Raw genomic sequence first — 230,686 nt, forward strand, 5'->3', positions numbered from 1 at the left:
TGGACCATGGTGTCCAGCAGCAGCTCGCGCTGGACCAGTTCCAGGCGCTGCTCGCGCAGCACTTCGCCGAGTTCGCCGTGCGCGCGGACCAGCTCGCCCAGCTCGTCGTCGCTGCGCCAGTGCACGCCGAAGTTGAATTCGCCGTCGCGGTAGGTGTTGACGCTGCCGGCTAGCGCGCGGAACAGGGCGCGCAGCGGTGCCAGCGCCCGGTACAGGCTCCACCACATGAGCCCGAGCAGGATCAGCACCGAAAGCACGGCCAGCAGCCAGCCCCGGTCGATCCAGTAGCCGAATGCCCAGGGCAGCGCCGCGGCCAGGGCCAGCACCGGCAGCAGGCGCAGGAACAGGCGAAGGGTGAGGGTGCGACGGATCATCCGGGGCGGCTCACGCGGGGGCGCTGGCGTGGTGGGTGGGGGTCATGCGGGCTTGAGCCCGTGGCGCTCCATGCGCCGGTACAGCGCCTGCCGGCTCATGCCCAGTTCGGCGGCCGCCTGGGCGATCACGCCGCCGGCGCGTTGCAGCGCCGCCTCGAGCTGCTCGCGCTCGGGCTCCTGCGCCGGCCCGCCACGCAGCGCGGGCGCGCGCGGCAGGCCCAGGTCGGCGACCTCGATCCGCGCCCCGGTGGCGAGCAGCTGCGCGCGCTGGATCACGTTGCGCAGCTCGCGCACGTTGCCCGGCCATGGATGGCGCTGCAGCGCGGTGACGGCGGCGGCCGACAGCCGCTTGCCGCCATCGAGGAAGCGCTCGGCCAGCGGCAGGATGTCGCCGGGACGCTCGGCCAGCGGCGGCATCGCCAGCTCGATGGTGTTGAGCCGGTAGTAGAGGTCTTCGCGGAACGTGCCTTCGCGGATCATCGTCGGCAGGTCGGCGTTGGTCGCGCTGACCACGCGCACCTTGACCTGGCGCTCGCGGTTGGAGCCGAGCCGCGCGAAGCGCCCGGTTTCGAGCACGCGCAGCAGCTTCATCTGCCCGGCCGGCGGCAGGTTGCCGATTTCGTCCAGGAACAGGGTGCCGCCGTCGGCGGCCTCGAACTTGCCTTCGCGCGCCTTGTTGGCGCCGGTGTAGGCGCCGGCCTCGGCGCCGAACAGTTCGGCCTCGATCAGGTCGGCCGGCAGTGCGCCGCAGTTGAGGGTGACGAACGGACCGCCCTTGGCCGGCGAATTGGCCTGGATGATCTCGGCGATCTTCTCCTTGCCGCTGCCGTTGGGACCGGTGACCAGTACCGGCAGGTCCGAACGCGCGACCTGGCAGGCCAGGGCGACGACGCGCTCGCTGGCCGGGTCGGCGAACACCGCGCCGCACAGGTCGTAGCGACGGGCCAGGTCGTCGCGGCGCCGGCGTTCGCCGTCGCGGCGCTGGTCCAGTTCGCGGCGTGCGTCGGCCAGTTCCAGCAGGTTGTTGACCGTGCCCAGCAGCTTGGCGTCCTGCCACGGCTTGGCCACGTAGTCGGCGGCGCCGGCCTTGATCAGTTCCACCGCGCTTTCCAGATGGGTCCACGCGGTGAGCAGCACCACCGGCAGGTCGGTGTGGCGCTGCCGGATCGCGGCGAACAGGGCGCGACCCTCGTCACCGGAGGTGGTGTCGGCGGTGAAGTTCATGTCCTGGATCACCAGGTCGACCGCCTCGCTGTCGAGCAGCGCCAGCCCCGCCTCGGGCGAGGCGGCATGCACGGTCGAAAGGTCGTGCAGCGAGAACAGCACTTCCAGCGCGGTGGCGACCGCGGGGTTGTCGTCGATGACGAGGATCGTGGACATGCAGGCGGGGTCGTGTTCCTGGCGGGAGGGTAAAGGCTACCCGTTCCCGGCGGCGCGGTGGCCGAAGCTGAGCACGCGGGTGATCTGCCACTGGCCGTCGCGCAGGCGCCAGACGATGACGAAATCCGCCTGGCCGTCGCACGTGCCCGCGCCGGACTGGCAGAAGCGGTGCTCGCCGCGCGCGATCGCGCCGAAGCCGGCCACGGGATATACGGCGAGGCTGCCGGGCACGAGCTCGCGGGTGAACTTCCCGCAGACGTACTTGCGGGTGTTGTCCAGCATCGCCTCGCGCGTCCAGGTCACCCCGCCGGTGTCGTGGTAGAACTCGACCGCCGGGTCGAAGTAGCCGGCGTGGCGGTCGAGCTGGCCCGGTTCGGCGCAGCGGTTGAACGCGTCGAACACGGCCGCGTCCAGCGCGGCGATGGTCGCGGTGAGCCCGGCGCCGGTGGGCGGCTGTTCGGGCTCGGCCGCCGAAGCGGGGAGTCCGGACGCCAGCCAGGCGATGCCGGCCAGCACGCAGGCCCATGCGGCATTGGGCGCCACGATCCGCGCGGTGGTGGCCGGGCGTGCGTGCTGGTAGCGGCGGTTCATACGCTGCGGGTCGCCACGGCCGGCGGGATCGAGGCGGCGCGCCGCGCGGGCGCCCAGACCGCGACCTGGCCCAGCGCCCACAGCAGGACCGCGCCGGCAGGCAGGTAGAACAGCGGCAGGCGCGCCATCTCGTACTTGCCCATCAGCAGCTGGTTGATCGCGAACGCCAGCAGCATGCCGAGCGCAATACCAATACTGGCCAGCAGGAAGTTCTCCGTCTGGAAGTAGCGCAGGATCTGGCCGCGCGTCGCACCCAGCGCGCGGCGAACGCCGATCTGCTTGGTCCGCTGCTGCACCCAGAAGCTGGCCAGGCCGACGATGCCCAGGGCGGTCACCAGCAGCAACACCACGCAGACGATGCCCAGCAGCCAGGCCATCGCGCGCGGCGCCTGGAAGAATTCGCCGCGCAGCTCTTCGACCGTCTTGGTGTTCTCTTCCATGATGATGCGGTCGGCGCCGTTGGCCTGCAGCACCTTCTTGGCCGCTTCAAGCACTTCGGCGCGGCGCTCGGGCGAGGTGCGGATCAGGTAGTTGCCGCCCAGGTTGTAGTGCGGGCGCAGCGGGAACACCATCGAGTATTCGCGTGCGGTGGGGCCGCCTTGGTTGCTCGGGCGGACCAGGTTCTCGACCACGCCCACGACGCGGGTCGGCTTGTCGCTCCAGCTGTAGAAGCCCTTGCCGATCGGGTCCTCGCCGGGGAACAGCTTGTCGGCGAGCGCGCGGGTGATGATCGCCCCGGGGATGCCGTTGTCGCCGTCGGTCAGGCCATCCAGCAGGGACGAGGCGTCGCTGTATTCGTCGGCGTTGAAGTCGCGTCCGGCCACCAGCTTCAGGCCCAGGGTCTCGATGAACTGGTCTTCGGCCATGTAGGTGGTCGCGCTGAGCGTGGACTGCTGCTGCTCCTGCTTCAGGCGCACGCCGCTGTTCCAGGAGGAATTCACGAACGGCACCTGGTTGAGCACGGTCGCGTCCTTCACCCCGGGGATTCCGCGCAGTGCCACCAGGTCGGTGCGGGTCCGCGCGTTCTGGTCGGCGTCGCTGCCGATGCTGAGGATCTGCACGCGGACCAGCTCGTCCTCGGCCAGGCCGCTGATCTCGCGGATCTGGGTGAGGCGGTCGCTGATCATGAACAGCGCGTTGCAGATGATCGCGCAGGTCAGCGCGATCTCGATGACGATCAGCGATGCGGCGGTCTTGTGCCGCATCAGGGTCGAGAGGATCGGTCGGATGTCCATGGAGCGTCTCCGGGTTGTCTTGCGTAGAGCGGGGCGTGCCCGCTGCTTCGGTCCTTGTAGTCGGCGGGTAGGCCCGGTCGACCGCTGTTTCGATTGACGGCAGTCGCGGGGCGGGCCCCGCGCTGCGTCACTGGCTCTTGAGCTGGATCGCCGGGGTGACCTGCATCGCGCGCCAGGCGGGCAGCAGGCCAGCCAGGACGCTGGCGACGATGGCCAGCACGAAGGTCAGCAGCAGCATGCCCACGTCCAGGTGCGCCAGCTCGGCGTAGCTGGCCGGCTGCAGGCGTACCGCCCACAGGCCCAGCAGCGACAGGCCCAGGCCGAGGATGCCGCCGGCAACACCAATTGCACCGGCTTCGACCAGGCACTGGGTGAAGATCGCCCCGCGCGAGGCGCCCAGGGCGCGGCGTACGCCGATCTCGCTGCCGCGGCGCAGGAACTTGGCCAGCAGCAGGCCGACCGTGTTCACCAGGCAGACCAGCAGGAAGCCGAAGCCCAGCCACAGCTGCATCACCACGTCGTTGGGCACCACGCGGTTGAACTCCAGCCACTCCATGACGTTGCGCAGGCGCACGTTGGTCGGGCGCTTGTAGCGGCCGGCGGTGCGCTGCTGGTCGGAGTAGTTGACCAGGTAATCGCGGTAGGCGCCGGCCTTCTCGGCGGTATCGAGCTGGACCCAGTACTGGATCCACACGCACGGCGCGCTGACGCTGGTGGAGTCGCCGTTGCTGTCGCCCCAGCAGTCCATGCTGCCGTTGCGGCCCATCTCCAGGTCGCGCGAGGTCGAGAACGGCAGGAAGACGTCTTCCAGCGCGCCGTAGCGATCGCTGTTCATGTCGTAGAAGCGCGGGGTCGGCCGCCAGTCCTCGATCACGCCGACCACGGTGAAGTCGGTCTGGTCGATGCGCAGCTGCTTGCCGACGCTGTTGGCGCCGCCGAACGCGCGCTCGTTGAGTGACTTGGAGATCACCGCCACGCGCGCATGCGCCTCGTCCTCCTTCGCGCTCCAGCCGTTGCCGTACAGCATCGGCACGTCGAACATCGGGAAGAAGTCGGAGGTGGTGTAGCGCGCGTCGGACACGAACGGAACCAGGCCTTCGCGGTCGGGCGTGACCGATACGCCGCCGCCGGTCATCATCGCCTGGCGATCGCCGCGCTTCTCGCGCAGCAGGGTTTCGGCGTCGTAGCGGGTGACCTGCTCGCTGGGTTCCTCGCCGGGGGTGAAATCATTCATCTCGGCCGGATCCAGCTGCACGTAGAACAGCTGGTGGCTCTTGCCCGGCATCGGATCGCCGGACAGCACGTGGAACACGGTCAGCGTGGTCATGCACGCACCGATGCCCAGGGCGATGGCGAACACCATCAGCGCGGTCAGGGCCTTGTCGCGGCGGAAGCTGCGCAGGGCCAGGTTGCAGTAGTAGGCGAACATGGACGCCTCCTCAGGCCGTAGCGTCGGATGCGGCGACATCGGTGCGGGCCAGCCGGCTCAGGCTGGGCTCGACCGACAGGTCGGTGGCCACGCCGTCGACGATGTGCACGTTGCGCTGCGCGCGCGCGGCCAGTTCCGGGTCGTGGGTGACCATCACGATGGTGGTGCCGGCGGCGTTGATCTGCTCCATCAGTTCCATCACCCCGCGCGCCATCTGCGAGTCGAGGTTGCCGGTCGGTTCGTCGGCCAGCAGCAGCCTGGGTTCGCCGGCCAGGGCGCGGGCGATCGCCACGCGCTGCTGCTGGCCACCGGACAGTTCGGCCGGGTAGTGCTTCATCCGCGAGGCCAGGCCGACCTGGCCCAGCGCCTTCTCGATCCGCGCCTTGCGGTCGGCGGCCGACAGCCCGCGGTAGCGCAAAGGCACGTCGACGTTGTCGAACAGGTTCAGGTCCGGGATCAGGTTGAAGCCCTGGAAGATGAAGCCGATCTTGTGGTTGCGCAGGCGGCTGCGCGCATCGTCGGACAGGCCGCGCACGTTCTCGCCGTCGAGCAGGTAGTCGCCTTCGCTGAAGGTTTCGAGCAATCCGGCGATGTTGAGGAAGGTGGTCTTGCCCGAGCCGGACGGGCCGGTCACCGCGACGAACTCGCCTTCGCGCACGTGCAGGTCGAGCGAGCGCAGTGCGTGGGTTTCGACCATCGCGGTCCGGTAGATCTTGGAGACCTGGCGCATTTCCAGCATGGCGGGATTCCTCTTGGTGATGTCGGGTGGTGCGGGAAAGGGGGGAGGGATGCAGGGGTTCAGTTGATCGCCACGCGTTCGGCGTCGCCGAACTGGTCGCTGCCGGAGACGACGATGCGGTCGCCTTCCTTCAGCCCGGACACGATTTCCACGTAGCCCAGGCTGCTGGTGCCGGTCTGGATCGGCTGGCGCGTGGCGCTGCGGCCGTCCACCACCCAGGCCCAGCGGCCGCCGTCCTGCTCGACGAACGGGCCGCGCTCGACCATCAGCACGTCCTGGCGGGTGTCGAGCACGATGCGCGCGGACAGGCGTTGGTTCTGGCGCAGGCCCGGTGGCTGTTTGCCGTCGTCGAAGCGCAGGCGCGCGGTGACCTCGCCGTTGACCACTTCCGGCGACACCGCCGAAACCTTGGCCGCGAACGGCGTGCCCTGGCTGGTCACCTGCGCCGGGACGCCGATCGCCAGGTCGCGGGCGAAGCTCTCCGGCACGCGGATCTCGACCTCGAACTCGCTCAGGTCGACGACGCTCAGGATCGGCGCGTTGATCGCCACGTTGGTGCCCTGCGAAATCTGCACCTGGCCGACCTGGCCGTCGAACGGCGCGCGCAGGGTCAGTGCGGCGACCTGGCGCTGAAGCTCGGCCACCACCGCCTGCTGGCGGTCGGCGAGCAGGCGCTTGTTGCGCGCGTCCAGGCTCGCGCCCTGGTCCTGCAGGCCGGCGTCGCTCTGGGTGGTCTTCAGGCCGATCTGTGCCTTCTTCAGTTCGTCGCGGGCGCTGGCCAGTTCGATGTTGGAAACCGCGCCACCGGCGTGGCCGCGCTCGTAGCGTTCCAGGTCGCGCTGCGCGGCGACATGGTCGATCTCGGCCTGGTCCAGCGCCTTGCGCGCATTGAGCCGGGCGATCCGCGCGTCGAGCTGGGCGCGGCTGGCTTCGGCCTCCATGCTGGCCAGGGTCGACTCCTCCTGCACCAGCTTGCTGCGCAGTTCCGGGCTGTCGATCACCGCCAGCGGCTGGTCCTTCTTCACCGCATCGCCGGCCACCACCTGCAGGCTGACCGTGCCGCCGGCGATGGCGTACAGGGTCGGGCTGTTGGCGGTGATGACCCGGCCGTCGGCGGAGATGTCTCGGACCAGGTCGCCGCGCTTGACCTCGGCCACGCGGACCCGCGAGGCGTCATAGGAGCGCGAGCCGGCGCCCCAGCCGGCGACCACCCAGGCCAGCAGCGCCAGGACCGGCAGCGCCGCCAGCGCCGGCCACAGCCAGCGGCGCCACGCCGGGCGGGCTTGCGAGGCGGAGGAGAGCGGGCGGTCCTGGGCGGAGGTGTCGGGGATCATGCGCGGCCACGGGCAAGAAAGGTCGTACCCAACAACGCATGCGGCGTGCCAACTTCAACTATATGAATTGAAAGGAAAACGTGCCCACAAGAAAGTGTCCGTCGCGTCCAGCGGACACTCCCGGACACTTCCGCGCCGGGCGGACAGCGCGAAGACAGATCCGGGTCGTGGAGGGACAGGGCCCGGCCAGCGGCGGGACCGACTCCGCTAGAATCGCGATCTTCCCCGCAACTGGATGGCGGCATGTGCGGCATCGTCGGCGCGATCGCGGATCGCGATGTGGTACCGGTCCTGGTCGAGGGCCTCAAGCGCCTTGAGTACCGCGGCTATGACTCCTCCGGCATCGCGGTGGCCGACGCCACCAGCGTGCGCCGCGTACGCCGCACCGGGCGCGTGGCCGAGATGGAGCAGGCGGCAGTGGCCGAGGGCTTTCGCGGCGTGCTGGGCATCGGCCATACCCGCTGGGCCACGCATGGCGGAGTGACCGAGGCCAACGCGCACCCGCACATCAGCCACGGCGACCTGGCCCTGGTCCACAACGGGATCATCGAGAACCATGAAGCCCAGCGCGAACGGCTGGCTTTGCTGGGCTACGTCTTCGAGTCGCAGACCGACACCGAGGTCATCGCGCACCTGATCCACCACCACATGGCCGGTGGCCGCGACCTGCTCGCCGCACTCCAGGCGGCGGTGAAGGAACTGACCGGTGCCTACGCACTGGCCGTGCTCAGCCGGTCCGAGCCTGGACGCCTGGTCTGCGCGCGGATGGGGTGCCCGCTGCTGGTGGGCCTGGGCGAGGGCGAGAACTTCGTCGCGTCCGATGTTTCGGCGATCCTCCAGGCCACCCGCCGGGTGATCTTCCTGGAAGAAGGCGACACCGCCGAACTCACCCGCGCCGGCGTGCGTGTGTTCGACGGCGACGATGCTCCGGTGGAGCGCGAGGTGCACGTCTCCGACGTGTCGCTGGCTTCGCTTGAGCTGGGCCCGTACCGGCACTTCATGCAGAAGGAAATCCACGAGCAGCCGCGCGCGATCGCCGACACGATCGAAGCGGCGATCGACGCGGGTGGATTCGAGCCCGGGCTGTTCGGCGCCAAGGCCGGCGAAGTGCTGCGCGGCGTGACCGGCGTACAGATCCTGGCCTGCGGCACCAGTTACTACGCGGGCCTGACCGCGCGCTACTGGATCGAGGCGATCGCCGGCCTGCCGTGCTCGGTGGAGATCGCCAGCGAGTACCGCTACCGTGATGCCTACGCCGATCCGGACCACCTGATCGTCACCATCTCCCAGTCCGGCGAAACCCTGGACACGATGGAGGCGCTCAAGTACGCCAAGTCGCTGGGCCATCGCCACACCCTGTCGATCTGCAACGTGCCCGAGAGCGCGATCCCGCGCGCCAGCGAACTGGTCTGCTACACCCGCGCCGGCGCCGAGATCGGCGTGGCTTCGACCAAGGCGTTCACCACCCAGCTGGCCGCGCTGTTCCAGCTGACCATGGTGCTTGGCAAGCTGCACGGGCGGATCACCCCGGAGCAGGAAGCCGACTACCTCGAGCAGCTGCGCCACCTGCCGGGCAGCGTGCAGCACGCGCTGAACCTGGAGCCGCAGATCGCGCTGTGGGCCGAGCGCTTCGCCGGCAAGCAGAACGCGCTGTTCCTGGGCCGCGGCCTGCATTATCCGATCGCACTGGAAGGCGCGCTCAAGCTCAAGGAAATCACCTACATCCACGCCGAGGCCTACCCGGCCGGCGAGCTCAAGCACGGTCCACTGGCGCTGGTGGATGCCTCCATCCCGGTGGTGGTGATCGCGCCCAACGACCGCCTGCTGGAGAAGGTGAAGTCGAACATGCAGGAAGTGCGCGCGCGCGGTGGCGAGCTGTTCGTGTTCGCCGACCAGGACAGCCACTTCAGCGAGTCCGAAGGCGTGCACGTGATTCGCACCCCGCGCCACGCCGGCGTGCTCAGCGCGGTGATCCACACGATCCCGGTGCAGCTGCTGGCGTACCACACCGCCCTGGCGCGCGGCACCGACGTGGACAAGCCGCGCAACCTGGCCAAGTCGGTCACGGTGGAGTGACCGGACGGGCCAGGCCCGTCCTTGGTGACGCTCTGGCCTGCCCGGTGGCGGCCGCTCCGCCGCGTGGCCGGCCAACGGCCGCCCGCGTCAGCGCCGTGGCGGCTATCCCCGCGCGGTGCCCAGCAGCACGCCCAGGTATTCGAAGTACCGGTCGATGTAGCTGATGCCGTTCTCGTGGTCGATCAGGTAGGGATTCATCAGCGTGTGCCGCAGGATCACCAGCCGGTCGGCCCGGTCGTGGTCCAGCGTCCCCGTATCGATGCCCAGCCCGTCCAGGATGCGATGCAGCTCCGCGTCGCCGACCATCGATCGCTGCAAGGTTGTGATCGATGAGAAGAACTGCTTGACCTGCAGGGGCTTGTGCGGGTCGCAGCGCAGCTCGTCGTAGAGCCGGCGGACGAAGGCGTTGGCGGTAGCCAGGTCGCGGTTGCCGTGGGGGTTGAGCGCAAGGCAGACCAGGTTGCTGTCGGGGGGGAACGGCACGCAGGCCGAGACCACGCCCTGCATGTCCCGCGCGAACCGTTGCGCGCGCGCCTGGAACGCCTCGGCGGCCAGCACCGTCTGCCGGGGCATCAGGCCGAAGTTGGCATGGTCCAGGGGCAGCACGCGGTGGGTGACGTAGACGGCCGCGGCCGCCGCGCCGGACTTGGAGCCTTCGGGGATGTACTGGCCCAGCTGCCGGTAGCGCGCCATGTAGTCGCCGGATGCGCCTTCCATGAACACGTAGTCGGCCTGTTCGGCGATCAGCGCGGTCGCACGATGGTCGCGGCAGATGAAGGCACCGGTGCCGTAGGGCAGGTAGCCGAGCTTGTGCGGATCCACCGTCACCGAATCGGTTTCGGCCAGGGCCGCGAAGGCGGCATGCACCTCCGGCTGCGGGAAGTCGCGGTACTCGCCGCGGATTTCCGCTGGCGTGCGCAGGCTGCCGTCGGGATTGCGGAACAGCGTGGCCAGGTAGCCGCCCCAGGCCGCATCGACGTGGATGCCGAAGCCCAGCCCGCGCGCGGCCATGTCGCGACGCGCCTGCACGATCTCGTCGAGCGGGTCGATCGTGCCGTACTCGGTGCTGCCCAGCACGCCCACGACCGTCAGCACCGGCTGGCGCTCGCGTTCGCAGTCGTCCAGCACCTGGCGCAGGGCGTCGGCATCCATGCGCATGCCGCGCGTCGCCACCAGGCGCAGCTGCGCGCGACCGAGGCCGAGCATCTTCAGGCCCTTGCTCCAGGAGTAGTGCGCGGTGATCGGCGCCAGTACCTGCGGGACCTTCAGGTCGCGGTGGCGGGCGAAGAATTCGACCAGCCCCAGGGTCTCCGGGCGCTGGGCCTGGAAGCGTTCGCGCCAGGCCCGGCCCTCGCCGTCATCCAGCCCGGCGAGCCAGTCCTGCCATCGCACCAGCAATGCGATCGCGGCGGCCGGCTCCAGGTTGAAAGCCTGCCAATCGTCTTCGGGCACGCCGATGTCCGGTACGCCCGCCGCGCGCAGCGCGACCGGGAACGCCTTCAGCGCCAACGCCAGCCGCAGGGCCTGGTAGTTGGCCAGGGTGCCGCCGGAAGTCAGGTGGCCGAATGCGCAGTCCGGCCGCGTGGGGTCGCTGGGATATCCGAGCATGCGCGCCAGCTGCAGCCCGGCCTGGATCTCCAGCTGCACGGTGATCGGCGCGGCGTCTTCGCTGACGTTGTTCGGGTTGTAGGGCAAGGCGAGGATCTGCGCCGCCAGCCCGGGCAACAGCAGGTCCGAGGCCATGTGGCCGATGTAGCGCGGGCTGTGGAAAGGCACCGATTGCTTCAGCGCAGCCGACAGCTGGTGCAGCTCGCGGCGCATCTTCGCTTCCAGCGCCTGGTACTGCGGATGCTGCGCCGCGGTGGTGGGGATGGCGGGCGGATCCTCGGGATGGAAATTGCGGCGCCAGTGCACGTGGTCGCGGAGGAATTCCACCACCAGCTTTTCCAGCAGCGAGTCGTTCTCGCCGTAGGGGCCCAGGAAGCAGGCGTCGAGCCGACGCTGCTCCGCGCCGGGGGCAGCGGAATCCATCGGGAGGGCGGCATTGGCCAGGCGTGGGTCGGACATGCGGGCAGCCTATGCCGACGTGCCCGGTTGGCCCCTGATCTGGATCAAACCGGCGGTGGATGGTCCGGCGGCTCAGCCGTCGACGGTCTGGTCCGGGACCTTGGACAGTTCCGAGGCGCGGCGTTCGTCCAGGTGGCGCTGCAGCCGGGCCACGTCCTCCGGCGACCAGTCATCGATGCCGGTGACTTCGAGCCATGCATCGATGTAGTGCGAGGGCGCGTAGACGTGGCCGAAACCCATCGGCGCGCTCATCGACAGCGAGGTGTCCATCGCCATCTGCATCGCGGTCACCACCGGATACCAGCGCATGGCCGGGGATACATCCGGAGGGCGCGGGGCATCGAGCAGTTCGGGCCGGCGGAAGAAGCTGTTCCGGTCGAAGAAGGTCACCGCGTCGCTGCCGTACTGCAGGTACACCAGCCGCATCGGTCCCCAGGGCGTGCCGGGCGGGGTGGAGCTGCCTTCCTGGTTCATGAAGCGGACGAACGAGCCGTCCTCGAACTGCGGCAGCCACACCGGCGTGCCCGGAGTGCGCGCCCGGGTCAGCCCGGCCCATTGCGAGGCCGCGAACGGCGGCCCGCTCCAGACCGCGCCATCGAATGGTTCTTCCAGCAGCTCGAACAGCTCGAACGAACGCTCGGAATTGAGCGCGCCCAGGCTCAGGCCGTGCAGGAACAGCTTGGGCCGCTGCCCGGCCGGCAACGTGCGCCAGTAGCCGTACACCTCGCGGAACAGCGCGCGCGCGGTGACACCGCCGGTATCGGGGTCGAGGAACAGGGTGAGCGGGCTGGACAGGTACGAGTACTGCACCGCGACGCTGGCCATGTCGCCGCGGTACAGGTATTCGATTCCGTCGATGCCCGACGGATCCACCCAGCCGGTACCGGTCGGGGTGATGATCACCAGCGCCTTGCGCGAGAAACCACCGACCCGCTTGAGTTCTTCCAGTGCCAGGCGGGCCCGTTCTTCCGGCGTGTCGCCGGTGGGCAGGCCCGCATAGACGCGCAGCGGCGCCTTGGCACCGGGGCCTGCGAGCTGGGCGATGTCGGCGGCCGTGGGCCTTGCATCGACATAACGCCGGCCCATCCGGCCCAGTTCGTTCCAGGCCACCAGCGACTGCGCGCTGCCGGGGCTGTCCGACTCCTGCGGCGCCTGCATTTCGGGCGGGATCAGGCTGTCGGCCTGCCGGTACGAGGCGTCGAGCATGTCCAGGATCGCACTGAAGATCACCCCGTTGACCAGGCCCACCAGCAGCAGCACGCCAGCGATCGCGCCCACGACGCGGGCGATCCGGCGCGGCACGCGGCGCGCGACCAGGCCCATCACCGCGCGCACGGCCGCCAGTGCAGCGCGTCCGACCACGACGGCCAGCACGGCGACCAGGAGCGCACCCGCGAGCACGCCCAGGGCGCGCGCGGGTGCAGCCGGCTCCAGGTGCATCAGGGTGCGGACGATGTTGTCCCAGTGCTGGCTGCGCCACAAAGCGATGGCGGCGAGCGCGGCACAGGACGCGAGCACGATGCGGCGCCGCTGTTTCTCGCCGCCAGCGCCCGGCAGGGGCAGTTCGAGGTAGGCCCACAGCCAGCGCAGCAGCACGCCCAGTCCGTAGCCGGCGGCCAGGCAAAGTCCCGAGAGCACCGCCTGCGCGACGGTGATGCGCGGCGTGAGGCTGGGAGTGAGCGAGGCGAAGAAGAACAGCGCACCCAGCACCAGTCCGGTGTTGCGGAAGCGACCGAACAGGCGCTGGCGGATCGTGCTGGCCAGCGCGCGACCGCGCCCGCCGGGTGTGTCACCTGCTTCAGTCGCGGAGTTTCCCATCCGGTTCCCCCTAGCCTGTATGCGCACAAGGCGCCCCCGGGACCACTATAGCGGCCCGGGTCATTGACGTGACCGCGGTCGCGCTTCCCGTCTCCGCGGGGTCGATCCGTCCCGGTAAGATCGCGATACCGCATTCGCAAGCACGTCCATGTCCCAGCGCGCCTGGGTGGCCGCCGCCATCCACACGATCGAGGCCGACTTCAACCGTTCGGCCGATACCCACCTGATCCCGCTGCCGCTGCCGGGCTACCCGGGCGTCGACGTCTACCTGAAGGACGAGTCCAGCCACCCCACCGGCAGCCTCAAGCACCGCCTGGCGCGTTCGCTGTTCCTCTACGCGCTGGCCAACGGCTGGCTGCGCGAAGGCAGCACGGTGGTGGAGGCATCCAGCGGATCGACCGCGGTGTCGGAGGCCTACTTCGCGCGCCTGCTGGGCCTGCCGTTCATCGCAGTGATGCCGGCCTCGACCTCGCCCGAGAAGATCGCCGCGATCGAGTTCCAGGGCGGCCGCTGCCACCTGGTCGAGAGCGCCTGCTCGCTCAACGAAGAGTCCGAAGCGCTGGCTCGCGAGACCGGCGGCCACTTCATGGACCAGTTCACCTACGCCGAACGGGCCACCGACTGGCGCGCCAACAACAACATCGCCGAGTCGATCTTCAAGCAGATGGCCGAGGAGCCGCATCCGGTGCCGACGTGGATCGTGTGCGGCCCGGGTACCGGCGGCACAAGCGCGACCCTGGGTCGCTACGTGCGCTACCGACGCCACGACACGCGGGTGCTCTGCGCCGACCCGGAAACGTCGGTGTTCTACGACTACTACGTGTCCTGTCGCGAGGGTCGCGCCGATGTCGGCCTGGCCATCGGCGGCGGTTCGCGGATCGAAGGCATCGGCAGGCCGCGGGTGGAGCGCAGCTTCATTGCCGGCTGCGTCGATGCGATGGTCAAGGTGCCCGATGCGCTGAGCCTGGCCGCGATGCGGCACGTCAGCGCCGCGTTGGGTCGCCGCGTGGGCGGTTCGACCGGTACCAACTTCGTCGGCGTGCTGCGCGCCGCCCAGGCGATGCACGAAGCCGGGCAGGGCGGCTCGATCGTGAGCATCCTCTGCGACAGTGGCGCGCGCTATGCGCACAGCTACTACGACCCGGCCTGGTACGTGCGGCACGGGATCGACGTGGAGGGCGCGGACCAGGCAATCGCCGCGGCCGTGGCGGGCGGGATGCTGGACGGACTGCCGGCCTGCGGGGAGCTGTAGCGCGGCGCCTCGCCGGCGGCCGGGCCGCCAGCGGCGGGCGACGAACCCGCCGGTTCCACGATCCCGTCGCGTGTCGGATTCGTGGCGCAGGCCTGCGCGGGTGCCTGGCCAACGGTCCGGCATGCTTGATTTCCGCCCCGGCTGGCGGCATCTATCCGGTGAACCCACGATCCACGGCCCTCCATGCAAGCCAATCCGCTGCTCGATTTTTCCGGTCTCCCCCGTTTCGACGCGATTCGCCCCGAGCACGTGGCACCCGCCATCGACGCGCTGCTTGCCCAGGCCGAAGCGGCGGTGAAGGATGCCGAGGCCGTTGCGCCGCTGACCTGGGGCAGCTTCGTCGTCCCGCTGGAGGACGCCACCGAACGCCTGTGGCGCGCCTGGGGCCAGGTCGGGCACCTGCAGGCGGTGGTCAACACCCCGGCGCTGCGCGAGGCCTACAACGCCAACCTGCCCAAGGTGACCCGCTTCGGTGCGTCGCTGGGCCAGAACCTGCAGTTGTTCGCGCAGTACAAGGCATTGGTGGCCGCACCGGAGTACGCCGGCTACGACGCGGTGCGGCGCAAGGTGGTCGACAACGCGCTGCGTGATTTCCGACTCGGCGGCGCGGAGCTGGATGACGCCGGCAAGCAGCGCTACTCGGCGGTGCAGGAGGAGCTGGCGGCGCTGTCGGCGAAGTTCTCGCAGAACGTGCTCGACGCGACCGACGCGTTCGCGCTGTACGTCGAGGACCAGGCACGGCTGTCCGGCCTGCCGGCGGACGTGGTCGCGGCCGCGCGCGCGGCCGCGGAGAAGGAGGGCAGGCCGGGCTGGAAGCTGACCCTGCAGATGCCGTGCTACCTGCCGGTGCAGGCCTACGCCGACGACCGCGCGCTGCGCGAGGCGCTGTATCGCGCCAACGGCCTGCGCGCTTCCGAGGCCGGTCCGGCGGAGCTGGACAACAGCGCCCTCATCGACCGCATCCTCGCGCTGCGCGCCGAACTGGCCGGGCTGCTGGGGTTCGCCAGCTACGCCGAGTACTCGTTGGCCACCAAGATGGCGCAATCGCCCGACGAGGTACTGGCCTTCCTGCGCGACCTGGCTGGCCGCGCGCTGCCGTTCGCGCGCCGCGATCGCGCCGAGCTGGAAGTGTTCGCCCGCACCGAACTGGGCCTGGACGAGCTGCAGCCCTGGGACCTGGGCTACGCCAGCGAGAAGCTCAAGCAGGCGCGTTACAGCTATTCGGAGCAGGAAGTGAAGCAGTACTTCTCCGAGGAGCCGGTCCTGGCCGGCCTGTTCGCCGTGATCGAATCGCTGTACGCGGTGAAGGTGAAGCCGGACACCGCGCCGGCGTGGCACCCGGACGTGCGCTTCTACCGGGTCGAGGATGCGCACGGCCAGCTGCTGGGCCAGTTCTACCTGGACCTGTACGCGCGCGAAGGCAAGCGCGGTGGCGCCTGGATGGATGATTGCCGCAATCGCCGCGCCCGCGCGTCCGCCACCCAGACGCCGTCGGCTGTTCAGACACCGCTCGTTTACCTGGTCTGCAACTTCGGCAAGGGCGTTGACGGCAAGCCGGCCACCTTCACCCATAACGAGGTCACCACCCTGTTCCACGAGATGGGCCACGGCCTGCACCAGCTGTTGACCGCGATCGGCGAGCTGCCGGTGGCCGGGATCAACGGCGTGGAGTGGGATGCGGTGGAGCTGCCCAGCCAGTTCATGGAAAACTTCTGCTGGGAGTGGATGCGCGTGCAGGCGATGACCGCGCACGTGGACAGCGGCGCGCCGCTGCCGCGCGCACTGTTCGACAGGATGCTGGCAGCCCGGAATTTCCAGAGCGGCATGTTCACCGTCCGCCAGCTGGAGTTCGCTCTGTTCGACATGGAGCTGCACAGCCGCTTCGTGCCGGAACAGGAAAGCGTGCTGCAGCTGCTGGAACGCGTGCGCGACGAGGTCGCGGTCAATCGCGCGCCGGCCTGGCATCGCTTCCCGCACCAGTTCAGCCACATCTTCGCCGGTGGTTACGGTGCCGGTTACTACAGCTACAAGTGGGCCGAGGTGCTCAGCGCCGATGCCTATGCCGCCTTCGAGGAAGCCCCGGACCAGCTGGCAGCCACGGGCGCGCGCTTCCTCGCCGAGGTGCTGTCGCGCGGTGGCAGTCGCAGCGCGCTGGAGAACTTCACCGCCTTCCGCGGCCGTGCGCCGAACATCGATGCGCTGCTGCGGCACTCGGGGATGGCGGCCTGAGGCGGCGCAGGATGGGGAAGCGTTCGTAACGGCGCAAGCCCCGCGCTACGAGGGGGATCCAGGATCTTGCCGGTCGGGCCCGGATGCGCGCGTAGCCGGGATGCGGGCGGTGCAGCGTCCTCGCTGCCCGCAGAGCCGCTGCGTCCCCATGACAAGAAGCCCGGCTTGCGCCGGGCTTCTCCGTTTCACGTCACGTAACCGCCGCTGCGCTCAGGGCCGCGCGAACACCAGCGTGCCGTTGGTGCCGCCGAAGCCGAAGCTGTTGGACATCACCAGGTCCAGCTGCGCGTCGCGGCTTTCGCGCACGATCGGGAAGCCTTCCGCGCGCGGGTCGAGGTTCTCGATGTTGGCCGAGCCGGCGATGAAGCCGTCGCGCATCATCAGCAGGCAGTAGATCGCCTCGTGCACGCTGGCCGCACCGAGCGAGTGGCCGGACAGGGCCTTGGTCGAGGACAGCGGCGGCACCGCTTCGCCGAACACCTCGCGCACCGCCTGCAACTCGGTCACGTCGCCCAGCGGCGTGGAGGTGCCGTGGGTGTTGAGGTAATCGACCTTGCGGCCACGCACGCCTTCCAGCGCCATGTGCATGCAGCGCACCGCACCCTCGCCGGACGGGGCGACCATGTCGGCGCCGTCGGAGGTCACGCCGTAGCCGACCAGCTCGGCATGGATGCGCGCGCCGCGCGCGATCGCGTGGTCCCAGTCCTCCAGCACCAGCATGCCGCCGCCGCCGGCGATGACGAAGCCGTCGCGGCCGGCGTCGTACGGACGCGAAGCCTTCTCCGGCGTGTCGTTGAACGAGGACGACAGCGCGCCCATCGCGTCGAACATCACGCTCATGGTCCAGTCCAGGTCCTCGCCGCCGCCGGCGAAGACGATGTCCTGGGCGCCGTGGCGGATCAGGTCGGCCGCGGCACCGATGCAGTGCGCCGAGGTCGCGCAGGCCGCGCTGATCGAATAGCTCAGGCCCTTGATCTTGAACGCGGTGGCCAGGTTGGCCGACACGGTCGAGCACATCGTGCGCGGGACCATGTACGGGCCGACCTTGCGCACCCCGCGCTCGCGCAGCAGGTCTGCCGTTTCCACCTGCCAGCGGCTGGAGCCGCCACCGGAACCGGCGATCAGGCCGGTGCGCGGGTTGCTCACCTGCGCCTCGTCCAGGCCGGCGTCGGCGATGGCGTCGCGCATGGACACGTAGCTGTAGGCCGCCGCGTCGCTCATGAAGCGCTTGAGCTTGCGGTCGATCTCCGCGTCCAGGTCCAGTTCGACCGCGCCGCCGACCTGGCTGCGCAGGCCGCGTTCGGCGTGGTCGGGCAGGGCGCGGATGCCGGCGCGGCTTTCGCGCAGCGCGGCGGAGACGGTGTCGAGATCATTGCCCAGGCATGAGGTGATGCCCATGCCGGTGATGGCGATGCGGCGTGCCATGTCAGAAGTCCTCGGTGGAGGTGAACAGGCCCACGCGCAGGTCCTTGGCGGTGTAGATCTCGCGACCGTCGACCAGCATGCGCGCGTCGCCCTGGGCCATCACCAGCTTGCGGTTGATGACCCGGCTGATGTCGATCTCGTAGGTGACCAGCGTGGCCTTGGGCAGTACCTGGCCGGTGAACTTGACCTCGCCGCAGCCCAGTGCGCGGCCGCGGCCGGGCGCGCCCAGCCAGGTCAGGTAGAAGCCGACCAGCTGCCACATCGCATCCAGGCCCAGGCAGCCGGGCATCACCGGGTCGCCGATGAAGTGGCACTGGAAGAACCACAGGTCCGGGCGGATGTCGAGTTCGGCGCGGATGAAGCCCTTGCCGTACTTGCCCCCGTCGTCGTTGATTTCGACGATGCGGTCGAACATCAGCATCGGGTCGGCGGGCAGGCGGGCGTCGCCGGAGGCGAACAGTTCACCGCGACCGCTGGCGACCAGCTGTTCGCGGGTGAACGAGGAGGCGCGAGTCATGGGGGTTCCGGGCAGGAAAAGCGTTAAATGGTGCCCGAGAAATACTGTTTCAATCAAATGTTGGACATACGCGGGCGTCTGTTCGCGTGGGCGTCTCCGGCGTGCGCCGCGCGAAGGCCCGCTGCTGCTGCGCGGGAAGCCCCGCCCGCAAGCCGACGCCGTGTACCGGCGCGGACGGCAGGCCCGGCGCACGCACGGCCGTCCGCCGGGGTTGCCGGCACAATAGGCGGGCATGCCTCCCGAAGTTCCGCAGCCGTCGCGCAAGATCATCCACGTGGACATGGACGCCTTCTACGCGTCGGTGGAGCAGCGCGACGACCCCTCGCTGCGCGGGCGGCCGGTGGTGGTGGCCTGGCGCGGCGCGCGTTCGGTGGTGTGCGCGGCCTCGTACGAGGCCAGGAAATACGGCGTGCGTTCGGCGATGCCGGCGCTGCGGGCCGAGCGGCTGTGCCCGGACGCGGTGTTCGTGCCGCCGGACTTCATCCGCTACAAGGCCGCGTCGCGCCAGATCCGCGAAATCATGCTGGCCCATACCGACCTGGTCGAACCGCTGTCGCTGGACGAGGCCTATCTCGACGTCACCGAGGCGAAGTCCGGCCTGCCCAGCGCCACCGCCGTGGCCGAGGCGATCCGCGCGCGGATCCGCGAGGAGACCGCGCTGACCGCCTCGGCCGGCGTGGCGCCGAACAAGTTCCTGGCCAAGATCGCCTCGGACTGGAACAAGCCCGATGGCCTGTTCGTGCTGCGTCCGCGCCAGGTCGAGACGTTCCTGACCCCGCTGCCGGTCGGCCGCATCCCGGGCGTGGGCAAGGTGATGCAGGGCAAGCTGGAAGCGTTGGGCATAGCCACGGTTGGCGACCTGCGCGCACTGTCGCTGGAGGAACTGCAACGGCGCTTCGGAAGTTTCGGCGCCGCGCTGCACCGGCGCGCACGCGGCATCGACGAGCGGCCGGTCGAGCCGGACCAGCCGGTGCAGTCGGTCTCCTCAGAGGACACCTTCGCCGAAGACCTGCCGCTGGACGCCCTGGAACCGGCGATCCGGCAGCTGGCGGACAAGACGTGGCAGGCATCGCGCAAGACCGGGCGGGTCGCCCGTACCGTCGTGCTCAAGCTCAAGACGGCCCAGTTCCGGATCCTGACCCGCAGCCTCACGCCCGATGCGCCACCGGACTCGGCGCAGGCCTTGGCCACGATCGCGCTGGCGCTGCGGGCCAAGGTGGCGATGCCGGCGGGCACGCGCTACCGCCTGGTTGGCGTCGGCCTGTCCGGCTTCCGCGAGCCGGAGGAGGTCGCGTCCCAGGCCGACCTGTTCGCCGCGGACTGACCGTGCCGTTCGAGCGGTCGGCCGACCCGGGCCTGCCAGTGGGAATCCAGGGTCTCGTCGCGGGCGAAGCGTCGCAGTGCGATCCGCTCACTTCTCGCAGCCGCACCATGCCGGCTCCGTCGTCGTGGACGACCTTGATCAGCAGGGTATCGCCCTCGACTTCGAAGTCCGCGCCGGCGCTTCGGTGAACGGGATATGGGCGTGCGTGTCGCTGCCGCGGCGCACGTCGAACGTGTGGCGCCAGTGGTTGCTGGGCGTTCGCAGCAGGCTTGGCGCGGCGGCCACGAGGGCGCGGCTGGTGGGCGTCGGGATGATTCGTGGGGACGACCCGACCAGTCCAGGCAAGGGCCAGCGCGCGGCCGCGGCCACCAGCGCAATGATGCGCCCCCGCATCGCTGCGCCGTCGTACGGAAACCCGGCATCGTCGCGATGCCGGGTTTCGCGCCCTCGCTCAGCGTGCCGGCTGCCAGCGCACGCTCAGGCCGTACTCGCGACCGGGCTGGTTGTACCAGTCCACCAGCTGGTAGTCGCGGTCGAACAGGTTGGTCACCCGCGCCAGTACGGTCCAGTCGCTGCCCAGGGCGTACTCGAAGCGCAGGTCCAGGGTCGCATAGCCGCCCACGCGCACCAGGTTGGCGGCGTCGTCGAAGCGGCTGCCCGCGGCGTTGACCGTGGTGCCGAACGCGAACGCGCCAAAATCGCGGTCCAGGTCCACGCGGCCGGTATCGCGGGCGCGGCGCGGCAGCAGGTTGCCGCGGTTGGGACCTTCGGAACGGTTGCGTGGATCGACGTGGCTGTACTGCGCGGCCAGGTCCCATCCGGCGAACGTGGTCGCCACCGTCAGCTCGCCGCCGCGCAGGCGCGCGGTGTCGATGTTGCCGGGAAGGAAGGTGGCCGAATCGAAGCTGATCAGGTCGTCGACGCGGTTCTCGAACACGTCCAGCGTCCAGCGCCACGCATCGACCTGGCCGGACAGGGCGAGGTTGAGGTCCTTCGACTCTTCCGGCTGCAGGTCCGGGTTGCCGTAGTACGGGTAGTACAGGTCATTGAAACTCGGCGCGCGGAAGCCGGTGGAGTAGCGCGCCGACAGCAGAAGGCCGCCATCGAAGTGCCAGCCCCAGCCCAGGTTGCCGGTGGTGTGGCTGCCGAACTGCTCGTTGTCGTCGCCGCGCAGGCCGGCCTGCAGCTGCTGGGCGCCGAAGCGGCCCTGGTATTCGGCGAACACGCCGGTGTTGTCGCGGCTGTCCACGTCATAGGCGGTGTTGCCGGTGATGTGGTCGTCCAGCCAGTCAAGGCCGGCAGTCAGGTTCTGGCCTTCGCGCAGCATGAAATCGCCCTGCACCGAGGCCTGGTCGCGACGTGTCTCCAGGCCGCCGACGAAGCCGGTGGCGCCGTAGTCGTCGGACTCGTCGTAGCTGCGGCCGACGGTGGCCTGGAATGCGGTCGCGGTCGAGGGTGCGAAGCGCAGCTTGCCGGAGAACACCTGCTGCACCGTCTCGGAGTAGTTGGCCCAGCTGCCGTCGTAGTGGTTGTAGCCTTCGGCGCGCAGCGCGGTGCCCTCGAGCGTCCAGGCCTCGCCGAGCTTGCCGCCGCGCAGGTTGGCCGAGCGGTTGCGATACCCGTCGCGGTCCGGTTCGTCGGCGAAGCACCCGGCGCCCCAGCCGGCGGCGGTGCCATCGCAAGCGTTGATGCCGTCGGTGCGCAGGAAGGCGAAATCGGCGCCGAACCATCCGCGCTCGCCGCCCAGGCCCAGGCCGGCGCTGGCTTCGCGCAGGTTGTTGCTTCCGATCCCGGCCATCGCGCGCGGCTGCAGGGCGCCGGTGTCGCGACGGGTGAAGATCTGGATCACGCCACCGATCGCATCAGCACCGTACAGGCTCGAGTGCGGGCCGCGCACGATCTCGATCCGTTCGATCTGCTCGACCGGCAGGTCCTGCAGCGCCGGCAAGCCGGCGGTGGCCGAACCGATACGCACGCCGTCGATCAGCACCAGCAGCTGGTTGGAGCCGGCGCCACGCAGGAACAGCGAGGTCTGCTTGCCCATGCCGCCGGTGTTGGTCAGGTTGATGCCGGCGCGGCCGGCCAGCAGCTGCTGCAGCGAGGTGGACTGGCTGCGCTCGATCTCGGCGCGGCCGATGACCTGGGCCGGCGACAGGCTGTCGCGCAGGGCGATCTGCGTGCGGGTGGCGGTGACCAGCACCTCGTCGAGGTCGGTGGCCTGGTCGGCCCAGGCAGTGAGGGGCAGGGCCAGCGCCAAGGCGACGGCGGTGGTCAGCGGGCGGAACGTCATCGGGCAACTCCATGCGTGCGTGGCGCCGCACCCGGCGCCAGTTTGGGGAGTCGCGAATGGAGGATGCACGGAGCGGACAGACGCCACGCGGCGTCGGCACGCCGCAATGCCCTCCGCATCGCAACCTGGGTTCCGCAAGGCCGGTCTCCGGGCTTGCGATCGGGAAACCGGCGTTTCAATGCCGGACTCCAGCGGCGACGCCTTCCCGTGCCGTGCACAGTGGCGGATGTCGCGCGTTGCGGTCGCTTACCGTTGCGGGGGCAGCGCCGGCCTTGTCCTGGTTTCACCCGTGGACGCACCGGCTTCCCGTTTCAACCCGTCCGGCGGTCGCCGGCCAGGTCACCTTGCAGGGCCGGGATTGTATGCCATCGGCACCCGCGCGCGTCCGCGACCGGCTTGATCCAGGTCACCGGACCGCAGCTATGTGGCGTGGCGCGGGGATATGGGGCGGATCCGCCCGGACGGGCCGATCAGGTAAAGCGGTTGCCGCCGTCGTCCTCGGGCGCAGGCGATTCCGAGGCAGGCGAGGCATCGGTGCTTTCGCCACTGTCGCCATAGAACGCGGTGGTCACCGGACCGCCGACCGGCTTGCCGCGTGGCGGCGGCAATGCGGCGCTTGCGGTTTCGAGCTCGGCCAGCAGTTGTGCCCGGCGCGGCTCGGGCACGTCGTGCCAGTGGCAGTCCAGCAGCGCGCCTTCCAGCGCGTACAACAGGTTGAGGCTGGGCTTGAAGCCGGCGCGCTTGACCTTCAGGAATGCATGCACCGCACCTGCCGCGACGAGGTCCTCGGGGCTGCGCAGGCCGACCTGGCGCAGCCAGGCTGCGCTCTTCGGGCCGATGTTGCGCAACTGCGCGGTACTCACCGCAGTGCCTCGATGAAAGCGGCGGCGATCGCTTCCAGGCCCCGCTGGTCGTCGGCGTCGAAGCGGTCCGGCACGGGGCTGTCCAGGTCGAGCACGCCGAGCAGTGCGCCGTCCGCGTCGACCAGCGGCACGACCAGTTCCGAGCGCGATGCCGAATCGCAGGCGATGTGGCCGGGGAATGCATGCACGTCGGCCACGCGCTGGGTCTGGCGGGTGCTCGCCGCAGCGCCGCACACGCCCCTGTCCAGCGGGATCCGCACGCACGCCGGCAGGCCCTGGAAGGGGCCGACCACCAGTTCGGTGCCGTCGTAGAAGTAGAAGCCGACCCAGTTCAACTGTGGCAGCGCGTGGGACACCAGCGCGGACAGGTTGGCCGCGTTGGCGATGCGGTCGCGCTCGCCGGCGAGCAGTGCGCGGGCCTGGCCGAGCAGCTGCGCGTACTGCTCCGGCTTGCTGCCGTCGAGGGGAATGGCGGAGAAGGACATGGCCCGATTCTAAACCCAATGGCCGCTCTTCCCGTCCACTGGCGTGGCCAGGGCCCGTGGCGCCCGCCCGGCATGGCCGGTCTATCATCGCCGCCATGACGCAGGGGGGTGCCGCAGTGGACAACGAAACGGACCCGGGTAACAACGGCTGGCGCGGGGGCAGCACGACGCGGCTGGAGGCGTTCGTCGATGCCGCGTTCGCCTTCGCGGTGACCTTGCTGGTGATTTCCGCCGAGCGCATCCCCGACAGCGTCGAGTCCCTGCTGGTCGCGCTCAAGCAGGTCCCGGCCTTCGCCGCCGGCTTCGCCCTGCTGGCGCTGTTCTGGTACGCGCACGTGCGCTGGAGCAGGAACTACCGCCTCGATGGCGCGATCGCGACGCTGCTCAGCCTCCTGCTGGTGTTCCTGGTGCTGGTCTACGTCTATCCGCTGCGCCTGCTGCTGGGCACGTTCTTCGCGTGGATCAGCGGCGGCTGGTTGCCGATGCCGCTCTCCAACATCACCGGCGCCAAGCAGATCGCGTTCGTGTTCGTGTTCTACGGCCTCGCCTTCGCTTCGATGTCCGCATGCATGGGCGGCCTCTACCTGCTGGCGTGGTGCCGGCGCGCACGGCTGGGACTGGACGACGGCGCTGCGGCCACGGCCGCGGGCGAAGTGGCCGCCTATGTCTATTTCTGCGCGGTCGGGCTGCTGTCGGCGACCGTGGTGCTCCTGCTGCCGGCGCATGCCGCGCCGTGGCAGGTGGCCATTCCCGGGTCTTTGTACTTCCTGCTTTCGCTGACGGGGCTGGTGCACATGCTGGGTCGGCGCGCGGCATTGCGCCGGCTGGGCGGCGTGGCGGTCCAGGAAGCGGTGAATGCGTAGTCTGTTCGTCACCGGTACCGACACCGGCGCAGGCAAGACCTTGGCCAGCGCGACGCTGCTCCATGCCGCGCGTGCGCGGGGCCTGCGCGCCGTCGGCATGAAGCCGGTCGCAAGCGGCTGCGAATCGATGCCGGGTGGCTGGCGCAATGCCGATGCGCTGGCGCTGCAGTCGGCAAGCGAGCCGCGCCCGGTCTACGAAGACCTCAATCCGTTCGCCCTGCCCGAGCCGCTGGCACCGGAGCTGGCCTCGCGTGCGGCCGGCATTGAAGTCACCGCCGAACCGATCCTGGCCGCGTTCGCGCGCCTGAGCACGCATGCGGACATGGTGGTGGTGGAGGGCGTGGGCGGCTGGGCGGCGCCACTGTCGGCAACGCTGGACCAGCGTGACCTGGTGAGGGCGATGCGCCTGCCGGTGGTGCTGGTGGTCGGGCTGCGGCTTGGCTGCCTCAACCACGCGCGACTTACCGCGGACGCGATCCGCGCGGACGGCTGCGAACTGGCCGGCTGGATCGCCTGCGGAGTCGACCCGCTGATGGCATGCCGCGAGGAGAACCTGGCCCTGCTCGATGCGCGCCTGCCGGCCCCGCGCCTGGGGTACCTGCCGCCCATGGCGGACCCGCAGCCCGCGGAGCTGGCCCACCGGATCCTTTTGCCCTAGCGCCCTCGCCACGCCTGGCGGCATGCGTGAGCGCAGGACGGGCGACCCCGGCGGCGACCTTGGCCGATGACGACGCAAAAAAAAAGACCCGGCAGCGGGAGGGAGCTGCCGGGTCTGGGTTTGCGCGGAGGGAGGGGAGCCGCGCAAATTCTTTGAAGCATTACCGCGCTGGAATCAGCGCTTGGTGGCCTTGGCGACCTTGGCCACGGTGGCCTGGGCCTGCTCGGTGGCCGCCTCGAACTGGCTCTTGGCCAGCTGGCCGAACGCCTCGGTGGTCTTGAGGGTCAGGCCGAACACTTCCTGGCCGGCAGCGGCGACGCGCTCGGCGTTGTCGCGGGCAACCTGCAGGCCCTTCGGCACCAGGGTCTTGTACGACTCGAGGTCGCGGACCTCGACGAGCTCACCCAGGAAGCTGGTGGTCGCATCGACGTTCTTTTCGAGCGTGCGCAGCTGCACACCGAATACGGTCTCGGCATTTTCCAGGGCCAGCCGGTTCAAGCGCGCGGCAACGGCGGCGAACTGGTGGGTGTAGGCGCTGAACTGGTCATTGAACTGGTAGGACATGGCGGACTCCGTGAGGATTTGCCTCTATGGTGCGACGCAGCATAGCCCCGTCTTTGTTGCGTTGCAACAACTTTCGGGAATTATTTTCCTGTCTCGATTAATTCGAGAAATATCAGATAGATATCCAGGTGTCCGGGAAGCTGTGCGGCCGGGGACGGGTCCCCAGGGGCGGATTTTTGCGCCAGCCAGGTGCTGGGAGGGCCCCTGGAACCGGGAGCGCAGGCCTCAGCCGCGGAAGCGGCAGCCCGAAGTGCAGGTCTCGTGCACCACCACTTCGCTGAGCAGGGGCAATGCCGGCTTCAGGCGAGCCCAGATCCAGGCGGCCAGGCGTTCGCTGGTCGGGTTGTCCAGGCCATCGATATCGTTGAGGTAATGGTGGTCCAGCTGCTCGTACAGCGGCTTGAACGCGGTCTTGATCTCGGCGAAATCCATCACCCATCCGCTCTGCGGGTCGACCTCGCCGGAGACGTGGATCTCCACCCGGAACGAGTGTCCGTGCAGGCGCGCGCACTTGTGCCCCGCCGGTACGTTGGGCAGGCGGTGCGCCGCCTCCAGGGTGAAGACCTTGAAGATGTCCATGGCGGGATCCGGTGGAACGGGAATGCGGGTCGATACTACGCAACGGGCCGGACGCGTTCGCGCCCGGCCACTGCGACATCAGGTCAGCGCTGCGCGTCCCGGCGCGGACCGCCGCCACGGCCACGGCCGTCGGCAGGCTTGCGTGCGCCGTCGCGCTGGCCGGTGTGGGACTTGGGGCCGGCATGCGCATGGCGCTGGCCTTCGCCGCCGTGCGGACGACGACCGCGACCGCCGCCCGGCTTGCGCGGTGCGCGATCGCCACTCGGCTGCTCGGCCTTGCCCGGGGCGCTGTTGCCCCAGCGGATCGGCACCTGCGGCTCGAAGCCCGGCACGTCGCGGATGTCCATGTCGCGGTCGAGCATGCGCACGATCGCACGCAACAGCTTGGCCTCGTCCTGGGCGACCAGCGAGATCGCCTCGCCGGTCGAGCCATTGCGCCCGGTGCGGCCGATGCGGTGCACGTAGTCCTCGGCCACCATCGGCAGGTCGAAGTTGATCACCCGCGGCAGCTGGTCGATGTCGATGCCACGCGCGGCGATGTCGGTGGCGACCAGGACCTTGACCTTGCCGGCCTTGAAGTCGCTGAGCGCGCGCATGCGCTGGCCCTGGCTCTTGTTGCCGTGGATCGCCGCGGTCTGGATGCCGGACTTCTCGATGAAGCCGGCCAGCTTGTCGCTGCCGTGCTTGGTCCGCGCGAACACCAGGGTCTGCACGCGCGAATCCTGCGCCAGCAGGTGCAGCAGCAGTTCGCGCTTGCGGCCGCCGTCGACCGGGTGCACGCGGTGGGCGATCTTCTCGGCCACGGTGTTCTGCGGGGTGACCTGCACTTCGCGCGGGTTGCGCATGAACTCCATCGCCAGCGTCTTGATGCTCTCGGGGAAGGTCGCCGAGAACAGCAGCGTCTGCCGGTTCTGCTTGGGCAGCTTGGCCAGGATCCGGTTGATCGAGGGCAGGAAGCCCATGTCGAGCATGCGGTCGGCCTCGTCCAGCACCAGGATCTCGATCCCGGACAGGTCGACGCTGCGACGCTCGATGTGGTCGATCAGGCGGCCCGGGCAGGCGATCACCAGGTCCACGCCGCGGCGCAGCGCGTCGAGCTGGTTGCCCATGCCCACGCCGCCGTAGATCACCGCGCTGGGGATGCGCAGGTGCTTGCCATAACCGCGCAGGCTGTCGTGCACCTGGGTGGCCAGCTCGCGGGTCGGGGTCAGGATCAGGGCGCGCGGCTTGCGCGGGCCCTGGCCCACGCTCTGCGGGGCGGTGCCCAGGTGCTGCAGCAGCGGCAGGCCGAACGCGGCCGTCTTGCCGGTACCGGTCTGCGCGCCGGCGAGCAGGTCATGGCCGGCCAGCGCGAGCGGGATCGCCTGCTGCTGGATCGGGGTGGGGTTCTCGTAACCCTGTTCGGACAGGGCACGCAGGAGGAAGGGCGCCAGGCCCAGCGACTCGAAGGACATCTTGGAAAACTCCATGGCAACAGCCCGCGGACAGGTGTCGGCGGGCGGATCGATATTCGATCTAGTGGCTCGGAGCGTTCCCGTGAACCGCGCTGCGAGAGGGTATACGGCCGGAATGTCCGGCCCGATGGCTGCGAATGGCGTCGGAGTGGGGCGGACGTCGGGGTGAACCGACGCTGCCGGTCCCGGAGGGAAACGGACGGCCGCTAGCTATCAGGGCGCGGATTCTACGCCATGAATGGGGAGGATGCCGAGCCATCCGTTCAGCTAGGCGAGGCGAACGAGGTCGGCAGCGGGGCGGATGCGGGTGGGGAGCCAATGTTTCCAATGAAACCATGAACGCGAATCCGTACAATCGCCAGCCCAGCCCGAAGGAGTGCATGCCGCCATGAAACTTGGTTCCCTCAAGGAAGGCGGCCGCGACGGCACCCTGGTGGTGGTCTCGCGTGACCTGGCACGCGCGGTCCGGGCCTCGGGCATCGCCGCGACCCTGCAGCAGGCCCTGGACGACTGGCAGCGCGCGGCGCCGCGGCTGAACGCGCTGGCGGCTGCCCTGGAAGCGGGTGAAGCGACCGAGGCCTTCGATCTTGATCCGGCGAGCCTGGCCGCGCCGCTGCCGCGCGCCTACGAATTCGTGGATGGCAGCGCCTACCTGCCGCACGTGGAGCGCGTCCGTCGCGCCCGCGGTGCCGAGGTGCCGGAGAGCTTCTACACCGATCCGCTGATGTACCAGGCCACCAGCGCCGGCTTCTACGGTCCGCGCGACCCGGTGCGCGTCACCAGCGAGGACCACGGGATCGACCTGGAAGCCGAGATCGTGGTCATTACCGACGACGTGCCGATGGCGGTGACGCCAGAACAGGCGGCGGGCCACATCCAGCTGGTCGGCCTGGTCAACGACGTCTCCCTGCGCAACCTGATCCCGGGCGAGCTGGCCAAGGGCTTCGGCTTCCTGCAATCCAAGCCGCGCTCGGCGCTGTCGCCGGTGTTCGTGACGCCAGACGAGCTGGACGGGGCCTGGCAGGGCAACAAGCTGCACCTGCCACTGCTGACCCATATCAACGGCGAGTGGTTCGGCGCGCCGGAGGCCGGCGAGGACATGCAGTTCGACTTCGCCCAGCTGGTCGCCCATGCCGCCAGGACCCGCCCGCTGGCGGCCGGCACGATCGTGGGCTCCGGCACGATCGCCAACCAGGATGTCTCGCGCGGCGCGTCCTGCTTCGCCGAGCGGCGCACGGTCGAGGCGCTGCGCGATGGCAAGCCGAGCACGCCCTTCATGAAGTTCGGCGACACGGTCCGGATCGAGATGCTGGATCGCCAGGGCCGTAGCCTGTTCGGCGCGATCGAGCAGCGGATCGAGCGGCAGCCGGCTCCCGGCGCGGCCTGAACCGGCAGGCGGTGTCGCGGCCGCGACCGGCGGCCGTGGCAGGTGGAGCAGGCCGCGCTATCGTGCGCGCGGAACGGTCGTTCCCGGGAGGCGCATGTTGGACAGGATCACCGACGAAGGCCTGCACCTGTATTCGTACTGGCGCTCCAGCGCCGCCTACCGGGTGCGAATAGGCCTGGCGCTGAAAGGTCTGCAGTTCGAGACCGTGCCTGTGCACCTGCTCAAGGATGGTGGGCAGCAGCACGCGGCCGACTACGCCGCACTCAATCCTCAGCAGCTGGTGCCGTTGCTCATGCATGGTCGCCGCGCGGTGCGCCAGTCGCTGGCGATCCTCGAGTACCTCGAGGAGGTCTGGCCGGACACGCCGGCGCTGCTGCCCGGCACCGCGCGCGAGCGCGGCCGGGTCCGCGCGCTGGCACAGCTGGTCGCCTGCGACGTGCACCCGCTCAACAACCTGCGCGTGCTGCAGTTCTTCGAGCAGCACTGGAACGTGCCGCAGGCCGAGCGCGACGAGTGGGTGCGGCACTGGATCGTGGATGGACTCGCCGCATTCGAGGCGCTGGTCGACGAGGATCCGGCCACAGGTGCGTTCTGCCACGGGGACGCGCCCGGGCTGGCCGATTGCTGCCTGGTGCCGCAGCTGTACAACGCGCGGCGCTTCGGGCTGGAAGTGGCGCAATGGCCGACGCTGGCGCGGATCGAGCAGGCCTGCCAGGTGTTGCCGGCGTTCCGCCAGGCGGCGCCCGAATCCCAGCCGGATGCGCCGAAGGGGGCGTGACCCTGGGGTCGCCCCGGCCGGCACGCGCCAGGCTGGTACCTAGGTGAAGCCGTGGGTGATGGTCGGCGTGGCCGGTATCGCGTTCACGTCGGCGTAGGGGTCGTGCTCGGCATCGGCACCCTCGGACAGGCGGAACTTGAGCGCCAGGCCGTCGCGCGAGTCGGCCGCGCGCAGCGCTTCCTCCTGCTCGATGCGGCCCTGCTTGACCATCCGGAACAGGCACTGGTCGAAGGTATGCATGCCTTCTTCCAGCGAACCTTCCATCGCCGCCTTGATCTCGTGCACCTGGCCCCGGCGCAGCAGGTCGCGGATCATCGGCGTGTTGATCAGTACCTCGGTGGCCGGGATCCGGCGCTCGTCCAGGCCCTTGACCAGGCGCAGCGAAACCACGGCGCGCAGGTTCAGCGCCAGGTTCATCAGCACGTTCTTGTGCGCGCTCTCGGGGAAGAAGTTGAGGATGCGCTCGATGGTCTGGTCGGCGTTGTTGGAGTGCAGCGTCGCCAGGCACAGATGGCCGGTTTCGGCGAAGGCGATCGCCGCCTCCATCGTGGTCGCGTCCAGGATCTCGCCGATCAGGATCACGTCCGGCGCTTCGCGCATCGCGTTCTTGAGCGCGTTGTGGAAGGCGTGCGTGTCCAGGCCGACTTCGCGCTGGTTGACGATCGATTTCTTGTGCTTGTGCAGGTACTCGATCGGGTCCTCGATGGTGAGGATATGCCCGGTCGTGTTGCTGTTGCGGTAGTCGATCATCGAGGCCAGCGAGGTCGACTTGCCCGAGCCGGTGGAACCGACCAACAGCACCAGCCCGCGCGGGGTCATGATGATGTCCTTCAGCACGTCTGGGAGGTTGAGGTCCTCGATGCTGGGGATCACGCTGCGGATCGCGCGGATCACCATGCCTACCTCGCCGCGCTGCTTGAAGACGTTGACCCGGAAGCGGCCGGCGTCGGCCAGGGCGATCGCCATGTTGAGCTCGAGCTCCCGCTCGAACTGTGGCACCTGGCCCTCGTCCATCAGCGAATACGCGATCTTCTTGACCATGCCCGGGGGCAGCCCGGTGTTGCCGAGCGGGTAGAGCTTGCCCTCGATCTTGATGTACACCGGCGCCCCGGTGGTCAGGAACATGTCCGAGGCGTTCTTCTCGGTCATCAGCTTCAGAAAGTAGCCGATATCCATTGCGCGACGATCCCCACTGCTCGTTTTTTGTCGATTCCCGGTCTGGCCCGCGCGGTGCCGTTGCATGCGCGCCGCAGGCTACAGACAATGGCCGTGCCGAAACGACACGACGTCCCCTGATGATCGACTCTAGCTTCGCACACTTCCGCCGGTGCCTGTATGCGCTGGTTGCCGCATCCGGGCTTGCGGTCACAGCCCAGGCCCAGGTCGCCTCGCCGGACCTGCTGCGCGCCCAGCAGGCCGTGCAGAACGCGCAGGCCGCCGATGCCGACCAGTACGCACCGGACCTGCTCGACACGGCCCGGCAGGCGCTGATCCAGGCGCAGGCGGGGGCGTTGTCGCGCAGCCGGGGGGAGCGCCGCGATGCGGACGAGCTGGCCAGGCGTGCGGCAGCCGATGCCGACCTGGCACGGGTGCGCAGCGACCGCGCGCAGGCCGACGCGGCGTTGCACCAGCGTCGGGAAGAGATCGCGGGACTGCGGCAGACGCTTGGCCTGCCTGCGGAGGGCGCGCCATGAAGGCCCTCGCTTTTGTCCTTGCTGCGTCACTGCTGATGCCTGCCCCCGCCCGGGCCGCGGACGATCCGGACGCAATGCGCCTGCAGGCGCGCCTGGACCGGCTGCAGGCCGACCCTGCGCTGGGCCGCCTTGCGGCGTTCGAGCAGATGGAGGCGCGCCAGGCGATCACCGTCCTGGCCGAGGCCCGTCGCGGTGAGCGACCGGGCGTGCTCTACCTGGCCGAACGCCGTATCGAGATCGCCGAGACCGCGGCGGGCGCCGAATTGGCACGGCGCGAGCTCGCCACACTTGACCTGCAGCGAAGCGAGCTGCTGTTGCAGGCCAGCCGTCGCGAAGTCGAGCGCGCCCGCCAGGAGGCCGAACATCTGCGGATCCAGTCGCAGATCCAGGCCGAGGAAGCCGAGCGTTTGCGCCTGGCCGCCGAGGCCGAGGCCGCGGCACGGACCGATGTCGAACAGACCCTCTCCACGGTGACTGGCAAGCAGACGGCGCAGCTGAGCGCGGCGCGGCGCAAGGAAGCCGAGCTGGCGCGGCAGGAGGCCGAACTGGTGTCAGGCACGAAGCTGCCACCCTCGGCCTTCGAGTCGCGTGGGGAAGTGTTCGCCCTGCCGGCAAGCGCCTATGCCCCAGGCAAGGGCGCCCTGAGCACGGACGGCAAGGCCGGTGCCGGAGCGCTGGCCACCTACCTGCAGATCGGCAAGCGGGGGCGGGTGCGGGTCGAGGCGTACGACAAGGACGGCAAGGTCGCCCAGGCACGGGCCGACGCGTTGAAGGCGGCGCTGGTGGCGGGCGGGGTGCCTGCGTCCCAGATCCAGGCGGCGGGCAAAAAATCGGCGGCGACGGCGAAGAAGGCGGCCGAAGTCATCGTCGCCCAGTAGGCGCAGTGGAAATCGCAGTTACATCAGGAATTTACACGAGAGATCGAGGTTTTCGGCCTGCCAGACCCGAGGCTGCCCTGACGGCGATTCCTATTTCGAATCAACAGGTTGCAGGGCGGGTTGCCGCCCTCCGGGGCGAGGAGTAGGGTCAATTACCCGGATGGTGCTTCCGCCATCTGGCTGACAGGAGCACCCTGCCGATGCAGCCGCTGTACGCTTCACTGGAGATCGCCGTCGGGCCGCAGCCGGCCCGGGGATTTCCGGTGGTGCCCGGGCCGCACCGTGCCACCCCTGCTCCGAAAAATGCGACGCCCCGGACCTTGCAGGCCCGGGGCGTTTTGCTTTCCAGGGCTGGCCAGGAAGGCCGGCATCCGCGGCAGGGATGCGTGAAACCCCCAGGAGGTGCAGACATGTTTGAAGGGCAGCCGCAGGCCGAAATCGATGCGCTCATGAAGCGCGACCCCGAATTCAAGCAGCTCTACCAGCGACACCGCACGCTGGACAAGAAGGTGATGGATGCCGATCTCGGGGTCCTGCCGATCGACGATTTCACGCTCGGGCAGATGAAGCGCGAAAAGCTGCACGCCAAGGAAAAACTGCTGCGCATCTACGACCGGGCGCACTGACCACGCGTTACCGGTAAACGCTTCACGTCGTGGGCGGTGGCGGCTTCCTCGTCGGTCCGCCACCGCCCACGTCACTTGCGCCAGTACCTCCCCGCGCTTTCCCTCCTTGTAGGAGCGGGCATGACCGCGACACCGAGGGTGCCGAATCCACGAAGGCGCCGCCCGTGCCAAAGGCGTCGGTGTCGCGGTCATGCCCGCTCCTACAAGGACGGACAGCGCGGCTGCGCCGGAACGCTGACTTGACCCCCGCATCCAGCGGATAATCCCGGTTCCGCCGCGCCTCGTGGCTCCGCAACCGGATCGAAGATGGCTCTGCACGCCTCCGTGCTCGAACTGATCGGGCGCACGCCCATGGTCAAGGCCCGTCGCCTGGACAGCGGCGTCTGCGAGCTGTACCTGAAGCTGGAGAACGCCAATCCGGGCGGCTCGATCAAGGACCGCATCGGCCTGTCGATGATCGAGGCGGCCGAGCGCCGCGGCGAACTCAGGCCCGGGGCCACCCTGGTCGAAGGCACCGCCGGCAACACCGGTATCGGCCTGGCCCTGGTCGCGCAGCAGAAGGGCTACAAGCTGATCCTGGTGGTCCCGGACAAGATGAGCCGGGAGAAGATCTTCAACCTCAAGGCGATGGGGGCCGAAGTGCGGCTGACCCGTTCGGACGTGGCCAAGGGCCATCCGGAGTACTACCAGGACCTGGCCGCGCGCATCGCCGCCGAGACCCCTGGCGCCTACTTCATCAACCAGTTCGGCAACCCGGACAATCCGGCCGCGCACGTGGAAGGTACCGGGCCGGAGATCATCGAACAGATGGCCGAGGTCGGCGGGTTCGACGCGATCGTGTTCGGGTGCGGCAGCTCCGGCACGATGACCGGCCTGTCGCGCTGTTTCGCCGAGAAGGCGCCGCAGGTGGAGATGGTTCTGGCCGATCCGGTCGGCTCGATCCTCACCCAGTACATCAACGAAGGCGTGCTCAGCGACAAGTCCGGCAGCTGGCTGGTCGAGGGCATCGGCGAGGATTTCCTGCCGACCATCTCCGATTTCAGCCGGGTGAAGAAGGCCTACGCCATTTCCGACGCCGAAAGCTTCCATACCGCGCGCGAGCTGCTGGCCAAGGAGGGCATCCTCGGCGGATCGTCCACCGGCACCCTGCTGGCCGCGGCGCTGAAATACTGCCGCGAACAGGCGACGCCGAAGAAGGTCGTGGTGCTGGTGCCGGACACCGGCAACAAGTACCTGTCGAAGATGTACAACGATTACTGGATGCTGGACAACGGCTTCCTCGAGCGGCCGCAGCAAGGCGACCTGCGCGACCTGATCCTGCGCCCGTACAGCCAGCGCGACACGGTCGTGGTCGGTCCGAAGGACCTGCTGACCACCGCCTACCAGCGGATGAAGCTGTACGACGTCTCGCAGTTGCCGGTGATGGACGGAGAACGCCTGGTCGGCATCATCGACGAGAGCGACGTGCTGCTGCACGTCTACGGCGACGAGTCACGGTTTCGCGACCCCGTTTCGGTGGCCATGGTCAGCAAGCTGGACCGGCTTGACGTCAAATCGCCGATCGAGGCCCTGCTGCCGGTCTTCGACCGCGGCCAGGTAGCCATCGTGATGGACGGGGAGCGGTTCCTGGGCCTGATCACCCGGATCGACCTGTTGAACTACCTGCGGCGGCGGGTGCAGTAGCGCGCCACGGGTGGGAGGCCCCTCCCCGCTTGCATTCGCTTGCGTATGGTAGGTGGCCGGGTGTTGTGATGCCGGTCACGCAGCCCCCTCGCGGCAGCCTGCCGGTGGTCCGGGAAACGGTGCCGCACGCCCGGTCCCCGGGGTGGACTCCTGTCGGACGGTTCAGTCGGGACTGTTAGAATCCGCGGTCCCCTGAAGAGCGTGGCCATGCCTGAAAAGTCCTCCAAAACCGCCCCCGGCGCGCGTCCGCTCGCGCTGGCGACCTTGGCGATCCATGGCGGCCAGGCGCCGGACCCCAGCACCGGGGCGGTGATGCCGCCGATCTACGCGACCTCGACCTACGCCCAGAGCAGTCCGGGCGAGCACCAGGGCTTCGAGTACTCCCGCACCCACAACCCGACCCGATTCGCGTACGAGCGTTGCGTAGGGGTGCTCGAAGGCGGTGTGCGCGGCTTCGCCTTCGCCTCGGGCATGGCGGCCACCTCGACCGTGCTGGAACTGCTGGACAGCGGCGACCACGTGGTCGCGATGGACGACCTCTACGGCGGCAGCTACCGGCTGTTCGAGCGCGTGCGCCGGCGCAGCGCCGGCCTGGATTTCAGCTTCGTCGACCTGTGCGACCTGGCTGCGTTCGAGGCCGCGATCACGCCGAAGACGCGCATGGTCTGGATCGAGACCCCGACCAACCCGATGCTGAAGATCGTCGACATCGCGGCCGTGGCGGAGATCGCGCGCCGGCGCGGCCTGCTGGTGGTGGTCGACAACACCTTCGCCTCGCCGATCGTGCAGCGTCCGCTGGAACTCGGCGCGCACCTGGTCATGCATTCGGCGACCAAGTACCTCAACGGCCATTCGGACATGGTCGGTGGCATGGTCGTGGCCGGCGACGACGAACTCGGCGAACGCATGGCGTTCCTGCAGAACTCGATAGGCGCCGTGCAGGGCCCGTTCGACAGCTTCCTGGCGTTGCGCGGCCTGAAGACCCTGCCGCTGCGCATGCGAGCCCACAACGAGAATGCGCTTGCGCTGGCGCAGTGGCTGGAGACGCAGCCGGCGGTGGAGAAGGTGATCTACCCGGGCCTTGCCTCGCATCCACACCACGCGCTCGCGGCGCGGCAGATGCAGGGCTTCGGCGGCATCGTCTCCGTGGTGCTCAAGGGCGGGTTCGAGGCGGCGAAGCGGTTCTGCGAACGGACCGAGTTGTTCACCCTGGCCGAATCGCTGGGCGGCGTTGAGAGCCTGGCCAACCACCCGGCGGTGATGACGCATGCGTCGGTGCCGGTGGAGCGGCGCGAGAAGCTCGGCATCAGCGACGCGCTGGTGCGGTTGAGCGTAGGCGTGGAGGCGGCACAGGACCTGCAAGCCGACATAGAGCTGGCGCTGGCGCCGCCATCCACCCAATTTCCCCGGGACTGACAGATGTCTGCTTTGATCAAGGCGGCTTGGAGCTATCGCGGCTTCATCACGTCGTCGGTGAGGAATGAATTCAAGTCACGGCTTGCCCGCAGTCGGTTCGGTACCGCATGGGTGGTGCTCCAGCCGCTCGCCCAGGTCCTGATTTTCGCGACGATCCTGTCCAATGTCCTGGCCGCGCGGCTGGACGGGGTCGACAACAAATACGCGTACGCGGTCTACCTGATTTCCGGCATTCTCTGTTGGTCGCTTTTGGCCGAGATAATCCAGCGTTGCACGACGATATTCATTGACAACGCATCCTTGCTTAAGAAGGTCCAGTTTCCGCGGATCGCGCTGCCTCTGATCGCCATTGGTTCGGCGACGATCACCAACTTGGCGCTTCTGGGCGTCATCCTGCTGATTCTTCCTTTCTTGAACATCTTCCCGAGCCTGGCCTTCCTCTGGCTTCTCCCGTTGATGTTGCTCACCATCGCACTCGCTGCTGGCATAGGCCTATTTCTGGGCACGCTGAACGTGTTCGTCCGCGACGTCGGCCAGATCGTCGCCGTCGTGCTGCAGTTCTGGTTCTGGGTGACTCCGATCGTGTATCCGATCACCGTGGTCCCCGAGGGTTTCAGGGCAACGCTCGCGATCAACCCCGTGGTGCCGCTAGTGCTGAGTTATCACAATGTGATCCTCTTCGGGCAGTCTCCAGACCCTCGCGTCTTGTGGTCCGCGCTGGTGGCTGTGATCTTCCTGCTGGCCGCACTGCTCCTGTTCCGCCGAGGTGCGTCGGAAATGGTGGACGTCCTGTGAGCACGCCCGCGTTGATAGTGGAAAACGTGGGCAAGGCTTACGTGGAATACGAGAGCGAACTGCAGCGGTTCATGCGCTGGTTCGGTATGCGGGTTCAGCCCAAAGCCGAGCACTGGGTGCTCAGGCGGGTGAATTTCCGTCTCAACCAAGGCGATGCGGTAGGGATCATCGGTCAGAACGGCGCAGGGAAGAGCACGCTCCTGAAGATGATCACGGGCACGACCCGGCCGACCGAGGGTGCTGTTTCCCTGCGTGGTCGCGTGGCCGCCCTGCTGGAGCTGGGCCTCGGATTCAATCAGGAACTGACGGGCCGGGAGAACGCGGTTTACTCTGCGGGCCTGCTGGGCATCCCGCAGGATCGAATTCCTGAGCTCCTGCCGGAGATCAAGGCGTTCGCCGAGATTGGCGAGTACTTCGAGCAGCCCATGCGCACTTATTCGAGTGGCATGCAGATGCGAGTGGCCTTCAGCGTGGCGACTGCCATCCGTCCTGACATTCTCATCGTCGACGAGGCGCTGTCCGTCGGCGATGCCTATTTCGTCCACAAGTGCTTCCAGCGCATCCGCGAGTTCCAAGAGGCGGGCACGACGTTGCTGATCGTTTCGCACGACGCTTCGTCGGTGCAGGCCCTGTGCGACAGGGCGATCCTTCTCGATAACGGCACCATGGTGCTTGATGGCGAGCCGCAGCAGGTTTTCGATTACTACAACGCGCTGATCGCCGAGAAGGAGAACCGGACGGTCCGGGTCGAGCGCATCAACGGACAGGTGGCCACCGAGTCCGGCACAGGCGAAGCCACGTTCGAGGAGGTGGCTCTGCTTGACGCAGCAGGGGCGGCTATCGAATACGTGGGCGTTGGCCAGGAAGTTGTCTTGCGCGCCCTTGTCCGTATCAACTCGCCCGTAGATCGGCTCGTATTCGGTTACATGATCAAGGACCGGCTCGGACAGGCCATCTACGGGACCAATACCCATTACACCGGGCAGGTCTGCGCCGACCTGGTGGCGGATGACCTGCTGGAGTTCCGCGTCAAATTTTCCGTGAATCTCGGTCCCGGCAGCTACTCGCTGTCGCTGGCCCTGTCCAGCACCGAGACCCATCTGGTAAAGAACTACCAGTGGCGCGACCTTGCGCTGGTTTTCACCGTGGCCAACATGGGGTATGACCAGTTTGTGGGCTCGGCCTGGGTGCCAGGCACGATCAGCGTGGCCCGGGGCCGGCGCCATGACGATGGTTCGCTCGCGAACGACCTGGCGCTGCGTCCGCCAGCCACCGAGAGCGGGCCATGACCCACATGCGCGCGGGGGGTTCCGGCGATGATGATCCCAACCTCGCCCTGCGTCTGTGGTTCGAACTCGCGGTGCAGAGAGAGCGCCTCGCCATGCTGGAACAACAGCTGTCGCGAATGAAGAGCAGCCGAAGCTGGCGCATCACTGCTCCGCTGCGGGCGGCCTTCAGGAGGTTGTCCGGAACAGCGCAGCTCGCACGTCCCGGAGGACTGGCGCGCTGCGGACATTCCCACGGCGTGAAGCCTTCTCTCGTTCTGCCGTTTGGCGCCGTTGCCGCGTTGCTGGAGGGGGCGGATGCCAAAAAGCGCCTGTTCATCGACGTCACCGAACTGGCTCTCGAGGACCTGGGCGCCGGCGTCCAGCGCGTGACGCGCAGATTGCTGTCGGAACTCCTGCTGGCCCCGCCGGCCGGCTACCACGTCCAGCCAGTCCGGCTGCATGCGGATTCCGGATACTGTGCGGCAAATGAATTCCTCGCGTCCTTCCTCGGACTCGATCGGCTGCACTTGGGTACGGATGTCCCGGTGGAGCCGCGCAGGGGAGATTGCTTCGTTGGTTTGGACTTCTGTCGTGACCGTGCTGACGAGCTGGCGCCCGCGCTGGAAGCCTTGCGCCAAGGGGGCGCGAGCATTGCGCTGCTGGTCCATGACGTGTTGCCGCTAAGTCGCCCGGACTGGTTCCCGGAATGGGTCAGTGCCAATTACGAGTCCTGGTTGCGAGTGCTCTCATCGCAGGCTGACCTGGCAATGTGCATTTCAGCGCATACGGCCGGCGAACTGGCACGGGCGCTGTCCGAGCGGTCTCTTCCTGCGCCCCCCGCGGGACTGTCGGTAGTGACGTTGGGTTCGGATATCCCCCCCTTGCCGGAAAACTGCACGGAATTGCCGCGGAGACAGTCGGGTGTTTGTCGTGTGCTGACGGTCGGGACAATCGAACCGCGCAAGGGCCATGCCCAAGCACTCGATGCATTCGAGGCGATATGGTCGAAGGGGGGTGACATCGAGTGGATGATCATCGGTCGTCCGGGATGGCACGTGGATCGGCTGCTACAGCGCTTGAGGGAACATCCCGAGGCGGGCAAGCGCCTGCATTGGCTCGACGCCGCCGACGACGCGGTGCTGTCGGCTGCGTACCGGGCTAGCGACGTACTTCTGGCGCCATCGCTGGGGGAAGGGTTCGGCCTTCCCGTGGCCGAGGCAGGAAGGCTGGGGTTGAAGCTGGTGCTACGCGATCTGGCCGTGTTCCGCGAGGTGGCAGGCGGTGCAGCGGTGTATTTCTCCGGTGAAACGCCACAGGCCATCGTGCAGGCGTTGACGGACGCGCAGTCGCATCGAGGGTCGTCACGAGGCGAGTGGAACAGCTGGGCGGACGCGGCGGTCAAGCTCGCTTCTTGCGCGACCGCTGGACAGCCCCCTGCGGGCGACCGGCCTTTCGACGGACATGGGAGAGAAGTGTGAAAGAATCGGAAGTGGACGCGATGATGGAGCAGATCCGCAGCGAACTGCGGCAGAAGCGGCCGCGTCAGCCCGAGACGGCCGTGCGGCGTCCGTCGGTGGAGCAAGTGCTGGCGCGCGCCCGTGCCGAGCTGGCGCGCAGGCATCACCCGGAGGCTGCAGCCGGCGTGTCGGCGGATGTCGCGGGTTCGGCGGCCGGTCCGTGGCATCCCGCTATGGAGCGGCTGCCCGGCAAGCGCGAGTATGTGTTGGCAGACCTGCTGAAGTTCGGGGATGCGGACTTCATCGAAGTTGCGTATCGCGTCATCCTGCGGCGTACGCCCGATCAGGCGGGGCTGGAACACTACCTGACCGCGTTGCGGTCGGGCGGCTTGACCAAGGTCGAGATCCTGGGGCAGATCCGATGGTCCGACGAAGGAAAGGTTCGGGGTGTCCACGTGGACGGCCTGCTGGTGCCGTATACGTTCCAGCGATGGCATCGGAAGCCGTTCCTCGGGCCGCTCGTCGCGTGGCTGCACTCCTTCGTCAAGCTCGGGACCCTCGTCGATCGGCAGGCTGCCCATGACGCGGCGCTCGCCCGCGAAGCGCAAGAAGTCGGTCGGGCGCTCAATCAGGTCGCCGCGCAGCTCCAGGGGCGGATTGCAGGCCTGGACGAGAGGCTGGGCCACTATCCCGACCGGCAGGAGATAGCCACTCTTGAGTCGTCGATCAGTGGCGTGAAGGAAGCGCATGCCGATGCGATCGGATCCTTCGATTCGAAGCTGAACGCCCAGCTGGCCCAGCTCGAAACCTATCGGGCTGCGAGCGAAGAGTCCGCCGCTGCGCAGGCGGAGCGGCTGGAATTCCTGCAGCACAAGCTGCATAGGACTGAGGCGCTCGTCGAGGCGATGGTGGTGCGGGAGAGGCAGGCACAGGACGGTGCGAGGGCGCTCGATCAGTTCTACGCCGATTTCGAGGACCGCTTCCGTGGCGATCGGCAGCTGGTGAAACAGCGCAGCGAACCTTACCTGCAGTGGGTCAGGGATGCGGGCGTGGGCACGCCCGATGCGCCTGTCCTCGATGTCGGGTGCGGGCGTGGCGAATGGCTCGAACTGCTGCGCTACAGCGGGATGTATGCACGAGGCATCGATCTGAACCGGGTGTTCGTCGACAGCTGTCGCTCCATGGGGCTTGCCGTCACCGAGCAGGACGCGATCGAGGGAATGAGGGCGCTGCCGGCCGGGTCGATCGGAGCGGTGACGTCCATGCACCTCATCGAGCATCTTTCCTTCGAAGCGATGATTGCATTCATCGACGAGGCCAGGCGCGTGCTCAAGCCGGGTGGCCTGCTGGCCCTCGAGACGCCCAACCCGGAGAACCTGAGCGTCGCGGCGCTCTTCTTCTACTACGACCCTACCCACCGCAACCCGCTGCCCCCGGAGATGATGCGCTGGATCGTGGAGTCCAGGGGGTTCGAGGATGTAAGAATCGAGCGCCTTACGCATGCGCGTGAGGTCCAGGCGCCAGCCCCCCTGTCCGACGACGTGCCTGGTGCCGCGTCGATGAATGTACTGATCGGGTCGTTGGGCGTGGCACCCGACTACGCCATCGTGGCGCGCCGCCCGTGAGCAGTGCCGCATCTCATCCCGGGGGAAAACTGCTCCTGACGGGGGCGGGGGGCTTTGTAGGCGAACACGTCCTGAGGGCCGGGGCTGCGGGCGCGTTCGGCCGGCTGCAGGTGGAGCCGTTGCCCCGCAACGTCGATATCCGTGACGCCCTGGCAGTGCGTGAAGCCATCGCGGAAATCCGTCCGGATGCCGTGCTGCATCTTGCCGCGCAGAGTTTCGTGCCCCAGTCGTTCGATGACCCCAGGGAAACCTTCGAAATCAATCTGCTGGGAACGCTCAACCTGCTGGATGGCCTCAAGCGTGGCGGCTTCGGCGGACGCATGGTCTATGTCAGTTCCGGGGACATCTACGGGCGCGTGGCGGATGAGGAACTACCGGTAACCGAACAAACTCCGGTTGCCCCACGCAGTCCCTACGCAGTGAGCAAGGTGTCCGCCGAGCAGCTGTGCATGCAGTGGCAGCGGACCGAGGACATTGATGTCGTCATCGCGCGGCCATTCAACCACATCGGCCCAGGACAGAATCCGCGCTTCGTCGTTCCTTCGATCGCCTCGCAGGTCGCTGCAATCGCTGCGGGAGTCAAACCCCCGGTCCTGGATGTCGGCGACATCGACACCACCCGCGACTTCACCGACGTCCGGGATGTTGTGTCGGCCTATGCGGCCATTCTGGCGCGTGGAGTATCGGGCCGTACCTACGTGGTGGCTTCCGGTCACGAGCGACGCGTGCGCGAGTTGCTCGAGGAGATGTGCGTCATAGCCGGCGTGTCGCCGCAGATCCGACAAGACCCGTCGAAAATGAGGCCTGCCGAGCAGCGACGGATGGTCGCCGACGCATCTCGACTGCGCAGCGATACGAGCTGGTCGCCTGCAATCAGTCTCGAACGAACCCTTTCCGACATCCTTCAAGAAGCGAAAGACAACCTATGAGTAACAAGAGTGCGGTGATCACCGGGATCACGGGTCAGGACGGTGCCTACCTCTCCAAGCTCCTGCTGGAGAAGGGATATGCCGTCCATGGAGTTCTCGCGCGCCGCAGCTCCGATACGCTGTGGCGGCTGAGGGAGCTGGGGATAGACGGCGAGGTACGGCTCCACGACGGCGACCTGACCGACCTCTCCTCGCTGATCCGCGTGCTGCAGGCCTCCGGGGCGGCGGAGGTGTACAACCTCGGTGCGCAGAGCTTCGTCGGCAGTTCATGGCAACAGCCCATCCTCACGGCCCAGGTGGACGGCGTGGGCGCCCTCAACGTGCTGGAAGCGGTTCGTCTCGTGAATCCACAGGCACGTTTTTACCAGGCATCGACCAGCGAGATGTTCGGCCTCATCCAGGCTGACCGCCAGGATGAGCGCACCCCGTTTTATCCGCGAAGCCCCTACGGCGTGGCAAAGGTGATGGCCCACTGGGCCACGGTGAATTACCGCGAAAGCTTCGGGATGCATGCGTCCAGCGGGATACTTTTCAACCATGAATCCCCGCTGCGCGGCATCGAGTTCGTGACCCGGAAGGTCAGCGACGCGGTTGCCCGCATCAAGCTTGGACGGCAGAAGGTATTGAAGCTCGGCAACATCGACGCCAAGCGCGACTGGGGCTTCGCCGGCGATTACGTCGAGGCGATGTGGCTCATGCTCCAGCAACCGGCCGCCGACGACTACGTCATCGCGACGGGGCAAACCACCACCGTCAGGCAGATGTGCGATATCGCTTTCGCGCATGTCGGCCTGCGGGCCGACGACCACCTGGAGATCGATCCGAAGTTCATGCGGCCTGCAGAAGTGGACGTGCTCCTGGGAAATCCGGCCAAGGCGAAGGAGCGGCTGGGCTGGGAGCCAAAGACCAGCCTCGCGCAGCTGATCACCATGATGGTCGATGCCGACATGAGGCGTCTGGCAGGATGAGCCGGCCATGACGACAAGCAGCATCCCGCGCTCCGGTCCCAAGGTGGCCTTCCTGGCCGTCGAGCAGGCATCAGGGCAGATTGGCGGTGCGGAAGCCCTGCACCAAGGCTTCTGCTCAGCGCTTTCGAGTCTGGGCTGGTCGGTCGACAAGGTCCGGGTCGAGGTCGACGAGTCGACCTTCGACGGCGTGCTCGAATCCTACCTGCGCGTATACGACCTGGACCTCAGCCGCTATGACCTGGTGATATCGAGCAAGGCGCCGTCTTACGCGGTCCGCCATCCGCGCCACATTTGCTATCTGATGCACACCGTGCGCGTCTTCTACGACATGTACGACCTGGAATATCCCACGCCGTGGGAGGGCCTGGAGCGGCAGCGCGAAAGGATTCTCCAGCTCGACACCGGGTTGCTGGCGCCGGGGCGCGTGGGGCGGATACTGACCATCGGCGACGAAGTGTCGAGGCGACTGGCGCAGTTCAACAACCTTCCCAGCGAAGTGGTCTATCCGGGATTGTTGCGGGACCAGTTCCATGAAGGGCGTTTCGAGAACTATCTGTTCGTACCGGGCAGGCTGCATCGGTGGAAGCGGGTAGGCCTGCTCATCGACGCCATGCGCGATGTCGACTCCGACGTGGAGCTTCGTATTGGCGGGTCCGGCGAGGACGAGGATGCGTTGCGGGCCAGGGCGCACGGCGACTCCCGCATCCGTTTCCTCGGAAGGCTTAGCGACGCCGAGTGCATCGAGCAGTATGCCAATGCCTTGGCGGTTCCGTTCCCGCCGATAAGGGAGGACTTCGGCTACGTCACGCTGGAGGCCTTCAGGAGTGGGAAGCCGGTGATCACCTGTTCCGACAGTGGAACCCCGGCGGACCTGGTGGCGCGGACCGGTGGCGGCATCGTCGCCGAACCCGAAGCGCATGCCCTGGCCCGCGCTATCGAGGAACTGGCCGGCGATCGCGAGGGCTGCCGGGCGATGGGTGCCCGGGGTAGGCTGGGAACCATGGATATCACCTGGGAGGCTGCCGCGGCTCGCATCGCCGCGGTCGCCGAAGAACTGTACGGCCTGAAGGCCCGGTAGTTCCCGCCGCCATGCAACGCCGGTGCAAGCGGGTTTCGGGTTCAGGGGGTCCATAAATGGACGTCGACGCGTGGGGTCGTTGAGAGAGTGAGCATGGAAAAGTTGAAAGTCACGGTGCTGGACATGCAGCCCATCACGCCAGCGGTCGGCGGTGGGCGCCAGCGCCTGCTCGGTCTCTATCACGGCATGGGGCCGAACATCGAGGTCACCTACGTGGGCAGCTACGACTGGCCGGGCGAGGCGTACCGGGATGCCCAGGTGACTGAGGGTTTGCGCGAGATATGCGTTCCGCTGGACGGCGCGCATTTTGAAGCCGCGTCCCGACTGTCCGGCGAACTGGACGGGGCAACGGTGATCGACGTTGCCTTCCCGGAGCAGGTGATCCACTCGCCGGCCTTCCTGGCGGCCGCCCGCAAGCACATCGCCACCGCGCAGGTCGTCGTCTTCACCCATCCATGGTGTTATCCGCCGTTGGCCGGCGATATACGTGCGGACCAGTTGGTGATCTATGACGCGCACAATGTCGAGACCCTGCTGAAGACGGAGGCGTTGCAGCATGTGCGAGGCGCCGAACCCTTGTTGCGCCTCGTCGCCACGACCGAGCAGGATCTGGTCGAGCGCAGTCAGCTCGTGCTGGCGTGCTCGCGTGAGGATGCGGAGAATTTCACCGCCCTGTTCGATCTAGACCCGCACAAGCTGCGCGTAGTGCCCAACGGTGCATTCACCGACCGGTTCGGCGATGTCGAGCAGGCGGAGAGGTCGGCCGGGCGTGCGGCATGCGGACTGCGCGCTGACCGTCCCGTGGCGGTATTCATGGGCAGCATGTACGGGCCGAACATCGAGGCCGCGCGGTACATCAACGACGAACTGGCGCCAGCACTGCCCGGCATCGATTTCGTGGTGGTAGGTGGCGTTGGTGAAGCGTTGCTGGGTCTTCAGTCGCGGCCGAACGTGATCGCCACCGGGGTAGTGGACGATGAGCGCCGTGATGCGCTCCTGCTTGCCGCCGATGTGGCAATCAATCCGATGTCGGCGGGCTCGGGCACGAACATCAAGATGTTCGATTACATGGCCGCCGGCCTGCCGGTGCTGAGTACGGTCGTTGGTGCACGAGGCATAGGTAGCGAGGAGTCGTCACCGGCGGGTGTAATGGTCGTCGGCCTTGCCGCGTTCGCGCAGAACCTCCCCGGTTTGATTAGCCGTGTCTCCAACGAGCCGGAACTGCGTGCGACTGTGGCCCGGGCCGTGCGCGAACGTTTCAGTTGGGAGCGGATATCCCGGCAGCTGGGGCTGCTCGTTTCCAACGAAGTGCAACACCGCGCAGGGAAGCAACGGGCCAAGGTCGCGATGCTCACCACCTGGAATGTCGTCTGTGGTATCGGCGAACATAGCGCATACTTGGCGGAGGGCTTGAGCGCGTGCGGCGCTGAGGTGCTACTCCTGGCCAACGACTACGAGGGCCACCAGCCTCTGGGTTTCGAGCGCGACCTGCATTATCCGGTGAGCCGTGCCTGGAGGTGGGACAACAAGTCCTGGGTGGACAGCGGCTTCGATGCGTCGGCGCTGGAGCGCGTCCTGAGCCTGGGCCGCCCCGACGTTTTCTTGATTCAGCACCACAGTGGTTTCCTGCCGGCCTATGACGTCGAGCGGATCGTGGACATGGTGGTAGGGAAGGGGATCCCGGTACTGGTCGAGTTCCATGATGGGCGCAACGTCAGTTCCGAGCTCAAGGCCAAGCTCGCGGAGCTGGGTGCGACGCTCGTGTTCCATCACGACGACGAGACCGCGGGACTGGCCGCGGACGCTCTCCGGAACGTCAGCATCATCTCCCACCCGGTGCGCCAGAGCGCGTCAGCCTCACGCCTGCGCACCGCGCATCTCGACGGCCCGATCATTTCGGGCTTTGGATTCCTCAGGCCCTACAAGGGCGTGATGATGGCCATACGCGTCTTGGCAGCGATCCGACGGCAGTTCCCCAATGCGCGCTACGTGGGATGGCACGCGGCCTACGGTGCGGAGTCGGAACGGCACCTTGCCGAATGCCTGGACGAGGCACGGAGGCTCGGCGTGGCCGATGCCGTCGAGATCGACACCACCTTCCATGCAGTCGAAGACGTCATATCAGAACTGCGGCATGCGGACCTGATCTTGATGCCGTATGAACCCTCGAACGAGGGAGCGAGCGGCGCCGTGCAGATCGCCCTTTCCGCCGGAAGGCCCGTCGTGGTTTCTCCTGCGAAAATATTCAGGTCGGTGGCGGATATCGCCCATGTCGTGCCTGTTCACGACAAGGCGCAGTACGCTCAGGTGGTCTCGGGGATCCTGGCCAGCCCCGAAAGAGCCCGGGCGATGTCCGAGCAGGCGGCACGCTGGGTGGCCGAGAATACGTACGAGCGCGCCGCATGTAGGATGCTGTCACTGGCCGGTGCCCGGACCGTGGCCTAGAGCCCCGGTCCCTTGCCGGCTCCGGCTGGTCCCGCACCGGCCGGCCTGATGCACGCAAGTAAGGTGTAACTCCGAGTAACTGCCTGGAGATTGCCTGTATGAGCGACTTCGAGTCCATGCTGGAGCAGACGTATCGCGGTTTCTTGAACGACGGCGACAAGTGCGTCGATGCGGGAGCCCACGAAGGGCGGCACACCGTCCCGATCGCGCAATGCTGCGGACCCTCGGGCTTTGTGCTGGCGTTCGAGCCCATCCCTGCGCTCGCCACGGAACTCGCCAGGCGCGTGTCCCGGGCGTCCGGCACGCCCAGCATCCGCGTCGAGCAGGCTGCACTATCCGACGAAGTCGGCGAAGTGGGCTTCGTCCTGGTGCGGGAGGCGCCCGGCTATTCGGGATTGAGGGCGAGGACCTACGATCACCCGGTGACCACGGAGGAGATCCGGGTGAGGGTGCGCAAGCTCGACGAATTCCGTTCAGAGCTTGCCGGTTTGCGTTACATCAAGATCGACTGCGAAGGCGGAGAGTATGGCGTCCTGCGGGGGGCGCGCGAAGTAATATCCGAGAATCGGCCAATCGTCAGTTTCGAATGCGGCGACGCTTCCCTGGTCAACTACCCGCACTCCAGCGGCGACCTCTTCGACTTCTTCGATGCGTTGTCCTATCGCATTGTGTCGATCGAGGGAGAGCAGCTCGATCGGAATGAGTTCATCAACGCATCTACCAGGCAGAGGTTCTGGGACTACCTGGCCTATCCCGCTTAGGAGCCTGATCCCGGGCAACGAACTCCGATTCCACTGTCAGGGCGTGGCGCTGCCCGGATCGTAGCGCGTCTGTGCGCAAAGCCAGGTGACTTGCTCCTGCAGCAAGCAGACCTGGTACTCGGCATCGTCCGAGGAGCGTGGCGGGACGAAGTCCAGCGAGATGCTTTCCCCCGCGACGATCGGCGCTGCCAACTGCAGCCTGCCCTCCGTCACGGTACCGGGATCCTTCGAGGGGTGCGTCAGGCGATAGCCGATAACCAGCGGATAGGGCCCCCCGCTGTTGATCGGCAGGTCGCCAGAGTTGTGGATGACAATCGTCTGGCGGCAGCCCGGCTCTTCCGTGCAGGTGCGCAGCTTGTCGACCGACAGGGTCAGGCCCGCTTTCGCCGGGTCAATCGGTGCCTCCAGCGGCAAGGCCGCTTCGACGGCGGTACGGTCGCAAAGCCACTGGACGCCCTCCTGCAACAGGCACGCCGATATGGCTGTTACTCCCGCCGGGATGTTCTTCAGCGTGCTGGAAAGCTTTGCCGTCTCCCCCGGCTCGAGCGGATTCACGAACTCGATCCGCCCGAGGTCCTGCACCATGACCGAGCCGTCCGCTGCGCGTCCCTGCAATCCGATGCGCATGGGTAGTTTTCCGGCTGTGGCCAAAGTCTCCTGTCCGGAGTTGGTCGCCTGAAGTTCGACCTCGCACGAGTCAGCCCCGCAGGGCGCGATGCGGTCCCGGTTCAACGTCAGCCCGACGCTCGCGGCCGGCACGGGCCCGTCGATTCGGTCATCCGCCGCATACACGCTGTCCACGGCATGCCTGTTGTAGATCCAGACCACGAACGGCCCCGACTCGACGATCCTGTCCGGTGTTCCGATCTGCTGGATGGCGGGATGGTCACCATACTTCTCCATCTCTGCCTTGGTGAGGATGAGCGCCTCCCTGTTGCCCGCGGCGCCATGCAACGGGGCGACGGGCACGTGGTGTGCGAACGGTGAGATGCGAGACGAATAGTCGATGGGATTGACGAAGACATCGCCGTCGGAAAGCACGGATATGACGTGGGAGTTCCAGTAGGACGCCATCGCGCTTCCGACCCGCTCTTTGCGCAACTTCGCGATCAGGGCTTCGCGCTCTGCCAGGGATACGCCGCGCGCGTCCGGATTCGCCGGTTGTGTCGCCCATTGCCATTGTGCGGACACGGCCACTGCGAAAAGACCAAGGGCCACGATTCCGACACTGGGTTGCCTGGCTTGGGTGGGCGCGCGTCTGCTTGCGGCGACAGAGAGCGCCGAGCAGACCGAGATGATCCCGAAGAAGATGCCGGTGCTCGCGTACCTGATCTCCATCGGTCCCCAGTAAAGACCTTCGAGGAGGCAAAGCGGCGCTAGGCCGGCCCCGAGGAAGGCGTAGGCCTGCCATGCATACAGGCGCTGCGCGGACGACGCTCTCGGTGAAAGGATCAGGTATGCCGGCGCTATCCAGAGCGCGGTGGCCAAGGCCCAGGCCACCAGTTGAATGACCCGCAGCCAGGTCGGAATTTCCATCCAGCCACCGCCGAGCGTGAAGTACGCGTACCAGCTGGATGGCAGGCTCTTGACGACGCCGATGAAGAAGCTTGGCGAGGCGAGCCTCACGTTTGCCGCTGCGTCGTAGCTGAGTACATGTGGCAGGACTGCTACGTAGTATGTCAGGGTGCCCAGGAGCGCCCCGGCGAAGAACGCGGCGGCTGCGGGTATCAGGCGTCGGGACAGGCCTCGATAGTTGCCATCAGTGAAGACCAGCGCGACCAGGCCCGCAACAAAGGGCGCGAACGACAAAATCCACGCGCGCTTGGGGTTGGCCACCGCAAGAAGGAACGCGATGGTCGCGATCGCGCAGACCTGCAGGCGATGGTGCCGGCTGCGTACGAGGAACAGCGTGGCCAGCACGACCTGTGCAGCCGCCGTGAGCGAATACGCCCCCTGGGTGGCGACGAACTCGAGATTCGCCGCCGAAAGCATTGATGCGCTCAGTGCAAGCCCGAGAAACGCGTGCGCCCTGGAGTCGGGAATGGCCCGCCTCAGTGCAACGAACAGGGACGCCAGAAGCGCTGCATATGCGATCCACGATGCAGCCGCATTGCCGAGGAACGATGTGCCGAACAGCGCTTCGATTGCCAGGCTGAATACATATGGAGTGAAAGTGAGCAGGTCCCCATTGGCGAACATCCACCCATGGGGGATCGGGTTGCCTTCGGCCAAAGCCACGCGGGCGAGTACGGAACGCAGTGCCGTGTCGCTGTGGAAGATCGCCTTCGAGTCACCGAGGATGTACATCGAGACCAGCACGATCGCCAGGCCGGCCAGCAGCGGCATGAGCAGGGAACGGAGTAGCGATGCGTTGGATGTCATGGAGTCGGATGAGCTGCGTGGTGATGTTTCCAGCGCCACGAACAAGGGATTCGCGGCGCCAGTCCTACGTCTTCCTCACAGGGAGGACAACGCCTTGTCAGCCGATTCGAAGATGTGGTCGAGGCTGTCTTCAACGCCCAGCCACAATGGCAGGCGAACCAGCCGGTCGCTCGTGGCGTCGGTGACTGCCAGCTCGCCGGCGGCGCGCGCGATCTCGCGCCCCTTGGGGGCGGAATGCAGGGGGATGTAATGGAACACGGAAGATACGCCGCGCTCTTTCAGGCCTGCGATGAATCGCGTCCGTGCACCTATGTCGGGCAGCAAGAGGTAGTACATGTGGGCGTTATGCTGGCAATGGGCGGGGATAACCGGCCGTCGCAGCAGGCCTTGACGTTCATGCGACTCGGCCCAGGCGTGGTAGCTGTCCCAGATCGCCAGCCTTCGCCGCGTGATCTCTTCGCCATGCTCGAGCTGCGCCTGCAGGAAGGCGGCCAACAGCTCGCTCGGCAGATAGGAGGAGCCGACATCGACCCAGGTGTACTTGTCCACCTGTCCACGAAGGAAGCGGCTGCGATTTGTGCCCTTCTCGCGAATGATCTCGGCGCGCTCGGCATTGGCGGCATCCCGCACGAGCAGGGCGCCGCCCTCGCCAGAGATCACGTTCTTGGTTTCATGGAAACTCAGGCAGCCATAGTCGCCGATTCCGCCCAAAGGTTTGCCGCGATAGGTGGAATAAATTCCCTGCGCGGCATCCTCGACGACCTTCAAGCCGTGCTTTTCCGCGATAGCGAGGATGGCATCCATCTCGCAAGCCACGCCCGCATAGTGCACCACGCAGATCGCGCGGGTCCTGGAGGTTATGGCTTCCTCGATCCTGCTCTCGTCCAGGTTGAGGGTGTCCGGGCGGATGTCGACGAAGACCGGGGTCGCACCGCGCAACACGAACGCATTGGCGGTCGAAACGAAGGTGAACGACGGCATGATCACTTCGTCGCCGGGAACTAGGTCCAGCAGCAGTGCCGCCATTTCCAGCGCCGCTGTGCACGAATGGGTGAGCAGGGCCTTGGGTACAGCGCAGATCCTCTGCAGCTCCTCATGGCACCGACGGGTAAACGGGCCGTCGCCAGACAAGTGCCCGACTCGATGGGCTTCGGCAATATTGGCCAGCTCGCCGCCCGTCATGTAGGGCTTGTTGAAAGGAATCAAGCAACTTCTCCTGAATTTACTGACGCGTGCACTCGAGGATGCAGTGCGTATACGGGACATGCAGCATGTCGGTGCGGATGCGGGGCGTAACTTGGCCGAAGACCTCGCGTGCCAAGCCGGCATAGGCTTCCGGCGTGCGGATGTTCTGGCCGCGATCCTGCAGCACCAGCCTTCGGGCTATCGAGGATTGGTTCGGCACCAAGGTGCCATCGATCGATACGAAACGGCCCCCGGGCCGCAGCTGGTCATGGGCCGTACGCAACAGCTTCAATGCGATGTCGTCATCGAGGTGGTGCAACACACCGATCGCCAATACGATGTCGGCGGCGGGGCTGTCGGTCGGCGGTTGGTAGTCGGAAATGTCCATGCACTCGAAAGTCCCGCGATCCGGGTGGCGCAAGCGCGCTGCATCGATGTAAGGCTGCGAGAGGTCGAAGCCGTGATAGTCGACGCCGGATGGCAGGAAGCGGAGCAATTCGCCGGTTCCGCAGCCGATGTCCAAGAGCACGTGGCCGGACGCCGGACGGATATGGTCGCGAACCAGCCGGCGCCTGGATTTGCCCGCTCCAAGAACGGACTGGACGAAATCGTACATTGCCGGGGTGGACAGGATTGAATGCAAGCCGTCGGTCTTCTGCGCCATATCAGTGGATGCCTGAGCGGGAAAGGACGATGACGCCTGCGATGACCAAGGCGGTGCCGGCGATCTTATGCCAGTCCATACCCTCCCGGAAGGCCCAGACCGAGATCACCGCCACAAGGGGGAAACTGAGCGCAGTGAAGGGGTAGGCCTTGCTGAGGGGCATCCTGCCGATCGCAGCCATCCAGAACAGGGAGGCGCCGAACGCGGCGGCGAAAGCGCTGACTACCCATGGGTTGAGGAGCAGCGAAAGTAGCGCGCGGGGATTGAGGTTCTCGATCGTCGCGCCGGGGTTCAAGTCGACCTGCCATTTCAGCACTACCTGGCCATAGACCGTCAGCAGGACGGTCAGCGCGATAAAGACATAACTCATTGGTTCAATTCCTGGGCAAGGTGATTCGCCGCATCAGGATGGCGAACAGATCCGTGCCGTCCCAGATGTGGTGGAAGTCGAGTGCTCGCCCGACCGGGACCACACGGTCCAGGGCGCGGTTGGGCAGCGATGAGGCAAAAGCGGCAAGCTGCGCATGATCCAGTCCGAAGGCCACCATCGTCTGGTCACGATCGTCCAGCTGGTCCGCCAGCAGGTCGAGGCGGGCAAGATCCACTTCGGTGATCAGTCCGTAGCCGGACTGGATTTCGCGCAGGTCACCACCGGCGCGGTCGACCGACAGGCGGATCGGATAGGCGGCCAGCGAATCTTCGAGTCGTGCGCCTTCGGCCACCGTGGCCAACAGACAGGCATCGGTGATGCGCGCCATCAGGGCCGCCGTTTCGTCTTCAAACTGGCTGGCCTGATCACGGACGGCAGGCCAGAAGGATGCCTTGGCTTCGGCAATCGCATCGGGGGAGCCGATCCAGTACAGGCACCGGGGGGACGAGCAGGCCTGCTGCGCGAACCACAGCATGTCGTTGCAGAACCGACGCGCCAGCTCCCGCAGCTCCTGCCCGGACTGTGCAGCGATGGAATGGGAGTCGAACACCGCGATGCCGAAGCGGTCGGGGAACACCATCTCGATTGCCTGGGCCGCGAGCGGGACTGCGCGGATCTTCGCCACGGTCGCGTCGCCGCCCCAGACGATGCGCGCATGGCAGTGCGCGGAAATGGCGCGCGTAATGGTGTCATCGTGCGGGTAAGTCAGCAGGACCGTCCGCTCGAGCACTTCCGGGAACAATCCCTCCGCCTGCATCTGGCGCAGGATGCCGATGAGCGCATCGCGCTGTTGTCCTGGCTTTTGCGACAGCCTGGCCACGTTGCGATTGCCGGCCAGCAGCGACATCAGCCATGCGTACGCGAACAACACGTCCACGTTCGCCGGGGCGAGATGGAACACTGTGCCGCGCGACAGTACGGTGCCCGATTCGATCGTGGCGGCCTGCCGCGCGAGATGGTCGATCGCCGCAGGTCGGAACCAGTGTGACAGCGTCGCCAGTTCCGGAAACCCGCGCAGGCCGGGGAGCTTGAGGATGCGACGCGTGAACTCGGCGACGAAGCCGCGTGCCTGCGGAGAGAAAGGGGGCAGGGTAGGCAGCGAGCGCAGGCGACTCAGCTGCCCATCCAGGCCATCGGCGGTGCCGGTAGTGAACAGCAGGGTGGTCATGCCGGCACCACGCGGGTGTCGCTGCAGCCACGGACTTCTACGTTCTTGACGCGGCCGAGCACGCCGAAGTACTTCCCAAGGCGCCCGCACGCGCAATCGTCTTCGCCATGGAGGATTCCAAGATCCTCGGTCAGCAGGCTGTGCCCGGGATAGCTGTGCGGCAGCAGGCTCAGGACCTGTACCAGGCCGACTTCGCCCACCGCTGCCGGCGCCAGGCTGGCCGGGTCGCGGATGATGACGTCCGCGTAGGCCGGCGCGTGCAGATGGCCGTACTCGCATTCGAAGAAGACGGAGCCGACCTGTTCGACCATCCCGTAGTAATTGTGCACGCGCTCCAGGCCCAGGACCTCTTTCAGGCCGGCCTTGAACGTCGGATTGTCCACCTTGTTCTCTTCCATCTTTTTCCAGCCGCCGCCATGGACAAGCAGGCTGTTGGCCGGCAGTTTGAACCTGCGTCCGTCGCGACGTGCCGCCGTCACCAGCGACTGCCAGACGATGAAGGTGAAGCCGAACAGGAAGATCGGTTGATCCGGATGCCGTGCCAACCACGCATCCAGCGCGTCCCAGTCCGGTCGCAGCTGTTCATCGAGCAGGTAGAGGTGGTCCCTGCCGAAGTTCGAGAAGCCCAGGATGCCTGCCGCCCGTGCATTGAACCGACTGCGGTCCTGCAGGAAGCCATTGTCATCGACCACCAGCATCGGCATGCGCTGGTTGCCGGCGAACTGCGCGAAGATGCGGGTCAGCGCCTTGGCCTGCGCACGTGCCGTGTCGGAGTCCAGGAAGATCCGCGACACCGCCGCGCCCGACGTGCCGCTGGAGACCAGCGTGCGTGCGACCTGGTCAGCCGGGATGCTGCGCAGCTCCATCAGCTTGAACAGGCGAACCGGGAGCCAGGGAATCGACTCGAGGTCGGCCGCTTCGTCCGCGCCTGGCGACCACAGCGAGGCCATCATCTGTGCGTAAGGCACACAATGGTCGACATGGTGGCGGGTGAGAGCGTTCAGCCCCTGCGTCAGCCAGGTCCGCTTGGCCTGGCGACCCAGGCCGAAGACTTCCGCATCGAGCGGCGCAGTTGTGGAAGGTGGCTGCATCACGTTTCGGTGTTCTCGCACAGCGCCCTGAGCGCCTGGTAGTCGACCTTGCCGGTGCCCAGCAGCGGCAGGGCGGGCAGGGATTTGAGCCGCACGTGGCCCGGGAAAAGCTTGTAGCGTTGCTGGATCAGCTGGCGGACTACGGCCTGGTCTACATCGGCCTGGCCGGGAACGAAGACGACCAGGTCGTCGTCGCTACCGGAGCAGGCGATAGCACGATGGAGGTCTCCGGCCAGCATGCTCTCCACCTCGTCCAGGTTCACCCGATTGCCCGAGATCTTGACGAAACGCTTGGCCCGGCCGGTGATGTAGAAGTAGCCATCCGCATCGCGTCGCGCCAGGTCACCCGTACGCAGGACTCCACCCGCCTCGTCTCCGGCGGCAAGGTCCTCGCGCCGCGCGGCATAGCCGAGCATCACGTTCTGGCCGGTGAAGACGAGCTCACCGCTGGTGGCGTCCAGTTCCAACTCGCCTCCCGGCACGGCGATGCCGATGCTGCCGATCTTCGAGCGCAACGTGCCGGACGGCACGTAGCTGATCCTGGGACCGGCTTCGGTCTGCCCGTACATCACGAAGAACTCCAGTCCGAGCCGTTCGCTGGCATCGAGGAACTCCTCGATCAGCGCGTCGCGCAAGCGTCCACCGGCCTGGGTCAACATGCGAAGCCGGTCGAGGTGGAATCGTTCCAGGCCGACCCGGCGCAACATCTCGAAGGTGGCGGGCACGCCCGAAAGCGACGTGATCTTCTGCGCCTGGGCGATTTCCCAGAACCTGCGACCGACCATGCTTTCATCGGTCAGCACCATCGAGGCACCCGCCTCGAGGTGGCTGTTGAGGATCGACATGCCGAACGAGTACGCCAACGGCAGCGTCGTGATCGCGCGGTCGGTGGCACGCAGGCCGAGGTAGGCGACGATGGAGGCTGCGTTGGCGGCGAGCCCGGCGTACGAAAGCCTGACCAGCTTCGACGAGCCCGTGCTGCCCGAGGTGCTCAGCAGCAGCGCCAGGTCCGGGTGAGGCTTGCCACCCGCGAATGGCTCGACCGCGACGTGGATAACCAGGTCGTCGTGGGTGGCGTGTGGCCTGTAGCCTTCAGGGACTGCGGTGCCCGGTGCAAGTGCGAGCCAGTCCGGACGGTAATGCGCCGCCAGCGCCGCCAGCAGTGCCGGGTCCATGTCCGCCTGTAGCAGCAGCGGAACATGGTGCCCGGAACGAAGGGCGCCCAGGCACAGCGATACCGCTTCGATGTTGTTGGCGAATGCCAGGAAGCCCAGCGTCCGTTCGCCGTGCGGGAGCGTGGCGACCATCGCATCGGCTTGGGTGGCCAGCGATGAATAGCTGATCGTGCGCTTGGCATCGACCAGCGCAGGCGCGTGCGGCGGGTGGCGCTCGAGTTCCCAGAAAGCCATTGCTCAGAGCACCATCTGGCCGTCGATGCCGATGACCTGTCCGGTCACGTAGGCCGAGCCCGGACCAAGCAGGAAGGCTGCCAGGCGCGCTACTTCGTCCGGAGTGCCGGCTCGGCCCATGCCAATCGATGCGACGCGGGCGGCGTGCGCGGCCTCGGGCATGTCCCGCGTCATGTCGGTGTCTATGAACCCCGGTGCGATCGCATTGACGCGGATGCCACGAGGCGCGAGTTCCTTGGCTGCCGAGAGCGTGGCTCCGACCATGGCCGCCTTGCTCGCCGAGTACAGGGACAGGCCCGCCGCGCCCCGACTGCCCATGATCGACACCAGATTCACGATGCTGCCTGCGCCACGCCGCGTCATGAGCCGGGCGGCGTACTGCATGGCCATGAGCGGCGCCTTGACGTTGATCGCCAGCACTCGATCGATCTCCTCGGGGCGGATCATGCCGAGCAGACCCTCATGGAGGATGCCGGCGTTGTTCACCAGCCCGTCCAGGCGCCCGTGCAGCGCGAACACCTGCTGGAAGAACGGCGCAATTCCATCGCTGCTGGACAGGTCCAGAGCGATGCAATGCACGTGGGGGGCGCCGGCCTGCAGGCATTGCCCGGCGACATCGTCCAGGGTGGCCGCGTCGCGTGCGGTGAGCACCAGGTGCCATCCGCGCGCGGCACCGTCCAGCGCGATCGCCCGGCCGATGCCGCGCGAGGCGCCGGTTACGATGACGACGGTGCCGTCGGTGGCCATGTCAGGCCGATGCGCCATGCTTGGCCAGGATCTCCCTCGCCTTGCCGACCGAATTCATGTCGATGACGTCGTCCATGTCAATCATCACCCCGAAGGCATCCTCCAGCCCGGCGACGACGGACATGTGCGCGATCGAATCCCATTCGGGGATGGAGGCGTACCTCAGGTCGTCGGTTACCCGATCCGGCGAGATGGCCAACACGCGGGCAAAGACTTCGATGACGCGGTCGTTGGAGGATGTGTCGTTCATATGAATTTCCTGAAGCCGAAGAGGGTCGATTCGTAGCGGAAGCCGAGCTTCGCGTACAGGTTGACGATGCCGGTATTGGCAGCCGAAACGAGGGTGGAACACGAGCTCACGCCGCGGTCGCGCAGCGACTCCAGCGCCACGGTCCACAGGGGCAGCGCCAGCACCGCATAGCGGGCGGCGGCGCCGGTGAGGATGAGGTCGGCGTGGCGTCCGTCCGGTGCGATGCGCTCGGCGTGGAATCCGATCACCCTGCCTCCCGATTCTGCCGTCCTCATCAATCCCTGGCGTATCAGGTCGCCCACCCAGTTCGCCGTGCGGACGGTCGCGATGTTGCGCTCGATCGCGGGGTCCTCGAGGAAGCGTCCATGATGGAAGTCGTCGCGGGCGATGCGCTTGAGTTCGTCAGTATCGCCATCGACCACCTCGCGCAGCTGCGGACGCATGCGTGCGGGCACCGTTGGCAAGCCGTCGAAGCCGTTGCGTGCCAAGGTCAGCGAGCACTCCACGATCGCGTGGCCCGTGGCGAGCACCCCAGCCTTTGCCGGTCCGCAGGCCGCGTCGAATCGTCCGAAGAGGTAGCGCACGCCGTGTCCGGCGGCCCACCGCTCGGCTTCCTCAAGCAGTGCGACTGCGGTCTCTTGCGTTGGCGCTTCCAAGCGGACGATCTCCGCGGTGCGCATGTCGAGCGCACGCTCGTCCCAAGGCGTCAGCCGCACCTCGGCGCTGCCGCCGGACGCTTCGAGGATCGCAGTGCCGCCACTCACGGGCGGGTGTCCTCGGCAACGATGTAGTACGGGCGCCCTTGCACATTGCGGAACACTTGCCCGACGTACAGCCCCACCACGCCCATGCTGAAAAGCAGCATCCCGCCCACCAGCCAGACGGATGCGATCATGGAGGTGTAGCCCGCCACCGCGATGTCGCCCTCGAACCACCGCGCGATCGCGAGCGCGACCATGACGAAGGCCAGCAGCGAGCAGCCGATACCGAGCATGGCCACCAGCTTGAGCGGCTTTTCCGAGTAACTCAGGGTGATGCCGGTCGCCAGGCGCAGCAGCTTGCGCAAAGTGTAGGAGCTGCGGCCTTCCGCGCGCTCGGAGTGTTCCACCTGCAGGTAGCCGTGGCGGAACCCGGCCCATTTGACCATCAGCGGGAAAGACCGGTCACGTTCGGGCATCCTGCATACGGCGTCGACGACGCGACGGTGGAATACCCCGAAGTTGGCGGTGCTCGAGTCCTGGGTATTGCCTGTCAGCCAGCTCAGGAGCCGGAAGAAGCCCCACGAGGACAGGCGCTTGGACCAGCTGTCCTTGCGATTGCGTCGCTGCGCGAACACCACGTCGTAGTCTTCACCACGCGCCTTGCGGTACAGGTCGGGAATGGCCGCGGGAGGATCCTGAAGGTCGCAGTCCATCACCACGACCCATTCGCCGCGCGCATGTTCGATGCCAGCGGAAATGGCCGAATGCTGGCCGAAGTTGCGTGCCAGACGCAGGCCGCGCAACCATGGGCGGGTTGCCGCCAGCTCCTGGATCCGCTGCCATGCCTGGTCAGGACTGGCGTCGTCGACCAGGATCAGTTCGAACGCCTCGCCCAGCCCGCCGACGTGGGTGGCGATGCTGTCGACCAGTTCTTCGAGGCAGCCCCCGCATCCGTAGACCGGGGAGACCACCGAGATCCGGATGGTGTGGTGATCGGGAGGGCTCTGGTTATGCATGCGTTCTATGCGTTCCAACGGGTGCGGGCCGGCTTAGCCAAGCGCCTTTTCAAGTTCCGGCAACAACTGGAACAGATCCCCAACCAGTCCGATGTCGGCTACCTCGAAGATCGCCGCTTCCGGGTCCTTGTTGATCGCCACGATCGTGCCGGCGTCCTTGATGCCGGTCAGGTGCTGGATGGCGCCGGAGATGCCGATCGCCACGTACAGCTCCGGGGCGATGATCTTGCCGGTCTGGCCGACCTGCATCTCGTTGGGGCAGTAGCCGGCATCGACGGCAGCGCGCGAAGCGCCGACCGCCGCGCCGAGCTTGTCGGCCAGGCTGTAGACGATGCGGAAGTTCTCTTCCGAACCGACGCCGCGGCCGCCGGAGACCACGCGGCGCGCGCTCTGGAGGTCCGGACGGTCCGAGCTGCCGGCCGCCAGGCCGATCCAGCGCGTATGCGAGGGCAGGGCGGCATCGGCTGTGGCCGATTCGACTACCGCATTGCCACCGCTGGCCGCTTCCGGCCAGGACGCGGTGCGAACCGTGGCGACCACGGTCTGCCCGGCCGGTGCTTCGACGGTGATGATCGCGTTTCCGGCGTAGATCGGCCGCTTGAAGGTGTGGCTGCCCTCGACCGCCATCAGGTCCGAGACCTGGTTGACGCCCAGCAGCGCGGCGACCACCGGCATCAGATCCTTGCCGAAGGTCGTGGACGGGCCGAAGACGTGGCTGTAGCCGGCCGCCAACTGTGCGACCTGCGGACCCAGGATCTGGGCCAGGGCATGCGCGTTGGCCGGATTGGCCACCGCCAGCACGCGCGCCACGCCGGCGATCTGCGCGGCCTGCGCGGCCACGGCCGACGGGTCGGCCGCCAGCACGACGATGTCGATGGTTTCCGGCGACAGCGCCTGGGCGGCGCTCACGGTGCGAGCGGTGGAGGCGTTGAGCTTGCCGTCCAGGTGTTCGGCAACGATCAGGACCTTGTTGGCCATCACAGCAACCCCTTCTGCTTCAGTGCGGCGACCAGTTCGGCCGCGTCCTTCACCATGACGCCCTTGCTGCGCTTGGCCGGCGGCGCATAGGCGGCGATCTTCAGCTCGGCGCCGGCCTCCACGCCCAGGTCGGCCAGCTGCAGGGTTTCCAGCGGCTTGCTCTTGGCCTTCATGATGTCGGGCAGCTTGATGAAGCGCGGCTCGTTCAGGCGCAGGTCGGTGGTGACTACGGCGGGCAGGTCGACCTCCAGGGTCTCCAGGCCGGCGTCGACCTCGCGGGTGACGGTGGCCTTGCCGCTCGTGACCTCGACCTTCGAGGCGAAGGTGGCCTGCGGGCGGCCCCACAGGGTGGCCAGCATCTGCCCGGTCTGGTTGGCGTCGTCGTCGATGGCCTGCTTGCCCAGGATCACCAGGTCCGGCTGCTCCTTCTCGACCAGCTTGAGCAGGGTCCGGGCGGCGGCCAGGGGCTGCACCGGCTGGTCGGTGACCACGTGGATGGCGCGGTTGGCGCCCATGGCCAGGCCGTTGCGCAGGTGCGCCTGGGCGTCGGCGGGGGCGATCGTGGCGACCACCACCTCGGTGGCGATGCCCTTGTCGCGCAGGCGCAGGGCCTCTTCCAGGGCGATCTCGTCGAACGGGTTGGGCGAGAGCTTGACGCCCTCGGTAACCACGCCGGAGCCGTCCGGCTTGACCTGGATGCGGACGTTGTAGTCCACGACGCGCTTGTAGGCGACCAGGATCTTCATGGTGCGGGGATTCCTTCGGAATAGCTGGGGCAGCCCGGCTGCGGCAGCAGGCCCGGGGCGGACCGCCGATTCTACCGGTTGGACCCCCCCCATGCGATCAGGTACGGGCCATGCCGTGACGGAATGCCGCTCCGGTACCGGTGCCCCGAACCGGATGGTCCCCGGCGTTATGCTATGCGGCCTTGAGCTCTATCCCGCCCATGGGCGGACAGGAAGGTGTGGTTTGGCAACCTGGTTGGTAACCGGTGGCGCAGGTTTCATCGGAGGCAACTTCGTGCTGGAGGCCGTTGCGCTCGGCATTCGCGTGGTCAACCTTGACGCCCTGACCTACGCGGGCAACCTGGACACCTTGTCCTCGTTGGAGGGCAGCGCGGGCCACATCTTCGTGCACGGCGATATCGGCGACCGGGAGCTTGTGGCTGGCCTGCTGGCGGAGTACCGCCCGGAAGCGGTCGTGAACTTCGCTGCGGAAAGCCACGTCGACCGTTCGATCGACGGGCCGGCCGCATTCATCCAGACCAATGTCGTCGGCACGCTGGGCCTGCTGGAGGCCGTGCGCGACTACTGGAAGGCGCTGGTAGGCCCTGCGAAGGACGCCTTCCGCTTCCTGCACGTGTCCACCGACGAGGTCTACGGCACCCTGGGCGAGACCGGGAAATTTACCGAGACCACCCCCTTCGCGCCCAACTCCCCGTACTCCGCGTCGAAGGCCGCGTCTGACCACCTGGTCCGCGCCTTCCACCACACCTACGGCCTGCCGGTGCTGACCACCAACTGTTCCAACAACTACGGCCCTTACCACTTCCCCGAGAAGCTCATTCCGCTGGTGATCGCCAAGGCCCTGGCCGGAGAGCCGCTGCCGGTCTATGGCGACGGCAAGCAGGTGCGCGACTGGCTGTTCGTGGCCGACCACTGCGAGGCGATCCGCGCCGTACTGGCCAAGGGACGGGTCGGCGAGACCTACAACGTGGGCGGCAATTCGGAAAAGCAGAACATCGAGGTCGTGCAGGCCATCTGCGCACTGCTCGATGAGCGGCGTCCGCGCGAGGACGGCAAGCCCCGCAGCAGCCAGGTCACCTACGTCGCCGATCGGCCGGGCCATGACCGCCGCTATGCCATCGATGCCTCGAAGCTGAAGGACGAACTGGGCTGGGAGCCCAAGTACACGTTCGAGCAGGGCATCGCCACCACCATCGACTGGTATCTCGAAAACCAGGACTGGGTGCAACGGGTGCTCGATGGCAGCTACCGCCTGGAGCGCATCGGGGTGACGGCATGAGCGCGCGCAAGGGCATCATCCTGGCGGGCGGGTCCGGCACGCGGCTGTACCCGATCACCCGGGCGATCAGCAAGCAGCTATTGCCGGTCTACGACAAGCCGATGATCTATTACCCGCTCAGCGTACTCATGCTGGCGGGAATCCGCGAAGTACTCATCATCAACACCCCGCACGAGCAGGCCCTTTTCCAGGCACTGCTTGGCGATGGTTCGCAGTGGGGCATGCGCATCGAATACGCCGTGCAGCCCAGTCCCGACGGACTGGCGCAGGCCTACCTGATCGGACGCGACTTCGTTGCCGGCCAGCCGAGCTGCCTGGTGCTGGGCGACAACATTTTCCACGGCCATGGCCTCACTGCATTACTCAGGCGCGCCGGCGAACGCCAGCAGGGCGCGACCGTTTTCGGATATTGGGTGCGCGATCCGGAGCGCTATGGGGTGGCCGAGTTCGATGGCCAAGGACGTGTGGTCGGCATCGAGGAAAAGCCGGCGCAGCCGCGCTCCAACTACGCGGTTACCGGACTTTATTTCTACGATGGGAATGCCAGCGACTACGCGGCTGAGCTAAAGCCATCGCCACGCGGCGAGCTTGAAATAACGGATCTCAACAAGCGTTACCTGGAGCAAGGCGACCTGTATCTCGAGCAGCTGGGTCGTGGCTATGCATGGCTTGATACGGGCACCCACCAGTCGCTGCTGGAGGCTTCGACCTTCATCGAAACGATCGAGGCGCGGCAGGGCCTCCGCGTCTGCTGCCCCGAAGAGATCGCCTTCGGCAACGGCTGGATCGACGTGCTCCAGCTGGAGAAGCTCGCTGCGCCTTTGTCCAAGAATGGTTACGGCGAGTACCTGCTCGACATTGCCCGTCGCGGCGCGGTGGTGCGTTGAAGATCGTCGAAACTGGCCTGCCGGGCTGCGTGGTCGTCGAGCCCGCAGTATTCGGTGACGAGCGGGGCGTATTTTTCGAGACTTGGAATGCCGAGCGCTACGACAGGGCCGGACTGTCCGCCAGGTTCGTGCAGAGCAATGCCTCGACATCCATCAGGGGCGTGGTGCGCGGATTGCACTACCAGTGGCCCCGTCCACAGGGCAAGTTGGTGAGCGTCCTGGAAGGAGAGATTTACGACGCAGTCGTAGACATCCGGCGCGGCTCCCCGACCTTCGGTTCCTGGGAAGCCGTGATCCTCAGCGCAGAGAACCGGCGCCAGCTGTGGATACCGGAAGGTTTCGCCCACGGATTCGCCGTCCTGTCCGAGCGCGCGGTCTTCAGTTACCTGTGCACCGACGTATACGTCAAAGAGGCCGATGCCAGCGTGCGCTGGAACGACGGCGCCATCGGCGTGGATTGGCCGGTCAGCAATCCGCTGCTTTCGGCCAAGGACAGTGCGGCGCCGTTGCTGGCGGACATCCCCGAGGAGCGCCTGCCGGTCTACGTGCCATGAAGCGCATTCTCCTGGTGGGCGCGAACGGTCAGGTTGGCCGTGAACTGCGGCGCAGCCTGCAGCCGCTGGGGAGGGTGGTCGCGGCAACGCGCGACGGGCGGGTGGAAGGTGCAGCCGATGGTGTCGTTGCCGACCTGTCCGATCCCGCCGGGTTGGAGGTGCTGGTGGCCGAGCTCGCGCCGGACGCTGTGGTCAATGCCGCCGCGTACACCGCGGTAGACAAGGCTGAAAGCGATGCCATCGCGGCGTACGTCGCCAATGCCGAGGCCCCCGCTGCGCTTGCCCGGGCCTGCGCGGTTGCCGGCATCCCGCTCGTGCACTTCTCGACCGATTACGTGTTCGACGGCAAAGCCGCACAGCCGTATCGCGTCGATGCGGCGACCGAGCCGCTGGGCGTCTACGGAGCAAGCAAGCTCGCCGGCGAAGTTGCCGTGCGCGCGGCCGGCGGGCAGCACCTCATTTTCCGTACCGCATGGGTGTACGCCACGCATGGGCGCAATTTCCTGAGAACGATGCTGCGCCTGGGCGGCGAACGCGACGAACTGCGTGTCGTCGCCGACCAGGTGGGTACGCCGACGCCGGCCGCATTGATCGCGGACGTGACCGCGGTGGCCTTGGCCAGGGCGATGACCGATAGCGAGGTCAGCGGCACCTGGCATCTGGTAGCCGCCGGTCAGACCACCTGGCATGGCTTCGCCGAGGCGATTTTCGCCGAGGCCGTCGCGAGCGGGTTACTGGCGCGTGCGCCGCGGGTGCTGCCGATCTCGTCGGCAGAATATCCGGCGCCTGCGAGGCGACCCGCCTACTCATGTCTGGATACCGCCAGCCTGGTGCATGACTTCCCTGTCGAGCTTCCCGAATGGCGCTCAGCGTTGCACGGGGTAATCGGGCAGCTCGCCGATGCGGGTGGTTCCCGGAAATGAAAAAGCCCCGGCATTGCCGGGGCTTTCGCCATCAGACGGGCATCGCTTCAAGCCCGGCCGTAGGTGTCCTCGAAGCGGACGATGTCGTCCTCGCCCAGATAGCTTCCCGACTGGACCTCGATCAGCTCCAGCGGCAGTTTGCCCGGGTTCTTAAGGCGGTGGGTGACGCCCAATGGGATGTAGGTGCTCTGGTTTTCGGTCAGCAGGATCACCTCGTCGCCGCGGGTAACCTCGGCGGTGCCAGACACCACGATCCAGTGCTCGGCGCGGTGGTGGTGCATCTGCAGGCTCAGCGTGGCGCCGGGCTTGACCGAAATGCGCTTGACCTGGAAGCGATCACCGTTGTCGATCGAGTCGTAGGCGCCCCACGGGCGATAGACCTTGCGGTGCCAGGTCGCCTCCGAGCGCTTGTCGCGCTTGATCCGGGCCACGACTTCCTTGACCTCCTGCATGCGTTCGCCGCGACCGACCAGCACCGCGTCGGCGGTTTCCACGACGACGACGTCATCGAGCCCGACCAGGGCAATCAGGCGTTCGCCATAGGCATAGGTATTGCGGCAGTCGACCGCGATCACGTCGCCGTGGTGCGCGTTGCCATCGCCGTCCTGCGGCGAGACATCGCGCAGCGCGGTCCACGAGCCTACGTCGCTCCAGTGGGCGTCGAGGGGGATCAGGGCTGCGTCGCTGGTCTTCTCCATGACCGCGTAATCAATGGAATCCGAAGGGACCTTGGCGAATGCCTCCTTGTCCAGGCGCACGAAGTCCGCATCGCGCTTGGCCTTTTCCCAGGCGCTGCGGGATGCGTCGAGGATGGCGGCATTGAACTTCCGCAATTCCTCAAGGTAGCGCGAAGCCTTGAACAGGAACATGCCGCTGTTCCAGAAATACTCGCCGGACTCGACGTAGGCCTGTGCGGTCGCCAGGTCGGGTTTCTCGACGAAGCGCTCGACCGCGCGGACCTCGCTTCCGCCGCCAGCCTTGATGTAACCGTAACCCGTTTCCGGACCGGCCGGCACGATGCCGAACGTCACCAGTTTCCCTGCGGCCGCTGCGGGTACCGCTTCCTTAACGGTGCGCTGGAACGCCTCCTCGTCGCCGATCACGTGGTCGGATGGAAGCACCAGGAGCAGGGCGTCGTCGCCGTTGCGGGTCGCTTCGAAGGCGGCGATCGCGATCGCCGGCGCGGTGTTGCGGCCCATCGGCTCGAGCACGATCGCCTGCGGTTTCGCGCCAACCTGCTGCAGCTGTTCCGCGGCGACGAAGCGATGCTCCTCGTTGGCGATCACCAGCGGCGCCTGGCCTGCGATGGGGGCGACGCGGTGCCAGGTCGCCTGGAGCATCGTCAACTCGCCCGTGAGCGGCAGGAACTGCTTCGGATAGGACTCGCGTGACAGGGGCCAAAGGCGCGTGCCGGAGCCGCCGGACAGGATCACGGGAAGGATGTCGTTCATCGGGTGCGGGTCCTAGTTGATCAGGATGCGAGCAGGCGGGAGATTTCGTCGGTCCGCGCCTGCATGAGGCGTGAATCGCCGCGTGATTCCACGTTCAGGCGCAGCAGCGGCTCGGTGTTGGAACTGCGCAGGTTGAAGCGCCATTCGCCGAAGTCCGCGCTGAGGCCGTCGGTATAGTCGAGCGTCGGAGAAAGCGCGGAAAAATGCGCCAGGATCTGTTCGATCGATGCCTTCGCATCGCGCACCCGGAAATTGATCTCGCCGCTGCACGGGAAGGCCTGCATGCGGTCCTCGACCATGGCCGCCAGGGTCATGCCGGTGCGCGACATCAGGTCGGCGATCAGCAGCCACGGAATCATGCCCGAATCGCAGTACGCGAAATCGCGGAAGTAGTGGTGGGCGCTCATTTCCCCGCCGTAGATCGCGTTCTCCGCGCGCATGCGCTCCTTGATGAACGCGTGACCGGTCTTGCTCATCACCGGCGTACCACCGGCCTGCTCGACCATCTCGACCGTATTCCACAGCAGCCGCGGATCATGGATGACCTTCTCGCCTGCGGTGTTCGCAAGCAGGGCTTTGGCCAGCAGTCCGACCAGGTAATAGCCCTCGATGAAGCGGCCATCGGCGTCGAAGAAGAAGCAACGGTCGAAATCCCCGTCCCATGCGATACCGAAATCGGCCGCGTGCGCACGCACCGCCTCGGCGGTCGCGGCGCGGTTCTCCGGCAGCAGCGGATTGGGAATGCCGTCGGGGAAATGGCCATCCGGCTCGTGCTGGATACGGATGAACTCGAAGGGCAGGTGGGGCGCGAGCTGGTCGATGATCAGGCCCGCTCCGCCGTTGCCCGGATTGGTGACGATCCGCAGCGGCTTGAGTCCGCCACGATCGACGTAGCCCAGCAGGTGTTCGATGTAGGCGGACTTGTCGTGGTGTTCGCTCAGGCCGCCGCGCAGGTCGCCGATGACGCCGTCGTGGGCCGCAGCGAAATCGCGGATGGCGAACAGCCCGGAGTCACCGCTGATCGGCCTGGCCTGTTCCCGGACCAGCTTCATGCCGTTGTAATCCATCGGATTGTGGCTGGCCGTGACCATCACGCCACCGGCTGCCCCCAGGTGCGCGGTCTGGAAGTACACCTCTTCGGTCCCGCACAGTCCGATGTCGATGATCTCCCGCCCTCGGCTGCGCAGGCCATCGGACAGGGCAGCCTGCAGGCCGGGGCTGCTCAGGCGCACATCGTGCCCGAGTACCACGGGCCCCGGATCGAGCTGCCCGGCCAAGGCGACGCCAATGCGCCGGGCCAGGTTTTCGTCGAGCTGGTCGGGCACCCGGCCGCGGATGTCATAGGCCTTGAAGGCGGGGAGCGTCATCAGGTGGTTTCGCCGGGACAGGACCGGCAATTCTACCGGCCGCCCCGATGGGGCGCGACCCTGCCACGTGTGCGGGCCATCCCGGAAGGGCCACTGCCCGAAAGTACGTGTCGCGCCGCAACACGCGCGGCTAGAATCCCAGGTCTAGGCTTCCAGACGAGGGCAGGCATGGCCGCTTCCAAACTCTACCCGGACGCCAGGTCCGCGCTCGCCGACCTGGTCGCCGATGGCCAGACCCTGGCGGTCGGCGGATTCGGTCTGTGTGGCATTCCGGAGGCCCTGATCGCCGCGTTGCGCGATTCAGGCGCCAAGGGGCTCACCGCGATCTCCAACAACGCCGGCGTGGACGGCTTCGGCTTGGGCCAGCTGCTGGCGACCCGGCAGATCCGCAAGATGATTTCGTCCTACGTGGGCGAGAACAAGGAATTCGAACGTCAGTACCTGGCTGGCGAACTCGAGCTCGAGTTCAACCCGCAGGGCACGCTGGCCGAGCGCCTGCGCGCCGGCGGAGCGGGCATCCCGGCATTCTTCACCGCCACCGGCTACGGCACGGTGGTGGCCGAGGGCAAGGAGACCCGCGAATTCGGCGGCAAGCAATACGTGATGGAAACCGCCCTGGTTGCCGACGTGTCGCTGGTGAAGGCGTGGAAAGCGGACAAGGCCGGCAACCTGGTGTTCCGCAAGACCGCACGCAACTTCAATCCGGCCGCGGCGATGGCGGGCAAGGTCTGCGTGGCCGAGGTCGAGGAGCTGGTCGAGATCGGTGCGATCGATCCGGACCACGTGCATCTCCCGGGCATCTATGTGGATCGCATCGTGCTCAACCCGCATCCCGAAAAACGCATCGAGAACCGCACGGTTCGCGCGGCAGGAGACAACTGATGGCCTGGACCCGAGACGAGATGGCCCAGCGCGCCGCGCGCGAACTGAGCGATGGCGCCTACGTGAACCTGGGCATCGGCTTGCCGACCCTGGTGGCCAACCATATCCCGGACGGCATGGACGTCTGGCTGCAGTCGGAGAATGGCCTGCTCGGGATCGGCCCGTTCCCGACCGAAGAAGAGGTCGACGCCGACCTGATCAATGCCGGCAAGCAGACCGTCACCGCGCGTGCGGGCGCCAGCTATTTCGGCAGCCATGATTCCTTCGCGATGATCCGCGGCGGGCACATCGACCTGGCGATCCTCGGCGCGATGCAGGTCACCGCAACCGGTGACCTGGCCAACTGGATGGTGCCCGGCAAGATGGTCAAGGGCATGGGCGGGGCAATGGACCTGGTCGCCGGCGTCAAGCGCGTGGTCGTGCTGATGGAGCACACCGCCAAGAACGGCGAGCACAAGATCCTGCCCGAATGCACCTTGCCGCTGACCGGCGTGGGCGTGGTCGACCGCATCATCACCGAGCTGGCGGTGTTCGACGTGACCGACGCGGGACTGAAGCTGGTCGAAGCTGCGCCGGGGGTGAGCGAAGACGATTTGCGCAGCCGCACCGGAGTCGGATTCCAGGGTTGAGGCCTTCTTCGATGCGGCAACGCCTCCGTAACGCTTGGGATAGCCTGCGTGCGCAGGGCGCGATGCCGACACTGGACCGGTCTTGGGATTTCGTCCGTCGCCGGTGGTCGCCGCGACCAGCGCTGAGCCTGGACGTGTCCACCGTTACGCTGGCGTTCCCGTCTGCCGGGACGGAGACGCTTGCGGCGAGCATCATCATCCCCGTCTACAACAACCTCGCCTGTACGCTGGATTGCCTGCGTTCCATCGTCGCCAGTGGCGATGAGGCGTCTTGCGAGGTCATCGTTGTCGACGACGCGTCCACCGACGCAACCCGCGAGACGCTGGAGGGTGTGCCCGGCCTGCGCTACGAGCGCAATGACGTCAACTCGGGTTTCATCCGGACTTGCAACACCGGCGCGGCGCTGGCGCGCGGGCGGTTTCTGGTCCTGCTGAACAATGACACTGTCGTGCAGCCTGGCTGGCTCGATTCGCTGCTGAAGACCTTCCACGATTACCCGGATACTGGCCTGGCCGGCTCACGCCTGCTCTATCCTGACGGCCTCTTGCAGGAGGCCGGTTGCGTGATTTTCGCCGACGGCCGTGCCGGGAATTATGGGCGCCTGGATGCCGCCCTGGACCCGCGCTACAGCTGCGTCCGCGAAACCGACTACTGCTCGGGGGCGTCGGTGGCGATTCCCGCCGAGCTGTTCTCGCGGCTTGGCGGCTTCGACGAACGGTATCTCCCGGCCTACTACGAAGACGCCGACCTGGCCATGCGTGTGCGGCAGGCCGGTTTCCGCGTGCGCTACCAGCCGCACTCGTGGGTCGTGCACCTGGAGGGGGTGTCGTCCGGTGTCTCGGAAGAGGGGGGCGTCAAGGCTTACCAGCGCAGCAACCGCTTCAAGTTCGCCGAGCACTGGGCACAGGCGCTGCGGGAATTCCCTCCGTGGGGCGTCTCGCGCGACTTGGCGGTGAAGCGGGGCGGGCGATTGCTGATGGTCGCTGCAATGGGCGACCAGCGGACGTTGCAACGCCTCGATGAAATCCGCGCCGAGGTCGCGGCCGGGTGGTCGGTTAGCCTGTTCGTGGAGCATGGGGAGTTCGACGCGCCGACGGCGCGCCGTCTGCAGGCCGAAGGCATCGAGCTGTGGCAGGGCTTCTGGAGCGCGTTCCCGCGCGGCTGGATGCGCCGGCATTCAGGTCGCTTCGACGGCGTAGTGCTGCTGGACGCAGCGCTGTCCGGGCGTTACGGCCGCTGGGTCTCGCGCTACGGCGCCGGAATTCCGGTATCGATTGCCGACGCTGGTTGAGCGACAGTATCAGTGGCTCGTCGACCGCGGTGGCAGGGGCGGTAGGGCCGATTGAAGTGCCCTTCGCGCGCATTGGCGGGAAAAGTGGCGTTGGATGTTGTCCTGCCCATTGGCAGATAGCCGTGCCCACAGCAGCGGCTCACGTGCGAGGCGTGCGACGCACGCGGCAAACTGCTCAGCCGTATCGGCCAGCAGCACATCGTGGCCATCCTCAAGGTGCATCCCCTCGGCCGCCATGTGCGTGGCAACGACGGGCAAGCCATGGCTCATCGCACTATTGACCTTGCCCTTCACTCCCGCACCGGAGCGCAGTGGCGCCGCCGCGAGCAGGCATTGGTCCATCCAGGGAGCCAGGTCGGCGACCTGGCCGTGGATGTGGACGTGCTCGCGCTGCAGCGCGTCACGCTCATGGTCGGGGATGGCTCCGACCAGGTGCAGTGGCATGCCAGGTGAGTGGCGATGGATCAGGGGCAGGATCTCCTCCACCAGCCAATACGCCGCGTCGCGGTTCGGGGGGTGGGCAAACCCACCGACGAACAGCACGCCGTGCCTGCCGTCGAAGGGCATGCTGGTTCCGGCGACTGAATGGATGTTGGAAAGGAGCTCGATGCGTGCGTCCGGCAGTTCCGCCTGAAGCAGCTCCTGTTCCACTGGGCTGACTACAAAGGTGACGTCGCTGCGGGCTGCGAGGTCGCGTTCGACCCGCCAGGACCGCCGCGCCCTGCGCAACAATGCGCGATCGCCGCTCAGTCGCGCGGTCCGCTCTTCCCGTAACGAGTGCAGGTCTACAGTGTCGAACAGGACCCGCGCGCCGGGCGCGGCAGCGCGTACCAGGTCGATGTGCGCAGAGGCGACCTCATGCCGGCAAAACATGGCGGCGGCCAGCGAATCACCGTGAGCCTCCAGCCAGTCGGGAAGGGACGGTGTCCCGGCCACGCCGATGACCGCGATACCGGCCTCCACCATCGCGTTTTTCTCGCTCTCGGTGGCACGACCACTGTCGGGTGCGAAGGCCACCGACCAGCCCAGCTCGTGGATGAGCGTTAGTATTTCGTGCATGCGCACCGAACCGGAATCGCGTGTCGGGTCGGGCATGAGTGCGTCGAGAACCAGTATCCAGGAACTGTTCCCTGCCAGCGGTACGGGGCTGGGCTGGAGGCTTGCCTGTCCGGTGCCCGTTCCCGCGCGGTCGATCAGAAATCGCCAGGCCCGCAGCAACGTGGCGCGGACACCACGATGCGTGAGGCTATGCCACAGACCCCGCATGCGCCTTAGCGTCATGCGCCATCGCCAGGCCCGCAGGGCCGACCTCCACGTCGGTCGCGAATGGCTCACAGGTTCTGGTAGTTCGGCCCCGAACCACCCTCCGGCGTCACCCAGGTGATGATCTCGTAGGGGTCCTTGATGTCGCAGGTCTTGCAGTGCACGCAATTGGCGGCGTTGATCTGCAGGCGACGGCCAGCGTCGTCCTCGACCATCTCGTACACGCCGGCCGGGCAGAAGCGGGTGCAGGGGTTGGCGTACTCGGCCGTGCAGCGGTCCACGCAGATCGAGGTGTCGGCGACCTTCAGGTGCACCGGCTGGTCTTCATCGTGTTCGGTGGCGGCGTAATACACGCCCTGCAGGCGGTCGCGCGGGGCGAGGCTGCGGTCGATGTAATCGCGCTTGGGCTGCTCGTGTTCGCCGATCCTGTCCAGCGTCGACCAGTCGGCCTTGCTCGCAAGCGTCCACGGCGAAGCGCCGCCGACTGCCGTTTCCCAGGCGGCATTGGCCAGGCCGAACCACAGGCCCTTCTTGAAGCCGGGCTTGATGTTTCGCACCTGCTTCAGCTCGTCCATCGCCGGCGATGCGCGCAGCGCCGCGTCGAAGCCGGCTGGCTGCAGGGCGCTGGCGACCAGGTGCTCGGCGGCGAGCATGCCGCTGCGGATCGCCTGGTGGGTGCCCTTGATCTTGGGCACGTTGAGCAGGCCTGCGCCGTCGCCGATGAGGAGCGCGCCGGGCATCTCGACCTTCGGCAACGACTGCCAGCCCCCGGTCACGATCGCGCGCGCGCCTGCGGAAAGGATGCTGCCGCCGTCCAGCAGCGGCTTCATCGTCGGGTGGTTCTTCCACTGCTGGAAGGCCTCCCAGGGCTTGTACTGCGGATCGCGGTAATCCAGTCCGCTGACGTAGCCCAGCGCGATCTGGTTGTTCTCCAGGTGGTAGACGAAGCTGCCGCCGTAGGTGTGGTTGTCGGCCGGCCAGCCCAGGGTGTGCACGATCTTGCCGGGTGTGACCCGGCCTTCCGGCACCTGCCACAGTTCCTTGATGCCGATCGAATAGTTCTGCGGATCGCTGTCGTTATCCAGCCCGAAACGCTTCACCAGGCGCTTGGTCAGGTGCCCGCGCGCGCCTTCGGCCAGCACGGTGACCTTGGCCTTGATATCGATGCCGGCGGTGTAGCCGGGCTTGTGCGAACCATCCCGGGCAATGCCCATGTCGCCGATGCGCACGCCCAGCACGGTGCCGTCGTCGGCGTGCAGGGTCTCGGCCGCGGCGAAGCCGGCGTAGATCTCCACGCCCAGCGATTCGGCCTGCGGCGCCAGCCAGGCGCACATCGCGCCGAGGCTGACGATGAAGTTGCCATGGTTGCGCATCCCCGGTGGCACGATCGGCGACTTGCGTCCGCCGTCCCTGGTCAGGAACCAGAACTCGTCCTCGCCGGCCGCCACGCAGACCGGCGGCGGGTTGTAGCGCCAGCCGGGCAGCAAAGCGTCCAGCGGGCCGGGCTCGATCACCGCGCCGGACAGGATGTGCGCGCCGACGGTGCTGGCCTTCTCGATCACGCAGACCGAGATGCCCGGGTCCAGCTGCTTCAGGCGGATGGCGAAGGCCAGGCCGGCCGGGCCCGCACCCACGGTGACGACGTCGTACTCCATCACGTCGCGCTCGACGGCGTCGGCGGCAATCGTGCTGGCTTCGTGCTCCGTCATTCCCTGCTCCGCTGGCTGTTCTGGCTTGCTGGACATTTTCGGCGTTCGGCGCGGGCGGGGCAAATGCGCCCCGCCGCCGGCGCTGCTAGCGTGGGGCCATGGAATGGATCGATTTCGAGCTTCCGGATGCGCAGGTAAGGCTGGCGAGGGGCTGGCTGGCCCCGGATGCCGCCGCTGCGCTCATGTCCTGCCTGTTGCGCGACGTGCCCTGGGAGGTCCACCGGATCCGGATGTTCGGCCGTGAAGTGGCCTCGCCGCGGCTGAGCTGCTGGATAGGCGATGCCGACGCCGCCTATCGCTATTCGGGCAGCCGCTTCGAGCCGCGGCCATGGTCGCCAGCCCTGGCCGCGCTGCGCCACCGCCTGGAGGGCGACCTGGGCCACCGATTCAACAGCGTCCTCGCCAATCGCTACCGCAGTGGCCTCGACGCGATGGGCTGGCACAGCGACGACGAGCGCGAACTGGGAGCCGCGCCGTTGATCGCATCGATCAGCCTCGGTGCGACCCGCCGTTTCCTGATGCGCCACCGCGGTGATCCGGCGTCGCGGCTGGCGCTGGACCTGGAGCCGGGCAGCCTGCTGCTGATGGGTGGCGAAACGCAGCGTCACTGGAAGCACGCGCTGCCCCGCACCGCACTCCCGGTGGGCGAACGGATCAACCTCACGTTCCGCCAGGTCCTGCCATTGCAGGAGCAGGCGCGGCCGCGACCCCGAGGCCGTTGAAGCGACGGGCCGCCTGGGCGGACGGCGTCGGCTGTTTGGCCTGGAGTCCGCTCCTGCAGCAAGCGCGGTGGCGCGGAGTCCGACCCGGCAGACCGGCGCTACAGCGTCGGGTGCGTCTGCGCGTCGCCATGGCCCTGCGCCAGGGTCCAGCCGGCGATTTCACTGGAGACAGCGGCCAGCGCCCGGCCGAACGCGTCGGTGACCGTGGCCACGTCGTTGGTCGCCGCCGCTTCCTCGCGCAGGAAGGTGCGGCGCGCGACGATGCGCTGGTCGCGGTTGTTGAGCAGGGTCGCGCTGATCTCGATGGTGGCGACCGGCAGCGCGCCGCCGCGGTAGTCCGATTCGAAGCGGCGTACGTCCATCGCCAGCCGGTAGTCCGAGCGCATGCCCGTGGCCACCCGGCCGACGCCGGCGATCTTGCCGGAGTCTTCCAGCACGCGCAGGACGACGGCTTCGATCATGTCGGTCGGCGGCTGCGCCCAGGACGATCCGCGGTACACCTGCAACTCGCCCGGGACCGGGCGCACGGCGATGCGCGGGCTGTCGATCAGGCGTGTGGCGCTGGGCTTGGCGATCGCCAGCTGCCAGTCCACCTGGGGCCAGGACGGATCGGACTGGGCGACGGCCTGCGGCGAATAGATCGTGACCGGGTCGCGCGGCTTGCCGCCCAGGATCGAGCAGCCGGCGAGCATCGCCATGATCGGCAGCAACGCCAGCACGCGCAGCGGCGCGGGGAACGCACGGGGCTTCATTGCGGTTCGTACTCCTTGGGTGCGTCGCGGCCGAGCAGGTAGCGGGACGGGTTGTTCTCCAGCCGGTCGCTGATCTGGCGCAGGTCGCGGATCAGGCCGCGCAGTTCGGTCAGGGTCGGGCCGAGCTGGGCCAGGCCGTCGTTGGCGAAGCTGTTGATGGCCGCGCGGTTCTCGCTGAGGATGCCGTCCGCATTGCCGGCGGCCGAATCCAGCCGGGCCAGGGTGGAATCGAGTTTCTCGATCAGGCCGGGCAGTTCGCGCACCAGGTTCTGGTCCACCCGCTGCACGGTCGCGTTGGTGGTCTGCAGGGTCGCGTCGAGGCTGCGCGCGGCATCGCGCGCGCTGACCAGCAGCGCCTCCATGCCCTGGTCCTTCGCGGCCAGGGTGCCGCTGATCCGCTCCAGGTTCTCCAGGGTGGTGGAGATGTGGGCCACGTTCTGGTCGCTGAGCACCTGGTCCAGGCGCTCGACGATGCGGTTGGCGGTGTCGGTGATGTTCTGCAGCGCCGATGGCGTGGTCTGGATCACCGGCGGATCGCGCTGGTCGACCGCGGTCAGCATCGGCGCGCCGGGGGTGCCGCCGGAGAGCTGGATGATCGACGGTCCGGTCAGGCTGGTGATCGCCATCTTGGCGCGGGTGTCGGACTTGACCGGGGTGCTGGCGTCGGCGCGGATGATCGCGATCACCCGGCGCGGATCCTGCGGATCCAGCGACAGCTTCTCGATCGAACCGACTGAGATGCCGTTGTACTGGACGGGGCTGCCCACCGACAGGCCGGTGACCGCCTCGTCGAACACGATCATGTAGCGCTGCCAGCTGCGCTCGGACGAATACTTGGCGGCCCACAGGCCGAACAGCAGCAGCGCGATCGACACCACCAGGGTGAAGGCGCCGATCAGCACGTAGTTGGCGCGTGTTTCCATGGTCAGTCCGACTCCGTGGCGATGGCCGGGTCATGGCCGGCACTGGCACGGCGCGCGGCGCGGGCGCGCGGGCCGTGGAAATATTCCTGCACCCAGGGGTGGTCGAAACGCTCGACCTCCGCCAGGGGCGCGTTGACCACCACCTTGCGGTCGGCGATCACGGCCACGCGGTCGCAGATAGCGTACAGGGTGTCGAGATCGTGCGTGATGAGGAACACGGTCAGCCCCATCGCCCGCTGCAAGGTCAGCAGCAGGTGGTCGAAGGCGGCCGCGCCGATCGGATCCAGGCCGGCGGTCGGTTCGTCCAGGAACAGCAAAGGCGGGTCCAGTGACAGGGCGCGGGCCAAGCCTGCGCGCTTGCGCATGCCACCGGACAGCTGCGAGGGCAGCTTGTCGAGCGCATCCGCCGGCAGGCCGGCGAGCTTCACCTTGAGCAAAGCCAGTTCGTAGCGCCAGCTTTCGGGCAGTTCCGGATGGTGCTCCTTGAGGGGCACCTGCACGTTCTCGCCCACGCTCAGCGAAGAGAACAGGGCGCCGTCCTGGAACAGCACGCCGGTGTTGCGCTCGATGCGCAGGCGGGTGGCCGGCTCGTCCGACAGCGCATCCTCGCCCAGTACCTCGATGCGACCCTCCGCGGGCCGCTGCAGGCCCAGGATGCTGCGCATCAGCACCGACTTGCCGGTACCCGATCCGCCGACCACGCCGAGGATCTCGCCGCGGCGCACGTCGAGGTCCAGCCCCTCGTGCACGGTCTGGCTGCCGAAGCGGTTGGCCAGCCCGCGCACGGAAATCGCGATGTCGCGGTCCGGGTCGGCCATCTCACCAGTCCATGTGCATGAACCACAACGCGGCGATCGCGTCGAGGATGATCACCAGCGAGATGGTCTGCACCACGCTGGAGGTCGTGCGTTCGCCGACCGACTGCGCCGTGCCTTCCACGCGCAAGCCCTCCAGGCAGCCGATCAGGCCGATGACCAGGGCGAATACCGGCGCCTTGGACATGCCGACCAGGAAGTGCCGGACCTCGACGGTCTCGTGCATTCGCGACAGGTACATCTGCGGTGGGATGTCCAGGTCGAACGCGCCTACGGTCACGCCGCCGGCGAGGCCGGCCATCATCGCGATGAAGGTCAGCAGCGGCAGCATCACCAGCAGGGCGAGCACGCGCGGGATCACCAGCAGGTCGACCGGGTCCAGGCCCAGGGTGCGGATCGCATCGATCTCCTCGCGGCTCTTCATCGCGCCGATCTGGGCGGTGAACGCCGAGGCGGTGCGGCCGGCCAGGACGATCGCCGTGAGCAGCACCGCGAACTCGCGCAGGAAGGCGATGCCGACCAGCTCGACCACGTAGATCTCAGCGCCGAAGTCGCGCAGGATCGTCGAGCCCAGGAAGGCGATCACCGCGCCGACCAGGTACGACAGCAGCGCCACCAGCGGCACCGCGTCCAGGCCGACCTGTTCCATGTGCGCTACGGTGGCGGTCAGCCGGAAGCGGCGCGGCTCGCGCGCCATGCGCAGCATCTTGCTCAGGTTCTCGCCGGTGAACCCGACCAGTTCCACCACCGAGCGGGTGATGGTCTCCGTCGCCCGGCCAAGGCGCTCCAGCGCAGCGGCGAAGCCGTAGTCGCGCCGCCGCCGCGGCCGGTCGTCGGCCACGTCCTCGATGACCTGGACCAGGGCCGCATGCCCATCGCTGAAAAGCAGGTGCTCGCTGTCCAGGCCGCGCCGCTGTGCGAAGCGCATCAGCTGCATCACGCCCGCCGAATCCAGGCGCTCGATCGCCGAGGCATCCACCGAGGTGGTCGCCTCGGGCACGCCGCGCAACTGGTCGGAAATGAGCAACGCATGGGCCAGCGTCCATTGGCCGGTCAGGATGATCCTGCCGGGTCCGGACTGTGCCTGCTGCCAGCGGGGATGGGATCCGTTCTCTTCGGTCATGGGTGTTTTCCGAGCCGGGAGCATACCCGGAAGGAGCGTGCACGTGCCGTGGCGCCGCCCGGTCGGCGTGGGCCGCCCGCGGGGCGCTGGAGACCCGCTGTTAACCAGGCGACGTTCGCCGGGCGATACTAGGCCGATGGATGCCGTCGCCCGCCCCACCGCCAGTTATGCGCAGCGCATCGCGTTCGTCTCGGAGATGGCGGCGCGCCTGCATCGCTATGGGACGACCGCACAGCGGCTGGAGGCGACGATCACCGCGCTGTCGCATCGGCTGGACCTGGAGTGCGAGGCCTGGTCCAACCCGACCGGCCTGATCCTGAGCTTCAACGAGCCGGGCAAGCCGATGGGCAGCAGCGACACGACCCGGGTGATCCGCCTGCCGCCGGGCGAGAACGACCTGCACAAGCTCAGCGAGGCCGACCGGATCGCCGAGGCGGTGGCCATGGGCCAGATGAGCATCGCCCAGGGGCATACCGCGCTGCGCACCCTGGACCGCCCGCCCAAGACGCGCACCCGGGTGATGCAGGTGCTGGCGTTCGGCCTGGCCGCCGCCGCGGTCGCCGGGCTGTGGCGCCTGCCGTGGCTGGACATCGCCACCGCGGCGGTCACCGGCCTGCTGATCGGCCTGCTGGACCAGTTCACCAGTTCGCGACCGGCGCTGAAGGAAGCCTCGGATGCGCTGGCGGCGCTGACCGCCGGTGCGGCGATCACCCTGGTCGCGGCGCTGATCGGTCCGCTCAACCTCAATTCGGTGGTAATCGCCTCCCTGGTGGTGCTGCTGCCCGGCATGGCGATCACCAACGCGATGAACGAGCTGAGCAGCCAGCACTGGGTGTCGGGCACGGTCCGCTTCGCCGGCGCGCTGACCACGGTGATCAAGCTGACCGTGGGCGCGATCATCGCGGTCCAGCTGCTCGATATCCTCGGCGTGCAGCCGCAGGTGCGTGCCTGGCGGCCGCAGCCGGACTGGGTGGTGTGGGTGGCGATGGTGCTGGCCGCGTTCGCCTTCGCGGTCCTGTTCAAGGCCAGCCGGCGCGACTACCCGTGGGTCATGGGCGCCGCCATCGCCGGCTACCTGATCGCGATCAACGCCGGGGCGGCCTGGGGCAGCCCGGCCGGCATCTTCGTTTCGGCGCTGGTGCTGACCGCGGCGGGCAATGCATTCGGGCGCTGGATGCAGCGGCCGGGCGCGGTGATCCGCCTGCCCGGCATCATCATGCTGGTGCCCGGCAGTGCCAGCCTGCGGGGGCTGCTCACCCTGGTCCAGCAACAGGACGTGGACGCCGGCCAGAGCGCGCTGCTGGGCGTGACCAATATCGTCATGGCGCTGGTGGCGGGGCTGCTGTTCGGCAACCTGCTGATGCCGGCACGCAAGAACCTGTAGCCGTGGCGGCAGCGCCAGTCCGTGCGCGGACGGGTGCCCGGAATGAAAACGCCGGCGTTGGCCGGCGTCTTCCCAGTTACTTGGCGGATTTCTTGACCACGCGCTTCTTGGTGGCCGGCTTCGATTTTGCCGGTGTCAGGCGCGCCACGCCGGGAATCACGAATTCGCCCAGGTCGCGGCCCTTGGCGGTATAGGCCGCCAGCCAGCGCGGCTGCTTGCCGCGACCGGTCCAGGTTTCCTTGGGATTCTGTGGATTCCGGTACTTCGGTGCGACCTTGCCCAGCTTGCGGCCGCGCGCGGGCGAGGCCGCCTTGCGTGGCGTGGCGCTGGGGCTGATGCCGCCACCATCGCCGCCGAACAGCTCCTCGATGGTGTAGCCCTCGGCCTTTGCCAGTTTGGTGAGCTTGCCGCGGACCTGGGCGATCGGCGCACGCTTGGCCAGCGCTGCCTGGCGCTTCTGGGCCGTGGTGATCAGGGTGCCGAGTTCGCGCGGCGAAAGCGTACTGAGGTCGATCGACATCGAATTCTCCGTCTCGAATCTGGGGATGCGCTGTGTGCGCCATTGGCACGGGCGCGGTCAGGATAAGGCACGCGCTTTATCGGCGGCAAATGAAAGTCGCGTGAAACCATGGAAAAACGGCCCGATTATCCGCAGATAATCGGGCCGTAATGGCTCGCTATTGTCCCGCGCGCGATCAATTGCCGCGCAGCTTGTCCATCAGTCGTGCGCGATCGAGCGATTCGGCCTCGCTGGCGTTGCGTGCGCGGTATTCGAACGTGCCGGCGGCCAGGCCGCGTTCCGACACCACCACGCGGTGCGGGATGCCGATGAGTTCGATGTCGGCGAACATCGCGCCGGGACGCAGGCCGCGGTCGTCGAGCACCGCATCCAGGCCGGCGTCGATCAGATCGGACAGCAATGCCTCGGCGGCGGCATCGACCGAGGCATCCTTCTTCGGATTGATCACGCACACTGCGACGGTCCACGGCGCCATCGGCACCGGCCAGATGATGCCGGCCTCGTCATGGTTCTGCTCGATCGCCGCGGCCACGATCCGCGAGACGCCGATGCCGTAGCAGCCCATCGCTGGCACCGCGGCCTTGCCGTTCTCGTCGAGCACGGTGAACTTCATGGCTTCCGAATACTTGCGGCCGAGCTGGAACACGTGCCCGACCTCGATGCCGCGCGCGAGTTTGATCTCGCCGCCGTCGGCCGCGCGATCGCCGGCCATCACGTTGCGGATGTCCGCGACCACGTCCGGTTCCGGCAGGTCGCGCGCCCAGTTCACCCCGGCGATGTGGAAGCCGGCCTCGTTCGCGCCGACGACGAAGTCGGCCATCGACGCGACCTCGCGGTCGGCAACGACACGGATCGCCCTGCGCGGCGCGACCGGACCCAGGAACCCCGGCTCGCTGCCCAGGTGCTCGGCGATCTCCGCTTCGGTGGCGGGGCGGTAGTCGGCCAGGCCCTGCACCTTGCCCAGCTTGATCTCGTTGACCATGTGGTCGCCGCGGACCAGCGCCAGGACGAAGCCGTCCGCACCCATGATCGCGACCGACTTGACCGTGCGCTGCAGCGCGATACCCAACAGCGCGGCGACGTCCTCGCAGGTTTTCTGCACCGGCGTCTCGACCTTGCGCAGGGCTTCGGACGCGGCCGGGCGCGGTGCCGGATCGGCAGCCTGCGCGGCCTCGACGTTGGCTGCGTAGTCCGAGCCGGTGGAGAACGCCAGTGCGTCCTCGCCCGATTCGGCCAGCACGTGGAACTCCTGCGAAGCGTCGCCGCCGATCGCGCCGGAGTCGGCCTGCACCGCGCGGAACTGCAGCCCCAGGCGGGTGAAGACGCGGGTGTAGGCCGCCTTCATGTTCTCGTACTCGCGGGCCAGGTCGGCATCGCTGGCGTGGAACGAGTAGGCGTCCTTCATCAGGAACTCGCGCGCGCGCATCACCCCGAAGCGCGGGCGGATCTCGTCGCGGAACTTGGTCTGGACCTGGTAGAAGTTGACCGGCAGCTGCTTGTAGCTGGACAGCTCCTGGCGGGCGAAGTCGGTGATCGCTTCCTCGGCGGTGGGGCTGTAGCAGTACCCGGCTTCCTTGCGGTCGCGGATCTTCAGCAGCTGGGCGCCGAACTTCTCCCAGCGGCCGGTCTCCTCCCACAGGTCCTGCGGCTGGATGGTCGGCAGCTGCAGTTCGATCGCGCCGGCGCGGTCCATCTCCTGGCGCACGACCGCCTCGACCTTGCGCAGCACGCGCAGGCCCAGCGGCGACCAGGTGTACAGGCCGGCGGCGAGCTTGCGGATCATGCCGGCGCGCAGCATCAGCCGGTGGCTGACCAGTTCGGCGTCGGCCGGGGTTTCCTTGGTGGTGTGCAGGTGGAAGCGGGACAGGCGCATCGCGGGTGGGGTCTTGGCGGGGAACGCGACATTCTGCCAGCACCGGGCGGGCCCTGCCTCGCCGACACCCCTCCGGCGTGGCTACTGGCCGTGCACGCGGATGCCCGACGCCGGTTCGCGGGCGATGCGTTCGAAGGGGCGTCCCTTCGGTGGCGTGTCCGTGATCTGCAGGCTGCCGGCGTCGTCGCGCCAGCGGTAAAGGGGGCGCTGGGCGTCTTCGGCGTTGGCGGCGGCCGCCTGTTCGGCGCGCTGGCGGGCTTCGGGTGAACGCTGCGGGGCCTGGTCGCGGGCCAGCCACCAGGCCAGGCCGCCACCCAGGACCAGGCCGGCCACGATTGCCCAGGCCGCGCGCATGCTCAGCCGGCGGGCGGGCAGTAGGCCTTGGCGGCGGCCTCCGCCAGCGCGGTCTGCGCGGCGCGGTCTTCGTCGCTCAGGGCGGTATCGGGTTTGCCGTCTCCATCGGTATCGCGCATCACCGGGGCGCCGCTTCCCAGCAGTTGCAGGTTCTGCCTGGCGGTACCGCACTGGGGGTCGACGGTGGGCGTGGGGGTCGTCGATGCGGATACCCCCGTCTCGCCCCGGGTATCGATCCGGCGGGTGTCGTACTTGGTGCCCGGCGGCGGCTTGTCCGCGGAGTGGGTCACGCCCTTGGCGTCCTTCCACTGGTAGACATTGGTCGCCGGGGCGCCGAAGCACAGGCCCGCGGCAAGGAGCAGCAGGCAGGAGCGGGACGGGAAGCGCATCGGAGGGTCTCCAGCGGGTCGGGATGGGCGGTGCGCCGATTCCAGCACCCGGCCGCCGGGCTGGCAAGTCGCGCGGTCACGGTTCGCAGGGGGCCGGCCGGCCCGTACACTGGCACCCATGGACCTCGATCGCCCACCGCCGCGCTCGCGCGGGATCTACCTGCTGCCCAACCTGTTCACGACCTGCGGCCTGTTCGCGGGCTTCTACGCGATCATCGCGGCGGCCAACAGCCAGTTCACCGCGGCGGCCATCGCCGTGTTCGTGGCCGGGATCATGGACGGCATCGACGGCCGGGTCGCCCGCCTCACCGGCACCAGCAGCGACTTCGGCGTGCAGTACGACTCGCTGGCCGACCTGGTCAGCTTCGGCCTGGCCCCGGCGCTGGTGATGTACCACTGGTCGCTGTCGGCGCTGAAATTCGACGGCGGGACGCTCGGACGGGTCGGCTGGGCAGTGGCTTTCCTGTACGCGGCCTGCGCGGCGTTGCGCCTGGCCCGCTTCAACACCCAGGTTGGCATCGTCGACAAGCGCTGGTTCGTGGGGCTGGCCAGCCCCGCCGCGGCCGGCCTGATGATGTCCTTCGTCTGGGCCTTCGCCGACGGGGAGCTGGGCTGGAGCGGCGAGGAGCTGCGCTACGTGGCCCTCGGCGTGACCCTGTGCGCCGGCCTGCTGATGGTCAGCCGGATCCGCTATTGGAGCTTCAAGGGCAGCGGCGAAGGGGGGGCGCGCGCCGACCGCGTCCCGTTCGCGGTGCTGCTGGTGGTGCCGGTGGTGATCGCGATGGTGGTCATCGACCCGCCACGGGTGCTGCTGGCGGTGGGCGTGATCTATGCATTGTCCGGTCCGCTGCTCGCCCTGTGGCAGCGCACGAGGCGGCGTTCGGAGCCGGCGTGAACGGCGAGGCCTCACCCTGGAGCCCGGAGCAGCGTCGCTGGTTGCAGGCGCTGGGCCATGTCGTGCTGCGCCCGCGCGCGGCCGGGGAGGAAGAGCACGATCTTGAACCGGTGGCCCGGCAGGCGGGTACGCAAGCGCCCGCGCCACGCTCCACGCCGGCCCGGCTCCCCGCGGCACCGGTCGACGCTGCGCCTGTCGTGAAGCGCGCGCCGCAGGCGCCGGTCGCGCCTGTCGTGGAGCTGGAAACCCCGGAAGCCGCGTCGCCCCGTGCCGTGGCGCGGCGTCCGGCGCGCCTGCCTGATCGCCTGCAGCTGGCCATGCTGCGCGCGTCCGGCCTGGACCCGGCCGATCCCGCGGCGCAGGCGGCGATGGCGCAGTGGCCGATGGACCACCTGCGCGGTGACGCCGCGGCCAAGCGCGCGTTCTGGCCGCAGCTGCGCGCACTGCGGAAACGGCCATGAGCGTGGCCGCGTATCGCGACCTGTCGCCCTCGTGGCGGTTGCGCGGCCTGCGCGAGGGCGACCTTGATGCGGTGATGGCGATCGAGAAGCGCGCCTATCCGTACCCGTGGACCCGCGGCATCTTCCGTGACTGCCTGCTGGCCGGCTATCCGGCGCTGCTGGCGCTCGAGGACGACCGGCCCGCCGGTTACGGGGTGATGAGCATCGCCGCCGACGAAGCGCACCTGCTCAACCTGTGCACCACGCCGGAGCGGCAGTCGCGTGGCCTCGGCCGCCACCTGCTGCGCGCGCTGCTGCGCACCGCGCGCGATCGCGGCGCACGGCGGATCTTCCTGGAAGTCCGGCCCTCCAATCCGCCGGCGATCGCGCTGTACCACAGCGAGGGTTTCAACGAGATCGGTCGCCGACCGCGCTACTACCCCGCGGCCCAGGGGCGCGAGGACGCGCTGGTGATGGCACTGGAGCTGGTCGACGGCGACGTGGAGAAGATGCCGCCGTTGTAGGCACGTGCTTTGCGCGCCCCGGCGTCCGGCCGCCAACGTGACGCGTCGTCCGTTCCGCTCAGAACGCCGGGTCGCGCCAGGCGATTTTCCCGTCGACCAGGGTCAGCAGGCTGCTCGTGCCGGGCAGTGCCTGTGCCGGCACCGCATCGTCCAGCACGTCCTGCGACAGCACGGCCAGGTCGGCGAGATGGCCGGGGGCGATCTTGCCCTTCTCCGTCTCGCTGAACTCGGCGAACGCGCTGCCGGCGGTGTAGGCACGCAGCGCCTGCTCGCGGGTCAGCGCCTGGTCCGGGCGCGAAGCCGGCGCGATGGCGAACATCATGTTCAACCACGGGCTCGGCGGCCCATCGCTGCCCAGTGCCAACGGGATGCCGGCCGTGAGCACGTCCGCCAGCGGCTGCAGGTCGTGCGAATCGATGTACGCGGCTTCGGGCGGGGGGAGCATGAAGTGCGAGGGGTTCTGCACCAGCACGATGCCGAACTCGCCGGCGCGCGCCATCAGGTCCGGTGCCAGCCCCTCGCCATGCTCGATGCGCGGGCGCAACGCGCGCCAGGCAGCTGCGGGGGCGGTGGCACGCATCGCATCGAGCACGGCGGCCAGCGTCGCGTCGCCCGACACGTGCAGCAGCGGCTGGTCGTCGCGGGCGAAGGTCTCCCGCAACAGCGCTTCGATTCCGGCCTGGTCGAAGTTGAGCTGGCCGTGGCCGCCGTCCGGATAGGCGGCGCGCATCGCCGCGCCGCGCTCCATCGGCGTGCCGTCGAGGATCCACTTGGTGCCGGAGACGAGGATCGACGGCCGCGCCGGGTCGCGCGCCGGCAGATCGAGGTGATCCGGTGGCTGGCCCGGCGCGCGCGCGAGCGGGGTGCGGATCGCACGCAGGCGCAGCGGCGTGCCGGTGTCCTTCCAGGCGGCGATGAAGTCCGGCAGCGGAGTGCCGATGGCCATGTTCTGGACGCTGGTGACGCCGAGCCTGAGCAGGGCGTCGCTGTCGCGCGCGATCACTCTGCGCAGGCGCTCGGGCCGCGCCGGCAGGCCGGCACGCGGGGACCATTGCGCGTATTCGTACACGCGGCCATCAAATGCGCCGGATGCATCCCGGCCCAGCCAGCCGCCGGCAGGCACGTCCTCGAGCGACAGCCCCAGCGCCTTCTGCGCGGCGCTGTTGACCAGCATGCCGTGGCCGGTCCAGCCGGTGAGCAGGAGCGGGCGGGTCGGTTGCAGCGCGTCGAGTTGCGCGCGCCGCATCGCCGGGTCGTGGAGTACCTCCATGCCGATGTCGGCGGTGATCCACCCATCGCCGGTTTTCGGCAGCGCCGCGATCGCTTCGCGCACCTGGGCGCTGCCGGCGTCGCGCGGCAGTTCGATGTCCACCGACGGCAGGCCCAGGGTGATGTGGGTATGCGCATCGTTGATCCCAGGCACCACGCGGTGGCCCTTGAGGTCGATGCGCTGGGTGTCTTTCGACGCCAGTTCCAGGATCGCCGCATCGGTGCCGGTCGCGACGATGCGGCCGGCGTCGATGGCGATCGCGGTTGCGGCGGGCCGCCCGGGATCGCCGGTCCAGACCTTGCCGTTGTGCAGGATGGTGTCGACCGCGGCGGCGTCCGCCGCGGCGAAGGCCAGGCAGGCGAGGGCAATGGCGCGCATGGAAGGATCCCCGGGTGATTCCGGGGAGTTATAACGCAACCGTCGCGGGTTGCCGGTCAGCCCAGCCGGGCGCGCTGCTCCTGCAGGCCGGCCAGCTGCGCGCCCCAGTCGGCCAGGCGCTGGCGCTCCTGCTCGACTACCGCGGCGGGCACCTTGTCGGTGAACTTGGCCAGCTTGGCCTCGCTCTTGTCCTTCTCGGCGGCCACGCGCGAGATTTCCTTGTCGAGGCGCGCGCGTTCGGCATCCAGGTCGACCAGGCCTTCCAGCGGCACCAGCAGTTTCAACTCGCCGACGATCGCCGTGGCCGAGGCCGGCGCGTCGGCGCCGTCCAGCCACTCGATCGCCTCAAGGCGCAGCAGGAAGCGCAACTGCGAGGCGAAGCGGCCGATACGCGCACGGTCCTGCGCGGCCCCGTCGGCCAGCAGCAGGCGCACGGCCTTGCCTGGCGATACGCCGAGCTCGCTGCGCACGCGACGCAGCGCAGAGACCATCGACTTGAACCATTCGATGTCCGCTTCGGCGGCCGCGTAGTCCTGTCCGGCGAAATCGGACGGCACCGGGTATGGCTGCAGCGAGACCGAGTTGCCGTCGATGCCCACGCGCGGCGCGACCTGGCGCCACAGTTCCTCGGTCACGAACGGCACCAGCGGATGCAGCAGGCGCAGCAGCGATTCCAGTACGTGCAGCAGGGTGTGGCGGGTACTGGCCGCCGCTTCGCCGTCATCCCCGTTGAGCGCCGGCTTGGCCAGTTCGACGAACCAGTCGCAGAACTCGTTCCAGGCGAACTCGTACAGCGCCTGCGCCAGCAGGTCGAAGCGGTAGGCGGCGAAGTGCCCCTGGGCCTGCGCGGTGACCGCCGCCAGCCGGGCGAGGATCCACTTCTCCGCATCGGTCTTCGGCTGCGGTACGCCGGTGAAGCTCGCGCCCTCTGTATTCATCAGGACGAAGCGGCTGGCGTTCCACAGCTTGTTGCAGAAGTTCTTGTAGCCCTCGGCGCGGCCGAGGTCGAACCTGATGTCGCGGCCGTGGCCGGCCAACGCGGCGATGGTGAAGCGCAGCGCGTCGGCGCCGTGGGCGATGATGCCGTCCGGGAATTCCTTGCGCGTGGCGCGCTCGATCTTCTCGGCCAGCTTGGGCTGCATCAGACCGCCGGTGCGCTTGGCGACCAGGTCTTCCAGCGCGATGCCGTCGATGATGTCCAGCGGGTCCAGCACATTACCCTTGGACTTGGACATCTTCTGGCCCTGCGCGTCGCGGATCAGGCCGGTGATGTAGACATCGCGGAACGGCACCTTCCCGGTGAAGCTGTCGGTGGCCATGATCATGCGCGCCACCCAGAAGAAGATGATGTCGAAGCCGGTGACCAGCACCGACGACGGCAGGTAGCGGTCGAAGCCGCGCTCGGCCATCGCCTGCCCATCGGGCCAGCCCATGGTCGAGAACGGCCACAGCTGCGAGGAGAACCAGGTTTCCAGCACGTCGCTGTCCTGGGTCAACGCCACGTCGGCGCCCAGGCCATTCCTTTCCCGCGCCTCGTCCTCGCTGCGGCCGACATAGCAGTTGCCTGCCGCGTCGAACCACGCCGGAATGCGATGGCCCCACCACAGCTGGCGCGAAATGCACCAGTCCTGGATGTTCTCCATCCAGTGGCGATAGGTGTTGATCCAGTTCGGCGGGACGAACTTCACCTCGCCCGATTCCACGAGGTCGAGGCCTCGCTTGGCCAGCGCGTCCATCTTTACGAACCACTGGTCGGTCAGGTACGGCTCGATCACCTGGCCGGTGCGGTCGCCGCGCGGGACCTGCAGCTTGTGCGGCTTCGTTTCCACCAGCAGGCCCAGCTCTTCAAGGTCGGCCAGCACCGCCTTGCGCGCGTCGTAACGGTCCAGGCCGCGGTACTTCTCCGGCGCGTTGTCGTTGAGCGCGGCGACCGGGGTGAACAGGTTGATCAGCGGCAGGTCGTGGCGCACGCCGACCTGGTAGTCGTTGAAGTCGTGCGCCGGGGTCACCTTGACCACGCCGGTGCCGAACGCGCGGTCGACGTAGTCGTCGCCGATCACCGGGATGCGGCGGCCGGTCAGCGGCAGCGCGACTTCCTTGCCGATCAGTGACGCGTAGCGTGCGTCGTCCGGATGGACCATCGCCGCGGTATCGCCGAGCATGGTTTCCGGGCGTGTGGTCGCCACGACCAGCCAGTCGCGGGTTTCGCGCAGGATTTCCTGCCCGTCGGCATCGACCTCGACGTGCTCGTAGGACACACCGTCGGCCAGCGGATAGCGGATCGACCAGAGGAAGCCGTCTTCCTCCACGTTCTCCACTTCCAGGTCGGAGATCGCGGTCTTCAGCACCGGATCCCAGTTGACCAGGCGCTGGCCACGGTAGATCAGGCCCTGTTCGTGCCAGCGCACGAACGCTTCGACCACCGCCGCCGACGGCTGCGGGTCCATGGTGAAGGTGCTGCGCGACCAGTCGCCCGAGGCGCCCAGCCGGCGCATCTGCCGTTCGATGATGTCGCCCGACTGCGCTTTCCAGTCCCAGACCCTGCCGACGAAGCCTTCGCGGCCGAGCGAGTCGCGGGTCTCGCCCTTGCCTTCCAGCGCCAGGTTGCGGCTGACCACCATCTCGGTGGCGATGCCGGCGTGGTCGGTACCCACCTGCCACAGGACATCGAAGCCGCGCATGCGGTGATAGCGGACCAGTGCGTCCATCAACGTGTGCTGGAAGGCATGGCCCATGTGCAGCGTGCCGGTGACATTGGGCGGCGGCAGCAGGATCGAGTACGGCTCGCCCTGGCCGCTGGGCTGGAAGCAGCCGCTGGCCTCCCATTCGGCGTACAGGCGCGATTCGAAGGACTTGGGTTCGTAGCCGGAGGGCAGGGTGGTCATGGGATCTCGATGTGGAATCGGCAGGCCGGCGGTGCCGGCCGTCGCCTACATGTCGTGCTTGTTGAGGTCGTAACCCAGGGCCTGGTACTGCTTCCAGCGTTCGCGCAGGGGGCCGCGCGCCGCCGGATCGGCGGGCACCACCTCGAGCACGCGCTCGCAGGCCGCCACCCACGCGTCGTCGCGCAGGTTGATCACCAGCGGCCGCGGCGGCGCCTCGGTGCCGGGCGGCACGATCAGCACCGGGGTCAGCTCGTCCTCTTCGTCGCCGGCGATCTGGTGCGGCAGGTAGGCGTCGGGATCGAACGACCAGAGCAGGTCGTCCAGCTCCTCGGCCTGCGCCGCGTCGCGCGCCAGCACCAGGGTGAACTGGTTGCTGTCGCAGGCGCGGCGGGCCAGTTCGCAGACCAGCAGCAAAGGCTGTTCGGCGAAGCGCGGCTTGGCGATGAGGTAGAAGTCGGCGCGGGGCATGGCTCGCCGCTTACGCGGCGCGTCCCTCCGCCTGCCCGACCCGGTCCAGCAGCCACTGGCTCAGCAGGCCGACCGGACGGCCGGTGGCCATGCCGCGCTTGCCCTCGTCGCTGGCCGAGCCGGCGATGTCCAGATGCGCCCAGCGCTGGCCTTCGGCGAAGCGCGCCAGGAAGCAGCCGGCGGTGATCGCGCCGCCCCAGCGGCCGCCGATGTTGTAGACGTCGGCGAAGGTCGATTCCAGAAGGGTCTGGTATTCGTCCCACAAGGGCAGGCGCCAGGCGCGGTCGAACACGTTCTCGCCGGCGGCCAGCAGCTCGCCCGCCAGGTCGTCGTGCTTGCTCATCAGGCCCGAGGCGAACTTGCCCAGGGCGACCATGCACGCGCCGGTCAGGGTGGCCACGTCGACCAGGGCCTGCGGCTCGAAGCGCTGCGCGTAGGTCAGCGCGTCGCACAGGATCAGGCGGCCCTCGGCGTCGGTGTTGCCGACTTCGATGGTCTTGCCGGACATGGAGGTGATCACGTCCGAGGGACGGTAGCTGTTGCCGTCGATCGCGTTCTCCACCGCAGGAGCGATGACCACCAGGTTGAGCGGCAGCTTCATCTTCACCGCGGCGACGAAGGTGCCCAGCACGCTGCCAGCGCCGAGCATGTCGTACTTCATTTCCTCGATGCCGCCCTGGGTCTTGAGGTTGACGCCGCCGGTGTCGAAGGTGATGCCCTTGCCGACCAGCACGTAGGGCTTGGCGTCGCCGCCGCCTGACCACTTCAGCACCACCAGGTGCGGCCGGTTGACCGAGCCGCGGGCCACCGCGAGCAGCGAACCCATGCCCAGCGCTTCCATCTGCGCCTCGTCCAGGGTGGCGGCCTCGGCGCCTTCGTGCGCGTCGGCGAACTGCTGCGCCTGCCCGGCCAGGTAGGCCGGGGTGCAGATGTTGGGCGGCAGGTTGCCCAGCTCGCGGGTGAAGGCCACGCCGGCGGCGATGGCCTCGCCCTGGACCAGTGCGGTGGCGTCGGTGCCGGTGATGGCCAGCTCGCGCAGGCCCGCCTCGTCCTTCTTCTTGCCCAGGGTGGCGGTATAGCGGTAGGCGGCATGGTCGGCGGCAATGGCGGCCTGGCGGACGTTCCACGCGGCATCGCGACCGGCCACCGCCACTTCGCTGAGCGTGAACAGCGCCTTGCCGACCGGACCGGTCTTCAGCGCGCGGACCGCGTCGGCCACCGCCTTGAGGTACTGCGGCACCCCGAACTTGGCGGTATCGCCCAGTCCGACCACCAGGACGCGCGGTGCGGCCACGCCCGGCAGCTCGTGCAGGACCAGGCTGCGGCCGGTGCGGCCGCTGAGGTCGCCGCGCTCCAGCAGGGCGCGCAGGCGGCCGCCGCTGGCTTCGTCGATCGCCTGTCCCGCGGGGGTGAGGGTCTTGTCGGCAAAGGCGCCGACCACGACGCAATCAAGGGCGGCCGCGGGGGCGGCGTCGCGGTTCAGGGTGAATTGCAAGGCCATTGAGCAGATTCCAGAGGCAGGTAACTACAATGCGGATCGAAATCGCGGATGTCCCGTCGAACCCGGGTCCCAGGACCGGCCGGCGGCTTCCGCGAGCGAATCCGGGATTTTATAGGACTGCTCCGCCTGATGCCGAAGCTCGACCGATACCTGCTGGGCGATTTCGTCCAGAGTTTCCTGGCCACGCTCATCGTGCTGCTGACCGTGAGCCTGGGCGGCGTGCTGGTCGACGTGCTGGGCGAGATCGCCGACGGCGGCCTGCCGGCCAAGCTGCTGCTGTCCCAGCTGGGCCTGCAACTGCTGGTCTACCTGCCGCTGGTCCTGCCGCTGGCGCTGATGCTGGGACTGATGCTGTCGGTGGTGCGGCTGTACCGGGATTCGGAGATGGCGGTGATCAACGCCGTGGGCGTGGGTCCGCGCCGCCTGCTGCGGCCCTTGCTGCTGGTGGCGGTGCCGGTGGTGGTGGTGGTCAGCCTGTGCTCGCTGTGGCTCGGTCCCTGGGCCCAGCGCACCGGGGCGCGCCTGATCGAGGAAGCCAACCGCAGCCTGATCGTGGCCGGGCTGGAGGCGGGGCGCTTCACCTCGCTGCCCAATGGCGGCGGGATCGTCTACATCGACGGCATGAGCGAGGACGGGGCCGGGCTGAAGGGCGTTTTCCTGCAGCGCGAGCGCGAGGGCCGGATCGACGTGCTGACCGCGCGCGAGGGCGCGTTGCAGCTGGAGGGCGAGCGCAACCGCTACCTGCAGCTGCGCGACGGCCACCGCATCGAGGGCCCGCTCGACGGCACCCTGGACTTCCGCCTGATGCGCTACGCCTTCAATGACGTCGCATTGCCCGATCGGGCCCAGGTCCGCGACAGCGACGATCCGGCGCTGCTGCCGACCCCGAAGCTGCTCAGGGATCCGCGCCCGGCCGCCACCGCCGAGTTCCACGCACGCCTGGCGCCACCGATGCTGGCCCTGGCTTTCGCCCTGCTGACCCTGCCGCTGGCGCGCAGCTCGCCACGGCAGCAGCGTTACGGACGGCTGATGCTGGGCTTCCTCGCCTACCTGGTGAGCGTGAACCTGGTCTTCATCGGCAGCCGGATGCTCGCCGATGGCGAACTTCCCGGCCTGCTGGGCCTGTGGTGGCTGACCCTGCCTTTGCTGGCGCTGGCGGTCTGGCTGTATGCGCGCGACGGCCGGATGCCGCGGCCCAAGGGAGCGGCGGCATGATCCTGCGCCCGCGCCTGCACGACCTCTACGTCGGCCGGATGGTCCTGGCCACGGTGTTGCTGACCTGGACGGTGCTGCTCGGCTTCGATGCGGTCATGGCGTTGTCCGGCCAGCTCGGCGACCTGGGCAAGGGCAGCTACGACTTCCCGACCGCGCTGGCGTTCGTCGCCTATACGGTGCCGCGACGCGCCTACACGATCTTTCCCTACGCGGCGGTGATCGGCTCGCTGATGGGCCTGGGCCAGCTGGCGGCGACCTCCGAGCTGACCGCGCTGCGCGCGCTGGGCCTGTCGCGTCGTCGTCTGAGTGCCTCGGTGGCGGCCGCACTGGTCCTGCTGACCGCGCTGATGGTGGTCAACGGCGAGACCCTGGCCCCCTGGGGCCAGCGCCAGGCCGACCAGCTCAAGCTTGCCGCCAAGACCAACAACGTGGCGATCGCACGCTATTCGGGGCTGTGGGCGCGCGAAGGCGACACCTTCCTCAACGCGATCGATGGCCAGGAACGGGTGGTCGATGGCCAGCGCACGCTGGAGCTGCGCGACGTGCGCCTGTACACGCTGGCCGCCGATGGTGGCCTGCAGTCGCTGACCCGCGCGGCGGTGGCCGAGCACGATGGCGACGGCTGGAAGCTGCGCGACGTGCGCCGGATCAGTTTCGGCTTCGACCCCGGCGCGGCGACCGAGCAACGCCTGGCCGAGGAACGCTGGGACTCCGAGCTCGATCCGGGTGCGCTGGCGGCCGGGGTGACCCGCGCGCGCAACCTGTCGGCCTCGGAACTGCGCGCCAGCATCGACTATCGCGCGCGCAACAACCTGGATGCGCGCGAGTACGAGGACATCTACTGGAGCCGCTGGTTCTACGCGCTGAACGTGCTGGCGCTGTGCCTGGCGGCCGTTCCGTTCGCGTTCGGCAGCCTGCGCAGCGGCGGCATGGGCAAGCGCCTGTTCCTGGGCATCGTGTTCTCGCTGGGCTTCATGCTGCTGCAGATGCAGTTCGTGCGCCTGGCCGGTGCGTTCCGCTTCGACTACCGGATCGCCTACGCGTTGCCGCCGATGCTGATGCTGGGCATCTCGTGGTGGCTGTTCCGGCGCAAGTCGGGCTAGGGCAGTTCGCCGCGCGGTTCTTCGAGGAGCGGATTCCAGGCCGCGAAGTCGACGCCGTCGGCACGGGTGGCCGTTGGGACGCCGATGGCCTCGGTATCGCGGTCACGCCCGCTCCTGCAAGACCTGTCGCGGTATGGCGCGACTGATCCCGGTGGGCGATCAGCGCTTGGGCATCCGCAGCAGGCGCGTGCCGCTGGCGCGGTCGTGCCACGTGAGCCGGTCGCGGTCGAACCATGCCCACCAGAAGCCCAGGCCCCCGGCCAGCAGCGACAGCGTTCCGACGGCATAGCGCAGCCACAGCGCCTTCCAGGCAGGCACGCCGCCGTCGACGGCGACCAGTCGCAGTCGCCAGGGCCGCATGCCCAGTGTCTGCCCGCCGCGCCGCCAGCTCAGGGTCGCGTACGCGCCGGTGGCCATGAAACAGGCCAGCCAGAGCAGCCACTGCAACGCACTGAATGGTGCGATGTTCTCGCGCGCCGCGTGGTGGCCCAGATAGGTGTAGCCGAGCGTGAACGGCACGGCGATCAGCATCCACAGCGCCGCGACCGGCCACAGGTCGTAGAACAGCGACAGCAGGCGCCAGCCGACCAGCGCGCGGGGGCGTGCCGGGACGGGAGACGTGGACGGATGCGTGTTGCGCGCGGGGGTGACGTTCATCGCGCACAGGATAGCGGGAGCGGGCGGCTATCCTGTGCCGCATGGATTCCGCGAGCCGCCTTAGCACCGCCGACCGCCGCCGCCTCGCGCGCGGCCTGCCGGCGCTGCGCGAGGCCGACGCGCGTGCGATCGGGCGCTTCATCGATGCGGCCTGGGCCGAGCATGGCCTGGCACGGCTGACCCAGGACGCCTACCGGCGCGACCTGGAACAGCTGGCACGGTGGCGCGATGGCGCGGGCGGTGGGCTGGAGGGCGCGGACCGGCAGGCCCTCTTCGAATACATGCGTTGGCGGGCCGGGCACGGCTACCAGCCGCGCAGCAATGCCCGCCTGCGGGCCAGCCTGCGTGCGTTCTACGCGTACCTGGTGCGTGCCGGCGTGCGCAGCGACGACCCGGCCGCACTGATCGACCCGCCGCGCCTGCCGCGCCCGCTGCCCAAGGCGCTGACCGAATCGCAGGTCGACGCCTTGCTGGCCGCACCTGATGTCGAGGTTGCCGAGGGCCTGCGCGACCGGGCGATGCTGGAGCTGATGTACGCGGCGGGACTGCGGGTCAGCGAACTGGTCAACCTGCCGGCCAACGCGGTCAACCTGCGCCAGGGCGTGGTCCGGGTGCTGGGCAAGGGCGGCAAGGAACGCCTGGTGCCACTGGGCGAGGAGTCGCAGCACTGGCTGGAGCGCTACCTGGCGCAGGCGCGCCCGCAACTGGCCGCGGGCAAGCCGGTGCCGGTCGACGCGCAGGGCAACGTGCCGCTGTTCCTCACCCCGCAGCGCCACGCGCCGACGCGCCAGGCGTACTGGCAGGCGCTCAAGCGCCATGCGGCCGTGGCCGGGATCGACCCGCGCACGGTCACTCCGCACGGGGTGCGGCACAGTTTCGCCACCCATCTGCTCAACCACGGCGCCGATCTGCGCGCGCTGCAACTGCTGCTCGGACACGCGAGCCTGTCCACGACCCAGATCTACACACTGGTCGCGCGCGAACACTTGCAGCGCCTGCACGCGCGCCACCACCCGAGGGGGTGAGGCAAGCCGCTTGCGCGGCACTGCCGCGCGGCTTGCCGAACGCCCGGCCATGGATGGCCGGGCCGGACTATCCGCAGCCCACGCCGTGACGCCATGGACGGCCGGCGCGCGGCGTCGAACGCGATGCCCGCGGCATGACGCGCGATGCCGAACGCCCGGCCCTGGATGGCCGGGCCGGGCTATCCGGAGCTGGCGCCGCGGCGCCATGGCCGGCGCGCGCCTTCGAACGCGGCCCGCCACGCCACTGCCACGCGACCTGCCCAATTCCTGGCATAGACGCTGGCGCAAAGCGGATCCGCGACCGACGCCGTAAAACACCATGGATGGGAGGCGGGCACCGTCGATCCGGTCGATCGCGCAGACTCGCCACGTGTCCGGTTCCATGAACGCCCGCGCGGCGCCGTGTCTTGCGGCACAGGGTCATTCAACCGGCATATGCCAGAATCCCAGGCATATTCCCCCGGACCCTCCGACCCATGTCCCGAATCCTCGCCACCGCGCTGCTGTGCGCCATCAGCCTCGGCGCATGCGCCCAGCCGGCGGCACCCGCCGCAAACCAGGCCCCCGCCACGAAGCCTGCCGCCAAGCCGGCCGCCGGCGCCGCGCAGGGCACGCCCGACGCGACTGTGCGCCAGGCCCTGGGTGGGATCGCGCCCGACCTGGCCCCGGAGTACATCGGTGCCGCACCGTTCCCCGGTTTCCGCGAAGTGCTGCTCGGCGGCCAGGTGCTGTACGTGTCCGATGACGGCCGCTACCTGATGCAGTCGCAGCCCTTCGACCTGAAGGAACGCAAGCCGGCGGCCAGCCCCGGCCTGATGGCGTATCGCAGCAAGCTGATCGCCAGCATTCCCGAACAGGACCGGATCGTGTTCGCGCCGCCGAACACCAAGCACACCGTCACCGTGTTCACCGACATCGAGTGCGGCTACTGCCGGCGCATGCACCAGCAGATCGCCGACTACAACCGGCTCGGGATCGCGGTGGAGTACGTGGCGTTCCCGCGCATGGGTCCGGCCAGCAAGGACTTCCGCGACATGGAGTCGGTCTGGTGCGCCAGCGACCGCAAGCGCGCGCTGTCCGACGCCAAGGCCGGCCAGCCGGTGCAGAAGAAGCAGTGCACCAGCCCGGTGGCGATGCAGTTCGACGTCGGCCAGCGGGTCGGCGTGAACGGCACGCCCGCGGTGTTCGCGGCCGACGGCACCCAGCTCGGCGGCTACGTGTCGCCGCAGCAGATGCTCGACTCGCTGGAAGGCCGCGGCGATGCCGCGGAGGCCGGCGGGTCGCGCTGAGCAGGCCCGCATTCCGAAAGGTGCGGACATGAGCGCGACACCAGGACCACTGGAGCGGGGAGTCGCCGTCCGCTCCTGACAGGACCTCCAGAGCAGCGGGGGGCGCTACCTGTGCCGGTGGCGTCGGTTTCGCGGCCTGAAGTCCGCTCCTACACCCGCCGGGCCGCGCTGCTGCCGGTGCAGCAGCGGGCATGACCACGACACCTCGGCTGCCGCAACGCGAGGCCGTTGCCCGCCCTGATAACGGGGCCGCCATTGCGACCGTTACCGCAATGGCGCGATCGTTCCTGCCGGGCCGGCAAGGCTGCCGCGCCAGCGGATGGCCTGCCCATGGCCGGCTCGACCCGCACGGTGCAGCGGCTGCGGCCCAGGCTGGCGCCCTCCGGTACAATGGACGGCCTTTCCCCCGTGCGACTTCCCCGGACATGATCGTCCTCGAGGGCGCGACCGCCCTTTCGCCGTTCCGCAGGCAGCGGCTCCAATCCCGCCTGCAGTCCCTGGTTCCCGGCCTTCGCATCGAAGGCGCCTGGCACGTGTATTTCGTCCAGCCGGCCGGCACCGCGTCCGCGCCGGTCGACCCTGCCGCCCTCCACCGCATCCTCCAGGCCGGCGATGCCGAAGCGCCGCGTGCCGACGGCGCGCTGTCGCGCTACGTGGTGCCGCGACTGGGCACGCGCTCGCCATGGTCGAGCAAGGCCACCGAGCTGTTGCAGGGCGCCGGCCTGCCCGTCGCGCGGGTCGAACGCGGCCTGCGCCTGGACCTGGCCGGCTGGCCGGCCGATGGGGCCGTGCAGCTGGCGCTGGCCCGGCTGCTGCACGATCCGATGACCCAGTCGCTGCTGGATACGCGCGACGCCGCGCAGGCGCTGTTCGCCTCGGCGCCGCGCGGCAGGCTCGAGCGGATCGCCCTGGACGATCTCGAGGCCGCCAACCGGCGCCTGGGCCTGGCCCTGGCCGAAGACGAAGTCGATTACCTGCGCGCGCGCTTCGGCGAACTGGGCCGCGATCCGTCGGATGTGGAGCTGATGATGTTCGCCCAGGCGAACTCCGAGCACTGCCGGCACAAGATCTTCAACGCGAGCTGGACCATCGACGGGCAGGAGCAGGAGCGCTCCCTGTTCCGGATGATCAAGAACACCCACCAGAAGACCCCGCAGCACACGTTGAGCGCCTACAGCGACAACGCCGCGGTGATCGAGGGCCATGTCGCGGCGCGCTACCGCCCGGACCCGAAGACCGGCGAGTACCGCACCGAAGCTGCGGTGCCGTCCGCGTTCCAGATCAAGGTCGAGACCCACAACCATCCGACCGCGATCTCGCCCTTCCCCGGCGCCGCCACCGGCGCAGGCGGCGAGATCCGCGACGAAGGCGCGACCGGTCGCGGTGGCAAGCCCAAGGCCGGCCTGACCGGCTTCTCGGTGTCGCACCTGCGCATCCCGGCGCTGCCGCAGCCGTGGGAAGGCCAGCGCGCGCTCAACCCGCGCATGGCGCCCGCGCTGGAGATCATGCTCGACGGCCCGCTGGGCGGCGCCGCCTTCAATAACGAGTTCGGCCGGCCCAACCTGCTCGGCTATTTCCGCAGTTTCGAGCTGCCGGAAGGCGGTGCGTCCGACGGAAGCCCGCTGACCCGCGCGTACGACAAACCGATCATGCTGGCCGGCGGCCTGGGTGCGATCGACCGGATCCAGGTCGACAAGATCCGCCTGCAGCCGGGCGACGCGGTGATCGTGCTGGGTGGCCCGGCGATGCTGATCGGGCTGGGCGGTGGCGCGGCCAGTTCCGTGGCCTCGGGCGAGAGCGCCGAGGACCTGGATTTCGCCAGCGTGCAGCGCGACAACCCGGAGATGGAGCGCCGCTGCCAGGAGGTCATCGACCGCTGCGTGGCGCTGGGCGCGGACAACCCGATCCACTTCTTCCACGACGTGGGCGCGGGTGGCCTGTCCAACGCGATTCCCGAGCTGCTGCACGATTCGGGCGTGGGCGGGGTGATCGACCTGGGCAAGGTGCCGACCGACGATCCGTCGCTGTCGCCGCTGGAACTGTGGTGCAACGAATCGCAGGAGCGCTACGTGCTCGGCGTGCCGGCCGACCGGCTGGAGGAGTTCGCCGCGATCTGCGCGCGCGAGCGCTGCCCGTTCGCCGCCGTGGGCGTGGCCACCGCCGAAGAACATCTTGTCGTCGCCTACGGCGCCGCCCCGGGGCACACCCCGGCCGACGCGCCGATCGACCTGCCGATGGACGTGCTGTTCGGCAAGCCGCCGAAGATGCATCGCGACAGCGCGCAACCGCCGGCGCCACGCTGGCCGGTGTTGGCCACCGCGGGGCTCGACCTGCACCAGGCCGGCCTGCGCGTCCTCGCCCATCCGACCGTGGCTTCCAAGAGCTTCCTGGTCACGATCGGCGACCGCAGCGTCGGTGGCCTGACCGCGCGCGAACAGATGATCGGCCCCTGGCAGCTGCCGCTGGCCGACTGCGCGATCACCCTGGCCGACTACGACGGCGTCGCCGGCGAGGCGATGTCCCTCGGCGAGCGCACCCCGCTGGCGCTGCTCGACTCGGCCGCTGCCGCGCGCATGGCGGTCGGCGAGGCGGTCACCAATCTCTGCGCCGCGCCGGTGGAAGCGCTGGATACGGTCAAGCTGTCGGCCAACTGGATGGCCGCGTGCGGGCACCCGGGCGAGGACGCCTTGCTGTACGACGCCGTCCGCGCGGTCGGCATGGAACTGTGCCCGGACCTGGATATCTCCATCCCGGTAGGCAAGGACTCGCTGTCGATGCAGGCCCAGTGGCAGGCCGATGGCCAGGCGCACAAGTCGGTGTCGCCGGTCTCGCTGATCATCACCGCGTTCGCGCCGGTGGTCGATGTGCGCGGCCAGCTCACGCCGCTGCTGGCCGACGGCGACGACAGCGAGCTGTGGCTGATCGGCCTGGGCGGCGGCAAGCAGCGCCTGGGCGGTTCGGTGCTGGCCCAGGTGCATGCCGACGGCGCCGCGTTGCCGGCTTTCGGCGGCGAAGGGCCGGACCTGGACGAGCCCGAACGCCTGCGCGCGTTCTTCGAACTGATCCGCGCGGCACGCGAAGCCGGCCTGCTGCTGGCCTACCACGACCGCAGCGACGGTGGCGCCTTCGCCGCGTTGTGCGAAATGGCGTTCGCGTCGCGTCGCGGCCTGGACATCACCCTGGATGCCTGGGGTGACGATCCGTTCCGGACCCTGTTCAACGAGGAGCTCGGCGCGGTTGTGCAGGTGGCCGACGAGGATCGTGCCGCATTCGCCGACCTGGTCGAGCGCCATGCGCTGACCGAATGCACGCAGCGCATCGCGCGCCCGAGCGCGGTGCCGCGCGTACGCGTGCGCCGCGACGGCGAGCTGTTGGCCGAGTGGCGCTGGGAGGAACTGTTCGACGCCTGGTGGTCGGTCACCCACGCGATGCAGAAGTTGCGCGACAACCCGGAAAGCGCCGATGCCGAGCGTGCCGTCGCGCGCGATTTCACGGCGCCGGGACTGAAGCCGAAGCTGACCTTCGATCCGGCCGAGGACGTGGCGGCGCCGTTCATCGCGACCGGGGCGCGCCCGCGCGTGGCCATCCTGCGCGAACAAGGCGTCAACAGCCACATCGAGATGGCGCGCGCGTTCGACCGCGCCGGATTCGTGCCCGTCGACGTGCACATGAGCGATCTGGTCGCAGGGCGCATCGGCCTGGAGGGTTTCGCCGGGCTGGCGGCGTGTGGCGGCTTCAGCTACGGCGACGTGCTCGGTGCCGGTCGCGGCTGGGCCACCTCGGTGCTGGAGCGCGAAGCGATGCGCGATGCGTTCGCCGCGTTCTTCGCCCGTCCCGACACCTTCTCGCTGGGCGTGTGCAACGGCTGCCAGATGATGAGCCAACTCAAGGACATCATTCCCGGCGCGCAGCACTGGCCGAAGTTCCTGCGCAACCGCAGCGAGCAGTTCGAGGCGCGGACCAGCCTGCTGGAGGTGGTCGAGTCGCCATCGATCCTGCTGCGCGGGATGGCCGGCTCGCGCATTCCGGTGGCGGTGGCGCACGGCGAGGGCCGGGCCGAGTTCGACAGCGCGGTCGACCAGGCCGCGGCCAGGGTCGCATTGCGTTTCGTGGACGGACACGGCCAGGCGGCCATGCAGTACCCGCTCAATCCCAACGGCTCGCCCGACGGCATCACCGGCCTGTCCAGTGAAGACGGCCGCGCGACGATCCTGATGCCGCATCCGGAGCGCGTGGCGCGCAGCGTCAACCTGAGCTGGCACCCGGACGGCTGGGATGACATGTCGCCGTGGATGCGCATGTTCCGCAACGCGCGGGTCTGGGTCGGCTGAAGGCCGGTCCAGGACTCGATGAACCGGCGGCGCCCTCGGGGCGCCGCTTCCTTGGCTGCAGCTGCCCGGCGTCCTGCGGCAGGGCCCGACGGCGCCCTGCTAAAGTCGGTGCGGTCGCCCGATGAGTCCACGTCCACCCGTGAGCCACCTGCCTATCGTGCTGTTGCCGCTCGCTGCCGACGAGGATGCACTGGATGCATGCCTGGCGGCGCTGGAGGCGGCGACACCGGCGGGCACTTCGATCTGGCTTGCCGACGACGCGCAGGCCGGCCCGCGCGGGATCGAAATCGTCGAACGCTGGCTGCTGCGCACGCGCCTGCAGGCCGAGTACACGCGCCGCGCGAGCCCGATCGGGGAGTCGGCGCACCTGCAGGAAATGCTGCAGGCCTGCGGCGATGCCGACGTGGTCGTGCTGGCCTCCGACGCGCAACCGCTGCCGGGCTGGCTGGCGCAACTGGCGGCATGCCTGGCCCGTGATGCGGCGATCGCCACGGCCACGCCGTGGTGCAATGCCGGCGAGACCGCCGGCTGGCCGCGCCTCGGCGAGATTTCACCGCCACCCGTCGATCAGGCGCTGACCGTGCAGGCCTGCGCGGCGATGGCCCCGCGGCATCCGGAGCTGCCGGCCGCGGTCGGGCACGCCGTCGCGCTGCGCGGCAGTGCCCGGCAGCGTGCCGGTGGCCTGGACACCGCCAGCTTTGCCTCCTGGTATGCCGCGCTTACCGATCTCTCGCTGCGCCTGTCCGGCCTGGGCTGGCGCAACGTGCTGTGCGAAACCGCATTCGTGGCACGCGGCGGCGAAGGCGGGCCGGCCGACGGAGACCTGGATGCGCTGGCGGCGCGCTGGCCGGCCTGGCATTCGCGGCTGGCCGGCTTCCTGATGCACGACCCGCTGCGCGAGCAGCGGGAGCGGTTGCAGGCCCTGCACGCGCAGCTGCGCGACACCCCGCAGCACGATCTCTTTGCTGCCGCGTCGGTCGCAGGGGACGCGCCGTGAGCGGCGCGCCGGTCGACGGCGACGGCATTGCCGCGGTGGTGGTCAGCTACCGCAGCGCCTCGACCCTGGACGGCTGCCTGCTGCGCCTGCGTTCGGCCAACGGCGTGGTCCAGATCCGGGTAGTCGACAATGGCTCGGACGACGGCACGCTGGAGATCCTGCAGCGGCATGCCCTGGCCGATTCCCGCCTGCATTTCATCGCCAACCCCGATAACCCCGGCTTTGCCGTCGCCTGCAACCAGGGGGCAGCCGACAGCGACGCGCCCTGGCTGGCCTTCGTCAATCCCGACCTGCAGGTCCGCCCCGACTCGCTGGCGCGCCTGCGCGCGCATGCGCTTGCACTGGGCGATGCGGCCCTGCTCGGCGCCGACCTGCATGGCGAGGACGGCGAGCGCGATGGAGCGGCACGACGGCACGATCCCGATTTCGCCGCGATGCTGCGCACGCCGGCAGCCGCGGCCCGGCTCGACGTGCCCGTCGATCCGGCCTGCGCACTGCAGTCGGTGGAGTCGGTATCGGGCGCGCTGATGCTCATGCAGCGCACGCTGTTCGAGCGAATCGGCGGCTTCGACGAAGGATACCGGCTGCACGCCGAGGACCTGGACCTGTGCCGGCGCGCGCGCGAGGCCGGTGCGGCGGTGGCGGTCGCCAACGACGTCCCGGTGCTGCACGTGCGTGGCGTGTCCAGCCGCTCGCGGCCGGTTTTCGTGGAATGGCACAAGCATCGCGGCCTGTGGCGGTACTTCGGAAAGTTCGAGGCCCCACGCCGAGGCCTGGCCACGCGGCTGGGTGTGTTCGCGGCGATCTGGATGCATTTCCTCGCACGCCTGCCTCGCGCGCTGGTTCCGCGCTGACCCTTTTTCCCCGAGGTGTCCATGCCGATCATTCCGTCATTGCTCGACACCGACCTGTACAAGTTCACGATGATGCAGGCGGTGCTGCACCAGCATCCGGGCGCGCAGGTGGAGTACCTGTTCCGCTGCCGCAGTCCCGGCGTGGACCTGGCGCCGCACCTGGACGCGATCTCGGCGCAGATCGACGCGTTGTGCGCGTTGCGCATGCGCCCCGACGAGCTGGGCTACCTGCGCGGGCTGCGCTTCATCAAGCCCGATTTCGTCGACTTCCTCGGCCTTTTCCAGTTCGACCGCAAGTACGTGCAGTTGCGCCGCTCGGACACCGAACCCGGGGGCATCGAACTGCGTCTGCGTGGCCCGTGGCTGCACACGATCCTGTTCGAGGTCCCGCTGCTGGCGATCGTCAGCGAGGTCTACATGCGGGCCGAACACGGCCCGGCGGATCGCGACGAAGGCCTGCGCCGCCTGCACGCCAAGGCCGTGCGCCTGCGCGATGCGGTCGGGTTCGAGGACTGCACGCTCACCGACTTCGGGACCCGCCGGCGCTGGTCGCATGCCTGGCACGACGACGTGGTGGTGCAGTTGCGGGAGACGCTCGGCACGCGCTTCGCGGGGACCTCGAACGTGCACTTCGCCATGAAACACGGGCTGGTGCCCCAGGGCACGATGGCCCACGAATGGCTGCAGGCGTTCCAGGCGCTGGGTCCACGCTTGCGCGACTCGCAGGTGGCGGCGTTCGACAGCTGGGCGCGCGAGTACCGCGGCGACCTCGGCATCGCCCTGACCGACGTGATCGGGCTGGAGGCGTTCCTGCGCGACTTCGACCTGTACTTCTGCAAGCTCTTCGACGGCATGCGCCACGATTCGGGCGACCCGTTCGAGTGGGGCGAGCGGATCATCGCCCACCTGCACGCGCACCGGATCGACCCGATGACCCGGACGCTGGTGTTCAGCGACGGCCTGGACATGGAACGGGTCATGGCGCTGTACGCACATTTCCGCGGCCGCTGCCGGATGTCTTTCGGAGTGGGCACCCACCTGACCAACGACCTCGGCCCGAAAGCGCTGCAGATCGTGCTGAAGATGGTGCGCTGCAATGGACAGCCCGTGGCCAAGCTCAGCGACACGCCAGGCAAGACGATGTGCGACGACCCGGGCTACCTGGCCTACCTGCGCCAGGTATTCGCCGTTCCCGCCGCGGAACCCTAGGAAGGCGCGCACTCGCGCCGGCTATGCTGTGGCCGCAACCCGGCGCAAGCCGGGGTTCCACGGAAGAAACAGGAGAACGCGATGGCACGGATACTCGGTATTTCCGGCAGCTTGCGAGCGGGGTCGTTCAACACCGCACTGTTGCGCGCGGCCCGCGAGCTCGCCGTGCCGGGCGTGGAGCTTGAACTGGCGACCCTGCATGGCATCCCGCTCTACGATGGTGACCTGGAGCAGCGCGCAGGATTGCCCGAAGCAGTGGTCGCGTTGAAGGCCAGGGTCCTCGAGTGCGAGGGCCTGCTGCTGGCCACGCCCGAGTACAACAACGGCATACCGGGCGTTTTCAAGAACGCGATCGACTGGCTGTCGCGACCGGCAGCGGACATCCCGTCGATATTCGGCGGGCGCCCCGTTGCCGTGGTGGGCGCGTCGCCCGGTGGCTTCGGCACGATCCTGGCGCAGGATGCCTGGCTGCCGGTATTGCGGACCCTGGGTGCGCGCTTCTGGTCCGGTGGCCGGCTGATGGTTTCGCGGGCCGGCCAGGCCTTCGATGCAGAGGGCCGGCTGTCCGACGATCGGACGCGCCAGCAGCTGGCGCAATTCCTTGCTGCCTACCGTGACTCGATTGATAGGTAACCGGTGGTCATTTTCCCGGTCGCCTAAAAAAGGACAGCGCTGGCCAAAGGCCGGCTTGTAAGCGCCGCAACGCAGAATCCAGGCGCTGGACCGCCGTTATCCGCATCAATGCGCCCAATGGCAGCGTTTGGCATTCCATTTTCGTATGTCTAAGCGCCTTCAGATTCCGTTAAACGTGGGTCGTTACCCAGGCAACGGGATTTGTGCTGCGCTGCACTGTGACAGGCCAGATCAGTGCGTGCTATCTCTTGCGCCACTCGAGAATGTTAGCGCTATCAATCAAGGGCGGGCTGCCCGGATGACACCCGCCGCGACGCGCGGGACGCATCGTGCGTCGTTACGACAAGCTTTGGTATTCGATTTGCCGGCGTCTATTTGCCGGCACGCAGGGACGGACTTCCAAGTCCGGTTGTACGGGTCGTCGACCGCGGCCTGAAATGCCCCAGCGAGGGCAATACATCCACAAATCGAAGCAAGAGGGGAGGGTAGGGAGATGAGCATTTGCAGGTTGCAGTGTCCCGCGCTGTCAGGAGCCACGGCGCATGCCGCGTACGGGGCCCGGGGTGATGTGTCCAACGCCGTCGAGGCAGCGGTCGTCCAATCCAATGCACAGCCGAGGGCAGTCCAATGAATTCCAAGCTGAAGCGCTTCAAGTCGACGGCGATGTTCACCATCGTCGGCGGCGTCATCATCATCAATCCCGCGTTCGCGCAGGATCCGGCGCAGCCGCAGGCCACCAGTGCGCAGGCCAGCGCGCAGGTCGATCCCACCACCCTGGACACCGTCACCGTCACTGGCATGCGCAGCAGCCTTGACCAGGCGATGAACATCAAGCGCGACTCGCACGGCGTAGTCGACGCGATCAGTGCCGAGGACATCGGCAAGTTCCCCGACACCAACCTGGCCGAGTCGCTGCAGCGCATCACCGGCATCTCGATCGAGCGCCGCGACGGCGAAGGTGCGCAGGTCACCGCGCGCGGCTTCGGTCCCGGCTACAACATGGTCACGCTCAACGGCCGCCAGATCCCCGGTGCCGATGGCTTCAGCAGCGGCGGCCTGGAGATCGGCGGCGTCGGTTCGGGCACCCGCGGCTTCAACTTCGCGCAGTTGTCCTCCGATGCGATCAGCGGAGTCACCGTCTACAAGACCGGTCGCGCGAACGTGCCCAGCGGCGGCATCGGCGCCACCATCGACATCCTGACCGATCGTCCGTTCAACCACGCCGGCGGCGAAGTCGTGGCCATCGCCGGAGCCAAGGTGGTGACCGACCAGTCGCAGGTCCTGGGCAGCGACGCCACGCCCGAACTGTCGGGCATCTTCAGCTACGCCAATGCCGACAAGACCTGGGGTATCGGCCTCAACGCCAGCCTTGAAAAGCGCCATGGCGGTTCGGTGCAGGCCAGCGAGAACGGCTGGAACGTGTCGCGCTGGACCGGCACCGACGGCAAGTTGCGCCCGGGCGCCGTCGTGCAGAACGCGCCGGACATCGGCCAGCTCTACAGCATGCCCAACGACCTGCGTTACGCGTTCCAGGATTTCGAGCGCGAGCGCGTCAACGGCCAGGCGGTGCTGCAGTTCGCCCCGTCCGACGCGTTTACCTTCACCCTGGACTACACCTACTCGACCAACGAGATCTCGCAGCTGCGTGGCGAGCAGACGATGTGGCTGCAGAACAGCCTCAGCCATGTCACCTTCGATGGGAATCCCGAGGTCGCCACCCCGATCTACATCCGCGACATCGCCGGCAGCGCCAAGGACTTCGGCTTCGAGCAGCAGCGCGACGAGCAGAAGTACAGCCTCGGTTCGCTGGGCCTCAACGCGCGGTGGGACGTCAACGACCGGTTCAACCTGACCTTCGACGCGCACAACACCAAGGTCGACAGCCGTCCGAACGATCCGATCACCGGAGGCAGCTCCACCGCGTTCAGCCTCGCCGGGCTCGCACCGAACCGCGCGACCAACAACTGGACGCAGGAGTACTGGTTCAACGGCGGCCTGCCGATCATGACGCGCACGCTGTTCCCGAGCACCGCCGATGCGGTGGCCAACACCAATGGCGTGGTCAATCCTGATTTCGCCCCGGAGCAGCTGGGCACGCAGATCCTGCGTATCTGGTCGACGCGCCAGGACACTGAAGTCAAGCAGGGCCGGATCGACGGCGAGCTGATGTTCGACAGTGGGCGCTTCACGTTCGGCATCGATTCTTCCGACGTGTCGATGCGGCGCCTGAACGTGGACGGCCACGGCCACCTGATGACGCTGGGCAACTGGGGCGTGGACGACGTCGGCCAGGCGGGCGGCATGGTCGACCTGCTGAACACGATCAACATCGGCGGCCTGTTCACCGACTTCAACGCCAATGGCTCTCCGAGGCAGGCATGGCGGGGCGATGCCAGCCAGCTGGCCCAGTGGGCGGAGCAGGCGTGCGCCAGCGGTACGGCGCCGGCGGCGTGGCCGGACTGCGACAGCATCAGCTCCCGCGTGCGCACGACCTATGACAACGACAACCTGGTCGAGGAGAAGACCAATTCGGTGTACGTCCAGTGGGACCAGGACTTCATGCTCGGCAGCATGCCGGCGCAGGCCGTCATCGGCGTGCGTTACGAGAAGACCGACCTGGAGTCGACCTCGGTCATCCAGGTGCCGAGCGCGATCCGCTGGATGTCCAACAACGACTTCGGCATCGTCCGGTCGGATGAGCTGCAGCCGTTCTCCGAAAGCAACAGCTACAACTACCTGTTGCCGAACCTCGACTTCAGCATCGACCTGGCCGACGATGTCAAGGGTCGCATCTCGGCGAGCAAGACCATTGCCCGTCCGCCATATGGCAACCTGTACGCGGGCCCGAACGTGGGCGGCCCCAGCGGTTCGATCCTGTTCGGCGAGCAGTACCGCGCCACCGGTGATGCACAGAACCCGTCGCTGCTGCCGCTGGAGTCGCAGAACTTCGACATTGGCGCCGAGTGGTACTTCGCTCCCGCCAGCTTCATCGGCGTGACCTACTGGCGCAAGAAGGTCGACAACTTCATCGGCAACACGGTGGTCCGCGAGAACCTGTACGGCATCACCGACCCGACCTCCGGGCCGGACGCGCAGGCGGCGCTGGCGTTCCTCAACAGCGGTGCCTGCGCAGCCCAGGTGACCGCGGCGGGCGTCGATCCGGGTGAGGGTTGCGCAGGCAACTACACCACGCTGTTCACCGCGCTGGCGATGCTGCGCAACGCAGGCGCCACCGGTGGCCTGCCTGCGTACAACGGCACCAATGTCCAGCAGATCTCGATGGAGAGCCAGTTCGACATCTTCGGCGAGGCGGACGATCCGCTGTACATGTTCGACGTCAACCGCCCGATCAACCAGCGCTCGGCCACGCTCGACGGCTGGGAAATCGGTGGCCAGTACTTCTTCGGTGACAGTGGCTTCGGCATCCTGGCCAACTACACCATCGTCGATGGCGACGTGGGCATCGATCGTGCGGCCGACCCGGGCACGGACGTGTTCGCGTTGAGCGGCCTGAGCGATACCGCCAATGCCGTGCTGATGTACGAGAACTACGGCTGGTCGGCTCGCCTTGCCTGGAACTGGCGCGACGAGTACCTGCTGGCGGCGAACCAGAACGGCAACAACCGCAACCCGTACTTCGTGGAGGAGTACAAGCAGTTCGACCTGGCCGTGGCGTACAGCTTCAGCGACCACCTCTCGGTGTCGCTGGAGGCGATCAACCTCACCGGCGAGGACGTGCGCTGGAGTGCGAGGTCGCACAACCAGATGGTCCGCCTCGTGGAGCAGGCGCCGCGTTACATGATGGGGGTGCGCTACAGCTTCTGATCCGTTTTCCAGGATCGAAGTCTGTTGCGCAGGATGGGGCCGTCGCTTCGGCGACGGCCCCTTTTTCTGAGGTCGCCGGGCATCCCGCGTCGCGTCTTGCGGGCGAGGCGGCATTGTGGATATGGTCTCCTTCGTGGCTACACCGGAGCGCCATGCAAGCCTGCGCCGGCGCCCGAATCGAAGAACCAACTGGAGCCGAAATGGCCCGATACGAGCTGCTGAACAACATCGCGCACAAGGACCTGCGCATTTCCACCCGTTTTGGCCCGGAGTTCGGCGACAACGTCGGCATGGTCCCGGCATTCCCGACCGAGTACGCGGAGCTGCAGCGCGAGTACCCGATTTTCTTCCGCAAGGAGGCCGATGGCAGTTTCCAGTCGGTGGCGCTGCTGGGATTCGACCATCGCGAGAACCTGTTCCTGCAGGGCAGCGGCTGGAATGCCAGCTACCTGCCTGGCGCCATCTCCCGCGGCCCGTTCCTGATCGGCTTCCAGGAGCAGCAGGTCGACGGCGAGTTGCGCAACATGCCGGTCATCCATGTGGACCTGGATCATCCGCGGGTCGTCACCGGGCAGGGCGAGCCGGTGTTCCTTGCCCAGGGCGGACACAGCCCCTACCTGCAGCACATCGTCGGCGTGCTCAATGGCATCAACGATGGCGTGGAAGCGAGCAAGGGAATGTTCGCCGCACTCGACGCGCTCGGACTCATCCAGCCGCTCGCACTGGACGTCCGCTTCGACGATAACCACGGCGTCAACCTGACGGGCCTGTACGGCATCGATCGTGACCGGCTGGCTGCGCTGGATGCCGAAGAGCTACACGGCCTGCACCGCGCCGGGTGGCTCGAGGGCGTGTATCTGTTGCTGGCATCCATCCACAACATGCGCCGGCTCATTGCCGAGAAGCAACGCCTCCTGCGCGAGCAGGAGGGCAGCCGGGCGCAGGTCGCCTGACGATGTTCGACCAGGCGGCTCCGATCCGCACGATGGAAGGTTGCAGCGCCGACGCGCTGCCGCTCGCCGAGCTGCTGGAAGGCGGCACGCCCACTGTACTCAGGGGGCTCGCGCGCGACTGGTCGCTGGTGGCTGCCGGACGCGAGTCGCCGCACGCGGCGATGGAACACCTGCGCGCGCACTACAACGGCCGCCCGGTGCAGTACAACTGGGGCGCGCCGGAAACCGCGGGACGTCCTTTCTATGTCGAAGATCGCACCGCGCTCAACTGCGAAGTACGCCGCGGCGGCCTGGACCAGGTGCTCGACGAGCTGGCCGCATACCTGGACGATCCACGACCGCCGACCTACTACGTGGCTTCGCTGCTGGTCGACTACTGCATGCCTACGCTGCGCGCCGGCAACGACCTGGGCTTCGCCGCCAAGGGCGTGCAGGCGCCACCGGCCATCTGGATTGGCAACCGCGTCACCGCCTCGTGCCACTACGATGCGCCGAACAACATCGCCTGCTGCGCGGTGGGCCGTCGTCGCTTCACGCTGTTCCCACCGGAGCAGATCGCAAACCTCTACCCGGGGCCGCTGGAGCCGACGCCTGGCGGGCAGGCGGTGACCATGGTGGATTTCCGCGATCCGGACCTGGAACGCTATCCGCGCTTCCGCGAGGCACTGGCGACGGCGCAGTCGGCGGTGCTGGAGCCGGGCGATGCGATCTTCATCCCCAGCATGTGGTGGCACCACGTGCAGGGCCTCGATCCGTTCACCGTGCTGGTGAACTACTGGTGGGGCAGCATGCCGGACTGGATTCCGACGCCCATGCATGCGCTCTACCATGCGATGTGGACCATTCGCGACCGGCCCGAACGGGAGAAGCAGGCCTGGCGGGAGGTCTTCGAGTACTACGTGTTCGGGCCGGCGGGGCAGGCCGGCACGCACCTGCCCGAGGCGGCGCGCAACATCCTGGGCCCGTTCGACGAGATGGCCGCGCGCAGGATGCGCGCGATGCTCATCGGCAAGCTCAATCGCTGAGTGAGCCGGCGGGGGCAAGAATTTTCAGATGCTGCATGCCCGCGGGCATCGGCATCGGCATCGGCATGAATCCACCGCGCATGCGGTGCAACGAAGAAGATGGAAGAGGGAGGGGGTTTTGGAGACCAACCGTATTCGCAAGGTCGTTATCGCTGGTGGTGGCACCGCTGGCTGGGTCGCGGCTTGCGCCCTGACCCACCAGTTCCGCGACCTGCTCGACATCACCCTGGTGGAGTCCGATCAGGTCGGCACCGTAGGCGTGGGCGAGTCGACCATCCCGACCATCCGCACCTTCCACAGGTTGTTGCAGATCGACGAGCGTGAGTTCCTCAGCTCGGTTGCCGGCAGCTTCAAGCTGGCGATCTCGTTCGAGAACTGGATCCGCCCGGGCTCGCGCTACATCCATCCGTTCGGCACCACGGGCGTGAACACCTGGTCGTGCGATTTCCACCAGTTCTGGCTGGAAAGCCGCCGCCGCGGCATGCAGAGCGAACTGGGCGACTACTGCCTGGAGACCGTCGCCGCGCTCCAGGACCGCTTCGCCCTGTTCAATGCCGGCCAGAACAACCAGCAGTGGTCGATGCGCTGGACCAAGGCGGCCACGGCGCTGGAGCGTCGTGACGTGAGCTATGCCTACCACTTTGACGCCGGGCTGTATGCCGCGTTCATGCGCGTCAAGTGCGAAGGCCGCGGGCTCAGGCGCGTCGAGGGCAAGATCGCCCAGGTACGCCAGGACCCGGACAGCGGCTACGTGCAGTCGCTGGTGCTGGAGGATGGGCAGGTCATCGAGGGCGACCTGTTCATCGACTGCACCGGCGCGCGCGCGGTGCTGAGCGAGCAGGCGCTGCACACCGGCTACGAGGACTGGGACCACTGGCTGCCAAGCAACCGCGCCGTGGCGCTGCAGACCGAAGCCGATGGGCCGCCGGTGCCGTACACGCGCGCGATCGCGCACGAGGCCGGCTGGCACTGGAAGATCTCGCTCCAGCACCGGATCGGGTGCGGCATCGTGTTTTCCGATGCGCACATGTCCGACGACGAGGCGACCGCCAAACTGCTCGCCGAGAACCCGTCCAAGCCGCTGCGCGACCCGTGGATCATCCCGTTCCGCACCGGGCGCCGGCGCAAGGCCTGGAACAAGAACGTGATCGCGCTCGGACTGGCGAGCGGCTTCATCGAGCCGCTGGAGTCCACCAGCATCCATCTGACCCTGAGTGCGGTCACCCGCCTGGTGCAGTTCTTCCCCTCCGAGGGCATCAGCCAGGCGGCGGTGGACCGCTTCAACCAGGTCAGCCGCCAGGAGCTCGAGCACGTTCGCGACTTCGTTGTGATGCATTACCACCTCAACCAGCGCGATGAGCCCCTGTGGAAGCAGTGCCGCGAAATGGAACTGCCACCCGGCCTGGCCGAGCGCATCCAGGTGTTCCGCGAGACCGGCTACGCGTGGCAGGGGGAGGACGAACTGTTCCGTCTCGACTCCTGGACCCACTGCATGCTCGGCCAGGGCGTGGTGCCGCGCAGCCACCATCCGCTGACCCGCGCGCTGTCGGACACCGATCTCAAGCGCCTGCTCGAGAGCGTGCGCACGCCGATCGATGCCGCTGTGGCGGCCATGCCCAGCCAGGAGCAGTTCATTGACAGCTACTGCAAGGCGCCGCTCTCGGCCTGGGAACAGATGTACGCACGTGCCCGGCAGCATGAGCGGGTGACCGGCAAGATCGCGGGCGTCGGCGGAGGCCTGACCCAGTGAGGCGCAGATGCTGATCCAGGCGCACCCCGAGCTGCGCCTTCAGGTGCGGCGGATTGGGGCGGAGGGCGCGCCACTGCTGGTGATCGACCAGTTGGTAGCCGATCCCGACCGTCTGGTGAGGAAGGCGGCGCGTGCGCAGTTCGCGCCCCAGGGTGCGATGTTCCCCGGCATCCGCGTGCGCGCTCCGCTGTCGTACGAGGCGTTCCTGGAGCGGATCATCCGGCCCCTGCTCGGCGATGTCTTCGGTCTGCCGCCGCAGGCCCGGCTCGCGTTCCCGATGTGCCACTACTCGCTGGTGACCCAGCCACCGCAGAAGCTGGCATTCCTGCAGCGCATTCCGCACATCGACTCGGCGACCGGGCTCGGCCTGGCGTCGGTGCACTACCTGTTCCGCGGGGAATGGGGCGGGACGGCGTTCTACCGGCACCGCAGCACCGGTTTCGAATACGTGGACGAGGGGCGCGAGCGCACCTACTTCGGCCAGCTGGAGCAGGAGAGCCAGGGACCGGACGCGCCGCAGCCCGGCTACATCGGAGAGGACACCGCGCTGTTCGAGCGCGTCGACAAGGTCGACGGCGTCTACAACCGCCTGGTGATGTACCGGCGCAACTCGCTGCACTCGGGGACCATCGACAATGCCAACGTGCCTCCGCCCGACCCGGAGAACGGCCGCCTGTCGATCAACAGTTTCATCGATGTGATCCCCTGACGGCATGGGCGGCGTCGGCGTGCGCGTCTACGATCGCCCGCAGCGAAGTGGTGCCGTGCCTGCCGGTCGCAGGCCATGTGGCCTTGGGGCGGTTTCATCGTGAACGCGACGTTGCTCTTGCTGGTGCAACTGGTGCTGATCCTGGTCATGGCCCGGTTGTGCGGCGCGTTCCTCGGGCGCTTGGGCCAGCCGCCGGTGATCGGCGAGATGATGGCGGGACTGTTGCTGGGGTCCATCGTGTTCGGTGCGTGGCTGCCTGATCTGCACGCCACGCTGTTCGCCAAGCCGTCGTTGCCGGCGCTCTCCGGCCTGGGAACGGTGGGCGTGGCGCTCTTCATGTTCATCGTCGGCGTGGAGCTGCGTGCGCCAGGTGGCAGCCGCGCACAGGTCCGGGCGGCTGCCACCATCGGCCTGGTGGGCGTGGCGTTGCCGCTGGTGCTTGGCCTGGCGATCGCACCCGTGCTGTACCGCTCCTTCGCCCCCGACGGCGTGGCGTACTGGCCGTTCGCGCTGTTCATCGCCGCGGCCATGTCGGTCACCGCGTTCCCGGTGCTCGCGCGCATCCTCAAGGACCGCAACCTCACCCACAGCACGCCGGGCAGGCTGGCATTGAGCGCGGCGGTGATCGACGACGGTTGCGTCTGGGTCTTCCTGGCGATCGTTCTGGCGCTGGCCGGCGGTGGTTCGCCGGCAGGGGTACTCGTGGCGATCGGCGGCGGCCTGGCGCTGGTGGCGATGGTGTTCCTGCTGCTCAAGCCACTCTATGCCCGCCTGTTGCGGACGTCCGGCGATAGCGGCGAGCCCGATGCCTCGATGCTGGTCTGGATCCTGGTCGGCGTGCTGGGATGCGCCGCCTTCGCCGAGTGGATCGGCCTGCATGCGGTCTTCGGTGCCTTCCTGTTCGGCGTGGCGCTGCCGCGCGACGATCGCCTGCTGTCCTTCCTGGCGCGGCGCATCGAGCCGGTCGCGATCGTGTTGCTGATGCCGGTGGTGTTCGCCCTCGCCGGGCAGAACACGACGCTCGAGGCCTTCGCCGGTGCCGGCATCGGTGCGTTCGGGCTGATCCTGCTGGCCGCGGTCGCCGGCAAGGTGATCGGCTGCGCAGCCGGCGCGCGCCTGAGCGGCCACGGCTGGCGCGACAGCCTTGCGGTAGGTTCGCTGATGAACGCACGCGGCCTGATGGAGCTGATCGTCATCAAGATCGGCTTCGACGCCGGGCTGATCGGGCCGGAGCTGTTCACGATGCTGTTCGCGATGACCCTGGCGACCACATTGATGGCCTCGCCGCTGCTGGCGCTGTTCTATCGTCGCCCGGCCGATGCGAAGGCTGGACTGGCGCCGGAGTTGCGCGTCGATTCCTGAGGCAGGAACGGTGGGGGCGCTCGTCGTGGCCACGGCGCTCTCCACCATTCGACAGGCGACTCTTTCATTGATGTCCTTGGGCGCTGGTGCCGCGTCACCTTCCGCATGAGTTGAGGTGGGTTCCCGCCGCGCCGTAAGATGCGCTGCGCTGAAGCCAGGGAGCGGTGATGTCGGAAGCAACGGGATGTGCGAACTGCGGCCGAGCGATCGACGGCCCCGCCCAGAAATTCTGCCCGGCCTGCGGCCAGGCCACGCCGGCGCATCGCATCGACTGGCATTTCATGCTGCACGAGTTCGAGCACAGCGTGCTGCACATGGATCGGGGCATCCTGTACTCGCTCAAGGAGCTGATGCTGCGGCCCGGGCGGCTGATGCGCGACTACCTGGAGGGCCGGCGCGCGCGCCAGGCAAAGCCGTTCCTGCTGCTGATGGTGATGGCTGCGGTGATCGTGTTCCTGGGCAAGCTGCTGTTCGACGGCCATCTCGTGGAATCGAGCCTGCCGGCGTTCTATTCCGGGGGAATGTCACCCGGGGCCGAGGCGGAGGCCGTGCAGGTGGCGCTCGCCAACGGCTTGGCGACAGTAAGCGCTTGGATGAACCGAAACTACGCCGTCTGGACCTTGTTGCTGATTCCGGTCGAGGCGCTGGCTTTGCGGCTCGCCTTCTTCGGCGTGCGCCGTCTCAACTATCCGGAATGGCTGGTGATTACGGCCTTTCTGACGGTGCAGATGTTCGTCTTCTGGGGGCTGGCTATGCCACTGCAGCGGTGGTTTCCGTCGGCGGCATCTGTCGCCCTCGGCGTGGCGTTCTGCTACGGGGTGTATTCGCTGGTGCAGCTCTTCGGAGGCTATCCCCGCTGGAAGTCGGTGCTGCGTGCGCTGGTCGGGTTTGGGGCATTCGGCCTGATCGGCGGACTTTTGACGATAGCGCTGGCGCTGGTTTTGGCGGTTCTCCAGCTTCGCTGAGCCGGGGCGGCGAAGCGTGCTCGCACGCCCGGCATGCCGCCACTCTGGGTGCCCGGAAACAAAACGCCCGCCGATCGGCGGGCGTTTTGCATTGGAACTCCGCGCTTGAGACTTACTTCAGCGCCTTGAACCGCAACCGGTGCGGCTGCGCGCCCTCGGCACCCAGGCGACGCTTCTTGTCTTCCTCGTACTCGCGGTAGTTGCCCTGGAAGAACTCCACGTGCGAATCGCCCTCGAAGGCGAGGATGTGCGTGGCGATGCGGTCCAGGAACCAGCGGTCGTGCGAGATGACGAAGGTGTTGCCCGGGAATTCCAGCAAAGCGTCTTCCAGCGCGCGCAGCGTCTCGATGTCCAGGTCGTTGGACGGTTCGTCGAGCAGCAGCACGTTGCCGCCCTGCAGCAGGGTCTTGGCCATGTGCAGGCGGCCGCGCTCACCGCCCGACAGCGAGCCGACCAGCTTCTGCTGGTCCTGGCCCTTGAAGTTGAAGCGGCCGATGTAGGCGCGCGACTGGATCTCCACGCCGTTGATGTTGAGGATGTCCAGGCCGCCGGAAATCTCCTGGAACACGTTGTGGTTGCCTTCCAGCGCGCCGCGGCTCTGGTCCACGTAGGCCAGGTTCACGCTCGGGCCGATCACGATCTGGCCCGAATCGGGCTTCTCCTGGCCGGTGATCATCTTGAACAGGGTCGACTTGCCGGCGCCGTTGGGGCCGATGATGCCGACGATGGCGCCGGGCGGCACGATCATCGAAAGGTCGTCGATCAGCAGGCGGTCGCCGAACTTCTTGGAGACGTTCTTGAACTCGATCACCGAGTTGCCCAGGCGCTCGCCCGGCGGAATGAAGATCTCGTTGGTCTCGTTGCGGCGCTGGTAGTCGACCGACTGCAGCTCCTCGAGGCGGCCCAGGCGTGCCTTGCCCTTGGAGCGGCCGCCCTTGGCGTTCTGCCGCGACCACTCCAGTTCCTTCTGGATGGCCTTCTGGCGTGCCTTCTCCTGGTTGTCTTCCTGCTTGAGGCGGTCGTCCTTCTGGGTCAGCCAGTCGGTGTAGTTGCCCTTCCACGGGATGCCGCGGCCGCGATCCAGCTCGAGGATCCACTCGGCGGCGTTGTCGAGGAAGTAGCGGTCATGGGTGACCGCGACGACCGTGCCGGTGTAGCGGGCCAGGAACTGTTCCAGCCACTCGACCGATTCGGCGTCCAGGTGGTTGGTCGGTTCGTCGAGCAGCAGCATGTCCGGCTTCTGCAGGAGCAGGCGGCACAGCGCCACGCGGCGCTTCTCGCCACCGGACAGCTTGCCCACCACCGCGTCCCACGGCGGCAGGCGCAGCGCGTCGGCGGCGATTTCCAGCTGCTGTTCCAGGGTGCTGGCGTCGCCGCTGGCCAGGATCGCCTCCAGGCGCTCCTGTTCCTTGGCCAGCGCGTCGAAATCGGCGCCGTCCTCGGCATAGGCGGCGTAGACCCGTTCCAGCGCGGCCTGGGCCTGCAGTACTTCGCCCACGCCTTCCTCGACGGCCTCGCGCACGGTGTGGTTGGGGTCCAGCTGCGGCTCCTGTTCCAGGTACCCGACCTTGATCCCGGGCTGCGGGCGCGCCTCGCCCTCGAAGTCCTTGTCCACGCCGGCCATGATCCGCAGCACGGTCGACTTGCCCGAGCCGTTCAGGCCCAGCAGGCCGATCTTGGCGCCGGGGAAGAAGCTCAGCGAGATGTCCTTGATGATCTGCCGCTTGGGCGGGACCACCTTGGACACGCGGTTCATGGTGTAGATGTATTGCGACATGGGACTGTGGACTCCGCGGACGGGCAGCGGCAGCCTGCCGGGAGGCGGGCTGCGCGGGGATAGGACGGGATCGGGCGATTATCCCGGATATGGGGGCGGGGCGCCAAATCGCCAACCAGGGCCCGGCGGGCTTCCTGGGAGCCCCGGCGGCCCGGGAAGGGGCCGAAACGCTACAATCGTCGACCCCGCCATCTCGTTCCTGGAGCCCCGATGTTCCCGCGCGACGCCCGTATCGAAGGTTATGACCCTGAACTGGCCGCGGCCATCGCCGACGAGGCCCGCCGCCAGGAAGACCACGTCGAGCTGATCGCCAGCGAGAACTACGCCAGTCCGCGCGTGCTGGAGGCCCAGGGCAGCGTGCTGACCAACAAGTACGCCGAAGGCTACCCGCGCAAGCGCTATTACGGCGGCTGCGAGTACGTGGACATCGCCGAGCAGCTGGCGATCGACCGGGTCAAGCAGCTGTTCGGCGCCAACTACGCCAACGTGCAGCCGCACTCCGGTTCGCAGGCCAACCAGGCGGTCTATTTCGCCCTGCTCAACCCGGGCGACACCATCCTGGGCATGTCGCTGGCCCATGGCGGCCACCTGACCCACGGTGCCAAGGTCAATGCCTCGGGCAAGCTGTTCAACGCCGTCCAGTACGGCGTCAACGACCAGGGCCTGATCGATTACGACGAGGTCGAGCGCCTCGCCGTCGAGCACAAGCCGAAGATGGTCGTGGCCGGTTTCTCGGCCTATTCGCAGCAGATCGACTGGGCGCGCTTCCGCGCCATCGCCGACAAGGTCGGTGCCTACCTGTTCGTGGACATGGCCCACGTCGCCGGCCTGGTCGCCGCGGGCGTCTATCCCAACCCGCTGCCGCATGCGCACGTGGTCACCTCGACCACGCACAAGACCCTGCGCGGTCCGCGCGGCGGCATCATCCTGGCGCTCAATGCCGGCGAAGAGATCGAGAAGAAGCTGCAGTCGATCGTGTTCCCGGGCATCCAGGGCGGCCCGCTGATGCACGTGATCGCGGCCAAGGCGGTGGCGTTCAAGGAGGCGCTGGAGCCGGAGTTCGCCAGCTACCAGCAGCAGGTCGTCAAGAACGCCCAGGCCATGGCCAACACGCTGATCGCGCGCGGCTACAAGATCGTCTCCGGCGGCACCCAGAACCATCTGATGCTGGTGGACATGATCGGCAAGGACGTGTCCGGCAAGGACGCGGAAGCCGCGCTGGGCAAGGCCCACATCACCGTCAACAAGAACTCGGTGCCCAACGACCCGCGCTCGCCGTTCGTGACCTCGGGCCTGCGCCTGGGCACCCCGGCGGTGACCACCCGCGGCTACGTGGAACAGGACTGCGTGGACCTGGCCAACTGGATCGCCGACGTACTCGATGCGCCGGCCGACGAGTCGGTGATTTCGACCGTGCGCGAGAAGGTCACCGCGCAGTGCCGCAAGTACCCGGTCTACGGCTGACCGTACCCCCGGGGCCATCGCATGCACTGTCCCTACTGCCAGCACACCGACACCCGCGTGATCGATTCGCGCGTGTCCGAGGACGGCGCGACGATCCGCCGCAGGCGCGAATGCGAGGCCTGCGGCGAACGCTTCAGCACGCTGGAAACGGTGGAGCTGAAGCTGCCGGCGATCATCAAGAGCGATGGCCGCCGCGAGGCGTTCGACGCGCGCAAGCTGCGCGTGGGCTTCGATCGGGCCTTGCAGAAGCGCTCGGTAGCCGAGGAGCAGATCGAGGCGGCGGTGCGCGCGGTGGTGCACGGCGTGCGCATGAGCGGCGAGCGTGAGTTGGCCTCGCGCCGGATCGGCGAATTCGTCATGGACGAGCTGCGCAAGCTGGACCACGTCGGCTACGTGCGCTTCGCCTCGGTCTATCGCAGCTTCGAGGACGTCGCCGATTTCCGCGAGGAGATCGAGAAGCTTGAGCGCGACCTGCCGCCGGGCAGCGGCCAGCTGCCGTTGCTGCAGGGGGGCGAGGTCGTGTCCCTCGACAAGCACGCCGAGAAGCTCGCCGAGCGGCAGAAGAAGCGCTGAGCGCGGCCGTGCGCATCGCCTGGCTTCGCGATCATCCCTGGCACATAGAGGCGCTCGCCGCGGGGCACCTGGAGGCCTTTGGCGCACTGATTCCGGACTGGGACATCGTCCAGGCCATCGCCGAGCTGCGCTCGCACACCCGCGGGTGTGCGATCCCGACCACGCTTATCGCCCTGGACGATGCCGGTACCTGGCTTGGTTCGGTCAGCCTGTTGCAGGAAGACCACGAGCACATCCGCCAGTATTCGCCCTGGCTGGCCACCCTGTACGTGCGGCCAGCCGCGCGCGGGCAGGGCGTGGGCTCGGCGCTGGTCGCGCGCTGCGTCGCCGAGGCCGCCGCATTGCAGGTGGCCGAGCTCTACCTGTACTGCACCGCGTCGATGGCCGACTGGTACCGGGCGCTGGGCTGGCATGACCACGACATCGTGGAACTCGGTCCACTGCAGGTCCGGGTGATGGCGATCCGGTGCGCGGCGGTGGCGACGTGACCTTCGATGGTCGCGACCATGCCTTGATGGCCCATGCGCTGCAGCTGGCGCAGAGCGCGCTGTTCACCGCGCGTCCCAACCCGATGGTGGGCTGCGTCATCGCCCGCGACGGCGAGGTGGTGGGCGAGGGCTGGCACCCGCGCACCGGCGAAGCGCATGCGGAAGTGTTCGCGCTGCGCCAGGCAGGTGCCCGGGCGCGCGGCGCCACCGCCTACGTGACCCTGGAACCCTGCGCCCACTTCGGGCGCACGCCGCCGTGCGCCGACGCGCTGGTCGGGGCCGGCGTGTCGCGCGTGGTGGCGGCCATGCGCGATCCGTTCCCGCGCGTGGACGGCGCCGGCTTCGCCCGCTTGCAGGCCGCCGGGATCGCGGTCGCCGCCGGGCTGATGGAGGCGCAGGCGCGCGAACTGAACCGCGGCTTCCTCTCGCGCATCGAGCGTGGCCGCCCGTGGCTGCGGATCAAGCTGGCCGCCAGCCTGGACGGGCGCACCGCGATGGCCAACGGCGAATCGAAATGGATCACCGGCGAGGCCGCGCGTGCCGACGTGCAGCGCTGGCGCGCGCGCAGCGGGGCGATCCTCACCGGCGCCGACACGGTGCTGGCCGACGATCCGGCGCTCACCGTCAGGCTGGGCGACGATACCCCGTTCGAGCCGCCGATGCGGGTCGTGGTGGACACGCGCCTGCGCAGCCTGGCGTGCGGCAAGGTGCGCGATGGCAGCGCGCCGACCCTGTACCTGCATGGCCCCCAAGCCGCCCCCGCGGCCGGCCTGTCCACTGAGTTCGCGGCGCTGCCGCTGCGCGGCGACCATGTCGACCTCCGGGCCGCGCTAGGCCTGCTTGGCGAACGCGGCATCAACGAGGTCCAGGTGGAAGCCGGCCCGGCCCTGTGTGGAGCCCTGCTGGGCGCCGGCCTGGTCGACGAGTTGCTGCTGTACCAGGCCCCCGTGCTGCTGGGCGACGGGGCCCGGCCGCTGTTTGCCGGCCTGGGAATCGAGACGATGGCGCAGCGCCTGCGTTTCGACCTGGTTGACGAGGCGCGTTTCGGCGAAGACCGCCGCCTGCTGCTGCGACCGTCTGCCTTGTAGGAGCGGGCATGGCCGCGACACGACGCCGCACGCGCAGGCGACGCCCTCGTGGAGCCGACGCCCGGTCGCGGTCATGCCCGCTCCTACAATGCGTGGACACACCGTTCCAGGCGGTCTGTGGCGTAGGCCCAGGGCCATTCAGCGGCCTGCGGTAGAATGCCCGCGCCGGTTCGCCGGTGATCCAACAAGATCGAACGTCTTCAGGGCGGGGTGGAATTCCCCACCGGCGGTAGGCGCCAGTTCCTGTGAAGGGGCCGGCGCGAGCCCGCGAGCGCTCCCGATGCCGGCTTTCCGCCGCGCCGGGAGGTCAGCAGATCCGGTCCGATGCCGGAGCCGACGGTTGTGGCGTGGCCCAGGTCGCGCCCTAGAGTCCGGATGAAAGAAGACGCAGCCGCCCGGCCCGTGCCGGGTGGCCGCTCGTGCCCCGGGACGTTTTTCGCAGCCCTTACGCGGAAGACGCACATGAAGCTCCCCAGATTCGCCCGTTCCGTCGCCCTGCAGGCCCGTTTGCGATCGGCCGCGGGCCACTGTCGCGTGGTTTTTCCGGAGGCGCGCTGATGTTTACCGGGATCATCGAGGGCGTCGGCCACCTGGCCGCCCATGAGCCGCGCGGCGGCGATGTGCGCTTCACTTTCGCCACCGGCACGCTGTCCTTCGACGACGTGCGCCTGGGCGAAAGCATCGCGGTCAACGGCGTGTGCCTGACCGTCATCGCGTTCGACGCCGGATCGTTCCAGGCCGATGCCTCCAACGAAACCCTGGCGCTGACCACGCTCGGCGCATTGCCGGTCGGCGCACGGATCAACCTGGAGCGCGCGATGCGCCCGTCAGGCCGCCTCGGCGGCCACCTGGTCAGCGGACATGTCGACGGCATCGGCAGGGTCCTCTCGGTGCACGACGACGCACGCGCGCAGCGCTGGCGCTTCGCCGCGCCGGCGCCGCTGCTGAAGTACATCGCGAAGAAGGGTTCGATCTGCGTCGATGGCGTCAGCCTCACCGTCAACGAGGTCGACGCGGAGGCATTCGAGGTTGCGCTGATCCCGCACACCGTGGCCAACACGCGCTTCGAACAGACCGCGGTCGGCGACCCGGTGAACCTGGAGATCGACCTGGTCGCCCGCTACGTCGAGCGCCTGCTCGGCGCGCGACCGGCTGCCGATGGGGCCGACGCATGAGTTTCGCCCCGGTCCCCGAACTGCTGGAAGAGATCCGCGCCGGCCGCATGGTCGTGATCGTCGACGACGAGGATCGCGAGAACGAGGGCGACCTGATCATGGCCGCCGAGCTGGTCCGTCCGGCCGACATCAACTTCATGGTCACCCACGCGCGCGGCCTGGTCTGCCTGTCGCTGACCCGCGAGCGCTGCGCCCAGCTGGGCCTGGCGCCCATGGTCCAGACCAATACCGCCCAGTTCCAGACCAACTTCACCGTCAGCATCGAGGCGGCGGAGGGCGTGACCACCGGCATCTCCGCCTACGATCGCGCCCACACCATCCGCACCGCGGTGCGCCCGGATGCCAGGCCGTCCGACCTGAGCCAGCCCGGCCACATCTTCCCGCTGACCGCGCAGCCCGGCGGCGTGCTGACCCGCGCCGGCCACACCGAGGCGGCCAGCGACCTGCCGATGCTCGCCGGGCTGGAGCCGGCCGGCGTGCTGGTCGAGGTGATGAACGCCGACGGCAGCATGGCGCGGCGTCCGGAGCTGGAGGTGTTCGCACGCGAGCACGGGCTGAAGATGGGCTCGATCGCCGATCTGATCGCGCATCGCCTGGCCACCGAGCACACCGTCGAGCGCCTCGACGCGCGCGACGTCGAGACCGAGTTCGGGCCGTTCCAGCTGGTGACCTATCGCGATCGCATCGCCCATGAACTGCACTTCGCCCTGGTCCGCGGCACGCCCGACCGGGCCACGCCGACCCTGGTCCGGGTCCAGGTCGAGAACCCGCTCAGCGACCTGCTGCACTGGCGCCGCGACGACTTCGGCGTCGCCGCGACCGATGCTTTGCGCGCGATCGCCGCCGAAGGGCAGGGGGTGATGGTGGTCCTGTCCGAGCCGCGCAACGCCGAGGCCCTGCTGGCGCGGCTGCGCAAGCAGCCCGAGGTGAGGCCGGACGCCAAGGACGTGGGCCAGTGGCGGCGCAATGGCGCCGGCGCGCAGATCCTGGCCGACCTGGGCCTGGGCCGGCTGCGCGTGCTGGGCACGCCGCGCCGGCAGGTGGGCCTGGCGGGTTACGGGCTGGAAGTCGTCGAGTACGTCCAGCCATGATCCGGCGGGTCGGCCGGAGGGCCGCCCGGCCCCGGCTCCGTTAAACTGTCCGACCCCCGAGGACTCCCGCGCCCATGACCCTGTACGAAGGCGACCTGCGCCTGCCGGCCGACGCCCGCTTCGCGATCCTGGCCAGCCGCTGGAACGCGCGCATCACCGACGCCCTGGTCGCCGGCGCCCGTCGCTGCCTGGCCGAGAACGGGGTGCCCGAGGATGCGGTGGACGTGGTCCGCCTGCCGGGCGCCTGGGAACTGCCGGTGGCGGCGCAGCGACTGGCCAGTGGCGGCGGCCACCAGGCGCTGATCGTGCTGGGCTGCGTCGTGCGCGGTGATACCCGCCACTACGAGCATGTCGCCGACCTGTGCGCCGAAGGCCTGATGCGGGTGGCGCTGGATACCGGCGTGCCGGTGCTCAATGGCGTGCTGGCGGTGGAAAAATTCGAAGATGCCGAGGCCCGCGCCGGCGGCAGCCATGGCAACAAGGGCGAGGAGGCGGCATTGGCCGCGCTGGAAATGGTCAACCTGATGGAGCGCCTGCGATGAACCGTCCGTTCCGTCCCCGTACGGGTGTCGACCCGGTATTGCGCGGCCGCGCCCGCCGTCGTGCGCTGCAGGCCCTGTACGCCTGGCAGATCTCCGGGGGCAACGCGCAGCAGGTGATCGCGCAGTTCGCCCACGAGCAGGCGCATGAAGTGGCCGACCTGGAGTACTTCGAGGACCTGGTCCGCGGCGTGCTCGCCGAGCGTGTCGGCCTGGATGCGGCGCTGGCGCCGCACCTGGACCGCGGCATGGAAGAAGTCGATCCTATCGAGCGGGCGGTGCTGCGCCTGGCCGCCTATGAACTGCTGCACCGTCCCGACGTGCCGTACCGGGTCGTGCTGAACGAGGCGATCGAGATCGCCAAGCGCTTCGGCTCCGAGCACGGCCACACCTACGTCAATGGCGTACTCGACCGTGCCAGCGGCGAATGGCGCGCGGTCGAGGTCCAGGCCGGACGCAACGCGCGGACCTGACCCGGCGCGTCGCGACATCGAAAGCGCGGTCGTGGCGCGTGCCAGCGTGGGCGGAACGCCGTAGACGGCGCGAGTCCTGCGCGCCGCCCCGCGCCGCATATCCCCCCAGCGTGGAATCCGGGCAAGATGCCGCCATGGCCGAATTCGACCTGATCGCGATGATCCGAGCCCGCGCCACGATGCGCGGAGGCGTGTTGCTGGGTATCGGCGACGACGCGGCGCTACTGCACGTGCCCACCGGCCACGAACTGGTGGTCACCGCCGACACGCTCAATGCCGGCGTGCATTTCCCCGAGGACACCGCACCGGCCGACATCGGCTGGAAGGCGCTGGCGGCCAACCTGTCGGACCTGGCCTCGATGGGCGCGCGCCCGGCGTGGTGCACTTTGTCGCTTTCGCTGCCGCAAGCCGATGCAGGATGGCTGGAGGCATTCCTCGACGGTTTCCTGGAATTGGCCGCCATGCACGGCATTGCCCTGGTCGGCGGCGACACCACGCGCGGGCCCTTGTCGATCGCGGTCACCGCGATGGGCCTGGTCGAAACCGGGGCGGCGCTGCGCCGCGATCGTGCCCGCATCGGCGATGACATCTGGGTGACCGGAACGCTGGGTGACGCAGCGGCGGCGCTGGTACTTGCCGGGCACATGCCGGCGATCGAGGGCGTCGCGCCCCCGGAAGATCCGTGCATCGCCGCCGCGCTGCGCATGCGCCTGGAGCGGCCGACGCCGCGCGTCGCGGCGGGCCGCTGCCTGCTCGGACTGGCCCATGCCTGCGTCGACGTCTCCGATGGCCTGCTGGCCGACCTTGGCCATGTCTGCGAGCGCAGCGGGGTGGGTGCCGACATCGAGCTCGCCGCGCTGCCCGCCTCGACAGCCTTGCGGCAAGCGTTCGGCGACGGTGCCGGTCGCATCGCCCTGCAGGCCGGTGGTGGCGACGACTACGAGCTTTGCTTCACCGCGCCGCCAGTGGTGCGCGAAGCGGTTGCGATGGTTCTGGAACAGGCTGGGGTCGAGTGCAGCCGCATCGGCCGGGTCGTTACCGGCGATGGTGTGCGCGCGCTGGCCGCCGACGGCAGTCGATGGCAAACCCCTTCGGGCGGATACGTGCATTTTGGCTGATGAGAGGGCCTTGGTTGCACGCTGGCGTCGCGCCCGCTTGCATCTCGCGGGCACGGAAGGCGTCTTGTCGTACTGCTTGCCATTGCCGTGTCGGGGCTGCGGTCCTGCCTTTGTAGGAGCGGACTTCAGGCCGCGACACCGACGCCGTCGGAATCACATCGTCGTCGCCTGTGCCGAGGTCGTCGGTGTCGCGGCCTGAAGTCCGCTCCTACAAAAGCGCAACCGCCCTGGCCATGCGATCCACGGCTTCCACCAGCAGCGGACGCGGCATCGCGAAATTCAGGCGCACATGGCCTTCGCCGCCTTCGCCGCACTCACCGCCATCGGTCAACGCCACATGGGCATGGCGACGGAAGAACAGGTGTGGCGCGGTGTCCAGCGGCAGGCTGCGGCAGTCGAGCCAGGCCAGGTAGGTGCCCTGCGGCTCCAGATAGCCGACCTGCGGCAGGCGCTCGCGCAGCAGCCGGCCGAGCAGCTCGCGGTTGCCCTGCAGGTAGCTGCGTACTCCGTCCAGCCATGCATCCCCCTCGCGCCAGGCGGCGGTGTGCGCGATCACGCCCAGGGTCGCGGTGCTGTTGCCGGCGAAGTGGCCGATCTCGCGCCAGCGGCGCAGGTCCTCCTCGCGGGTGAATGCGAGCTGCGCGCACTTGAGTCCCGCGAGGTTCCAGGCCTTGGAGGCGGACAGGGCGGTGATCGCCTGTTGCGCCGCCGCGTCCGAAACCGTCGCATACGGCACGTGGTGCTGGCCGTCGTAGAGCAGTGGAGCATGGATTTCGTCGGCGAACACGCGCGCGTCGTGGCGCGCGACGATCGCGGTGATGCGCTGCAATTCTTCGCGCGCGTACACCTTGCCGATCGGATTGTGCGGATTGCACAGCAGCAGCATGCGCGCGCCGGAAGCGAAGGCATCCTCCAGCGCGGATTCGTCCAGCATCCATCCTGCATGGCCGCGTTGCATCGGCACCTGTACGACGGGGTTGCCCAGCAGCTGCATCAAGGGAATGAACGGCATGTAGCACGGTACCGGCAGCGCCACGGGAGCGCCGGCCGGCAGGTAGTGCCGCAGCACGATTTCGAGCGCGCCCAGTACGTCGGCGACCGGCCTGATCGCCTCGGCGGGGATCGACCAGCCATGGTGGCGCTGCTGCCATTGCGAACAGGCTTCGGCCATGGCGCGCACGGGCGTGGCGGACAGGTAGCCGACCTGGCCCTGGTCGACCGCCCTGTGCAGCGCTTCGCGGATGACCGGTGCGATGCCGAAGTCCATCTCCGCGACGAACGCGCCGATGCAGTCGGGAAACGCGCGCCACTTGAGCCCGCCGCCGGCGCGCAACTGCTCCAGGGTGATGGCATCGAAGGCGGATGTGTCCACGCAGCGCTCCAGGTTGGCCGCGCCATTGTCGCATCGGGGGTGCGCGCTGGTCGCAGCGGCGAGAGAAGGTCAGGTGGGCGGCAGCACCTTGCCCGGGTTGAGGATGCCGTCCGGGTCCAGGGCCGCTTTTATCGCGCGCATGGTCGCCAGGGTCGGCGCATCGAAGGCGCGGTCCATCCAGTCGCGCTTGGCGACGCCGATGCCGTGTTCGCCCGACAGCGTGCCGCCCAGCGACAGGACCAGCTCGAACAGCCGCGGCAGTGCGGCCTGCGCGCGCCCGGCTTCGGCCGGGTCGTCGGGGTGGTACAGGATGTTGACGTGCAGGTTGCCGTTGCCGGCATGGCCGAAAGCCACGATCGGCAAGGCGAACTCGGCGGACAGCGCTTCGACGCCTGAGATCAGGGCCGGAATGCGCGAGACCGGCACCACCACGTCTTCGTTGATCTTGCCCGGAGCGATCGTGCGCAGCGCCGGCGAAAGCGCGCGACGGGCCGCCCACAGGCGGTCGCGCGCGCTGCCGTCCGCGGCGACGTCCAGCGAGAGCAGGCCGTCGCCCTCGGCGGCATCGGCCAGCGCCTGCAGCGCATAGGGCAGCGTGTCGTCGTCGCCGTCGGCCTCGATCAGCAGCATCGCTCCTGCTTCGGGCACGTCGGTGCCGTTGCGGCGGAGCAGGGCGATCGCGCTGCGATCCATGAATTCGAGCATCGCCGGCACCTGGGGCTGCGCCATCAGCCGGCCCACGGCCGCCGCGGCCGCCGTCGCATCGCGGTAGAACGCGCGCAGTCCGGCCTGCGCGCGCGGTCGTGGCGCCAGCTTCAGCGTCGCTTCGACGATGAGCGCGAGCGTGCCTTCGCTGCCGACCAGCAGGTGGGTGAGGTCGTAGCCGGTCGCGTCCTTGGTCCACGGGCCGCCGCAGTGGATGGTCTCGCCGGTGCCCGTCACCGCGACCACGCCGAGCACGTTGTCGCGGGTGGCGCCGTACTTCACCGCGCGCGGGCCGCCCGCATTGCAGGCGAGGTTGCCGCCGATCGTGCAGCGCTCGTAGCTGGAGGGGTCCGGCGGCCAGAACAGGCCGTGCGGTTGCAGCGCCTGCTGCAGGTCGCCGTTGAGCACGCCTGGTTCGACCACGGCGCAGCGGTCGCCGGCGCGGATTTCCAGGATCCGGGCCATCCGCGCGAACGACAGCACCACGCCGCCCGCGAACGGCACCGCAGCGCCGGTGGTCCCGGTGCCCGCGCCACGCGCCACCAGCGGCACGCGGTGGGCGCGACAGGCGCGCACGATCGCGGCGACCTGGTCGCGGTCGCGCGGAACGGCCACCGCGTCGGGCAGGGCGGACATGCGCGAGTCGTCTTCGCCGTGCGCACGCCGCATCTGTTCGCCCGTCAGCCAGCCGTCGGGACCGAGCAGTGCTGCCAGTTCGGCGTCGAGGGCGGGGGGCAGGGGACGGGTCATTGCGCGATTGTAGGCGGGCAGGCCTTTGTAGGAGCGGACTTCAGGCCGCGAAGCTGCTGCTGGCGGGGCCAGCGATGGCCGGCGATTCCGACGCCCCGGCCTCGCGGTCATGCCCGCTCCTACACATCGTCGAGCCGGAACGCATCCTTCAACCAGCGGATCTCCGGCGTGTCCGGGTCGCCGCTGGCTTCGACCACGTCGAAGCGGCACGGCAGCTGCGCCAGCCGGGCGTGCGAACCCAGGTACAGCTGCGCGGCGCGCACCAGCTTGCGCCGTTTGCCATGGTCGACCGAGGCGAAGCCGCCGCCGAAGGAAGACGCGGCGCGGTAGCGCACTTCCACGAAGACCAGCGTCCCGCCGTCGCGGCCGGGCTCCAGCATCACCAGGTCCAGCTCGCCGCCGCGGTAGCCGACATTGGCCGCCTCCAGGCGCAGGCCGGCGCGCTCGAGTTCGGCGCGCGCGGCCTTTTCGACGCGGGCGCCGCGGGCGCGGCGATCCAGCTCGCGATCAGTGGCCACTGCCTGCCAGCGGAACGGCCACGCCGCCGCTGAAGATCGACCACTGCGGCTGACGGACCACGTTGCCGAAACCATCCAGGCGCAGCGTGCCGGTGGCGCCGGCGAGTTCGCCGTCGGTGCGGGTGACCAGGCGTTCCAGGAACGCGGTGATCAGCCATGCGTCGTGGCCGAAGGCGAACAGGCGCGCCGCGCCGCCGCGTGCGGTCGGCAGCATTTCCGCGGCCTGGCTGTGCGATGGCAGTCCGGCCACGCCGCGTGCCGCCCAGGCCTCGCCGGGGAACACGATGCCATCCAGCACCACGTCCTCGCTGGCCTTGCCGGTGCCGGAGACAAGCTGCGAACCCGCCACGCGGGTGCGCGAGGCGAAGCCGGCCATCGCCAGTTGCGGTACCAGTGCGCGCGCCTGCGGTCCGCGCACGGCCAGGAAGACCGAGTCGGCACCGGCCGCGGCGGCCTGGGCCAGTTGCGCCGAAACATCGCCGGGTTGTTCGCTCACGCTGACCACGCTGGCGACCTTGCCGCCGCGTTCACCAAGCCGCTCGCGGAACGCATCCACCGCGCGGCGCCCGTTCTCGTCGCTGCCGCCGATCACCAGGACATTGCGGTGTTCGCGTGCCAGCAGGTAGTCGGCCGCGGCGATGCCGTCATCCTCGGGTGCCAGCGAGAAGGCGATGTTGCCCGGCGGCGGCGCGACGTTGCCGCGATTAAGCGCCAGGGTGGAGACGCGCACCTCAGGCTGTGCGAATACCGCGCCCACGTCGTCGCGGCCCAGCGGGCCGATCACGAAATCGTTGCCGTCGGCGACCGCCTTGGCGTAGGCGGCCAGCGCACCGGCCGGGGTGCCCGTGGTGTCATAGAAGGTGATCGGCGGCCGCGCACGGCTCTCGGCGTAATAGCCGGCGAGCAGGCCGTCGCGCACGGGACCGGCGGCGGTGGCGAGCTGGCCGGACAACGGCAGCAGGACCGCGAGCTTGCGCGGCGGGCGGTAGCCATCGGCGGCGGCAGGTGCGCGCTGGGCGAAGTCCCAGTTCTCGCCACGTTCGAATGGGCGCGGCAGCGGCAGGCCGCGGCGCACCAGCGCGCGACCGGCGAAGTTGTAAAGCGGATCGCCGGCCGGCAAGGCCGCGGCGCGCGAGGACAGGGTCGCGTCGTCCAGCTTGGACAGCAGGCGTTCGATCTCCCGGCGATTGCCGTCGCGGGCTTCACCCGCCAACCCAGCATCGGCGCGCGCGCGCGCAGCCGCTGCGCCGAACGTGTCGCCGGTCGCCTCCAGGCCCTTGCCCGATGCCAGGTACCAACGGGCCTGCAGCGGCGCGGGCAGGGTCGCGGGATCGCCGACCAGCGCCGCCTGGACGCCGGCCGGCTGTTGTGCGGCCAAGGCGAGTTCGGCCTGCAGCAGCGACAGCCGCGCGCGGCTGGCACCGCCGACCTTGCGTGGGTCCAACTGGGCGACCAGGGTGCGGGCGCGCGCGTCGTCGCCGGCTTCGTGCCAGGCGAACGCGGCGTCGGCCAGCAGCGCGTTGCGCTGGCTGCCCTTGGTCGCATTGGCGAGTGCTTCCAGGCGTTGCGCGGCTTCGCGCGCCTGTCCCTGTTCCAGCTGCACCAGTGCGGCGGCATGCTCGGGTGCCGCGGTCGGCGTGGTGGCGACGCTCGCGCAGCCCGCCGCGAGCAGCAGGGCCAGGCCCGGCGCCAGCCAGCGCAGGCGGTGGAGGGGCATCGCGTGGCGCACGTTCTTCGGCATGTCCATCCGTCGGGCCGGGCCTGTCGGGGGAAAGGGCTTAGGATTCTACCTTTCCCTCCGTCCACCGGACCTGCATGCCCGTCGCAACGCTCCACGTCGTCGCCACTCCCATCGGCAACCTCGGTGACCTGTCCCCGCGCGCCCAGCAGGTACTGCGCGAGGTGGACGCGGTCTGTGCCGAGGACACCCGGCGCAGCGGCCAGTTGCTGGCCCATTTCGGCATCGGCACGCCTTTGCTGGCTCTGCACGAGCACAACGAGCAGCAGTTGGCCGAGCGGCTGGTGGCGAGGCTGCTGGCGGGCGAATCGCTGGCCCTGGTCAGCGACGCGGGGACCCCGCTGGTCAGCGATCCCGGCTACCGGCTGGTCCGGGCCGCACGCGCGGCGGGAGTGAGGGTGAGCCCGGTGCCCGGACCGTCGGCGCTGGTGGCCGCACTCAGCGTGGCGGGCCTGCCCAGCGACCGGTTCGCCTTCGAGGGTTTCCTGCCGGCCAAGGCCTCGGCCCGGCGCGAGAGGCTGGCGGAGCTGGCCGGCGAGACACGCACGCTGGTGTTCTACGAGTCTTCGCATCGCATCGACGAATCACTGGCGGACCTGCGCGCTGCGTTCGGCGACGGGCGTCCGGCGGTGTTGGGTCGCGAGCTGACCAAGCTGTTCGAGACCGTCCTCGACGGCAGCCTGGCCGACCTTCACGCGCGGGTGTTGGCCGACGCCGACCAGCGCAAGGGCGAGTTCGTGCTGGTGGTGCAGGGCGTGGGCGAAGACGCCGACGCGATCCTGGCCGAAGGCCGTCGCGTGCACGCGATCCTGGCCAGGCAGCTTCCGCCCTCGGCGGCCGCCAGGCTCGCTGCCGAGATCACCGGCGCGCCGCGCAAGGCACTGTACGGGGCTGGCTCGGACGATTGAGCCCGATGGAGCCCGCGGCGACGATCACGCTCGCCAGCGCAACCGGTACCGCGTCGCTTCGGACGGAGCCGCGGCGAGCCGAGGGCATTGCGGTCGACTCGACGGCACATCCCTGTGCCGACTCGCCGACGTGGCCATCCATGGCCACTGCCGCAATACCCTCGGCCCGCCGCGTCTTCACGCGCTTCCAGGTCGTGGCTTCGACCGGCGGCTTCCTCTCGCAGCGCGGCTGCGCTGAACGGGCACTCGATCAGCACCACCCGCCTCCCTCAGTCCGGGCGGATTGGGCCATGCCAGAGTGGCCAAGGCATCCATTCCCGAGCCGGCAGGCGATCAGTTCGTGATAGTCCCCTTGGGAAGGGGGCGCCGCGGCAGCGGCAGGGGATGGGGGAATCGGAGCGGGGCCCGAAATTCGCTCAAGCGAATTTTGGGGGATTCATCGGCGAAGCCGTAGAATCCCTCCCCGGCGGAGTCGGCCAGGCAGTCGCGTCATCGGAAACGATGCCGAGGAAAGTCCGGGCTCCACAGGGCACGGTGCCAGGTAACGCCTGGGCGGCGCGAGCCGACGGAAAGTGCAACAGAAAGATACCGCCAGCGGTCCTTCGGGATGCGGGCAAGGGTGAAATGGTGCGGTAAGAGCGCACCGCGAGCCTGGTAACAGGCCGGCACGGCAAACCCCACCGGGAGCAAGGCCAAATAGGGACCTCATGACGTTGCCCGCGTCGGGTCCGGGTAGGCTGCTCGAGCGTAACGGTGACGTTGCGCCTAGAGGAATGACTGTCCACGACAGAACCCGGCTTACCGGCCGGCTCCGCCACTTTTCCTGCACCCGCCTCTTCCGGAGCTTCAGCCGGGGGAGGCTCGTGCATGGGTGCGTTCCGATGCGGTCGTGACGCGATGCAGCACCCGTCGTACGGCTCCTGTTTCGCGCAACTCACATGGCCTTCACAAGTACGGAATCTCAAAATTTGAGACTAAACAGCGACTTGTGGAAAACCCTTGAACTTGTCTGTGAACATCGCTGCAACTCATTGACCGGACAGGTGATTTTTTCCTTCGAATCCTGTTGACAACCCTGTTGGTGACTCCTAAGGTGGACATTCGTGGGGAAACCGGGATTTCTGTGGTTTTCCGTGATTGAATGGCATCCCAAAGCAGGGTCGGGCAGCAGCGAACGTGTTCCAGGGTGAGACCGCCATCACAGTGGACGACAAGGGGCGCGTGGCCATCCCCACGGCCTATCGCGACCTCGTCGCGCGCGACTGCGGCAACCGTCTGGTGATCGCCTACAACCCGTTCGAGGCCGGTTCGCTGTACCTGTACCCGTTCAAGGAATGGGAGCGGGTACGCGACGCAGTCAACGCGCTGCCCACTACCCGTGCCGCCCACCGCAGCCTGCAGTTGAAGCTGGTCGGCGCCGCGACTCCGGTCGAGCTGGACGGCAATGGCCGGATCAGCATCCCGGCCAGCCATCGCAGCGCGGTGGGCATCGAGAAGAAGGCCGTGCTGCTGGGCATGGGCGACAAGTTCGAACTCTGGAGCGAGCAGGCGCATCACGCGCAGATCCGCCGGACCCTGTCCGACGACGATCTGAGCGAGCACATGCTCGACCTGAAGTTGTGACGGCGGGGGACCGGATGCGCAAAGGCGCGCAGGCCGGCCACCCCGCTGATCCGTCGGCGCCGGCGGCGCACCTGCCGGTGCTGTACGCGCAGGTCATGGACGGGTTGCGTGTGGTCGAGGACGGACGCTACCTGGACGGCACCTTCGGGCGCGGCGGGCATGCGCGTGGAGTGCTGGAACAACTCGGCCCTGGAGGCCGGCTGCTGCTGATGGACAAGGACCCGGAAGCGATCGCGGAAGCCGAAAGGAGTTTCGGCGGCGATGCGCGCGTGTCGATCCGGCGCGGCAGTTTCGCTGCACTCGGCAGCTGGGACCAGGCGCGTGAACTGGATGGCGTGCTGTTCGACCTGGGCGTGTCCTCGCCGCAGCTGGACGTGGCCGCGCGCGGTTTCTCGTTCGGCAAGGACGGCCCGCTGGACATGCGCATGGATCCCGATGCCGGCGAAAGCGCGGCGCAGTGGCTGGCTCGCGCCGAGGAGCGCGAGATCGCCGACGTGCTGTGGAAGTACGGCGAGGAGAAAATGAGCCGGCGCATCGCGCGCACGATCGTGGCCCATCGCGCCCGGCAGCCGCTCGAGCGTACCGCGCAGCTGGCAGAGCTGATCGCCTCGGTCATGCCGCGCGGCAAGGACCGCATCCATCCGGCGACGCGCAGCTTCCAGGCCATCCGCATCCACATCAACCGCGAACTGGCCGACCTGGAAACCGGCCTGGACGCGGCGCTGGCCGCGCTGCGGCCCGGCGGCCGCCTGGCCGTGATCAGCTTCCACTCGCTGGAAGACCGCATCGTCAAGCAGTTCATCGCCCGCCATGCCAAGGCGCCCCCGGCCAATCGCCGCCTGCCGCAGGCGCAGGCGTTCGTGCCGGTGCTGGCCGACGTGGGCGGTGGCGCGATCCGCGCCGACGACGACGAGCTCTCCGCCAATCCGCGCTCGCGCAGCGCGGTGCTGCGCGTGGCCCAGAAGCTGGAAGGGGAAGCCGCATGAGCCGCGTGCTGCTCGCCATCCTGCTGCTGGCCATCGTCGGCACCGCGATCGCCGTCGTGTACGAGCGCTATCACCACCGCCAGCTGTTCGTGGAGCTGACCGGGCTGGAGCGCGAGCGCGACGAACTGAACATCGAGTTCGGCCGCCTGCAGCTGGAGCAGGCGACCTGGGCGCAGGCCAACCGCATCGACCAGGTCGCGCGCGAGCGGCTGGGGATGAAGTTCCCCGAGGCCGAGGACATCGTGGTGGTGCGCCCGTGAACGCCTCCCCCGTGCGCCCCAACCGCAACCGCAGCGCCTTCAACCTGCGCGGCCGCATGCTGCTGGTGGGCGTGGCGCTGGGCGTCTGTTCGTTCGCACTGGTGGGCCGGGCGGCCTACGTGCAGCTGGTCAACGCCGATTTCTACCAGCGCCAGGGCGAGGCCCGCTTCGTCCGCGAGATCCCGATCCCGACCTCCCGCGGGATGGTCACAGACCGCAATGGCGAACCAGTGGCGGTCTCCACGCCGGTGGAATCGGTCTGGGGCAATCCGCAGGAACTGATGCGCCATCCCGAGCGCCTGCCGGAACTGGCGCGGGCACTGGGCGTGCCGGCCGACGAATTGACCAGCCGGCTCTCGCAGCGGGCCGACAAGGAGTTCGTCTACCTCAAGCGCCGGATCAATCCCGACCAGGCCAAGGCGATCCTCGCCCTCAACGTGCCCGGCGTCTCCTCGCAGCGCGAATTCCGCCGCTTCTACCCCCAGGGTGAAGCGATGGCGCACGTGCTGGGCTTCACCAACATCGACGACCGCGGCCAGGAAGGGCTCGAGCTGGCATTCGACGAATGGCTGCGCGGCAAGCCCGGCAGCAAGCGCGTGATCCGCGACCGCCACGGGCGTTTCGTCGAGAACATCGACCTGGTGCGCGCCGCCGAGCCCGGCAAGGACCTGACCCTCAGCATCGACCGGCGCATCCAGTTCCTGGCCTACCGCGAACTGCGCAACGCGCTGGTCGCCCACAAGGCCAGCAGCGGATCGGTCGTGGTGCTGGACGTGGCCACCGGCGAAGTGCTGGCGATGGTCAACCTGCCCAGCTACAACCCCAACGCGGTCACCGGCGGTGGCCAGGACACGCACCGCAACCGCGCGGTCACCGACCTGGTCGAGCCCGGTTCGACGATGAAGCCGATCACCGCGGCCGCCGCGCTCAACGCCGGCAAGATCACCGCGGCCAACCGCTACGACACCAATCCCGGCTACATGGCGCTGGGCAAGTACACGATCCGCGACCACCACAACTACGGCGTGCTCGACGTCACCGGCATCATCACCAAGAGCTCGAACCTGGGCGCGGTGAAGCTGGCCGAGCCGCTGCCGAACCAGTACTTCTACGAGTTCATCAAGGGCTTCGGTTACGGAAGCGCGCCGCACAGCGGCTTCCCGGGCGAGGCGATCGGCTCGCTGCGCGAGCCGGCGCGCTGGGATGGCCTGACCAAGTCGACCATGGCATACGGCTACGGCCTGTCGGCGACGCCCTTGCAGATCGCCCAGGCCTACGCGGCGATGGGCAACCATGGCCGGCTGATCACCCCAACCTTCGTCAAGGGCCAGATCAACGAGTCGCGGCAGGCGGTCAGGCCCGAAGTCGCGGACCAGGTCCTGAAGATGATGCAGACGGTGACCGAGCCGGGCGGCACCGCGACCCAGGCCGCGATCCTGGGCTACCACGTCGCCGGCAAGACCGGTACCGCGCGCCAGGCCTCCGGCGGCGGCTACGCGCGCCGCTACACCACCACCTTCGCCGGACTGGTGCCCTCGACCAATCCCCGCTTCGCCACCGTGGTGGTGATCAACGATCCGCAGGCCGGCTCCTACTTCGCCGGCCTGGTGTCGGCGCCGGTCTTCCGCAGCGTCATGGAGGACTCCCTGCGGCTGATGGACGTGCCGCCGGACGACATCGACACCTGGCTCGCGGCGCAGGCCAAGGGCGAAGCCAAGCGCCAGGCCTCGTTGCCACGGATGCCCGCGGCGCTCGAGGACGTCTACGAGGAAGACCTGACCATCCCGCCGGCGATGTCCGAAGCCGAAGTCGCCGCCGGCATGGCCGCCGGTACGGCAGGCGGAGGGCACCGATGATCCGTGCGATGCCGCTCTCCCGCCTGTTGCCCGACGTCGCGCTGCCGCGCGACATCGACGTTTCCGGGCTGGTGATGGACAGCCGCGAGATCCGCCGCGGCGATGCATTCGTCGCGATCGCCGGATTCGGTACGCATGGACTGGCTTTCGTCGCCCAGGCGCAGGAAGCGGGCGCTTCGGCGATCCTGTTCGAGCCGCCCGCGCCCGATGAATATCCCGCGCCCGCCGAGGCGATCGCGGTGCCGGGGCTGCGATCGCGGCTGGGCGCCATGGGTGACCTGTTCCATGGCCATCCCTCGCACGCGATGACGATGGTCGGCGTCACCGGCACCAACGGCAAGACTTCGACCGTGCAGCTGCTGGCCCAGGCCTGGCACCTGCGAGGGATCGACAGCGGCAGCATCGGCACCCTGGGCGCGGGCCGCTACGGCCAGATCCAGCCGACCGGTTTCACCACGCCGCTGGTGCTGCGCATGCATGCACTGCTCGGCGACCTGCGCGACACGGGCGTGCAGGCGGTGGCGATGGAGGTGAGCTCGCATGCGCTCGACCAGGGGCGCGTGGATGGCGTGCACTACGACGTCGCGGTGTTCACCAATCTCACCCGCGACCACCTCGATTACCACGGCGACATGACCAGCTACGGCGCCGCCAAGGCGCGGCTGTTCACGCGCGCCGGTCTCAAAGCCGCGGTGCTGAACCTGGACGATGCCTTCGGCCGCACCCTGCATGGGAGCCTGGCTCCGGAACTGCAGGTGGTGGGCGTCAGTTCGCGCGGCCAGGCCGGCGCGACGCTGCAGGCGCAGGCGCTGCAGTTCGACAACGGCGGCATCGGTTTCGATCTGGTCGTCGCCGGCGAGTCGCATCCGGTGCGCTCGCCCCTGCTGGGTCGATTCAACGTCGACAACCTGCTCGCCGTGGCCGGCGTGCTGCACGCGCTCGGCGACAGTCCGGCGACGATCGCCGCGATCCTGGGCCGGCTGCAGCCGGTGGTCGGGCGGATGAACCGCCTCGGCGGCGATGGCACGCTGCCGCTGGTGGTGGTCGACTACGCGCACACGCCCGATGCGCTGGCCCAGGCCCTGACCAGCCTGCGCGCGCATGCCGCGGCCAGGCTGGTCTGCGTATTCGGTTGCGGCGGGGAGCGCGATCGCGGCAAGCGCCCGCAGATGGCGCAGATCGCCGAGGCCGAGGCCGACGTGGTGATCGTCACCGACGACAATCCGCGCGGCGAGGATGGCGACGCGATCGTCGCCGACATCATCGCCGGCTTCAGCGTATCCGGCGCCGCCCGGGTGGAGCGCGACCGTGCCCGCGCCATCCTCGATGCGATCGGACAGGCCGGTCCGGACGACATCGTGCTGGTGGCCGGGAAGGGCCACGAGCCCTACCAGGAAGTGGCCGGGGTGCGCTTCCCGTTCGACGACACCGATGTCGCGCGTCGCGCGCTGGAGGCGCGGGCATGAACCGGCTGCCGCTCTCGCTGATCGCGCACTGGGCTGGTGGCGAACTGCATGGCGACGACACGGTGATCGAGTCGGTCAGCCATGACACCCGCCAGCTCGGGCCGGGCAGCCTGTACGTGGCCCTGCGCGGCGAGCGCTTCGATGGCCACGACTTCGCGGCCGATGCGGTGATGCGCGGTGCGGCTGCACTGCTGGTCGAGCGGCTGCTGGAGCTGGAGCCGTCATTGCCGCAGGTGCTGGTCGAGGACAGCGAGCGTGCGCTCGCGCGGATCGCAGCGGGCATCCAGCGCGATCGCCGCGCCAGGGTGGTCGCCATCACCGGCAGCAACGGCAAGACCAGCGTCAAGACGCTGGTGCTGGAGATCCTGCAGCGGGCCGGGCATGCCTATGCCAACCCGGGCAACCGCAACAACGAAATCGGGCTGCCGCTGGCGGTGATCGACGCGCCCGAGGATGCCGACTTCGCCATCTACGAGATGGGCGCGGGCAAGCCCGGCGATATCGCCTACCTGACCGCGATCGCCGCGCCGGACGTGGCCCTGGTCAACAACGTCGCCGCCGCGCACCTGGAGCGGATGGGCAGCCTGCTGGGCGTGGCCGAGACCAAGGGCGCGATCTACGCGGCCTTGGGCGACGGCGGTGTGGCGGTGGTCAATGCCGACGACGCCTTCGGCACCTGGTTCGAGCAGCAGGTCATCCGCGCCGCCGACAGCGGGCGCCAGGTTCTGCGCTTCGGCCTGGAGGCCAGTGCGGACGTCACCGCGCGCGACGTGGTCGCGACCGGGCAGGGCAGCCGTTTCGTGCTGGTGGCGCCGCAGGGCGAGGTCGACGTCGTCCTCGCGTTGCCGGGCCGGCACAACGTCTGCAACGCGCTGGCCGCCGCCGCCATCGCCCTGGCCTGCGAGGTGTCGCTGGCCGACATCGCCGCCGGGCTCGCCGATGCGCGGCCCGTGCCCGGTCGCCAGGTGGCGCACACGCTGCCGGGCGGCGCGCTCCTCATCGACGACAGCTACAACGCCAACCCCGGTTCGCTCGCCGCCGCCATCGACGCCCTGGCTGCGTCGGGCGACGAGGCCTGGCTGGTGCTCGGCGACATGCGCGAGCTGGGTGCGGAGGCCGAGTCGCTGCATGCCGATGCCGGGACGCGGGCCCGCGAGGCCGGCATCGCGCGGCTGTACGCGCTCGGCCCGCTCAGCGCCGCCGCAGCGCGCGCGTTCGGCGACCGCGGTCGTCATTTCAATACGCACGAATCGCTGGCCGCTGCGCTGCAGGCCGATCTGGGTGCACGTGCGCCCGTGTCGCTGGCCGGCACCGCGGGCCATGCCCTGCGCGTGCTGGTGAAGGGTTCGCGCGGCAGCGCGATGGACAGGATCGTGACCGCGCTGCTGGCGCAAGGGGACGCTACGGATGCTGCTTGAACTCGCGCGCTGGCTGCAGGGGCTGGAGAACTTCTTCGGCCTGTTCGGCTACCTGACTTTCCGCGGGATCCTGGCTGCCCTCACGGCACTTTTCCTGTCCTTGTGGCTGGGGCCAGCGGTGATCCGCAGGCTCGGCCAGCTCAAGGGCGGCCAGCCGATCCGCAAGGACGGCCCGCAGTCGCATTTCTCCAAGGCCGGCACGCCGACCATGGGCGGCGCGCTGATCCTGCTTACCGTCCTGCTGTCGGTCCTGCTCTGGGGCGACCTGCGCAACAAGTACGTGTGGACCGTGCTGCTGGTGATGCTGGCCTTCGGCGCGATCGGCTGGTACGACGACTGGATCAAGATCGTCAGGCGCGATCCCAACGGACTGAAGTCGCGCTGGAAGTACCTGCTGCAGTCGATCTTCGGCCTGGCCGCCGGCCTGTACCTGTGGCTGTACGCCGACGTGCCCGCCGCGACCACCTTCTACGTGCCGTTCTTCAAGTCGATCGCGTTGCCGCTGGCCGGTATTGGCTTTGTCGGCATCGCCTACTTCTGGATCGTCGGCTTTTCCAATGCGGTCAACCTGACCGACGGCCTGGACGGGTTGGCGATCATGCCGACCGTGCTTGTCGCCTGCGCGCTGGGCGTGTTCGCCTACGCCTCGGGCAATGCGGTGTTCTCCAGCTACCTGCAGATCCCGCAGGTACCCGGCGCGGGCGAGCTGATCATCATCTGCGCGGCGATCGCCGGCGCGGGGCTGGGCTTCCTCTGGTTCAACACCTATCCGGCGATGGTGTTCATGGGCGACATCGGCGCGCTGGCGCTGGGCGCGGTGCTGGGCACGATCGCGGTGATCGTCCGCCAGGAGCTGGTGCTGGTGATCATGGGCGGCATCTTCGTCATCGAAACACTGTCGGTGATGATCCAGGTGGCCTCGTTCAAGCTCACCGGGAAACGCGTGTTCCGGATGGCGCCCATCCACCATCACTTCGAGCTGAAGGGCTGGCCGGAGCCGCGCGTGATCGTCCGCTTCTGGATCATCTCGGTGATCCTGGTGCTGGTCGGCCTGGCCACGTTGAAGGTGCGCTGATGAACGACCTTTCGCGCCAGGCGACCCGGTTGGAGGCCATCGGCGGCCGCTTCGACCCGTGGCTGACAGGTGCCGCGCTCGCGCTGGCGTGCCTGGGCGTGGTGATGGTCGGTTCGGCTTCGGTGGCGATCGGCGAGAACCTGGGCGTGGGCCCGTTCCACTACCTGGTCCGGCACGTGCTGTTCCTGGGCGTGGGCATCGCCCTGGCCGCGGTTGCCATGCGCACCGAGCTGAAGACGGTTGAAAAGTACAACCAGCTGCTGCTGCTGGGCTGCTTCATCCTGCTGCTGATGCCGTGGCTGCCGGGCCTGGGCGTGAGCGTCAATGGCGCGCGCCGCTGGATCAACCTGGGCGTGTCGCGCTTCCAGGTGGTCGAGGCGGTGAAGATCATCTACATCGTGTGGATGGCCAGCTATCTGGTCCGCTTCCGCGACGAAGTCAACGCCACCTGGCCGGCCATGCTCAAGCCGCTGGGCGTGGCGGCCGTGCTGATCGTCATGCTCCTGGCGCAGCCCGACTTCGGTTCGGCGACGCTGCTGCTGGGCATCACCGCAGGCATGCTGGTGCTTGGCGGGGTGAACCTGCCACGCATGTCCGCCCCGGTGGTGATCGCGCTGCCGGCGATGGTCGCGCTGGTGGTGTTCGAGCCGTACCGTATGCGCCGCGTCACCTCGTTCCTGGACCCGTGGGCCGACCAGCTCGGCTCCGGCTACCAGCTCAGCAACGCGCTGATGGCGATCGGCCGTGGCGAATGGTTCGGCGTGGGCCTGGGCGCATCGGTGCAGAAGCTCAACTATCTGCCGGAGGCGCATACCGACTTCATTTTCTCGGTCATCGCCGAGGAGCTGGGCTTTGCCGGCGTGTGCCTGGTGATCGGCCTGTACGCACTGCTGGTCGGCCGCGCCCTGCACCTGGGCCTGAAGTGCGTGGAAATGCGCCGCCACTTCGCAGGCTACATCGCCTTCGGCGTGGCCCTGTGGATCGGCATGCAGAGCTTCGTATCGGTCGGCGTGAACCTGGGCATGCTGCCGACCAAGGGCCTCACCCTGCCGCTGGTTTCCTCCGGTGGTTCGAGCGTGATGATGACCTGCGTGGCCATTGGCCTGCTGCTGCGCGTGTCCTATGAACTCGATCGCGCCGAGCGCCAGCGTGCGCTGCGGCAGGAAGGCGCGCCGGCGACCGGTGTTGCCGATGCCACGGAAGCCGAGCCCGCGGCCGTGCCGGCACGCACGTCGCGCCCGGCGCCGCCGCCGGTCGTGCACGCGCATCCGGCGGCCACCGGGCTGCGTGGCCGCGGGACCTCGCGGGTCGAGCCGACGTTCGGGGGCTTCTCGTGAGCGCGGATATGCATGCGACTCCGGCACAGAAGCCGGTGCGTCCGGTGATGGTCATGGCCGGGGGTACCGGTGGCCACATTTTCCCGGCATTGGCGGTGGCGCAGGTGCTGCGCGATCGCGGCGTGCCCGTGGTCTGGCTGGGCGCGAGTGGTGCGATGGAAACGCGGCTGGTGCCGCAGCACGGGATCGAGATCGACACGCTTCCGGTCGCCGGCGTGCGCGGCAAGGGCAAGCTGGCCCTGATCGCGGCCCCGGCGAAACTGCTGCGCGCCGTCAGCGCCGCGCGCGCGGTGCTGCGCCGGCGGCGTCCCCGCGCGGTGATCGGATTCGGCGGTTTCGCTTCCGGCCCGGGTGGCCTGGCGGCATGGCTGTCCGGCCTGCCGTTGCTGGTGCACGAACAGAACCGCGCGCCGGGCATGACCAACCGCGTGCTGTCGAAGCTGGCTCGGCGCACGCTGAGCGGCTTCCCGGGCAGCTTCGCCCGCGAGGAAGTCGCGGGCAATCCGGTGCGCGCGGCGATCGCCGCGCTGCCGGCGCCGGAGCAGCGCCTGGCCGGCCGCACCGGCCCGCTGCGCCTGCTGGTGCTGGGCGGCAGCCAGGGCGCACGCGCGCTCAATGACGCACTGCCGGCCGCACTGGCTGTGCTGGCCGACATCGCGATCGATGTGCGCCACCAGTGCGGCGAAAAGCTGCGCGCCGAAGCCGAGCGCGCCTACGCCGATGCCGGCGTGCCGGCACGCGTGGAGGCCTTCATCGACGACATGGCCGCGGCCTACGCCTGGGCCGACCTGGTGGTGTGCCGTGCAGGGGCATCCACCCTGGCCGAGCTCTGCGCCGCCGGCGTCGGCAGCGTGCTGGTGCCGTTCGCCGCCGCGGTCGACGACCACCAGACCCGCAACGCCGAATACCTGGTCGAGCACGAAGCGGCCGTGTTGCTGAAGCAGGACGCGCAGCTGGCCGCGAACCTGCAGCCCGTGTTGCGTTCGCTTGCCGCCGATCCGTCCCGCCGCCTGGCGATGGCAAGTGCCGCGCGCACGCTGGCGCGGCCCGACGCGGCCGAGCGCATCGCCGACATCATCCTCGAAGAATCCGCTTCGCCCGACGCATCCCCTGGAGTTTCCGCATGATCCGCCGCCTCAACGACACCGACGACCTCGTGCGCGCCTTCCCCCGCGTGCATTTCGTCGGCATTGGCGGCACCGGCATGAGCGGCATCGCGGAAGTGATGCTGACGCTCGGCTACGAGGTCTCCGGCTCCGACAGCGCCGACAACGCTGCCACCCGCCGCCTGGCGCGACTGGGTGCGCGCGTCGTGCGCGGTCATTCCGCCGCCAACGTGCTGGGGACCGATTGCGTGGTGGTGTCCAGCGCGATCCGCGAGGACAACCCGGAACTGATGGAGGCGCGCAGCCAGCGCATCCCGATCGTGCCGCGCGCGGCGATGCTGGCCGAACTGATGCGTTTCCGCCGCGGCATTGCCGTGGCCGGCACCCACGGCAAGACCACCACCACCAGCCTCACCGCCGCGGTGCTCAGCGAAGGCGGGCTGGATCCGACCTTCGTCATCGGCGGGCAGCTGCTCGCGGCCGGCGCCAACGCCAAGCTCGGCGGCGGCCAGTGGCTGGTGGCCGAGGCCGACGAGAGCGACGGCAGCTTCCTGCGCCTGAACCCGCTGGTCGCGGTGATCACCAACATCGATGCCGACCACCTCGAGAACTACGGCAACGACTTCTCGCGGCTGCAGTCGGCGTTCGCCGAGTTCCTGCAGCGCCTGCCGTTCTACGGGCTGGCGGTGCTGTGCATCGACGACCCGGAAGTGGCCGCGCTCGCCGCACACACCCCGCGCCACGTGATGACCTACGGCACGGCCGAGAACGCCGACGTGCGCGCCGACGACATCGTCCAGGATGGCCCGCGCATGCGCTTCACCCTGCGCCTGCCCGAAGGCGCGACGGTGCCGGTGACCCTGGCCCTGCCGGGCCGGCACAACGTGCTCAACGCGCTGGCCGCCGCCGCCGTGGCCTGGCAGCTGGGCGTGTCGCCGGCGAACATCGCTTCGGCGCTGGAGAAGTTCGCCGGTATCGGCCGGCGCTTCAACGACCTGGGCGAAGTGGCCACAGCATCGGGCGCGAAGGTGCGCGTGGTCGACGACTACGGCCACCACCCCAAGGAACTGGCAGCGGTGTTCGCCGCCGCGCGCGGTGGCTGGCCGGAGCGTCGCCTGGTCGTGGCCTTCCAGCCGCACCGCTACAGCCGCACCCGCGACCAGTTCGATGCGTTCGCCTCGGTCCTGTCGGAAGCCGACGCGCTGGTCCTGAGCGAGGTCTATCCGGCCGGCGAGGCGCCGATCCCCGGGGCGGATGCGCGTTCCCTGGCCCGCGCGATCCGCGCCCGCGGACGCAGCGAGCCGGTGGTGGTGGGGCAGGTCGCCGACCTGGTCACCGTGCTGCCCGACGTGCTCCAGGACGGCGACCTGTTGCTGATGATGGGCGCGGGCGACATCGGCTACGTGGCCCACCAGATCGCCACCGATGGCTTCGGCAGCGGAGCCCCGGCATGAGCACGAACCTGCTGTCGCCGCCGCGTTTCACCGATCCGACCGTGTTCGGCCGGGTCGCCGTGCTGATGGGCGGCACCAGCTCCGAACGCGAAGTGTCGCTGGATTCGGGCCGCAACGTGCTCGACGCGCTGCGCGCGCACGGCGTGGACGCGCATGCGGTCGATGGCATCCCGGCATTGGCCGAGGCCCTGCTGGCGAAGAAATTCGATCGCGTCTTCAACATCCTGCACGGCCAGCGCGGCGGGGGCGAGGACGGCGTCGTGCAGGGCCTGATGGACGCGCTGGGTGTTCCGTACACCGGTTCGGACGTGCTCGGTTCGGCGCTGGCGATGGACAAGATCCGGACCAAGCAGGTGTGGCTGTCGCTGGGCCTGCCGACGCCGCGCTACGTGCGCATCGCGCGCGGCGCCGACGCTTCCTCCGTGCATGCCGCGGCGCGCACGCTGGGCCTGCCGGTCATCGTCAAGCCGTCCTCCGAAGGGTCCAGCGTGGGCGTGTCGCGCGTGCTGGACGAAGCCGGCCTGGATGACGCGGTCGAGCTGGCCGCGCGCTATCCGGGCGAGCTGCTGATGGAACAGATGGTGGTCGGCGACGAGCTGACCGTCGGCATCCTCGGCAACGTGGCGCTGCCATCGATCCGGATCGTGCCCAAGGGCGAGTGGTACGACTACAACGCCAAGTACATCGCCGAGGACACCCAGTACCTGTGCCCCGGCCTGGCCGGCGAGGACGAACTGCGCCTGGGCGAGCTGGCGCTGGCCGCATTCCGCGCCGCCGGCTGCAGTGGCTGGGGCCGTGTGGACGTGATGCGTTCGCGCACCACCGGCGCGCCCTACCTGCTTGAAGTGAACACCGCGCCAGGCATGACCAGCCATTCGCTGGTGCCCAAGGCCGCGCGCCAGGTCGGCGTCGAATTCGAGGAGCTGTGCTGGCGGATCCTCGAGCAGACCGTGGCCGATACCGAGGGAGGTGCCGCTGCGTGAACGCGCTGCTGCGCATCCTGGCCTGGCTGCTCGCGGTGACGCTGGTCGCGTTGCCGGTGGTGGCCGTGCTCAACGGCTGGGTCGGAGCCGAGCGCTGGCCGTTGTCGCGCCTGCGCGTGACCGGCCAGTTCGAGCGGGTCCAGGCCGAGCAGCTGCGTGCGGCGGTGGCGCCGTATGCCAGTCGCGGCTTCTTCGCCGCCGACCTCGACGCGGCGCAACGCGCGGTGGAGAAGCTGCCCTGGATCGAGCACGCACAAGTGCGCAAGCAATGGCCCGACGTCCTTGAGATCCAGGTCGTCGAGCACGTGCCGTTCGCCTTCTGGGACGAAGACAAGCTGCTGTCCGAGCGTGGCCAGCTGTTCCCCCTGCCGCAGGACCTGGCCAGCGAACGCCTGCCGCGGCTGGGCGGACCGCCGGCGCGCAGCGCCGAGGTGGTCGAGCTCTACAACGAGGCGCGCGGGCTGTTCGCGCCGCTGGGTTACGGCGTCGCGCAACTGGGCATGGATGCACGGGGCAGCTGGTCGATGACCCTGGATAACGGCATCGAGGTGGTGGTCGGTCGCGACGATGCGCGCGCACGCCTGCAGCGCTTCGCCCGCGTGCTTCCGCAGTTGCTGGTGCAACAGGCGCGCCCGATCGCGCGTGCCGACCTGCGTTACACCAACGGATTCACCCTGGCCTGGGGTACGCCCGCGGCCTCCGCACCTTCTTCCCCTTCACCGCAGGCGCCGACCGGCACCGCGCGGACGCAATCACAGCAGGCGAGCAGTACATGAACCGCAAAGGCGACAAGTCCCTCATCGTGGGCCTCGATATCGGCACCTCCAAGGTGGTGGCGCTGGTGGGCGAGTATTCGCCGGGCAATCCGATCGAGGTGATCGGGATCGGCTCGCACGAATCGCGCGGCCTCAAGCGCGGCGTGGTGGTGGATATCGAGTCGACCGTGCAGTCGATCCAGCGCGCGGTGGAGGAGGCCGAGCTGATGGCCGGCTGCGAGATCCGCTCGGTGTATGCGTCGATCTCCGGCAACCACGTGCAGTGCAAGAACTCGCCGGGCATCGTCCCGATCCGCGACGGCGAGGTGACCTGGGCCGACCTGGACCGGGTGCTCGATGCGGCCAAGGCGGTGGCCATCCCGGCCGACCAGCGCATCCTGCACGCGATCCCGCGCGAGTACGTGCTCGACGACTCGCAGGAAGGCATCCGCAACCCGGTCGGCATGACCGGCGTGCGCCTGGAGGTGCATGCTCACCTGGTCACCTGCGCGCAGTCGGCGGCGCAGAACATCACCAAGTGCGTGCAGCGCTGCGGCCTGCAGGTCGACGACCTGATCCTGTCTTCGCTGGCCTCGAGCGTCGCGGTGCTGACCGCCGACGAGCGCGAACTGGGCGTGGTCCTTGTGGACATGGGCGCCGGCACCACCGACATCGCGGTGTTCATCCAGGGCGCGATCTGCCACACCGCCTCGCTGCCGATCGCCGGCGACCACGTCACCAACGACATCGCGCACATGCTGCGCACCCCGACGCCGGAAGCCGAGCAGATCAAGGTGCGCTACGCCTGCGCGCTGGCGCAGCTGGCCACCGCCGAGGAGAGCATCCAGGTGCCCAGCGTCGGCGACCGGCCGCCGCGGCGCATGCCGCGCGCTTCGCTGGCGCAGGCAGTGCAGGGTCGTTACGAGGAAATCTTCGAAATGGTCCAGGCCGAGCTGCGCCGCTCCGGTTTCGAGGAGATGGTCCGCGCAGGCATGGTCCTGACCGGCGGCGCCTCGAAGATGGAAGGCGTGGTCGAGCTGGCCGAGGAGATGCTGCAGATGCCCGTGCGCATCGGCATCCCCCAGCACGTGAGCGGGCTGGGCGAGGTGGTGGGCAACCCGGTGCATGCCAGTGGCGTGGGCCTGCTGCTGATGGGCAGCCAGATCGAGCATCCGCGCCGGCCGGCATTGCCCAGCGGCCGCGCCGGCAACTTCTTCAAGAAGATCTTCAAGTGGTACGGCGGCGAGTTCTGAGCCGCGGGCGAGTGCGGGTGCGGGTGCGGACGAGGGTGGTTGGAAGCGGTTGTTGTAGGCGGTTGTTGTAGGCGCCGGCTTGCCGGCGACAGGGTGGCAGAGGTGGCAGCAACAGCGGGCAGGCCCCGCCTGCTGTGGAACGGGTAACGACAACTAACGCCGGAGCACAGAAAGCCGGCACTTAATAACGAGGACAACGGACATGGCACATTTCGAACTGATCGAGAAGATGGCTCCGAACGCGGTGATCAAGGTCATCGGCGTGGGCGGCGGCGGCGGTAATGCCGTGGCGCACATGGTCAACAGCAGCGTCGATGGCGTCGAGTTCATCACCGCCAACACCGACTCGCAGGCGATCAAGAACTGCGGCGCGAAGATGCAGCTCCAGCTCGGCGGCAACGTCACCAAGGGCCTGGGCGCGGGCGCCAATCCGGAAGTCGGCCGCCAGGCCGCGCTGGAGGATCGCGAGCAGATCATCGCCGCGCTCGATGGCGCGGACATGGTGTTCATCACCGCCGGCATGGGCGGCGGCACCGGTACCGGCGCGGCGCCGGTGGTGGCGCAGCTGGCCAAGGAAATGGGCATCCTGACCGTGGCCGTGGTCACCAAGCCGTTCCCGTTCGAGGGCCGCCGGCGCATGCAGGTCGCGCTCAAGGGCATCGAGGAACTTTCGACCCATTGCGACTCGCTGATCACCATCCCGAACGAGAAGCTGATCACCGTGCTCGGCCGCAACGCGACGATGGTGCAGGCGTTCCGCGCCGCCAACGACGTGCTGCAGGGCGCGGTGCAGGGCATCGCCGACCTGATCGTTCGCCCGGGCCTGATCAACGTCGACTTCGCCGACGTGCGCACCGTCATGTCCGAGATGGGCCTGGCGATGATGGGCACCGGCACTGCCCGCGGCGATGACCGCGCGCAGGCTGCGGCCGAGTCGGCGATCCAGAACCCGCTGCTGGACGACGTCAACCTGGCCGGCGCCAACGGCATCCTGGTCAACATCACTGCCGGCCCGGATTTCACCATGGCCGAGTTCGACGAGATCGGCCGCACCGTCGAGGGCTTCGCCTCCGAGGATGCGACCGTGGTCGTGGGCACCGTGCTCGATCCGGAGATGCAGGACGAAGTGCGCGTGACCGTGGTCGCCACCGGCCTCAACCGTGCCGTCGCCCGCCAGCCGGTGCGCGAGCGCGAGTTCGCCGGCGGCCGCGCCGAGTTCGCCGCGCGCGAGCCGATGCGCGCACCGGTCCGCCTGGTCCGCGACGCCACCACCGGCCTGCCGATCGACGACGGCTTCGCCAGCGACCCGGTCGCCAACGCGGTCGGTGGGCTCGGCCTGCGTCGCGGCGGCGCAAGCGGTGCCGCTACCGCATCCGCGCCGGCCCCGGCGGCTGCCGACCTGCCCAACGATTACCTGGATATCCCGGCGTTCCTGCGCCGCCAGGCTGACTGAGCCACTGGCCGGCTGCGATGCCGGCCATGGATGAGCGTTGGAAAAAACGCTGCCGTGGGTGCGCCATCACCCTGGCAGCAGTGGTAACCCGGGAACGCGCCCAAAGCGCGGTTCCGGTGTGTCCGTAGTCCCTTGCTGCCGGGCCGATCAGGCCCGGCAGGTTTTAGCGTCCGTCGGCGGGCGTGATTTCCCTGCGGCAGCGGGCTTCGCTCCGTGAAACCGGGACGCCACGCCACAGCGATGCCCGCAGGTGGTGCATCGCGTTACCGGCGTCGGGCTTCAGGGCGTCGCGCGGAAACAGTCCGTTAAGATTCAGCTAAACGCGTGATATTCTCAGCGCCTTCACGCGACACCGCAGCACAGTCTCCCCGTCGCACGGTGGCCCCATGACCCGGCAGCGCACCATCAAGAACACGATCCGCGCCACCGGCGTCGGCCTGCACAGCGGCAACAAGGTCTACATGACCCTGCGCCCGGCGGCAGCTGACCACGGCGTCGTGTTCCGTCGCACGGACCTGGAGCCGGTGGTGGAAGTCCCCGCGGCCGCAAGCCTGGTCACCGAGACCACGCTGTGCACCGGACTGACCTGTGGCGAGGCGAAGATCCAGACCGTCGAGCACCTGATGTCGGCCGCGGCCGGCCTGGGCATCGACAACCTGATCGTCGAACTGTCCTCGGCCGAGCTGCCGATCATGGACGGCTCGTCGGGCCCGTTCGTGTTCCTGCTGCAGTCCGCCGGCGTGGCCGAGCAGGACGCGCCCAAGCGCTTCATCCGCATCCTCAAGGACGTGGAAGTGCGCGAGGGCGACAAGGTCGCACGCTTCACGCCGTACGACGGCTACCGGCTGGACTTCACCATCCAGTTCGACCACCCGATGATCCCGGCCAAGCAGTCGCATCACCGGCTGGAGTTCTCCACTGCCGCGTACATCCAGGAAATCTCCCGCGCCCGCACCTTCGGCTTCATGCGCGACCTGGAATACATGCGCGAACTCAACCTCGGCCTGGGCGGCTCGATGGACAACGCCATCGTGCTCGACGAGTTCCGCGTCCTCAACGAGGACGGCCTGCGCTACGCCGACGAGTTCGTGCGCCACAAGATCCTCGATGCGATCGGCGACCTGTACCTGGTCGGCGCTCCTATCCTGGGCGCGTACGAGGGCTACAAGTCCGGGCATGCGCTCAACAACAAGCTCGCACGCGCCCTGCTGGCCGATGCCAGCGCGTGGGAGCGGGTCACTTTCGAGAACGTCGCTTCGCAGGCGCCCTTGGCCTACGGCACGCCCGCGCTGGCCTGATCGAGCCGCCGCGGCTTACAGCCCGCCCGGCATCCCCCGCTTCACACCTATTTTCAGCGGCGGCCTGCCCTTGGGTGGCTGCCTGCGGACGGCTGTCCGTCTTCCATCCTGTTTGCCGACGGACCACCCCCTGCGGGTCGGCGCGGCTGACCCGCTGCCCTCCAAACCTGAACAGGGCCTCCAGTCTTGAAAGCGTTTTCAGGTCTTCATGGACTTTCACGAAGCGTGAACCCGACGCGGGATCCGTATCCGACGTAACGAAACTTTAATGATTCGCTAACGACGTGAGCGAATCGTGACGATAGGATGCCCCGCAGGTTGTCCTCCGACGTCGAAAACTACGTTGCGGGGTCGGTCTCAGACCCCGGGGCAGGAGCTCCGGAATCTTGGGGATCCGATGGATCGGATTCCCGCAGGGATGCCAATGCGTCGCTCAGAGCTTGCCGGGCGGTCGCTGAAACCAGGGGGGGCGTTGCACCGGCCGGGACAGGCGGACGCAACGGACCGGTAGTCGTTTTAACGATGACTGCGGTGGGATTCAGCCCGACGGAGCGGGCCGCATCGAGGAGTTCGGCCTCTGCCAGGCGCACCCGCGCCCGCCAGACCGGGGAATCGGTGACAAAAACGAGTTGCTCGCCGGACACGTTCGCCAACCTGCAATGGGCGGCGAAACCGGGGGGCAGCAGGGGACGCAACTGCTGGTCCAGCGCATCGAGCCAGAGGGCTCGGCGCAAGGTGGCGCCAGTTTCATCCGCCAACGCGGCTTCGGCTGCGGGACGTGGGACGGTCGCCTTGCGGGCGTTTGGCTTCAAATCAGGCATACCCAAAAGCATGAGCTATAAATTCATCGTAAGAAACCCGCGTGACAGCCACGCGAACAGCATGGCCGGACGCCTTCGGGGCCTGGTCTCTCAGCGTCCAGGCGTTGCATTCGCGGCAGTACTGGCTACCGGTGTCCTCCTGGGAACCGGCGCCGGCGTCGCGATCGGGATGGCCGGCGCGCAGAACACGCAGTCGCAGCTGGCCAGCCAGCAGAACGAACTGGAGCAGGTGCGACGCCAGTCGCAGCAGGAAATCAACGCATTGGCTGCGCGCCTGGGCGAGCTGCAGGCCCAGGCCAATCGCCTCAACGCCCTGGGCGAGCGGCTGACCGAAGCCGGCCAGCTGGAAGACGGCGAATTCGATTTCCACGGCACGCCCGGCCAGGGTGGCGCCGGTGTCGCCCTGGACATGCCGATGTCGGACCTGACCGCCGGCCTGGACGAGGTGCAGCAGCAGTTCGATGCTTCCGGCCGGCAGCTGTCGGTAATGGAGTCGCTGCTGTTTGACCGCCAGCTCGAGAGCAATGCGGTGCCGTCGCGTTCGCCGGTGCGTCGCAGCTACATCACCTCCGGTTTCGGCAAGCGCGCCGATCCGTTCGGCCGTGGTGGCCAGTTCCACAAGGGCATCGATTTCGACGCCAACGTCGGCGATGCGGTCCTGTCGGTGGCCGACGGCGTGGTCAGCTTTGCGGGAAGCCGCAGCGGCTACGGCAACACGATCGAGGTCGACCACGGCAACGGCTATGTCACCCGCTACGCGCACAACTCGCGCCTGAGCGTGAAGGCCGGCGACCTGGTCCGCGCCGGCGAGCAGGTGGCCAAGGCCGGTTCGACCGGTCGTTCCACCGGCGCCCACGTGCATTTCGAGGTGTGGGAGAACGGCAACGTGGTCAATCCGCGCAAGTTCCTCAGCGATGGCCGCGCACCGGTAGCCAAGCGCAGCCGCGGCTGAGCCTCGCCGCAGCGCCCGCATGAGGCCCGTCCCCGGAAGGGGGCGGGCCTTTACGTTTCCGGCCCCCGCCATCCAAGGCCCATGTAGGAGCGGACTTCAGGCCGCGAAGCCGATGCCATTGGCACAGGCGACGCCGCTGCGGTTCCGGCAGTCTCGGTGTCGCGGTCACGCCCGCTCCTGCAACGGCATGGCGCGAGGCGGTGGTGGAGTCGGCGAGGGCTCCGGCCTGCCTTGAAAGGGGCCGGTCTGCCTTGAGATCGCCGCCCGGCGTCCCAAGCTACAATGTCATGTTGCCTCGGGCGGTCGCATTGCGCGCCGTCCGCACGGGCCGCCCGCTGGCGGCGGCCCCGGCGTTCATTCCCAACCGGTCCCATCGATGATCAACAAACTGCTTACCCGTGTCTTCGGCAGCCGCAACGAACGGCTCCTGCGCCAGATGGACCGCATCGTTGCCAAGGTCAATGCGCTCGAACCGGAGATGCAGAAACTCTCCGACGATGCCCTGAAGGCCAAGACCCCGGAATTCCAGCAGCGCATCGCCGGTGGCGAGCCGCTCGACAAGATCCTCCCCGAAGCCTTCGCGGTGTGCCGCGAGGCCAGCCAGCGCGTGCTGGGCATGCGCCATTACGACGTGCAGCTGATCGGCGGCATGGTCCTGCACCTGGGCAAGATCGCCGAGATGCGCACCGGCGAGGGCAAGACCCTGGTCGGCACCCTGCCGGTGTACCTCAACGCACTCGAGGGCAAGGGCGTGCACGTGGTCACCGTGAACGACTACCTGGCACGGCGCGATGCGGCCTGGATGGGCAAGCTCTACGACTGGCTGGGCCTGAGCGTGGGCGTGGTCTACCCGGGCATGCCGCACGGCGACAAGAAGGCCGCCTACAACGCCGACATCACCTACGGCACCAACAACGAATTCGGCTTCGACTACCTGCGCGACAACATGGCGCTGTCGCGGGCCGACCGCTTCCAGCGCGGCCTGCACTACGCCATCGTCGACGAGGTCGACTCGATCCTGATCGACGAGGCACGCACCCCGCTGATCATTTCCGGTCCGGCCGACGAGTCGCCGGAGCTGTACATCCGGGTCAACCGGATCGTGCCGCAGCTCAAGAAGCAGGAAACCGAGGACGGCGAAGGCGACTTCTGGGTCGACGAGAAGGGCAAGCAGGTCCACCTGTCCGAGGCGGGCATGGAGCACGCCGAGTCGCTGCTGCGCCGCGCCGGCATCCTGTCCGAGGATGACGGCCTGTACGGGGCCAACAATCTTTCCGTGGTCCACCACCTCAACGCCGCCATGCGTGCGCACGCGATCTACCAGCGCGACGTGGACTACATCGTGCGCGACGGCGAAGTGGTGATCGTCGACGAATTCACCGGCCGCACCCTGGCCGGGCGCCGCTGGTCCGACGGCCTGCACCAGGCAGTCGAGGCGAAGGAGGGCGTGCCGGTCCAGCGCGAGAACCAGACCCTGGCCAGCATCACCTTCCAGAACCTGTTCCGCATGTACAAGAAGCTGTCCGGCATGACCGGCACGGCGGATACCGAGGCCTACGAATTCCAGAGCATCTACGGCCTGGAAGTGATCGTGATCCCGACCCACAAGCCGGTCCAGCGCAAGGACCATCCCGACCAGGTGTTCCTCAACCGCGAAGGCAAGTTCCGCGCGGTGCTGGCCGACATCGAGGACTGCTTCAAGCGTGGCCAGCCGGTACTGGTCGGCACCACCTCGATCGAGACCTCGGAGATGCTTTCCGACTACCTGCGCAAGGCCGGCGTCGTGCACGAAGTGCTCAACGCCAAGCAGCACGAACGCGAGGCGCAGATCGTCGCCAACGCCGGCCGCCCGGGCGCGGTGACCATCGCCACCAACATGGCCGGCCGCGGCACCGACATCGTGCTGGGCGGCTCGCTGGAAGCCGAGCTGCACGAGCTGGGCGAAGAGGTCAGCGCGCTGGACAAGGTCAAGGTCAAGCGCGAGTGGCAGAAGCGCCACGACCAGGTCAAGGAAGCCGGTGGCCTGCACATCGTCGGCACCGAACGCCACGAATCGCGCCGCATCGACAACCAGCTGCGAGGCCGTTCCGGTCGCCAGGGCGATCCGGGCTCGTCCCGCTTCTACCTGTCGCTGGAAGACAACCTGATGCGCATCTTCGCCTCCGACTGGGTGCAGAAGGCGATGCGCATGATGGGCATGAAGGAAGACGACGTCATCGAGGACAAGCTGGTCAGCCGGCAGATCGAGAAGGCGCAGCGCAAGGTCGAGGCGCACAACTTCGACATCCGCAAGAACCTGCTCGACTTCGACGACGTCAACAACGACCAGCGCAAGGTGATCTACGCCCAGCGCGACGAGCTGCTGGACGCCGAGTCGGTGAAGGACAACGTCGAGGGCATCCGCGGCGACGTGATCAACGAGCTGGTCGGCCGCTTCGTGCCGCCCGAGTCGGTGGACGAGCAGTGGGACCTGCCGGGCCTGGAGGCGGCGCTGGTCGGCGAGCTGGGCCTGGACCTGGACTTGCAGGGCCTGGCCAAGCAGACCGAGGAGCTCGACGCGGAGGCGATCGAGCGCCACGTGCAGGGTGCGGTCGAGGCGTTGTTCGTGCAGAAGGAGGCCCAGCTGGGCACCGACACCGCGCGCGCGCTGGAGAAGCACATCATGCTCAACGTGCTCGACCAGGGTTGGAAGGAGCACCTGGCGCGCATGGACTACCTGCGCCAGGGCATCCACCTGCGCGGCTATGCGCAGAAGCAGCCCAAGCAGGAGTACAAGAAGGAAGCCTTCGAACTGTTCTCGGAGATGCTGGAGAACGTCAAGCGCCAGGTCGTGACGCTGCTGGCGCGCGTGCGCATCCGCAGCGAGGAGGAAGTGGCCGAACTGGAAGCGCAGGAGCGCGCCCAGGTCGAGGCGCAGCTGAAGCAGGCCCAGTTCCAGCACGCCGCCGCCGCCGGCTACGACACCGAGGACGAGGTTGCCGCGATCGAGCGCGAACGCCACGCCAGCGTGATGGGCACCGCGGCCGCCGGCACCGTCGTGCGCGAGGCGCCGAAGGTCGGCCGCAACGATCCATGCCCCTGCGGCAGCGGCAAGAAGTACAAGCACTGCCACGGCCAGCTGGCCTGATCCATCGCCCGTTGCGGGAGCCAGAAAAGGCGCCGGATCTCCGGCGCCTTTTTTTCTGGAGTCGACCCGCCGTTGCAGGAGCGGGCACGACCGCGACACCGAGAGCGTCGGAGTCGCAACGCGTCGCCCGTGCCAACGCCGTCGGCTTCGCGGCCTGGAGTCCGCTCCTACACAAGCCCCGACCACCCCCCGCCGTTGTAGGAGCGGGCATGACCGCGACACCGAGGTGTCGGATAACCGGTGCACCCAACCTCCCGGCACGCCCGTTTCCGCTGCCCGACCTCGTCCTCCAGCGCCCCTGATTCCGGTTCCCCCATCCATCCCGGTAAGCTGGACCCATGGAAGCCCCCCTGCGTTCGATCCATGTCGTGGCCGGCGTCATCACCGACGTGCGCGGCCGCGTGTTGCTGGCCCGCCGCGGCGAGGACAGCGACCTGGCCGGCCTGTGGGAGTTTCCCGGCGGCAAGCGCGAAGCCGGCGAAACCTCCGAAGCCGCGCTGATCCGCGAGCTGCACGAGGAGCTGGGCATCGACGCCGAAGTCGGCGAGGCCCTGATCGAAGTCCCGCAGGAATATCCCGGCAAGCGCCTGCGCCTGGAAGTGCGTGCCATCCGGAGCTGGAAGGGCACCCCGCGTGGACGCGAAGGCCAGGCGCTGACCTGGGTCGCACCCGATCGCCTGTCCCGCTACTCGATGCCGTCGGCCGACGTGCCGGTGGTCGGCGCATTGCGCCAGACCGACCGTTACCTGGTCACGCCCGAACCCGGAGCGGACCTGGAGGCGTGGCGCCAGTCACTGCGGCGGGCGCTGGAAGCGGGCATCGAGCGCGTGCAGTTGCGGGCGCGCAGCCTGCCGGCCGAGGCCTACGCCGCGCTTGCCCGTGATGTCGCCGACGAGTGCCGCCGGACCGGGGTCGAACTCCTGCTCAACCGCGACATCGCACTGGCGACCGAACTGGGCGTCGGCGTACAGCTGGGCAGTGAGCAGCTGGGCGGGCTGCAGGAGCGTCCGCTGCCCGAAGGGCAGACGGTCGGCGCCTCGTGCCATGACCTGGATGACCTGCGCCAGGCGCAGAACCTGGGTTGCGATTTCGCCGTGCTCGGCCCGGTCCGCGAAACCGCCACCCATCCCGGCGCGCCGCCCCTGGGCTGGGAAGGATTCGTCGCGCTGCGCGAGCAGGTCGCGCTGCCGATCTACGCCATCGGCGGCCTCACCGTGGCCGACCTGCAGACCGCGCGCAGCCACGGCGCGCAAGGTATTGCCGCGATCCGGAGCCTCTGGCTGTAGCGCCACGATAGAGGCGCAATTGCTCCTGTAGGAGCGGACTTCAGTCCGCGAAGGCGACGCCTTCGGCCCGGGCGACGCCCTCGAACCTCTCATGGCCTCGGTGTCGCGGTCATGCCCGCTCCTACAACAGCGGGGCCTGGGCTTTTGTAGGAGCGGACTTCAGTCCGCGAAGCCGACGCCTTCGGCCCGGGCGACGCCCTTGTGGGTCCAGCGGCCTCGGTGTCGCGGTCATGCCCGCTCCTACAACGGCACGATGCGTAGGGGGCTTGTGTAGGAGCGGACTTCAGTCCGCGAAGGCGACGCCTTCGGCCCGGGCGACGCCCTCGAACCTCTCATGGTCTCGGTGTCGCGGTCATGCCCGCTCCTACAACAGCGGGGCCTGGGCTTTTGTAGGAGCGGACTTCAGTCCGCGAAGGCGACGCCTTCGGCACGGGCGACGCCCTTGTGGGTCCAGCGGCCTCGGTGTCGCGGTCATGCCCGCTCCTACAACGATATCGGCCTGCTTGCGCACCGATTGGTGTGCGCCCTAGGACGAAGCGGCGGCCAGCGCGCGGTAGCGCGCATCCAGCGCGGAGACGGGCGCGTCCAGGTGTTCCGGGTGGCCGTCGTTGACCAGCACATCATCGGCGATCGCCAAACGTGCTTCGCGCGTGGCCTGCGCGCCGATCATGCGCATGGCCAGCGCTTCGTCCACGCCATCGCGGCGCATCAGTCGCGCGTGCTGCAGTTCCACCGGCGCATCGACCACGAGGATGCGGTCCAGCCAGGGGTATGCGGCGCGCCCGCCGGCTTCGGCCAGCAACGGGACCGCGGCAATCGCATACGGCCCGGCGGCGGCCCGGCATTCACGGGCGAGCGTCGCGCGGATCAGTGGATGGGTGATGGCCTCGAGCGTGGCCCGCGCCTGCGGGTCGGCGAAGATGCGTTCGCGCAACCGGCGCCGATCCAGCGAGCCGTCGTCCTGCAGCATCTCGCTGCCCAGCCGCGCCGCGATCTCCGCCAGCGCCGGCTGCCCGGGCTCCACCACTGCCCGCGCGATCACGTCGGCATCGGCGACGTGCACGCCCAGGGCTTCGAGGCGCCGGGTGACCTCGCTCTTGCCCGAGGCCACTCCCCCGGTCAGGCCGATGATGAAATCGCTCATGCGGCCATTGTAGGCGGGCGTGTCCGTGGCATGAGCGCGGGGCAGTGCCCGCCGCTGTCGGAACGTGCCGGGTGTCGTGCGCCCCGACGGTGCCACCCGTGCCGGGAAGCCGCCCCTGCCGAAGGCGTCGGCTTCGCGGCCTGAAGTCCGCTCCTACAAAGGCCTAGGCCGCGCTGTTGTAGGAGCGGGCACGACCGCGACACCGAGGCCATGGGAGGTCGAGGGCGTCGCCCGGGCCGACGGCGTCGGCTTCGCGGACTGAAGTCCGCTCCTGCAAAAGCCCAGGCCCCGCTGTTGCAGGAGCGGGCACGACCGCGACACCGAGGTCATTGGATTTACGAGGGCGCTACCCCCTGCCGACGGCGTCGGCTTCGCGGACTGAAGTCCGCTCCTACAAAGGCCTAGGCCGCGCTGTTGTAGGAGCGGGCACGACCGCGACACCGAGGCGGCCGGAATCGCGAGGGCATCGCCCGTGCCGGGTGGGGTTGGGAGCCACGAGGGCATCGCCCGTGCCGAGGCCGTCGGCTTCGCGGCCTGAAGTCCGCTCCTACAGGAGCCCGGTCAGCGCAGCCCGGCGAAGCGCATGTATGCGCCCACCATCTGCTCGCCCCAGAAAAAGACGATCCACCCGGCGATCGCCAGGTACGGCCCGAACGGGATCGGTGTCGCCCGGTCGCGGCCCTTGTAGGCCAGCCACACCGAGCCGATCACCGCGCCGACCACCGAGGACAGCAGGATGATCGGCAGGATTCCCTTGAGCCCCACCCACGCACCCAGCGCGGCCAGCAGCTTGAAGTCGCCGTGGCCCATGCCTTCCTTGCCGGTGATCTGCTTGAACAGCCACCACACGCTCCACAGCGACACGTAGCCGGCGATGGCGCCCAGCAGTGCCGGCTTGGCCGGGATGAACAGGTTGTCCAGGCTGGCGATCAGGCCCAGCCACATCAGCGGCAGGGTCAGGTTGTCGGGCAGCAGCCGCGTGCGCAAATCGATGCCCGACAGCGCGATCAGGTACCAGGTCAGCACCATCGCGCCGAACCCCTGCCAGCCGAAGCCGAAGCGCCAGGCGCAGAACACCGTCAGCAGGCCGGTCAGCAGTTCCACCAGCGGGTACTGCGCCGAGATCTTCTGGCCGCTGTAGCGCGAGCGGCCGCGCAGTGCCAGCCAGCTGAAGACCGGGATGTTCTCCCACCACTTCAGCCGGTCGCCGGTGACCGGGTCATGCGAAGGCTCGACCACGATCCCCGGCGGCGGCGGATCGTAGAGTTCGGGCAGTTCCAGGATTTCGCGCGCATCGCGCTTCCACTCCCACTCCAGCCGTCGCGGCAGGCGCAGGATCACCACGTTGAGGAAGCTGCCGACGGCCAGGCCGAGGGCGGCTGCAAGCGGATAGCCCAGCAAAGGCTGCTGGTCGAGGAATGCCATGCGGTGTGGTTCTTCTTCTTAGATGGTTGCGGCGAGCTTGAAGATGGGCAGGTACATGCCGATCACCATGCCGCCGACCAGCACGCCCAGCACCACCATGATCATCGGCTCGATCAGGCTGGCCAGCGCGTCGACCGCGTTGTTCACTTCCTGCTCGTAGTACTCGGCGACCTTGAACAGCATGGTGTCCAGAGCGCCCGCCTCTTCGCCGATGGCGGTCATCTGGATGACCATGTGCGGGAACAGGTGGGTCTGCTTCATCGCCAGGTTGACCGGATAGCCGACGGCGACGTCGTCGCGGATGCGATAGACCGCTTTTTCGTAGACCGTGTTGCCGGTGGCGCCGGCGACCGATTCCAGCGCCTCGACCAGCGGCACGCCGGCCTTGAAGGTCACCGCGGTGGTGCGGGCGAAGCGGGCGATCGCGCTGTTGTGCATGATCTGGCCGATCACCGGGATCTTCAGGATCATGCGGTCCAGGAAATGCTGGAAGGCCAGGGAACGCTTGTAGAAGAAGAAGAACGCGAAGAACGAGCCCACCACGATCAGCAGGATCGCCCACCAGTACGCGACCATGAACCGCGATGCGTTGACGATGAGCTGGGTGAACGCCGGCAGTTCGGCGCCGAAGCCCTGGAAGGTCGCCTCGAACTGCGGGACCACGAAGATCAGCAGGATCGCGCTGACGATCACCGCCACGGCGACGGTCATGAGCGGATAGAACATCGCCTTCTTGATCTTGCCCTTCAGCGCTTCGAGGTTCTCCTTGTAGCTGGCGATGGTGTCCAGCACCGTCTCCAGCACGCCGGAGCTTTCGCCGACCTTGACCAGGTTGCGGTAGAGCTCGTCGAACTGGACCGGATGCTTGTTGATCGCTTCGTACATCGAGGAGCCGCCCTCGATGTCGGTACGGATCTGGTCGACCACGGCCTTCATGCGTGGGTTCTTGTGCCCGCCGCCGATGATCTCCAGCGATCCCACGATCGGGACGCCCGACTTCATCATCGTCGCCATCTGGCGGCTGAAGAAGGCGATGTCCTTGGGGGTGATGACCGAGCCGGCCTGGCCGAAGAGCGGCTTGGGCTTGGGCTTGACCACCGTGGGGGTGATCCCCTGGCGGCGAAGCTCGGCCTTGAGCATGTTGGCGTTCTTGGCCGGCTGCTCGCCCTTCATCTTGATGCCGCGCTTGTCGGTGCCCTCCCAGACGAACGGCACCAACTGGCTGGTGGCCCGTGCGACGGGCACGGTCTTCTTCACGGCGCTACGGGTCGCGGACATCACTGGTCTCCCCGCCGGCATTCCCCGCGCCGGCATCTCGCCGCATGGTAGCCGCTAAACCGGTCCCTGACAGCCACCCCCATCACGCTTCCCGCAGCACCCCCTGCCTTGCAGGAGCGGGCATGACCGCGACCCGAGGCCGCGCCGGCGGCGACGCCCTCCCGGAACCCCCCACCTCCCGCTACCCGCGCCCCGGTAATTTTCCATGCACGAGCGCATGGAAAACACTCGTGCATCGGTTCCGGATACTGGCGCGCCCCTGATTTCCATCCGTCAGCGCATGGAAATCAGGGGCGCCCCGATTCCAGGCACTCGTTCGCCAGTATTTTCCATGCATGAGCGTATGGAAAATACTCGCGCGCCAGTGATTTCGATGCGCGTGCGTATGGAAAACACTCGCGCGTCAGTTCCCATCATTCGCGCACGCCCGATTTCCATCCGTCCGCGCATGGAAATCATCGGCGTCCCGGTTCTGGCCATTCGCCCGCCAGTGATTTCCATGCATGCGCGCAGGGTGGGAGGCGGCGCGCCGGTTCCTGGCGCCCGCGTCCCGAGCGGGGGTATTGCGCGCCGTGGCGGACGCCGCTGGCCCTGCATATAGGTGTGTGCAATGCGCCTTCTGCTGCTCCGCTTGCCCGGCTCGTTGTCGCGGACGTGACCATTCCGGTCACTTTCTGACGCGGGAGGTCAGCTTCACCCCTGTGCCCCCCGTCACGGCTCAACCGTGCCGGATGACCGGTCGTTAGCGGCGAATGGTTGGTAGACTGAACAGGCCCGATGGAAAGCCAAGACTTGGCATGTAACGTGCGTGTATCACCGCACGTGGCTACCCGCCGCGCATTACCCGCGTTCCGGAAAGGACACGGGTCCGGAAGGCAAAGTGTCCTAACCAACCAACCGCTCTAGGGGAAATTTCATGAAGAAGAACATGCAGGGCTTCACCCTCATCGAACTGATGATCGTCGTGGCGATCATCGCCATCCTGGCCGCCATCGCGCTGCCGGCCTACCAGGACTACATGGCCCGCGCACGCGTGTCCGAGGGTCTGGTCATCGCTTCCGGCGCCAAGGCGACGGTCGGTGAGAACCTGGCTGCCGATCAGGCGCCATGCCTGGGTGTGGATGGTGGTGTTATCAACCGCACCACGCTGGCTTGTACTGCTGCAGATGGCGCCCTTACCGTTGCGGTCGATGCCGGTCCGGCCACTGTCAACCTGACCCTTACCCCGGATCTGACTGATACGGGTACGACTTGGGCCTGCGCGGTTGATGCCGCGGCCAACAACAAGTATGTGCCGGCTGAATGCCGCGTCTAAGGTAGGTCGAGGGCGTTTGCCTTCGAGCGATCAGCGTCACGACAAACCCCGCTTCGGCGGGGTTTGTTTTTTCTGATGCGAGTTGGCCGTCGCCTGCAGCCGCCCCGCATTTCGTCCGGCGCCACCTCCATGCCCGCGCAGGCGACACTTCCCGCAATCACGATGCGCTGGCAGTAGCCTGCATCCGGATACTGGTCGGCACGGACTTTGCGTTATCTTTCCTGCTCACGTGCTCGAGGGGATGCAGGAATGAATGCAGTGGTCACCGCCAACCTGGTCGGCATCACCGGCATCGCACGACGCCTGGTGCAGGACGGTGCGCTGGACGAGGCCGGCGCGCGCGCCGCCATGGCCCAGGCCACCGAGGCGAAAGTGCCGCTGGCGCAGTGGGTCGCGGAGAAGAAGCTGGTGGCCCCCGCGCAGATGGCCGCGGCCAACGCGGTCGAATTCGGCATGCCACTGATCGATGCGACCGCCTTCGACCCCAGCCAGAACGCGATGAAACTGGTCAGTGAGGAACTGATCCAGAAGCACCACGTGATCCCCCTGTTCAAGCGTGGCAACAAGCTGTTCGTCGGCACCAGCCAGCCGACCCAGACCGCCTCGCTGGCCGAACTGCAGTTCCACACCAACCTGGTGGTGGAAGCGATCCTGGTCGACGAGGATCAGATCCGCCGCACCCTGGAGCAGTGGCAGAACTCCAGCGGGCAGCTGGGTGCCGGCCTGAGCGGCGGCGACGACGACGAAGGGCTGGAAAACCTGGAGATCGGCGGCGGCGACGAAGATGCCGGCTCCGAATCGGGCGTGGACGCCAAGGGCGACGACACGCCCGTGGTCAAGTTCGTCAACAAGGTGCTGATCGACGCGATCCGCCGCGGCGCCTCGGACATCCATTTCGAGCCCTACGAAACCGACTACCGGGTGCGCCTGCGCATCGATGGCCTGCTCAAGTCAGTGGCCAAGGCGCCGGTCAAGCTGAGCCCGCGCATATCCGCGCGCCTGAAGGTGATGGCGCAGCTGGATATCGCCGAAAAGCGCGTGCCGCAGGACGGCCGCATCAAGCTCAATCTGTCCAAGACCAAGCAGATCGACTTCCGCGTCAGCACCCTGCCGACCCTGTTCGGCGAGAAGGTGGTGCTGCGTATCCTGGACGGCAGCGCGGCCAAGCTGGGCATCGACAAGCTGGGTTATGAGGAGGACCAGCAGAAGCTGTTCCTGGATGCGATCCAGAAGCCCTACGGCATGGTCCTGGTGACCGGCCCGACCGGCTCGGGCAAGACGGTGTCGTTGTACACCGCCTTGGGCATCCTCAACGACGATCAGCGCAATATTTCCACCGTCGAGGATCCGGTGGAAATCCGCCTGCCCGGCGTGAATCAGGTGCAGCAGAACGTCAAGCGCGGCATGACCTTCGCCGCGGCCCTGCGCAGCTTCCTGCGCCAGGATCCGGACATCATCATGGTCGGCGAAATCCGCGACCTGGAGACGGCCGAGATCGGCGTCAAGGCGGCGCAGACCGGCCACATGGTGCTGTCCACGCTGCATACCAACGACGCGCCGCAGACCATCGCGCGCCTGATGAACATGGGCATCGCGCCGTTCAACATCATCTCGTCGGTGACCCTGGTGATCGCCCAGCGCCTGGCGCGACGGCTGTGCAGCCGCTGCAAGAAGCCGTCCGAGCTGCCCGAGCATGCGCTGCTGGCCGAAGGCTTCACCGAGGCGCAGATCAAGGCCGGCTTCACCCTGTACGAAGCGGTCGGCTGCGAGGAGTGCACCGAGGGCTACAAGGGCCGTACCGGCATCTACCAGGTGATGCCGATGAGCGAGGAGATCCAGGCCATCGTGCTGGAAGGCGGCAACGCGATGCAGATCGCCGCCGCGGCCCAGAAGGCCGGTATCCGCGACCTGCGCCAGTCGGCGCTGATGAAGTGCCGCAGTGGCGTCACCAGCCTGGCCGAGATCAATCGCGTTACCAAGGATTGATGCGGCAGGGGTTGTACGGGCGAGTTTTTTTGTAGGAGCGGACTTCAGGCCGCGAAGCCCGCGGCCTCGGCAGGGGCGCCGCCGCACGATTCCGACGGACTCGGCACGGGCGAGGTCTTCGTGGCGTCCGACCACCTCGGTGTCGCGGTCGTGCCCGCTCCTACAAGGCGATGCGGACAGCGCCAACGGGTTTGTAGGAGCGGACTTCAGGCCGCGAAGCCGACGCCTTCGGCACGGGCGATGCCGCACGATTCCGACGGACTCGGCACGGGCGAGGTCTTCGTGGCGTCCGACCACCTCGGTGTCGCGGTCGTGCCCGTTCCTGCAAGGTGATGCGGACAGCGCCAGGGGTTTGTAGGAGCGGACTTCAGGCCGCGAAGCCGACGTCTTCGGCACGGGCGGCGCCGCACGATTCCGGCGGACTCGGCACGGGCGGCGTCTTCGTGGCGTCCGATCGCCTCGGTGTCGCGGTCGTGCCCGCTCCTACAAGGCGATGCGGACAGCGCCAACGGGTTTGTAGGAGCGGACTTCAGGCCGCGAAGCCGACGTCTTGACAGGGGCGACGCGTTCGCGATTCCGGCGGACTCGGCACGGGCGGCATCTTCGTGGCGTCCGACCGCCTCGGTGTCGCGGTCGTGCCCGCTCCTACAAGGCGATGCGGACAGCGCCAGGGGTTTGTAGGAGCGGACTTCAGGCCGCGAAGCCGACGTCTTCGGCACGGGCGGCGCCGCACGATTCCGACGGACCCGGCACGGGCGACGTCTTCGTGGCGTCCGACCGCCTCGGTGTCGCGGTCGTGCCCGCTCCTGCAAGGCGATGCGGACAGCGTCAACGGGTTTGTAGGAGCGGACTTCAGGCCGCGAAGCCGACGTCTTCGGCAGGGGCGACGCCGCACGATTCCGACGGACTTGGCACGGGCGGCGTCTTCGTGGCGTCCGATCGCCTCGGTGTCGCGGTCGTGCCCGCTCCTACAGGAGCGGACAACGGGTGGGGTCTTGGGTTGCCGGGTTTTTTGTGTGCGCGCGCAACGCCACGCAGGGTGGGGTGGTTGCATGGGGGCAGGCCGGCGCGGCGAATTCCTACATCGGCGTGCGGAGTGCGCTGCTGGGCGGGTAGTTCGTGGACGCGCATCGTGTGTCCATGGACATGCACGTCGAGGATCGCTTCCGGGGACACCGCGCTTTGCGGCGCGGCCGCGTGTCGTTGCCGGGGCAGGTCTACCACGTCACCGTCGCCACCCGTGACCGAAACCCCTGGTTCGCCAACTTCCATGTCGGTTGCGAAGCGGTGCGGGCGTTCCGGCAGCCATCCGCGCTGGCCGATGCGAGGCTGCTGGCCTGGGTGCTGATGCCCGACCACGCGCACTGGCTGGTCGAGCTTGGACCGCGGGTGCCGCTGGAGATGGTGGTCTCGCGGATGAAGGCGGCCACGGGCGTGCAGGTCAACCGGATGCTGGCGCGTGCCGGAGCCCTGTGGGGGCCGGCCTTCCATGACAGGGCACTGCGGCAGGAGGATGACCTGCGCTCGGTTGCGCGCTACATCGTGGCCAATCCGCTGCGAGCGGGGCTGGTCGAGCGCATCGGCGACTACCCGTTCTGGGACTGCGTGTGGCTGGACGGGGCTTCGCTGTAGGGGCGTCGGGAGACAGGTGTGTCGTGGTTCCGGTGTCCTCGATCGGATCTCCGAGGCGGTCGGAATATAGGGGGCGGTCGGAATCATGAGGCGTCGCCCCTGCCAAGGCGTCGGCTTCGCGGCCTGAAGTCCGCTCCTACAGTTTCCCAGCCCGTGCCCGGATCGCGCGCGCTTCGTAGGAGCGGGCATGACCGCGACACCGAGACGCTCGGATCTCCGAGGCGGTCGGAATATAGGGGGCGGTCGGAATCATGAGGCGTCGCCCCTGCCAAGGCGTCGGCTTCGCGGCCTGAAGTCCGCTCCTACAGTTTCCCAGCCCGTACCCGGATCGCGCGCGCTTCGTAGGAGCGGGCATGACCGCGACACCGAGGCGGTCGGATCTCCGAGGCGGTCGGAATATAGGGGGCGGTCGGAATCATGAGGCGTCGCCCCTGCCAAGGCGTCGGCTTCGCGGCCTGAAGTCCGCTCCTACAGTTTCCCAGCCCGTACCCGGATCGCGCGCGCTTCGTAGGAGCGGGCATGACCGCGACACCGAGGCGGTCGGATCTCCGAGGCGGTCGGATCTCCCAGGCGGTCGTCTCTCCCAGGCGGTCGAAATCATGGGAGGCGTCACCCCTGCCAAGGCGTCGGCTTCGCGGACTGAAGTCCGCTCCTACAGGAGCAGGGACCGCGTTCGCCCTGGCCCGGGCGCTTCGGCCCGCACCTGCTGGAAAGGCACGCGCCACAACGCCCCGGGCTGGCCGCAAACCCCCACACCGGTCATGCTTTGCGGATTCCATTGTCCGCGGCGAGCCGATGTTCAGCATTCCGATACGCGTCTACTGGGAAGATACCGACGCCGGTGGCGTGGTCTACCACGCGCGGTACGTGGCTTTCCTGGAGCGGGCGCGCAGTGATGCGCTGCGTGCGATGGGCCGGGGCCAGCAGGCGCTGCAGCAGGCCGGGCTGGTGTTCGCGGTGCATTCGATGCGGTTGGACTTCCTGCGCCCGGCGCGGCTGGACGACCTGCTCGAGGTGACCGCGGAGGTGGCCCGCGTCGGCCGCGCCAGCGTGGTCTTCACCCAGCGCATCCTGCGCGGGGAGGAGCTGCTGCTGGCGGCGGAGGTGAAGGTGGCCTCGTTGCGTGCCGCCGATTTCCGTCCGGCGCCCATGGAAGAATCGTTGTACGAGGAACTGAAATCGATGCAGGCCGGTCACACGACATGACCGTCCGGCGAGCAGGAACCTTGCGGCAAGCCCCATCCGGCCTCCCCGCGCGTTCCGTATCCTGACCACCCGGCGCTGGTCGGGCCCGATCCTGCCGCAGCCCGGATGCACGGGCGACGGCACCCCGCACGGCAACACGACATTGTTGAAGAGGAATCCCCAAGCATGATCGGAGCGACCCTGGCCCTGGTGGCCACCGTGGTTGAGGCCCTGCCCGAAGAAGCGGCCGCCGCTGCGGCCGGTGCCGCCGCCACCGCGGCGCACGGCGGCATCAACTACCTGGACCTGATGTTGCGGGCCAGCCTGCCGGTCAAGCTGATCGTGCTGCTGCTGCTGGCCGGATCGGTGATCAGCTGGGTGATCATTTTCCGCAAGCTGCGCAGCTTCAAGGCCGCCGACCAGGAGGCCGACGAGTTCGAGAACCGGTTCTGGTCCGGCGCCGAACTGGGCAAGCTGTACGCGGCGGCGACCGACCGCAACCGCACGGTCGGCGGCCTGGAGGCGATCTTCGAGGCCGGCTTCCGCGAATTCACCCGCCTGCGCGACAAGCGCCGCCATGACGGCCGCGCCCAGCTGGAAGGCGCGCAGCGCGCGATGCGCGTGGCTTATACCCGCGAGGTCGGCAAGCTCGAGCGCAACCTGGAGCTGCTGGCCAACATCGGCTCGACCGCGCCCTATGTCGGCCTGGTCGGCACCGTGTTCGGGATCATGGTGACCATGCACGACATGGTCAGCCAGGGCGCGCAGGTCGGCATCGCTTCGGTGGCCCCGGGCATCTCCGAGGCGCTGTTCGCCACGGCGATCGGCCTGTTCGTGGCGATCCCGGCGGTGTGGGCCTACAACCGCTACACCAGCCGCGTGGACCGCCTGTCGCAGCGCTACGAGAGCTTCGCCGACGAGTTCAGCTCGATCCTGCAGCGCCAGGCCGGCGGCGAGGAATGAGCCGGGACCGTCGAATGATGCGAGTCCCTCGCAAGAGCCCGCACATCCATGCGCGGGGATTCGACAGGAGCACGCCATGAGCACACTCGCACGCCACAAGCGCCGCAAGCTCAAGTCCGAGATCAACGTCGTGCCCTACATCGACGTGATGCTGGTGCTGCTGATCATCTTCATGGTCACCGCGCCCCTGCTGAGCCTGAGCGTGGACGTGGACCTGCCGCAGTCCAGGGCGCGCGCGGTCGACAGCAAGAAGGACCCGGTGATCGTCACCGTCGACGCCGACGGGCGCTATTTCCTGACCCTGCAGGGCGGCAAGCCCGAGGGCATCGATGCCACCGAGCTGAGCGCGCGGCTGGGCGCCTTCGTCGCCCAGAACAAGGACGTGCCGGTGTTCGTCGCCGCCCCGGGCGTGACCGAATACCAGAAGGTCATGGACACGATGGTGCTGGTCCAGGCCGCCGGCGTGCCGCGGGTCAGCCTGATGAGCCAGCCGGGCGGCGCACCGAAGTGACCGACGTGACTGAAGTAGCCGGGCCGGCCCACCGATGACCGCCACCGAACATGCACGCTGACGCGTTCTACCGCCAGCCCGACGACCGCGAGGGCGGGCTTGCCGGCCCGCTCGCGCTGGCCATCGGCCTGCACGTGCTGGTCGCGGTGCTGTTCTGGGTGGCCTGGTGGTGGTCGCCGCAGCGGCAGGTGGAACCGGCCGCGGGTTCGCCGGTGATCGAGGCTTCGCTGGTGATGTCGCCGGCGGATGTGGCCGCCGCGCAGCGCCGCGCCGAAGAAGCGCCCAAACCCGAACCCGAGCCCCTGCCCGAGCCGGTGACCGAGCCCGCGCCGGAGGAAACCGTCCCGCCGCCACAGCCCGAACCCGAACCGCGCCCGCAGGACGCGGTGGTGGCGCCGCAGCAGCAGGCGCAGGAATTCATTCCCGAACCCGACACGGTCGACCAGGACGCCGCCCGTCGCGACGCCATCGCCAGGGAAAAGGCCGAGAAGGAACAGGAAGAGCGCCGCCGCCAGGAGCAGGTCGACCTGACCGAGGAGCGCGAGAAGCAGAAGGCCGCCGAGAACCAGCGCCGGCTCGCCGCGCAGGCCGAGGACGACAAGCAGAAGAAGCTGGCCGAACTGCGCCGGCAGCGCGAGCAGGCCGCACGCCAGGTGGCGCTGGCCGAACAGAAGGTGCGCCAGCTCGAACAGGTGCAGCAGCGCCAGAGCGCGCCGCCGACCCCGCCCAGCCAGGGCACGCCGGGGCAGGGCGGTACCAGCGAGGACCTGACCGCCAAGTACGCCGCGGCGATCCAGCAGGCCGTGCTGAACCAGTGGATCCGGCCCGATACCGTGCCGCTGGGCCAGCGCTGCCGGGTGTCGATCCGGCAGATCCCGGGCGGGGAGGTGATCGATGTCGAGATCCAGCCGGGCTGTCCCTTCGACGAGGCCGGGCGTCGTTCGCTGGAGGCCGCGGTGCTGCGCGCCAAGCCGCTGCCGTACCGCGGCTTCGAGTCCGCCTTCCAGCGCAACCTGACCCTCAATTTCGAAGCGCAGGACCGCTGAGCGCCGCCACATCGCGCCGTCGCGCGCCGCCTTGGTAGGAGCGGGCACGACCGCGACACCGAGGCCGTCGGATTTCCGCGGCACGTCGGAACCTGCGGTACCTCAGAACCTGCACGGCGTCGCCCGTGCCGAAGCGTCGGCTTCGCGGCCTGAAGTCCGCTCCTACAAGAGCCCGCGACCCGCCCCGTACAGGACCCGCGCCCCGCGTTGTAGGAGCGGGCACGACCGCGACACCGAGGCCGTCGGATCCTGCGGTACGTCGGAACCTGCACGGCGTCGCCCGTGCCGAGGCGTCGGCTTCGCGGCCTGAAGTCCGCTCCTACAAGAGCCCGCGACCCGCCGTACAGGACCCGCGCCCCGCCGTTGTAGGAGCGGGCACGACCGCGACACCGAGGCCGTCGGATCCTGCGGTACGTCGGAACCTGCACGGCGTCGCCCGTGCCGAGGCGTCGGCTTCGCGACCTGAAGTCCGCTCCTACAAGGGCCCGCGACCCGCCTAACAGGAGCCCGCGCCCCGCCGTTGTAGGAGCGGGCACGACCGCGACACCGAACCCTGCCAGGTCGCGCGTTTCCTGTTTCGTGAACCGGCATTCACGACAATTTCGTTCATGATTGCGAAAATGTTCACGCCTACGCTGCTATTCCTTCCTGCCCGGACCTGGATCGACGACCGCCTGCCATGAAAACTTCCCTGCGCTGGTTCGCCCTGATCGCCTTCGTACTCCTGCCCTTCGTGGCCTCGGCCCAGCAGCAGGGCCTGGAGATCGACATCATCGGCGGCAACGCTTCGGCCCTGCCCATCACCGTGGTCCCGATGCCCTACCAGGGCAGCGGCACGCCGCCGGAAACGGACGTGGCCAAGGTGGTGCGTGACGACCTGGCCCGTTCCGGCCTGTTCCGGACCCTGCCCGAGGCCCAGATCGTCGAGCGCCCGACCCGGGGCGGGGAGATCCAGTACCCGACCTGGAAGCAGCTCAAGCAGGACTACATCGTGGTCGGCCGGATGCTGGACGGCGGCGATGGCGGCTACCGGATCGAGTACGAACTGTTCGACGTGGCCCGGGGCGAGCGCCTGCTGGGCCTGGCGATCACCGCCCGGGCCAACGCGACGCGCGACGCGGCGCACCAGATCGCCGATGCGGTCTACGAGAAGATCCTGGGCGTGCGCGGCGCGTTCTGGACCCGCATCGCTTACGTGACGGCCAGCGGCCGCGGCAAGGACATGCGTTTCGCGCTGAACGTGGCGGACGCGGACGGCTGGAACCCGCAGACCGTGGTCCGCTCGGCCGAGCCACTGCTGTCGCCGGCCTGGAGCCCGGACGGGCGCAAGCTGGCCTATGTCAGCTTCGAGCGCGGCAACTCGGCGATCTACGTGCAGGACATCTCCTCGGGCGCGCGCGAACTGGTCTCCAGCTTCCGTGGCATCAACGGCGCACCGTCGTTCTCGCCGGACGGGCGCAAGCTGGCCATGTCCCTGTCGCGCAGCGGCAATCCCGAGATCTACGTCATGGACCTGGGCAGCAAGCAGCTGACCCAGCTGACCAACCACTTCGGCATCGACACCGAGCCGACCTGGAGCGCGGATGGCAGCACCATCTACTTCACCTCCGACCGGGGGGGCCGTCCGCAGATCTACCAGGTGTCCTCGGGCGGCGGCAGCGCCGGCCGGGTCACCTTCCAGGGCAACTACAACGCCACCGCCAGCGTGTCCTACGACGGCAAGAAGGTCGCGGTGGCCCAGGGCGCCGGCAACACCTACCGGATCGCGATCATGGATTCCAGCCTCGGCTCGCCGCGCTGGAGCACCATTTCCACCGGCTCCCTCGACGAATCCCCCAGCTTCGCCCCCAACGCCAGCATGCTCCTGTATGCCGCGCGCGAAGGCGGACGCGGGGTGCTTTACGCCGTTTCCGCCGATGGCCGGGTGCGCCAGCGCCTGGTCCTGGCCGATGGCGACGTGCGCGAGCCGGCCTGGTCCCCCTACCGCAGCGCTCGTTAAAAATCAGTTGTAAGATTACGCGGTTGCGTTTGTCCTACCACCACCCTAGTGCATCCCAAGGAATGATATGAACACCTCCACCCGTGTCCTGCTGGTTTCGCTGCTGTCCGTGGCCGCCCTGGCCGGCTGCTCCAAGAAGGTCAAGGAAGCGCCCGTCGCCGACACCACCCCGACCACCCCGACCGCGCCGGTCGCCACCGACGACGGCGTCTATGGTCCGGAAGACCTGGACACCGATGCTTGCCTGCGCCAGCGCGTCATCCACTTCGATTTCGACCAGTACACCGTGAAGCCGGAGTACCAGGCCGTCGTCGCCTGCCACGCCAAGTACCTGCGTGACCGTCCGTCGTCGCGCCAGAACCTGGAAGGCCACACCGACGAGCGCGGCAGCCGCGAGTACAACATGGGCCTGGGCGAGCGCCGCGGCAACGCCGTGTCGTCCGCGCTGCAGGGCGCCGGTGCCTCGGCCACCCAGCTGACCGTGGTCAGCTACGGCGAAGAGCGTCCGGTCTGCACCGAGTCGACCGAGGCCTGCTGGGCGCAGAACCGTCGCGTCGAGATCGTCTACAGCGCGCGCTGATCCATGCGCTTGAAGCACCCCTTGCGGATGCTGGTCGTGGCGGCCCTCGTGGCCGCCACGCCCGCTTACGCGCAGAAGCTGAGCCTGGCCGACCGGGTCGCCCGGCTCGAACTGCAGGCCAACAACACCCAGGCCAACCAGGACCTCCTGAACCAGCTCGACCAGCTGCGCACGGAAGTCCAGTCGTTGCGCGAGACGGTCGAGCAGCTCCAGAACGAGAACGGCCAGCTGCAACAGCGCAACCGTGACCAGTACCTGGACCTGGACGGTCGCCTCAACCGCCTCGAAGGCGGAGCCTTGCCGCCGCCCGCCGCCACTGGCGCACCTGCTGCCGCCGCGCCTGCCGTCGCCCCGACCCGGACGGTCACGCCCGGTCCGGCCGATGCCACGCCGCGGGTGCATGGTGATCCCGGTTCGCTGGCCCAGTCTGGCGACGAGCGCGGCGCCTACAACCAGGCCTTCGATGCGCTCAAGGCCGGTCGCTACGACGAGTCGGCGCAGCTGTTCCAGGCTTTCATCGACGCCTGGCCCGCCGGCATCTACGCGCCCAACGCGCTGTACTGGCTGGGCGAGAGCTATTACGCCACCAAGAATTTCAAGCTGGCCGGCCAGCAGTTCGACGCGCTGATCAGCCGCTATCCGACCCATGACAAGGCGCCCGGCGCCCTGCTCAAGCGCGGCCTGTCGCAGTTCGGCGATGGCCAGGTGCCCGAGGCCCGGGCCACCCTGCAGCAGGTCGTCAACCTCTACCCGGGCACCGATGCGGCGCGCATCGCCAGCGATCGCCTGCATTCGATCGAGATCGGCCAGCTGCGCTGAGCGCACCTGCGTGCGGCCCGCGTGCGTGGCTGTGCGCATGAGCGGTCATGACCGCGACACCGACGCCCTCGAACAGGCGATGTCACCAGGATCCTGACGCCTGGATCGCGGAATGGAAGTCCGCTCCCGCGCGGTTGTGTAGGAGCGGGCATGACCGCGACACCGACGTCTTCGACACAGGCGACGCCATCGCGATTCCGATGCCCTCGGTGTCGCGGTCATGCCCGCTCCTACATCACCCCCGCGACCCGTCCGCCTGAGAACCACGATCCGCCGATGGATACTCTCGTCCCGCAGAGCCGCCTCAAGCTCACCGAAATCTTCCTGTCGCTGCAGGGCGAAGCCAACGCCGCGGGATGGCCCACCGTGTTCGTGCGCCTCACCGGCTGCCCGTTGCGCTGCCAGTACTGCGACACCGCCTACGCCTTCCATGGCGGGCAGTGGTGGGAGATCGAAGACATCCTCGCCGAGGTTGCCCGCCAGGGCGTGCGCCATGTCTGCGTGACCGGCGGCGAGCCGCTGGCGCAGAAGCGCTGCCTGGACCTGCTGCAGCACTTGTGCGATGCCGGCTACGACGTCTCGCTGGAAACCTCCGGCGCGCTCGACATCGCCGGGGTCGACCCGCGCGTGTCGCGGGTGGTGGACCTGAAGACGCCCGGCTCGGCCGAAATGGCGCGCAACCGGCTGGAGAACATCCCGCTGCTCACCGCCCGCGACCAGGTCAAGTTCGTGCTGTGCGGCCGCGCCGACTACGAGTGGGCACGCGACATGGTCGCCGAGCACGGCCTGGCCGCACGCTGCGACGTGCTGTTCTCGCCGAGCAAGAGCGAGCTCGAGCCGCGCGCGCTGGCCGACTGGATCGTGGCCGACCGCCTGCCGGTGCGTTTCCAGATGCAGCTGCACAAGCTCCTCTGGAACGACGAACCCGGGCGCTGAGCGAGGGGGTGGTCGCGCGCGACAGATCCGGTCCGAGACCAGCCGCCTTTCGCGAAGCGGACTGTCGCTTTTTGTAGGAGCGGGCATGACCGCGACGCGAGGCCGTCGGAACCATGAGGGTGTCGCCCGCGCCATGAGGCGTCGGCTTCGCGGTCATGCCCGCTCCTACAAAGAGCAGATGACCGGTCGCGCAACCGAGCGGTGCCATGCCTGAAAATCCCGCACGGCGACCTACAATGGCGTCCCCAATCCACGCAGCTGCCCCGCCCATGAAGAACGCCGTCGTCCTCGTCTCCGGTGGCATGGATTCGGCCGTCGTCCTGGCCATGGCCAGGGAACAGGGCTATGCCGTGCATGCACTCAGCGTGCGCTACGGCCAGCGCCACACCTCCGAACTGGATGCCGCGGACCGGGTCGCGCGTGCGCTGGGTGCGGTGGCGCACAAGACCGTGACCGTGGACCTGCGTGCGATCGGCGGCTCGGCCCTGACCGATGACATCGAGGTGCCCGACGCGGGCAGCGAGGGCATCCCGGTCACCTACGTGCCGGCGCGCAACACGATCATGCTTTCGGTGGCGCTGGGCTGGGCCGAGGTGCTGGGTGCGGCCGACATCTTCTGCGGGGTCAATGCGGTCGATTACTCGGGCTATCCGGACTGCCGGCCGGAATTCGTCGAAGCCTTCGAGCGCCTGGCCAACCTCGCCACCAAGGCGGGCGTGGAAGGCGCCGGGATCCGCGTGCATGCGCCGCTGATCCGCATGGGCAAGGACGAAATCGTGCGCGAAGGCCTGCGCCTGGGCGTGGATTTTTCCCAGACCGTGTCGTGCTATCGCGCCGACGCCGGGGGTCGCGCCTGCGGCCACTGCGACGCCTGCCGGCTGCGTGCCGCCGGCTTCGACGCCGCTGGCGTGACCGACCCCACGCTCTACGTCGACGGCGCTGGCTGAGCTGCGTCGCAGTCCGAGGGTCCGTGGCCGGCGTGCGAAGGCCTCGATGGACGCCTCGTAGAGCGGGGCATGCCCCGCGATCGTGACCCGGCGCTTCCATCGTGCGCGATGCAGCCGGGCAAAGCCCGGCTCCACGCAGGCGCCACGGACCGGACCCAGCTGCGGCGCGATCAGGTAAAATGCCCGCCCGGCCGAGCGCCGGGGCGCGTGGGCCGTTAGCTCAGTCGGTAGAGCATCGGACTTTTAATCCGCTGGTCGACGGTTCGAATCCGTCACGGCCCACCATCTTTCCCGCCTCATCTTCGACGGCCATGCACGGGTGATCGCCGGGCATGCATCGCGCCCGGTTCGATCCGTGCCATCGACTTGCGTGCGTTCACGCCTTCACTGAACCGGTTCGGCTTCGCGGCGTGCACGCGGTTGAAGCACGACCGGGGCGGGCGCATATTCGATTTCCCCCTGGTTCGACGACGCGGTCCGATAAAGCGCCCCGGCACCGTCTCACCTGCTGCGACGCCCCGGCGCCACGCTGCGGCTCCCGCCGCGATCCCCGACATGACCCTCGACGCCTTCCATCCCGCCGTCGCCCGCTGGTTCGACGGGGCATTTCCCGGGCCGACCGCGGCACAGGCTGCGGCGTGGCCGGCGATCATGGCCGGACGCAACACCCTGGTCGCCGCGCCCACCGGTTCGGGCAAGACCCTGACCGCGTTCCTGGCCGCGATCGACGCACTGGTGCGCGAGGGCCTGGACGGGGGTGGCGAACTGGCCGACCGCACCAGCGTCCTCTATGTGTCGCCGCTGAAGGCGCTGTCCAACGACATCCGCCTGAACCTGGAGGCGCCGCTGGCCGGGATCCGCGACGCGCTGCTGGAGCTGGGCCTGCCCGACGTGGAGATCCGTGCCGCCGTGCGCACCGGCGACACGCCGCAGGCCGAGCGTGCGCAGGTGCGCAAGAAGCCACCGCACATCCTCGTCACCACGCCCGAATCGCTGTACGTGCTGCTTGGCTCGGCCTCGGGCCGGGCGATGCTCGCCACGGTGCGCAGCGTGATCGTCGACGAGATCCACGCACTGGCCGACGACAAGCGCGGCAGCCACCTGTCGCTGTCGCTGGAACGGCTGGAAGCGCTGTGCGGGCGGCCGCTGGTGCGCATCGGGCTGTCGGCCACGCAGAAGCCGGTGGAGGAAGTCGCGCGCTTCCTGGTCGGCGGCGCGAACGTCTATCCCACGCGCGACGCGCTGCCCGGCTGGCCCGGTCCCGATCCCCTGGCCGGCAGCCAGGCGGTGCTCGGCGGCACCGCCACGCATGACGTGCCCGACTGCGCCGTGGTCGACATCGGCTACGCCAAGCAGCGCGACCTCGCGCTGGAACTGCCGCCCACGCCGCTGTCGGCGGTGATGTCCAACGAGCAGTGGGAGCAGGTCTACGCGCAGCTGGTCGAACGGGTGCGCGCGCACCGGACCACGCTGGTATTCGTCAACACGCGGCGCATGGCCGAGCGCGCCGCGTTCAACCTGGGCGAACTGCTCGGGCGGGAGAACGTCGGCACCCACCACGGCAGCCTGTCCAAGGAGCTTCGCCTGGAGGCCGAGCAGAAGCTCAAGGCCGGCCAGCTGCAGGTGCTGGTCGCCACTGCTTCGCTGGAGCTGGGTCTGGACATCGGCGACGTGGACCTGGTCTGCCAGCTCGGCTCGCCGCGCTCGATCGCCGCGTTCCTGCAGCGCGCCGGGCGCTCGGGCCACCACGTCGGCGGCGTGCCGAAGGCGCGGCTGTTCCCGCAGACCCGCGACGAGCTGGTCGAATGCGCGGCCTTGCTCGATTGCGTGCGCCGCGGTGAGCTGGACGCGTTGCGCATTCCGCCGGCGCCGCTGGACGTGCTGGCCCAGCAGATCGTGGCCGAGGTCGCCGCGACCGAATGGGACGAGGATGCGCTGTACGACTGGTGCCTGCGCGCCTGGCCGTACGCGCGGCTGGAGCGGGCGAGGTTCGACGAGGTCGTGAAGATGCTCGCCGACGGTTTCAGCGACCGGCGCGGCCCGCGTGCCGGCTGGCTGCACCGCGACGCGGTCAATCGCCGCCTGCGCGGGCGCCAGGGCGCGCGCCTGGTCGCGACCATGTCCGGCGGCACCATCCCCGACACCGGCGACTACGCGGTGGTGCTGGAGCCGTCGTCCACGTTCATCGGCTCGGTCAACGAGGATTTCGCGATCGAGAGCATGGCCGGCGACATCTTCCAGCTGGGCAATGCCAGTTACCGGATCCTGCGCGTGGAGGCGGGCCGGGTGCGGGTGGAGGATGCGCAGGGCATGCCGCCCAGCATTCCGTTCTGGCTGGGCGAGGCGCCGGGCCGCACCGACGAGCTGTCGCAGGGCGTGTCGCGGCTGCGCGAAGAGATCGCCACGCGCATGCCTGACGCCCAGGTGGTGCGCGTGCCGGCCGAAGCGGCCATCGTCGATGGCGCGGCCGATGCAGATGCAGCAGGCGGTGGCGAAGCCGGAGAGCGCTTCACCATCGATGGCGCGGATACCGCGCTGGCCTGGCTGTGCGACGAGGCGGGTTTGGACGAGTCCGCCGCGCGCCAGCTGGTCGACTACCTCGGTTCGACCGCGATCGCGCTGGGGGCGATGCCGACCCAGCAGACCATCGTGTTCGAGCGCTTCTTCGACGAAACCGGCTCGACCCACCTGGTCATCCACAGCCCCTACGGCAGCCGCCTCAACCGCGCCTGGGGCCTGGCCCTGCGCAAGCGCTTCTGCCGCCAGTTCAACTTCGAACTGCAGGCCGCGGCGACCGAGGACGCGATCGTGCTGTCGCTGTCGACCAGCCACAGCTTCCCGCTGATCGAGGTGGCCAAATACCTGCATTCCTCGTCGGCGCAGGACGTGCTGGTGCAGGCTTTGCTGGATGCGCCGCTGTTCCCGGTGCGCTGGCGCTGGAACGCGACCACCGCGCTGGCCCTGCCGCGTTTCGTCGGCGGCAAGAAGGTGCCGCCGCAATTGCAGCGGATGAAATCCGAGGACCTGCTGGCAACGGTGTTCCCCGACCAGGTGGCCTGCCTGGAGAACATCGTCGGCGAGCGCGAAGTGCCCGACCATCCGCTGGTCGCGCAGACGCTGGACGATTGCCTGCACGAGGCGATGGACACCGAGGGCTGGCTCGAGCTGCTGCGCGGCCTGGAATCGGGTGCGATCACGGTGCAGGCGCGTGACCTGGCCGCGCCGTCGCCGCTGGCGGCCGAGGCGCTCAACGCACGTCCCTATGCTTTCCTCGACGACGCACCGCTGGAGGAGCGACGCACCCAGGCCGTGCAGACGCGCCGCTACGCCGATCCGCAGGCGGCGACCGACCTCGGGCGGCTCGACGGCGATGCGGTCGAACAGGTGCGCCGCGAAGCCTGGCCGCAGGCGCGCAACGCCGACGAGATGCACGAGGTGCTGACCGGGTTGGGCTTCGTCACCGCGGCGGAAGTGGCCGGCGAGCCTGCATGGGAGCCCTGGTTGCAGAAGCTGCTGCGCGACGCGCGCGCCACCCGGATAGTCGCCGCCGGCAGGCAGTGGTGGGTCGCGGCCGAGCGCCTGCCGCAGTTGCTGGCGCTGCATCCCTCGGCGTTGCAGCAGCCGGGGATCGCGGTACCGGAGGAGTTCGCGCGCGTCGCCTGGAGCGCCGAGGACGCGGCGGTCGCGCTGCTGCGTTCGCGCCTGACCGGCCTGGGTCCGGTGGCGGCGGCCACGCTGGCCGACAGCCTGGGCATCGCCCCGCTGGCGGTCGACATGGCGATGCTGAAACTGCAGTCGCAGGGTTACGCGATGCAGGGCCGCTTCTCGCCGCATGCCGTCGGCGAGGAATGGTGCGAGCGTCACCTGCTGGCCCGCATCCATCGCTACACGCTCAAGCGCTTGCGTCGCGAGATCGAGCCGGTGGCGCCGCGCGATTTCATGCGCTTCCTGTTCGACTGGCAGCGCGTGTCGAAGGACACGCAGGTCAGCGGCCCGGAGGCGCTGGCGGGCGTGCTGGCGCAGCTGGAAGGTTACGAAGCACCCGCCGCGGCCTGGGAAGGCGACGTGTTGCCGGCGCGCGTGCGCGACTATTCGATCGCCTGGCTCGACGACCTGTGCACCGCCGGCCGTACCCTGTGGACCCGACTGCGCGCGACCGACCCGGAGGCCGGCGCGATGCGCGGCAATCCCTCGCTGCGGTCCACGCCGATCCTGCTGCTGCCGCGCCGCAGCGTGCCGCACTGGACCGCGCTGGTTCGTGCGCCCCCAGGCAAGGCGCAGGCCGAGGACGCGGTGCTCTCGTCGCGCGCGCAGAAGGTCGCCGATTTCCTCGCGATGCACGGTGCGTCGTTCTTCGACGAGATCGTGGGCGGTACGCGGCTGCTGCAGACCGAGCTGGAAGATGCGCTGGCCGAGCTGGTCGCCCGCGGGCGCGCGCATTGCGACAGTTTTGCCGGCCTGCGCGCGTTGCTGGTGCCGGCCTCCAAGCGGCCCACGCCCGGCCACGGTCGCCGCCGCGCGATGATGCTCGGCATCGAGGATGCCGGCCGCTGGGCGCTGGTGCGACGCGTGGCGCCCGAGACGGAAGCTGCAGTTCCCGTCGCTTCCCCGGCGCGCGTCGTGCGCGGACCGAAACCGGATCCTGAGGCGGTCGAGCATGTTGCCCGCGTCCTGCTGCGCCGCTATGGCGTGGTCAGCTGGCGGGTGCTCGAACGCGAAGCCGCCTGGCTGCCCCCCTGGCGCGAACTGCTGCGCGTGTACCGGAGGCTGGAGGCGCGCGGCGAGGTGCGCGGCGGACGCTTCATCGCCGGTCTCTCCGGCGAGCAGTTCGCCCTGCCCGAAGCCATCGGCCTGCTGCGCAAGGCCCGGCAGAAGCCCGAGGACGGCACCCTGGTCTGCGTGAGCGCGCTGGACCCGCTGAACCTGGCCGGGACCGTGGTCGCCGGCGACAAGGTGCCGCGGATCGCCGGCGCGCGCGTCCTCTACCGCGACGGCATGCCGGTGGCGTCGCTGGTGGCCGGGCAGGTGGCCTTCATGGCCGAACTGGCGCCCGGGGACGAGGCAGTGGCCCGCCAGCGGCTGCTGCGTGACCCGGGGGCAGGTTCGATGCCGGCCTGGCTTGAGGCGCCGCCCGTACCGTTCGTCGCCACCCAGTGACCGTTCGTCGGTCCTGTGCCAGCCGAAGTCACCGGCTGGCGATCGACACGTGGATGGTCACCCGTGAAATCACCCCAACGCATTGAATTTGCTTGATTCCTTGTCGGTGCGGTTGGCCGGGGGCAGGCGCAGGGCCGAACCGGCGTCATGATAGTTTTGCGATGCGTTTCGCGGTTTGTGGAATAGCGGACGGTCCATTTCGGTCCGTTCCGCTCCAGGGGGAACCATGGGACAGCAGCATCGCACCGGCCGGCGCCTCGCGTCGGGCTGCCGCGCAGGGGAATGCGCGGCACCACCACTGACGACATCCCGTACGGCCGGCCCGGCGCATGCCTGGCTGGCCGTCGTCGTGCCCTCCGCCGGGGAGGCGGAGGGCATGGCGGTGCGATGGCCGCTGGCGGCCCATCGCTCCTACAACTGCTGATCCACCCCCCTCTGTTTTGCCGAACGGCCCGGATCGGCCGTGCCGTCACCGTCGGGCGCCTAAGCCCGGCTCACAGGAATTGATGCCATGAACAGCACCGGCCACTCCCGGACGTCCCGCCAAGGCAACCGCGCGAACACCCCCGCGCACGCGCTGAAGCCGAACCGCCTGACGATGGCCCTGCTGGCGACCTGGGGGGCGCTGCCCGCCGCGGCCCTGGCCGCCAACAACATCACGCTGACCGAGCGCAGTCCGGGCGTCACCGACACCGCCACCACGATCACCCCGCGCGGCGGCAATCCCAACGTCACCGACATCAAGACCACCACGGTCCGCGGCAACACCGGCTTCAACTCGTTCGGCCACTTCGAGGTCGACACCGGCAACACGGTCAACCTGTACGTGCCCGGCGGCGCCAACAACCTGGTCAACCTGGTACACAACAGCGCGCCGACGATCAATGGCACGCTCAACGGCCTGCTCGAATCCAGCGGCAAGATCGGCGGCAACATCTTCTTCGCCAGCTCGCACGGCTTCGTGGTCGGCGGCGGCGGCGTGATCAACGTCGGCAGCCTGCTGGTGACCACGCCCAGCGGCAACAAGATGCAGGAACTGCTGAGGGTCGCCAACGGCACCGACACGGTCGACAACAACCAGCTGGTGCTGGACCTGCTGGCCGGCAAGTACGACGGCGGCAGCGCCGGCGCGACCGTCAACGGCGTCATCAACAGCGCCGGCCGCGTCGACCTGTTCGCCGCTTCGGCCGTGGTCGCCGCCACCGGTGCGGTGAACGCGGGCGCCAAGGTGTTCGACGCGGCGGTCAACACCGACGGCAGCCTCGACGTCAGTGCCGCGGTGCGCAAGGACGGTACGATCAAGATCGTCGCCGACAACACGGTGGAGATCAGTGGCGGGTTGCGCGCGCTGATGGAGGACAACTCCGGAGCGGTGGTGCAAGTGGCCGCCGCGAAGGGCATCGAGCTGAAGGGCAGCGGCCGCATCGACACGCGCGCCGCGACCGCCGGCCTGGACGGCGGCGACGTGACCCTGGAAGCGCCGACGATCAAGCTGCTGGAAACCTCCGCCGTGGTGACCAGCGCCAGCGGCAACGGCAGCGCCGGCGACATCACCTTCAACGCCTACAGCGACGTCAGCTGCAGCTTCTGCAATGGCGATGCCGGCGACACCCAGACCATCGAGGACCTGGCCGACAGCCTCAAGACCCAGGCCAGCCCGTTGTTGCAGGCCAAGCTGGGCAAGGCGGAAGTGGTCATCGCCGCCGGTGCGGCGCTGGATGCCGGCCACACCGGTGCCGGTACCGGCGAGGCGGGCGACGTCAGCGTGCAGGCGTTCGCCTTCGACCGGCAGATGGCCGGCTTCGCCGAGGCGACCAGTTCGATCAAGGTCGACGGCAGCATCACCGGCCGCGACATCACCCTGCGCGCGGCCAGCGATGCGCATGTGTCGGCGGGCATCCTCAACAGCCTGCTCAACACCGGCGACCTGGCGTCGGACGTCAGCAACCTGGTGGGTTCGATCGGCGAGGAAGCGGCCTGGACCCAGCTGTTCGAAACCCTGCAGGAGTCGGTCGACTACCAGCGCGTCACCGACCTGGACCTGCTCGGCCTGGATCCGAACACCTTCAGCGAATTGACCGTCCTGCTGCCGTACGTGTCGGTGCTGATCGCGCGCGCCAACGCCGATGTCACGGTCAGCTCGACCGCCGTGCTCGATGCTTCGCGCAACCTGGACCTGCAGGCCGACAGCACCCGCCTGGTGCAGGCCTCGACGTTCTCGCTGCCGATCGTCAACAAGAAAATGCCGTTCAACTTCGGCCTGGCCTACGGGCGGATCGACGGTACGACCAAGGTCGACGTGCAGAGCGGCGCCGAACTGAATGCCGGCGGCAACCTGGGCATCCGCGCGCTGAGCAACGACACGCTCGACGTCATGGCCACCTCGGTCAACAACCATGATGCCGCCGGCAACACGCTCACCACGATGGGCATCGCCTTCAGCATGGCCCACAGCGACATCACCACCGAAGCGCTGGTCGCCAAGGGCGCCGAGCTGGACGTGGACGGGAACGTGGCCGTGGCCGCGCTGACCGAGCAGAACCTGTCCAACAGCGCCGACTTCAAGGCGATCGGCGATGGCGCCACCGGCGGCCCGGCGATCGCGCTGACCCTGTTCAACAGCAAGACCCGCGCGGTGTTCGACGCGAACCTCTCCGGTGCGACCGACCTGGCCGTGTCGGCGACCAACCTGGTCCACAGCCAGAGCAACAGCGCCGCCGTGCAGGTGGGCAAGAACGCGCTCAACCACCTCAAGAAGCAGGTGATGGGCAGCTCGCAGGTCAAGGGCGTCACCGACGCGCTGACCAACAAGGTCAAGTCGCTGTTCGGCATGAAGCCCAGCGCGGAGAAGGAAAAGCCCCCGACCGAGAGCAAGTTCCGCCTGGCCTCGGCGCTGGCGATCGGCATCTCCGACCACCAGGCCGAAGCGATCATCGGCAGCGGCAACACCGCCCCGGACATCGACATCGCCGGCAACCTGAGCCTGCAGGCGATGCAGCGCCAGTCCTCGATGCACAACAGTGCCGACAGCACGGTTAATGCCGATGCCGAGAAGGACGACGGCTCCAAGACTTCGATCAGCGTCGCCGCGGCCTACGACCAGATCAACCAGCAGACCCGCGCGATCGTCGGCGACGGCAGCAGCCTGAGCGCCGCGCGCATTGGCGTCGGCGCGCGCAACGAGCAGCTGCTCGACCTGGGCGACATCACCCGCTGGAGCTCGGTGTCGGACATCTTCGGCAACCTGAAGACGATCGCCGGCGGCCTGCCGGAGATCCCGGGCAGCATCTCCACCTCTTACGCCAATTCGACCAGCGAGGCCCAGGACCTGGGCATGGCCGGCTCGTTCGCGGTCAGCTACCACGCGCTGGATGCCACCGCCTGGGTCGGCGACAACGTCAGCCTGACCAGCACCGCCAGCGACGGCAGCGCCTGGAGCAGCAAGCCGCTGCTTGGCCTGGCGCCGTTCTACGACGACCAGGGCGATCCGGAAGAGGCTCGCGAGGAGCTGCGCAACCTGCAGTGGGACTGGGATGCGTCGCTGGCGGTGCAGGCCGACACCCTGGTCGAGCAGCTGTCGATCGCCGGCAACCTGTGGTGGACGCTGTTCAACGTCGGCGCCGATGGCGACGACGGCAAGGCGGTCGGTGGCGGCATCAACGTGCAGGTCGCGACCAACCGCAGCGTGGCCGGCATCGGCGCCAACGGCACGGTGGAGTCGGAGAAGGTCGACGTCTCCGCGCACCAGGACGAACTGTTCATCGGCATCAGCCCCTCGGCAGGCAAGGGCACCAGCGCGGCCGGCAACGGCGCGGTGGTGGTCGGCGTGGTCGATGCGAACGTCAATGCATCGATCCACCAGAGCACCGCGGTCACTGCCGGCCAGGTCGGCGTGTCGGCCCAGCACGATATCGGCCTGTGGAGCGCAGCCGGCGCGCTGGCGGTCTCGCAGGAGACCAGTATCGGTATTGGCGCGGCAGTCAACGTGCTGACCAGCGACGTGGAAGCGCTGGTCGGCGACAACAACGGCCGCGATGACGATGGCATCAATCTCTGGCGCCCAGAGTCGCTGGGCGATGGCGCCAACGGCGGCAACGCCAACTGGAGCGTCGACGAGATGCTGGTCGATGCGAAGAGCACCGGCCAGAGCGGCGCGTTCGGCATCGCCGGCGCGCTGGCGCGCAGCGAGCAGGAACAGCAGAAGCAGGACGAAGCCACCGAAGAGGACGGCGGCGGTGACAAGGGCCCGATGAGCATCCTCAGCGAGGAGGGTCTGAAGGTGCTGGGCAAGTACGCGCTCGGCCAGGCGGGCCTGTACGACGGCCTCGCGACGGCGGTCGACTACGGCACCAAGATCAAGGATGCGCTGACCTCCACGCCCGACAAGGTGGCCGGCCAGCTGGAAGGCGGCAAGGATGCGCAAAAGCCCGAAAACCAGATCGCCGGTGCAGGCTCGGCCTCGATCAACGTCGCCGGCCAGAACACCCGCGCCATCGTCAGCGGCATCACCCTCGATCCGCGCACCGCGGGCACGGGCAGCGATGTCACCGTGCTCGCGCTCAACCAGACCAACCAGTTCAGCGGTGCCGGCGCCGGCGCGCTGACCCTGGCCTCCGGTCCGAAGTCCGACCGCAGCTCGGCCGTGGCCGGCGCGATCGCCTACAACCACCTGTTCAACGAGACCGAGGCGCTGGTCGACGGCGTCACCTTCAACAACAGCGATTCGCTGGTCGTGCAGGCGGCCAGTGCCGGCGACCAGATCGCGATGGGCCTGGGCCTGGCGGTCTCCACCGGTGGCACCAACAACACCGCGGTGGCGATCTCCGCGTCCGGCGGCGCCATCACCAACACCACGCGTGCGGCGGTGGTCGACAGCGAGGTCAACCAGCGCGACGACGCCGGCAGCACCCAGACGATCGAGGTCTCGGCCTACGACCGCGCCCGCGTCCTGCTGGGCGGCGGTTCCTTCGCCGGCACCTCGGGCAGCGGCACCAGCGCCGGCGGTTCGCTGGTGATCGGCTACCTGGGCAACAAGCTCCAGGCCGAGTGGCTGGGCAGCGAGGCGCACGGCTTCGACCAGTTCGGCGTCGGCGCGTTCAGCGCCACGCGCGTGCTGGCCGGTGCGATCGCCGGCGCGGTCTCGGTCGGCAGCGACAGCACCGCCGGATCCGGGTCGATGTTCGTGCTGATCGTCGACAACGAGGTCAGCGCCAAGGTCGACAAGAGCGACGACAACGACCATTCGGTGCTCGAGGGCGGCGACGTCGAGGTCCTGGCCAAGAGCGTCAGCGGCTTCAGCGCGCTGGATGCGCAGTTCGACAGCGCGTCCACCTCGGCCCTGTCGAGCAGTGGCCTGGACCTGGACGGCAGCAGCACGGTGGCCGGCATCGAGGTGGAGCAGTCCACCGACGACAGCCTGTTCGGCGGCGACGACGACACCAGCACCAATCACAGCCTGTTCGACGGCGTCCCCGCCGGCGAGGCGATCCTGGGCATCGCCGGCAGCCTGTCGCTGTCCAACGGCAAGGCCGTGGGCGTGTCGGCCGGCGGCATCTACACCGGCAGCGACTACACCGCTTCGGTCGCCAACACCGACGTCACCCTGGACGGCGACCTCGACGTGCACGCGCTCAACAGCACCGAGGCGCTGGCCGCCGCGGTGTCGGGCGCGATCGGCAACGGCGACTCGGCCACGTCCGGGTCGATCACCGCGATCATCGCCCGTGGCACGGTCACCGCGACGGTCGACATGACCGGGCGCAGCAAGGCGCTGGAAGCGGACAATCTTGACGTCACCGCCACCAAGGGCGGCGGCGCCTACTCGCTGGCCGGCAACATCACCGGCAGCGCCGGCGCCAAGTCGGTCGGTGGTGCGTTCAGCATCAACGACATGGAGCAGGGCACCCGCGCCGAGGTCAAGGGCGGTACCTACGACCTGTCGGGCGATGCCACCATCGGCGCGGCGCAGCAGAGCCACATCATCACTGCGGCTTTGTCGGGCAGCGTATCGCTGAGCGACCTGGCGATCGGCGGCGCCGGCACCTTCAACCGCATCGCCGACACCACCACCGCAGCGCTGACCGATACCACTCTGGACGCGCGCAACCTGTCGGTGACCGCGAGCCAGCCCGGCCTGGGCGCGCAGATCTGGTCGCTGGCCTTCAACCTGTCCGCCAGCGGCGGCGCCAGCGCGGTCGGCGGTGCGGTCGCGATCAACCTGATCGACGCCGAACGCTCGGCCAAGGTCAGCGGCAGCACGGTCAACCTGACCGGCGACGCGACCCTGGCGTCCTCGCTCGACGGCGAGATCTGGGGCTTCGCGGTCGACGCGACCGGCGGCAGCGGCAATGGCGTGGGCGGCTCGATCGTGGTCAACAACATCGACGGCAGCGATACCGTGCTGGTCGAGGACAGCGACATCAGCACCACCAAGGCCGACGGCGAACTGAAGCTCGACGCCAGCGCCGGCAACGGCCTGATGATCGCCTCGCTCACCGGGTCGATCAAAGGCGGCGGCGGCAATGCGGTGGGCGGCGCGGTCTCGGTCAACCGGATCGGTGCCGACCGCAGCGCTCTCATCCAGAACGACGCGGCCAACACCATTTCCGGTTTCGGCGACGTCTCGCTGCTGGCCGGCGCGGACCAGGACATCTATGCGATCGCGGTGGCCGGCGGCGGCGCCGGCAACGTCGCGGTGAACGGCTCGTCGACCAGCAACATCCTCGAGGGCACCGAACGCGCGGCCGTGGAAGGCGGCAGCATCGATGCCGGTTCGTTGAAGGTGTCGGCGGCCGAGGGCGACCGCACCATCTGGAGCCTGGGCGGTGCGGTCAGCGGCGCCGGCAGCGTCGCCATCGGCGTGGCCAACGCCAACAACATCATCCTGGCCAAGCGCCAGGCCGAAGTCAGCGGTGCCAGCCTGACCCTGGACGGCACGCTGGAAATCGAGAGCGGCGGTGCGGCCCACATCCGTTCGGCGGCGGTCGGCGGTGGCGGTGGCGGCAGCTTCGCAGGCGGTGCCTCGATCGCGATCAACGTGATCGAAGGCGAGGAATCGGCGGCGCTCACCGGCAGCACCGTGCATTCGGCCGATTCGGTCAGCGTCACCGCCACCCGTGGCGACGCGGACATCAAGACCCTGGCAGGCAACGTGCAGGGCGGCGGCAGTGCGGCGGTTGGCGGCGCGGTGGCGATCAGCACCATCGGCCAGAAGCGCGACGCGAAGATCACCGACAGCACCCTGGAAATCGGCAGCGGCGCGATCGACGTGCTGGCCTCGACCAGTGGCCGGATCGACACGCTGGCCGTGGCCGGCGCGGGCGCGGGCGCGGGCGCGGGGGCCTTCTCCAACGCCAGCAACAACATCGCCGCGCGTACCGGCGCGGTCGTGCAGAACAGCGGCGGTACCGCGGGCAATGTCACCGTACGCGCCACCGACGACTCGGAGATCAACGCCATCTCCGGCGGCGTCGCCGTGGCCGGTGGTGCAGGCGCGGGCGCAGGCACTGCGATCAACCGCATCGAAAGCAAGATCGAAGCGGCCCTGACCGGCACGCGTGGCGCCGGCTGGAAGGTCACCAACCTGGCCGTCGACGCCGATTCCTCCAGCGACATCCTGTCGGTGGCGGTCGGCGGTGGCGGCGGCAGCGGCGCCGGTGTCGGCGCGGCGGTCGCCACCAACCTGATCACCACCAGCAGCAAGGCCCACGTCAGCGACGGGGCCAAGGTGGTCGCGCAGCACAACATCGGCATCAGCGCGAGCAACCACGACGCGATCCTGGGCATCGGCGCGGGCATCGCCGGCGCCGGCTCGGTGGCGGTGGGCGCGTCGGTGACGGTCAACCTGATCGAGACCCGGACCGAGGCTTATATCTCGGGCGCGACGACCGAAGTCAGCGCGCTGGGGCTGAGCAGCAGCGACACGATGACCATCGACAGCGGCGAACTGCTCAACGCGCCGCTGGACGACCGCGAGTGGTTCGACAAGTCCACGGTCGAGGGCGACCATGGCGACGACGAGGAATGGGTCGGGGGCGACCTGTTCAATCCGGCGCCCAACCTGGGCATCGGCCAGCGCACGTTCACCGGCCTGGCCGTGCAGGCCAGCAGCCTGCAGCAGGTCGGCCAGCTGTCGCTGGCCGCAGCGATCTCGGTGGTGCCGCTGGGCGGCGCCTCGGTGGCGGGCCTGTTCAATACCAGCGTTCTCGGCGGTGCGACCGAGGCGTATATCGACTCGGCGAAGATCAACCAGGCCGCCGGTGCCGGCAGCGCGCAGGACGTGCATGTCGGTGCGGCCAGCCATGGCTTCAGCGCCAGCTACGAGGCCAGCCTGGGCGTGTCGGCCGGCTGGGCCGGCGTGGGCGCCGGCGTCGACGTGCTGGTCAACCAGCGCACGACCCGCGCCAGCGTGAGCGGAGCGACGCTGGACAGCGTCGGCGACACCACCGTACAGGCCGAATCCACCCAGTACGCCAGCAGCGTGGTCGCCGCCGCCGGTGGCGGCGTGGTCGGTGCCGCGGCGGCGGCGCAGATCAGCATCCTCAAGGGCACCACCGAAGCGCTCGTCGGCGGTGGCAGCCAGCTCGACGTGGGTTCGCTGGATGTCGACGCGTCCGCATTGCAGGTCATCGCTCCGAACGTGGCGACGCTTGCCGCCGGCGTCGGTGCGCTGGGCGCGGGCTTTGGCATGGTCTACAACCAGAGCACGACCCGTGCCTGGGTCGGCGAGCCGATCGGCACCGACGGTTCGGCGATCAACACCCGCATCGATGCGGGTGGCGTGGATATTTCGGCCGATAACACCACGCGCCTGCAGATGCTCGGCGTGGGTGTCGCTGGCGGCGGCGCGGCGATCGCCGGCACCGCCACGATCGCGATCATCGAGACCGAGACCGAGGCCGGCGCGAGCCAGGCCGACTTCGGTTCGTCGGGCAACCGCATCGATCACCTGGACATCGACGCCAGTGATCGCCTCAAGGCCAACACCACGGTCGGTTCGGCCGCCGCCGGCGCACTGTCCGTCGGCGCCAGCGCGAACGTGCTGGTGGCCAACAGCGCCACCCGCGCGGTGCTGGACAACAGCAGCGTGTACGCCAGCGGCGATGTCGGGGTTGACGCGAACCGCACCACCGACGTCACCATGAACACCGTCACCGGTTCCGGCGGCACGGGCGTCGCCCTGGGCGGCAGCATCGGCCTGCTGGTGCTGGGTTCGGGCGCATCGACCCAGGTCAGCGAGGAGGGAGAGTCGTTCGACCCGATGGGCGAGCTGAACAAGGGTGGCAACGGCACGCTGTCCAAGCTCGATGGCATCGGTGACGACGATCGGGTTGGCGACATCACCTACGAAGACTACGTCTACAACACGGCGACGAAGGAGTACGAGCGCGTCGAGCGCACCGACGCAACGGCGAAGACCAAGCTCAACAGCAGCAGCAAGGCGACCGGCAGCGACCGCCTGCAGGCGTCCGCGCCGGCCAGCTACAAGCACGAGACCGTCGCCCGCATCAACGGCAGCACGGTGGTGACCTCCGGCGATGCCGGCGTCAATGCGACCGATCGCCTGGAGTCGAGCAACCTGGCCGGCAACGTGGCCGTGGGCGGCCTGGCCGGCGTCGGCATCGGCATGGGCCTGACGTTCTCCAACGCGCAGGTCAAGGCCGAAGTCCTGGGCGGGAGCCTGGACGCGAACGACGTCAGCGTTTCGGCGCAGTCGCTCGACCTGGGCGCTGCCCCGGCGGTGACGGTCAAGGCCGAGAGCGGCGCGGCCGGTGGTTTCGTCGGCGCAGGTGCCGCGGTGGCCGTGGCGGTCGTGGACAACCGCGTCTCGACCACCCTGGGCGGCAACATCGATGCCTCGGGCACGCTGACCGGGCGTGCGCGCGATGCGCAGGACATCCGGGTCGAGGCCCTGGGTGCCAACGTGGGCGGCGCCGCCGGCGCCGGCCTGGTGATCGGCGTGGCCAAGCACGACAGCGAGGTGTCGCTGGACGTGGCCCCGGGCGTATCGCTCGAAGGCGCCCGCATCGACCTGGCGAGCATCTCCGAATCGGCGGTCAGCCTGGTCGGTCGTGGTGGCTCGGGCGGCATCCTCGCCGGCGTCAACGCGACGATCATGGTGGCCAGCGACGACAGCGATTCCCGACTCACGGTAGGCGAGAACGCCGAGGTCCTGGCCGGCGGCACGCTGCTGCTGTCCGCCGAAGCGCGGCCGCACGTGGACATCTTCAGCGCAGGCGTGGCCATCGGTGGCCTGCTGTCCGCCGGCGGCACCGTCGCCGTCGCCGACAACACCGCCAATGCCACGCTGGACCTGCGCAGCGGTGCGCACCTGGCCGCGCGCGATGCCACCCTGGCCAGCCGCATCGGCCTCAATGCCGGGCGCAACAGCGCCGGGGTGCAGGCCTACGGCGTCAGCGGCGGCGCGGGCGTGGCGGTGAATGCCGTCGTCGCCACCGCGAAGAACGAAAGCAGCAGCAGCCTGACCAGCGCCAGCGACGTGGTGTTCGAGGGCAAGGGCGGCAAGTGGGACCTGGTGGCCTCCACCGACACCCGCCAGCGCGCCTGGACCACCGGCCGCGCCGGCGGCCTGGTCACGCTCGGCGCGCATGTATCGGATGCCACCGCCAACGCGACCACCGAGGTGCTGGTCAATGGCCTGTTCACCGGCAGCTATGCCGGCATGAACGTGAGCGCGAGCGCGGCGGTGGACAACCTGGCCGAAGCTTCCGCCGGCCAGGGCGGCCTGGTCAGCGGCGCGGCCTCCAGCGCCAGCACCCGCGACGACAGCACCACCCGCGCCGAGCTCTACGCACGTGGCCAGGGCAGCGATGCCGCCCGCCTGGGCGACCTGACCCTGACGGCGTTGCACCAGTCCACCTTCAACGCCTTCGTCGACAGCACCAGCGCCGCGGTGCTGGGCATGAGCGGCTCGTGGGCGAAGAACACGATCGACCTGGATACCCATGCCCGCCTGCTGGGCGGGTCGGACGTGATCGCCAAGAGCTACAACCAGGATGCGCGGAACAAGGCGATCAAGAACGCCAGCGCCAGCTACAACGTCCAGTCCGGTTCCGGCGGCATCTTCGACGCGGCCGCGGCCAGCAGCGTCTCGGAGCTGTACCTGGATGCGCAGAGCACCATCGGCGACAACGTGGACCTGGCGCTGTCGGGCGACTGGCGCAACCCGCAGAAGCTCGTCGTGCAGGCTTACAACGACGTCTACGCGCGCGATCGGGTCAAGCTCGACAGCGGTGGCGCGATCGCCATCGCCGACGCCGAGTCCAGGGTCGACGTGAAGCAGGCCGACGCCAAGGTGTCGGTCGGCAACGGCAGCGACCTGTACAGCATCGGCGACCTGGTGCTGTCGGCCAGCGGCCGTTACGACATCGAAACCTCGACCAATGCCAAGACCTGGGGCCTGGCCGGCGCGGCGATGGGCGACAGCCTGGCCAAGGTCGACGCGAACTACATCGTCGACGTCGGCGACGTCGACCTGTTCGCCTACGGCGACCTGAAGTTCCTGGCCGGTTTCGATGCAGCCGGGGCGATGAACAAGGCGACCCTGGTCGCGCGCACCGACCTGTGGAACAACACCGCCTTCCCGGTGGTGAACGATCCCGAAGCCGTGGCCTGGTACCAGCGCGACTCCAGCGTGAACCTGGCTTCGACCAGTGCCGGCCGTGCGGTCGGCGACGTCTACGCCTATGCCGGCACCGGCTACTCGGTGCTCACCGGCGAAGGCGTGGGTAAGGACCTGTACCGCGAAGGCATCGGCAAGGCGCTGGGCCTGTCGCTGGACATCACCGGCGGCGACACGATCAACGGCGGCCTGGCGGTCGTCACCGCCAACGGCAGCCTGGATGCGGGCGTCTACAGCCAGCGCCACCTGCGGGTCAGCGGGCTGAAGTACTTCATCGACGGAGTGGAAGTCACCGACCTGGGCAGCATCGACGCCAATACGACCGGCACCCTGACGGTGCGGCCGATCATCGATGCCAGCGAGGACGTCACCTGGTCGGTCCGCGAAGGCAACTACTCGCAGCTGATCAGCGACCGCATCGAGGAACTCCAGCGCCGCCTGTCCGACTATGGCCTGTCGCCGATCGAGAAGTCCGGCTTCCAGGCCGAGCTCAACCTGTTGACCCGCACCCTGGACAAGCTCTACGCCGACATGGGCGGCACCCCGGGCAGTGGCGTCAGCCTGCCGTCCCAGCTCAAGGTCTGGCTGCTGCAGGTCGACCCGATCCTGGCGCGCCCGGGCAACATCCACGTCAAGGGCGATGCGCTGGTCGGCCAAGGCAGCCTGAGCGCGCCGGGCGATGCCAAGATCGAGATCGCCAATGCCAGCTCGCTGTTCCTGGACATCAAGGGCCTGGAGATCCCCGACCGCGAGGGCGGGCAGGTGCTGTTCAACGGCGCCAAGATGCGGAACAACGCCGAGATCAATGCGGCCAACCGTCCTGGCCTGCTCGCGAACTTCGGTTCGATCGAGACCTCGGACAATTCGCCGCCGCCGGTGATCTCGATCATCAACAGCTACAACCCGGCCACCGGCCAGGTCGACGGATCCGGCCTGAAGGCGCCGGCGCCGGACATCTACGTCAACGGCAGGATCAGCAACCGTCGCGGCAGCATCGACCTGACCGCCTCGTACGGCAGCATCTACGCCAACGCGGACATCCGCGGCCAGAGCCTGAACATCAGCGCGGGCAAGGACTTCGTCCTCAACAACATGGACGGGTTCACCCACATCGGCGGCGACCCGGCCTACAACAACACCGGCGGCACGCTCAACCCGGCGAACTCGGCGACCGTGGCCGGCAACAACGTGGTGATCACCGCGCTGTACCTGAACATCAACGGCCTGGTCCAGAGCGGCGTGGCCGACTGGTCGGTCGTCATCGACGAAAGCGCCTTCAACAACCTGGCCAACCTGCGCGCGGCATGGAAGGCGGGCGGTGCGGCAGTGGTGCAACTGGCCACGACCGATGCGCGCCTGGGCCGGATCGGCTACAGCTACGACTTCAAGTCCGAGAGCATCGTCCTGGACCAGGTCGACATCGGTGGTGGCTACATGGAGCTGACCGGCCACATCCTCAGCACCGGCAACGGCCAGCTGCGCGTGCTCGACGGCTACAGCCAGGTCAAGGTGGTCAACAACACCATCCGCGACCTGACCATCTCCGGCATCGACCTGGGCAACGGCGTGCAGGGCCAGCTGCGGATCAACGACCTGGCCCGCAAGGCCGGCGACGACCGCGCCTGGTCGACGATCTACACCTACGACAACGGCCAGGTGCAGCGCTACGAGGGCTGGAGCAGCGAGATCCGGGTCGCAGACCCGTTCAAGGTCGGCAGCTCGGCGGGACGCACTGCCCAGTACGACGTCACCGACGGCCGGACCTACGTCTGGCTGCAGGGGCGCGACCGTACCGATACGCGGACCAAGGTCGAGTATTGGGACGAGTTCTGGGGCTTCATCCCCACCGGCGACGGCACCGAGCTCAGCAACGTCACCGTCAAGGGTGACAGCAAGCCGATCGACGGCGCCGAGTACATGGGTAACGCCAACCATGCCTACAAGGTCGACAAGTTCACGATCGACCTGCAGGTGCTGGCCCTGCGCCTGGCCGGCAGGAATGCCGAAGCCGATGCACTGGCGAATGCCTATCAGCGGGCCATCAAGGGCGATCCCGGCGCGGCGGAAATCCAGCCGTACCTGACTTGGCTGACCGAAGAGGGCAAGGTCATCAGCCAGCTCGACCAGGTGTACGTCACCGATGGCGAAGAGGTCATCAGCCGCACCAACGGCGGCTACTGCCGCAAGCATTTCATCTGGTGCCACGTCTATCGCACCACCCGCACCACGGTGTTCCAGACCGGCCTGCGCGAGATCGACCGCTTCACCGTGCTGGCCGACTCGCCGATCGCGATCGACTTCATCGGCTACGAGACCGGCCTGATCGACCTGACGTCCAAGGGCAACGTGACCCTGCTGGGCTCGCTGTTCAATGAGAGCGGCAGGACCTCGGTCAAGGTCACCGACGGCGCTCTGACCCAGGGCAACGATTCGGTCGTGTCGGCCGCCAACCGCCTGGAGCTGGAAGCGCGCGACGGCATCGGCAGCGTCGAGCAGGGGCTGCGCGTGCAGGTCGGCGACACCCTGTCGGCCTACAGCAGCCAGGGCGACATCAACCTGCAGGCGGTCAACGGCGGGCTCGACTTCACCCGGCTGGAGGCCGCGCGCGGTGACGTCAACGTGCTCGCCCAGGGCGACATCACCAGCAGCAACGGTGCGGCCGTCACTGGCGCATCGATCGGCCTGGTTTCGACCCACGGCAGCATCGGCAGCGCCAGCGAACTGCTGAACATCAACACCGGCAGCAACGAGCGCGCGCTGTTCAGCGCCGAGGCGGTCGGCGGCGTGTTCGTCGAGGAGACCAACGGCGACCTGTGGATCGACACGATCCGCGCTGGCGGCGACGTGCATGTGAAGGTGCGCAACGGCGACCTGCTGGATGGCAACGCCAACGTGACCTACGAGGAGCGTTCGCTCGACCAGCTGCGCGAGTTGTGGGAGGGCATGGGCCTGACCGGCGCCAAGGCCGACGAAGCGCTGCTCCTGCAGAAGGAGTCGCTGGTCCGCGCCGGCAACCAGCGTTACGCCCGCTACTGGCAGATGCGCAACGTCCGCCTGGACAACGGCAGCTGGGTCGCGGATTCCTACAATCCGTCCCAGGCCGACTTCAGTGCCGACCAGGTCGCGCAGATGCGCGCACTGGGCTGGAGCGATGCGCGCATCGCCGAGGCGCAGGCACAGCAGCAGACCGAGTACGCGAAGTGGAACGCCGAGTTCGGCGGTGCGACCTATGCGTCCGCCTACGAGTACGAACTTTCGGCCACCGAGCTGACCGCGCTGGAGTCCACTTCGCACTGGACCGAGGACGAACTGCGCTATTCGGTGTCCGCCAGCCTGCTCAACCGCGGCAGTGGCGGCTCCGGCCGGATCGAGGGAATGAATGTCGAAGGCCGCAACGTCACGCTGGAGGCCAACAAGATCGGCCGCCTGCTCGACGAGGACGTGGTGATCGACCTGAGCCAGGGTCCGGTCTCGCTGACCCCGGCGCAGCGTGCCGCGCTGGCTTCGGCCGAGTACGACGACATCTACTTCGACGACGACACCAACCCGACCCTGATCCGCATCGTCCAGCGCGACGACGTGAACATCCGGGCCACTGGCGATATCCGCGCCACGGCGCTCGGCGACGTGTACCTGGGCGGCGATCGCGACTTCAACATCTACGACGTCAACGGCCACACCGTCCACATCAAGACCGACGGCAGCATCAGCAGTGCCAATGGCACCAATGTCGTCGTGCGCGGCCATGACGTGGTGCTGGAGGCCGCCGGTGGCACCATCGGAGGCGATCCGGTCGGCGGCGACGGCAGCCTGCACACCGCCATCGATGGCGAGCTGACGGCACGTGCCAAGGTCGTGGACCTGGTCAACCATGGCGACCTCAGCATCCAGCGCATCACCGGCACCGATGCCCTGCGCCTGCGCGTGCTGGGCAACCTGTCGGCGACGACCCAGCTGGGCGAGAACCTGCTGGGTGGCAGCATCGACCTGTGGGTCACCGGCAATGCCGGCGACGCCCTGTCGCGGATCCAGCTCGGTACCGGCGGCCTGGCCGACCGGATCAACCTGGACATCGGTGGCAACGCGTGGATCGGCGGCCTGCAGGGCGCGCTGGGCCTGCCGGGCGTACTGCGCTTCGGCAACGTCGAGGTGGGCGGCCTGCTCGACATCGGCCAGACCACCGACCTGTGGCAGTACGGCGACTGGAACGTCGGCGGCCTGTCGCTGGACCTGGGCAACCTGTGGCGGATGCAGGCCGGAACCTCGCTGTTCGCTGGCAGCGGCATCTATGCCCGCGTCGACGGCGACGCCGAGCTGGGCGACATCGAAGCCGGCGACGCAGGTGCGTCGATCGACATCGAGGCCTACCGCCTGTCCGCCTCGCACGATGGCGCGCAGTGGCTGGCCGACGACCGGCTGCGCCTGCGCGCTGCCGGTGGCGACATCGGCCAGGTCACGCGTTACGTGACCCTCGGTGCGCAGCGCCTGGACGTGGCGAGCATCCCCGGCAGCGTGTACGCGAACCTGCTGGGTGGGATCGGCGCTGGCAGCATCGCCAGTGCCGGCAGCCAGTGGCTGACGACGCTGGGCAACGTCTCGCTGGACCAGGTCCGCAGCGGGGGCGGCGACATCTACCTCAGCGGCACCGGCGTGGTGTCGATCGCGGACCTGTTCGCGCAGGGTGCGCTCGACCTGCAGGGCCAGGATCTGGTCCTGGGCACGGCCGAGAGCCGCACCGGCGACACGGACATCGTCGTGACCGGCAGCCTGGAAGCGGGCGACCTGACGGTCGGCGGCAACTGGACGCTGGATGCGACCACGGCCGACATCGGCACGGCCGACGTGGTTGGCGATGCGGACCAGGTGGTCGGTACGCTGACCCAGCAGCAGCTGATGGTGGGCGGCGACTGGACGCTGGTGGCCGACGAGGCCGACGTCGTCGCTGCGACGATCCAGGGCCATGCCACGCAGCAGGCCGGTCGCCTGGGCATGGACACGCTGGCCGTGGGTGGCAACTGGCAGCTGGACGGTGGCGACGCGGTGGTCGCGAGCGCGCAGGTCGGTGGTTCGGTCAACCAGGACGTGGATGCACTGACGCTGGGCGACCTGACGGTGGGCGGCAACTGGACGCTGGATGCGGCCACGGCCGACATCGGCACGGCCGACGTGGTTGGCGATGCGGACCAGGTGGTCGGCGCGCTGACCCAGCAGCAGCTGAGGGTGGGCGGCGACTGGACGCTGGAGGCCAACGAGGCCGACATCGTCGCGGCGACGATCCAGGGCAATGCCACGCAGCAGGCCGGCCGCCTCGGCATGGATACGCTGGCCGTGGGTGGCAACTGGCAGCTGGACGGTGGCGACGCGGTGATCGAGCAGGCCACGGTGGCCGGCGATGTCGATGTCACGCTGGCGGGCGATCTCTCGCTGGGTTCGCTGGATGCGAGCTCGACCCGGATCACCGCAGGCAACGCATCGCGGATCGGCCGGCTTGGCATCGATGGGGACCTGCTGTTGCAGGTCGCCAACAACCTGTCGCTGGGCCAGGCCCGGGTGAGCAACGATGCGGTCCTGCGCCACACCGGCGCGAATGGCACGCTCGTCTACGGCGAGCTGGATATCGGCAACACGCTGGAAGTGACCGGTGCAGGCGACTGGACCGGAGGCACGGCGACGGCCGGTGCCGACGTGCTCTTCGACGTCGGCAGCGCCAACCTGCAACGGCTGGAAAGCCTGCGTGGCGACCTGTTGCTGCAGGCACAGCGGCAGTTCGCCGCTGGCGCACTCGCCACGCCGCAGGGCCTGATCGACCTGGTCGCCGGCAGCATCGACGTCGGCACCGCCGACGCCGCGGCCACGCTGGACATGCACGTCACCGGTGGCCCCCTGCGCATCCTGCACGGCCACAGCGGCGGCAACCTGACCCTGACCGCGGCCACCGGCTCGCTGGCCGAGATCCACTTCGGCACCCCGGCCGATCCGGATGCGGTCGACGGACTGTCGACCGCGCACCTGAAGTCGGGTGCCGACATCCTCGTGCGCACCGACGGCGACCTGTACGGCGGCAACGCCGAGGCCGAAGGCCTGGTCACCCTGATCGGCCGCAACATGCGTCTGGGCCGGGTGCAGAGCCTGCAGGGTGATGTGTTCCTGCAGGCCGAACAGGACATCTGGGGCCTGCTGGTAGAGGCGCAGGGCGACGTCGGCATCGTTGCCGGCGGCAACCTGGACATGCCCGACGTGCGCTTCGGCGGCACCTACTCGCTGAAGGCGGGCAAGGACCTGACCGTCGGCATCGGCGGCGACCTCAACGTACGCGGCGTTGCCGAGGCGGGGCGTAACCTGACCTTCAACGTCGGTGGCGACGTGGACCTGGCCGCGATCAAGGCCGGGCGCAACGTGCTGGTCAATGCGGGGGGCTCGATCCACCTGGACGAAGGCATCGAGGCCGGCGGCGACATCGACCTGCTCGCACGCCGCGGCAGCGTCAGCAGCGGTGGCCTGATCCACTCGAGCGGCCAGCATGATGGCCAGCCGACCAGCGGCGAGATCCGTGTCACCGCCGCCGGTGATGTCGACGTGGCCGGGTTCCAGGCCGATGCCGGCAACATCGATGTCGACGGCCGCAGCCTGAGCATCGGTTCACTGCTGGCCAGTGGCGACATCGACCTGCTGGGGCGTGGCTTCATCCACGTCGGTAGCAGCCGCAGCGGCGGCCGCCAGGACTGGCGTGCGGACGAGGACATCGCGTTCGACCAGCTGCTGGCGGGCACCCAGGCCTACCTGGACAGCCTGCTCGACACGCGCGGCAGGCTGCTTTCGGCCGGTGCCGGCGCGGTGGTCAATGCCGGCTGGCGCAGCGGCGTGGCCAGCGAAGCCACGGTCTGGATCGACCAGGCGTTCATGCCGACCCTGAGCGTGCATTCGGGCAACCGGATCCACGTCGGCGACGCCAACATCGGCCAGGCGGTCGACCTGCACGGTCGCGACATCGAACTGTACGGACGGCATACCGGCACGGGCAGCCTGAACCTGTGGGTCGAGGGCAGCGGCGCGGTGGCAGCGCAGCGTTTCGACGCGGTGATCGACGCCGGCGCGATCCTCGTGCCGCGGCTGTACGCGGTCGATGGGACGCTGCGCACCACGGCCGACCTGGTGGTGATCGAGGACGCCAGCCACGTCGACTACCTGCGCCTGCACACCGCCAACGCCAACGTGCTTATGGACAACACCACGCCTCTGTACCAGGCCGGTGCGGACGTCCAGCTGTACGAACTGGACAGGCAGTTCCGCCTGGCCCAGGCGGGCCTTGTCACGAGCACCAACTCCTACGTCGTGCATCGCCGCTTTACCCACCAGGTGCTGGTCCCGAACTTCCATTCGCCGCACGTGGACACGCTGCTCGAGTTCCAGCGCAACAGCGGAGCCCGCTATGGCGAACAGCACCTGTCGGCGGGCTTCACCGACCAGCGCCTGGGCGACCTGCCCTCGCAGCTGTACTCCGACGGCGATGCCCCGGAAGGCTGGGAACTGACCTGGAGCAACCTGCCCGCCAGCCTGCGCATGCAGCTGTCGGGGGATGGCAGCGAAGGCGACACGAAGGAAGAAGAACGCAACCTGGGAGCGATGCTGTGGTGATTTCGAAGGGGCGGTACGGATTGCGCCTGGCCATGCTGGCCACGCTGTGGGGTATCAACGGATTGGCGCTCGCGCAGGTCGCACCGACGCTGCCGGGGCAGGTCAGCCCGGTGCTGCAACGCGAACAGCTCGAACAGCAGCAGCGCCAGCGCGAGATGGAAGAGCGCGCCCGCCAGCTGCAGGTGCCCGCGCTGAAAGGCGAGGCCCTCGAGGCGCAGGCGCTGCCCGACCAGGACGTGGCGTTCGTGCTGCAGAGCATCCGCTTCACCCCGTCGGTGTTCCTGCAGGAACCCGACCTGGAGGCGCTGGCGCGCCCCTACGTCGGCCGCGAACTGCGCTTCGCCGACCTCAACACCCTGCTGGCGCAGGTCAACGCGCTGTACGAGCGCGCGGGCCAGCTGACCGCGCGCGCGGTCATCCCGCCGCAGAGTGTCGAGAAGGGCGAGCTGCGGGTCGTGCTGGTGGAAGCCAAGCTCGATGAAGTGGAATGGCAGGGGCAGCGCTGGGTCGATCCCGCCTTCTACGAGCGCCGCATCCAGCTGGAGCAGGGCCAGGTGCTGGACAGTCCGAAGCTGATGTCGGACATCCAGCGCTTCAACGCCACCACGCCCGGTCCGCAGGTCAGCGCGGGCCTGTCGCCCGGGCGGACCTTCGGCACCTCGAAGGTGACCTTGCAGGCGCATGAACCCGAACGCCTGCAGTGGCTGGGCTTCGCCAACAACTACGGCAACCAGGGCAGTGGCCGCGAACAGTTCGGCGGCAGCCTGACCTGGTTCTCGCCCAGCGGCGCTTCGGACACCTTCACCGCGCTGGTGGTGGGGACGTCCGATTCGACCTACGGCAGCCTGCGCTACGCACGGCCGGTGAACCGCTACAACGGCGTCGCCTACGTCGAGGCGGGCGCCAACACGATGAAGATCACCGAAGGCCCGTATGCCGACCTGGACATCGAGGGCGACTCGCAGGTCTATTCGGCCGGCTACGACCACCCCTGGTGGCTGGGCCCGAAATGGTTGCTGCGCGCCGGCGCCGGCTACATGTGGCAGGCATCGGAAACCACGGTCGAGGGCCTGCCGCTGAGCGACACCAACATCGGCGAGTTCTTCCTCTCCGGCACGGCCGAATACCGCAACGCACCCTGGTACGTGCGCTACGACCAGCGCGTGCGCCAGGCCTCGGCCGACAACGACATCAGTGGCGAGAGCGGCAGCTACACGCTGCTCAACGGCAGTGCCCTGCTCAACCGCGTCATCGGCGCGAACTACGCGTTCAACGGGCGACTGGCGTGGCAGTACGCCAGCGACCCGGCCAAGCTGCCGTCGTCCCTGTACTTCCAGCTGGGCGGCATCACCAGCGTGCGCGGCTACGATCCGGGCGTGATTTCCGCGCCGCGCGGCGTGAGCACGAACCTCGAGTTCTCGCGGCGCTTCGCCGAGCGCTGGCAGCTGTTCGCGTTCTACGATTACGGCCTGGCCACTGAACTGGGCACGCGCGACGTCGACCTGCAAAGCGCCGGTCTCGGCTTGAACGTGGACTGGAACCGCCACTTCAGCGCTAACCTGGTCGCGGCCAGCGCCCTGAACGACGTGGTGCCCGACCAGGACAGCACCCAGGTCCTGCTGCAGATCATCGTGCGCTGAGCAACCGCAGAAGAATGGAATACGGAGAAGTAACACCATGAGCAACCAGCTGTTGTTGTACAAGCAGATCACCGCACTCAACCGCGACTCGCACCGCCAGCTGCGGCTGCGCCAGGCCGAGGACGCGCGCTTCGCCGCCTCGACGCACCTGGTGCCGCTGGCCGGCGTGGAATTCTTCCAGGCCGCGCGGCATTACCCGATCCTGTTCGTGGGCGAGGGCGCCAATGCCTCGCCGATCGCGCTGCTGGGCCTGAAGTCCGGGCAGAACGGTTTCGTCGACGAAGCCGGGCAGTGGCAGGGCAGCGCCTACGTCCCGGCCTTCGTCCGCCGCTACCCGTTCGTGCTGGCCCAGGCCGACCAGGAGAACTTCACCGTCTGCTTCGACCGCGAGTTCCCCGGCTGGAACGAGCAGGAAGGCCAGGCCCTGTTCGACGCCGAAGGCAAGAACAGCGCGTACCTGGACGAGATGATCCGCTTCCTGCACAACTTCACCGCCGAGATGGAGCGCACCCGCCAGTTCGTGGCCAAGCTGGCCGAGTTCGAGCTGCTTGCGCCGCGTTCGTTGCGCCTGAACCACAGCAACGGCGAGAGCTTCGTGCTCAGCGATTTCGTCGCGGTCGACGAAGAGAAGTTCCTGAAGCTGCCCGACAAGAAGGTGCTGGCGTTGAACAAGGCCGGCTACCTGGGCTGGGTCTATGCGCACCTGATGTCGCTGGGCAATGCCAACACGCTGTTCGAGCGGCACGTCGCCGGGCTCAAGGCCGCGACGCAGGGCGCGGAGCCGACCAGCCACTGATGAGTGCGCAGGGCGCCGGATCCCGACGGGGTCCGGCGCGACTCAGCCCTGCTCGCGCACCACGTCCAGCACCGCTTCGCCGTAACGGCCGAGCTTGCTGCCACCGATGCCGCCGACCCGGGCCAGTTCGCTGACCGAAGCGGGCCGCAGCTGGGCGATGTCGCGCAGCGTGCGGTCGTGGAAGATCACGTAGGCCGGCACGTTCTGCTCGCGCGCCAGCTGCCCGCGCCAGGCGCGCAGGGCGTCGAACAGCACGCGGTCGCCGGCATCCACGTGCAGGGTGCTTTCGCTGCGCCGCTCGCCCGACACGCCGCGACCGGGCTTGCGCGCCGGTTCCTCGCGCAGGTGGACCTCGCGTTCGCCGCGCAGCACCGGACGCGCGGCATTGCCCAGTCGCAGGCTGCCGTGGCCCTCGGCATCCACCTCGAGCAGGCCGGCCACCACCAGCTGGCGGAACACGCTGCGCCAGGCGTTCGCATCCAGGTCCGCGCCGATGCCGTAGGTGGACAGTTCGTTGTGGCGGAACTGGCGCACCTTCTCGGTATCGGCGCCGCGCAGCACGTCGATCAGGTGGCCGGCGCCGAAACGCTGGCCGGTGCGATAGACGCAGCTCAGGGCCTTGCGCGCCGGCTCGGTGGCGTCCCAGGTGCGCACCGGCTGCAGGCAGTTGTCGCAGTTGCCGCAGGTGCCGTTCGCGGATGCTCCGGCCTCGTAACGTTCGCCGAACGCGGCCAGCAAGGCCTGGCGCCGGCATTGCGCCGACTCGCAGTAGCCAAGCAGCTGGTCGAGCTTGTGCCGCTCCAGCCGTTTGCGCTCCTCGCTGGCTTCGCCCTGCTCGATCATCTGCCGCAGCAGGACCACGTCGCCGAGTCCGTAGCCCATCCAGGCCTCGGCAGGCTCGCCGTCGCGGCCGGCGCGGCCGGTCTCCTGGTAATAGCCCTCGATCGACTTGGGCAGGTCCATGTGGGCGACGAAGCGCACGTCCGGCTTGTCGATGCCCATGCCGAAGGCGATGGTGGCGCACATCACGATCCCGTCCTCGCGCAGGAAGCGACGCTGGTTCTGCGCGCGCACCTCGGCCGGCAGGCCGGCGTGGTAGGGCAGGGCGGCGATGCCGCGCCCGGCGAGGAATTCGGCGGTTTCCTCGACCTTGCGCCGCGACAGGCAGTAGACGATGCCCGACTCGCCGGGGTGCGAGGCGAGGAAGTCGACCAGCTGCCGGCGCGGATTGTCCTTGTGCGCGACCGAGTAGCGGATGTTCGGCCGGTCGAAGGAGCTGAGGAAACACTGCGCATCTTCCAGCGCCAGGCGCTCGGCGATCTCGCGCCGGGTCGGCGGGTCGGCCGTGGCGGTCAGCGCGATCCGCGGCACCTCCGGCCAGCGCTCGTGCAGCACGGCCAGCTCGCGGTACTCGGGGCGGAAATCGTGGCCCCATTGCGACACGCAGTGCGCTTCGTCGATCGCGAACAGGGCGATCGGGCTGCGATCGAGCAGCGAGAGGAAGCGCGGGGTGAGCAGGCGTTCGGGCGCGACGTAGAGCAGGTCGAGTGTGCCGTCGAGCAGGTCGCGTTCGACCTGGCGGGCGGTTTCGGCATCAAGCGTGGAATTGAGGTAGGCCGCGCGCACGCCGACCTGGCGCAGCGCTTCCACCTGGTCCTGCATCAGCGCGATCAACGGCGAGACCACCAGGCCGGTGCCATCGCGCAGCAGCGCCGGGATCTGGTAGCACAACGACTTGCCGCCGCCGGTGGGCATCAGCACCAGCGCGTCGCCGCCGCCGGTCACGTGCTCGACGATGGCCTGTTGCTGGCCGCGGAAGGCGTCGTAGCCAAACACGCGGCGCAGCGTCGCCAGCGCTCCGGGAGCCGTGGCCGCAGGTGGGCTGCGCACAGAGTGGTCGATGAGTTCCTGCATGCGTACAGGATACCGGCCACTTCCGGCCACCGCGCTGAACCGGCGGCGCGTGCGGGGCTGCGATTTCACCTTGATCCGGTGTAGGAATGCTGCCGCAAGCTCACCGGCACATGGATCGCATGCTGGCAAGGCGATCCTGTAACGCCGGGGTGGATTCGAGAAGACGCAGCTCCCGCAGGCGTGCGACCGCCGGGACTCAGCCTTTGCGTTCGAACGAGAACAGCTTTCCGAGCGGATGCCGGCGCCTTTCGACGGTAGCTCGCAGCAGTTGCGCGCCCAGCGCCGAGTAGGTGATGCCGTTGCCGCCGTAGGCCATGGCAAACAGCACCCGCGGTCCCCACTGTTCGTGCCGGCCGAACCAGGGCAGGCCATCCCTGGTCTCGGCGAAGGTCCCGCCCCATGCGAACGCGGGACGCAGCGGCAGGTGCGGGAACAGCGCCCGGGCCTTTTCCAGCAACGTGCCGGCCTTGGCCTGCACCCGCGCATCCCGCCTGGCGGGGATGTCGACCGCATCGTCCTCGCCGCCGACGAGCAGCCGCCGGTCCGGCGTGGTGCGCACATACAGGTAGGGACGCGCGCTTTCCCAGACCAGGCTGTCGACCAGGCCGCCGAGCAGCGCCGCCGGCAAAGGGTCGCTGACGAAGGCGTAGCTGCTGCGGTTGCGCGCCACGCGCTTGCGCAGCCAGCGCTGGTTTTCGTAGCCGCAGGCCAGGACGACGTGGCCGGCGCGCACCTGGAAGCCGGACGCGGTACGCAGCACCACGCGCCGCGAGGTCGCCTGCAGGTCGACGATTTCCTCGTGGTCGTGCACCGCGCCGCCGCTGCGATGCAGGCGGCGCAGGAGCCTCTGCGCCATCTGGTAGGGATCGACCTGGGCGGCCTGCCGGCTGAGGATGGCCGCCGGCGCGCGGAACCCGTAGCCGGCCTCCACGTCATCGGCCTCCCACCATTCGACCTCGATTCCATGGCGCTCGCGCGCGGCGAATTCTTCGCGCAGGCCACGCACGTGCCGGCGGCGGCTGGCGTAGTAGAGGCTGCGGCAGGCATTGAAGGCGACGCCGTCGAGACCGGCGGCGCGCTCGTGCAGCCAGTCGATCGCCGTCACGCAGGCCCGGTACGCCAGCGCGGCGTCGGCTTCGCCGTAGCGCTTCGCCAGGTCGACCAGGTGGGTGTCGATCTCGTACTGCAGCAGCGCGGTGCTGGCCGAGGTGCTGCCCCAGCCGACGTCGCGCTTTTCGAGCACGGCGACCGCGTGGCCGTGCGCAGCCAGTTCGTCGGCGATGAGCGCGCCGGTGATGCCGCCACCGACCACGGCGACGTCGCAGTCGAGGTCGGCGGCCAGCGCCGGCAGGGGCGCGGACAGTCCGCCGCGTATCGCCCAGAAGGGATAACCGCTTTTCAGGTCCATCCCGGCAGTCAAGCCGGTCGCGGCGCAGCGCGCCGTGAAGGCGGCTCAGACCGGCGGTACTGCCGCCTCGCGATTGGCGTAGCGGAAGGTCGGCGTCGACATCACCATTTCGGCCAGCGAATAGGCCAGCTCGCGCTCGGCCATCACCGCGCCGTCGGCGCCGTGCGAGAGCAGGTGGCGCACCTCGGCATCGCTGTGCGCGCGGGCAAGCACCGGCAGCGCCGGGCTGAGCGCGCGCAGCTTGGCGATCGCTTCGCCCGCCTCCAGAGGCTGCGGAATCGCCAGGATCGCGATGCTCGCGGTCTGCGGGTGGGCCTCGGCCAGCACCCGGTCGGACGCGGCATTGCCGCGGATGCCGGGGAAGCCGGCCGCGTGCGCCCGCTCGATATGGTCCTTGTCGGTATCGATCACCAGCACGTTGACGCCGCGATCGCGCAGCACCCCGGCCAGTTCGCTGCCGACCCGCCCGTAGCCGACGACGATGGCGTGGTTGCCGGGCACCAGCGCCGGTCCGGGGGGAGGCTCGGGTTCGGCGGGCGCCTGCATCGCTTCCTGGCGCGCCTGGCGGCGATCGAGCCAGGCGAACAGCAACGGGTTGGCGATGATCGACAGCAGCGCGCCGGCCAGCACCAGGTCGCGTCCTTCCGGGGGCAGGATCCGCAGCGATACGCCGAGCCCGGCCAGGATGAAGGAGAACTCGCCGATCTGCGCCAGGCTCACCGAAATGGTCATCGCCGTGGAGGGCGGGTGGCGGAAAGCGCGCACGATCCAGTACGCGGCCACCGACTTGCCCAGGACGATGATCGCCAGCGTCGCCAGCACCTGCCAGGGATGCTCGACCAGGATCCGCGGATCGAACAGCATGCCGACCGAGACGAAGAACAGCACCGCGAACGCGTCGCGCAGGGGCAGCGAGTCGTTGGCCGCCTTGTGGCTCAGTTCCGATTCGTTGAGCAGCATGCCGGCGAAGAACGCGCCCAGCGCGAACGACACGCCGAACAGCGCCGCCGAGCCGAACGCCACGCCCAGCGCGATCGCCAGCACCGCCAGGGTGAACAGCTCGCGTGAGCCGGTGCCGGCCACTTTTTCCAGCGTCCAGGGAATCACCCGGCGCCCCACGACCAGCATCACCGCCACGAACAGGCTGACCTTGAGCAGGGTCCAGCCCAGCGCGGCGAAGATCACGCCGAGGCTGGTGTCCTCGGGGCGCGCGCCGCCCTCGCCCAGCATGCCGCCCAGCGCCGGCAGCAGGACCAGGGTCAGCACCATCACCAGGTCTTCGACGATCAGCCAGCCGACCGCGATGCGGCCCCGCTTGGTGTCCAGCAGGCGCCGTTCTTCCATCGCCCGCAACAGCACCACCGTGCTGGCGACCGACAGGGCCAGGCCGAACACGAGGCCCTGGATCAGCGGCCAGCCCATCGCCCAGGCCAGGCCCATGCCCAGCAGCGTGGCGAACGCGATCTGCGCCATGGCGCCGGGCACGGCGATCCACTTCACTTCCAGCAGGTCGTCGAGCGAGAAATGCAGGCCCACGCCGAACATCAGCAGCATCACGCCGATTTCGGATAGCTGGTTGGCGATTTCCTGGTCGGCGACGAAGCCGGGCGTGAACGGACCCACCGCCACGCCTGCGAGCAGGTAGCCCACCAGTGGCGACAGCCGCAGCTTGTTGGCGATCGCACCCAGCACGAACGCCAGGCCGAGGCCGACCGCCACGATGTCGATCAGGCTGGTGTCATGGGGCATCGGTCACGGGTGGCGGGAGGGGGCCTGCCAGTGTCACCGACGCAGGCGCCCCGGGGCAAACGCCGCGCCGGCATGCCCGGAGCAGGTCCGGTGCATGCCGGGCGCGGAACGGCATCACCAGCGATAGTTCGCGCGCAGGTAGACGTAGGCGCCGTTGAAGCCGAACGGGTTCTGCGTCGGGTAGGGCAGCTGGCCGGACGTCGAGGTCGCGTAGATGTTCTCGTCCGGGTACTCGTTGAGCACGTTGTCGCCGCCCAGCGAGAACTCCCAGCGGTCCACCTTGAAGGTCGCCGCCAGGTCCAGCAGCCACTTCGGATCGAAGGTCTGGTCCAGCGCCGCGTTGGCGTTGCGGACGGTGAACTCGCCATAGCGCGAGGTGGTCGCGCTCAGGCGCCAGCTGTCGTTCTCCCACGCGCCGCTGAGCAGGAACTTGTCACGCGGGTAACCGACTTCGAAGCGGCCCAGCTCGACGCGTCCGAAGCGCAGCGCAGTCGGGTCGATCGCGGTCAACGCCGGAGGGTTGGGCGCGACCCGGTCGATTTCGGTCTTGGTGTAGTTGTAGCCCAGGGTGAAGTCGAGCTTGCTCGCGGCCAGTTGCCAGGTGTAGGTGCCCACCACGTCCACGCCCTGGGTGGTCGTGTCGAGCGCGTTGGTGAAGTAGCGCCCGCCCGCCACGTCTGGGAAACCATTGGTATTGAGCCAGGTACGCACCGCGGTGCTGGTCAGGTTCTCCGACAGGGTGATCCGGTCCTTGACCTTGATGTGGTACGCATCGACTGTCACGTAGAGGTCTTCGACTGGGGTCAGGACCAGGCCCAGGGTGAAGTTCTCGGAGGTCTCGGCCTTGAGCGGTTCGGCGCCCAGCGCGATGCCGGCGGGATTGGTCACCCGGAAGGTGACCAGGTCGAACGGCAGTCCCCCGATGAAATTGGTCGACGTGGTCTGGTAGTACTGCTGCTGCAGCGAGGGCGCATGGAAGCCGGTCGAAGCGGTGGCGCGCAGCGCGACCGCGTCACTGAAGGCGTAGCGGCCGCTGAGCTTTCCGGTCGTCTCGCTGCCGAAGTCGCTGTAGTCCTCGTAGCGCGCGGCGATGCCCAGGCTCAGTTTTTCGGTGAGGTCGCCTTCCAGCCCGACGAAGTACGAAAGCGAGTGGCGATCGAAGCTGCCACTGTCCGACGGACGGAAACCGGGGAACACCTGGGCGCCCGATGGAGCGGGCGTGCCATTGGGCAGCAGCACGCCACCGTTGACGTACGAGTTGACTTCGCCCGAGCCAATGGTGAACTCCTCGCCGCGCCATTCCGCGCCGTAGGACAACGTGACCGGATAGGCCCCGCCCCAGTCGAGCAGCTTGTTGAAATCCAGGTTCAGCACGTGCTGCTTGAGCTCCAGCGAACCGGCGTAGAACTGCGTCGGCGAGGTCGGGCCCAGGCTGCGGTTGAGCGTGTTGCGGATGTCGAAGTCCAGCGAGTTGGAACCGTACGTGTAGCTAAAGTCGACGTCGGTCTCGCCGGCGGTGGTGGCGCGCAGGCCGCCGGTGAAGCTGATGTCGTCGGAAGTGTTGAAGATCTGCGGCAGGAAACCATCGGGGTAGATCGACGGGATGTTGCGGGTGTCGCCGGCCGGACGGAAGAAACCGTTCGAGAGCGTTTCGCGCTTGGTATAGAGACCGAAGGAATAGAAGCTCAGGTAGTCCTCGACCGGGATCTCGCCGTTGTAGGCAACCGAGTGGTTGTCGATTTCCGGATCGCCCAGGCGCTGTACGACCTCGCCCAGTGGCGGACTGGTCGCGCTGGGGACGCCGGTGTAGGGCCGCGCGCGATCAGTCTGGTCCTGGTGGCCGGTCTGCGCTGACAGGTGCAATTTGCCGGCTCCGCCCAGGCTCAGGCCGGCATCGCCCATCACCTGGTACTGGCCGCCGTCGCCGGCGCTGAACTGGCCGTAGCCGGCGCTCAGGCTGCCGCCGCTGTCCGATCCCTTGAGCACGATGTTGACCACGCCGGCGATGGCGTCGGATCCGTACTGGGCCGAGGCGCCGTCGCGCAGCACCTCGACCCGTTCGATCGCGGCCACCGGGATGGAGTTCAGGTCCACCGGCGAGGAGCTGCGTCCCTGGCTGCCGTTGACGTTGACCAGTGCGCCGGGGTGGTAGCGCTTGCCGTTGACCAGGACCAGGGTGTGGTCGGGGGCCAGGCCGCGCAGCTGCGCCGGGCGCATCGCGTCGGTGCCGTCGTTGATCGCCGCGCGCGGGAAATTCAGCGAAGGAATGGCGCGTGCCAGGGCGGTCGCCAACTCGGTCGAGCCGGTGGCCTGCAGCGCCTCGCTGCTGATGATGTCGATCGGCGACGAGGATTCGGCGACGGTCCGGTCGGTCACCCGGGTGCCGGTGACGATGACCGTGTCGAGGACCTTGGCGGTGGGCGTGGGCGGGGCGGTCTGGGCCCAGGCGGCCGGGGCGGCCAGCGCAGCGGAGACGGCGACGGCGAGCAGGCGGTGCTTGGCGATCATGTATCGACTCCTGGAGGGGCGGGTGCGGCCTCAGGCCGAAGGGCGGTGTTGCGGTGCAGCAATTCCGGAATAAACCAGCGGACCGGCAGTTGTCAAATTTCCGTTACGGATCCTGCGCGGTGCGATGTCAAGTATTCGTTAACAGTAGAATGGGCGCGCAGCATGCGTCGGCATCTGCTGATTCCCGTTCCTTCTGTGGCGTCCCCCATGATTTCCCTGCGTAATTTCGCCCTGCGCCGCGGCGAGCGGCTGCTGTTGTCCAACGTCGACCTGGCCCTGCACGCCGGTTACCGGGTGGGCGTGGTCGGCCGCAACGGCACCGGCAAGTCCAGCCTGTTCGCGGCCATCCGAGGCGAACTCGAAGCCGACAAGGGCGATGTCGACCTGCCCGGCAAGGTGCGGATCGCCTCGGTGGCGCAGGAAACCCCGTCGCTGCCCGACCCGGCGCTGGACTTCGTGCTCGGCGGCGACGAAGTGATCGCCAAGGTGCTGCGCGACGAGGCCGATGCCAACGCACGCGAAGACTGGGAGGCGGTCGCCGCCGCGCACCAGAAGCTGGCCGAACTGAACGGCTACGACGCCGAAGCGCGCGCCGGCCGCCTGCTGCACGGCCTGGGCTTCCCGGCCGACACGCACCATCGGCCGGTGTCCTCGTTCTCCGGCGGTTGGCGCGTGCGCCTGAACCTGGCCCGCGCGCTGATGATGCCGTCGGACCTGCTGCTGCTCGACGAACCGACCAACCACCTCGACCTGGACGCGGTGTTCTGGCTGGAGCAGTGGCTGCTCAAGTATCCCGGCACGCTGCTGCTGATCTCGCACGACCGCGAGTTCCTGGACAACGTCGCCACCCACACGCTGCACCTGCACGGCGGCGGCGCGAAGCTCTACGTCGGCGGCTATACCGACTTCGAACGCCAGCGCGCCGAGCAGTTGCGCCAGCAGCAGATCGCGCACGACAAGGAACAGGCCGAGCGCGCGCATCTGCAGAGCTTCATCGACCGCTTCAAGGCGCAGGCCTCCAAGGCCCGCCAGGCGCAGTCGCGGATGAAGCGGCTGGCCAAGCTCACCGGCACCGAGGCGGTGCGCGCCGAGCGCGAGTTCCGGATCGAGTTCGCGCCCCCGCAGCGGCTGCCACATTCGCTGATCCGGCTCAACCACGTCGAAGCCGGCTACGGCCCCGATTCGGTGATCCTGCACGAGGTCGGTTTCGGCCTGGAGGCGGGCGACCGCATCGGCCTGCTCGGCCCCAACGGCGCCGGCAAGACCACCCTGGTGCGCAGCCTGGTCGGCGACCTGGCGGTCGTGGCGGGCGAACGCAGCGCGCACCCGGACCTGCGCATCGGCTACTTCGCCCAGCACACGGTCGAGTCGCTGCACGAAGGACAGTCGCCGATCGACCACTTCCGCGAGCTGTCGCCGGATGCGTCGACGCAGCTGTTCCGCGACTTCCTCGGCAAATGGAATTTCCCGGGCGACCGCGCCTTCGAGGTGGTCGACGGCTTCTCCGGCGGCGAGCGCGCGCGCCTGGCGCTGGCGCTGATCGCGTGGCAGCAGCCCAACGTGCTGCTGCTGGACGAACCGACCAATCACCTTGACCTGGAAATGCGCGAGGCCCTGGCCGAGGCGCTGAGCGATTTCGACGGCGCGATCGTGATGGTGAGCCACGACCGCCACCTGATCGGCCTGGTCTGCGACACGTTCTGGCGGGTGGCCGACGGCGTGGTCGAACCGTTCGACGGCGACCTGGACGAGTACGCGGCCTGGCTGCGCAGCCGCCCCAACGCGCAGGGCACCAAGCAGCGCATGGCCGATGCGGCGCCCACGCCGGTGCAGGTCCCGGTCGTTCCTGCGAAGCCGGCCGCGGCGAAGAAGCCGGTCAACCCGGTCAAGCTGGCGGCGGCGGAGAAGCGCGTGGGCGAACTGGAAGCCGAAGTCGCCGAACTGGACCGGCAACTGGGCGATCCGGCGCACCTGGCCGATGCCGAGCGCCTGGCCCTGCTCGGCCGCGAACGCGAGAACATGGCCGGGCAGCTGGCTGCCGCCGAGCAGGCCTGGCTGGAACTGCTGGAAAGCGCCTGAGGCGCGCGCCTGGACGTAAGCGCGCGGCGGGCCTCGCCTCGCTGCTTTCGCCACGGCCGCCTGTGCGGCGGGAAGCCGCCGGGGCAAGCCCGCTCTACCGGAACCCGGCAGCGCAGCTGCCTGCTGGCCTTGAAAGCCGGGTCGATGCCCTAAAATTCCCGATGCCCGGCCTGCCGGGCCCTTTGCCTCCCAAGACCCCTACGCCATGCCGATCTATGCCTTCCAGTGCGACGCCTGCGGCCACAGCTTCGATCGACTGCAGAAGCTTTCCGACGCCGACCCGGATACCTGCCCGTCCTGCGGCGACGAGGGCGCCATCCGCCGCCAGCTGACCGCACCGTCGTTCCGCCTGGCCGGCGGCGGCTGGTACGAGACGGACTTCAAGAAGGACGGCGACCGGAAGCGCAACCTGGTCGATGGCGGCGAAGGTGCGACCAAGGCCGAATCCAAGCCGGCCGTCGCCGAAGCGCCGAAAGCCGACAGCAAGTCCGCTGCGACGCCCGCGGCCAAGCCGGCCACGCCTTCCAGCGGCAGCTGACCACGCGGGTCCGTTCCTGCGACCGCCCGCCCGCAGGGATGGTTTTCCCCGCTGCCATGCCCGGTTTCGTGGGCCTGCACGGCGTCCGACGAACCGCACCGATGACGGCCGGCTTGCCTGCGTCCGAGCATGGCAGATAGGGTGGGGCGATGAAAAACCATACGTTCCTTCCACTGCTCCTCCTGTTGGCCGCGTGTTCGCACGGTGGCCCGGCAGCCGATTCCGCGCCCGCCGCAAGCACGGCCACGGACGTCGCGCAGGCGCCGGCCGATGCCTTCCTTGCCGCCATCGCCCGCCACTGCGGCCAGGCCTACGCCGGGCGCATCGTCGCCAACGCACCGGCCTCGGCCACGCCCGATCCTTTCGAGGGCAAGGCGCTGGTGATGCACGTGCGCGGCTGCGATGAACCCGCCAGCGGGCTGCGCATCCCCTTCCACGTCGGCGACGACCACTCCCGTACCTGGGTGCTGACCCGCACCGGCGGCGGCCTGCGCCTGAAGCACGACCATCGCCATGCCGATGGCAGCCCCGATCCGGTCACGATGTACGGCGGCGACACCGCCGACGCGGGCAGCGCCACGCGCCAGGCCTTCCCGGTGGATGCCGATTCGGTGGCGATGTTCGAGCGCGAGGGCCTGAAGGCTTCGGTGGTCAATACATGGGCGATGGAAATCGAGCCGGGCCGGCGCTTCCTCTACGAACTGGCGCGGCCCGACGGGCGCCTGTTCCAGGTGGAATTCGACCTGTCGGCGCCGGTCGCGCTGCCGCCCGCGCCCTGGGGCGCGGACAGCTGAAAACGATGGCGGTCAGCGCGCGCCGAAGCGCGCGCGGCAGCCGCCGTCGACCCAGATCGTGTTGCCGCCGTCCCAGCCCCAGTTGCGGCCTTCCTGGCAGCGCGTGCTGGAAATCTGCTGGATCACCACCGGCCGGCCCTGGCGCCGGTCCCATGAGCAGGTGCGGCGCCGGTTGTTCTCGCTGTTGCAGGTGACCGAGTAGCCGGGGTTGGCGCCGCCACCGCCGCGGCCCTGGGCGAACTCGCCGCGGCAGCCGTTGCTGACCCAGATCGAATTACCGCGCTGGCCCCAGGTCCGGCCCTCGACGCAGGCGGCGCCCGACAGTTGCCTGACCAGCACCGCATTGCCGCGGAAGTTGGTCGGGCAGGTCCGCTCGCGGTTGTTCTGGCTCTCGCACCGGATGGTCTGGCCGGTGCCGCCATGGCCGCCACCGCGTCTCTCGGCGAAACGGCCGCGGCAGCCCTGCTCGACCCACATCACGCCGTTGCCGCCGCCGAAGTTGACGCCCTCCACGCAGCGCGTGCCGGAAATGTTCTCGACCAGCACCGGGCGGCCGTTGAACGGCGTGCGGCACTCGCGCCGGCGGCGGTCGGTGCTGGAGCAGATCAGGGTCTGTCCGCTCCAGTTCGAGCCGTTCCAGCCCGGTCGAAGGCCGGAGCTGCTGCTGCCGCCGCGCAGGGAAGTGGCGATGTCCTGCTGGATCCGGCTGAAGCCCCAGCCGGAATCGACCTGGTCCAGGTAGAACTCCAGCTGGTCGTCGGGGATCTGGCGGCCGCGGGACTGGTCGGCGTATTCGCGCTCGATCACCCGGACCCGGTCGGAGAAAGACAACTGGCGCAGGTTCTCCGGCGCGTAGGCGCGGGCCGCGGCCTGGGCGACGGCGGGGGCGGGCGCCACGGCGGCGGCAAAGGCCACGGCCAGTACCAGGGATGCGGCGGACAGGGAACGGATCATGACTTTCTCCTCCTTGGAAGTCGCCTTGAGACCGCGGCGGGTTCGACTCCGGATTTACCCCGCTCCGGCTTAATGCCGGCCCACCGGAGCCGGAGCGACGGGAGTGCAGGGACGGTCCCTGCCGGACAGGTTTGCCCGGGCCGGGCGTGGGCCTCAAAATGTCGCGTTCCCCGGCGCCGATGGCGTCCGGCCCCCCTGTGGAGTTCCCATGCGTACCCATTTCTGCGGCCTGGTCGACGAGACCCTGATCGGCCAGACCCTCACCCTCGCCGGCTGGACCGACGTGGCCCGCAACCTCGGCGGCGTCTGCTTCATCGACCTGCGCGACCATGAGGGCATCGTCCAGGTCACGGTGGAACCGGACAACGCGGAGGTGTTCGCGGTGGCCGCGTCGCTGGGCTACGAGGACGTGCTGCAGGTGGAGGGCGTGGTCCGCGCGCGGCATGCGGTCAACGACAAGATCCGTACCGGCAAGGTCGAGGTGATCGCCACCCGGATCACCATCCTCAACAAGGCCGCGCCGCTGCCGTTCCACGCGCACGAGAACCCGGGCGAGGAAACGCGCCTCCGGTACCGCTACCTCGACTTGCGCCGCCCGGAAATGCAGCGCATGCAGCGCACCCGCATCAAGCTGGTGCAGGCGCTGCGCCGGCACCTGGACGCGGACGGTTTCCAGGACATCGAGACCCCGATCCTGACCAAGGCCACGCCGGAAGGCGCGCGCGACTTCCTGGTGCCGGCGCGCATGCACCCGGGCGAGTTCTACGCCCTGCCGCAGAGCCCGCAGCTGTTCAAGCAGATCCTGATGGTGGCCGGCTTCGACCGCTACTACCAGATCGCGCGCTGCTTCCGCGACGAGGCCCTGCGCGCCGACCGCCAGCTGGAATTCACCCAGCTGGACATGGAGTTCGCCTTCGTCCGCGAGCGCGACGTGCAGGACTACGTCGAAGGCATGATCCGCGCGATCTTCAAGGAGGTCGTCGACGTCGACCTGGTCGCGCAGTTCCCGCGCATGACCTGGGCCGAGGCGATGCGTCGCTACGGTTCTGACAAGCCCGACCTGCGCATCGCGCTGGAACTGGTCGACGTGGCCGAACTGGTGAAGGACAGCCAGTTCGCCGTGTTCACCGGTCCGGCCAACGATCCGGACGGCCGCGTCGCCGCGCTGCGCATCCCCGGCGGCGCCTCGCTGTCGCGCAAGCAGATCGACGAGTACGCCGCGCACGCCGCCAAGTACGGCAGCAAGGGCCTGGCCTACATCAAGATCGACGAGGCCGGCGCGGTCAGCTCGCCGATCCAGAAGTTCTTCGGCGAGGCCGCATTCGCCGCCCTTGTCCGGCACGTTGGCGCCGGCAACGGCGACATCGTGTTCTTCGGTGCCGGTGCCTACAACAAGGTGTCCGACTTCATGGGCGCGGTGCGCCTGAAGGCCGGCAAGGACTTCGGCCTGGTCGCCGACGGCTGGGCGCCGTTGTGGGTCACCGACTTCCCGATGTTCGAGTGGGACGAGGAGGCGCAGCGCTACGTGGCCCTGCACCATCCGTTCACCGCGCCGGCGGTGGACGACATCGCGGAACTTCGCGCGCATGCGAAGACGGCGGTCTCGCGCGGCTACGACATGGTCCTCAACGGTAATGAGATTGGCGGCGGTTCGATCCGTATCCACCGGCCGCAGATGCAGAGCGCGGTGTTCGAGCTGCTGGGTATCGGTGCGGAGGAGGCCGCGGCCAAGTTCGGCTTCCTGCTCGACGCACTCAACTTCGGCGCACCGCCCCACGGCGGCATCGCCTTCGGCATCGACCGCATCGCCGCGCTGATGGCCGGCACCGAGTCGATCCGCGACGTCATCCCGTTCCCGAAGACCACCGGCGCGCAGTGCCTGATGACCGGTGCGCCGTCGCCGATCCCCGACGCGCAGCTGGCCGAAGTGCACGTGATGGTGCGGGCCGCTTCACCGCAGGAGCGGGCCGCTTCATCGCAGGAGCGTTGAAGCTCCCACGATTCCGCCGCGGGCGGAATCGTGGGCCCCGCCTGCATGTTTCCACATCCCCTGCGGCTGCCGCCGCGCTCCCCTTGACTCAAGGGGAGCTCACCTCCGATCGACGACGAAGGGACTGCTGCATGGCGATGACGATCCGGCGAGCGACGGTGGGCGACGCGGCGCTGCTGTCCGACCTGGCCGCGCGCACGTTCACCGAGACGTTCGGACACCTGTATCCGGCCGCTGACCTGGAGTACTTCCTGCGCGACGCCTATCCGGTGGAGAAGCAGGCGGTGATCCTCGCCCACCCCAACTATGCGGTGTGGCTGCTGGAGGACGACGGGCGCGCGGTGGGCCATGCCGCGGCGGGTCCGTGTGGCCTGCCTCATGCGGATGTCGCCCAGGGCGATGGCGAGCTGAAGCGGCTCTACGTGCTCGCCTCGCACCAGAACGGGGGTTGGGGCGGAAAGCTGTTCGACGCCGCCGAACGCTGGCTGCTGCGCGGCGGTCCACGCACGCTGTGGGTCGGGGTGTGGTCGGAGAACTTCGGCGCGCAGCGCTTCTACGCGCGGCACGGGTTCTCGCAGGTCGGCACCTACGAGTTTCCGGTGGGCCAGGTGCGCGACCTGGAATTCATCCTGCGCCGGCCGGTGGGCGCCACGACGGACGCCGTCTGATCCATGGATGGCGCTCCGCTGCGCGTGCTGCTGCTGCACGGATTGTGGATGCCGGGCCTGTCGATGGGCTGGATGGCGCGCCGGCTGCGCCGCGAGGGATTCGCCACCTCGGTGTTCGCATATCCCGGGGCGATGGCCGGGCCACGCATCGTGCTGCCGGCGCTGTCGGCGCGCCTGCGCCAGGCCGATGCCGTGGTGGCCCACAGCCTGGGCGGGCTGATGACCCTGGAAGCACTGCGCCGGGATGGCTTTCCCGATGTCGCCCGCGTGGTCTGCCTCGGTTCGCCGCTGTGCGGCAGTGGCGCGGCGCGCGGCCTGCGCACGCACCTGGCCACGGGCTGGGCGCTGGGCCGTGCCGGGGCGCTGTTGCGACGGGGCTGCATGCCGTGGGAAGGGCCTGCCGAGGTGGGCGTCGTGGCCGGCACGCGCGCAATCGGGTTCGGTCGATGGTTCGCCCGTTTCGATGGCCCCAGTGACGGCACCGTGGCGGTCGCCGAGACGCGGCTTGCCGGCCTGGCCGACCATTGCCTGGTCGACGCCAGCCACAGCGGCCTGCTGTTCTCGGAGGCCGCGGCCAGCCAGGCGGTTCATTTTCTCCGGCAGGGTCGCTTCGGGCCGGACGCCGCCGTGCCGGCACGCATGCAGGCGCGGCGCCCGGTGTAAAATCGCCGCCTCGCAACCGCACGCACCGGACGTCACCATGGGCAGAGGCCCGTCGATCGAAGCCCGCAAGAACGCCACCGACGCCAAGCGCGGCAAGATGTTCACCAAGCTCATCCGCGAAATCGGCGTTGCGGCCCGCGCCGGCGGCGGCGAACCGGCCAACAACCCGCGCCTGCGCGCGGCGATGGACAAGGCCCTGGCCGCGAACATGTCCAAGGACGTGATCGAGCGTGCGATCAAGAAGGCCACCGGCGAGCTGGAAGGCGTCGAGTACGAGGAGATCCGCTACGAGGGCTACGCACCCGGCGGCGTCGCGGTGATCGTGGACTGCCTGACCGACAACCGCGTACGCACCGTGGCCGACGTGCGCCACGCCTTCTCCAAGTGCGGCGGCAACATGGGCACCGAGGGTTCGGTCGCCTTCATGTTCAAGCGACTGGGCGTGCTCAGCTATGCCGGCGGGATCGACGAGGACAAGGTCACCGAAGCGGCGATCGAAGCCGGAGCCGACGACGTGGTGGTGTACCCGGAGGACGGCGCGATCGACGTGCTCACCTCGGCCGAGCAGTTCGACGCGGTGAAGCTGGCGATGGAAGCGGCGGGCCTGGCGCCTGGCTACGCCGAAGTCACCTTCCGCGGCGACAACGACATCGCCGTATCCGGCGAGACTGCCCAGCAGGTGACCAAGCTGCTGGGCATGCTCGAGGACCTGGACGACGTGCAGAACGTCTACTCCAACGCCGACCTGGGCGACGCCGGCTGAACATGCACCCGCACGGGGGCGAAGCGGCGACGGCCGGGTCCCGGATGCGGATCCAGGAGCCCTGCACGTGAGCGCGATGCAGCCGTCGGCCACGGTGCGCATCCTGGGCATCGACCCGGGTTCACAGCGCACCGGCGTGGGCATCATCGACGTCGAACCGGGCGGGAAGCTTCGCCACGTCCACCACCAGCCGCTGGTGCTGCTGGGCGACGGCGACTTCTCCTTGCGCCTGCGCCGGCTGCTCGACGGCCTGACACGGCTGATCGAGGAGTACCGGCCACAGGAGGTCGCGATCGAGCGCGTGTTCGTCGGCCGCAGCGCCGATTCGGCGCTCAAGCTCGGCCAGGCCCGGGGTGCGGCGATCAGCGCAGTGGTGCTGCGCGACCTGCCGGTCAGCGAGTACGGCGCGCGCGAAGTGAAGCTGGCCACGGTCGGCACCGGTGCGGCCGACAAGGCCCAGGTCCAGCACATGGTCTGCGCGATGCTCGGCCTGTCGGGCAAGCTGCAGGCCGACGCCGCCGACGCCCTGGCCATCGCCCTCACCCATGCCCACGTGCGCGCCGCCACGCAGCGCCTGGGTGCCGACGCACGCCTGGCCTGGAGCCGCCGATGACATTTCCCACGATCCACGGAGCGACGGCATGATCGGTCGCCTGCGCGGCATCCTCGCCATGAAGCAGCCGCCTTGGCTGGTGGTCGACGTCAATGGCGTCGGCTACGAGCTGGAGGCGCCGATGAGCACCTTCTACGACCTGCCCGACGTGGGTCGCGAGGTCGCGCTGTTCACCCATTACGCGCAGAAGGAAGACAGCGTGTCGCTGTACGGCTTCCTGCGCGAGGGCGAGCGGCGCCTGTTCCGGGACGTGCAGAAGGTCAGCGGCATCGGCGCGAAGATCGCGCTGGCGGTGCTGTCGGGCGTGAGCGTGGACGAGTTCGCGCGGCTGGTGCAGGGCGGGGACGTCACCGCGCTGACCCGGATCCCGGGCATCGGCAAGAAGACCGCCGAGCGCATGGTGGTCGAACTGCGCGACCGTGCGGCCGATTTCGGTGGTGGCGCGTCGGCCGGGCTGCAGGCGGCGGGCGTCGACCCGCTGGCCGATGCGGTCACCGCGCTGCAACAGCTCGGCTACAAGCCGGTCGAGGCCGCGCGCATGGCCCGCGAGGCCGCCGCGCCGGGCGACGAGGCGGCGGCGATCATCCGCAAGGCCCTGCAGTCGGCGTTGCGCTGACCCGCGCCACCCACCCGATGCCAACCGCGCTAACCTAGGGCCGCCATGACCGCAGCGCATACCCCCACGCCTGCTTCGGGCCAGCAGGGCGCCCCGCATGGCGTCGGTGCCAGCCACCTCGCGCTGGTCGTCGGCGCCATCGGCGTCGTCTTCGGCGACATCGGCACCAGCCCGCTGTACACGCTGAAAGAGGCGTTCTCGCCGCACTACGGACTCAACAGCGACCACGACACGGTGCTCGGCGTGCTGTCGCTGGCGTTCTGGTCGCTGATGGTGGTGGTCACGTTGAAGTACGTGACCATCATCATGCGCGCCGACAACGAGGGCGAGGGCGGGATCATGGCGCTGATGGCGCTGGCCCAGCGCACGCTCAAGAACGGCTCGCGCTCGGCCTATGTCGTCGGCATCCTCGGCATCTTCGGCGCATCGCTGTTCTTCGGCGACGGGGTGATCACCCCCGCGATCTCGGTGCTGGGCGCGGTCGAGGGACTGGAGATCGCCGCGCCGGGGCTGCACCACTTCATCGTGCCGCTGACCGTCGTGGTGCTGATGCTGGTGTTCATGGCCCAGCGCTTCGGCACCGAGAAGGTCGGCAAGGTGTTCGGCCCGATCACCTGCCTGTGGTTCATTTCGCTGGCGGCGATCGGGATCTGGAACATTGTCGAGGCGCCGGAGGTGCTCAAGGCCTTCAATCCGTATTGGGGCGCGCGCTTCTTCATCGACCACGGCTGGCACGGGATATTCATCCTCGGCGCGGTCGTGCTGGCGGTGACCGGTGGCGAGGCGCTGTACGCGGACATGGGCCATTTCGGCGCGCCGCCGATCCGCCATGCCTGGTACTTCTTCGTCCTGCCCTGCCTGGTGCTCAACTACCTGGGGCAGGGCGCCCTGGTGCTCGAGCATCCCGAACTTGTGCGCAACCCGTTCTACGAGGCCGTACCCGGGTGGGCGCTGTACCCGATGATCGTGCTGGCGACGCTGGCGGCGGTGATCGCCTCGCAGGCGGTGATCACCGGCGCATTCTCGGTCTCGCGCCAGGCCATGCAGCTGGGCTACATCCCGCGCATGCGGATCAAGCACACCTCGCACGACACCATCGGCCAGATCTACATCCCCGGGATCAACTGGCTGCTGATGGTGATGGTCATCGGCCTGGTGCTGGCGTTCCGCAGCTCGACCAACCTGGCCGTGGCCTACGGCATCTCGGTCTCGGCGACGATGCTGATCGACACCCTGCTGCTGGCCCTGGTGGCGCGCGCGCTGTGGCCGCGCTGGCGCAACTGGGTGCTGCCGCTGTGCGTGGTGTTCTTCGTGATCGAGGTCGGCTTCGTGATCGCCAATGGCGCCAAGCTGCTGCAGGGCGCCTGGTTCCCGGTAGTGCTGGGCATCGGCCTGTTCACCCTGATGCGCACCTGGCGGCGCGGCCGCGAGCTGATGCGCGAGGAGCTGCGCAAGGACGGCATCCGGGTCGACACTTTCCTGCCGGGGCTGATGCTGGCGCCGCCGGCACGGGTGCCGGGTACGGCGGTGTTCCTGACCACCGACACCACGGTCATCCCGCACGCACTACTGCACAACCTCAAGCACAACAAGGTGCTGCACGAGCGCAACGTGTTCCTGACCGTGGAGACGCTGAACGTGCCGCACGCCCCGGCCGAAAAGCGCCTGAAAATGGACCAGATCGGCGACGACTTCTACCGGTTGATCGTGCGCTTCGGCTTCATGGAGACGCCGGACGTGCCGCTGGCGCTTATGCGCGCCTGCGACGTGGGCGGCATGTCCTTCGACCCGATGGACACCACCTACTTCGCCAGCCGCGAGACGATCGTGGCCGGCCGCCACCGCGGCATGCCGATCTGGCGCGACAAGGTGTTCGCGGTCATGCACCGCAACGCCGCGCCGGCCACCGGCTTCTTCCGCATTCCCGGCAACCGCCTGGTCGAGCTGGGCTCGCAGGTGGAGATCTGACCCCACCACGCCGCGGCCCCTGCGCCGTGGCCGCGTGGCATGCGAACATGCACGCATGAACGATCCGCGCATCCTCACCGCCGGCGCCACCCGCGAGGACGAGGCCCTGGAGGCCTCGATCCGGCCCAAGCGGCTGGACGAATACCTCGGCCAGCAGCCGGTCCGCGAGCAGCTGGGCATCTACATCGAGGCCGCGCGCGGGCGCGGCGAAGCGCTGGACCACGTGCTGATCTTCGGTCCGCCCGGGCTGGGCAAGACCACGCTGAGCCATGTCATCGCCAACGAGCTGGGCGTGAACCTGCGGGTGACCTCGGGACCGGTGATCGAGAAGGCCGGGGACCTGGCCGCGCTGCTGACCAACCTGCAGCCGCACGACGTGCTCTTCATCGACGAGATCCACCGCCTGTCGCCGGTGGTCGAAGAGGTCCTGTATCCGGCGATGGAGGATTTCCAGATCGACATCATGATCGGCGAAGGCCCTGCGGCGCGCTCGATCAAGCTGGACCTGCCGCCGTTCACCCTGATCGGCGCCACCACGCGCGCCGGACTGCTGACCGCGCCGCTGCGCGATCGCTTCGGCATCGTGCAGCGCCTGGAGTTCTATTCGCCCGAGGAGCTGACCCGGATCGTGCGCCGCTCGGCGCGGATCCTGGGCATCGATTGCGAGGCCGAGGGTGCGGGCGAGATCGCGCGTCGCGCGCGCGGCACGCCGCGCATCGCCAACCGGCTGCTGCGGCGGGTGCGCGACTACGCCCAGGTCAGGGCCGCCGGGCATGTCGACGAGGCCGTGGCGAAAGCCGCCATGGCGATGCTCAAGGTCGACCCGGAAGGTTTCGACGAACTCGACCGACGCCTGCTGCGCACGATCGTCGAGCATTTCGATGGCGGGCCGGTCGGCGTGGAGTCGCTGGCTGCGTCGTTGTCGGAAGAGCGCGGCACGCTGGAAGACGTGATCGAGCCGTACCTGATCCAGCAGGGCTTCCTGGTGCGCACCGCGCGCGGGCGCATGGCCACGTCCAAGGCCTATCACCATCTCGGCCTCAAGGCACCGACGCGCGAGGCGGGCGAGCTGTTCTGAACCTGGCGCGGCCGCGCCGCAGGCGCCGCCGTTACAGCGCGCGCGACCGGCGTTGGCTGGCGATGCGGGCGCAGGTCGCCACGGCCGCTTCCAGGCTGGACGGATCGGCCAGGCCGCGGCCGGCGAGGTCCAGCGCGGTGCCGTGGTCCACGGCCACGCGCGGGTAGGGCAGGCCCAGCGTCAGGTTCACCGCGCGCTCGAAGCCACTGTACTTCAGCACCGGCAGGCCCTGGTCGTGGTACATGGCCACCACCGCGTCGAAGCCGGTGAGCTTGTTCGGCAGGAAGGCGGTATCGGCCGGCAGCGGCCCGACCAGCGCCAACCCTTCGCCACGCAGCGCGTCCAGCAGCGGGATGATCGTATCGATCTCTTCGTGGCCGAGGTGGCCGTTTTCGCCCGCGTGCGGATTCAGGCCCAGCACCGCGATCACCGGGGCGGCGATGCCGAAGTCCGAGCGCAGCGCTTCGTGCGTAGTGGTCAGCACGTGGCGCAGCAGGCCGGCGTCGATCGCGTCGGCGACTTCCCGCAAGGGCAGGTGGGTCGTGGCCAGGGCGACACGGACGATGTCGTTGGCCAGCATCATCACCACCTGGCGCCCGGCGTGGCCGGCAAGCAGTTCGGTGGTGCCGGTGTAGGCGATGCCGCCCTCGTTGATCGTGGACTTCTGCACCGGGCCGGTGACCATGCCGGCGAACTCGCCGCGCAAACAGCCGGCGGCCGCATCGAGCAGCGCGCCGACCACGACCCCGGCGTTGCGCGGATCAGGAGCGCCGAACGCCACCGTGCTGGCATTGGGGAACATGCGCAGCGGCAGGTCGCCCGGCCGGCGTGCCGGCTCGTCCTCGTGCAGCAGGTTCAAGGGCAGGGCCAGCGCGGTGGCGGCGGCCTGCAGCGTGGCCGGATCGGCCAGGGTGACCAGCGTGCAGTCGGTGCGCGGCCGCTGGGCCAGGCGCACGCACAGTTCCGGTCCTACCCCGGCCGGTTCGCCCGGAACCAGCGCGAGCCGGGGTAGCGTCACGTCAGCCGCCGGTGGGCGGCGCTGCCGGCGCAGCAGCAGGGGCGGCGGGCGCGGCCGGCGCGGCCTGTTCGCCGGTGCGCAACACCACGTAGGCTTCGCCGCGCAGTTCCTGCAGGTAGCGGTTGAATTCCTCTTCCAACTTGCGACGGCCGATGGTCTCGCGGACCTGGGCGCGACGGTTGGTGTCGGTCACGTCGGTCTGCCGCCCGGCCACTCGCTGGATCACGTGCCAGCCGGCATCGGTACGGAACGGCTGGGAAATGCCGCCGTCCGAGAGCGCGGTCACCTGGCTGCCGAAATCCGGGCCGAACGCGTCGGCCGGGAACCAGCCCAGGTCGCCGCCCTGGCCGCGGGTGTTGGTGTCTTCCGACGATTCGCGCGCGACTTCCTGGAAGTCGGCCCCGCCGCCGATGCGCGCGCGCAGCGTGTCGATCCGGGCCTTGGCGGTGGCGTCGTCCTGGCGGTCGTTGACCCGGACCAAGATGTGGCGCACGTGGTACTCGCTGACCGTCTGGGTGGCACCGCCGGCGGCGGCGTCGCGGACATCGACCAGCTGCAGGAGCTGGAAGCCGCTCGGTCCACGCACCGGGCCGAGGACCTGGCCCGGCGACATCTCGCTGATGGTCCGGGAGAACGCGCTCGGGATTTCATCGAGGCTGCGCCAGCCCAGGTCGCCGCCTTCCAGCGCGTTGGGGCTGTCGGAATAGCGGACCGCGGCCGCGTTGAAGGTCAGTTCGCCGCGGTCGATCACGCTCTTGACGCCCTCTACCTTGCGCTGGCCGGTGGCGATCTGCTCGGCCGTCGCGCCTTCGGGCAGGCCGACCAGGATGTGCGCGAGGTGGTACTGGCGCCCGCCGGTGGCCTGCTGGGCGATGGCCGCGTCGACCTCGCTCTCGCTGACGTTGATGCGGCTCTGGGCGAAGCTCTGGCGCAACCGCTGGACCATGATCTCGTCGGCCAGCGAGCGGCGGAATTCGTCGAAGGACAGGCCGTCCTCCGCGATCCGCTGGCGCAGGCCGTCGACGGTCACGTTGTTCTGCTGGGCGATGGCCGCCACCGCCTGGTTGAGTTCCTGGTCGCTGATGCGGATGCCGTTGCCCTTGGCGCGCTCGACCTGCAGGCGGGTCAGCACCAGGCGCTCGAGCACCTGGCGTTCCAGCACCGCGCGCGGCGGCAGCTGGTCCTCGCGGCCGGCGTACTGGGCGACGATGTTCCGCATCGCGAGTTCAAGCTCGCTTTGCAGGACGACGTTCTCGTCGACGATGGCGGCAATGCGCTCGACCGGCTGCGTCTGCTGCGCCTGGGCGACGAACGTGAGGGGGCAGAGGGCGGCGACCGCCAGGAGGATTGCGGAAAGACGTCGGCTCATGGACTCACGGAATGATGTTCGGATCGTAGGCGTCGGGATCCGGCGTGGTGTTGCTGGGCGGGACCAGATAGAGGTCGTCGCGGTAATAGCCGAGAATAGCACGGCGCAAAGTCCGCTCCGTGTCCTGGCCCGCTGACCCTAGGCCCTTGAGCACGAATTCGAACTGAATGGAATTGTCCAGCTCGCCCTCGCGGTTGCGCACGTACCGGCGGGCCAGCGCCCGCACCGCCAGACAGCAGCTGTCCCACTGCACGCCGGCGACGGCTTCGAGTAGCTTGTCGTCGTCGATCGAGTAATAGTAGCGCCCGACCACGCTCCAGACGGGGTTGATCGGATACAGGAAATTGAAATCGGCCTGTTCCAGCAGGTCCCGGCGGTAGCGGTAGCCGACATTGACCACGCCATCGCCCGGCCACAGGTAGCGGGCGCGGACGCTGGCCAGGTCCTCACGGCGGAACTTGGGGTCCCACTGGTAAGAGGCACCCAGGTTCCAGCGGTCGTTGATCGCATAGTTGCCGTCGGCCACCCACGCGGACTTGCCTTCCTCCACCGGCAGCTCGCCCGGTGCCACCACGCGGGAATCCTCGAAATAGCGGATCTGGCCGATGCTGGCCGACAGCTTCTCGCGGCCGTCGGCCTGGCGGATCAGGCGCGTGCTCAGGGCCACGGTCAGCTGGTTGGCGTCGGTCTGGCGGTCGGCCCCGGAATAGCGGTTGTCGCGAAAGAGCTGGCCCCAGCTGAAGGTGAAGGGGCGGGTGTCGAACAGCGGCAGCCCGTCCTGCTCGCGGTACGGTGCGTTGAGGTAGAACAGCCGCGGCTCGAGCGTGTGCAGGTAGTCGGTGTCGCCGACGGTGGTGTCGCGGTCGAAATACATGCCGGCATCGAGGGTGGTGATCGGCATGCTGCGGGCCGGCGAGGTATCCCCACCCAAGGTCTGCGCGAGGTCATCATCGAGCTGGTAACTGGTGTAGCGCCAGGCCAGGGTCGGATTGACGTACCAGGCCGGGCCACCGATGCGTGCGGCAATGTACGGCTTGACGTCGAAGCGGCTGCCGCCCGGGCGCTCGCTGTGCTGGAAGTGCACCGCCTCGGCCCAGACGCCGGCGTCGAGCCACTGGCCCAGCGGCCGTTCCCAGTTCACGTAGACGCGTGGCAGGCGGCTGTAGGGCAGGTTGTCGTCGGTGAGGGTGTAATCGGTGAGCTGGAAATGCTCGGCCATCGCGCCGGCGGTCCAGTACGCGCCGACCCCGTAGATGCCAGCCGTGCTCTGCAGGTACGACGCGGAAATGCCGGCCAGGCGGTTGGCGAAATCCTCGACGTAGCGCGTGTCCGACACCCAGCCCAGGTTCGCGCGCGCCTGCCAATGTTCGTCGATGTTGTGGTAGCCGCTGAACAGGAAGCGGCCGCGATCACGGTCACGCAGGTCGTCGTTGGGCATGTAGGCGGCGTTGACCACGCCGCGGCCGCCTTCGTAGAGATAGCGGAATTCGCTGTCCAGCATCAGGCCGCGCTTGCTCATCCAGCGCGGCATCAGGGTCATGTCGTAGTTCGGCGCCAGGTTGAGGTAGATCGGCTGCCGGTAGTCGAAGCCGTTGCGGCTGGACATGCTCACCGCGGGGTAGAGCAGGCCGGTCTGGCGGCGGTCGTCGATCGGGAACTTGAACCACGGTACGTACAGGAACGGGATATTGCCCAGCCGCAGCACTGCGTTGCGGGCCACGCCGAAGCCCTCGTCGCTGTCCACGTCGATCTGCTGGGCGCGCAGCTCCCACAGCTGCTGCGAGGGATCGCATGTGCTGTAGGTCGAGCGCTGCATCCGGCCCAGTGGGCCGGTCAGCCGGATCGAGTCGGCGCCACCGTTGCCGCGCCGGTCCACCAGCTGGTACTGGATGTCGCTGATGGTGTGGATGTCGGTGTTCTGGTTGCCCTCGGCGCGGTCGGCGACGATGCGGATGCCCGAATCCTGGTAGCGGACGTTGCCCCGCGCCATGTAGTCGCCGGTTTCGGTGTCCATCCGGATTTCGTCGGTGCCCAGGAACTGGTCGCCCCGGGTCAGCGCCACGTTGCCCTGGATCTGGGGCGTGGTCCGCGTGCCGCTCTGCTGGTCGCCCTCGATGACGGTGGGTTGCTGGTCACGCGCGGGATCGCCCGGTTGCGCGGACGGGGGAGCTTCGTTGAACGGCGGGATGACATCACCGGCCGGGCATAGCGCCCAGTTCAGCGGCTTGTCGTCGGCGATCGCCGTGCCGGGAAGGCAGACGGCAATGCTCAGCGACAGCGGGAGCAGGCGCAGGGGGGCTCGCACAGGCAGGGGGCTTCCAGGCCGAAAATCGCTGGTAGCTTGCCGGATGGAGGTGCATGCGGGCAATGAAAGCCCGGCCCGGGCCGCAGGCGGGGTTCATCCCCCCGTCGCGGTGGGTGGGGTCAGTCGCGCAGCGCGCCGACGTGGGCGACCGTGCACTCGGCGAGGGCGTCCAGGTTGTAACCGCCCTCGAGCAGGGAGACGACCCGCCCTGCGCCGTGGCGCCGGGCGATCGTGCGCAGCTCGGCGGTGATCCAGGCGAAGTCGTCCGCGTCCAGCATCAGGTCGGCCAGTGGGTCGGCCAGGTGCGCATCGAAGCCGGCCGAGACCAGCACCAGCTGCGGGCGGAACGCGTCCAGCCCGGGCAGCAGGGTGTCCAGCCAGGTGTTGCGGAAGCGGAAGCCGCCGCTGCCAGGCGGCAGCAGCACGTTGTGGACGTTGCCCATCCCGCGCTCGTGCACGCTGCCGGTATGCGGGAACAACCCGGACTGGTGGCTGCTGAAATAGGCCACGGCCGGGTCGCGCTGGAAGATCGCCTGGGTGCCGTTGCCGTGGTGCACGTCGAAATCGACGATCGCGATCCGCTCCAGCCCGTGCCGGTCGCGCGCATGGGCGGCGGCCACGGCGACGTTGTTGAACAGGCAGAAGCCCATCACCGCATCGCCGGTGGCGTGGTGGCCGGGCGGACGGACCGCGCAGAACGCGGTCTCGTCATCCCCGGACATGACCGCATCGACCGCCGCGATGCCGGCGCCGGCTGCGTGCAGCGCCGCGCGTCCGGAGCCGGGACCCACCACGGTATCCGGGTCCAGCCTGCGCAGGCCCGCGGGAACCGGTACCAGCACCTCATCCACGAGGGCGGCGGCGTGCACGCGCAGCAGGTCGCCGCGCCGCGCCGCGGGGGCTTCGAGCCAGGCCAGGTCGGGATAGGCGCGGCGCAACGCATCGAGCACCGCCCGCAGCCGGGCAGCCCGTTCCGGATGTTCCGGGCCGGTGTCGTGCTCGAGGCAGGCGGGATGGGTGTAAGCGAGCATGCGGGGCACCGTAGCGCGGTGGCGCGAAGGCTGCCATCCGCATTTGGTGGGAAAGGCCGATGGAGCCGGATTGCGCCGGCCGCCGCGCCGGTGGCTGTTGTCCTGTCACCGTGCCACCGGGGCGCGGGCCAGCCGGGCACGGACCCGCCAGTTCCGCCTAGGGCGCGGTGCGGCGTTCGTGACGCCAGATGACCTCGCCCTGGCCGTCCGCGCGGGCCAGCACCCGGCACAGCACGAACAGCAGGTCCGACAGGCGGTTGAGGTAGCGCACGGCCTCACCGCGGACCGGCTCGACCCGGCCCAGGGCCACGGTCTCGCGTTCGGCGCGGCGCACGATGGTGCGTGCCAGGTGGCAGCGCGCGGCCGCTTCGCCGCCGGCCGGCAGGATGAAGTCCTTCAGCGCGGGCAGGTCGGCGTTGTAGCGGTCGAGGTGGCGCTCCAGCGCATCCACGTCGTCGCCGCTGATGGCGGCATGGCCGGGGATGCAGAGCTCGCCGCCGAGGTCGAACAACTGGTGCTGGACGGCGGTCAGCAGGTCGCGGATGTCGTCGGCGACGTGCGGGGCGGCCAGGACCACGCCGATGGCCGAATTGGCTTCGTCGACGGTGCCGTAGGCGGTGACCCGCAGCGAATCCTTGCCGGTGCGGCTGCCATCGCCCAGCCCGGTGCTGCCATCGTCACCGGTGCGGGTATAGATCTTCGAGAGGCGGTTGCCCATCCCGGACCTGGCAGTTCAGTGCGCGGTGCGGTCGCGCGCGCCCAGCAGCGGCGCGATGCGTTCGCCGGCGACCTGCAGCCCGGCGGCGATGGCGACGTACACGCCGGCGGTCACCAGGTAAGGGGCCAGCCAGTCGGTGTAGTTCTTCCACCAGCCTGCGAAGGTCGGATCGGTGACCGAATCGCTCAGCCAGTAGAAGCTGCCCTGGGCCAGCAGGTGGCAGGCCAGCACCGACAGCACCAGTGCGGCGGCCAAGCGGCCCAGCGCATCCCAGCTGGCGCCGCTGTAGCGGCGGCGCAGCCAGGCGCCACCGGCCCACATCGCGCCATAGGCTGGCACCAGGAACCAGTAGCCGGCCGACACGCAGTAGTGGTTCCAGAAGTCGATGCCCTGGCCGTTGATCACCCACCAGTCCACACCCACCGCCAGCGCGATCAGCGAAGGAAATGCCCAGCGACCCCAGCCGCGCAGGTGGAAGCCGGCGATGAAGAACACCGCCCAGCTCGCGTCCGGCGGCGAGAAGTGGTCGAACACATGCGCGCGCGAGGCGCCCATGAGCAGGGCCAGGACGAACAGGATGAACAGGCGGGGCGTATTGGCGTTCATGGCGCACGGGTGGCTGGGTTCAAGCCGCATTCTAGCCGAAGCACGACGGTGCCCGCCGCGAAGCGGCAAAGGACCGCCTGCACGGCCGCGTATCATGTCCGCATGATGCGACGAACCCACGATGTGCTCATCGTTGGCGGCGGCCTGGTCGGCGCCAGCCTGGCGATCGCCCTGGAGAGCCTGCCGCTGGACGTGGCCCTGGTCGAGGCGTCTCCGTCCGGCGAGCTCCCGGCGGTATTCGACCAGCGCAACCTCAGCCTGGCGGCGGCTTCGGTCAATGCGCTCGCCGCGCTGGGCGTGATGCGCGAACTGCGTGCGCCGACCGGGCCGATCCGCCGCATCCACGTCAGCCGCGCCGGCGACTTCGGCAGCGTCCGCCTGGAGGCCGGCGACTACGGTCGCGATGCGTTCGGCCAGGTGGTGGTGGCGCGCGATTTCGGCGAAGCGCTCGAGGCGCGGCTGGCGCAGCTGCCGCGGCTGACCCGTTATCGTCCTGCACGCTTCGTAGGCCTCGAAGGCGACGACGGTGGGGCGCGCGGAGTGCGCCTGGCCACTGCCGACGGCGACATCCAGCTGCAGGCCCGCCTGCTGGTGGCCGCCGACGGGACGCGCAGCGCGCTGCGTGACGCGCTGGCCATCGCCTCGCGCAGCCACGACTACGGCCAGACCCTGTTCGTGGCGCGGATGCGCGGCGAACGCGTGCCCGATGGCACCGCCTGGGAGCGTTTCACCGACAGCGGGCCGACCGCCTTGCTTCCACGGGGCGATCGGGCGTGGGGCGTGGTCCATGGCGTGCCGGCCGTCCAGGCGGCGGCCGTGTCCGCGCTGGACGACGCCGGCTGGCTGGCGCGCTTGCAGCAGGTTTTCGGCTGGCGTGCCGGCCGCTTCACCGGCGTCGGCGAGCGCAGCGCGTACCCGATCGCCTCGATGGTGGCCGAAGCCCTGGTCGCACCGCGCGCGGTGCTGCTGGGCAACGCGGCGCAGACGATCCACCCGGTCGGCGCACAGGGCTTCAACCTCGGCCTGCGCGACGCGCTGACCCTGGCCGAAGGGCTGCGCGCCCATGCCGGCGATCCGGGCGATGCCACGCTCCTGGCGCGCTATGCGCAGCGCCGGCAGGAGGATCGCGAGCGCACGCTGGCGTTCTCCGATGGTATTGCCCGGATGACCGCCAATCCATCGCCCCTGCTCCGGCCTTTGCGCAGCCTGGGACTGCTGGCTGCCGATCGCAGCGGCTGGCTGCAGTCGTGGCTGGTCGGCGGCGCGATGGGTTTCCGTGGCGACGTGCCGGAGCTGTGCCGGTGACGGGCTACATGAAAAGCCGTGCGCGCCTGGACGTCGCGGTGGCCGGTGGTGGCGTGGTCGGCGCGGCCTGCGCGCTGGCCATGGCCAGCGCCGGACTCGAAGTGGCGCTGGTCGAGCCCCGGCCCGCGCCGCGCTGGCGGGCCGATGAACCGGACCTGCGCGTGTACGCGCTGGCACCGGACAACGCCGGCCTGCTGCAGGAGCTGGGCGTGTGGCCGCAGGTGCTGGCTGCGCGCGCGCAGCCGTACAGAAGGATGCGGGTCTGGGACGCCGCCGGCGGCGGTGAACTGGATTTCGACGCTGCCGGGATCGCCGCGCGCAGCGAACTGGGCTGGATCGTCGAGAACGACCTGCTGGTCGATCGGCTGTGGGCGGCACTGGCCGCCGCGGGCGTGCGCCTGCATTGCCCGGCGCGGGTGCAGGCGCTGGAGCAGGATGCCGGCGGTGTGCGACTGAAGCTGGACGACGGAACGCGGCTGGATGCGCGCGTCGCGGTGGCGGCCGACGGCGCGGCCTCGGACCTGCGTCGCCTGGCCGGGCTGGAAGTCGACGCGCACGATTACCGGCAGCGCGGCGTGGTCGCCTTCATCGAGACGGAACGACCGCACGAGGACACCGCCTGGCAGCGCTTCCTGCCCGGTGGTCCATTGGCCGTGCTGCCGTTCGCGCAGGGCCGCAGCTCGATCGTGTGGACCCTGCCCGATGCCGAGGCCGCGCGCGTGCTGGCGCTGGACGAGGACGCGTTCGCGCGGGAACTGACCGACGCTTCGGCCGCACGCCTGGGACAGGCGCGGCCTGTTTCGGACCGCGTGGCGTTCCCGCTGCGGCGGCAACTGGTGCGGCAACAGGTCGCCGGGCGCGTGCTGGTGCTGGGCGATGCGGCGCACGTGGTCCATCCGCTGGCCGGGCAGGGCGTGAACCTGGGCCTGCGCGACGTGGCCGCATTGCGCGACGAGGTCGAAGCCGCGCGCCTGCACCGCAGTGACTGGACCGCGGCGCACCGCCTTCAGCGCTGGGCGCGTACCCGCCGCAGCGACAACACCGTGTCGGCCTACGCCTTCGAGGGGATCAACCGCCTGTTCTCCAACACCCATCCGGCCGCGACGCTGGCGCGTGGCCCGCTGCTCGGACTGGCCGGAAAGCTGCCGCCGCTGCAACGCGCGTTCTGGCGGCACGCCGCCGGACTCTAGCGTCCGGTTCCACCCGATCCTTGCGGACCCCGATATCCCACTGCCGGTCCGATGGCCCGGTCAGAGGATCCAGCCGGCCAGCTCTTCGCGATCCAGCGTGCCATCGCGATCGACGTCGACGTTGTCGAACTCCGATCGCAGGCTGCGGTCGATGCCGGCCTCGCGCCGATCGACCCGGCCATCACCGTCGGCATCGAGCAGGCCGAAGTCGAGCCGGTCACCACCGACCAGGCTGCGTGGCTCGAGCGAACGGATGATCGTGCGCTCGCCATGCGCGCCCTCGATCACGACCATGCCGGTCTGGTGCTGCAGGGGCTGGTCGACCGGGGTGGCCACGGGCGGCAGCAGGGGCGAAGTGCTGGCCGGCGGACCTTTTGTTGCGGCCAGCGCGGGAGTGCCGGCGAGCGCGGTCGCGGCCAGCAGGGAGACGAAGGCGGAGAAGTGTTTCATCGGTCGGTCGGTCGGGGCAGGGAGGCCGGCCGGCAACGCTAGACACCACCGGGTGAAGCGGCGTTGAACCGTCGCGCCGCCCACCCTGCGTGCCTGCCTACAGGACGATGCGCCGGCCGCCGTCCCGGGCCGAGGCGTACACCGCGTCGACCACGCGCATGTCGCGCACGCCTTCCTCGCCCGGGACCAGCGGTGCGGTGCCCTGCAGGATCGCCAGTGCGTCGTCGTCCATCTGTCTGGCCTGCTGGTGCGGCACTGCGTCGGCGAAGACCTTGCCGTCGCTGGTGCGTCCCTTCAGCCCGTCATAGGTCTGGAACGGCGACAGTTCGTACCAGCCGCGTTCGCAGTCGGCGCGAAGGGTGTTCATGTCCTGGCCGAAACTGGTCGCGCACTCGGCGACGGTGCCGTCCGGGAACTCCAGGGTGAAGTGCATCGTTTCGTCCACGCCTTCGAACAGGGCCGGGCGCCGGATCTCCTGCCGCGCGGTCACCGCGACCGGCTCCTGGCCGGAGGTATAGCGCGCGGCGTTGAGCGAATACACGCCCATGTCGTACATCGCGCCGCCGCCATGCTGCGGAAGCAGGCGCCAGGGTTTGTTCGCAGGGTCGACGTCGTCGTAGGCATTGAAGCCGGCGTCGGCGCGCACCTTGAGGATCTTGCCGTAAGGCTTCTCGCGCGCCATCGCCATGAGCCGCCGGGTGTTGGGCTCATGCTGCAGGCGGTAGCCGATGGTCAGCTGCACCTTGTTGGCCCGGCATGCATCGACCATCGCCTGTGCTTCGGCCGCGTCCATCGCCATCGGCTTCTCGCACCAGACGTGCTTGCCGGCACTGGCTGCGCGCAGGGTCAGCGGCATGTGCAGGTCGTTGGGCGTGGCGATGTAGACGGCCTGGATGTCCGGGTTGTCGGCGATCCGGTCGAAGTCGTCGTAGCTGTAGACATTGCGGTCCGGAATGCCGTGCCTGGCCTGCCAGGCCGGGATCTTCTGCGGCGAGCCGGTGACGATTCCGGCCAGGTGGCAGTGCTGCGCCAGCTGGAGCCCGGGTGCGAGCTGGTGCGTGGCATAGCCGCCCAGGCCCACCAGCGCGACGCCGATGGAGTCCTTGCGCCGCGCCGGGTTCATGGCGTCGCCCGCCGAACGAGCCTGCGATTGCGCCCGCAGCGGCAGCGTGCCGGCCAGTCCTGCACCGGCCATCGCCGCCAGCAGGTGGCGTCGGGTGATTCCAAGCTGCGGCATGTTGCCTCCAAGGTCGCCTGCCGTGAGGTCCGGATCGGACGGTGCGCCTCGGACGATAGGTGGCGACGGCCCGTGGCGCCAGCCCCAAGGTTCGCATGCCCTCCATGTCGTCGCGGAATACGCCTGTCGGCTCTGGCACACTGGCGCGCGCATCGCCATGGAGGACGCCGCCATCACACGCCAACCCCGCAGGTCCCGCCGTCCCTCGCGCATCGCCCTGTGCCTGTTCCTGCTGGCGCCGGGCTTCGCGGCGGCTTCCACGGCGCAGCCCGGGGACAGCGCGCGCGTACAGACGCGCGACCTGGTCGGCGATGGCGTGTTCGGTAGCGGAATCGAAGGGCCAGCGGTCGGCCCGGATGGCGCGCTGTATGCGGTGGGCTTCGGCCGCGACGGCACCATCGGCCGGGTGGTGACGCGCGCCGATGGCCAGGGCGAGGCCGCGCTGTTCGTGCGGCTTCCCGAGGGAAGCACCGGCAACGGCATCCGCTTCGGCGCCGATGGAACGATGTACGTGGCCGACTACACCGGCCACAACGTGCTGGCCATCGACCTGGATACGCGCGGGGTTCGCGTTTTCGCGCACCTGGAGGGTGCGCACCAGCCCAACGATATCGCCTTGGCCCCGGATGGCACGCTCTACGCCAGCGATCCGGACTGGAAGAACAATGCCGGCCAGTTGTGGCGCGTCGGTCGCGACGGCATCGCGCAGCGGCTGGAGACCGGCATGGGCACGACCAACGGCATCGAGGTCAGCCCCGACGGCCGGCATCTGTACGTG

At 68.7% G+C, this 230,686-nt stretch carries 178 protein-coding genes, 1 tRNA gene, 1 other RNA gene and 2 riboswitches (2 of these 182 only partly in view); of the genes, 110 read left to right on the forward strand and 70 right to left on the reverse strand.

All coding sequences use genetic code 11. The features are described from left to right. The 7 genes from MNQ95_RS09505 to MNQ95_RS09535 form a co-directional block, all read right to left on the reverse strand. Positions 1-374 carry the beginning of a sensor histidine kinase gene (locus tag MNQ95_RS09505; RefSeq protein WP_162408454.1) on the reverse strand. It extends 964 nt beyond the left edge of the window, so 374 of the gene's 1,338 nt are visible here — the first part of the coding sequence; the start codon lies at positions 372-374; the stop codon falls past the left edge of the window. Positions 375-416: 42 nt separating this feature from the next. Then, positions 417-1,754 (reverse strand): sigma-54-dependent transcriptional regulator, encoded by a 1,338-nt coding sequence (locus MNQ95_RS09510; protein ID WP_241952708.1) that lies wholly within the window; start codon positions 1,752-1,754, stop codon positions 417-419. A 36-nt stretch (positions 1,755-1,790) separates the two neighbouring features. Next, positions 1,791-2,345 (reverse strand): nuclear transport factor 2 family protein, encoded by a 555-nt coding sequence (locus MNQ95_RS09515; RefSeq protein WP_241952709.1) that lies wholly within the window; start codon positions 2,343-2,345, stop codon positions 1,791-1,793. After that, positions 2,342-3,580, reverse strand: coding sequence for an ABC transporter permease (locus MNQ95_RS09520; protein ID WP_241952710.1), 1,239 nt, complete (start codon positions 3,578-3,580; stop codon positions 2,342-2,344). The genes MNQ95_RS09515 and MNQ95_RS09520 overlap by 4 nt, the downstream gene beginning before the upstream one ends. A gap of 127 nt (positions 3,581-3,707) precedes the next feature. Beyond that, a complete protein-coding gene (locus tag MNQ95_RS09525) occupies positions 3,708-5,009 on the reverse strand; it encodes an ABC transporter permease (RefSeq protein ID WP_241952711.1) in 1,302 nt (433 codons plus the stop codon). A 10-nt stretch (positions 5,010-5,019) separates the two neighbouring features. Continuing rightward, positions 5,020-5,748, reverse strand: coding sequence for an ABC transporter ATP-binding protein (locus tag MNQ95_RS09530; RefSeq protein WP_162408449.1), 729 nt, complete (start codon positions 5,746-5,748; stop codon positions 5,020-5,022). A 59-nt stretch (positions 5,749-5,807) separates the two neighbouring features. After that, positions 5,808-7,082, reverse strand: a complete 1,275-nt coding sequence (locus MNQ95_RS09535; RefSeq protein ID WP_241952712.1) for an efflux RND transporter periplasmic adaptor subunit — start codon at positions 7,080-7,082, stop codon at positions 5,808-5,810. Between the two features lie 243 nt (positions 7,083-7,325). Here MNQ95_RS09535 and glmS point away from each other — a divergent pair, with 243 nt between their 5' ends. After that, positions 7,326-9,158, forward strand: a complete 1,833-nt coding sequence (glmS, locus tag MNQ95_RS09540) for a glutamine--fructose-6-phosphate transaminase (isomerizing) (RefSeq protein ID WP_241952713.1) — start codon at positions 7,326-7,328, stop codon at positions 9,156-9,158. Between the two features lie 102 nt (positions 9,159-9,260). On the opposite strand, the gene MNQ95_RS09545 is transcribed toward glmS, so the two are convergent. Further along, positions 9,261-11,225: a pyridoxal phosphate-dependent decarboxylase family protein gene (locus MNQ95_RS09545; RefSeq protein ID WP_241952714.1), complete on the reverse strand. Its 1,965-nt coding sequence runs from the start codon at positions 11,223-11,225 to the stop codon at positions 9,261-9,263. Between the two features lie 72 nt (positions 11,226-11,297). Further along, positions 11,298-13,043: an alpha/beta hydrolase gene (locus MNQ95_RS09550; RefSeq protein WP_241952715.1), complete on the reverse strand. Its 1,746-nt coding sequence runs from the start codon at positions 13,041-13,043 to the stop codon at positions 11,298-11,300. Positions 13,044-13,191: 148 nt separating this feature from the next. Here MNQ95_RS09550 and MNQ95_RS09555 point away from each other — a divergent pair, with 148 nt between their 5' ends. Together MNQ95_RS09555 and MNQ95_RS09560 are read left to right on the forward strand one after the other, a co-directional pair. Continuing rightward, a complete protein-coding gene (locus tag MNQ95_RS09555; protein ID WP_162408445.1) occupies positions 13,192-14,295 on the forward strand; it encodes a PLP-dependent cysteine synthase family protein in 1,104 nt (367 codons plus the stop codon). A gap of 183 nt (positions 14,296-14,478) precedes the next feature. Continuing rightward, the gene (locus tag MNQ95_RS09560; protein WP_241952716.1) at positions 14,479-16,524 is read left to right on the forward strand and encodes a M3 family metallopeptidase; all 2,046 of its coding nucleotides are present in this window, start codon (positions 14,479-14,481) and stop codon (positions 16,522-16,524) included. 210 nt (positions 16,525-16,734) lie between these two features. Here the strand turns inward: MNQ95_RS09560 and fabB are convergent, their stop codons facing one another. Beyond that, the gene (fabB, locus tag MNQ95_RS09565) at positions 16,735-17,949 is read right to left on the reverse strand and encodes a beta-ketoacyl-ACP synthase I (RefSeq protein WP_241952717.1); all 1,215 of its coding nucleotides are present in this window, start codon (positions 17,947-17,949) and stop codon (positions 16,735-16,737) included. Position 17,950: 1 nt separating this feature from the next. Beyond that, positions 17,951-18,466, reverse strand: coding sequence for a 3-hydroxyacyl-[acyl-carrier-protein] dehydratase FabA (gene fabA, locus MNQ95_RS09570; protein WP_162408442.1), 516 nt, complete (start codon positions 18,464-18,466; stop codon positions 17,951-17,953). 232 nt (positions 18,467-18,698) lie between these two features. Here fabA and dinB point away from each other — a divergent pair, with 232 nt between their 5' ends. Then, positions 18,699-19,790 carry a DNA polymerase IV gene (dinB, locus tag MNQ95_RS09575; RefSeq protein WP_162408441.1) on the forward strand — a complete coding sequence of 364 codons (1,092 nt, stop codon included), beginning with the start codon at positions 18,699-18,701 and terminating at the stop codon, positions 19,788-19,790. A gap of 451 nt (positions 19,791-20,241) precedes the next feature. Here dinB and btuB read toward each other — a convergent pair whose 3' ends face one another. The 3 genes from btuB to MNQ95_RS09590 all read right to left on the reverse strand — a co-directional run bounded on the left by btuB (position 20,242) and on the right by MNQ95_RS09590 (position 23,428). After that, positions 20,242-22,080: a TonB-dependent vitamin B12 receptor gene (gene btuB / locus MNQ95_RS09580; protein WP_241952718.1), complete on the reverse strand. Its 1,839-nt coding sequence runs from the start codon at positions 22,078-22,080 to the stop codon at positions 20,242-20,244. A 121-nt stretch (positions 22,081-22,201) separates the two neighbouring features. Then, positions 22,202-22,442, reverse strand: a riboswitch (cobalamin riboswitch). A 108-nt stretch (positions 22,443-22,550) separates the two neighbouring features. Beyond that, positions 22,551-22,943, reverse strand: a complete 393-nt coding sequence (locus MNQ95_RS09585) for a TfoX/Sxy family protein (RefSeq protein WP_241952719.1) — start codon at positions 22,941-22,943, stop codon at positions 22,551-22,553. Beyond that, positions 22,940-23,428, reverse strand: a complete 489-nt coding sequence (locus MNQ95_RS09590; RefSeq protein WP_241952720.1) for a GAF domain-containing protein — start codon at positions 23,426-23,428, stop codon at positions 22,940-22,942. The genes MNQ95_RS09585 and MNQ95_RS09590 overlap by 4 nt, the downstream gene beginning before the upstream one ends. 95 nt (positions 23,429-23,523) lie before the next feature. Between MNQ95_RS09590 and MNQ95_RS09595 the strand changes: the two genes are divergently transcribed. Further along, complete coding sequence (locus MNQ95_RS09595; RefSeq protein WP_241952721.1) at positions 23,524-24,291, forward strand: TMEM175 family protein; 768 nt, start codon at positions 23,524-23,526, stop codon at positions 24,289-24,291. Further along, positions 24,284-24,949: a dethiobiotin synthase gene (bioD, locus tag MNQ95_RS09600; RefSeq protein WP_241952722.1), complete on the forward strand. Its 666-nt coding sequence runs from the start codon at positions 24,284-24,286 to the stop codon at positions 24,947-24,949. The genes MNQ95_RS09595 and bioD overlap by 8 nt, the downstream gene beginning before the upstream one ends. Before the next feature lie 174 nt (positions 24,950-25,123). Here bioD and MNQ95_RS09605 read toward each other — a convergent pair whose 3' ends face one another. The 3 genes from MNQ95_RS09605 to MNQ95_RS09615 all read right to left on the reverse strand — a co-directional run bounded on the left by MNQ95_RS09605 (position 25,124) and on the right by MNQ95_RS09615 (position 27,546). Further along, positions 25,124-25,513: a phasin family protein gene (locus MNQ95_RS09605; protein ID WP_241952723.1), complete on the reverse strand. Its 390-nt coding sequence runs from the start codon at positions 25,511-25,513 to the stop codon at positions 25,124-25,126. Between the two features lie 225 nt (positions 25,514-25,738). Further along, positions 25,739-26,092, reverse strand: coding sequence for a 6-carboxytetrahydropterin synthase QueD (queD, locus tag MNQ95_RS09610; RefSeq protein WP_241952724.1), 354 nt, complete (start codon positions 26,090-26,092; stop codon positions 25,739-25,741). 83 nt (positions 26,093-26,175) lie between these two features. Beyond that, on the reverse strand, positions 26,176-27,546 hold the full coding sequence (locus tag MNQ95_RS09615; protein WP_241952725.1) for a DEAD/DEAH box helicase: 1,371 nt from the start codon (positions 27,544-27,546) through the stop codon (positions 26,176-26,178). Between the two features lie 388 nt (positions 27,547-27,934). Here MNQ95_RS09615 and MNQ95_RS09620 point away from each other — a divergent pair, with 388 nt between their 5' ends. Both MNQ95_RS09620 and maiA read left to right on the forward strand, forming a co-directional pair. Further along, positions 27,935-28,933, forward strand: coding sequence for a fumarylacetoacetate hydrolase family protein (locus tag MNQ95_RS09620; RefSeq protein ID WP_162408433.1), 999 nt, complete (start codon positions 27,935-27,937; stop codon positions 28,931-28,933). A 94-nt stretch (positions 28,934-29,027) separates the two neighbouring features. Beyond that, the gene (gene maiA, locus MNQ95_RS09625) at positions 29,028-29,711 is read left to right on the forward strand and encodes a maleylacetoacetate isomerase (RefSeq protein WP_162408432.1); all 684 of its coding nucleotides are present in this window, start codon (positions 29,028-29,030) and stop codon (positions 29,709-29,711) included. A 39-nt stretch (positions 29,712-29,750) separates the two neighbouring features. Here maiA and MNQ95_RS09630 read toward each other — a convergent pair whose 3' ends face one another. Next, positions 29,751-30,887, reverse strand: a complete 1,137-nt coding sequence (locus MNQ95_RS09630) for a PilT/PilU family type 4a pilus ATPase (protein ID WP_162408431.1) — start codon at positions 30,885-30,887, stop codon at positions 29,751-29,753. A gap of 119 nt (positions 30,888-31,006) precedes the next feature. Between MNQ95_RS09630 and MNQ95_RS09635 the strand changes: the two genes are divergently transcribed. The 14 genes from MNQ95_RS09635 (at position 31,007) to MNQ95_RS09700 (ending at position 47,334) form a co-directional block, all read left to right on the forward strand. Then, positions 31,007-31,405, forward strand: coding sequence for a DUF4398 domain-containing protein (locus MNQ95_RS09635; protein WP_425501295.1), 399 nt, complete (start codon positions 31,007-31,009; stop codon positions 31,403-31,405). Next, positions 31,402-32,283: an OmpA family protein gene (locus tag MNQ95_RS09640; RefSeq protein ID WP_241952726.1), complete on the forward strand. Its 882-nt coding sequence runs from the start codon at positions 31,402-31,404 to the stop codon at positions 32,281-32,283. The genes MNQ95_RS09635 and MNQ95_RS09640 overlap by 4 nt, the downstream gene beginning before the upstream one ends. Positions 32,284-32,693: 410 nt before the next feature. Then, on the forward strand, positions 32,694-32,909 hold the full coding sequence (locus MNQ95_RS09645; RefSeq protein WP_162408540.1) for an HP1242/YdcH family protein: 216 nt from the start codon (positions 32,694-32,696) through the stop codon (positions 32,907-32,909). A 306-nt stretch (positions 32,910-33,215) separates the two neighbouring features. Next, the gene (locus MNQ95_RS09650; protein WP_241952727.1) at positions 33,216-34,592 is read left to right on the forward strand and encodes a pyridoxal-phosphate dependent enzyme; all 1,377 of its coding nucleotides are present in this window, start codon (positions 33,216-33,218) and stop codon (positions 34,590-34,592) included. 207 nt (positions 34,593-34,799) lie between these two features. Beyond that, positions 34,800-36,008, forward strand: coding sequence for a cystathionine gamma-synthase (locus MNQ95_RS09655; protein ID WP_241952728.1), 1,209 nt, complete (start codon positions 34,800-34,802; stop codon positions 36,006-36,008). A 3-nt stretch (positions 36,009-36,011) separates the two neighbouring features. After that, positions 36,012-36,803 (forward strand): ABC transporter permease, encoded by a 792-nt coding sequence (locus MNQ95_RS09660; protein ID WP_241952729.1) that lies wholly within the window; start codon positions 36,012-36,014, stop codon positions 36,801-36,803. Continuing rightward, entirely contained in the window at positions 36,800-38,092 is a 1,293-nt protein-coding gene (locus MNQ95_RS09665; RefSeq protein WP_241952730.1) for an ABC transporter ATP-binding protein, read from the forward strand. Before MNQ95_RS09660 ends, MNQ95_RS09665 begins: the two co-directional genes overlap by 4 nt. Further along, a complete protein-coding gene (locus tag MNQ95_RS09670) occupies positions 38,089-39,549 on the forward strand; it encodes a glycosyltransferase family 4 protein (protein ID WP_241952731.1) in 1,461 nt (486 codons plus the stop codon). The genes MNQ95_RS09665 and MNQ95_RS09670 overlap by 4 nt, the downstream gene beginning before the upstream one ends. A 20-nt stretch (positions 39,550-39,569) precedes the next feature. After that, positions 39,570-41,153, forward strand: coding sequence for a methyltransferase domain-containing protein (locus MNQ95_RS09675; protein WP_241952732.1), 1,584 nt, complete (start codon positions 39,570-39,572; stop codon positions 41,151-41,153). Continuing rightward, positions 41,150-42,082 carry a GDP-mannose 4,6-dehydratase gene (locus MNQ95_RS09680; RefSeq protein ID WP_241952733.1) on the forward strand — a complete coding sequence of 311 codons (933 nt, stop codon included), beginning with the start codon at positions 41,150-41,152 and terminating at the stop codon, positions 42,080-42,082. Before MNQ95_RS09675 ends, MNQ95_RS09680 begins: the two co-directional genes overlap by 4 nt. After that, positions 42,079-43,050: a GDP-mannose 4,6-dehydratase gene (gene gmd / locus MNQ95_RS09685; RefSeq protein WP_241952734.1), complete on the forward strand. Its 972-nt coding sequence runs from the start codon at positions 42,079-42,081 to the stop codon at positions 43,048-43,050. Before MNQ95_RS09680 ends, gmd begins: the two co-directional genes overlap by 4 nt. A 7-nt stretch (positions 43,051-43,057) precedes the next feature. Next, positions 43,058-44,128, forward strand: coding sequence for a glycosyltransferase family 4 protein (locus MNQ95_RS09690; RefSeq protein ID WP_241952735.1), 1,071 nt, complete (start codon positions 43,058-43,060; stop codon positions 44,126-44,128). A gap of 93 nt (positions 44,129-44,221) precedes the next feature. After that, positions 44,222-46,573: a glycosyltransferase family 4 protein gene (locus MNQ95_RS09695; RefSeq protein ID WP_241952736.1), complete on the forward strand. Its 2,352-nt coding sequence runs from the start codon at positions 44,222-44,224 to the stop codon at positions 46,571-46,573. Between the two features lie 98 nt (positions 46,574-46,671). Further along, positions 46,672-47,334 carry an FkbM family methyltransferase gene (locus MNQ95_RS09700; RefSeq protein ID WP_241952737.1) on the forward strand — a complete coding sequence of 221 codons (663 nt, stop codon included), beginning with the start codon at positions 46,672-46,674 and terminating at the stop codon, positions 47,332-47,334. 36 nt (positions 47,335-47,370) lie between these two features. Here the strand turns inward: MNQ95_RS09700 and MNQ95_RS09705 are convergent, their stop codons facing one another. The 13 genes from MNQ95_RS09705 to MNQ95_RS09765 form a co-directional block, all read right to left on the reverse strand. Next, entirely contained in the window at positions 47,371-49,716 is a 2,346-nt protein-coding gene (locus tag MNQ95_RS09705) for a DUF2339 domain-containing protein (RefSeq protein WP_241952738.1), read from the reverse strand. Between the two features lie 75 nt (positions 49,717-49,791). Further along, complete coding sequence (gene rffA / locus MNQ95_RS09710; protein WP_241952739.1) at positions 49,792-50,922, reverse strand: dTDP-4-amino-4,6-dideoxygalactose transaminase; 1,131 nt, start codon at positions 50,920-50,922, stop codon at positions 49,792-49,794. A 16-nt stretch (positions 50,923-50,938) separates the two neighbouring features. Continuing rightward, on the reverse strand, positions 50,939-51,565 hold the full coding sequence (locus tag MNQ95_RS09715; protein WP_241952740.1) for a class I SAM-dependent methyltransferase: 627 nt from the start codon (positions 51,563-51,565) through the stop codon (positions 50,939-50,941). 1 nt (position 51,566) lies between these two features. Further along, a complete protein-coding gene (locus MNQ95_RS09720; protein ID WP_241952741.1) occupies positions 51,567-51,935 on the reverse strand; it encodes an EamA family transporter in 369 nt (122 codons plus the stop codon). 4 nt (positions 51,936-51,939) lie between these two features. Beyond that, positions 51,940-53,163 carry an acyl-CoA reductase gene (locus MNQ95_RS09725; protein WP_241952742.1) on the reverse strand — a complete coding sequence of 408 codons (1,224 nt, stop codon included), beginning with the start codon at positions 53,161-53,163 and terminating at the stop codon, positions 51,940-51,942. Continuing rightward, positions 53,160-54,254 (reverse strand): LuxE/PaaK family acyltransferase, encoded by a 1,095-nt coding sequence (locus tag MNQ95_RS09730; RefSeq protein WP_241952743.1) that lies wholly within the window; start codon positions 54,252-54,254, stop codon positions 53,160-53,162. The genes MNQ95_RS09725 and MNQ95_RS09730 overlap by 4 nt, the downstream gene beginning before the upstream one ends. After that, positions 54,254-55,663, reverse strand: a complete 1,410-nt coding sequence (locus tag MNQ95_RS09735; RefSeq protein ID WP_241952744.1) for an AMP-binding protein — start codon at positions 55,661-55,663, stop codon at positions 54,254-54,256. The genes MNQ95_RS09730 and MNQ95_RS09735 overlap by 1 nt, the downstream gene beginning before the upstream one ends. A gap of 3 nt (positions 55,664-55,666) precedes the next feature. Next, a complete protein-coding gene (locus MNQ95_RS09740) occupies positions 55,667-56,410 on the reverse strand; it encodes an SDR family NAD(P)-dependent oxidoreductase (RefSeq protein WP_241952745.1) in 744 nt (247 codons plus the stop codon). A 1-nt stretch (position 56,411) separates the two neighbouring features. Further along, positions 56,412-56,660, reverse strand: coding sequence for an acyl carrier protein (locus MNQ95_RS09745; protein WP_241952746.1), 249 nt, complete (start codon positions 56,658-56,660; stop codon positions 56,412-56,414). Continuing rightward, positions 56,657-57,340, reverse strand: coding sequence for a hypothetical protein (locus MNQ95_RS09750; RefSeq protein ID WP_241952747.1), 684 nt, complete (start codon positions 57,338-57,340; stop codon positions 56,657-56,659). The genes MNQ95_RS09745 and MNQ95_RS09750 overlap by 4 nt, the downstream gene beginning before the upstream one ends. A gap of 80 nt (positions 57,341-57,420) precedes the next feature. Further along, the gene (locus tag MNQ95_RS09755) at positions 57,421-58,377 is read right to left on the reverse strand and encodes a glycosyltransferase family 2 protein (RefSeq protein ID WP_241952748.1); all 957 of its coding nucleotides are present in this window, start codon (positions 58,375-58,377) and stop codon (positions 57,421-57,423) included. Between the two features lie 33 nt (positions 58,378-58,410). Further along, positions 58,411-59,355 carry an electron transfer flavoprotein subunit alpha/FixB family protein gene (locus MNQ95_RS09760; RefSeq protein ID WP_241952749.1) on the reverse strand — a complete coding sequence of 315 codons (945 nt, stop codon included), beginning with the start codon at positions 59,353-59,355 and terminating at the stop codon, positions 58,411-58,413. After that, on the reverse strand, positions 59,355-60,101 hold the full coding sequence (locus MNQ95_RS09765) for an electron transfer flavoprotein subunit beta/FixA family protein (protein ID WP_241952750.1): 747 nt from the start codon (positions 60,099-60,101) through the stop codon (positions 59,355-59,357). Before MNQ95_RS09765 ends, MNQ95_RS09760 begins: the two co-directional genes overlap by 1 nt. Before the next feature lie 223 nt (positions 60,102-60,324). Here MNQ95_RS09765 and rfbB point away from each other — a divergent pair, with 223 nt between their 5' ends. The 4 genes from rfbB to rfbD are packed head-to-tail and all read left to right on the forward strand — an operon-like array spanning position 60,325 to position 63,744. Next, a complete protein-coding gene (gene rfbB, locus MNQ95_RS09770) occupies positions 60,325-61,380 on the forward strand; it encodes a dTDP-glucose 4,6-dehydratase (RefSeq protein ID WP_241952751.1) in 1,056 nt (351 codons plus the stop codon). Further along, the gene (rfbA, locus tag MNQ95_RS09775) at positions 61,377-62,267 is read left to right on the forward strand and encodes a glucose-1-phosphate thymidylyltransferase RfbA (RefSeq protein ID WP_241952752.1); all 891 of its coding nucleotides are present in this window, start codon (positions 61,377-61,379) and stop codon (positions 62,265-62,267) included. Before rfbB ends, rfbA begins: the two co-directional genes overlap by 4 nt. After that, positions 62,264-62,821, forward strand: coding sequence for a dTDP-4-dehydrorhamnose 3,5-epimerase (gene rfbC, locus MNQ95_RS09780; RefSeq protein WP_241952753.1), 558 nt, complete (start codon positions 62,264-62,266; stop codon positions 62,819-62,821). The genes rfbA and rfbC overlap by 4 nt, the downstream gene beginning before the upstream one ends. Next, on the forward strand, positions 62,818-63,744 hold the full coding sequence (gene rfbD / locus MNQ95_RS09785) for a dTDP-4-dehydrorhamnose reductase (protein WP_241952754.1): 927 nt from the start codon (positions 62,818-62,820) through the stop codon (positions 63,742-63,744). The genes rfbC and rfbD overlap by 4 nt, the downstream gene beginning before the upstream one ends. A gap of 47 nt (positions 63,745-63,791) precedes the next feature. Here the strand turns inward: rfbD and MNQ95_RS09790 are convergent, their stop codons facing one another. Together MNQ95_RS09790 and MNQ95_RS09795 are read right to left on the reverse strand one after the other, a co-directional pair. Then, positions 63,792-65,195 carry a mannose-1-phosphate guanylyltransferase/mannose-6-phosphate isomerase gene (locus MNQ95_RS09790; protein ID WP_241952755.1) on the reverse strand — a complete coding sequence of 468 codons (1,404 nt, stop codon included), beginning with the start codon at positions 65,193-65,195 and terminating at the stop codon, positions 63,792-63,794. Between the two features lie 20 nt (positions 65,196-65,215). Continuing rightward, a complete protein-coding gene (locus MNQ95_RS09795) occupies positions 65,216-66,562 on the reverse strand; it encodes a phosphohexomutase domain-containing protein (protein WP_241952756.1) in 1,347 nt (448 codons plus the stop codon). A 168-nt stretch (positions 66,563-66,730) separates the two neighbouring features. Between MNQ95_RS09795 and MNQ95_RS09800 the strand changes: the two genes are divergently transcribed. From MNQ95_RS09800 to MNQ95_RS09810, 3 genes are all read left to right on the forward strand, one after another. Further along, positions 66,731-67,444: a CoA transferase subunit A gene (locus tag MNQ95_RS09800; RefSeq protein ID WP_241952757.1), complete on the forward strand. Its 714-nt coding sequence runs from the start codon at positions 66,731-66,733 to the stop codon at positions 67,442-67,444. Continuing rightward, entirely contained in the window at positions 67,444-68,073 is a 630-nt protein-coding gene (locus MNQ95_RS09805; protein WP_241952758.1) for a CoA transferase subunit B, read from the forward strand. Before MNQ95_RS09800 ends, MNQ95_RS09805 begins: the two co-directional genes overlap by 1 nt. A gap of 134 nt (positions 68,074-68,207) precedes the next feature. Next, on the forward strand, positions 68,208-69,365 hold the full coding sequence (locus tag MNQ95_RS09810) for a glycosyltransferase family 2 protein (RefSeq protein ID WP_241952759.1): 1,158 nt from the start codon (positions 68,208-68,210) through the stop codon (positions 69,363-69,365). 9 nt (positions 69,366-69,374) lie between these two features. Here MNQ95_RS09810 and MNQ95_RS09815 read toward each other — a convergent pair whose 3' ends face one another. Both MNQ95_RS09815 and MNQ95_RS09820 read right to left on the reverse strand, forming a co-directional pair. Continuing rightward, positions 69,375-70,631 carry a glycosyltransferase gene (locus MNQ95_RS09815; protein ID WP_241952760.1) on the reverse strand — a complete coding sequence of 419 codons (1,257 nt, stop codon included), beginning with the start codon at positions 70,629-70,631 and terminating at the stop codon, positions 69,375-69,377. A gap of 65 nt (positions 70,632-70,696) precedes the next feature. After that, positions 70,697-72,337 (reverse strand): electron transfer flavoprotein-ubiquinone oxidoreductase, encoded by a 1,641-nt coding sequence (locus MNQ95_RS09820; protein ID WP_241952761.1) that lies wholly within the window; start codon positions 72,335-72,337, stop codon positions 70,697-70,699. A 98-nt stretch (positions 72,338-72,435) separates the two neighbouring features. Between MNQ95_RS09820 and MNQ95_RS09825 the strand changes: the two genes are divergently transcribed. Then, complete coding sequence (locus MNQ95_RS09825; RefSeq protein ID WP_241952762.1) at positions 72,436-73,059, forward strand: alpha-ketoglutarate-dependent dioxygenase AlkB family protein; 624 nt, start codon at positions 72,436-72,438, stop codon at positions 73,057-73,059. Positions 73,060-73,157: 98 nt separating this feature from the next. Here MNQ95_RS09825 and MNQ95_RS09830 read toward each other — a convergent pair whose 3' ends face one another. Genes MNQ95_RS09830 through MNQ95_RS09845 form a run of 4 tightly spaced genes read right to left on the reverse strand, consistent with a single transcriptional unit; the run spans position 73,158 to position 76,780 of the window. Then, positions 73,158-73,811: an ABC-type transport auxiliary lipoprotein family protein gene (locus MNQ95_RS09830; protein WP_241952763.1), complete on the reverse strand. Its 654-nt coding sequence runs from the start codon at positions 73,809-73,811 to the stop codon at positions 73,158-73,160. After that, entirely contained in the window at positions 73,808-74,734 is a 927-nt protein-coding gene (locus tag MNQ95_RS09835; protein ID WP_162408405.1) for an MlaD family protein, read from the reverse strand. The genes MNQ95_RS09830 and MNQ95_RS09835 overlap by 4 nt, the downstream gene beginning before the upstream one ends. A gap of 2 nt (positions 74,735-74,736) precedes the next feature. Continuing rightward, positions 74,737-75,552: an ABC transporter ATP-binding protein gene (locus MNQ95_RS09840; protein WP_241952764.1), complete on the reverse strand. Its 816-nt coding sequence runs from the start codon at positions 75,550-75,552 to the stop codon at positions 74,737-74,739. A 1-nt stretch (position 75,553) separates the two neighbouring features. Beyond that, complete coding sequence (locus MNQ95_RS09845; protein WP_425605741.1) at positions 75,554-76,780, reverse strand: ABC transporter permease; 1,227 nt, start codon at positions 76,778-76,780, stop codon at positions 75,554-75,556. A gap of 28 nt (positions 76,781-76,808) precedes the next feature. Between MNQ95_RS09845 and MNQ95_RS09850 the strand changes: the two genes are divergently transcribed. Further along, positions 76,809-78,056: a threonine/serine exporter family protein gene (locus tag MNQ95_RS09850; protein ID WP_241952765.1), complete on the forward strand. Its 1,248-nt coding sequence runs from the start codon at positions 76,809-76,811 to the stop codon at positions 78,054-78,056. 76 nt (positions 78,057-78,132) lie between these two features. Here the strand turns inward: MNQ95_RS09850 and MNQ95_RS09855 are convergent, their stop codons facing one another. From MNQ95_RS09855 to MNQ95_RS09870, 4 genes are all read right to left on the reverse strand, one after another. Continuing rightward, a complete protein-coding gene (locus MNQ95_RS09855; protein ID WP_241952766.1) occupies positions 78,133-78,576 on the reverse strand; it encodes an H-NS histone family protein in 444 nt (147 codons plus the stop codon). A 175-nt stretch (positions 78,577-78,751) separates the two neighbouring features. Further along, on the reverse strand, positions 78,752-80,449 hold the full coding sequence (locus MNQ95_RS09860) for a proline--tRNA ligase (protein ID WP_241952767.1): 1,698 nt from the start codon (positions 80,447-80,449) through the stop codon (positions 78,752-78,754). Between the two features lie 81 nt (positions 80,450-80,530). Next, the gene (locus tag MNQ95_RS09865) at positions 80,531-80,803 is read right to left on the reverse strand and encodes a DUF4124 domain-containing protein (protein WP_162408399.1); all 273 of its coding nucleotides are present in this window, start codon (positions 80,801-80,803) and stop codon (positions 80,531-80,533) included. Positions 80,804-80,805: 2 nt separating this feature from the next. Continuing rightward, positions 80,806-81,192, reverse strand: coding sequence for a DUF4124 domain-containing protein (locus tag MNQ95_RS09870; RefSeq protein ID WP_162408398.1), 387 nt, complete (start codon positions 81,190-81,192; stop codon positions 80,806-80,808). Positions 81,193-81,310: 118 nt separating this feature from the next. Between MNQ95_RS09870 and pssA the strand changes: the two genes are divergently transcribed. From pssA to rimI, 3 genes are read left to right on the forward strand one after another with little or no spacing between them, the layout of a single operon-like run. Continuing rightward, positions 81,311-82,087, forward strand: coding sequence for a CDP-diacylglycerol--serine O-phosphatidyltransferase (pssA, locus tag MNQ95_RS09875; protein WP_162408397.1), 777 nt, complete (start codon positions 81,311-81,313; stop codon positions 82,085-82,087). After that, positions 82,084-82,548, forward strand: a complete 465-nt coding sequence (locus tag MNQ95_RS09880; RefSeq protein ID WP_162408396.1) for a hypothetical protein — start codon at positions 82,084-82,086, stop codon at positions 82,546-82,548. Before pssA ends, MNQ95_RS09880 begins: the two co-directional genes overlap by 4 nt. Next, the gene (gene rimI, locus MNQ95_RS09885; RefSeq protein WP_162408395.1) at positions 82,545-83,051 is read left to right on the forward strand and encodes a ribosomal protein S18-alanine N-acetyltransferase; all 507 of its coding nucleotides are present in this window, start codon (positions 82,545-82,547) and stop codon (positions 83,049-83,051) included. Before MNQ95_RS09880 ends, rimI begins: the two co-directional genes overlap by 4 nt. A gap of 58 nt (positions 83,052-83,109) precedes the next feature. Here the strand turns inward: rimI and MNQ95_RS09890 are convergent, their stop codons facing one another. Genes MNQ95_RS09890 through MNQ95_RS09905 form a run of 4 tightly spaced genes read right to left on the reverse strand, consistent with a single transcriptional unit; the run spans position 83,110 to position 89,553 of the window. Then, positions 83,110-84,699, reverse strand: a complete 1,590-nt coding sequence (locus MNQ95_RS09890) for an amidohydrolase (protein WP_241952768.1) — start codon at positions 84,697-84,699, stop codon at positions 83,110-83,112. 56 nt (positions 84,700-84,755) lie between these two features. Beyond that, positions 84,756-87,584 (reverse strand): valine--tRNA ligase, encoded by a 2,829-nt coding sequence (locus MNQ95_RS09895; RefSeq protein ID WP_241952769.1) that lies wholly within the window; start codon positions 87,582-87,584, stop codon positions 84,756-84,758. Between the two features lie 45 nt (positions 87,585-87,629). Continuing rightward, positions 87,630-88,052: a DNA polymerase III subunit chi gene (locus tag MNQ95_RS09900; protein ID WP_162408392.1), complete on the reverse strand. Its 423-nt coding sequence runs from the start codon at positions 88,050-88,052 to the stop codon at positions 87,630-87,632. Between the two features lie 10 nt (positions 88,053-88,062). Then, positions 88,063-89,553, reverse strand: a complete 1,491-nt coding sequence (locus MNQ95_RS09905; protein ID WP_241952770.1) for a leucyl aminopeptidase — start codon at positions 89,551-89,553, stop codon at positions 88,063-88,065. 129 nt (positions 89,554-89,682) lie between these two features. Here MNQ95_RS09905 and lptF point away from each other — a divergent pair, with 129 nt between their 5' ends. Next, positions 89,683-90,768, forward strand: coding sequence for an LPS export ABC transporter permease LptF (gene lptF, locus MNQ95_RS09910; protein ID WP_162408390.1), 1,086 nt, complete (start codon positions 89,683-89,685; stop codon positions 90,766-90,768). Beyond that, positions 90,765-91,871 (forward strand): LPS export ABC transporter permease LptG, encoded by a 1,107-nt coding sequence (gene lptG, locus MNQ95_RS09915; RefSeq protein WP_241952771.1) that lies wholly within the window; start codon positions 90,765-90,767, stop codon positions 91,869-91,871. The genes lptF and lptG overlap by 4 nt, the downstream gene beginning before the upstream one ends. Before the next feature lie 159 nt (positions 91,872-92,030). On the opposite strand, the gene MNQ95_RS09920 is transcribed toward lptG, so the two are convergent. After that, entirely contained in the window at positions 92,031-92,528 is a 498-nt protein-coding gene (locus MNQ95_RS09920) for an RDD family protein (protein WP_162408388.1), read from the reverse strand. Between the two features lie 41 nt (positions 92,529-92,569). On the opposite strand from MNQ95_RS09920, the gene xerD reads away from it, so the two are divergent. The 14 genes from xerD to MNQ95_RS09990 all read left to right on the forward strand — a co-directional run bounded on the left by xerD (position 92,570) and on the right by MNQ95_RS09990 (position 113,455). After that, complete coding sequence (xerD, locus tag MNQ95_RS09925; protein WP_241952772.1) at positions 92,570-93,553, forward strand: site-specific tyrosine recombinase XerD; 984 nt, start codon at positions 92,570-92,572, stop codon at positions 93,551-93,553. A gap of 476 nt (positions 93,554-94,029) precedes the next feature. Continuing rightward, entirely contained in the window at positions 94,030-94,842 is an 813-nt protein-coding gene (locus MNQ95_RS09930) for a thioredoxin fold domain-containing protein (protein ID WP_241952773.1), read from the forward strand. Between the two features lie 425 nt (positions 94,843-95,267). Beyond that, entirely contained in the window at positions 95,268-99,173 is a 3,906-nt protein-coding gene (gene purL / locus MNQ95_RS09935; protein WP_162408385.1) for a phosphoribosylformylglycinamidine synthase, read from the forward strand. Between the two features lie 121 nt (positions 99,174-99,294). Continuing rightward, a complete protein-coding gene (locus MNQ95_RS09940) occupies positions 99,295-100,170 on the forward strand; it encodes a glycosyltransferase family 2 protein (protein WP_162408384.1) in 876 nt (291 codons plus the stop codon). Beyond that, on the forward strand, positions 100,167-101,024 hold the full coding sequence (locus MNQ95_RS09945; protein ID WP_238390245.1) for a glycosyltransferase family 2 protein: 858 nt from the start codon (positions 100,167-100,169) through the stop codon (positions 101,022-101,024). Before MNQ95_RS09940 ends, MNQ95_RS09945 begins: the two co-directional genes overlap by 4 nt. Before the next feature lie 21 nt (positions 101,025-101,045). Next, positions 101,046-102,233: a nicotinate phosphoribosyltransferase gene (pncB, locus tag MNQ95_RS09950; RefSeq protein WP_241952774.1), complete on the forward strand. Its 1,188-nt coding sequence runs from the start codon at positions 101,046-101,048 to the stop codon at positions 102,231-102,233. An 81-nt stretch (positions 102,234-102,314) separates the two neighbouring features. Further along, positions 102,315-102,866, forward strand: a complete 552-nt coding sequence (locus MNQ95_RS09955) for an NADPH-dependent FMN reductase (RefSeq protein WP_162408382.1) — start codon at positions 102,315-102,317, stop codon at positions 102,864-102,866. A gap of 627 nt (positions 102,867-103,493) precedes the next feature. Beyond that, positions 103,494-106,691: a TonB-dependent receptor gene (locus MNQ95_RS09960; RefSeq protein ID WP_241952775.1), complete on the forward strand. Its 3,198-nt coding sequence runs from the start codon at positions 103,494-103,496 to the stop codon at positions 106,689-106,691. Between the two features lie 200 nt (positions 106,692-106,891). After that, positions 106,892-107,644, forward strand: coding sequence for a SapC family protein (locus MNQ95_RS09965; protein WP_162408380.1), 753 nt, complete (start codon positions 106,892-106,894; stop codon positions 107,642-107,644). Positions 107,645-107,646: 2 nt separating this feature from the next. Further along, positions 107,647-108,669: a cupin-like domain-containing protein gene (locus MNQ95_RS09970; protein ID WP_241952776.1), complete on the forward strand. Its 1,023-nt coding sequence runs from the start codon at positions 107,647-107,649 to the stop codon at positions 108,667-108,669. A 118-nt stretch (positions 108,670-108,787) separates the two neighbouring features. Beyond that, positions 108,788-110,419, forward strand: coding sequence for a tryptophan halogenase family protein (locus MNQ95_RS09975; protein WP_241952777.1), 1,632 nt, complete (start codon positions 108,788-108,790; stop codon positions 110,417-110,419). 7 nt (positions 110,420-110,426) lie between these two features. Further along, positions 110,427-111,128, forward strand: coding sequence for a DUF6445 family protein (locus tag MNQ95_RS09980; RefSeq protein WP_241952778.1), 702 nt, complete (start codon positions 110,427-110,429; stop codon positions 111,126-111,128). 99 nt (positions 111,129-111,227) lie between these two features. After that, positions 111,228-112,490 (forward strand): cation:proton antiporter, encoded by a 1,263-nt coding sequence (locus tag MNQ95_RS09985; protein ID WP_241952779.1) that lies wholly within the window; start codon positions 111,228-111,230, stop codon positions 112,488-112,490. 167 nt (positions 112,491-112,657) lie between these two features. Continuing rightward, a complete protein-coding gene (locus tag MNQ95_RS09990; RefSeq protein ID WP_241952780.1) occupies positions 112,658-113,455 on the forward strand; it encodes a DUF3667 domain-containing protein in 798 nt (265 codons plus the stop codon). 112 nt (positions 113,456-113,567) lie between these two features. Here MNQ95_RS09990 and ettA read toward each other — a convergent pair whose 3' ends face one another. After that, positions 113,568-115,232, reverse strand: coding sequence for an energy-dependent translational throttle protein EttA (ettA, locus tag MNQ95_RS09995; protein ID WP_241952781.1), 1,665 nt, complete (start codon positions 115,230-115,232; stop codon positions 113,568-113,570). 210 nt (positions 115,233-115,442) lie between these two features. Here ettA and glyA point away from each other — a divergent pair, with 210 nt between their 5' ends. The 9 genes from glyA to thiL all read left to right on the forward strand — a co-directional run bounded on the left by glyA (position 115,443) and on the right by thiL (position 123,241). After that, positions 115,443-116,696 (forward strand): serine hydroxymethyltransferase, encoded by a 1,254-nt coding sequence (gene glyA / locus MNQ95_RS10000; RefSeq protein WP_241952782.1) that lies wholly within the window; start codon positions 115,443-115,445, stop codon positions 116,694-116,696. A 21-nt stretch (positions 116,697-116,717) separates the two neighbouring features. Continuing rightward, positions 116,718-117,269 carry a transcriptional regulator NrdR gene (gene nrdR / locus MNQ95_RS10005; protein ID WP_162408372.1) on the forward strand — a complete coding sequence of 184 codons (552 nt, stop codon included), beginning with the start codon at positions 116,718-116,720 and terminating at the stop codon, positions 117,267-117,269. An 8-nt stretch (positions 117,270-117,277) separates the two neighbouring features. Next, on the forward strand, positions 117,278-117,757 hold the full coding sequence (locus tag MNQ95_RS10010) for a GNAT family N-acetyltransferase (protein WP_241952783.1): 480 nt from the start codon (positions 117,278-117,280) through the stop codon (positions 117,755-117,757). A 26-nt stretch (positions 117,758-117,783) separates the two neighbouring features. Beyond that, on the forward strand, positions 117,784-118,845 hold the full coding sequence (ribD, locus tag MNQ95_RS10015; protein WP_241954402.1) for a bifunctional diaminohydroxyphosphoribosylaminopyrimidine deaminase/5-amino-6-(5-phosphoribosylamino)uracil reductase RibD: 1,062 nt from the start codon (positions 117,784-117,786) through the stop codon (positions 118,843-118,845). Positions 118,846-119,037: 192 nt separating this feature from the next. Beyond that, positions 119,038-119,236: riboswitch (FMN riboswitch) on the forward strand. 166 nt (positions 119,237-119,402) lie between these two features. Beyond that, positions 119,403-120,020 (forward strand): riboflavin synthase, encoded by a 618-nt coding sequence (locus MNQ95_RS10020; protein ID WP_241952784.1) that lies wholly within the window; start codon positions 119,403-119,405, stop codon positions 120,018-120,020. Continuing rightward, positions 120,017-121,111 (forward strand): 3,4-dihydroxy-2-butanone-4-phosphate synthase, encoded by a 1,095-nt coding sequence (gene ribB / locus MNQ95_RS10025; RefSeq protein WP_162408369.1) that lies wholly within the window; start codon positions 120,017-120,019, stop codon positions 121,109-121,111. The genes MNQ95_RS10020 and ribB overlap by 4 nt, the downstream gene beginning before the upstream one ends. Before the next feature lie 74 nt (positions 121,112-121,185). After that, positions 121,186-121,653 (forward strand): 6,7-dimethyl-8-ribityllumazine synthase, encoded by a 468-nt coding sequence (ribH, locus tag MNQ95_RS10030; protein ID WP_162408368.1) that lies wholly within the window; start codon positions 121,186-121,188, stop codon positions 121,651-121,653. Further along, positions 121,650-122,123: a transcription antitermination factor NusB gene (gene nusB / locus MNQ95_RS10035; RefSeq protein ID WP_162408367.1), complete on the forward strand. Its 474-nt coding sequence runs from the start codon at positions 121,650-121,652 to the stop codon at positions 122,121-122,123. Before ribH ends, nusB begins: the two co-directional genes overlap by 4 nt. 134 nt (positions 122,124-122,257) lie before the next feature. Beyond that, a complete protein-coding gene (thiL, locus tag MNQ95_RS10040) occupies positions 122,258-123,241 on the forward strand; it encodes a thiamine-phosphate kinase (RefSeq protein ID WP_241952785.1) in 984 nt (327 codons plus the stop codon). Between the two features lie 208 nt (positions 123,242-123,449). Here thiL and MNQ95_RS10045 read toward each other — a convergent pair whose 3' ends face one another. From MNQ95_RS10045 to MNQ95_RS10060, 4 genes are all read right to left on the reverse strand, one after another. Then, positions 123,450-124,613 carry a MalY/PatB family protein gene (locus tag MNQ95_RS10045; RefSeq protein ID WP_241952786.1) on the reverse strand — a complete coding sequence of 388 codons (1,164 nt, stop codon included), beginning with the start codon at positions 124,611-124,613 and terminating at the stop codon, positions 123,450-123,452. A 69-nt stretch (positions 124,614-124,682) separates the two neighbouring features. Next, entirely contained in the window at positions 124,683-126,068 is a 1,386-nt protein-coding gene (locus tag MNQ95_RS10050) for an FAD-binding oxidoreductase (protein WP_241952787.1), read from the reverse strand. Between the two features lie 119 nt (positions 126,069-126,187). Next, on the reverse strand, positions 126,188-126,568 hold the full coding sequence (locus tag MNQ95_RS10055; protein WP_238390258.1) for a YraN family protein: 381 nt from the start codon (positions 126,566-126,568) through the stop codon (positions 126,188-126,190). Between the two features lie 7 nt (positions 126,569-126,575). Further along, positions 126,576-128,303 carry a penicillin-binding protein activator gene (locus tag MNQ95_RS10060; RefSeq protein ID WP_241954403.1) on the reverse strand — a complete coding sequence of 576 codons (1,728 nt, stop codon included), beginning with the start codon at positions 128,301-128,303 and terminating at the stop codon, positions 126,576-126,578. Positions 128,304-128,401: 98 nt separating this feature from the next. Here MNQ95_RS10060 and rsmI point away from each other — a divergent pair, with 98 nt between their 5' ends. The 17 genes from rsmI (at position 128,402) to lpxC (ending at position 147,555) form a co-directional block, all read left to right on the forward strand. After that, positions 128,402-129,232 (forward strand): 16S rRNA (cytidine(1402)-2'-O)-methyltransferase, encoded by an 831-nt coding sequence (rsmI, locus tag MNQ95_RS10065; RefSeq protein ID WP_241952788.1) that lies wholly within the window; start codon positions 128,402-128,404, stop codon positions 129,230-129,232. A 468-nt stretch (positions 129,233-129,700) separates the two neighbouring features. Continuing rightward, an RNA gene (gene rnpB / locus MNQ95_RS10070) (RNase P RNA component class A) lies at positions 129,701-130,049 on the forward strand. 359 nt (positions 130,050-130,408) lie between these two features. Next, positions 130,409-130,855 carry a division/cell wall cluster transcriptional repressor MraZ gene (mraZ, locus tag MNQ95_RS10075; protein ID WP_162408361.1) on the forward strand — a complete coding sequence of 149 codons (447 nt, stop codon included), beginning with the start codon at positions 130,409-130,411 and terminating at the stop codon, positions 130,853-130,855. Positions 130,856-130,869: 14 nt separating this feature from the next. Then, positions 130,870-131,841 (forward strand): 16S rRNA (cytosine(1402)-N(4))-methyltransferase RsmH, encoded by a 972-nt coding sequence (gene rsmH, locus MNQ95_RS10080; RefSeq protein ID WP_241952789.1) that lies wholly within the window; start codon positions 130,870-130,872, stop codon positions 131,839-131,841. Then, positions 131,838-132,101 carry a cell division protein FtsL gene (gene ftsL / locus MNQ95_RS10085; RefSeq protein WP_162408359.1) on the forward strand — a complete coding sequence of 88 codons (264 nt, stop codon included), beginning with the start codon at positions 131,838-131,840 and terminating at the stop codon, positions 132,099-132,101. The genes rsmH and ftsL overlap by 4 nt, the downstream gene beginning before the upstream one ends. A gap of 56 nt (positions 132,102-132,157) precedes the next feature. Then, positions 132,158-133,957, forward strand: a complete 1,800-nt coding sequence (locus MNQ95_RS10090; protein WP_241954404.1) for a peptidoglycan D,D-transpeptidase FtsI family protein — start codon at positions 132,158-132,160, stop codon at positions 133,955-133,957. Further along, positions 133,954-135,423: a UDP-N-acetylmuramoyl-L-alanyl-D-glutamate--2,6-diaminopimelate ligase gene (locus tag MNQ95_RS10095; RefSeq protein WP_162408358.1), complete on the forward strand. Its 1,470-nt coding sequence runs from the start codon at positions 133,954-133,956 to the stop codon at positions 135,421-135,423. Before MNQ95_RS10090 ends, MNQ95_RS10095 begins: the two co-directional genes overlap by 4 nt. Continuing rightward, positions 135,420-136,841 carry a UDP-N-acetylmuramoyl-tripeptide--D-alanyl-D-alanine ligase gene (locus MNQ95_RS10100; protein ID WP_241952790.1) on the forward strand — a complete coding sequence of 474 codons (1,422 nt, stop codon included), beginning with the start codon at positions 135,420-135,422 and terminating at the stop codon, positions 136,839-136,841. The genes MNQ95_RS10095 and MNQ95_RS10100 overlap by 4 nt, the downstream gene beginning before the upstream one ends. Further along, complete coding sequence (gene mraY, locus MNQ95_RS10105; RefSeq protein ID WP_162408356.1) at positions 136,831-137,916, forward strand: phospho-N-acetylmuramoyl-pentapeptide-transferase; 1,086 nt, start codon at positions 136,831-136,833, stop codon at positions 137,914-137,916. Before MNQ95_RS10100 ends, mraY begins: the two co-directional genes overlap by 11 nt. Continuing rightward, positions 137,916-139,253, forward strand: coding sequence for a putative lipid II flippase FtsW (gene ftsW / locus MNQ95_RS10110; protein WP_162408355.1), 1,338 nt, complete (start codon positions 137,916-137,918; stop codon positions 139,251-139,253). Before mraY ends, ftsW begins: the two co-directional genes overlap by 1 nt. An 8-nt stretch (positions 139,254-139,261) precedes the next feature. Continuing rightward, the gene (gene murG / locus MNQ95_RS10115; RefSeq protein WP_241952791.1) at positions 139,262-140,380 is read left to right on the forward strand and encodes an undecaprenyldiphospho-muramoylpentapeptide beta-N-acetylglucosaminyltransferase; all 1,119 of its coding nucleotides are present in this window, start codon (positions 139,262-139,264) and stop codon (positions 140,378-140,380) included. Further along, positions 140,377-141,813, forward strand: coding sequence for a UDP-N-acetylmuramate--L-alanine ligase (gene murC / locus MNQ95_RS10120; RefSeq protein WP_241952792.1), 1,437 nt, complete (start codon positions 140,377-140,379; stop codon positions 141,811-141,813). Before murG ends, murC begins: the two co-directional genes overlap by 4 nt. Then, entirely contained in the window at positions 141,810-142,796 is a 987-nt protein-coding gene (locus MNQ95_RS10125) for a D-alanine--D-alanine ligase (protein WP_241952793.1), read from the forward strand. Before murC ends, MNQ95_RS10125 begins: the two co-directional genes overlap by 4 nt. Beyond that, the gene (locus MNQ95_RS10130; protein WP_241952794.1) at positions 142,793-143,572 is read left to right on the forward strand and encodes a cell division protein FtsQ/DivIB; all 780 of its coding nucleotides are present in this window, start codon (positions 142,793-142,795) and stop codon (positions 143,570-143,572) included. Before MNQ95_RS10125 ends, MNQ95_RS10130 begins: the two co-directional genes overlap by 4 nt. Next, complete coding sequence (ftsA, locus tag MNQ95_RS10135; RefSeq protein ID WP_162408350.1) at positions 143,569-144,804, forward strand: cell division protein FtsA; 1,236 nt, start codon at positions 143,569-143,571, stop codon at positions 144,802-144,804. The genes MNQ95_RS10130 and ftsA overlap by 4 nt, the downstream gene beginning before the upstream one ends. 202 nt (positions 144,805-145,006) lie before the next feature. After that, complete coding sequence (ftsZ, locus tag MNQ95_RS10140) at positions 145,007-146,257, forward strand: cell division protein FtsZ (RefSeq protein ID WP_162408349.1); 1,251 nt, start codon at positions 145,007-145,009, stop codon at positions 146,255-146,257. 386 nt (positions 146,258-146,643) lie between these two features. Beyond that, a complete protein-coding gene (lpxC, locus tag MNQ95_RS10145) occupies positions 146,644-147,555 on the forward strand; it encodes a UDP-3-O-acyl-N-acetylglucosamine deacetylase (RefSeq protein ID WP_162408348.1) in 912 nt (303 codons plus the stop codon). 338 nt (positions 147,556-147,893) lie between these two features. On the opposite strand, the gene MNQ95_RS10150 is transcribed toward lpxC, so the two are convergent. Then, entirely contained in the window at positions 147,894-148,376 is a 483-nt protein-coding gene (locus MNQ95_RS10150; protein ID WP_241954405.1) for a DciA family protein, read from the reverse strand. 10 nt (positions 148,377-148,386) lie between these two features. Here MNQ95_RS10150 and MNQ95_RS10155 point away from each other — a divergent pair, with 10 nt between their 5' ends. From MNQ95_RS10155 to MNQ95_RS10165, 3 genes are all read left to right on the forward strand, one after another. Further along, complete coding sequence (locus tag MNQ95_RS10155; protein ID WP_162408346.1) at positions 148,387-149,328, forward strand: M23 family metallopeptidase; 942 nt, start codon at positions 148,387-148,389, stop codon at positions 149,326-149,328. Positions 149,329-149,704: 376 nt separating this feature from the next. Beyond that, positions 149,705-152,455, forward strand: a complete 2,751-nt coding sequence (secA, locus tag MNQ95_RS10160) for a preprotein translocase subunit SecA (protein WP_162408345.1) — start codon at positions 149,705-149,707, stop codon at positions 152,453-152,455. A 338-nt stretch (positions 152,456-152,793) separates the two neighbouring features. Then, the gene (locus MNQ95_RS10165) at positions 152,794-153,741 is read left to right on the forward strand and encodes a Nudix family hydrolase (RefSeq protein WP_241952795.1); all 948 of its coding nucleotides are present in this window, start codon (positions 152,794-152,796) and stop codon (positions 153,739-153,741) included. Between the two features lie 526 nt (positions 153,742-154,267). On the opposite strand, the gene coaE is transcribed toward MNQ95_RS10165, so the two are convergent. The 3 genes from coaE to MNQ95_RS10180 form a co-directional block, all read right to left on the reverse strand. Continuing rightward, the gene (gene coaE / locus MNQ95_RS10170; protein WP_241952796.1) at positions 154,268-154,885 is read right to left on the reverse strand and encodes a dephospho-CoA kinase; all 618 of its coding nucleotides are present in this window, start codon (positions 154,883-154,885) and stop codon (positions 154,268-154,270) included. Positions 154,886-155,446: 561 nt separating this feature from the next. Further along, on the reverse strand, positions 155,447-156,310 hold the full coding sequence (locus MNQ95_RS10175) for a prepilin peptidase (RefSeq protein WP_241952797.1): 864 nt from the start codon (positions 156,308-156,310) through the stop codon (positions 155,447-155,449). Between the two features lie 18 nt (positions 156,311-156,328). After that, the gene (locus MNQ95_RS10180; RefSeq protein WP_241952798.1) at positions 156,329-157,588 is read right to left on the reverse strand and encodes a type II secretion system F family protein; all 1,260 of its coding nucleotides are present in this window, start codon (positions 157,586-157,588) and stop codon (positions 156,329-156,331) included. 916 nt (positions 157,589-158,504) lie between these two features. On the opposite strand from MNQ95_RS10180, the gene MNQ95_RS10185 reads away from it, so the two are divergent. From MNQ95_RS10185 to MNQ95_RS10265, 17 genes are all read left to right on the forward strand, one after another. Then, positions 158,505-158,903 (forward strand): pilin, encoded by a 399-nt coding sequence (locus MNQ95_RS10185; RefSeq protein ID WP_277884371.1) that lies wholly within the window; start codon positions 158,505-158,507, stop codon positions 158,901-158,903. 249 nt (positions 158,904-159,152) lie between these two features. Next, positions 159,153-160,889 carry a type IV-A pilus assembly ATPase PilB gene (gene pilB, locus MNQ95_RS10190; protein ID WP_241952799.1) on the forward strand — a complete coding sequence of 579 codons (1,737 nt, stop codon included), beginning with the start codon at positions 159,153-159,155 and terminating at the stop codon, positions 160,887-160,889. 1,140 nt (positions 160,890-162,029) lie between these two features. After that, entirely contained in the window at positions 162,030-162,521 is a 492-nt protein-coding gene (locus MNQ95_RS10195; protein WP_241952800.1) for an REP-associated tyrosine transposase, read from the forward strand. A gap of 795 nt (positions 162,522-163,316) precedes the next feature. Beyond that, the gene (ybgC, locus tag MNQ95_RS10200; RefSeq protein WP_162408336.1) at positions 163,317-163,727 is read left to right on the forward strand and encodes a tol-pal system-associated acyl-CoA thioesterase; all 411 of its coding nucleotides are present in this window, start codon (positions 163,317-163,319) and stop codon (positions 163,725-163,727) included. 165 nt (positions 163,728-163,892) lie between these two features. Further along, positions 163,893-164,669 carry a protein TolQ gene (gene tolQ / locus MNQ95_RS10205; RefSeq protein WP_162408335.1) on the forward strand — a complete coding sequence of 259 codons (777 nt, stop codon included), beginning with the start codon at positions 163,893-163,895 and terminating at the stop codon, positions 164,667-164,669. A 76-nt stretch (positions 164,670-164,745) separates the two neighbouring features. Beyond that, complete coding sequence (gene tolR / locus MNQ95_RS10210) at positions 164,746-165,180, forward strand: protein TolR (RefSeq protein ID WP_162408334.1); 435 nt, start codon at positions 164,746-164,748, stop codon at positions 165,178-165,180. A gap of 50 nt (positions 165,181-165,230) precedes the next feature. After that, positions 165,231-166,226: a cell envelope integrity protein TolA gene (gene tolA, locus MNQ95_RS10215; RefSeq protein WP_241952801.1), complete on the forward strand. Its 996-nt coding sequence runs from the start codon at positions 165,231-165,233 to the stop codon at positions 166,224-166,226. A gap of 679 nt (positions 166,227-166,905) precedes the next feature. Continuing rightward, positions 166,906-168,225: a Tol-Pal system beta propeller repeat protein TolB gene (gene tolB, locus MNQ95_RS10220; protein WP_241952802.1), complete on the forward strand. Its 1,320-nt coding sequence runs from the start codon at positions 166,906-166,908 to the stop codon at positions 168,223-168,225. Positions 168,226-168,292: 67 nt separating this feature from the next. Then, positions 168,293-168,805 (forward strand): peptidoglycan-associated lipoprotein Pal, encoded by a 513-nt coding sequence (pal, locus tag MNQ95_RS10225; protein WP_162408331.1) that lies wholly within the window; start codon positions 168,293-168,295, stop codon positions 168,803-168,805. A 3-nt stretch (positions 168,806-168,808) separates the two neighbouring features. Next, positions 168,809-169,624, forward strand: a complete 816-nt coding sequence (gene ybgF / locus MNQ95_RS10230; protein WP_202922815.1) for a tol-pal system protein YbgF — start codon at positions 168,809-168,811, stop codon at positions 169,622-169,624. 276 nt (positions 169,625-169,900) lie between these two features. Continuing rightward, positions 169,901-170,560, forward strand: coding sequence for a 7-carboxy-7-deazaguanine synthase QueE (gene queE / locus MNQ95_RS10235; RefSeq protein WP_241952803.1), 660 nt, complete (start codon positions 169,901-169,903; stop codon positions 170,558-170,560). A gap of 269 nt (positions 170,561-170,829) precedes the next feature. Further along, entirely contained in the window at positions 170,830-171,507 is a 678-nt protein-coding gene (gene queC / locus MNQ95_RS10240) for a 7-cyano-7-deazaguanine synthase QueC (RefSeq protein WP_241952804.1), read from the forward strand. Positions 171,508-171,716: 209 nt separating this feature from the next. Continuing rightward, positions 171,717-171,792, forward strand: a tRNA-Lys gene (locus MNQ95_RS10245). 270 nt (positions 171,793-172,062) lie between these two features. Beyond that, positions 172,063-176,664, forward strand: coding sequence for a DEAD/DEAH box helicase (locus MNQ95_RS10250; RefSeq protein ID WP_241952805.1), 4,602 nt, complete (start codon positions 172,063-172,065; stop codon positions 176,662-176,664). Between the two features lie 511 nt (positions 176,665-177,175). Then, complete coding sequence (locus MNQ95_RS10255) at positions 177,176-195,940, forward strand: leukotoxin LktA family filamentous adhesin (protein ID WP_241952806.1); 18,765 nt, start codon at positions 177,176-177,178, stop codon at positions 195,938-195,940. A 32-nt stretch (positions 195,941-195,972) separates the two neighbouring features. Continuing rightward, positions 195,973-197,580 carry a ShlB/FhaC/HecB family hemolysin secretion/activation protein gene (locus MNQ95_RS10260; RefSeq protein WP_241952807.1) on the forward strand — a complete coding sequence of 536 codons (1,608 nt, stop codon included), beginning with the start codon at positions 195,973-195,975 and terminating at the stop codon, positions 197,578-197,580. Positions 197,581-197,617: 37 nt separating this feature from the next. Further along, complete coding sequence (locus MNQ95_RS10265) at positions 197,618-198,376, forward strand: SapC family protein (protein ID WP_241952808.1); 759 nt, start codon at positions 197,618-197,620, stop codon at positions 198,374-198,376. Between the two features lie 42 nt (positions 198,377-198,418). Here MNQ95_RS10265 and recQ read toward each other — a convergent pair whose 3' ends face one another. The 4 genes from recQ to MNQ95_RS10285 all read right to left on the reverse strand — a co-directional run bounded on the left by recQ (position 198,419) and on the right by MNQ95_RS10285 (position 205,955). Then, positions 198,419-200,290, reverse strand: coding sequence for a DNA helicase RecQ (gene recQ, locus MNQ95_RS10270; protein WP_241952809.1), 1,872 nt, complete (start codon positions 200,288-200,290; stop codon positions 198,419-198,421). Between the two features lie 196 nt (positions 200,291-200,486). Next, the gene (locus MNQ95_RS10275) at positions 200,487-201,698 is read right to left on the reverse strand and encodes an NAD(P)/FAD-dependent oxidoreductase (RefSeq protein WP_241952810.1); all 1,212 of its coding nucleotides are present in this window, start codon (positions 201,696-201,698) and stop codon (positions 200,487-200,489) included. Between the two features lie 45 nt (positions 201,699-201,743). Then, positions 201,744-203,447: a YbaL family putative K(+) efflux transporter gene (ybaL, locus tag MNQ95_RS10280; protein ID WP_241952811.1), complete on the reverse strand. Its 1,704-nt coding sequence runs from the start codon at positions 203,445-203,447 to the stop codon at positions 201,744-201,746. Positions 203,448-203,561: 114 nt separating this feature from the next. Next, positions 203,562-205,955 (reverse strand): TonB-dependent receptor plug domain-containing protein, encoded by a 2,394-nt coding sequence (locus MNQ95_RS10285; RefSeq protein ID WP_241952812.1) that lies wholly within the window; start codon positions 205,953-205,955, stop codon positions 203,562-203,564. A 207-nt stretch (positions 205,956-206,162) separates the two neighbouring features. On the opposite strand from MNQ95_RS10285, the gene MNQ95_RS10290 reads away from it, so the two are divergent. The 3 genes from MNQ95_RS10290 to MNQ95_RS10300 all read left to right on the forward strand — a co-directional run bounded on the left by MNQ95_RS10290 (position 206,163) and on the right by MNQ95_RS10300 (position 209,366). Further along, positions 206,163-208,034 carry an ABC-F family ATP-binding cassette domain-containing protein gene (locus tag MNQ95_RS10290; RefSeq protein WP_162408320.1) on the forward strand — a complete coding sequence of 624 codons (1,872 nt, stop codon included), beginning with the start codon at positions 206,163-206,165 and terminating at the stop codon, positions 208,032-208,034. Between the two features lie 205 nt (positions 208,035-208,239). After that, positions 208,240-208,572, forward strand: coding sequence for an FmdB family zinc ribbon protein (locus MNQ95_RS10295; protein WP_241952813.1), 333 nt, complete (start codon positions 208,240-208,242; stop codon positions 208,570-208,572). Positions 208,573-208,721: 149 nt separating this feature from the next. After that, positions 208,722-209,366, forward strand: coding sequence for a hypothetical protein (locus tag MNQ95_RS10300; RefSeq protein ID WP_241952814.1), 645 nt, complete (start codon positions 208,722-208,724; stop codon positions 209,364-209,366). 12 nt (positions 209,367-209,378) lie between these two features. On the opposite strand, the gene MNQ95_RS10305 is transcribed toward MNQ95_RS10300, so the two are convergent. After that, positions 209,379-210,044 (reverse strand): DUF3011 domain-containing protein, encoded by a 666-nt coding sequence (locus tag MNQ95_RS10305; RefSeq protein WP_338015088.1) that lies wholly within the window; start codon positions 210,042-210,044, stop codon positions 209,379-209,381. A 484-nt stretch (positions 210,045-210,528) separates the two neighbouring features. Here MNQ95_RS10305 and aspS point away from each other — a divergent pair, with 484 nt between their 5' ends. From aspS to ruvB, 8 genes are all read left to right on the forward strand, one after another. Next, positions 210,529-212,310: an aspartate--tRNA ligase gene (aspS, locus tag MNQ95_RS10310; RefSeq protein ID WP_241952815.1), complete on the forward strand. Its 1,782-nt coding sequence runs from the start codon at positions 210,529-210,531 to the stop codon at positions 212,308-212,310. A gap of 131 nt (positions 212,311-212,441) precedes the next feature. Continuing rightward, positions 212,442-212,978 (forward strand): GNAT family N-acetyltransferase, encoded by a 537-nt coding sequence (locus MNQ95_RS10315; RefSeq protein WP_241952816.1) that lies wholly within the window; start codon positions 212,442-212,444, stop codon positions 212,976-212,978. A 3-nt stretch (positions 212,979-212,981) separates the two neighbouring features. Further along, positions 212,982-213,641 carry an esterase/lipase family protein gene (locus MNQ95_RS10320; protein WP_241952817.1) on the forward strand — a complete coding sequence of 220 codons (660 nt, stop codon included), beginning with the start codon at positions 212,982-212,984 and terminating at the stop codon, positions 213,639-213,641. A gap of 37 nt (positions 213,642-213,678) precedes the next feature. Further along, on the forward strand, positions 213,679-214,404 hold the full coding sequence (locus MNQ95_RS10325; protein ID WP_162408314.1) for a YebC/PmpR family DNA-binding transcriptional regulator: 726 nt from the start codon (positions 213,679-213,681) through the stop codon (positions 214,402-214,404). Between the two features lie 76 nt (positions 214,405-214,480). Continuing rightward, a complete protein-coding gene (gene ruvC, locus MNQ95_RS10330) occupies positions 214,481-215,017 on the forward strand; it encodes a crossover junction endodeoxyribonuclease RuvC (RefSeq protein WP_241954407.1) in 537 nt (178 codons plus the stop codon). Between the two features lie 28 nt (positions 215,018-215,045). Continuing rightward, positions 215,046-215,633 carry a Holliday junction branch migration protein RuvA gene (gene ruvA / locus MNQ95_RS10335; protein ID WP_162408313.1) on the forward strand — a complete coding sequence of 196 codons (588 nt, stop codon included), beginning with the start codon at positions 215,046-215,048 and terminating at the stop codon, positions 215,631-215,633. A 45-nt stretch (positions 215,634-215,678) separates the two neighbouring features. Then, positions 215,679-217,601, forward strand: a complete 1,923-nt coding sequence (locus tag MNQ95_RS10340) for a potassium transporter Kup (protein ID WP_241952818.1) — start codon at positions 215,679-215,681, stop codon at positions 217,599-217,601. A 55-nt stretch (positions 217,602-217,656) separates the two neighbouring features. Further along, positions 217,657-218,679 (forward strand): Holliday junction branch migration DNA helicase RuvB, encoded by a 1,023-nt coding sequence (ruvB, locus tag MNQ95_RS10345; RefSeq protein WP_241952819.1) that lies wholly within the window; start codon positions 217,657-217,659, stop codon positions 218,677-218,679. 31 nt (positions 218,680-218,710) lie between these two features. Here the strand turns inward: ruvB and pdxA are convergent, their stop codons facing one another. The 6 genes from pdxA to MNQ95_RS10375 form a co-directional block, all read right to left on the reverse strand. Continuing rightward, on the reverse strand, positions 218,711-219,697 hold the full coding sequence (gene pdxA / locus MNQ95_RS10350) for a 4-hydroxythreonine-4-phosphate dehydrogenase PdxA (protein ID WP_241952820.1): 987 nt from the start codon (positions 219,695-219,697) through the stop codon (positions 218,711-218,713). Position 219,698: 1 nt separating this feature from the next. Then, positions 219,699-221,066, reverse strand: coding sequence for a peptidylprolyl isomerase (locus MNQ95_RS10355; RefSeq protein ID WP_241952821.1), 1,368 nt, complete (start codon positions 221,064-221,066; stop codon positions 219,699-219,701). A gap of 4 nt (positions 221,067-221,070) precedes the next feature. Continuing rightward, a complete protein-coding gene (lptD, locus tag MNQ95_RS10360) occupies positions 221,071-223,371 on the reverse strand; it encodes an LPS assembly protein LptD (protein WP_202922814.1) in 2,301 nt (766 codons plus the stop codon). 119 nt (positions 223,372-223,490) lie between these two features. Beyond that, a complete protein-coding gene (locus tag MNQ95_RS10365) occupies positions 223,491-224,402 on the reverse strand; it encodes a histone deacetylase family protein (RefSeq protein ID WP_241952822.1) in 912 nt (303 codons plus the stop codon). A 157-nt stretch (positions 224,403-224,559) separates the two neighbouring features. Further along, positions 224,560-225,120 carry a cob(I)yrinic acid a,c-diamide adenosyltransferase gene (locus tag MNQ95_RS10370; RefSeq protein ID WP_241952823.1) on the reverse strand — a complete coding sequence of 187 codons (561 nt, stop codon included), beginning with the start codon at positions 225,118-225,120 and terminating at the stop codon, positions 224,560-224,562. 15 nt (positions 225,121-225,135) lie between these two features. Then, positions 225,136-225,726: a hypothetical protein gene (locus MNQ95_RS10375; protein WP_162408306.1), complete on the reverse strand. Its 591-nt coding sequence runs from the start codon at positions 225,724-225,726 to the stop codon at positions 225,136-225,138. Between the two features lie 105 nt (positions 225,727-225,831). On the opposite strand from MNQ95_RS10375, the gene ubiH reads away from it, so the two are divergent. Next, the gene (gene ubiH / locus MNQ95_RS10380; protein ID WP_241954408.1) at positions 225,832-227,031 is read left to right on the forward strand and encodes a 2-octaprenyl-6-methoxyphenyl hydroxylase; all 1,200 of its coding nucleotides are present in this window, start codon (positions 225,832-225,834) and stop codon (positions 227,029-227,031) included. A gap of 8 nt (positions 227,032-227,039) precedes the next feature. Continuing rightward, a complete protein-coding gene (locus MNQ95_RS10385) occupies positions 227,040-228,221 on the forward strand; it encodes a UbiH/UbiF family hydroxylase (protein WP_241952824.1) in 1,182 nt (393 codons plus the stop codon). 60 nt (positions 228,222-228,281) lie between these two features. On the opposite strand, the gene MNQ95_RS10390 is transcribed toward MNQ95_RS10385, so the two are convergent. Further along, a complete protein-coding gene (locus tag MNQ95_RS10390) occupies positions 228,282-228,671 on the reverse strand; it encodes an EF-hand domain-containing protein (RefSeq protein ID WP_241952825.1) in 390 nt (129 codons plus the stop codon). A 97-nt stretch (positions 228,672-228,768) separates the two neighbouring features. Further along, on the reverse strand, positions 228,769-229,908 hold the full coding sequence (locus tag MNQ95_RS10395; protein WP_241952826.1) for a Gfo/Idh/MocA family protein: 1,140 nt from the start codon (positions 229,906-229,908) through the stop codon (positions 228,769-228,771). A 157-nt stretch (positions 229,909-230,065) separates the two neighbouring features. On the opposite strand from MNQ95_RS10395, the gene MNQ95_RS10400 reads away from it, so the two are divergent. Continuing rightward, positions 230,066-230,686, forward strand: partial view of an SMP-30/gluconolactonase/LRE family protein gene (locus MNQ95_RS10400; RefSeq protein ID WP_338423326.1) — the 5' portion only. Its footprint extends 336 nt past the window's final position; only the first 621 of its 957 coding nucleotides appear in the window; it begins with the start codon at positions 230,066-230,068; the stop codon falls past the right edge of the window.

This window comes from Pseudoxanthomonas daejeonensis, from assembly GCF_022637495.1.
Lineage (GTDB): Bacteria > Pseudomonadota > Gammaproteobacteria > Xanthomonadales > Xanthomonadaceae > Pseudoxanthomonas > Pseudoxanthomonas daejeonensis.

What these genes read in the sequence shown, in the direction of transcription:
- MNQ95_RS09555 (WP_162408445.1), top strand. Translation starts at nt 13,192, where the DNA reads ATGTCCCAGCGCGCCTGGGTGGCCGCCGCCATCCACACGATCGAGGCC.
- MNQ95_RS10060 (WP_241954403.1), bottom strand. Translation starts at nt 128,303, where the DNA reads ATGCCCCTCCACCGCCTGCGCTGGCTGGCGCCGGGCCTGGCCCTGCTG.
- tolA (WP_241952801.1), top strand. Translation starts at nt 165,231, where the DNA reads ATGCACGCTGACGCGTTCTACCGCCAGCCCGACGACCGCGAGGGCGGG.
- MNQ95_RS09800 (WP_241952757.1), top strand. Translation starts at nt 66,731, where the DNA reads ATGGCCGCTTCCAAACTCTACCCGGACGCCAGGTCCGCGCTCGCCGAC.
- MNQ95_RS09550 (WP_241952715.1), bottom strand. Translation starts at nt 13,043, where the DNA reads ATGGGAAACTCCGCGACTGAAGCAGGTGACACACCCGGCGGGCGCGGT.
- MNQ95_RS09870 (WP_162408398.1), bottom strand. Translation starts at nt 81,192, where the DNA reads ATGCGCTTCCCGTCCCGCTCCTGCCTGCTGCTCCTTGCCGCGGGCCTG.
- MNQ95_RS09740 (WP_241952745.1), bottom strand. Translation starts at nt 56,410, where the DNA reads ATGGCCACCGACGGCACCGTCGTCATCGTAACCGGCGCCTCGCGCGGC.
- lpxC (WP_162408348.1), top strand. Translation starts at nt 146,644, where the DNA reads ATGACCCGGCAGCGCACCATCAAGAACACGATCCGCGCCACCGGCGTC.
- MNQ95_RS10275 (WP_241952810.1), bottom strand. Translation starts at nt 201,698, where the DNA reads ATGGACCTGAAAAGCGGTTATCCCTTCTGGGCGATACGCGGCGGACTG.
- MNQ95_RS09990 (WP_241952780.1), top strand. Translation starts at nt 112,658, where the DNA reads ATGTCGGAAGCAACGGGATGTGCGAACTGCGGCCGAGCGATCGACGGC.
- MNQ95_RS10385 (WP_241952824.1), top strand. Translation starts at nt 227,040, where the DNA reads ATGAAAAGCCGTGCGCGCCTGGACGTCGCGGTGGCCGGTGGTGGCGTG.
- MNQ95_RS09760 (WP_241952749.1), bottom strand. Translation starts at nt 59,355, where the DNA reads ATGGCCAACAAGGTCCTGATCGTTGCCGAACACCTGGACGGCAAGCTC.
- MNQ95_RS09790 (WP_241952755.1), bottom strand. Translation starts at nt 65,195, where the DNA reads ATGAACGACATCCTTCCCGTGATCCTGTCCGGCGGCTCCGGCACGCGC.
- murG (WP_241952791.1), top strand. Translation starts at nt 139,262, where the DNA reads ATGCATGCGACTCCGGCACAGAAGCCGGTGCGTCCGGTGATGGTCATG.
- tolB (WP_241952802.1), top strand. Translation starts at nt 166,906, where the DNA reads ATGAAAACTTCCCTGCGCTGGTTCGCCCTGATCGCCTTCGTACTCCTG.
- MNQ95_RS09660 (WP_241952729.1), top strand. Translation starts at nt 36,012, where the DNA reads ATGTCTGCTTTGATCAAGGCGGCTTGGAGCTATCGCGGCTTCATCACG.
- MNQ95_RS10340 (WP_241952818.1), top strand. Translation starts at nt 215,679, where the DNA reads ATGACCGCAGCGCATACCCCCACGCCTGCTTCGGGCCAGCAGGGCGCC.
- MNQ95_RS09655 (WP_241952728.1), top strand. Translation starts at nt 34,800, where the DNA reads ATGCCTGAAAAGTCCTCCAAAACCGCCCCCGGCGCGCGTCCGCTCGCG.
- dinB (WP_162408441.1), top strand. Translation starts at nt 18,699, where the DNA reads ATGCCTCCCGAAGTTCCGCAGCCGTCGCGCAAGATCATCCACGTGGAC.
- MNQ95_RS09525 (WP_241952711.1), bottom strand. Translation starts at nt 5,009, where the DNA reads ATGTTCGCCTACTACTGCAACCTGGCCCTGCGCAGCTTCCGCCGCGAC.
- MNQ95_RS09640 (WP_241952726.1), top strand. Translation starts at nt 31,402, where the DNA reads ATGAAGGCCCTCGCTTTTGTCCTTGCTGCGTCACTGCTGATGCCTGCC.
- MNQ95_RS09895 (WP_241952769.1), bottom strand. Translation starts at nt 87,584, where the DNA reads ATGACCACCCTGCCCTCCGGCTACGAACCCAAGTCCTTCGAATCGCGC.
- ruvA (WP_162408313.1), top strand. Translation starts at nt 215,046, where the DNA reads ATGATCGGTCGCCTGCGCGGCATCCTCGCCATGAAGCAGCCGCCTTGG.
- nrdR (WP_162408372.1), top strand. Translation starts at nt 116,718, where the DNA reads ATGCACTGTCCCTACTGCCAGCACACCGACACCCGCGTGATCGATTCG.
- MNQ95_RS10355 (WP_241952821.1), bottom strand. Translation starts at nt 221,066, where the DNA reads ATGAGCCGACGTCTTTCCGCAATCCTCCTGGCGGTCGCCGCCCTCTGC.
- coaE (WP_241952796.1), bottom strand. Translation starts at nt 154,885, where the DNA reads ATGAGCGATTTCATCATCGGCCTGACCGGGGGAGTGGCCTCGGGCAAG.
- MNQ95_RS09745 (WP_241952746.1), bottom strand. Translation starts at nt 56,660, where the DNA reads ATGAACGACACATCCTCCAACGACCGCGTCATCGAAGTCTTTGCCCGC.
- lptG (WP_241952771.1), top strand. Translation starts at nt 90,765, where the DNA reads ATGATCCTGCGCCCGCGCCTGCACGACCTCTACGTCGGCCGGATGGTC.
- MNQ95_RS09970 (WP_241952776.1), top strand. Translation starts at nt 107,647, where the DNA reads ATGTTCGACCAGGCGGCTCCGATCCGCACGATGGAAGGTTGCAGCGCC.
- mraY (WP_162408356.1), top strand. Translation starts at nt 136,831, where the DNA reads ATGCTGCTTGAACTCGCGCGCTGGCTGCAGGGGCTGGAGAACTTCTTC.
- MNQ95_RS10365 (WP_241952822.1), bottom strand. Translation starts at nt 224,402, where the DNA reads ATGCTCGCTTACACCCATCCCGCCTGCCTCGAGCACGACACCGGCCCG.
- MNQ95_RS09865 (WP_162408399.1), bottom strand. Translation starts at nt 80,803, where the DNA reads ATGCGCGCGGCCTGGGCAATCGTGGCCGGCCTGGTCCTGGGTGGCGGC.
- purL (WP_162408385.1), top strand. Translation starts at nt 95,268, where the DNA reads ATGATCGTCCTCGAGGGCGCGACCGCCCTTTCGCCGTTCCGCAGGCAG.
- MNQ95_RS10255 (WP_241952806.1), top strand. Translation starts at nt 177,176, where the DNA reads ATGAACAGCACCGGCCACTCCCGGACGTCCCGCCAAGGCAACCGCGCG.
- MNQ95_RS09520 (WP_241952710.1), bottom strand. Translation starts at nt 3,580, where the DNA reads ATGGACATCCGACCGATCCTCTCGACCCTGATGCGGCACAAGACCGCC.
- MNQ95_RS09530 (WP_162408449.1), bottom strand. Translation starts at nt 5,748, where the DNA reads ATGCTGGAAATGCGCCAGGTCTCCAAGATCTACCGGACCGCGATGGTC.
- MNQ95_RS09615 (WP_241952725.1), bottom strand. Translation starts at nt 27,546, where the DNA reads ATGTCCTTCGAGTCGCTGGGCCTGGCGCCCTTCCTCCTGCGTGCCCTG.
- rimI (WP_162408395.1), top strand. Translation starts at nt 82,545, where the DNA reads ATGAGCGTGGCCGCGTATCGCGACCTGTCGCCCTCGTGGCGGTTGCGC.
- ruvC (WP_241954407.1), top strand. Translation starts at nt 214,481, where the DNA reads ATGCAGCCGTCGGCCACGGTGCGCATCCTGGGCATCGACCCGGGTTCA.
- MNQ95_RS10390 (WP_241952825.1), bottom strand. Translation starts at nt 228,671, where the DNA reads ATGAAACACTTCTCCGCCTTCGTCTCCCTGCTGGCCGCGACCGCGCTC.
- MNQ95_RS09560 (WP_241952716.1), top strand. Translation starts at nt 14,479, where the DNA reads ATGCAAGCCAATCCGCTGCTCGATTTTTCCGGTCTCCCCCGTTTCGAC.
- MNQ95_RS10265 (WP_241952808.1), top strand. Translation starts at nt 197,618, where the DNA reads ATGAGCAACCAGCTGTTGTTGTACAAGCAGATCACCGCACTCAACCGC.
- MNQ95_RS09535 (WP_241952712.1), bottom strand. Translation starts at nt 7,082, where the DNA reads ATGATCCCCGACACCTCCGCCCAGGACCGCCCGCTCTCCTCCGCCTCG.
- MNQ95_RS09720 (WP_241952741.1), bottom strand. Translation starts at nt 51,935, where the DNA reads ATGAGTTATGTCTTTATCGCGCTGACCGTCCTGCTGACGGTCTATGGC.
- MNQ95_RS09695 (WP_241952736.1), top strand. Translation starts at nt 44,222, where the DNA reads ATGGAAAAGTTGAAAGTCACGGTGCTGGACATGCAGCCCATCACGCCA.
- ribB (WP_162408369.1), top strand. Translation starts at nt 120,017, where the DNA reads ATGAGTTTCGCCCCGGTCCCCGAACTGCTGGAAGAGATCCGCGCCGGC.
- MNQ95_RS10325 (WP_162408314.1), top strand. Translation starts at nt 213,679, where the DNA reads ATGGGCAGAGGCCCGTCGATCGAAGCCCGCAAGAACGCCACCGACGCC.
- ybaL (WP_241952811.1), bottom strand. Translation starts at nt 203,447, where the DNA reads ATGCCCCATGACACCAGCCTGATCGACATCGTGGCGGTCGGCCTCGGC.
- MNQ95_RS09700 (WP_241952737.1), top strand. Translation starts at nt 46,672, where the DNA reads ATGAGCGACTTCGAGTCCATGCTGGAGCAGACGTATCGCGGTTTCTTG.
- ribH (WP_162408368.1), top strand. Translation starts at nt 121,186, where the DNA reads ATGACCCTGTACGAAGGCGACCTGCGCCTGCCGGCCGACGCCCGCTTC.
- fabA (WP_162408442.1), bottom strand. Translation starts at nt 18,466, where the DNA reads ATGACTCGCGCCTCCTCGTTCACCCGCGAACAGCTGGTCGCCAGCGGT.
- MNQ95_RS09635 (WP_425501295.1), top strand. Translation starts at nt 31,007, where the DNA reads ATGATCGACTCTAGCTTCGCACACTTCCGCCGGTGCCTGTATGCGCTG.
- MNQ95_RS10195 (WP_241952800.1), top strand. Translation starts at nt 162,030, where the DNA reads ATGGACATGCACGTCGAGGATCGCTTCCGGGGACACCGCGCTTTGCGG.
- ruvB (WP_241952819.1), top strand. Translation starts at nt 217,657, where the DNA reads ATGAACGATCCGCGCATCCTCACCGCCGGCGCCACCCGCGAGGACGAG.
- xerD (WP_241952772.1), top strand. Translation starts at nt 92,570, where the DNA reads ATGGATTCCGCGAGCCGCCTTAGCACCGCCGACCGCCGCCGCCTCGCG.
- rsmI (WP_241952788.1), top strand. Translation starts at nt 128,402, where the DNA reads ATGCCCGTCGCAACGCTCCACGTCGTCGCCACTCCCATCGGCAACCTC.
- maiA (WP_162408432.1), top strand. Translation starts at nt 29,028, where the DNA reads ATGTTGGACAGGATCACCGACGAAGGCCTGCACCTGTATTCGTACTGG.
- rfbA (WP_241952752.1), top strand. Translation starts at nt 61,377, where the DNA reads ATGAGCGCGCGCAAGGGCATCATCCTGGCGGGCGGGTCCGGCACGCGG.
- ftsL (WP_162408359.1), top strand. Translation starts at nt 131,838, where the DNA reads ATGAGCCGCGTGCTGCTCGCCATCCTGCTGCTGGCCATCGTCGGCACC.
- MNQ95_RS10155 (WP_162408346.1), top strand. Translation starts at nt 148,387, where the DNA reads ATGAGCTATAAATTCATCGTAAGAAACCCGCGTGACAGCCACGCGAAC.
- MNQ95_RS10090 (WP_241954404.1), top strand. Translation starts at nt 132,158, where the DNA reads ATGCTGCTGGTGGGCGTGGCGCTGGGCGTCTGTTCGTTCGCACTGGTG.
- MNQ95_RS09850 (WP_241952765.1), top strand. Translation starts at nt 76,809, where the DNA reads ATGGATGCCGTCGCCCGCCCCACCGCCAGTTATGCGCAGCGCATCGCG.
- gmd (WP_241952734.1), top strand. Translation starts at nt 42,079, where the DNA reads ATGAGTAACAAGAGTGCGGTGATCACCGGGATCACGGGTCAGGACGGT.
- MNQ95_RS09675 (WP_241952732.1), top strand. Translation starts at nt 39,570, where the DNA reads ATGATGGAGCAGATCCGCAGCGAACTGCGGCAGAAGCGGCCGCGTCAG.
- glmS (WP_241952713.1), top strand. Translation starts at nt 7,326, where the DNA reads ATGTGCGGCATCGTCGGCGCGATCGCGGATCGCGATGTGGTACCGGTC.
- ftsZ (WP_162408349.1), top strand. Translation starts at nt 145,007, where the DNA reads ATGGCACATTTCGAACTGATCGAGAAGATGGCTCCGAACGCGGTGATC.
- MNQ95_RS10285 (WP_241952812.1), bottom strand. Translation starts at nt 205,955, where the DNA reads ATGATCGCCAAGCACCGCCTGCTCGCCGTCGCCGTCTCCGCTGCGCTG.
- rfbD (WP_241952754.1), top strand. Translation starts at nt 62,818, where the DNA reads ATGAAGCGCATTCTCCTGGTGGGCGCGAACGGTCAGGTTGGCCGTGAA.
- MNQ95_RS09715 (WP_241952740.1), bottom strand. Translation starts at nt 51,565, where the DNA reads ATGGCGCAGAAGACCGACGGCTTGCATTCAATCCTGTCCACCCCGGCA.
- MNQ95_RS09905 (WP_241952770.1), bottom strand. Translation starts at nt 89,553, where the DNA reads ATGGCCTTGCAATTCACCCTGAACCGCGACGCCGCCCCCGCGGCCGCC.
- MNQ95_RS09750 (WP_241952747.1), bottom strand. Translation starts at nt 57,340, where the DNA reads ATGCGCACCGCGGAGATCGTCCGCTTGGAAGCGCCAACGCAAGAGACC.
- MNQ95_RS09730 (WP_241952743.1), bottom strand. Translation starts at nt 54,254, where the DNA reads ATGCAGCCACCTTCCACAACTGCGCCGCTCGATGCGGAAGTCTTCGGC.
- bioD (WP_241952722.1), top strand. Translation starts at nt 24,284, where the DNA reads ATGCGTAGTCTGTTCGTCACCGGTACCGACACCGGCGCAGGCAAGACC.
- ybgC (WP_162408336.1), top strand. Translation starts at nt 163,317, where the DNA reads ATGTTCAGCATTCCGATACGCGTCTACTGGGAAGATACCGACGCCGGT.
- MNQ95_RS10165 (WP_241952795.1), top strand. Translation starts at nt 152,794, where the DNA reads ATGGAAGCCCCCCTGCGTTCGATCCATGTCGTGGCCGGCGTCATCACC.
- MNQ95_RS09735 (WP_241952744.1), bottom strand. Translation starts at nt 55,663, where the DNA reads ATGGCTTTCTGGGAACTCGAGCGCCACCCGCCGCACGCGCCTGCGCTG.
- MNQ95_RS09590 (WP_241952720.1), bottom strand. Translation starts at nt 23,428, where the DNA reads ATGTCCTTCTCCGCCATTCCCCTCGACGGCAGCAAGCCGGAGCAGTAC.
- MNQ95_RS09820 (WP_241952761.1), bottom strand. Translation starts at nt 72,337, where the DNA reads ATGACGGAGCACGAAGCCAGCACGATTGCCGCCGACGCCGTCGAGCGC.
- murC (WP_241952792.1), top strand. Translation starts at nt 140,377, where the DNA reads ATGATCCGCCGCCTCAACGACACCGACGACCTCGTGCGCGCCTTCCCC.
- MNQ95_RS09960 (WP_241952775.1), top strand. Translation starts at nt 103,494, where the DNA reads ATGAATTCCAAGCTGAAGCGCTTCAAGTCGACGGCGATGTTCACCATC.
- MNQ95_RS10150 (WP_241954405.1), bottom strand. Translation starts at nt 148,376, where the DNA reads ATGCCTGATTTGAAGCCAAACGCCCGCAAGGCGACCGTCCCACGTCCC.
- MNQ95_RS09515 (WP_241952709.1), bottom strand. Translation starts at nt 2,345, where the DNA reads ATGAACCGCCGCTACCAGCACGCACGCCCGGCCACCACCGCGCGGATC.
- MNQ95_RS10375 (WP_162408306.1), bottom strand. Translation starts at nt 225,726, where the DNA reads ATGAACGCCAATACGCCCCGCCTGTTCATCCTGTTCGTCCTGGCCCTG.
- MNQ95_RS09725 (WP_241952742.1), bottom strand. Translation starts at nt 53,163, where the DNA reads ATGACCACCCTGCTGTTCACTACCGGCACCGCCGATGGCCTGGATGGG.
- ribD (WP_241954402.1), top strand. Translation starts at nt 117,784, where the DNA reads ATGGCCCATGCGCTGCAGCTGGCGCAGAGCGCGCTGTTCACCGCGCGT.
- MNQ95_RS09755 (WP_241952748.1), bottom strand. Translation starts at nt 58,377, where the DNA reads ATGCATAACCAGAGCCCTCCCGATCACCACACCATCCGGATCTCGGTG.
- MNQ95_RS10095 (WP_162408358.1), top strand. Translation starts at nt 133,954, where the DNA reads ATGATCCGTGCGATGCCGCTCTCCCGCCTGTTGCCCGACGTCGCGCTG.
- MNQ95_RS10290 (WP_162408320.1), top strand. Translation starts at nt 206,163, where the DNA reads ATGATTTCCCTGCGTAATTTCGCCCTGCGCCGCGGCGAGCGGCTGCTG.
- MNQ95_RS09980 (WP_241952778.1), top strand. Translation starts at nt 110,427, where the DNA reads ATGCTGATCCAGGCGCACCCCGAGCTGCGCCTTCAGGTGCGGCGGATT.
- pal (WP_162408331.1), top strand. Translation starts at nt 168,293, where the DNA reads ATGAACACCTCCACCCGTGTCCTGCTGGTTTCGCTGCTGTCCGTGGCC.
- MNQ95_RS09840 (WP_241952764.1), bottom strand. Translation starts at nt 75,552, where the DNA reads ATGGCCGACCCGGACCGCGACATCGCGATTTCCGTGCGCGGGCTGGCC.
- MNQ95_RS10260 (WP_241952807.1), top strand. Translation starts at nt 195,973, where the DNA reads ATGCTGGCCACGCTGTGGGGTATCAACGGATTGGCGCTCGCGCAGGTC.
- tolR (WP_162408334.1), top strand. Translation starts at nt 164,746, where the DNA reads ATGAGCACACTCGCACGCCACAAGCGCCGCAAGCTCAAGTCCGAGATC.
- MNQ95_RS09830 (WP_241952763.1), bottom strand. Translation starts at nt 73,811, where the DNA reads ATGAAGCCCCGTGCGTTCCCCGCGCCGCTGCGCGTGCTGGCGTTGCTG.
- MNQ95_RS10395 (WP_241952826.1), bottom strand. Translation starts at nt 229,908, where the DNA reads ATGCCGCAGCTTGGAATCACCCGACGCCACCTGCTGGCGGCGATGGCC.
- secA (WP_162408345.1), top strand. Translation starts at nt 149,705, where the DNA reads ATGATCAACAAACTGCTTACCCGTGTCTTCGGCAGCCGCAACGAACGG.
- btuB (WP_241952718.1), bottom strand. Translation starts at nt 22,080, where the DNA reads ATGACGTTCCGCCCGCTGACCACCGCCGTCGCCTTGGCGCTGGCCCTG.
- ftsW (WP_162408355.1), top strand. Translation starts at nt 137,916, where the DNA reads ATGAACGACCTTTCGCGCCAGGCGACCCGGTTGGAGGCCATCGGCGGC.
- ybgF (WP_202922815.1), top strand. Translation starts at nt 168,809, where the DNA reads ATGCGCTTGAAGCACCCCTTGCGGATGCTGGTCGTGGCGGCCCTCGTG.
- queE (WP_241952803.1), top strand. Translation starts at nt 169,901, where the DNA reads ATGGATACTCTCGTCCCGCAGAGCCGCCTCAAGCTCACCGAAATCTTC.
- MNQ95_RS10180 (WP_241952798.1), bottom strand. Translation starts at nt 157,588, where the DNA reads ATGTCCGCGACCCGTAGCGCCGTGAAGAAGACCGTGCCCGTCGCACGG.
- MNQ95_RS09545 (WP_241952714.1), bottom strand. Translation starts at nt 11,225, where the DNA reads ATGTCCGACCCACGCCTGGCCAATGCCGCCCTCCCGATGGATTCCGCT.
- MNQ95_RS09835 (WP_162408405.1), bottom strand. Translation starts at nt 74,734, where the DNA reads ATGGAAACACGCGCCAACTACGTGCTGATCGGCGCCTTCACCCTGGTG.
- MNQ95_RS10250 (WP_241952805.1), top strand. Translation starts at nt 172,063, where the DNA reads ATGACCCTCGACGCCTTCCATCCCGCCGTCGCCCGCTGGTTCGACGGG.
- lptF (WP_162408390.1), top strand. Translation starts at nt 89,683, where the DNA reads ATGCCGAAGCTCGACCGATACCTGCTGGGCGATTTCGTCCAGAGTTTC.
- MNQ95_RS10175 (WP_241952797.1), bottom strand. Translation starts at nt 156,310, where the DNA reads ATGGCATTCCTCGACCAGCAGCCTTTGCTGGGCTATCCGCTTGCAGCC.
- MNQ95_RS09630 (WP_162408431.1), bottom strand. Translation starts at nt 30,887, where the DNA reads ATGGATATCGGCTACTTTCTGAAGCTGATGACCGAGAAGAACGCCTCG.
- MNQ95_RS10295 (WP_241952813.1), top strand. Translation starts at nt 208,240, where the DNA reads ATGCCGATCTATGCCTTCCAGTGCGACGCCTGCGGCCACAGCTTCGAT.
- rsmH (WP_241952789.1), top strand. Translation starts at nt 130,870, where the DNA reads ATGCGCAAAGGCGCGCAGGCCGGCCACCCCGCTGATCCGTCGGCGCCG.
- pilB (WP_241952799.1), top strand. Translation starts at nt 159,153, where the DNA reads ATGAATGCAGTGGTCACCGCCAACCTGGTCGGCATCACCGGCATCGCA.
- MNQ95_RS09795 (WP_241952756.1), bottom strand. Translation starts at nt 66,562, where the DNA reads ATGACGCTCCCCGCCTTCAAGGCCTATGACATCCGCGGCCGGGTGCCC.
- MNQ95_RS09900 (WP_162408392.1), bottom strand. Translation starts at nt 88,052, where the DNA reads ATGCCCCGCGCCGACTTCTACCTCATCGCCAAGCCGCGCTTCGCCGAA.
- MNQ95_RS09860 (WP_241952767.1), bottom strand. Translation starts at nt 80,449, where the DNA reads ATGCGCCTGTCCCGCTTCCACCTGCACACCACCAAGGAAACCCCGGCC.
- MNQ95_RS09765 (WP_241952750.1), bottom strand. Translation starts at nt 60,101, where the DNA reads ATGAAGATCCTGGTCGCCTACAAGCGCGTCGTGGACTACAACGTCCGC.
- MNQ95_RS09690 (WP_241952735.1), top strand. Translation starts at nt 43,058, where the DNA reads ATGACGACAAGCAGCATCCCGCGCTCCGGTCCCAAGGTGGCCTTCCTG.
- MNQ95_RS09595 (WP_241952721.1), top strand. Translation starts at nt 23,524, where the DNA reads ATGACGCAGGGGGGTGCCGCAGTGGACAACGAAACGGACCCGGGTAAC.
- MNQ95_RS09605 (WP_241952723.1), bottom strand. Translation starts at nt 25,513, where the DNA reads ATGTCCTACCAGTTCAATGACCAGTTCAGCGCCTACACCCACCAGTTC.
- MNQ95_RS10320 (WP_241952817.1), top strand. Translation starts at nt 212,982, where the DNA reads ATGGATGGCGCTCCGCTGCGCGTGCTGCTGCTGCACGGATTGTGGATG.
- MNQ95_RS10370 (WP_241952823.1), bottom strand. Translation starts at nt 225,120, where the DNA reads ATGGGCAACCGCCTCTCGAAGATCTATACCCGCACCGGTGACGATGGC.
- MNQ95_RS09650 (WP_241952727.1), top strand. Translation starts at nt 33,216, where the DNA reads ATGGCTCTGCACGCCTCCGTGCTCGAACTGATCGGGCGCACGCCCATG.
- pncB (WP_241952774.1), top strand. Translation starts at nt 101,046, where the DNA reads ATGCCGATCATTCCGTCATTGCTCGACACCGACCTGTACAAGTTCACG.
- aspS (WP_241952815.1), top strand. Translation starts at nt 210,529, where the DNA reads ATGCGTACCCATTTCTGCGGCCTGGTCGACGAGACCCTGATCGGCCAG.
- MNQ95_RS09955 (WP_162408382.1), top strand. Translation starts at nt 102,315, where the DNA reads ATGGCACGGATACTCGGTATTTCCGGCAGCTTGCGAGCGGGGTCGTTC.
- ettA (WP_241952781.1), bottom strand. Translation starts at nt 115,232, where the DNA reads ATGTCGCAATACATCTACACCATGAACCGCGTGTCCAAGGTGGTCCCG.
- thiL (WP_241952785.1), top strand. Translation starts at nt 122,258, where the DNA reads ATGGCCGAATTCGACCTGATCGCGATGATCCGAGCCCGCGCCACGATG.
- MNQ95_RS09510 (WP_241952708.1), bottom strand. Translation starts at nt 1,754, where the DNA reads ATGTCCACGATCCTCGTCATCGACGACAACCCCGCGGTCGCCACCGCG.
- MNQ95_RS09670 (WP_241952731.1), top strand. Translation starts at nt 38,089, where the DNA reads ATGACCCACATGCGCGCGGGGGGTTCCGGCGATGATGATCCCAACCTC.
- MNQ95_RS10315 (WP_241952816.1), top strand. Translation starts at nt 212,442, where the DNA reads ATGGCGATGACGATCCGGCGAGCGACGGTGGGCGACGCGGCGCTGCTG.
- tolQ (WP_162408335.1), top strand. Translation starts at nt 163,893, where the DNA reads ATGATCGGAGCGACCCTGGCCCTGGTGGCCACCGTGGTTGAGGCCCTG.
- nusB (WP_162408367.1), top strand. Translation starts at nt 121,650, where the DNA reads ATGAACCGTCCGTTCCGTCCCCGTACGGGTGTCGACCCGGTATTGCGC.
- MNQ95_RS09620 (WP_162408433.1), top strand. Translation starts at nt 27,935, where the DNA reads ATGAAACTTGGTTCCCTCAAGGAAGGCGGCCGCGACGGCACCCTGGTG.
- MNQ95_RS09940 (WP_162408384.1), top strand. Translation starts at nt 99,295, where the DNA reads ATGAGTCCACGTCCACCCGTGAGCCACCTGCCTATCGTGCTGTTGCCG.
- fabB (WP_241952717.1), bottom strand. Translation starts at nt 17,949, where the DNA reads ATGGCACGCCGCATCGCCATCACCGGCATGGGCATCACCTCATGCCTG.
- MNQ95_RS09930 (WP_241952773.1), top strand. Translation starts at nt 94,030, where the DNA reads ATGTCCCGAATCCTCGCCACCGCGCTGCTGTGCGCCATCAGCCTCGGC.
- MNQ95_RS09920 (WP_162408388.1), bottom strand. Translation starts at nt 92,528, where the DNA reads ATGAACGTCACCCCCGCGCGCAACACGCATCCGTCCACGTCTCCCGTC.
- recQ (WP_241952809.1), bottom strand. Translation starts at nt 200,290, where the DNA reads ATGCAGGAACTCATCGACCACTCTGTGCGCAGCCCACCTGCGGCCACG.
- glyA (WP_241952782.1), top strand. Translation starts at nt 115,443, where the DNA reads ATGTTCCCGCGCGACGCCCGTATCGAAGGTTATGACCCTGAACTGGCC.
- MNQ95_RS10050 (WP_241952787.1), bottom strand. Translation starts at nt 126,068, where the DNA reads ATGACCCGTCCCCTGCCCCCCGCCCTCGACGCCGAACTGGCAGCACTG.
- ftsA (WP_162408350.1), top strand. Translation starts at nt 143,569, where the DNA reads ATGAACCGCAAAGGCGACAAGTCCCTCATCGTGGGCCTCGATATCGGC.
- MNQ95_RS09805 (WP_241952758.1), top strand. Translation starts at nt 67,444, where the DNA reads ATGGCCTGGACCCGAGACGAGATGGCCCAGCGCGCCGCGCGCGAACTG.
- MNQ95_RS10185 (WP_277884371.1), top strand. Translation starts at nt 158,505, where the DNA reads ATGAAGAAGAACATGCAGGGCTTCACCCTCATCGAACTGATGATCGTC.
- MNQ95_RS10125 (WP_241952793.1), top strand. Translation starts at nt 141,810, where the DNA reads ATGAGCACGAACCTGCTGTCGCCGCCGCGTTTCACCGATCCGACCGTG.
- MNQ95_RS09855 (WP_241952766.1), bottom strand. Translation starts at nt 78,576, where the DNA reads ATGTCGATCGACCTCAGTACGCTTTCGCCGCGCGAACTCGGCACCCTG.
- MNQ95_RS09705 (WP_241952738.1), bottom strand. Translation starts at nt 49,716, where the DNA reads ATGACATCCAACGCATCGCTACTCCGTTCCCTGCTCATGCCGCTGCTG.
- queD (WP_241952724.1), bottom strand. Translation starts at nt 26,092, where the DNA reads ATGGACATCTTCAAGGTCTTCACCCTGGAGGCGGCGCACCGCCTGCCC.
- ubiH (WP_241954408.1), top strand. Translation starts at nt 225,832, where the DNA reads ATGCGACGAACCCACGATGTGCTCATCGTTGGCGGCGGCCTGGTCGGC.
- queC (WP_241952804.1), top strand. Translation starts at nt 170,830, where the DNA reads ATGAAGAACGCCGTCGTCCTCGTCTCCGGTGGCATGGATTCGGCCGTC.
- pssA (WP_162408397.1), top strand. Translation starts at nt 81,311, where the DNA reads ATGGACCTCGATCGCCCACCGCCGCGCTCGCGCGGGATCTACCTGCTG.
- MNQ95_RS09825 (WP_241952762.1), top strand. Translation starts at nt 72,436, where the DNA reads ATGGAATGGATCGATTTCGAGCTTCCGGATGCGCAGGTAAGGCTGGCG.
- MNQ95_RS09645 (WP_162408540.1), top strand. Translation starts at nt 32,694, where the DNA reads ATGTTTGAAGGGCAGCCGCAGGCCGAAATCGATGCGCTCATGAAGCGC.
- MNQ95_RS10100 (WP_241952790.1), top strand. Translation starts at nt 135,420, where the DNA reads ATGAACCGGCTGCCGCTCTCGCTGATCGCGCACTGGGCTGGTGGCGAA.
- MNQ95_RS09815 (WP_241952760.1), bottom strand. Translation starts at nt 70,631, where the DNA reads ATGCGGGGTCTGTGGCATAGCCTCACGCATCGTGGTGTCCGCGCCACG.
- MNQ95_RS09890 (WP_241952768.1), bottom strand. Translation starts at nt 84,699, where the DNA reads ATGCGCGCCATTGCCCTCGCCTGCCTGGCCTTCGCCGCGGCGGACGCC.
- MNQ95_RS10020 (WP_241952784.1), top strand. Translation starts at nt 119,403, where the DNA reads ATGTTTACCGGGATCATCGAGGGCGTCGGCCACCTGGCCGCCCATGAG.
- MNQ95_RS10300 (WP_241952814.1), top strand. Translation starts at nt 208,722, where the DNA reads ATGAAAAACCATACGTTCCTTCCACTGCTCCTCCTGTTGGCCGCGTGT.
- MNQ95_RS09965 (WP_162408380.1), top strand. Translation starts at nt 106,892, where the DNA reads ATGGCCCGATACGAGCTGCTGAACAACATCGCGCACAAGGACCTGCGC.